Raw genomic sequence first — 221,360 nt, 5'->3', positions numbered from 1 at the left:
TGCCCGAGTTCCATGCGGCGGTCACGGTGTTCGTCAGGGCGCTGCTGGGGGGCGACGCGCGGGACGTTCCCGACTATCTGGACGCCGCGCCGCCCTGGGTGGAGCCGCACCCCGGGCGCGGCATCCGCGACGAGCCCGCCGCCGGACGCGATCCCGCCGCGGACGCCCTTATGCGCTGGCGGGAGGACCCGTACGGGCCGCGCATCTGCGTCGTCACCGGCTCTCCGGGCGTCGGCAAGACGCGGCTTCTGGCCTGGTTCAGTTACTCCGGCATCTGGGACTGGTCGGGCTATCCGGGGCCGGACGAGGCGGCGATCCGCCTGCGCGGGATGGACGCGGGCGACGCCGTACGCGAGCTGGCCGGGCAGCTCAAGCTCGGCGATGGCGCCGGTCTGGACGCCATCGACCGGTCCGTGCTCGTCACCGTGGCCGACGCCCACAGGAGCAACGACCCCGAGCGCGCGTACGCCGAGGTGGTTCTTCCCCTCGCGGCGAACCCGCACGTCCGCCTGGTCGTGGAGCTCGGCCGCGAGGACGCCGAGGAAGGGTTCGGGCTGCCCGCGTACGTGCTGGACCTGGACGACCCGCGCGCCACCGAGCGCGCCGCCTTCACCGCCTGGTACGACGCCCAGCGCGTGGAGGGGTCGCCGTTCACCGCCGACCAGGTGTACCCCTCACCGGGGCTCGCCGCCCTCGCCGCACGTGCCGAAGGCGCCGACCCAGGGCCGGGCCTGCCTATGGACGTGCGGGTGGCGCGCGCCTGGCTGGACGGACTGTCACCGGAGGCCCGCGCCGCCGCCGGCACCCTGGCGCTCGCCCTCGTCCCGATCGGTCCGTACCTGTGGCGGTTGCTGCACTGCGGCCGGCACCGCGACGACCCGGAGGCCGCCGCCCGTGGTGTGGCGGAGGCAGCGTCCCGGCTGCCCCTGTCCGAGCCGGGCCTGCCCGCGTACGCCATCGACCTGCCCGCCCTGGCCGAACTCGTCTCCCCGCCCGCGTCGGCGCACGGGGAGCTGGCCGCCGTCATGCGCGGCTGGCCGGCGTCGGCCGAGCTGTCCCCGCCGACGTACGTCAGCGAGCACCTCGCCCACCACGAGCGCCTGGCGGGCGGTCCCGGCACCGTCACCCCGCTGTCGCTTTGCCGCCCTCCGACCCGGGTCACCCGCGAACTGCTGGAGGACCTGTACGGCCCGGAAGGCGTCCACCGGCCGCGCGACGTCGAGATCCACCCCGCGATCGCACACGAGCCCACCCGCCGTTTCCTCGCCGAGGTCGGCCTGCCCGCGGGCGGCCTCTGGGAAGAGCCGTTCGACCGTTTCGCCGAGCCGATGTCCGAGCTGTGGCCCGACAGCCTGGACGAGTTGCGCGCCTGCGCGGGCCTGCCGGACGACCTCGGCGCGCTGTTCCTGCTCGACGACATGAACACCTGGTACCTGTTCCTCGACGGCCGCACCGGCCTGGTGTACGAGGCGGGCGAAGGGCTGGAGACCGCCCGCGTCGCCCACCGCGGCGTCGAGTCGTACGCGTACTTCATGTACGTCATCCACCGGGCGCGCAGGCTGTGGTGCGACGGCCGGGACGCCCACCGCGAGGCCGCCTACTGGTGCGCCGACGACCTCGCGATCGAGCTGCACACGTACGAGCCGGAGGCCATGGCGGGCGAGGACGCCCTCTGGCCCCCGGCCCTGGAGGACTACACGCTCCTCACCTAGACGCGGGTCAGCTGCCGGGCGGCGGCGTGGCGTCGCCGACGTCGTGCGCCGACGGGTCGCGCGTACGCCGGGCCGCCGGGGCCGAGCAGGGAAGGCACGGCCACGCCCGCCGCGACGGCGGCCGCCACCGCCGTGCCCATCGCGAACCGCCGCCACGTCAGCAGCGGCCGGGTGCGGCGGGCCGGAGCGGCCGCCTCCTCGATGAGCCGGAGCCGCTGCCGGGCCAGGGCGGCGGGCGGCGGCTCGTGCTCCAGTTCCTTGATGACGTGACTTGACGGTTCCGACCGGGATGCCGAGCGCGCGGGCGGCCTCCTCGTACGTCATGTCGCTCCAGGCCACCAGCAGCAGGACGTCCCGGTCGCCGCGCGGAAGCCGCGCGAGCGCGTTCAGCAGGACCGTCCGCGACCCTTGGGCGGTCAGATAGCGGGTGATCGCCTCTTCCGGTCCCTCGACGGGCCGGGCCGGGCTCTGCCGCTCCAGCGCGCGGTAGCGGCTGACCTCGGCCCTGCGGTGGCCGGAAATGAGCTTCGTCGCGATGCCCAGCAGCCAGGGCCGGGCGTCGCGGTGGCTGACGTCGTACGTGCCGCGCCTGCGGAACGCGATCAGGAACGTCTCCCCGACGAGGTCCTCGGGGAGTTCGGCGCCGAGGCGGAAGGAGATGTACCTGTACAGCGTCCCGGCGTACCGGTCGAACAGGACGGCGAACTTCTCCGGATCATCCAGGGAATCCGCGATGATCTCGGAGTCCACCACCACCGGTGACGTGTCGGTCACCATAGATGATCTGTCTTCAACACTGGACTCCCTTCGAGATGTCACCTGTGTCTTGTCACAGGAGCCCCAGGTGTTCACGGACGTTCGCCGCCGGCCCCGGTCACCTTCGGCCCGCGGCTGTGACCGGCATGAGGCTCGGAGAGCGCGTCAGAGCGTGGACACGAAGCGCCGGCAGACGTGGACTCGAGCGAATTGCGCGCGGAGCGCCTGCTCGTCCTCCAGCCTGGCATGCGAGAAGACCGCCATGGGCCGGAGCCCTGGCCGGCGCTCGCCGATGGCCCGGTCCGGTTCGCTGGGATCGGTGGAGTAGTTCGCGTAGACGTGAAGGTAGTGCTCGCTCTCGGTGAAGCCGTTGGCTCGATACCAGCGCAACGTGCCCGGATCGTCCCTCGTCCAGGCGTCGAGCGTGCGCGCGCCGAGCTCGCGGGCTCGGGCACGGGCTTCGCGGAGGAGGGCGCGGCCGATGCCCCGGCGCTGATGGTCGGGGTGGACCGCGATGGTTTCGATGGTGGCCAGGTCACCGTCGATGGCGACGTCGATGATGCCGGTAAGCGTGCCGCCGCTCTCTGCGACGCGTTCGAAGCCCGGGGCCGGGATCGTGGGTTTGCTCGTGACGACGTCGTCGAAAGAGGCGGTCGTCAGGAAGGACAGGACGCGGCAGCGCAGCCAGGCCGTCTCGTCTTCAGCGGTGTAGTCGCGGATGGCGTGGTGCAAGGCAGGGATCTCCCATGTGGTCGGCGATGTCCGGACGGCGGTGGTCGCGTCAGTGGGAGATCACGTTGGCGATTCTTCAACGTCGGCTCGGGGCCGGCAAGCGGTTTGTGCGGTCGGTTCATGCATGTGGCGCGAAGCGCGTTCCCGTGAGCCGCTGCTGGTTCACGGGAGGGCGGCGCCGCGATCGAGAGAAGACGTTTCGCCGACGGCGGCGAGCAGCACGATCGGGAACTCCGGGTCGGCCTGGCCGACCGTGAGTGCGACCCAGCGGCCGGTGCCCGGACGCCACACGGACATCTTGCTGCTGTAGGTGCTCAGCTCGTTCACCGGCTCGGGCGGTGCGGCGATCTCGTCCTCCACATACGGCCACAGATCGACGACTTCGGGACGGCCCCAGCGTGAGGTCAGCGCGGCCGCCAGCGCCTCGAAGGCGGCGGCGATCTCGTCCTCGGCGGCCTCGACGGCCTCCTCGCTGCGGTCGTCCCAGAAGTCCTGGCTGGCCGCCAGGCAGGTCACGTGGCTGCGGGGACCGCTGGAGCGATACCCCTCTCACGTCCTGCCGGGCGGCGCCAGGCGCTCTTCCTGGCTCGGGAAGGGGCGGGCCAGCAGGTGATCGATGGTGGCGAGCCGATCTTCCACGGTCATGCGGTAAGGCTATACCGGCTGCGGGCGGGCCAGATCGTCGGCAGCACGTACCTGACCGTCCTGCAGCGGTGGCGGCCGTGAGAGGCTACTTCGACTCGACGCGGGCGACGGGCGCGGCGCTGCCGGCGAGCACGGCGGTGGCGTTCGTCCAGGCGGGGTCGCCGGGGTAGAGCTCGCTGCGCAGGTACGCCCAGATGAGCGCGCGTACGGCGGCGACCCGGTCGGGGTTCTCGTCGGTGGTCTCGGCGGCGTCGAACGTGGAGATGCCGCCGAGACCGTGCTCGGCCTCGAAGAACTCCAGCAGCACCTTCGGCCCCGGCGCAGCGGTGTAGGGGTCGCGCCGCCAGTCCTGCCGGTCGGAGAAGAACGGGTTGTAGTCCTTCTCGCCGGTGACGACGAGCACCTTCGGCGTCATGCGGTCGAAGCTGGTGGTGGTGAGCTCGGCGTACGGCTCGGCCGCCGGGCCGTTCATGTCCTCGCCCCGGCCGGGGGCGGCGATCATGACGCGCGCGCCGAAGCGGTCGTCGACGGCGCCGATCGTCGCCCCGTCACGGATGAAGGTCTCGCCCGAGATCAGGCCGACCGTCTGACCGCCGGCGGAGTGGCCGACGGCGGCGATGCGGCTGCTGTCCAGGCGTCCGGCGAGGCCGGGAACGGCGCGTTCGATCTCGCCGAGGTGGTCCACGACGCGGCTGAGGTCGTCCGCACGCCACTTGAGGTACAGCGGCGCATCCGGGTCGTCGGCCTCGCGCAGGCCGAGGAACGTGGCGTCCAGGTGGGTGGGCTGGATGACGGCGAAGCCGTGCGCGGCCCAGAAGTTCACCAGCGGGCCGTACCCGTAGAAGGAGGGCACGAAGGTCGAGGGGCCGTGCCCGTGGGAGAGCACGATGACCGGCAGGTCGGTGCCGTTCACCGGAGCCGTCACGCGGACCGCCAGCGGCACCGGGCGCTGCGGCACGTCGATCAGCACGGGGTGGTACGAGAAGACGGGCTCGGGGTCGGGCGCCGGGAAGCCGGCGGCGTACGTGGACGGGTCCTTCGCAAGGTTCTTGTCGTGCGTCATGCGTCCAGCCTGCTGGAGAGCGGCCGAACTCTGAATGCTTGTCCGTGCGGATTTTCTTCGCGATAGTTCGGGGGCGTGTGTGGGTCAGTCGTCCTCGGCGGCGAGTGACGATGGTCCCGGTGGCCTGAGGCCTTCTCCTCTAGGGACGCGGCCCTCCCAGGTGGTGACCTGGAGGCGTACCACCGAGAAAGGAGGTCGCAATGAACCTGCCCGAGCGCAAGGACATCAGGTGGCCGTTCCCGGACCTGCTGGAATGGATGGAGAGCCCGATGTTCGGGTTCCGGCCGTTCGGCCAGATCGTCCGCATCGAGGACTACATCGACGACGACCGGTACGTGCTGCGTGCCGAGCTGCCGGGCATCGACCCCGACAAGGATCTCGAGGTCACGGTGGACGAGGGCATGCTGCACATCCGGGCCGAGAAGACCCGCAAGACCACCGAGGCGCACCGCTCCGAGTTCGCCTACGGGTCGCTGTCGCGGTCGGTGACGCTGCCCGCCGGGGCCAAGGCCGACGACGTCAAGGCGACGTACAAGGACGGCGTCCTGGAGGTCAGCGTGGGGCTGGCCGAGGAGAAGAAGGCCGCCGGGCGGCGCATCGCCATCGAGCACTGACGTCCGGCGTCCTGGCCGGGTGCGGGCGGGGCGTCCTGCCCGCACCCGGGCGCGTTCACCCGGGGACGCCGGCGCGCCCGGGCACGGGGAACGTCACCCCGGTCAGCTCTTCGGAGATCGCCCACAACCGCTGCTGGACGGCCATGTCGTAGGACTCGGGGCCCGGCCGCCGAGCACGGATCCCAGTGCAGGTCGTCGAAGCGGATCGCGGCGCGGAGGCGGTGGCCGCTGCTGCTGACCGTCACCACGCGCGAGCCGGGCACCGGCAGCATCAGATCCAGCAGCAGCCCGGTGAGCGCGAAGTGGCCGTCTCGAACCCCAGGCCGGTGTCGGCCCCGGTCGCCACGGCCACCCGCCCGCTCTGATCGGGGATGTCGGCGGTCGTCCAGCTCTTGCCCATGCCGGGCTCCCCTCTGACGAACCGAAGGCACCTCGTCGGCGCGCAGGGCAGCGTGCCTGAAGGCAACGTATCCGCCGAGATCGTCGCCCGCTACAAGCGCGCGTCCCTGCAGCGCCTGGAGACCGTGGCCGCGCCGGTCGGCGAACACCTGCCGGAGCGGGGCGGGAACGCGGCGCCGTCCGGCTGCTCCTGGGCGTGCCCGCCCCGCTCCCGAACGCCGATCATGCCCCCGCTGCGGTGAGTGCCGGCAGGGCGGGGTAGTCGATGTAGCCATCAGGGCCGCCCTGGTACATCAGGCCGTCGCGGACCGGGTTGACGGGGGCGCCGGTGCGCAGCCGTTCGACCAGGTCGGGGTTGGCGAGGAACGGACGGCCCAGCGCGATCAGGTCGGCTCCCGCCGTCAGCAGCTTTTCGGCTGCGTTCTTGCCTCCGTCGGCGGGGATCTGGTCCTGCGGCAGCGTCGGGTTGGCGATCAGCGTGCCGGGCCAGATCGTGCGGATGCGCTCGAAGAGCGGCCGTCCGGGATCGGCGAAAACGATGTGCAGGTACGCGAGCCCGTGGTCGGCCAGGGTCCCGGCGAGCTGCGGGTACAGAACGTCGGCGTCGGCGCCGTCGATGCCGTTGACGGTGTTGCCGGGGGAGATGCGCAGCCCCACCCGGTCGGGGCCGATGGCCTGGGCGACGGCCTCCACGACCTCCACCACGAACCGCATGCGGCCCGCCACCGAGCCGCCGTAGTCGTCGGTGCGGCGGTTGGTGTTCGGCGCGAGGAACTGGTGGAGCAGGTAGCCGTTGGCGCCGTGCACCTCGACGCCGTCGAAGCCCGCGTCGATCGCCCGGCGGGCGGCGGCGGCGAAGTCGCCGATGGTGGTGCGGATGTCCTCGAGCGTCATCTCGCGCGGCACGACCGCCTCCTTGGGGCCGGTGGGCGTGTGGATGGTGTCGGGGAGCGGGATGGGGGAGGGGGCGACGGGCGTCAGCCCGCTGTTGTCCGGGTGCCCGACGCGGCCGCCGTGCTGGATCTGCAGGAACATCGGCGCCCCGCCAGCGCTCTTCACCGCCTCGACGACCTGCCGCCATCCGGCCACGTGGGCGTCGGTGTGGATGCCGGTGGTGTTCGGGTACGTCTTGCCGACCGCGTTCGGGGTGGACGCCTCGGCGACGATCAGCCCGGCCGTGGAACGCTGGGCGTAGTAGGTGGCCATGAGCGGCGTCGCGGTACCGTCGTCGGCGGCGCGGGTGCGGGTCATCGGCGCCATGACGAGGCGGTTCTCCAAGGTCAGGGAGCCGAGCCGGTACGGGGTGAACAGGTCTGAGGTGAGTGCTGTCTCGTTCATGGCGAAACCGTAGAATGTGACACTGATGTCAGATTCAACCCCGGACGATGTGAGATAGATCATGCGAATCGGTGAGCTGGCCCGGCGGACCGGCGTGAGCGAGCGTTCCCTGCGTTACTACGAGACGCAGGGCCTGCTGACCGCCGAACGCACGCCGGGCGGCCACCGCGAATACCCCGAAAGCGCTGTTGACCGTGTCATCCGGATCCAGGAGCTGTACAGCGCGGGACTGTGCAGCTCGAAGATCGCGCAGCTGCTGCCGTGCATGGGTGACGCCGACGGCGGGCCGTCCGAGACCGCCGACGCTCAGCTGGTCGCCGACCTGACCGTCGAGCGGGAGCGCATCATGCGCCAGGTCCAGGACCTGCTCCGGTCGGTGGACGTGCTGGACGAGGTGATCGAGAGGGCCGGCGGCCGCCCGCCCGCCGCCGCTACCCAGGGCTCAGACCGTCACTAGCGACGCCAGGCGTTCATAGCTGCCACAGCAGCACTTCTTCGTCCTCGCCTGCGCTGGCCAGGTATCTGCCGTCAGGGCTGAAGGCCACCGAGAAAACGGCGCCCTTATGGCCGGCGAGCGACTGGCCGATGGGGGTCTGCCTATGAGGGTTTGGGTGGCGACGCGCCACAGTCGTGCGGTGCCGTCGCGGCTACCGGTGGCGAGGATTTTGCCGTCGGGAGGGAAGGCGACCGAGGCGATGCCTTCGGGGGCCTCGAGGGGGTCGCCGATGCTCAACGTGGGGCGCACCTCCCACAGCCGCGCGGTGTCGTCATCGCTGCCGGTGGCCAGAATTCTGCCGTCAGGGGCTGAAGGCAACGGAAAGGCCCCAGTCGCTGTGGCCAAAGGGAAGGTCGTGCAGCAGGGTGGCGGGGACGGTTGGCTTAGGCGTGGGGGCCTTCCGGGCTGGGAGAGGTTCTGATCGGCTTGGGTCCGGATCGTCCTGGTCGAAGAGGTAGTTGGCGATCGGCAGAGCGGCGACCACATCCGCGACGCCCAGCCCGGTGAGCAGACGGCGACGGGTCGGGGCCCGGTGCGACACATTAGCGACCTGTGAGTCCGTTGCGGCTTCGACCGTAGAGCGCTGCCCGAGTCCGGAAGAGCCGGGTGCGCTGGGGCTCGGGACGTGCGATGTCGTTTCGGCGATCGTGGGTTTGTCCAGCCGGATGGTGGGCCCGGACGCGGGAGGCGGGGGCGTCGGCGGTATCTCGGCGGCAGGGGCCGCTCAGCCGGTTTCGACGGCTTTTCGCATCGTGGCGGCGTCCTGGGGACGTTCTTCGGGTCCTTAGCCAGCACGGTGGCCAGCAGCCCGTCCCAGAAGGCGGCAAGATCCGGCTTCAGCCGGGAGGGCGGCTGTAGATGTGCTGGAAGCGCATGGCGGCGGGCGAGTCCGCGGTGAAGGGCGGGCGGCCGGTGAGCATCTCGTACGGCACGCATCCGGTTGAGTACAGGTCCGTGCGGGCGTCGGCGGGCCTGCCATCGGCCTGTTCCGGCGACATGTACGCAGGCGTGCCGATCCGCATCCCTGTGGAGGTCAGCCGGGTGGCCGTCTCCGACATGAGCTTGGCGATCCCGAAATCCATCACCTTCACCCTGGCTTGGCTGTCGGCGAAGTCGGCGAAGTCGGCGAAGCGGACCATGATGTCGGCGGGCTTGATGTCGCGGTGCACGATGCCGCGTCCGTGGCTGTGCTCCAGCGCTTCCAGGACGGCCGTCGCGATCTGCCCGGCCTGTGCGGGCGTGAGAGGCGTCCGCCGCAGCAGATCGCCCAGCGTCTCTCCTTCCACCAGCTCCATCACCAGGTACGGAATCGGCTCCCCATCTTGGGCGTCCTCCCCGATGTCGAAGACGGTCGCGATGTTGGGATGCGACAACCCGGCGGCCGCCCGCGCCTTCCGCCGGAACCGGGCCAGGAAATCCGCATCGCGCAACATCTGCGCAGGCAGCACCTTGACCGCCACGGTCCGCTCCAGCTCCCGGTCATGCGCTCGGTACACCACCCCCATGCCGCCCTGCCCCAACGGGTCGAGCAGCTCGTACCGACCCGACAGCGCTCTCACCACGACCCCCGTTCCCACCGCTTCTCTCCTCGATCAACGCCGGGCCCACGGACGAGGCCGTCTCTTGGGGGCAGATGAACGAGTCTCTCTGCGTGACGCCATCATGACGCGGCTTGATCATGGCAGGAAACCAAGCGACCTACCGGCCAGTAGGCCCTATTTGAGATCACTACGTCGTTCGGCCCGCGCTAGCCTGCGTGCGGCCTACGAGGACGGGCCCGATCTTGCCCTCTACCACGTGGAGCTGGGCGGCTTCAGGGCGGCCCTGAACGCGACCCTCCTTGGCAAACCGCCCGCTTTTGGCTCACATCGCACATGAGAACGGCCCCTGGTGGCGCCAGAGGCCGTTCTTGTCGTCGCGATCTGCGATCGGATCAGCAGCGTGCTTTGATGGTGTCGATCGCGGCGCCGTAAGTTTCGATGTACCTGCCGCGATGGTGGGTCGGTTTCACCTCGCGCGGGGCCTGGTCCCCATCGCTGTCCACGAAACAACCGTATGCCTCGGAAACAAACGAACCGAGGTGATCTTGTAGATAGTCAGGGAGAGGGCCGTCTTTATCCTCTCCAGGAGTCCACTTCCACATCTTTCCCGTGAAGCCCTTACCGGGCCAGAGGCAGATGGCCCCTTCTGTGCAGGGCGGGTGCGGATTGATGCCGGTGTTTTGGTAAATGTGGGTCTCTTCGATCACATTGCCATCGCCGATGATGTTGCCGTTACCCGCCGCGTTACCTTGGCCGGCCACGCTACCCTGCGCTGCCATGTTCCCCTTGGGAACATCGCTGGCTATGGGGGCGGGGTTCCGGTTGGCCGTGGCTCCCCGCGTGGTGTTGGAAGGTTCGTCAAGTGTGTACAGAGCTGCGGAGGTGGAGCCGAGGGCCAGGACCGCCACGGCTCCTATCGAAACGGAGATGGCTCCGGCGCGCGTGGTGGCTTCATCGGCGGGGACGGATGAAGCCAGGAAGGAGCCGAAAACGACCCCTAGGATCGCATAGCCGATTGCCGGAATGAACCACAGAGAGGCCAGTTTGCTCTCGCCGAAGATCTTGCTGCAATTCACTGCCGTCATGACCGTGGCGAGAGCGATGATGAGGACGACAATCCATCGTTGATGCTGATTAAGGTGCACTTTCATGCGGCCATATTGTGGTGAGCAGCATGGGCGATCTGCGCCCCGCTGATCGAGACTTTGCCTTACCTTTATCTTGGGGTTGTGCTCATAAGGTGAGATCAAGCGCCGAACTGGAAAAGGCGCTCCTTGCAGTCGATTCCGAGCGAAAGCCGCCGTTGGCGGCGTCATTCGGGTGAGCGGTCGCCGGACGACTCGACGAGTTCGGCTTCGAGTGCTTCCGGCAGGGCAGCGTCGGTGATGACAGGTCGTCGCCCAGGTTGAGTATGCGTACCTCGCCGCGATCGAACACCAGCCGGATACCGACCTCCGTCTGGATGGCGGTCGATGATGCGGTGAACCGCCCGGACCGGTCGGCCGAGGAAGCGGCTCATCAGGAAGTCCGCCGGGGCGGGACCGACGATGACTTTGCCCCACTCGTCCATGTCGTAGGAGTCGTGTGGCTGATCGAGCCTCAGCTCGAGCGGGACGGCATGCCGCCATGATGTCACTAGACGTATCAGGTGCATTCTCGCTGCGGCCGGCAGGGGCGTTGGTCCCTGCTCAGCGGTTACGTGGTGTCGGGGTCATGGGGGCTTCCGGCCCTACTCGTACGTCCTCAGCTGGGGTCGGATGGCGGTTGGCTCGGGTACCCGGGCGCGGGTGTCCACGAGTCGAAGCCATACGATGACGCTGAGTAATGAAGCGAGGCGGGGTTCGATGACGGATGAGGTGGGTGGTCGGGCGAAGCTGATGCTGGGCCTGGCCACGGTGGGGTTCGCGGTCAACTTCTGGGCCTGGGCGCTGCTCAGTCCGCTCGGCCCGCGCTACAAGGAGCTGCTCGGGCTGTCGGCGCCGCAGCAGGCGTTGCTGGTCGCGGTGCCGGTGATCGTCGGGTCGCTGGGGCGGATTCCGGTGGGCGCGTTGACCGATCGGTACGGCGGGCGGGTGATGTTTCCGCTGGTGTCGGCGGTGACCATTGTGCCGGTGCTGTTCATCGGGCTCGCCGGGCAGGCGTCGTTCACGGCGTTGCTCATCGGCGGGTTCTTTCTGGGGGTCGCGGGTACGGCGTTCGCGATCGGGGTGCCGTTCGTCAACGCCTGGTTTCCGCCGCAGCGGCGCGGGTTCGCGGTCGGGATCTTCGGCGCGGGCATGGGCGGTACGGCCATCAGCGCGCTGACCACGGTGGGGCTGGTCGAGTGGGGCGGGGCGGCGGCGCCGTTCGTCATCACGGCGGTCGTGCTGGCGGTGTACGCGGTCGTCGCGTGGCTGCTGCTGCGGGACGCGCCGGGGCGCAGCGCCACAGTGCAGCCGCTGGTCAAGCGGCTGGCGGACACAGGGCGGCTGCCGATCACCTGGCAGGCGTGCCTGCTGTACGCGGTCGCGTTCGGCGGGTACGTCGCCTTCTCCGTCTACCTGCCGACCTACCTGGAGACCGAGTACGACCTGGAGCAGGCGGACGCCGCCTACCGGATGGCCGGGTTCGTGGTGCTCGCGGTCCTGGCGCGGCCGCTGGGCGGATGGCTGTCGGACCGGTTCGGCCCGGTACGGGTGCTGGCGGGGGTGTTCGCGGTGGTCGCGGTCATGGCGGCGGTCCAGGCGCTGACGCCGCCGCTGCTGCCGGTGGGCACGGTCGCGTTCCTGTCGATGGCGGCGGCGCTCGGCGCGGGCAGCGGGGCCACGTTCGCGCTGGTGGCGCAGGTGGCTCCGGCCGACAAGGTCGGATCGGTCACCGGGCTGGTGGGGGCGGCCGGCGGGCTGGGCGGGTTCGTGCCGCCGCTGGTCATGGGGTTCATCTACGGGCGGCTCGGTTCGTACGGGCTGGGCCTGGCGCTGCTGGCGGTCACCGCCGGGCTGGCGGTGGTTCTGACCCTGACCGCGGTGCGCAGTCTCGCGGTCCGGCACGCGTCCACGACCTGAGCGTCAAAGCGCCCCTCGTCGCCTCCAGGCCGTGGAGCACGTGATCGTCAGCGGGTCGGTTCCCAGCCGCGCCGGACCGCAGGCCGGCTCTCGTCCCTGCTGCGGTACACGATGTACGGCCGGGTGAGGTAGCCGAGGGGCGCGGTGAGCATGTGCACGAGCCGGGTGAACGGCCAGATCGCGAACAGCACCAGCGCGCTGAGCGCGTGCAGCTGGAACAGCGGGGGCGCGCCCGCCATCAGGTCGGGCCGCGGCTGGAACAGGAAGATGGACCGGAACCAGGGCGAGACGGTGGTGCGGTAGTCGTAGCCGCCGCCGACGAGGTTGGCGTGCACGGTGGCGGCCAGGCCGAGGGCGATGGTGAGCGCGAGCACCGCGTACATGAGCTTGTCGTTGCGGGTGGTGGCGGTGAAGACGGGGCCGACCGTGCGGCGGCGGTAGATGAGGATGGCCAGGCCGCCCACGGTGGCGATGCCCGCGATCGTGCCGAGCACGACGGCGAGCAGGTGATAGAGGCTCTCGCTGATACCCACAGCCTCGGTCCAGGTCTTCGGGATCACCAGGCCGCCGACGTGGCCCAGCGCCACGATGAGGATGCCGAAGTGGAACAGCGGACTGCCGATGCGCAGCAGCCGCGACTCGTACATCTGGGACGAGCGCGTCGTCCAGCCGAACTTGTCGTAGCGGTAGCGCCAGAGGTGGCCGAGCACGAACACGGTCAGCGCCACGTACGGCAGCACCACCCACAGCAGGACGCTCATCGGCCCGCCTCCATGATCGCGTAGGGTTCCAGTCCGACCGCCTCGGCGGGCGGGCCTTCGGCGGCGAGCCGCAGCGCGGCCTGCCGTTCGCGCGCGCCCGCCGGGGGCAGCGTGGCCAGCACGGCGGCCACCACGTCCGCGTACGGCGAGCCCTCCTCGCGCAGCGCCGCGTGCAGCACCTCCACGCCCGCCCGATGCTCCAGCAGCAGCCGCCGGGCCTCGCGTTCCGCGCCGCGCGCCCACAGCTCGCACACCACGGCCAGGTGATCGGGCAGCTCGCCGCCGTCGAGCTCGAACCCAGCCGCCTTCACCGCGTGCTGGAACCGCAGCAGCGCCGGACCGCGCCTGCGGGTGTCGCCGTACGCGTAGTAGGTGAGGTACGGGCAGCAGCGCCGCTTGAGGTCGAACGTCGCCACGTAGTGCGCCGCCAGCGCACGAAGGTCCGTGCCCGCCACATACGCAAGGAAGGCCGACAGCCGGTCGCGTGCCTCGCCGGACGGCAGCCCGGAGACGGCCTCGCGCAGCACGCCGAGCCCGTCGCGGAGCCGCTCGTCGGGATAGCCGAGCAGCACCGAGGCCACCATGTGGACGGTCCGCGCGCTCATTTCCTCCTCCTCTTGGGGAACAGGCCGTCCGGGGTGCCCTTGCCGTCCCAGTTGAGCAGGTTCACCCGGCCGCGCAGCTCGTCGGCGTCGTCCAGGTCGTCGCCCTGCTGACGTTCGCGCAGGGCGTGGAAGCTCTCCACCGCGACCGGGGCGGGCCGCCCGGACGCCTCGCCGAAGGGGCCGTTCATGCCGGGGCCGCCCTCGTAGTCGAGGCTGCACCCCAGCTCCTCCAGCCCGGCGGCCTGCTCGGCGTGCGCCGTGGGGATGACGTACCGTTCGGCGTACGGGGCCAGCGCGAGCAGCCGGTGCATGCCCTCGACCTGCGGGCCGGTCATGCCGGCGGCGCGCGCGATCGACTCGTCGGGCTCCTGGCCGAGGTTGAGCCGTCGCATGTACGAGCGCATCGCGGCCAGCCTGCGCAGCACCGTGCGCACCGGAGCAGGGTCGCCGGCGGTGAACAGCTCGGCCAGGTAGCCCACCGGGATGCGCAGCGCGTCGATGGCGCCGAACAAATTCCCTGCGTCCTCGCCGTCGTGCCCGGTGGCGGCGAGCACGTCCACGACGGGGGACAGCGGCGGGATGTACCAGACCATCGGCATCGTGCGGTACTCCGGATGCAGCGGCAGCGCCACCCCGTACTCGAAGATCAGCCGGTGGATCGGCGATTCGCGGGCGGCGTCCAGCCAGTCGTCGGGGATGCCGGAGTCGCGGGCGGCGGCGATGACGGCGGGGTCGCGCGGGTCGAGCAGCACACCCTTCTGCGCCTCGTACAGGTCGCGCTCGTCGGGCACGGAGGCGGCCTCGGCGACGCGGTCGGCGTCGTACAGCACCAGGCCGATGTAGCGCAGCCGCCCGACGCACGTCTCCGAGCAGACCGTGGGGATGCCGACCTCGACGCGCGGGAAGCAGAACGTGCACTTCTCCGCCTTGCCGGTGCGGTGGTTGAAGTACACCTTCTTGTACGGGCATCCGGTCACGCACATCCGCCACCCCCGGCAGCGGTCCTGATCGACCAGCACGATGCCGTCCTCCGACCGCTTGTACAGCGCCCCCGACGGGCAGGAGGCCACGCAGGACGGGTTGAGGCAGTGCTCGCAGATGCGCGGCAGGTAGAACATGAACGCCCGCTCGAACTCCAGCCTCACCTGCTCCGACACCTTGCGCAGCACCGGGTCGGGCGAGGGGTCGCCGGCCAGGTCGTCGTCCCAGTTCGCGCTCCAGCCGATCTTCATGGGCTTGCCGCTGATGAGCGAGCGGGGCCGCGCCACCGGGGTGTCGTCCTGGAGGGGAGCGGAGAAGAGCCGGTCGTAGTCGTACGTCCAGGGCTCGTAGTAGTCCTGGATGGACGGCATGAGCGGGTTCGCGAAGATCGTCAGGAGCTTTCTGAACCGGCCGCCGGCCTTGAGCGTGAGGCGGCCGCGCCGGTTCAGCTCCCAGCCGCCCTTCCACCGCTCCTGGTCCTGGTAGCGGCGGGGATAGCCCTGTCCTGGCCGGGTCTCGACGTTGTTGAACCAGACGTACTCGGTGCCCGCCCGGTTGGTCCACGCCTGCTTGCAGGTGACCGAGCAGGTGTGGCAGCCGATGCACTTGTCGAGGTTCATCACCATGGCGAGCTGTGCCATCACGCGCATCAGTAGTCGACCTCCTGGCCGCGGCGGCGGATCACGGTGATCTCGTCGCGCTGGTTGCCGGTCGGGCCCAGATAGTTGAAGGCGAAGCTGAGCTGGGCGTATCCGCCGATCAGATGGGTGGGCTTGACGAGGAGCCGGGTGAGCGAGTTGTGGATGCCGCCGCGCAGCCCGGACGTCTCGCTCTTGGGCACGTCCACCACGCGTTCCTGGGCGTGGTACATGTACACCGTGCCCTCCGGCATGCGGTGCGAGACCACCGCGCGGGCCACCACGACGCCGTTGCGGTTGACCGCCTCCACCCAGTCGTTGTCGCCGATGCCGGCCTTCGCGGCGTCGGCCGGGCTCATCCAGATCGTCGGCCCGCCCCGCGACAGCGTCAGCATGAGCAGGTTGTCCTGGTACTCGGAGTGGATGGACCACTTGGAATGCGGGGTCAGGTAGCGGACGACGACACCTTCGACGACGCCCTGCTCGCTTTGCTCGCCGAGCGGCGGCTCGCCGAAGAGCGCGGTCATGTTCAGCGGCGGCCGGTAGACGGGCAGCGCCTCGCCCGCCTCGTGCATCCAGTGGTGGTCGAGGTAGAAGTGCTGGCGGCCGGTGAGGGTGTGCCAGGGCTTGCGGTGCTCGACGTTGATGGTGAACGGCGCGTAGCGCCGCCCGCCGCTCTCGCTGCCCGACCACTCCGGCGAGGTGATCACCGGGACGGGTCTGGCCTGGGTGTCGGCGAACGTGATCTGCCGGTGCTCGTCGGCCAGCCCGTCGAACGACGTGCCGGTCCGCCGGGCCAGCGTGGCGAAGCCCTGGGCGGCCAGGCGGCCGTTGGTAGTGCCCGACAGCGCCAGGATGGCCTCGCACAGGTCGCGGTCGCGGGCCAGCGACGGGCGGCCGTTGGGTGCGGTGCCGGTCATGCGGGCCAGCCGGTCGATCTCGCCGGACACGTCGTACGTCAGGCCCTTGGTGGTCGCGCCGAGCCGCTCCAGCAGCGGGCCCAGCGAGGCCATCTTCTCCGCGACCGCCCCGTAGTCGCGCTCCACCACGACCACCTTGGGGAAGTCCCGGCCCGGCGTGGGCGGCCGGCCGGTGGCGCGCCAGTCATGGACCCGGCCGTGCGGGGTGGCCAGCTCGTCGGGGGTGTCGTGCAGCAGCGGCAGGGCCACCAGATCGTTGCGCGTGCCCAGGTGGGTGCGGGCCAGGTCGCTGAACGCGCGGGCGATGGCGTGGAAGGCGGCGAAGTCCGTACGGGTCTGCCAGGGCGGGTCGATGGCGGGGGTGAACGCGTGCACGAACGGGTGCATGTCGGTCGAGGACAGATCGTGCTTCTCGTACCAGGTGGCGGCCGGGAGCACGATGTCGGAGAACAGCGTCGTGGACGTCATCCGGAAGTCCAGCGACAGCAGCAGGTCCAGCTTGCCGCGCGGCGCCTCGTCCACCCACGCAACGTCGCCGGGGCGCCGGTCGGGCGGGGCTTCTTGGGCGCGTACGGCGGAGTCCGCGCCCAGCAGGTGCCGCAGGAAGTACTCGTTGCCCTTGGCCGAGGAGCCCAGCAGGTTCGCCCGCCACACCGTCAGCACGCGCGGCCAGTTGCCCGGCGCGTCGGGGTCCTCGCAGGCGAAGCCGAGCCGCCCGGCCGCGACCTCACCCGCCACGTACGCCGCCGGGCCGTCGCCGGCTGCGCCGGCCTCGTCGGCCAGGTCGAGCGGGTTGCGGTCGAACGTCGGATACGACGGCATCCAGCCGAGCCTGGCGGACTGCGCCAGCAGGTCGGCGGTGGCCTTCCCGGCGAACGCGCCGTCGGCGAGCGGCGAGGAGACGGCGTCGGCGCTGTAGGTGTCGTAGCGCCACTGGCAGGTGTGCAGGTACCAGTAGGCGGTGCCGATCATCTGCCGGGGCGGGCGTTGCCAGTCCAGCCCGAACGCGAGCTGCGCCCACCCGGTGATCGGCCGGCACTTCTCCTGCCCGACGTAGTGGGCCCAGCCGCCGCCGTTGACGCCCTGGCAGCCGGTCAGCGTGGTCAGCGCCAGCATGGCCCGGTAGATGGTGTCGGAGTGGAACCAGTGGTTGGTCCCCGCCCCCATGATGATCATCGAGCGGCCGCCCGACTGTTCGGCGTTCGCGGCGAACTCCCTGGCGATCCTGGCCGCCGCCCGCGCCGGCACGCCGGTGATCTGCTCCTGCCAGGCCGGCGTGTACGGCTCCGCCGCGTCCTCGTACCCCGACGGCCAGCGCCCCGGCAGCCCGTCGCGGGCCACGCCGTACTGGGCGAGCAGCAGGTCGTAGACCGTGGTGACGAGGTGGCCGCCGACCCGCCGTACCGGAACGCCCCGCTCCAGCACGCCGCCGCCGTCGTCGAAGCGGGGGAGCGCGACCGGCACTGCCTCGCCCCCGTAGACGGTCAGCAGCGGGTCCACGCCGTCCAGGTCGAGGTTCCAGCGGCCCTCACCCCGCTCGGAGTAGCGGAAGGCGAGCGAGCCGTTCGGCACGGCCGGCGCGCCGGTGCGCGCGTCCAGCAGCACCGTCGCGAACGCCCCCTCCGGCCGGTCCAGTTCGGCCGCGGTGAGGAACGTGTCCGGCACGTACGTCCCGCCGCGCTCGCGCAGCCTGACCAGGAACGGCAGGTCCGTGAAGCGCTTGACGTACTCGGTGAACGCGGGCGTGGCGCGGTCGGCGAAGAACTCCTTGAGGATCACGTGGCCCATCGCCATGGCCAGCGCGCCGTCCGTGCCGGGGCGCGGGGCCAGCCACTCGTCGGCGAACTTCGCGGCGTCGCTGTAGTCGGGCGCGAGCACCACCACCTTCTGCCCGCGGTAGCGCGCCTCGGCCATGTAGTGGGCGTCGGGTGTGCGGGTGACCGGCACGTTGGAGCCCCACAGCATCAGGTACGCCGCGTCCCACCAGTCGGCCGACTCCGGCACGTCCGTCTGGTCGCCGAACACCTGCGGCGAGGCCACCGGCAGGTCGGCGTACCAGTCGTAGAACGACAGCATCGCGCCGCCGATCAGCGAGATGAACCGGGCGCCGACCGCGTGCGAGGCCATCGACATGGCCGGGATCGGGGAGAAGCCCGCGATCCGGTCGGGTCCGTACGTCTTGATCGTGTGCACGTGCGCCGCCGCGATGATCTCGCACGCCTCGTCCCACGTGATCCGGACCAGCCCGCCCTTGCCCCGGACGGACTGGTAGCGGCGCCGCTTGTCCGGGTCGGAGGTGATTTCCGCCCACGCCGCGACCGGGTCGCCCAGCCGCGCCTTCGCCTCCCGGTACAGCTCGACCAGGACGCCGCGCGCGTACGGGTAGCGCACGCGGGTGGGGGAGTAGGTGTACCAGGAGAACGCCGCGCCCCTGGGGCAGCCGCGCGGCTCGTACTCCGGCCGGTCGCCGCCCACGCTCGGGTAGTCGGTCTGCTGCGCCTCCCAGGTGATGATGCCGTCCTTGACGTACACCTTCCACGAGCACGAGCCGGTGCAGTTCACGCCGTGCGTGGAGCGGACCACCTTGTCATGGCTCCACCGGTCCCGGTAGAAGTCGTCCGCCTGCCTGCCGCCCACCTGGTAGAGGGCGCGGAGGTCCGGCGAGACCGTGCCCGGCCGCAGGTGGCGGCCCATCCGCAGCAGCGCGTCGCTGACCGGTCCATCCATCCCCGCCATGTCTTTCGCCCCTGCCGTCACCGATCTGACACGTTCCGTTACCTAGCCCGCCGGCGGCGGGAGAAACGTGGCTCGCCATCCTCGCGGATGCCTTTCTCCTCACCCTTGCCGATCAGGGCGGCGGGCACGGCGGCCGAAGGGCCTCCCGGTGGAGGACCAAGGTCCCTTCGGGCGGGGCCTGACGCCCCTGGGGAGCGGGCCGGGCCGTGCAGCAGCCTGACCGGCATGGACGTCCTTGATCTCTCCCGCTGGCAGTTCGGCGTCACGACCGTCTACCACTTCCTGTTCGTGCCCCTCACCATCGGGCTGTCGATCATCGTGGCCGGGCTGCAGACCGCCTGGCACCGGACGGGGAGACCGGAGTACCTGAAGCTGACCCGGTTCTGGGCCGGCTCTTTCTCATCAACTTCGCGATGGGCGTGGTGACCGGCATCGTGCAGGAGTTCCAGTTCGGGATGAACTGGAGCGCCTACTCCAGGTTCGTCGGTGACGTGTTCGGAGCGCCGCTGGCCATGGAAGGGCTGCTGGCCTTCTTCCTGGAGTCCACCTTCCTCGGCCTGTGGATCTTCGGCTGGGACCGGCTGCCGCGCCGGGTGCACCTGGCCACGATCTGGCTGGCCGCCATCGGCACGAACATCTCGGCGTACTTCATCCTCGCCGCCAACTCCTGGATGCAGCATCCCGTCGGCTACCGGATCGCCGGTGGGCGGGCCGAACTGACCGACATCTGGGCGGTGCTCACCAACTCCACCACCCTGGTCACCTTCCCGCACGTCATCTTCGGCGCGTTCCTGACCGCGGCGGCCTTCGTGCTCGGTGTCAGCGCCTGGTTCCTGCTCCACAAACGCGACCAGCCGCTCTTTCGCACCTCCGCCAGGATGGCGCTCGTCGTCGCGCTCGTCTCGGCCGTGGGCGTGGCGTTCTCCGGCCACTGGCAGGCGCAGATCATGACCGAGCAGCAGCCGATGAAGATGGCCGCCGCCGAGGCGCTGTGGGAGGACGAGACGTCGGCCGGGTTCTCGCTGTTCGCGATCGGTGACGTGGAGAACGGCCGCAACCACGTCAACCTGCAGATCCCGTACGGCCTCAGCCTGCTGGCCACCAACAGCCTGGACGGCAAGGTCGAGGGGATCAATGACATCCAGGCCCGCTACCAGGCCCTTTACGGTCCCGGCGACTACCGGCCGGTCGTGGGCCTGGCGTACTGGTCGTTCCGCCTGATGATCGGGTTCGGTGCGCTGTCGGCGCTGCTCGCGGCCGCCGGGCTCTGGCTGACCCGGCGCGGCAGGCTCCCGTCAGGCCGCTGGGCCTACCGGCTGGCCATCGCCGGGATTGGGCTGCCCTTCCTGGCCAACACCCTGGGGTGGATCTTCACCGAGATGGGCCGCCAGCCGTGGACGGTCTTCGGCATCATGCGCACTGCCGCCGCGGTCTCGCCCACCGCGGACGTCACGTCGGTGGCCATCACGCTCGCCGGCTTCACCCTGGTCTACGCCGTGCTCGCGGCGATCGAGGTGCGGCTGCTGATCAAGTTCATCCGCATCGGGCCGGACGAGCAGGCAGAACAGGAAACCTCCGTCCCCGCACTCAGCTACTGACAAGGACATCACCGTCATGGAACTGACCACCGTCTGGTTCGTGCTGATCGCCGTGCTGTGGACCGGCTACTTCCTGCTGGAGGGCTTCGACTTCGGCGTCGGCGTGCTGCTGCCGTTCCTGAGCAGGGACGAGGCGGACCGGCGCGTCATCGTCCGCTCGATCGGGCCCGTCTGGGACGGCAACGAGGTGTGGCTGCTGGTGGCGGGCGGGGCGACGTTCGCCGCGTTCCCCGAGTGGTACGCCACCCTGTTCAGCGGCTTCTACCTGCCTTTGTTCCTCATCCTGCTGGCGCTCATCGCGCGTGGCGTGGCGCTGGAGTATCGCGGCAAGTCCGGCAGCCCGCGCGGCTGGGACCGGGCCTTCTTCTGGGGGTCGCTCGGCCCGGCCTTCCTGTGGGGCGTGGCGTTCGCCAACATCGTGCGCGGGGTGCCGCTGGACGCCCGCCACGAGTACACCGGCACCCTGTTCACCCTGCTCAACCCGTTCGCGCTGCTCGGCGGGCTCGCCACGCTGCTGCTGTGCACCTCGCACGGCGCGGTCTTCCTCGCCCTGCGCACCACCGGCGAACTGCGTGCGGCCGCCTCGCGGGCGGCGAGGAGCCTGGCGCCGGCGACGATCGTGGTGGTGATGGCGTTCCTGCTCACCATCGGCGGACCGCGGCCCGTCCTGGAGGGCGCCTGGTGGGCGGCGGTGGCGCTGGCGGCGCTCGGCCTGCTGGGCGCGACGGCGGCGACGCTGCGCGGCCGCGACGGCTGGGCCTTCACCGCGAGCGCGGTCGCCGTGGTCGCGGTGGTGGCCGGCCTGTTCGTCAGGTTGTTCCCGAACGTGCTGCCCGCGCTCGACCCGGCCAACAGCCTGACCGTGACCAACGCCGCCTCCACGCCGTACACGCTCACGGTGATGACCTGGGTGGCGGCCATCTTCACGCCCGTGGTGCTGGCCTACCAGGCGTGGACGTACTGGGTCTTCCGCCGCCGGCTCACCGGGCCGCCCGCCGGCTCCCGGTGAGAAGGCCCCCTCTCCCGGGGAACCACGGCGTCTGACCCGAGCCGGCGGCGCGGCGGTCACGCCGGCGGAACCCGGTCAGTCCTTGCGGCCGGCGCGCAGCCGCGCCGCCAGCGCGGCCGCCTGCGTGCGGCGCTGCATGTCGAGCTTGGACAGCAGGTTCGACACGTAGTTCTTCACGGTCTTCTCGGCGAGGAACATGCGCTCGCCGATCTGCCGATTGGTGAGCCCCTCGCCGATGAGGTCGAGGATGTGGCGCTCCTGCTCGGTCAGCGCGGCGAGCGGGTCTTTCTTGGCGGCCTGGTCGCGCAGCCGCTGCAGCATGGTGGCCGTCGTCTGCGGGTCGAGCAGCGACTGTCCCGACGCCACCGTACGGACCGCGCCCACCAGGTCGGAGCCGTGGATCTGCTTGAGCACGTAACCGGCGGCCCCGGCCATCACCGCGTCGAACAGCGCGTCGTCGTCGGCGAACGACGTCAGCATCAGGCACGCCAGCCCCGGCACCCGCGAGCGCACCTCGCGGCAGACGTCCACGCCGCTGCCGTCGGGCAGCCGGACGTCCAGGATCGCCACGTCGGGCCTGAGCGCGGGGATGCGCGCGATCGCGGACTCGGCCGTGCCCGCCTCGCCGACCACCTCGATGTCGTCCTCCGAGTCCAGCAGCGCCGCGACACCCCGGCGGACGACCTCGTGATCGTCGAGGAGGAACACACGAATCATGGAAGTGACGCTACCCAACCGGCGACCCGGGTCAAAGGACGAAGGTCCCGAGTCGGACCGGCGAAGGTCCCCCGCGGTCGCGACGTGGCCTCCGTGCCGGCGCGGGCGATCACCCCCACGGGCCGCCCGCTCACCTGCGCCGGCCTCCTACGCCGCCAGGACCTTGGTCTTGGCGCGCTCGTACTCCTCCGGCGTGAGGTCCCCGTGGTTCTTGAGATCGGCCAGCCGCGCGAGCTCATCGGCCTGGCCGGTGGCCGTCCGCCGTCCGGCGGCCTCGTAGTAGCGGGCCTCGCGTTCGATCGCCGCGGCGGCCTCGCGGCGGCCCATCCCCTTGCCGCGCACGATCAGGTAGAGGAGGACGCCCACCAGCGGCAGGACGATGACCAGAATCGACCAGCCCGCCTTGGCCCAGCCGTTCACGGTGTCGTCGCGGAAGAGGTCCACGATGACGCGGAAGACCAGCATCAGCCAGACGACCCAGAGGAAGAACCACATCATGGTGAGGAAGATGTTCAGCAGCGGATAGTCGTCCATGTCAGCCGTCCCTCCTATGGGGCCGAGCCCGACGGGAGCGGCCTGCCCCCGTCGTCATTGGGCCGCCGAGCCCCCGGCCCGGCGGTTGTACATCGTCAAGGCCCAGATGACCAGGACGTTCAGCACGATGATCAGCACGCTCCAGAGCGGGTAGTAGGGCAGGAACAGGAAGTTCGCCACGGCGCTCAGCACGGCGAGCACGATGCCCACGGCGCGCCCCCACGCCTGGGCGGCGAACACGGCCAGGCCGGCCAGGAAGATGAGGACGCCGATGGCGAGGTGGACCCAGCCCCACGCGGTCAGGTCCCATTTGAAGACATAGTCTCCGCGGAAGACGTACACGTCGTTCCGGAAGATGGCGGCGATTCCGGAGAGCGCGCCGAACAGCCCGCTCAGCACCATCATGCTTCCGGCGAAGTAGGCCAGTCCCACCACCCAGCCGGACGGGCGATGACCGGTTGTCGTTGAGGACATCTCGACTCCTCGTCCTCGGGCACGCGCGATGAACGCACGGACGCCGTCCAGCTACCCGCAGGCCGACCACCAAACCAGCAACGATTCCCGGATCGGCGAGGGTCCGTCGCCGATCACAACCGCGCGATCGCGGCCTCGAGGAACCGGTCGCGCCGGCGGGTGACGTGAGGGCTGTGGCCCTCGGTCGGCGTGTTGAGCGCGGCCACGGCGTCCCAGTACGGGACGTCCTCGGCCCGCGTGCCGGTGGCACGTTCCCAGCCCGCCAGCACATAGGCGGGCGCGTCGTCGTCGTACAGGATCGCGGCCTGCTTGCGCAGCTCGCCGAGATCCACGCCGGGATCGCCGACGCCGGCCGTCTTCCAGTCGATCAGCGCGCGCACCCCGCTGCCGGCGAGCACCGTGTTGCCGGGCCACACATCGCCGTGCACGAAGACGTTCGGCGTGGCCGGAAGCTTGATCGCCTGGACGCGTTCGTCGGCTTTCTGCAGCAGCGCCGTGGTCGGCATCCTGCCCTCCCGGCGATCCCGGGCGAAGTCGTCGACCGCGATGGGGCGCGGCCGGAACGGAAGATCCGGCTGCGGATCGAGGGCGACCGCGTGCACGCGGGCGAGCGCCGCGCCCGCCGCCAGGAGCAGCTCAGGGGAGACCGTCGCGGGCCATGCGCTGGTCCCGGATATGACGGTCTCCAAGGTCGCCGGTACCCCGGCCGCGCGGCCGTCGAGATCGGCCGCGAGCAGACGCGGAGCCGTCAGCCCGTGCTTCTCGGCGACGAGCAGCGCCGCCGCGTTCGTCGCTATGAGCTCCGGCCCGATGCGGCTGCTCGGCGCCCGCAGCACCACCGATGACGTCGCCCCGCCAGGGGCTGCCAGATCGACCCACCAGGGGCTCTCCCCGTCGTGCAGGGACCTTACCGCCCCGATCCGATCACCGAGCCGATCCTCGACCCACGCGCGCAGCGGCTCCGCCGGACCTGAGCCGCGCCTGTCATCCTTCCCCCACTGCACAAACGTGATCCGGATCCGGCCCGGTGTCAAGGCGCAGGGGGTTATGCCCCGCCCCAAACGGGCAGGTCGGCGACGTCGTCGTGCTTCCAGCTCAGCTCGTCGCGCACGGCCACGACGCCGTCGATGTTCTCGGCCAGGCGGACGGCGGTCATGGCCTGGCTGCGCTCCTCGTACATGCCGGTCAGGGTGACGACGGCGTCCCGCACGGCGACGCCCGCCTGGCCCTGCAGGGCCTCGCGTACCTCGCGCTCGATGTCCTCGTCGGGACGCAGGAACACCTTGATCAGGTCGCGGCGGCTGACGATGCCGGCCAGGCGGCCGTCCGCGTCCACGACGGGCAGCCGCTTGACGCCGTGCCGGTCCATCAGCCGGGCGGCCGACACCACGGGCGCGTCCGGGGTGGTGACGTGGGCGGGGCCGGTCATCAGCTCGCCCGCGGTCTCGCCCCGCGCCTTGCGCAGGCCGCTGCCCTCGCTGCCGGCCGCGTGGCGGATGCGGGCGCGCAGCGGCGGACGGTAGTCGTCGCCGTAGTAGCGCTGCTTGAACTCCTCCTTGGCCAGCAGGTCGGCCTCGGACACGACGCCGAGCACGCGGCCCTCGCCGTCCACCACGGGAACGCCGCTGACGCCCCGCTCGATGAGCAGCTCGGCGACCTTGTGGAAGGAGTCGGTCTCGCGGACGGCGGCCACGTCGGTGGTCATCACGTTCCCGACCAGAGCGGTCATGGCGACCTCCTGATGTGCTTGACCCGGACGATGCCGGGGACGGTGCGGGCGAGCACGTCGGCGATCTTGTCGGCGTGCTCGTGGGGCGGGCCGCTCAGCTCGGCGACGCCGTCGCGCACGGTGACGTCCCAGCCCGGCCCGAACGGATACTGCTCGCGCAGCGCGTCGACGACGTCCCGGCGCAGGTCGTCGTCGGAACGGGCCAGCATCGCCATGAGGTCGCGCCGGCTCACCATGCCGACGACCCGGCCGCCCTCGACCACGGGCAGGCTCTTGATCCGCTCGCCCACCATGAGGCCGATGGCGGCGGTGACGTCCGTCGCCGGCGTGACCGTGACCGGCCGCCGGGTCATCACCTCCAGGACGCGGCGGGGCGGCGGCTCACCGGCCGCCGGCACCGGACGCAGGGCGGCGCGGGGATCGGGCTCGAACTCCCCGCGCAGCAGGTCCAGCTCGCTGACCACGCCCACCAGGCGGCCGGACTCGTCCACGACCGGGGCGGCGGTGATGTCGTTGCCGTACAGGACGCGGATGGCCCGCCGCACCGGGTCGGCGCGGTGGACGGTGACGGCCGGGCTGGTCATGACCTCGCGTACGAGCATGACGGTCACCTGCCCACCCAGGCCGCGTCATCCTGCCTCCAGGACAGCTTGTCGACGACGTCGACCACGCCGTTGACCCGGGCGGCCATGCGCGCGGCGATCGCGGCCTCCGTCCGGCGCTCCATCCGGCCCGACAGTGTCACCACGCCCCGCTCCACCTCGACCCGGACGCCGTCGGTGTTCACCCACAGGGTCTTGTCGAGCACCTCGTCGCGGATCTCGCGGGCGATGTCCTCGTCCGGCCGCAGGAACACCTTCACCAGGTCGCGGCGGCTGACGATGCCGGCGAGACGGCCGTCGTAGTCGACGACCGCGAGCCGCTTGACGTCCCGCTCGTCCATCAGCCGGGCGGCTTCCACCGTGGTCGAGGCCGGGGTGATGGTGACGGCGGGGCTGGTCATCAGCTCGGCCGCGGTGTCGCCCTCGGCCTTCCGCCTGCCCTTGTGGTGGCGCAGCCGGGCGCGCAGCGGCGGCCGGTAGCCCTCGCGGTAGAACTGCTCCCGGAACTCCTCCTTGCGCAGCAGGTCGGCCTCCGACACCATGCCGAGCACGCGCCGGTCGTCGCCGACGACCGGCACCGCGCTCACGCCGGCCTGGATGAGCGTCTCGGCGACCTCCTTGAACGGCGTGTCGGCGGACACCGCGACGACCTTCTCCGTCATCACGTCCGCCACGGTCATGCGCATGTCGTCCTCCCTCGTCGGCCCACCTCCATCACACGCCGTACGGGCTGCGCCGCGCAGAGCCGAAGGTCCCGACCCGGCCGGACGATGGTCAGCCGTGTGCGTGATGTGCGCGGGCGACGTGACCCGGACCTTCTCAGCGCCGTCCGCTCGCGGCGGATCTCCACCCCAGGGTGGAGATCGCGCGATCGCCACCGCGTACGGCTCGTAAGGCCTGGTGGCGGTCAGGCGTCCCAGGTGACGGGGAGGCTCTTGACGCCGCGGATGTCCGAGGTCTCCGGGCGCAGCGGGACCTCGTTCTCCGGTACGGCCAGGCGCAGCGTGGGGAAGCGGGCGAGCAGCGCGGGGAGCGCGACACGCATCTCGACGCGGGCGAGCTGCTGGCCGAGGCACTGGTGGACGCCGTGGCTGAAGGCCAGGTGGCCGCCGTCCCGCCGGTGCAGGTCGAGCCTATGGGGGTCGGGGAAGCGTTCGGGGTCGCGGTTGGCGGTGGCGAGCGACAGGATGACGGTGGTGCCGGCCGGGACGGTGTGGCCCGCGATCTCCACATCCTCCAGCGCGACCCGGTAGAACTGCTTGGCCACGGACAGGTACCGCAGCAGCTCCTCCACCGCCTGGTCGATGAGGGCGGGGTCGGCGCGCAGGGCGGCGAGCTGGTCCGGGTTGCGCAGCAGCGCGAACGTGCCGAGCGACAGCATGTTGGCGGTGGTGTCGAAACCGGCCGACAGCAGGATCAGGGCCATGCCCTGCAGCTCCTCGTCGGTCAGGTCGGTGTCGAGCAGGTCGCTGAGCACGTCGTCGGTGGGGTGGGCGCGCTTGGCGGCGACCAGTTCGGCGAGGTACTGCCGGGTCGCGACGTACGCGGCGATCAGCTTCTCGTCACTCGCCTCGCCGCCGAGGAAGATGTCGATGTTCTCCTGGAAGCGGTCCCGGTCGGCGTAGGGCACGCCCAGTAGCTCGCAGATGACCATGGCCGGGACGGGCTTGGCGAACGCGGTCACCAGGTCGGCCGGCGGGCCCGCCTGTTCCATGGCGTTCAGGTGTTCGGCGGTGATCTGCTCCACGCGTTCGGTGAGCAGCCGCATCCTGCGTACGGTGAACTTGCCGGCCAGGGGCTTGCGGTAGCGGCCGTGCTGCGGCTCGTCCATGAGCAGGAACTCGCCGGGCGGTGCCGGAGGGACCTCGATGTCGCCGTAGTCGACGGTCGGGTGGTGGCGCATGAGCTCCTTGCGGGAGCTGAAGCGGGGGTCGGCGAGGATCGCGCGGGCCAGGTCGAAGCCGGTGACGACCAGGCCCTCGTGGCCGTCGGCGAAGGTGAGCCGGCTGACCGGGCCATGCGTGCGGGCCGCGATCAGTCCGGCGGGCGGGTCGAACGGGCAGCCCGGCGGGGGCTCGGCGGGCATGGTGGTGAGGACGTGCGGGGATGCGGTCACGGTCATCCTTAGGGGAATCGGGGGCGTGGCTACTTGGTGTTGCTAAGTACTGGTAGAAAGTAACACTGACTACCGGTACCTAGCAATGCTGAATAGTCCAATCGATCCCGGACGCGCCTGCCAGATCGCTTTATGCCCGTAATATCGAGTCATGACTCAGGGGCACCCGGAACCCGTCCGCCGCGACCAGTGGCGCGTCTCGCACGACGAGCGCGAAGCGGTGGTGGAACGGCTGAACAACGCCGCCGCCGAGGGCCGGCTCGACCTCGACGAACTGGACGTGCGCCTGAGCAAGGCGTTGACCGCCAAGACGTACGCCGACCTCGACGCCCTCACCGCCGACCTGCCGCCGGACGTACCGGTGAACCAGGAGCCGCTGGTCCTCAGCGGCGGCATGCACGGCGAGACGCGTACCGGCCGCTGGGACGTGCCGCCCCGCATCATCGCGTACGGCGGCATGGGCTCCGTCAAGCTCGACTTCACCCAGGTCGAGAGCCGCCTGCCCGAGATCGCCATCGAGGCGCACGGCGAAATGGGCGGCGTCACGATCGTCATCCCCGACGACTGGGGCACGGAGACGTCCGGCATGAGCTCCGGGCTCGGCGGCTTCCGCGACAAGACCACCCCCGAACGGCAGCCCAGGACGCCGCTCGTCCGCCTGTCCGGCAACGGCGGCGCCGGGGGAGTGGTCGTCCGCCATCCCAACAGCTGGGAACGCCGCAAGCTGCGCCGCCTCCAAGAACGGCGCTGACGTCCCTCAGTGCTGCTCGGCGGGTGCCGGACGGCTGCTCTGGTGGGCCAGGAGGCGCAGCGCGTCGGCGGAGCCCGGGTCGTTCGGCGTATAGACCTCGAGCCGGTGGTCGGGGCTGTCGGGCTGGAGCCAGACCTGGTATGTGACGTTGGCGGCACCGACGGTGGGATGCCGCAGGTCAAGGGTGCCGACGGTGCAGTCGGCGACCTCCCCGATCGCCCACATCGTGGCGAACTCGGAGCTGCGCATGGTCAGCTCGCCGATCAGCCGCGCCAGGCGGGCGTCCGTGGGGAAGCGCCCGGCGGTGAGCCGGAGGTAGGCGACGTGGATGCGGGCCAGCTCGTCCCAGTTGCGGTGCAGGTCGCGGGTGAACGGGTCGAGGAAGAACATCCGCGGCATCGACGGGCGGCGCGCCGGATCCCGCGGGGCGTCGTACGGGACGTGCTCGGCCATGAGCGCGTGCCCGGTGCGGTTCCAGGCGAGCACGTCGCCCCGGCGGCCCAGGACGATCGCCGGCATCGCCTCGCCCAGCGACTCCAGCAGCGCGATGACCCTCGGGTGCGGCTGCTCCTCGGGAGGCTCTGACAGGCCGGAGGCGGAGGGCTGCCTGGCGAGGTTGTGGAGGTGCACGGTCTCGATCGGATCGAGCTGTAGCACCCGCGCGATGGCGTCGAGCACCTGCTTGGACGCGGTCTCCGCCAGGCCCTGCTCCAGGCGGGTGTAGTAGCCGACGCTCACGCCCGCGAGCTGCGCCAGCTCTTCGCGCCGCAGGCCCGGCACGCGGCGCGTGGTGCCGTAGGTGCGCAGCCCGGCCATGGCCGGTGTCACCTGGTCGCGCCGCCGCTTGAGGAACGTTCCGAGACTCTCCACACCAGCGATCGTAGGCGGAGGAATCGCCCTCGTGGGTGTACCTGTCAGGTGCACCCACAGCAGGGAGATGGCTGTGCGGGCCGCTCCCGGCGGACAGTGCGGGCCATGACCACACAGCATGTGCACTCGTCACCGGGGCTGCGGGCCTGGCTCGGCCTCACGGTGATCCTCGGACCCGTCCTGCTGGTCTCCATGGACGGATCCATCCTCTTCCTGGCGATGCCCCGGATCAGCCAGGACCTGACGCCGACCGCCGGCCAGGCCCTGTGGATCCTCGACGTCTACGGCTTCGCCGTCGGCTCCCTGCTGATCGCGTTCGGCAACCTCGGCGACCGGTATGGCCGGCTCAAACTCCTCATGATCGGCACCACGGTCTTCGGCATCGGCTCGGCGGCGGCCGCCTTCGCGCCGAGCGCCGAACTGCTGATCGTGGCCCGCGCGCTGATGGGCGTGGCGGGCGCGACCCTGCTGCCGTCGGCCCTGGCGGTGCTGAGCGAGTTGTTCACCGACCCGCGGCGGCGGGCACAGGCCATCGGCATCTTCGCCGCGGCGTTCGCGGCCGGGTTCGCCATCGGGCCGATCGCGGGCGGCGTGCTGCTGGAGCGGTTCTGGTGGGGCTCGGTGTTCCTGATCAACCTGCCCGTCACCGCCCTGTTCCTGATCTTCGCGCCCGCCCTGCTGCGCGAGGTGCGCGCGACGAGTCCGGGCCGGATCGACGTGCCGAGCGTCGTGACCTCCGCGGTCGGGCTGCTACTTGTGATCTACGCTGTAAAGCGCGTGGCCGCTGACGGCCCGTCCGGCGGCGCGGCCGTCGCCGGTGTCGCGGGGCTGGTACTGCTGGCGTGGTTCGCCCGCAGGCAACGGCACCTCGCGCATCCCCTGATGGACTTCTCGCTCTTCCGCGACCGCGTCTTCACGCTGGCGATCGTCACCGGTCTGGTGCCGCTGGCGGCCTGGTCGGCGAGCGCGTACCTGGCGGGCGTCTACCTCCAGTCCGTCCTCGGCCTGCCGGTGCTGAACGCGGCGCTGCTCGCCGTCCCCGGCGCCGCCGTGCTCACCGTGACCTGCGTCGTCACGCCCCACGTCGTCGATCGCATCGGCAAGCGGGCCGCACTCGTCGCCTGCCACTTCTCCATCGCGGCCGGCCTGCTGCTCCTGCTGCCCACCGCCATCACGGGAGGGATCGGCTGGTACGTCGCCTCCACGGTCGTCGCCGGCGTCGGCTACGGCATCTGCTTCAGCGTCGTCGCCGACACCGCCGTGGACGCCGTTCCCGTCGAGCGGGCCGGCTCGGCGGGGGCGATCGCGGAGACCAGCAACGAGATCGGCAACGCGCTCGGCATCGCGCTCCTCGGCTCGCTCGCCGCCCTCGTCTTCCGCCTGCAGGGGCCGGACCTCGCCCCCACCCTCGACGAGACCCTGCAGCTTCCGGACCTCACGCCGGTGCTCGCCGCCGAGGCCAAGACGGCGTTCGTCACCGGCCTGCACGCGGCCGCCGCCGCGGCCGCCGTCCTGCACGTCGTGCTCGGAGCCCTGGCCCTGCGCTGGCTCAGGAACGGCGGCTCACGTGCACACCGTCAGCAGGAGAACCCGAACCCGCCGGCTCAGTAGCCGTCGTGCGTCCGGCCGCCTGCTACGGGGTCGAGTCGCCGGTGTCTCCTGGACGGGCGTCGTCCTCGTCGGAGGCCGGTTCCTCATCGAGCGGCTCGTCTCCGGGGACATCGTCGGCCGGCTCGGGTGGCGTGGGCTCGAAGAGGGAGCCCGGCGGCTCGGGCGGGTCGGAGGGCGCGAAGGGCGGCGTCCAGGCGGCGGTCGCCTCAGGGTCGGCGTCGGGGTCCTGCGCGGATGCGTCAGCCTCGGGGCGCTGCTGTTCCGCGTCGGGCTTGGCGCCATCCCGCTCTTCGAGCTCGATCATGTTCTCGAGGGCCTCGATGAGCTGCCGCGTGAACGGGTTGTCCTCCTGAACGGGCGGCCTGACGGGCAGCGGGTTCGGGCTCGGGGCCGGAGCCGGAGCCGGGGGAACGAGGTCGACGGGCTCCGCGTGGTCCACGGCGGCGAGGCGGGCCCGGCGGGACCTGGCCACGAGCACCGCGAACACGGTCAGCAGGGCCGCCACGAGCAGCAGGGCCGAGGTGACCATCGCCGTGGTGGAGAAGTCCCGCTGCTGGCTGGACGCCGCGGTGTTGATGTGCGTCGGTGCGGCGGTGGTGGCCGTGGTGCCGGCGCCCGACGGCGTGGTGGCGGCGGCCTCCTCCTCGTCGGCGGCGTCATCCGGCGCGGCTGAGGTCACCGTCGACTTCGAGGACGAGTTCGCGGTGTCCTCCTCCTCCGCTGCTGCTGAAGTGCTGGCGGACGCTTCCGCTTCGTCGCTGGAGGAAGCGGCCTCTGACGGCTCCGACGTCGTCGCGGTCTCCTCGGGGGCTGGGGACTCGGTCTCAGCGGGTGCCTGCGACTCCGCGGGCGGCGGCTCTGACGCTGTGGCGGTCTCCGTGGGGGATGGCGATGCGGATGCCGTGGCGGTTTCCGTGGGCGAGGGCGATGCGGATGTCGTTGGGGTGGCCGAGGGAGACTCGGTGGGGGCGGGCGACTCCGACACGGTGGGGGTCGGGGTGGCCGACGGCGTCTCGGTGGACGTCGGTGTGTCGGAGGTAGGGGTGGCGGTGGGTTCGCCCGATGTCGCGGTGGGGGTGGCGGTGGGTTCGCCTGGCGTCGCGGTGGGCGTGGCCGTCGGGGGGTGGGATGGCGACGCGGTCTCGTGCGGCGGCGTGGTCTCCTGCGGCGGTGCCGTTTCGTGCGGGGGAGCGGTCTCGTGCGGGGGAGCGGTCTCGTGCGGCGGTGCCGTTTCGTGCGGAGGAGCGCTGTGGTGGGGCGGGGTGCCGTCGTGCGTGGGCGCGTCCTGAGCGCGGGTCGGCTCCGGCGCGGGACGGGTTTCCACAGGTGACGGGCCGCCATCGTCGTGGCGGGAGCCGCCGTCATGAGATCCGTGCCGGTCCGGGCCGCCTTGGCCGATGCCGTCCCGGCCGACACCGTCTCGGCCGACACCGTCCCGGCCGATGCCGCCGTGGCCGAAGCCGTCCCGGTCCGGGCCGGACGGGAACGACGGCTCGTTCCGGAAACCGTGGCCGAACTCCTGAGAGTCCCGGCCCTTCCCGTGAGAGCCCTGATACCTCCCTTGACCGTCCTGGGAGCCGTCCATGCCGGTACGCGGCCCGTCATGCGGGTCGCCCGGTGAGCCCGCGTGGCCATCGGGGGCCTGCCGAGCGGTGATCTCCGCGTCGTTCTGAGAGGACTTCTGGATGTCTGGCGTCATGGCAGTGGGGGACCTCCCGGGATCATTCCGGACGAAACCATTCAGACCATGATGAAGAGGATCATGAACGGCTTAAGGGGATAAACCGGAAGCCTGTGGGTGGAGCGAGCGTACATGAAGTTCTTGCAGGTCACACGCTCGGGAAGACGCGATCGACGGCGCTGCGGAGAGAGAAGCCCAAGCCGGAGAGGCACTGCCGCTGCTCAGGCCGACCCGAATGACGGAGAAAGATCTACCAAAGCCCCGCTGGTACGACGGCCGGCGCGACCCCGTGGGCCTCGGCTTCCCACGCATCCGGCCATGCATCCCACGACTCCGGCAAACCCCTTCACGGCCGCGAGCCGCGCTCATAGCCTCCCCGGCATGAGCGCCCCAACGTCGACAGCCGACCGCCGGCACCTCGTCCTCCGCCGCTGGCCCGCCGCGCTGGGAGTGGCGGTCGCGATCCTCTCCCTGGCGACCGGCGGCGACCGCGAAAGCCTGGCCATCACGCTGTCCGCCGCCGTCGGGTGCTACCTCGCCGCAGCGGCGCTGGGCAGGCCGTGGACCGTGTGGCCGGCCGTCCTCGGCGCGAGCCTGGTCGTCGTCATCGGCGAGCTGATCGGGATCGCCTGGTGGGCCGGCCTCGGCGGTACGTCCGCCGTCCTCGTCATCGTCGGCCTCGCCCTGCGGGCGCCGCGATCGGCGCTGCTCGCCCAGGCCCTCGCCGTGGCCGGGTTCGGCTGCGCCGTCGCGATCTCCGTTCTCGTCACACCTCGGGTGGGCTTGGTCGTGGCCGGGCTCGCGCTCGCGAGCCACGCGGTCTGGGACGCGATCCACCTTCGCCGCAGGCTGGTCGTCGCCCCGTCGCTGGCCGAAGCCTGCATGTTCCTGGACGTGCCCCTGGGCCTCGGAGCCATCGTCCTCGCGTTCGCGGGCTGAGCCGGGGACCGGTCAGGGCGCGTTCCGCCGGCCGGCGAGCCGGAAGCGGTGCCGGTAGGCGGACGGCGAGACGCCGAGAACGCGCAGGAACGCCCGCCGCATCGTCTCATCCGAGCCGAACCCGCAGGCCCGCGCGACGGCGGGCACCGGGTCGTCGCCGGACTCCAGGAGTGCCTGTGCGGCCTCGACCCGGACGCGTTCGACGAACTGGCCGCACGTCATCGCGAGCTCGCGCCGGAAGAGCCGGCTCAGCTGGCGCTCGCTCACCGCGAGCTTGGCCGCCATCGTCGGGAGGCGGTGGTCACCGGCCGGATCAGCGGCCACGAGGTCCAGCGCGCGGCGCAGGGTCGCGCTGCGCGGACCGGCCATGGCGTCGCGGGCGCGGAACTGCGACTGGCCGCCGGGCCGCTGCAGGAACACGACCAGGTACTTCGCGACCGCGCGCGCCCGGTCCTCGCCCCGGTCCTCGCCGACGAGCGCGAGCGCGACGTCGATCCCGGCGGTCACCCCGGCGGACGTGACGATCGGGCCGTCCCGTACGTAGATGGCGTCGGGTTCCACGCGTACCTGGGGAAACGCCTCCGCCAGCGCCGCGCAGGCCAGCCAGTGGGTCGTGGCCCGCCGCCCGTCGAGCAGCCCCGCCCGCGCGAGGACGAACGCTCCTGTGCACACGGAGACCACCCGCCGCGCGCGGGCCGCCACCCGTCGTACGGCGTCCACCAGCTCGGGCGGCACGCGGGCGAACTCGTCCCGGGGGTATCCCGGCACGACCAGGGTGTCCACGTCGCCGTCCAGCGCGCCGAGCGCGAGGTCGACGCTGAGCGAGATGCCGACGTCGGTGCGGACGGGCCGTCCGTCCACCGAGGCCAGCCGCACCCGGTAGCCCCCGGCGCTGCCGAACACCTGGACGGGCCCGGCGACATCGAGCAGCAGCACGCCGTCCGACACGGCGAAGACGACATCGCTCATGGGGGAGGCCGTCAGCCGATGGAGCCGCTGAGCTCGCTGCTGCCGCCGCCGCCCGAACCGGCGCTCGAACTCATCGAGGTCGCGCGGCCGTCGACATAGGCAACCGCTGTCATGGAGCCGTCGGTCAGACGCTTGACGGTCAGGCGCCAGGTGTCCTTGCCGGGCGCGTCGAGCGTGATGTCCTTGCGCCAGGGGAGCGTCACCTGGGGTTCGGTCGTGGACTTGCCGTTGATCACGTATGTGAGAGAGTACGTTCCTTCGCCTTGGAGGTCGAGGGTGAGCGTGTGAGGCTCGTCGCCGGCGCACGCGGCCGCCAGCAGGAGGGTGGCGGCCGGGATCAGCGGGCGCGCCCGTCTACCTAAGGTGGTCACGCGATCACTCAACCATGAGGATCGCCCGGCCGCCAGCGGAAATCGGCCGCCAAGACAGAACGGTCGATCCACTAGGATGGCAGCATGCGTACCGACACCGAAGGCCGGCCGTCCGAAGCGCGGTCCCGGCTCCTCGAAACGGCCACCCGGCTCTTCTACGGGGAGGGCATCCACGCCGTCGGCATCGATCGCATCGTCAACGAGGCGCAGGTCACCCGTGCCACCCTCTACCGGCACTTCCCCGGCAAGGAGGAGCTGGTCCTCGCCTACCTGAGCGGGGTCGACAAGGCCATGCGGGCCCCGGCCGAGGAGGCCCAGGCGGCCGGGCTGCCGCCCGCCGAGGCGATCCTTGCCATCAGCCGTTCCATCGCCGAGGGCATCCAGTCGCAGGGCTTCCGCGGCTGCGCTTTCCTCAACGCCGCCGCCGAATATCCCGACCCCGAGTCGCCGGTGCGCAAGGCCGTGATCGCCCACCGCCAGTGGTTCCTCGACACGATCACGGACCTGCTCGCTCAGATCCGCCACGACGGTGCCGAGCCCGCCGCGCGCCACTACGTGATGCTGCGCGACGGCGCGATGGCGGCCGGCTGCCTGTTCGACCCCGAGCTGGTCAGCGAGACGTTCCTGCACGGGGTCGAACGGCTGCTGGAGGTCTACACCGCCACCGGCGACGCCGCCGCGGCGGGCGGCTGACGCGACGCCCTCCCGCTCATCGGGCCGGTCTCATGGCTCCGGCCACTCGGTGTCGTCCGGCTCCCAGATGGGACGCAGCGGACGGGTGTCGACCTCACCGTCCGGCCTGCCCGGCGCCGCGTTCGCCAGCCGTGTGATCGCCACGACGCGCCCGTCACGGCTCTGCGCACCGGTGGCCTGGACGCCCGGCAGGAACGAGCCGGGCGGCGTCCCGGGAACCGGCGTGGGAGACAGCAGCGCCACCACCTGCGGGCCCGGCGACGGCTCGGGCCGCGAGCGTTCTTCCGGCAAGGTCTCGCCGGCATCGGCGGTGTTGAGAGCGGCGTTGAGAACGGAAGCGTTCATCAGACACCTCCTCGTCACCCCGTACGTGCTCCAACCGGAGGATGCTGCCTGACACGTCCCATTGTAGGAAGCCCGGTTGCGTCAAGCCGGATCTCACTGTTGAGTACGGGTGCACCGGGAGCCGAGGCGAGGGAGCCGCCGATGTACCCCGACCCGACGATGGCACGCATCGGCGAGGGTGTGGAGCTGCACCACCAGCGCGGGCAGCGGGAGGCCGCCCGCGAGCTGTTCGCCCGCATCTGGGATGACATCGGCGGCGAGCGGGGCGACCCGCTGCACGTGTGCGTGCTCGCCCACTCCATGGCCGACGTGCAGGACGATGTACGCGAAGAGCTGACCTGGGACCTGCGGGCGCTGGCGGCGGCCGATCGGATCACCGATGAGCGGGTGGCCGAGGCGGGCGTGCCGCTCTCGGTGGCGGGCCTGTATCCGTCGCTGCACCTCAACCTGGCCGAGTGCTACCGCAAGCTGGGCGATCTCGGCAGTGCCCGCGAGCACCTGCGGCGGGCGCGGGAGGAGATCGGCGTACTCGCCGACGACGACTATGGCCGTCTCATCAGGGGCGGTCTGGAACGGCTCGCCGAGCAGCTGGGCGAGGCCCCTTAAGACCTGACGTTTCCGGATGAATGCCCGCCCGTCCGGGTACGAGTAGTCGGCATCGGGTGAAACGTCTGGGAGGTCGACCGTGAACAGGCCGGCGCACTGGTTCTCCGATGCGCTGTTCCCGCATGGCACGAACAAGCACGGCCCCCTGCCGGCGCTGCTCGTCATGCTGATGGTCTCCTCCGGCCTCGTCGACGCCGTCACCTTCCTCGGCCTGAACCACGTCTTCGTCGCCAACATGACCGGCAACGTCGTCTTCTCCGGCTTCGCGATCTCCGGCTCGCCCCGGCACCAGCTCTGGGCGCACCTGCTGGCCCTGGCGGCCTTCGCCGCCGGGGCGTGGAGCGAGGGCCGCGTGGCCAGAAAGATCGCAGAACCCCGGCGCCGGTTGTTCCACCTCACGGCCACGCACGCGATCCTGGTGGCGGCGGCGCTGGCCGTGGTCCTGCTGACAGGTGAGCGGGGCCCCGGCCCGCAGGCGGCGCTGATCGTGCTGCTCGGCTACGGCATGGGCATGCAGAACGCCGTCGCGCTCCGCATGGCGGTGCCCGACCTGGTCAACATCACGGTCGTCACGAGCATCGTCACCCGGCTGGTGTCGGAGAAGGCCGAGCACGCGTGGCGGCGCCGGGCGTGCGCGGTCGCCGCCCTGTTCGCCGGCGCGCTCGTGGGCACCGGGCTCTACCTGGCCGCCGGCATGGCCGCGCCGCTGGCGGCGGACTTCGTCCTGCTCGCCCTCATCGCGTACGTGGCCCGCGACCTCATGCCGCGCCCGGTGCAGCGGTAGCGGCTTCAGGCGGGTTCTTCCAGCTTGCGGGCGATGGCCTCCAGCGCGGCCAGGTCCTCGCGGGAGAGCCGGTCGATCACGTGGCGGCGCACCGACTCCAGGTGGGCGGGGGCGGCGTCCTCGAGCGTGCGCAGGCCGTGCTCGGTGAGCACGAGAAAGCAGCCGCGGCCGTCGTCGGGATCGGGCTCGCGGCGTACCAGGCCGCGCTCCTCCATGCGGGTGGCGTGCCGTGAGAGGCGGCTGCGCGACCAGCCCATCTTGGCGGCCTGATCGCGCAGCGTCGCGGAGTGGCCCGGCCGTTCCGACAGTGTGCTGAGCACCTCGTAGTCGGGGTCGGACAGGCCGATCGCGGCCAGGTCCGCCGCGGTGCGTGACTGGATCGCGATCATCATGCGGCGCAGGGCGCGCCAGGCGCGCTCCTCGTCGGTGTCGAGCCAGCGCACCGTCTCGCCGGACCGTTTCGTTGACATGTAAACAAGATAGCAGCTAGCGTTCGTTTACGTGTCAATGACTTCCCTGCGGATTCTCGTGATCACGTGCAGCACCCGTCCCGGCGCACTTGGCCCGGTCGTGACCCGGTGGCTGACCGGCGCCCTCGCCGAACGGGCGGCGCAGCTCGGCGCCGAGCTCGTACCCGTCGCCCTGAGCGACCTTGACCTGCCGTTCCTCGACGAAGAGGAGCCGCCCGCCGGCGGCCGCTACCGCAACGAGCACACCCGGCGGTGGAGCGCCATGGTGGACGCCGCCGACGGCTTCATCGCGGTCACCCCCGAGTACAACTACGGCATGCCGGCCGCGTTCAAGAACGCCCTCGACTACCTGAGCAGGGAGTGGGCGTGGAAGCCGATGGGCTTCGTCAGCTACGGCAACACCTCGGCCGGCACCCGGTCGGTCCAGCACGCCAAGCAGGTCGTCACCACGCTGCGGCTGGTGCCGCTGGGCGCGACGGTCGCCCTGCGCATCGGGGACGCCGTCGAGGGCGGGAGCCTGCGCCCGGACCCCGCCCGCGATCGGGCCGCCGCCGGGATGCTGGACGAGCTGGTCCGCCTGGCCCACGCCCTGCGGCCGATGCGCGAGCGCCTGCGCCCCGATGCCGTGCCCGCGCCGCTGCCCGGCGCGTACGTCAGGCCGCTGACCCCGGACGACGCCCCGGACGTCCTGGTGTTGCAGCGCTGCTGCTGGGTGGATGAGGCGCTGGCCAACGACACCCTGGACATCACGGCCCTGGGGGAGTCGCTGGAGGACGTACGCGCCTGGCTGGCGGCCTGGCAGGCGCTCGGCCTGTGGCGGGACGGCCGGCTGCTCGGCATGGTGCGGACGCGCCGCGTCGGCGACGACTGGCACGTGGGCCGCCTCGCCGTCGTCCCCGACCTGCGCGGCCAGGGCGCAGGACGCCACCTCCTGCACGAGGCCGAGTCCGCCGCCGAGCCGGGCTGCCGCCGCATCGTGCTGTCCACCGGCGCGCGCAGCGCCCGCAACCTCCGCCTCTACCAGGCCCAGGGCTACCGGGTGGAGTCGTCGGACGGTCTTTCGACGGTCCTGGCCAAAGCCGTTTCCGCGTATGCCGGTGACGAGCCGGCGATGGCGAGCTGACCTGCCGCGACACCGATGTTCGAGGCTGCCGGCCCGGAGTGGCTGCAGAACATACCGAAAACATACCGGTCATCCGTAACGTTCCTTGCGTTCATCGCCACAACCGACGAATCACGGCAGAGGGGGCTACGAATGACGTGTTTCAGCCTGCGTGGAGAAGGCCAGAAGAGGTGCCGGCGCCTCGATCAGCAGGACCTCGTGCTGCTTCCGCTGAGCCGGGCGGCGTGCCCGGGAAGGTGATCGCGCGCCCGGAGCCGTACCAGGTCGCCCCAGGTCAGGTCCTGGTCCGGCACCGGCTCGCCGCCCCGCGTGACCAGGCGCAGGCGCACGGCAACGGTGGCGGCGGCTTCCGGCAGTTCGCCGATCGCGGCCACGAGGTCGGCTCCGTGGCGGCGGACGAGGTCGATGCGCTCGGCGTGCGTGGTGGAGGCGATGAGCGCGGCGATCGCGTTCGCGTCCATGGCGGGGCGGTTGTCGATCGTGACGGGCAGGTTCGCGTGCAGCCGGCGGGCGGCGGTGGCGAGCATGCGGTCGCTCAGCGCTATGTGGCTCAGCGTCCAGTCGGCCTCGGGTGTCGGCTCGCCGATCGCCCGCGCGGCGGCGATCAGGTCGGTGTAGGCGGCTTCCAGTGCTGTGGTGTCCATGGCGTTCCTTCGAGTCAGGCGGGGATCGGGCGGCGGCGCTGTACGCGGGCCAGCGCGGCCGGCAGCACCAGGCAGAGCAGGGCGACGGCGGCGGCGAACCACTGCACGGCCGCGAGCAGGCCGGTGACCGTGGCGAGCAGGCCGACGCCGATCACCGGCAGCCCGACACCGAGGTAGACGACCACGTAGAAGCCGGACAGCACCTCGGCGTGCCGGTCGCGCGGGGCGGCCTGGCTGACGGCGGTGAGGCCGCCGAGGAACACCAGGCCCTGCCCGACGCCGCCGACCACGGTGGCGGCCAGCAGCAGGGGCGGCGACGAGACGGCCCCGGCCAGCGCCAGCAGGACGAGCCCGGCGGCCAGGAGCGGAAGTCCGGCCCGCTCCAGGCGCCGGGCCGGCCTGCCGTACCCGGCGAGCTGGGCGAGCGCGGAGCACAGCAGCATCAGCGCGACGGCCGCGCCGCTCAGGAACAGGTTGCGGCTGCCCGAGAGCGTCGCGACGTACGCGGGGACGAGCGAGAGGAAGAGGCCGACCACGGCGAAGGCGAGGAAGGCCGCCGTCCCGCTGGTCGCGAACACCGGCCGGACCTCGGCGGGCACCTCCGGGCGGCGGGGCCGCCAGCGGCTCGTCGCCTCCGCCTTGGGCAGCGCCAGGATCACGGCCGCCGCGGGGACCAGCAGCGCGATCTCCAGCACGTACGGCAGGACGTGCGGGGCCGGGGCGTACTCGGCCAGCAGCCCCGCCAGCACGGGCCCGAGCCCGAGCCCGGCTGCGGCGGCCACGGTGGACACCAGCGCGGCCCTGCGGCGGTCGCCGGTGGGTTCGAGCTCGGCGAGCACGGCGGTCAGCGCCCCCGACGCCGTGCCGAGCGCGATGCCCTGCAAAACGCGGGCGGCGAACAGCCACGCGGTGCTCTCGGCCAGCGCGAACGCCAGCGACCCCAGCGCCGCCACGCCCACCGCCGGCAGGAGCACCGTGCGGCGGCCCACGGTGTCCGCCAGCGGCCCGGCCACCAGCAGGGACGGGATCAGCACGGCGGCGTACACGGCGAAGATCAGCGTCACCACCAGCGGCGAGAAGCCGAAGCGCTCCTCATAGCCGCGATACAGCGGCGTGGGCAGATTCGTGCCGGTCAGCAGGACCAGCATCGCGTACGCGGTGCCCCAGAACTTCCAGCGGGCACGGCGATCCACGGACATGGGTCCTCCAGTGACAGGTTATGTTCGGGTTCGCCGAACATAACACATGTTCATGAATCCTGAACATGGTTGGTAGGCTGGACCCATGGCCAGCAGGACCGCCACCGCACTCGTCCACCCCGACCGCGCCGACCTGGAGTTCACCACCGTGCTCGCCGCCCTGAGCGACCCGGTGCGGCTGGCCATCGTCGCCCGGCTCGCCGACGTGTGGCCCGACGGAGAGCTGGCGTGTACGACGTTCGCGCTGCCGGTCAGCAAGTCCACCCAGAGCGGCCACTTCAAGGTGCTGCGCGAGGCCGGCGTGATCCGGCAGCGGGACGAGGGCACCCGCAGGCTCAACAGCCTGCGCCGCGACGACCTCGACGCCCGCTTCCCCGGCCTGCTCGACATCGCCGTTCCGCAGGGCCGCGCCATCCTCGCGACCTGGTGACCGGGTACGTCCGCGCCGGCTACCGGGTCGCCGCCCGCGCGGAGCGGCAGGACTGGTGGGATGCCGGGCTCACCGTGCCCCGGCTGGTGTCGCTGAGCGACTGCATGGTGGAGCTGGTGGCCTCGGACTCCGCAGGCTGGGACCACTGGTTCGCCGACCCGGAGGAGGCCGAGAGCGCCAGGCGGCGGGCGGGTCCCGGATGGCACGTGCTCGGGGTCGGGTTCGCCGCCGCCGACCTGCCCGAGCTGCTGGCCGACATGGCCGACGGCGCGAAGGCGGCGGGCGACACCCTCCCGGAACGGCTGGAGCGGCGCGAGCCGTTCCCCGGCCCCGGCGAGCGGCGGCTGGGGTTCGAGCCGGTCGGCTACGGCGGCGGGATCTGGCACTCCTGGACCTGCATCGGCGGCCTCGTCACCGACGTCGCCCGAGCCACCCGCATCCGGCCCGGCTCCGGCGGGCTGATCCTCGACGAGCAGCAGGCGCGCAGGGCCGCGCAATGGCTCACCGCCTCGGGGCTCGGGGAGCCCAAGGTGTACTTCTGGTCGGCCGCGCTGGTCACCGCACCGATCCCGGCGGGTTGAGCTCAGAGGACGCGCCGGCGCGAGTTCAGGAGGCGCGGCGTCGGGATCGGGCCGAACCCGACGGCACGAGTTCAGGAGGCGCGGCGGCGCGACCGGGCCAGCGCGAGACCGCCGAGAAGCATGGCGATCGGGCCGACCACCAGGTCCACGAAGCCGCCGACGATGCCGTACCCGGTGCCGGGACCGCCCTCGGCGGCGGCCACGACCAGCCCGCCGATGACCGCGGCACCCAGCCCCGCGGCCAGGGCGACGATGGCACCCCTCCTCGTGGAACGGACGAGGGCCAGGCCCCCGATGACGATGCCGGCAACGCCCAGCACCCCGCCCACCACCGACCAGAGGCGACCGGTGGTCAGGTCGTACGCACCGACAGGCTGGGCCAGAACCTGCGCGGCGGCTGCGCTCAGCGCGTGCGAAATGAACATGGTGATCCTTTCGGTCGATCGGGTTCGTTGTGATCAGCCGCTCAGCTCGACGCGGCGGCCCGGTTCCGAGCCAGGCCGCCGAGGAAGGCGCCGGCCAGGCCGAGCGCGAGGGCCACGGCCGCCCCGAAAACGCCGTTACCGGTGCCGAGACCGCCATCGGCGACGGCCAGCTTCACCGCGCCGTTGACCCCGCCGATCAGCCCCAGCGTCAGGGCCGCGACGGACAGCCTTCTGCCACCGGTGCCGGGACGGCGGGCGGAGCGCAGTGCCAGCCAGCCGGTGATCGCGCCGGCCAGCGCCACCAGGGCGGCCACGCTCGCCCAGACGCGCGCGGGAGTGCCGATGAAGGTGTCGATCCCCTGGCCCGCGCATTCCGCGGGCGACGTACAGACCGGCGATGCGAGTGCGAGCAGGAGGGACATCGGACGTCCTTTCGGTCGGGTGGCGGGTGCCCGCGAGCGTTCTGCGGGCTTCACGTGATCGAGCGTCGCGCCGATGAGGGGGCCGCCGCCTCGGGCAGCGGACGGCGGCCGGTACGCAATCGCGCGTACACATCCGCTCCCTCGGTACGCCCGCCGACGTAGACGGGCCGGGACTGCGGGCTGAGGCGGTCCTGCCTGCGGCGATCGTAGGATCTCGGCATGGAACACCGCGTGCCGTCGCTGCGCCTGCCGGTTGCGGTGCAGGACGCGTTGCTCGCGCTCTTCATCGCCGTCATGCAGGTCCAGGGCACGATCGTGCGCAACGCCGGCGAGGTCGTGCAGCGCCCGCTCGACGGCCTCGCGTACGCCCTGCTCATCGTGAGCGGCCTGGCCGTCGCCGTGCGCCGCCGCTGGCCGGTGCCGGTGTTCGCCGTGGCCGCGCTCGCCAGTGCGGCGTACTACGTCCTCGGCTACCCCGACGGGTCCGGCTGGCTCGGGCTCTTCATCGCCCTCTACACGGTCGCCGCTTACGGCGACGGACGCCGCTCGCTGCTGATCGCCGGTGGAGGCATGGCCGTGCTCTCCGCCTGCTGGCTGGTCGCCGCGGCCGACATCGAGCCGCGCGCGGCGATCGGCTGGGTGTACTTCAGGATCGGCGCGTCGGTGATGAGCGTCGCGCTCGGCGAGTCCGTACGGACCAGGCAGGTCATCGCCGCCGAGGCCCAGCGCCGCGCCGAGCTGGCCGAACGCACCCGCGAAGAGGAGGCCAGGGCGCGCGTCGACGCCGAACGGCTGCGGATCGCCCGCGAGGTCCACGACACCGTCGCGCACGCCATAGCCATCATCAACGTCCAGTCAGGGGTGACCGCGCACGTCCTCGACAAGCGGCCCGACGTGGCGCGCGAGGCGCTGCGCACCATCGAACAGACCAGCTCCCGCGCGCTGCACGAGATGCGGGCCATCCTCGGCGTGCTGCGCGGCGACGACGAGGAGGGGCGGGTGCCGTACCCGGGGCTTGACCAGATCGGCGAGCTGGCGGCCAAGGCCCGTGACGCCGGGCTGGACATCACGATCGAGGAGGACCCGCCGGTCGCGCCGCTGCCCAGCGCGGTCGGCGGCGCCGCGTACCGGATCGTCCAGGAGTCGATCACGAACGTGGTCCGCCACGTCGGCCCCACCCGGGTGACGGTGGCGCTGCGTTCCGGGCCGGACGCGTTGGAGATCCGCGTGACCGACGAGGGCCGCCGTGAGGCTCCCGTCCAGGAGGCGTACTCCGAGCCCGGTCGCGGGATCATCGGCATGCGCGAGCGCTGCCTGCTGCTCGGCGGGGAGTTCGACGCCGGTCCGAGGCCGGGCGGCGGGTTCGAGGTCAGAGCACGGCTGCCGCTCGCGCCGACGGGAGCGCGCCTGTGACCATCAAGGTGCTGATCGCCGACGACGAGGGCCTCGTACGGTCCGGGTTCAAGGTCCTGCTCGACCTCGAGGACGACATCACGGTGGTGGGGGAGGCCACCAACGGTGCGGAGGCCGTCGAACGTGCCCGCGCCACCCGTCCCGACGTCGTGCTCATGGACATCCGCATGCCCAAGGTGGACGGCATCCAGGCCACCGCCGAGATCGCCGGGACGCGCGGGCTGGAAGAGGTCCGCGTGCTCATCCTCACCACGTACGACACCGACGAGTACGTCTTCGACGCCCTGCAGGCCGGGGCCAGCGGCTTCCTGCTCAAGGACGCCGGACCGGCCGAGCTGCTGCACGCCATCCGGGTGATCGCCGCGGGGGAGGCGCTGCTCGCGCCGCGCATCACGCGCCGCCTCATCGGCCACTTCGCCGCGAGCCGGGCCGCCGCCAAGGCCGCCGAGGACCGGCTGGCGGTGCTGACCGAGCGCGAGCGCGAGGTGCTGGCGCTGGTGGGGGAGGGGCTGAGCAACCAGGAGATCGGCGCCCGGCTGTTCCTCAGCCCGGCCACCGCGCGTACGCACGTCAGCCGGGCGATGACCAAGCTGGGCGCCCGCGATCGCGCGCAGCTCGTCGTGATCGCCTACCAGACCGGCCTGGTCAGCCCGTAAGCACCTGTCAAGGATCCTTGACAGGCGTGCATGGTGTGTCAAGGATCCTTGACACCATGAGCGACTTGGATCGAGCGCTTCGAACGTTGCGCGACACCTTGGACGAGCTGATCCGCGACGACCCCATCGCGGCGATGCGGGCCGCGGCGCAGGCCGAAGCCCTCGCGCGCGACGCCGCACAGCGCGCCGTCGCGGCGGCCTGCATCACGGCGCAGGCGTCGTGGACGGACGTCGGCGCCGCCTTCGGCGTCAGCAGGCAGGCCGCCCACCAGCGCTTCGCCCGCCACATCCGGTCGGCCCGCCGATGATCCGGTCCCGCGCCCGGGTGGCTCGCCGATGATCGGGTCCCGCGCCCGGGTGGCTCGCCGATGATCGGGTCCCGGGCGCTGGCTCTGCTCAGCGCCGTCGGCACCCTCGCCTTTCTCGCCGCCGCTCTAACGCTTCACGGACTGCAGCCGGAGCTGGATCCGGTCAGCGTGACGGTCAGCGAGCACGTGCTCGGCTCTGGCGGGTGGCCGTTCACCGTGGGATGCGCGGCCTGGGGGCTGGGTTCGCTCGCGCTGGCCGCACTCCTGGCCGGAACCGGCCGGTCGCGTACCAGTACTGCGCCGCAGGCCGGCGCCGGTCGCCGGCGTGCCGGTGCCAGGTTGCCGGCCGGCGGCGGTCAGTCACGTGCCGGGATCGCGCTGCTGGTGGCGTGGGCGGTCGGTATTCTGCTGGTCGCGATCTTTCCGACCGACCCGATCGACCGGGCGAGCCACGTCAAGACGCCCCTGACCCGGGAGATCCGCGAGGCCGTCGAGCGGACCTGGGGCGTCACAGGCGATGGCGAGCGGCTGCACGGCGGGGAGGAGTCGGCGGCCTACCGCCTCGACGGGCACGTCATCCGCATCGGCCCGGCCGGGCGCGCCGCCGCCGAGCTGGAATGGTGCCACGCGATCGCCCGCCACGCCGCCGCCGGGCTCCCCGAGGCCGTCGCGCCGCTGCCGACCTCCGAGGGGACGACGGTCATCGTCGTGGCGGGCCGCCCGATCTCGTGCCGGCCGTACGTCGAGGGCGAATGGCCGGACGCCGACGTCCCCGCCCAGCGCGACGCCGGGGCCCGCCTGCTCGCCAGGCTGCACAGAGCCCTGGCCGACGTACGTCCCGGCCCGCGCCCGGTGCCCGCCTTCCAGGAGTCCGGCCTGTACGGCGACCCGCCCCGGGACGCCGCCGAGCTGCGCGACCCCGACCTGGACCGCTGGCTCGCCGGCTTCCGCGCCCGCCACCCCACCCGCCACCCCCTGCACGGCGACTACTACACCGGCAACACCCTGGCCAGGGACGGCCGGCTCGTGGCGGTGCTGGACTGGGACGAGGCGTTCGTCGGCGCCCCCGAGCTGGAGCTGGGCGCCGCCGCTCTGGAGTGGGGCGACGACGTGGCCGGGCCGAGCAGGGAGTTCGTGGCCGCCTACCACGAGGCGGGCGGCACGGCGCGGCCGCTGGATGAGGAGGCGCCGGCCCAGCTCGTACGGCACAAGCTCCGCAGGGAGTACGCCTACTTCCACAAGGCCGTCCAGGCGGGCGTGCGGCACGACGAGGAGGACCTGGAATATCACCGCATCCGCGTCGAGCTGTTCCACCGCCTCAGCCCCTGACCAGCGCTCAGGCGTTCCCGGGGCACGGGGCGCCGGCCGTCTCTGAGACGCGGGGCTGCAGGCGGCTCTGGAACGCGGCGGTGTCAAGCGTCCTTCAGGCCGGGACGTGACGCGTCCTGAAGACGCCGTGCGGTCAGGCGTTCTTCGGGCGTGGCGCGGTGATGCGGCGGACGGCTTCGAGGAGCGCGGCGCGATGCTCGCGGAGCCGTCCGGCCGAGCGGGGATCGTCGCCCGCGACCGCCGCCAGCGCGGGTGGGGCGTCGAGCCAGCTCTCGGTCAGGCGCAGCACCATGGCGAACAGGTCCACCGCGGGCAGGCGGTCGTCGATGCGGCCCTCGCGCTGCGCGGCGGCGACCGCCTCCACCTTTGCGCGGTAGCCCTCGATCTCGGCCTCGCCGGGCTCGCCCTGCTCGAAGCGGCGCCAGGCGGCGAGCCTGGCGGTCTGCGGGTGGGCGAGCATGTAGTCGAATCGGGCGCCGGCGTACGCGACGAGGTCGCCGTCGATGAGCGGCGTCTCGCGGGCCAGCTCGCCGATCTGGCGCCGCAGCACGGCGTCGAACAGCTGCTCCTTGTCGCCGAAGTAGACGTACAGCAGGCGTTTGTTGGCGCCGGCCCGCTCGGCGATACGGTCGATGCGGGCGCCGGCCAGGCCGTGCTCGGCGAACTCGGTGGTGGCCGCGGCGAGCAGCAGCTCCTTGGTGGCGGCGCTGTCGCGGGGGCGTGAAGATCGCGAGGCGTTCGTGGCCATGCGGATCACTCTAGCGCAAGTAACTAACTTTTGATTTACGTCGTGAGCGCCAGCCGGCCGGCCCGGGCGTCTTCTGCTCGCCCAAGGAGCCCGACGCGGCCATCGTCGTGCCGCGCGAGGTGGTCGAGCTGGGCATCACCGCCTACGCCGCGTTCTTCCCGCTCGGCGGCTTCACCCCGCTGCGGACGCTGAGCGACGTCGCCGCCCGCCTCGGCGCCTCGCCGCAGCAGGTGGCGCTGGCGTCGCTGCTGCGCAGCCGGGCGTACTGCTGCATACGGCTGATGGACATGCCGGTCTCGCGCAGCCGGATCAGGAACTCCAGCCAGCCGAGGTCGGAGGCCGCGTAGCTGCGATGGCCGTGGGGAGTGCGCGCGACCCGTTCGATCAGCCCGGCCCGTTCGTAATAGCGCAGTGTGTCGGCGGAGAGGCCGGTACGTGCGGCGACCTGGGTGATCGTGAGGGCCGGCGGCTCCTGCTTGAGTGCATGTCCGTCGCTCATGGGACGAACGCTAGGTGTTGGAGTGCACTCCACGTCAAACGGCGGAGAAGGTGTGCAGCAGGAACCGGATGCGGGTGGTGAGCTCGTCGGCCGTACGGACGAACGCCGCATGACCGCCCTCGCCGGCCGGGTCCGGCAGGCTCCAGTGCGTCACCTCCGGGGCCCCCGGGAACTCGGGGCACACCTCGCGCACCCGGTCGCACAGGGTGATCACCCGGTCGAAGCGGCCGGCGAGCTCGTCGAGGTGCTTGGGGCGGTGGCCGGTCATGTCGAGCCCGCGTTCGTGCATGACGCGGACGGCGTCGGGGTGCAGCGGCTTGGGCGCGCTGCCCGCGCTGGCGACCTCGACCCGTGGGCCGCCGAGATGGCGCAGGATCGCCTCGGCCATCTGCGACCTGGAGCTGTTGCCGGTGCACAGGAACAGCACCCGGACGGGCGGCGGCGCGGCCGAGCCGTCCGGCGGCGGGGGCGGCGCGGCCGGGATCATGCGCAGGCCCGGGTGCAGCGCCGCCCCGGCCCGTACGAGCAGGTCGCGGCAGGCGGCGAGGTCGAGGCTGTAGTACGTGTCGCGCTTGTCGGCCGAGCTGCGCCGCATGGTCACCAGCCCGCCCGCGCGCAGCCGGCCGAGATGGTACGACGTCAGGCCCTGCGTCTGGCCGACCAGCGCCGTCAGCTCGCGGACCTGCCGGTCGCCGCGCGCCAGCTCGCTCAGCAGCCGCCACCGCACCGGGTGGCCGGTCAGGCGCAGGAAGTCCGGCGGCGGGGGAGTGTCACTCATCGTATGTCTCAACATACATCAAAATGATTCGATCAGTCAGAGAAGGGAGTGCGCCAGGCCGATCGCGGCGCCGCCCGCGATGAGCCAGGCGTTGTTCAGCCGGGTACGCCACAGCAGCACCAGACTGATCAACGCGATGGCGGCGGTCGGCAGGTCGATGAGCGCGGTGCGCGCGAGCTCGTAGGACACCCCGGCCATGAGCGCCAGCGCGGTGGCGTTGACGCCGTCGAGCAGCGCGGACGTCCACCGTGATGCGCGCAGCCTGCTCGTGATCCTGGTGAGCAGGCCGACGAAGACGAACGACGGCAGGAAGATCGCCACGGTCGCGAGGAACGCGCCAGGCCCGGCGACGAGGTAGCCGACGAACGTGGCCGTGGTGAAGACCGGACCCGGCGTCACCTGGCCGACCGAGACGGCGTCGGTGAGCTGCTGCGAGGTGATCCAGCCGAGCCGCTCGACGAAGTCGCCCTGCAGGAAGGCCAGCAGAACGTAGCCGCTGCCGTACAGCACCGAGCCGATCTTCAGCATGGTGAGGAAGAGCTGGGCGAGCTGGCCTCCGGTCGGGTCGGGGAACGTGGGCGCGCCGCCGAGCGCGAGCACGGGCGCGGCGAGCAGCCCCTGCAGGCCCTCGCGCGAGCGCGGCAGGTGCGCGGCGGCGGCCAGCAGCGCGCCGGCCGCGAGGATCAGCAGCTCGTTGACGCCCAGCAGGTACGCCGCCAGCGCCGCGACCGACACCGCACCCAGCCACCAGGACTTGATCACGGTCTTCAGCAGGCCGAACAGGGCGTGGGCGATGATGGCGATCACCACGGGGACGACGCCGTACAGGATGCCCTCGACCGCCGGGGTGCCGCCGTAGGTGACGTACGCCCAGGCCAGCGCGGTGACGATGAGCGCGGCGGGCAGGATGAAGCACGCCCCCGCCAGGATCAGGCCACGCCTGCCCGCCCGGTCGTGGCCCAGATGGATGGCCAGCTCGGTGGAGTTGGGGCCGGGGATCAGGTTGGTGGCGCCCATGAGGTCGGCGAAGCGCTCGTCGGTCACCCAGCCGCGGCGGCGTACGAGCTCATCGCGCATCATCGCGGTGTGCGCGGCCGGGCCGCCGAAGGCGATCGTGCCCAGCTTCAGGAAGAGCAGGGCCACCTCCCCGGCCCGCCCCGTCCGGTCCCCGCCGGAGTGCTCGTCCACCCCTGCCCGTCCTTCCCTTGCATCGGCGCTTGCTAGTACATCAAACCAGATTGATGTACTGTCTCAACCGGCGGCCCCGGCCGGGCGCCGCCCCACCGCGTCGGACCCTCGTCAGGAGGCACCGTCATGGCCGCACCCGAGCAGTACGCCGGCGTCCGCTACCTCGTCGACGACGTCCAGGCGGCCGTCGACTTCTACACGACCCATCTCGGCTTCACCGTCCGCATCGCGGTCGTGCCCGCGTTCGCCGACGTCGTACGCGGGCCGCTGCGGCTCCTGCTGTCCGGGCCGTCCAGCTCCGGCGCCCGCGCCACCCCGGAAGGCACCCCGGCGGGCCGCAACCGCATCCACCTCGTCTGTGACGACCTCGACGCCGAGATCAAGCGGCTGCGCGAGGGCGGCGTGCCGTTCCGCAGTGAGGTCGTCTCGGGTCCCGGCGGGCGGCAGATCCTGCTCGCCGACCCGTCGGGCAACCTCGTCGAGCTGTTCGAGCCCCGCTGACCCGCCGCCTCGCCGGTCCGTCGGCCCTCCGCCCCGCTTCGGCCTGCCCGACCGCCCTCCCGATCGCCGTCGCGGTCGCGTCCTTACGCTGTCCTCATGGACCAGCGACTGAGTGACGATCTCGCCGACCTGCCCGTCCTGCTGCACGAGGCGCGCGAGCGCGCCGCCCGGTTCCTGGCAGGGGTGGGGGAGCGGCCGGTCGGGCCGCCGCCTGCGCCGCGCGAGCCCGTCCCGCTGCCCGAGCGCGGTCAGGGGACTCGGGGCGCGCTGGAGGCGTTCGAACGCCGCTGGGAGCCCGGCCTCTCGGCCAGCCCCGGCCCCCGCTACCTGGGCTTCGTCACCGGCGGCAGCACGCCCGCCGCGCTCGCCGGCGACTGGCTGACCAGCGCCTACGACCAGAACGCGGCGAGCGGCGGCGACTCCTCGGCCGCCGACCTCGAACGCGAGACCGTCACCTGGCTGCGCGACCTGCTCGGGTTGCCCGCCGAGCAGGGCCTGGCCGCGCTCGGTCCGGTGCGGGTGCTGTCCGGCACGCCGCACTCCAGCGTCGGCAAGGCGCTGTCGGTGCTCGGGCTCGGCAGGTCGGCGCTGCGGCGGGTCGGCGCGCTGCCCGGCAGGGAGGCGGTGGACGTCGAACGGCTTGAAGCGGCGCTGCGCGAGCTGGACGGCGAGCCCGCCATCGTGGTCGCCAACGCCGGCACGGTCAACACCGCCGACTTCGACGACCTGCGGGCGGTCGCCGCGCTGCGGGAGCGGTATCCGTTCTGGCTCCACGTGGACGCCGCGTTCGGCGCGTTCGCGGCGCTCTCGCCCGAGCACGCCCACCTGGTCGACGGGCTGGGCGCGGCCGACTCGATCTGCCTCGACCTGCACAAGTGGCTGAACGTCCCCTACGACAGCGCGGTGCAGTTCACCCGCCGCCGCGACCTGCAGGCGCGCGTTTTTCGGAACTCCGCCGCCTACCTCGGCCCGCTCGGCGACCGGCCCGACTACCTGCACCTGACGCCGGAGAACTCCCGCCGGCTGCGGGCGCTGCCCGCCTGGTTCACGCTGGCCGCGTACGGGCGGGAGGGGCACGCGGAGATCGTCCGGCGGGACATCGCGCTCGCCGCCCGGCTCGGCGAACGGCTGGCCGCCATGCCCGCCTACCGGCTGCTCGCCCCGGTCCGGCTGAACGTCGTCTGCTTCACGCTCGCCTCCGCCCCGGAGCACATCGCGGAGGTGGCGCGCGCGGTCGCCGAAACCGGCGAGGCGCTGCTCACCACCACCGAGTACGCGGGCGTCCCCGCGCTGCGGGCGGCGTTCTCCAACTGGCGGACGACCGAGGCCGACGTGGACCGCGTGGCCAAGGCCCTGGAACGCGCGGCGGGCTGACCGCTCGGACGTGAGCGGACTGGGCCCGAGCAGGTATCAGCTCGGGCGGAGGCGACCTCGCGCCAGGACGGGGACCCGGCTCAAGCGGGGCCGGCCTGGCTCAGGCCGGGGCGGCTTCCGTTCGTGCTTGAGCGGCTTCGGCCAGCGGAGTGAACAGCGCCCCCAGCTTGCTCACCGTCTCGGGCACGATCCGGTAGTAGACCCAGGTGCCGCGCCGCTCACCATCGATGAGCCCGGCGGTGCGCAGCACCTTGAGGTGGTGCGAGATCGTCGGCGCTGTCAGATCGAAGGCGCCGGTGAGATCGCACACGCACGCCTCGCCGCCCGGATGGCAGCCGATCATCGACAGCAGACGCAGCCGTACGGGGTCGGCGACGGCCTTGAGCAGGACCGCGGCCTCGGCGGCCGCACCCTCCGAGATCGGCTCGCGGGTGATGGGCGCGCAGCACGCGGTCATGGCTCCCCCCTCTGTTTCGATGACGGTCTAAATGATAGGAGACGCGGCGGCGTGAACGCGGGCCCGCAACCGCAGGATCACCATGGCCACCACCGCAGCCGCCAGCGACCCGGTCAGCACCGCGACCTTCACCTGCTCGGCCCCGGCCGCGCCGAAGGCCAGCTCCCCGATCAGCAGCGACACGGTGAACCCGATGCCGGACAGCACGGCGAGCCCCGCCATGTCGATCCAGCCGAGCCCTTCGTCCAGCGTGGCACGGGTGAAGCGGGACACCAGCCACGTCGCGCCCAGGATGCCGAGCGGCTTGCCGACCAGCAGGCCGGCCAGAATGCCGAGGGCGATCGGCTCGGTCAGCGTGTCCGCGAGCCCGGAGAGCCCGCCGAGCGACACCCCGGCGGAGAAGAACGCGAAGACCGGCACGGCGACGCCCGCCGATATCGGCCGGAAGCGGTGCTCGAAATGCTCGGCGGGCCCGGTCGCCTCGGCTCCGTCACGTGCCGCGACGGGGACGGTCAGCGCCAGCAGCACCCCGGCCACGGTGGCGTGCACCCCCGAGGCGTGCACCAGCGCCCACGTGGCGAACGCCGCCGGCAGCAGCAGCCACCAGGCCCGCACCCCGCGCCGTACCAGCAGCGCGAAGACCGCCAGCGGCACCAGGGCCGCGAGCAGCGGCAGCACCGCGAGGTGCGAGGTGTAGAAGAGGGCGATGACCACGATGGCGATCAGGTCGTCCACCACGGCCAGCGTCAGCAGGAACGTCCGCAGCGCCTCCGGCAGGGAACGCCCGATCACGGCCAGCACCGCGAGCGCGAACGCGATGTCGGTGGCGGTCGGGATGGCCCAGCCCTGAGCGCCGCCCGCGCCGCCGGCGATCGCCAGGTAGACCAGCGCGGGCAGCAGCACGCCGCCGAAGGCGGCGGCCACCGGCACCGCGGCCCGCCGCGCGTCGCGCAGGTCGCCCGCGACGAACTCGCGTTTCAGCTCCAGCCCCGCCACGAAGAAGAAGATCGCCAGCAGCCCGTCGGCGGCCCAGGTGGCCAGGTCGAGCCGCAGGTGCAGCGCGGCGGGGCCCACCTCGAACGCGCGCAGCTCCTCGTAGGTTCGCGCCCACGGAGAGTTGGCCAGGACGAGCGCCGCGAGGGCGGCCACCAGCAGCAGCGCGCCGCCGATGGTCTCCTTGCGGAGGATGGCGGCGATGCGACGGGCTTCGGGCCAGGTGCTGCGGTCGAGCAGTTTGCGGGCAGGGCGGGATGACGTGGTCGGGGTGCCGGGCATGAAACTCCGCTCGTGGCAGGGGACAGGTCGGACAATCGCCGACCAGGCTTCCCGGCACACCACCCAAGAACCTACCAAAGCGCGCAAAACGTAAACATCAGGTCGGCTCCCGGGCGAGCACGCCCGCCGGTGAACCGGCCGCTGCCCCGGCCACCGCGCGCGAGCGAGCCTGAGACGCCTCCGGCCCGCGCCGATCCACCCGGGCCGCAGCACCGGGCAGCCGGTGACCACGGCCGGTGCCGCGGCCCGGGGTGGATCGGCGCGGGCCGGACGCGGCCAGCCGCCGCGCGCTCATCGCGGTGTTGCGCAGCCGCCGCCACGGATGGGTGAGGAACGTGGAGTTCTCCATCAGCGCGGCGCCGATCTGCGGATGGGCGGCCTCCAGCAGGGTGGCCCTGAGCACCGCGAGGCCCCAGCGCGCCTCGTGGACCAGGGGGCGCAGCAGGGAGTCTGGGCCGAAGACGTCGGCGTCCCGCCGCGTGGAGGTGTGGCTCATCGCGGGTCCTTTCCTGTCATGGTGGCGGGGCGGACGTCGCCGAAGCAGCGCCGGCGGCGCATGTAGACGTCGAGGCACTCGGAGAAGTGGGCGGCGCGGAAGTCGGGCCAGAGCACCTGGGGGAAGACCCACTCGGCGTAGGCCACCTGCCAGAGCATGAAGTTGGAGATGCGCTGCTCGCCGGAGGTGCGGATGACGAGATCGACGTCGGGGGTGTCGGGGTAGGGCAGGTGCGCGGCGAAGCTCGCCTCGGTGACCTCGTCGGCGGGCGTCGCGGACCTGATCAGCGAACGGGCTGCCTGCACGATGTCGCGGCGGCCGCCGTGGTCGAAGGCGACGGTCAGCGTCATGCTCCTGTTGTCGCGGGTGAGCGTCATCAGGTCGGCGATGTCGGCCACCAGCGGGGCCGGGATGCGCGGATCTGTCATGCCGAGGAACCGGCAGCGGATGCCGCGCGCGTGCAGCGCCGGCGCGTGCTTGCGGATGGCGCGGCGGACGAGCCGCATCAGCGTGTCGATCTCACCGGCGGGCCGCCGCCAGTTCTCCGTGGAGAACGCGTACAGGCTGAGCCAGCCGACACCGGCGGCGCGGGCCGCCTCGATGACGTCCATCACGGCCGCCTCGGCGGCCTCGTGACCGGCGGTGCGCGGCAGCGAACGCTGCTCGGCCCAGCGGCCGTTCCCATCCATCACGCACGCCACGTGACGCGGCACACCCATGACCACCCCTATAGCCGAACGTTACCTCGCCAATACTGTATGTGTTCGGCGGGGGTCCGGCATATCCTCGATCCCGGCCGGGAAGGTGGTATCGGCGAGTCCTGGCCGCCGTGCCGCGCAACCGAGCAGGGAAGCCGGCCCCGCTCATTCGGTACGCAGCGCGCCGGCGATGGTGAGCCGGGCCGCCCGCCGGGCGGGCAGGAACGCGCCCAGCACCGCGATCGCCACGCCCGCCACCAGCAGCGCGGCCAGCGCCGCGACCCGCCACACGTCGAGCAGCATCGCGGGCGCGCCCAGCCCGGCCGCATCCAGCATGGCCAGCACGACGACCCGATGCGAGGCCACACCGATCGGCAGGCCGGCCAGGCCGCCCACGACGCCCAGCAGTGCCATGGACGTCACCGTCATCAGCGTCACCTGGCGCGGCGTCATCCCGATCGACTTCAGCATGGCCAGGTCGCGGCGGCGCTCGCGGGTGGTGAGCACGACGGTGTTGAAGACACCCAGCGTCGCCACCGTGCCCAGCAGCACGGTGAACAGGGCCGCCGCGCCGATGACGGCCACGCTGTGCTGATCGGCCTGCGACTTCGCCCGCGGATACAGGCCGGGCTCGGCCGCCTTGACCGCGGCGTTGAACCGCTCGACGTCGGTGCCGGGGGCGAGCCCCACCTCGTACTGGGTGGCGCGGCCCGCGGGGTCGAGCGCGGTCAGCGTGGACCAGCTCGCGATGATCAGGTCGTCGGCGGCGTCCATGACCTCGCCCACGATCGTGGCCTGGGTGCGGGCGCCGCCGAGCGCGAGCGTGAGCCGGTCGCCGACGCGCAGCCCGAAGCGCCTCATGAACGCCGAGGGCGCGGCGACCTCGCCCGGTCCGGCTACGTAGCGGCCCGCCACCACCACGTCGCCCCGGCTCGCGGCGTCGCCGCGCAGGAACTGGGCCATGCTGCGGCTGGTCAGGCCGGGGAGCTGCACGTCGATCCAGGCGTTGGCGGTGACGTGGCGGACGCCGGGCCGGGAGCGCAGCAGCGCCTCGATGGCGGCGTCGTCCAGCGTGGGCCTGACCTGGCCGGGGCGTCCGACATGGACGATGGAGTGGACGCGGCCGACGCGCTGCGCGGTGTCGCCGTACGCGGTCATCGTCTGGAACAGCCCGGTGGCGAGCGTCACGGCCGCCACCCCGAGCACGATCGCGGCCAGCGTCATCGCCGAACGGCCCGGACGGGCGAACGGCAGGCCCAGGCCCAGGCTCACCGGCCGGGGCAGCCGGCTGCCGGACAGCAGGCGCTGGACCGCCTGCCCGCGTCCCGGCCTGGGCGCGCTGCCGGCGCGGATGGTCTCGGCGGCCGGCAGCCGGTGGGCGCGGGAGGCGGGCACGAGCGCGGCCAGCACGACCACGGCCGGCACGCCGAGCAGCGCTGCTACGTACACCGGCCAGCCGATGCCGAGCCCGATGGCCGCGCCGATCCCGGCGAACACGAGGTCAAGCAGCTTCTGCGAGACCAGCGCCCCGAGCACCGTTCCGGCGAGGCATCCGGCGAACGCCGGCAGCAGCACCATCATCAGGAAGCCGGCCATGACCTGGTCGGGGGTGAACCCCAGGGATTTGAGCACGCCGATCTGCCGCTGCCCGGCGACGACCGCGCCGCTGATGACGTTGGCCACGATCAGCACCGCCACCAGCAGCCCCAGCAGGCCGAACCCCGCCAGGAACGGCAGGTACGCCTCGGCCGCGCGCGAGACGTCCCGCTTGACCGTGAGATACGACTGCGTGCCGAGCACACCGGACGGCGGCAGCCCCGCGGTGACGGCCGCCGTGGCCGCGCGCACCTCGGCCGCCGTCTCCGCCGCGACGAACCGGTACAGCATCTGGGCGGACGCGGGCTTCATCGCCTCCATCTGCGCGGGCGCGACCCACGCCTCGGCCGTCCTGGTGACGCTGGAGGCCAGGCCGACGACGGTGAAGCGCAGCCCCTCGACGGTCTGGACGGCGGCGCCGACGAGGTCGCCGAAGACCGGATCGACCGGCCGGTTCACCACGATCTCGCCGGGCCGCTCGGCCCACCGGCCCGCCCACAGCTCGACCCGGTCCACCGGGCCGCCCGGCCCCGGACGTCCGACCACCGTGAGCGGTCCAGGCGGCAGGCTCTGCCGGGTGTCCGCGACCGTCACCACGCTCTGCCCGTACGGCCCCGCCGCCGCCTCGACCCCCGGCCTGCGCGCCGTCTCCGCGAGCAGTGCGTCGGAGACCGCCGCCCGGTCGAAGGTCGCCACGACGTGCGGCCCGCGCTGCGCGGCGAACGTCCGGTCGAACGGCCCCGACGACGCCTCCAGCAGGCCGAGCGCCACCACGATCGCCACCGTGGAGCACAGCACCACCACGGCCAGGATCGCGCTCTGCAACCTGCGCCGCCGCACCGCCGCAAGCGCGATGCCCCAGACCGCGCTCACCGGGACGACTCCAGCGTCCGCTCGGCGGTGACCCTGCCGTCGGCCAGCTCGACCACCCGGCTCGCGCACCGCTCGGCCAGCCGTTCGTCATGGGTCACCAGCAGCAGGGTCTGGCCGATCTGGTGCAGGTCGAGCAGCAGGTCCATGACCTGCTCGCCGGAGTGGCTGTCCAGCGCGCCGGTCGGCTCGTCGGCCAGCAGCACGGCCGGGCGGTTCATCAGGGCGCGCGCCACGGCCACCCGCTGGCGCTCGCCGCCGCTCAGCACCGCCGGATACATCCGGGCCCGGCCCGCGATGCCCAGCTCGTCCAGCAGGTCGAGCGCCCGCCGCCGCGCCTGGGCGGCGGTCGTGCCGGTGAGCTGGGCGGCCAGCGCCACGTTGTCCAGCGCGGACAGGTCGTCGATCAGGTTGAAGAACTGGAAGATCATGCCGACCCGGCGGCGCCGGAACAGCGCCAGGCCGGTCTCGTTCATGGCGCCCAGGTCCTCGCCGTGCACGACGACCCGGCCCGAGCTGGGCCGGTCGAGCCCGGCGATGAGGTTGAGCAGCGTCGACTTGCCGCAGCCGGACGGTCCCATCACCGCGACCGCCTCACCGGCGCGGATCTCCAGCGAGACGCCGTCCAGCGCCACCGTCTCGCCGTAGTGCTTGCGTACCTGGTCGAGTCCTACGACGACCTCGCGTCCGGCTGTCATGGCAGGAGGCTACAAACGGCCCGGCCGGGCGGGCATCGGCCTGCGGATGTAATCCGGCCCCGATGTCATCCTCAGGAGGTAGTGCGGGCCCGCACGCGCTTGCGCCAAGGTAGAGGGGTGGGTGCGGAGTGGACGTACGGCTTGGTCGTCATCGTCGTGGTGCTGCTCGCAGCCGCGCTGGCACTCGGCGCCGCACTCGTACGGGCACACCGCCGCTACCGCGCGGTCGTCGAAGAACGCGGCCGCATGCTGGAACGGGAGTCCGCCAGGGCGGCGCGGGCGGCGGTGGACGCCGAGCGGGCCAGGATCGCCAGGGAGCTGCACGACATCGTCAGCCACAACGTCAGCCTCATGGTCGTCCAGGCGAGCGCGGCACGCGAGGTGATGACCGTCCAGCCCGAGGAGTGCGCCGAGGCGCTCAAAGAGGTCGAGAACGCCGGTCGCTCCGCGATGTCCGAGCTGCGCCACCTGCTGGGACTGCTGGCGCCCTCACCTGACGGCACCGACGAACCCGCCGGACCCGCCGAGCCCGCCGGCGCCGGCCTCGCCCCGTCGCCCGACCTCAGCGGCCTCGACCGGCTGATCGACCGGTTCGCGTTCGCCGGGCTGAACGTGGAGAGCCGCATCCTGGGCGAGCCGCGCCCGCTGCCGCCCGGCATCGGCGCGACCGTCTACCGGATCGTCCAGGAAGCGCTGACCAACGCGCTCAAACACGCCGAGCCCGACACGAAGGCCGAGGTGACGATCCGGTACGCCGGTAACCACGTACGGGTGGAGGTGCTCAACACCGGACCCAGCGTGCTCACCTCCGACGGGACCTCCGCTCCGGGGGAGCGGCGTGCCGGCGGGGCCCCCTGTTCCGGGGGAGCGGCGTGACGAGGCGAGCCCTGTTCCGGGGGAGCGGCGTGACGACGCGAGCCCTGTTCTGAGGGAGCGGCGTGCCGGCGGGGCCGGGCGCGGCCTGCTCGGGCTGCGCGAAAGGGTCGCCGTCTATGGCGGGCACCTGGACGCCCGGCGGCGCCTGGGCGGCGGCTACCGCGTCCGCGCCCGCATCCCCCTCCCACCGCCCGACCCGTCCGGCCCGACCGGCACCGCCGCCGGCCCGTCCAGCACGCCTGACGCCGTCCCGCGCGCCGCCGACCCGTCCGGCCCGCTTGCGGGCGATCCGCCCCGCCCACCCGAGCCGTCCCCCTCCGAACCCGGCTCCCGGCTCCGGCAGGGCGGGCGATGAGCGCCGAGCCCGCGCCGCGCGTCCTGATCGTCGACGACCAGCGGCTCATCAGGACCGGATTCCGGCTGATCCTCACCACGCGCGGCATCGACGTGGTGGGCGAGGCGGCCGACGGCCTGGAGGCGGTGGCGGCGGCGCGGGAGCTGCGCCCTGACGTCGTCTTGATGGACATCCGCATGCCGAGGCTCGACGGCCTTGAGGCGGCCAGGCGGGTGCTCGCGCAGGACCCGGACTGCCGCGTGCTCATGCTCACCACGTTCGACCTCGACCGGTACGTCTACGCCGCGCTGGCGCTCGGCGCGAGCGGCTTCCTGCTCAAAGACGTCACCGCCGAGCACCTCGCCAGCGCCGTGCGGCTGGTCACCACCGGCGACGCCCTGCTCGCCCCGTCGATCACCCGCCGCCTCGTCGAGCGGTACGCGGGCCCGCCCGCCACCCGCGTGCCCGCCGACCTGAGCGCGCTGACGGCACGCGAGATCGAGGTGCTGACGCTGGTGGGCCGCGGGCTGTCCAACGCCGAGCTGGCCGAGGCGCTGACGCTGAGCGAGGCGACGGTCAAGACGCACGTGGCCCGCATCTTCACCAAGCTCGGCCTGCGCGACCGGGCCCAGGCGGTCGTGGTCGCGTACGAGACCGGCCTGGTCACACCAGGATCCGGCTAGCGGCGCCGTGACACGCTCATGACATCACGCTGACGTCCCGCGGACATCGCCGCACCACAGTGGACGCAGCCGGCCGAGTGCCGGCCTCGTACCGCTGAGAAGAAGGCTGATGGATCGTGACGAAACGCCTGCGCGTGGCCGTGCTGGGAGGCGGGCCGTCCGCCGAGCACGAGGTGTCGCTGCAGTCGGCCCAGGCCGTGCTCGACGCGCTGCCCGCCGACCTGTACGAGCCCGTGCCCGTGATCATCGACCGGCACGGCCGGTGGCCGGTGGAGCTGCGGCGTGACCTGGTGGACGTCGTCTTCCCCGCGCTGCACGGGCCGTTCGGCGAGGACGGCGTCGTCCAGGGGCACCTGCAGACGCTGGGCCTGCCGTACGTGGGGTGCGGCGTGCTGGCCTCGGCCGTGGCGATGGACAAGGTGGCGATGCGGCGCGCGTTCATCGCCGAGGGGCTGCCGGTCACCCCGCACGTGTGGTTCACCGCCCACGAGTGGCGCGCCACCACCGACCCGTGGGCGCTGGTGAAGCCGCTCGACTGGCCGATGTACGTCAAACCGGCCAACATGGGCTCCTCCATCGGCGTCTCGCGCGTCACGACCATGGACGAGCTGCGCGCCGGCGTGGAGCTCGCGCTCACCTACGACCGGGTGGTGGTCGTCGAGCAGGGCGTGACGGCGCGCGAGATCGTCTGCGGGGTGCTCGGCGACCATGACACGCCGGAGGCGTCGGTGCCGGGCGAGCTGATCGTGCCCGGCGAGTGGCTCGACTACGAGGCCAAATACCTCGGCCGGGCGGAGATCGCCGCCATCCCCGCCGAACTGCCGGAACGCATCGCCGAGGACGTGCGCGAGCTGGCTCTGCGCGCCTTCCGCGCGATCGGCGGCTACGGGCTCGCCCGGGTCGACTTCTTCTACGACGAGCAGGAGGGCCGCCTGTACGTGGGCGAGATCAACACCATGCCCGGTTTCACCGCGCGTTCCGTCTACGCCAGGGTGTGGGAGGCGAGCGGGGTGGCGTACCCGGAGCTGCTGCGCCGCCTCATCGACCTCGCGCTCATCAGGAGCGCCGCATGATCCGCATCGACCTCGCGCTCGCCAGGAGCGCCGCATGATCCCCATGACGCTGCGCGAGATCGCCGAGGTCGTCGGCGCGCGCCTGCACGACGCGGACGACCCGGAGGCCCTGGTGACCGCACCCGCCGCCGTGGACTCCCGCGAGGTGCCGCGGGGAGGGCTGTTCGTCGCGACGGCGGGTGCCAACGTCGACGGTCACGACTTCGCGGCCTCGGCCGTCGCGGGCGGCGCCGCCGCCGTGCTGGCGTCGCGGCCGGTCGGCGTGCCCGCCCTCGTCGTGGACGACGTCCAGCACGCGATCGGCCTGCTCGCCGGGCACGTACTGCGGCGGATCGGCCCGGCCGTGATCGGCATGACCGGCTCGGTCGGCAAGACCACGACCAAGGACCTGCTGGCCCAGGTGCTCGAACGGCAGGGGACGACGGTCGCCACCGCCAAGTCGTTCAACAACGAGCTGGGCCTGCCGCTCACCGTGCTGCACGCCGACGCCGGCACCCGCTACCTGGTGCTGGAGATGGGCGCGACCAGGAAGGGCGACCTGACGTACCTGACCGGCATCGCGCCGCCCCGGCTCGGGCTGGTGCTGAACGTCGGCGTCGCGCACGTCGAGCGCATGGGCGGCGGCATCGCCGACGTCGCCGAGGCCAAGGGCGAGCTGGTCGAGGCGCTCCCGCCGGACGGGCACGCGCTGCTCAACGCCGACGACCCGCACGTGCTCGCCATGTCCGCCCGCACCAAGGCGCATGTGCTGCTGTACGGGCGCTCGCCGCAGGCGCGGGTGCGGGCCGAGAACGTGCGCATGGAGGCGGCGCGGGCGGCGTTCGAGCTGGTCACGCCGTCCGGCCGGGCCCCGGTCAGGCTGAGCCTCATCGGCGCGCATCAGGTGTCGAACGCGCTGGCCGCCGCCGCGGTCGCCACCGCGCTCGGCCTGGACGTTTCGCAGATCGCCGCGGGGCTGACCGAGGCCAGGCGGCGCTCCGCCGGACGCCTGGAGATCGTCGAACGCCCCGACGGCGTCACCGTCGTGGACGACTCCTACAACGCCAACCCCGACTCCATGCGGGCCGGGCTGCGGGCGGCGCGGGCGCTGGCGGGCGCCCGCCGTACCGTCGCCGTGCTCGGCGGCATGGGGCAGCAGGCCGGCGCCTCCCGCGCCCGGCACGCCGAGATCGGCGCGCTCGTCGCCGAGCTTGGCTTCGACCTGCTCATCGCGGTCGGCCCCGGCGGCGCGCGCGTCACCGAGGAGGTCGCGCGGGCGGCGAGCGGCGACGTGCACGCGATGGCCGAGGCCGCGCGGGCGGGCGGCGCATGCGTCCGCACCGCCGCCGACCCGAGCGCCGCCGCCGAGCTGGCCCGTGCGCTGCTGCACCCGGGAGACGTGGTCTTCGTCAAGGCGTCCAGCGAGTACGGGCTCGGCGCCTGCGCCCGGGCCCTCGCCACCGCATCAGACAATCTTGAAGGAAACGGAGCCTCATGCGCGTCATCGGCCTCATCGGCGGGCTGAGCTGGGAATCGACCGTCATCTACTACCAGGTCATCAACCGCCGGGTACGCGAGCGGCTCGGCGGCAGCCACTCCGCCGACAGCCTCATCTGGTCGGTCGACTACACCACCGTCGAAGAGCTCGCCTTCGCCGGCCGCTGGGACGAGGTGAGCGCGCTCCTGTCCGACGCCGGACGCAAACTGCAGGACGCCGGCGCGGGCGTGCTGCTCGTCTGCAGCAACACCTTCAGCAAGGTCAGCGATGACGTGGCACGGGCCACCAGCGTGCCCGTGCTGCACATCGCCGACGCCGTCGCTGACGAGGTCCGTTCCCGTGGCATGCGCAAGGTCGGCCTGCTCGGCACCCGCTTCACCATGGAGGAGCGCTTCTACCGGGACCGGCTGGCCCGCCACGGCTTCGAGGTGATCGTCCCGCCGCGCGAGCAGCGGGACCTCGTCCACGATGTGATCTTCGACGAGCTGGTGCGCGGCGTGATAAGGGAGCCGTCCAGGGACGCCTACACCCGGATCATCGACGACCTCGCCGCCGCCGGAGCCGAGGGCGTCATCCTCGGCTGTACGGAGATCGAGCTGCTGGTGAGCGAGAAGGACAGCGTCGTGCCGCTGCTGCCGAGCGCCCGCCTGCACGCCGAGGCCGCCGCCGCCTTCGCTCTGGCGGGCTGACCACCGGACGACACGGCAAGGCGAGCCGGGCCACGCGCCGGGGACGGCCATCACCTGGTGCCGGTGATGGCCGTCCCCGGGCGTCACGCGAGGGGCCGGATGCCGGCGTCATGCGCGGGCCGCCGCCAGCCATCACGTGGTGGCGGTGAGCAGGGCGTGCAGGCGGGCGCACTCGTGCGCGAACCGGCTCTTGCGCCCGCTGCGGGCGTACCCGGCGATGACCGGGATCTCCCCGCGCGCGCCCGTCCACCCGGCCACGTCGGCGGCGAGGGCGACCAGCGTGGTGTGGACGGTGGTGACGCGACGGGCCGTACCCGATGCCGGGTCGGGCAGCATCGCGGGCAGCAGCGCCAGCAGGATGCGCCACACCTCGTGGTGCGCGCCCGCCTCGGCCAGCTCGGTCAGCGCCGCGAACGCCGTACGGGGCTCCCGCCAGGTGCGGCGCAGCACCAGCGCGAGCCGCCTGCCGATGTCCTCGGCGGGCAGCTCGCCCCGCGCGGCCAGGCCGAGCAGCAGCGGGAGCGTGCCGGGCACCTGACCGGCCAGCAGGAAGGCGAGGATCGTCGCCGACGACTCGCCCAGCGGTCCCTGCCCGAGCGCCATGGGCCTGACGTCCGTCGCGTGCAGCCGCTCGTCCCAGGAGCCCTGCAGGAGGTGGTGCAGGGCCTGCACGGCCACGACCTCGCGGTGGGACGGCAGCATCGCCCAGGCGTCGGGCAGATAGCGGCGCCAGCCGCTCAGCCAGCTCGGCGGTTCGCGCAGCAGCACCTCGTCGATGAGCCGGTGACCGGTCGGGCGGGTCACCCGCAGCACGGGCCGCAGACTGACCCCGGTGAGGGACTCGGGCTCGTCCTCGCCGAGGTCCACCGTGGACGCGCCGACCATGTGCTGCCAGGTGTGGCCGGTCTCGGGGTCGGCCATGCCGCCGTCTTCGAGCCAGCGGACGACCGAGCGCGCCGCCTCCGAGCCGATCCTGGCGGCCCTGGCCGCGGCCTCCGGGTGGCCGCCCCTGGGCAGCCGCAGCAGCGCCTGCGCGAGGTCGGCGGGCAGCGGCTCCACGCCGGCGGCGGCGCAGCTCTCCAGCCGGTCCACCAGCATGTCGGGGTCGAGGTGGCCGCTCGTCCACGTCGGGGTGGCCAGCAGCACCGGCGGCAGGGTGCCGTCGCGCAGGGCCTGGGCGATCTCCGCGTACCGGTGCAGGAGGAAGTCGTGCGGCGGGGCGACATCACCGGGATGGGGCAGCCGGTTGCGCCGCCGCCACTCCTCGGCCTCGGGCAGCTCCTGCGGCATGAAGGAGCGCAGGCGGGGCGGTATGAAGGAGACGGTCACCTGGACGAGCGGTTCGTCCGGGGCCGGCGGGGGCACCGGACGCCCCTCCCGCATCGCCTCGATCCTGGCCGGGGCGACGCCGAGCTCGGCCATGCGCTCGTACGCGTCATCGAGGATGTAGGACGGCATGGCCTCGACGGAGTCGTCGTAGCGGACGCCGGGCCGCGACCGTACCGAAAGAGACCGGCTCAGGCGGTCCAGGTACTCGATCGCCTCATACACCGCGCCGCCAACATCCCACGCGACGAAAGCCGCATGATCACCGTCAGGCGGCTCGAAGCCCGGATGTGGCCGCTCGTCGTCCTGAGCGGCGGGCTCGTCGTCGGGGAGGTCGTTGAGCCGGACCCGGTGGCCGTCGAAGGGGATCTCCTGGCCGCCCTCGCGGGCCACCGCGCCGGCCGGTCCCTCGTCGCTGTCCCAGATGATGTCGATGATGCGCAGCGGGCTGTCGTCGTCGAGATAGCGAGCCTGCGGGCCGCCGTGACTCACCGCGAGGAACCCGCGCCCGGCCTGTGGCTCCGGCGGCGGCTCCGCGCCGCGGGGGATGACCCGCACGCTCACGGAGTGGCTCGCGTCGTCCCACGCGGTCTCCGGCGCGGGCGGCGGCACCTCCGGCAGGCTGCCGGGAGTGACGATCTCGGCGGCCAGCGCCCGCTGCCAGACGTCCGGGTCGGTGAAGTCGTCCTCGGACCGCCAGTGGTGGTGGAGGCCGTCCTCCGCCCAGGGCTTGAGCTCGCCGCACAGGCGGCCCCGGTCGGCGGCGATCCCACGGACGAAGCCCGCCAGCCAGCGCTCCCTGTTCACCCATCGCTCGGAGGAGTCCGGATGCAGGGACGGCTCGGGGAACCGCTCCGGCCGCGGCGGCTCCGGCAGCGGCGGGAACTCCTTGCGCTCCCGCTCCTCCGGCCGGACCTGCCCGCCGAACCGCGCGGCCAGCCGCGCGCCCTGATCGGCGGGCAGGTGCTGGAGGCCGTCGCGGATCGCCTCGGCGTGGCCGTCGAACAGCGCGGCATGCCGCAGCGTCAGCTCCACCGCGCGGGTCCGCACGTCGAAGGAGGTGTGCGCGTACGCGGTGACGAGCGCGGGCACGAAGTCGCCCGCCGCCTCCGGCGTGGCACGCAGCGCCCGGTCGAGCCAGCGCAGGCCCGTGGCGGCGAGCTTGGCCTCGGCGCGGAAGGTGAGCGCATCGACCGCCTCCACCAGGTCGGCGTGATCGAGCGGCATGCAGGCGCGCACCCGCCCGGCGGCCAGCTCGGCGACCGGGCCGGGCGTGGCGGGTAACAACCGCAGGTAGTCGCGCAGGCGGGCGGCGGACTCTGCGGGCGTGGGGTCGAGCAGGGTGTGCAGCCGTACGAAGAAGCGCAGGTCCTGCGCCTCACCGCCGCGCAGGAAGCGGCTCACGCACCCGTCGAGCGCCTGCCGCCGTGGCACCTCGCGGGCCGTCGCGGCCAGCCAATGGGAGGGCTCGGGCTTCAGCGACTGGTCACGCAGGACGCGGCCGACGCCCTCGGCGGTGAAGACACGGGGCAGCAGCACCGGCAGCAGCGGATCGCCGGGGACGATCGGCGCGGACAGCCAGGCGGCCACCAGCGGGTCGTGATCGGCGGGCGGCACGGCGCCGGACGCCCGCAGCAGCGCTATGGCCAGCGGCACGATGCGGTCGCCAGGCCGGCGGATCCGGCGGGCCAGCCGGACCGCGACGTCACGCCGCCACGCCACCGGTCGGGCGGCCGCCACCCGGCACACCTGCTCGACGTCGATGTCGGGGCCCCAGCGCGGGTTGACGGCGCGGCTGGTCAGCCACGTCACCGCCGCCGCCGGACCGCCGATGACGCCCACCCCGGCCAGCAGCAGCCCGGGGGAGATCATCCTGAGCGCGTCGTCGATCTGCCAGCGGATCACGAAATCATCGATGGCCGGGTACTCGGCGTGCAGCTCCTCGGCTTTCGCGCCGCGCAGCTCCTTGGGCAGGCCGGGCAGCCGTGCCGCCAGCTCGGCGCGTTCGTCGTCGGTGAGCGCGATCAGCCGGTCGGCCAGGCGGTCCACCTCGCCGTCGGTGATCAAGGCGCGGATCTCCGTCCAGAGCGTCACGGGGCCACCTCCACGGCGACGCGGGCGACGATGCGGGCGGCGAGCACGTGCTTGCACGGCCCGCGTGAGCCGCGGTGATCCCACCACCACTCGCACGTACAGGAGCCGTCGGCCAGCGAGACCCGGCGCCGGCCACCCGCGGTGGTCACGGTCGCGAACTCGCCGTCGAGCCGCACCGCGCCCGCCTCGGCCAGCGCTCGCGCCTTGGCGAGGCGCGGGTTGAGCAGCATCACGTGCTCCTTGTCGTACGGCAGCTCGCGGTGGAAGTGCGCGGCCTCCGACAGGTCGTAGCCGACCCGGCCCGCCGCGCCGAGCCGGGTCAGCGCCGCGCGCACCCGATCGGCGGGGATGCCCGCCCGCTCGGCCAGCAGGCCGATCTCGACCTCGGGCTCGAAGTTGAGCAGCATGCCCACCACGTCGGCGTCGTCCTCGGCCTCGGCGGTGGCGAGATCGTCGAGCGTCGCGCCCTCGCCGGAGAAGCCGCGCCAGCGCTCGGGGGAGAGCGTGAGCGTGTAGCGCATGCCGGGCAGCTCCAGCTCCCACGCGCTGGAGGTGGCGTCGGCCCCGCCGTAGACGCGCAGCGCCTTGGCGAAGCGCAGCAGCGGCAGGAGCGTGCCCAGCCGGTTGGGGCCGGAGAGCCGTACCGACCCCGGCACCTCCCGGTCGTGCACCTTCAGCTCACGTCCCGCCTGCGCCACCCACACCGTGCCGCGCTTGGGCAGCCCGCGCAGGAACCGCACCGCCGCCATACCCGTCAGCTCGCCCCGCAGGTCCATCCGCGAGGCGATCACCTGCACCTCGGCGAACCCGCGCAGCCAGCGCTCCGGCAGCGGCACCTTCTTCTCCACCACCGCGCCGTCACCGGTGGTCACCACCAGCTCATCCAGCCCCACGCCGAGGTGCAGCGGATCGCGCGGCCCGATCCGCGCCAGCGCCTCGCGCAGCGGCGGGTTGACGTCGACGTTGGTGGTGCCGCGATCGAACACCTCGCCGTCGAGCGCGCCGCCCAGCAGATCGAGCCGGGCGTACACGCCGCCGCAGGCCGAGAACGACTCGAACCGCAGCCGATCGCCGTTGCACGTCACCACCGGATCCCGCATCCAGCCCGGCCGCGACTGCGGCCGGTGATAGCGGGCGAGCGCCACATCGGCGATGCCGAGCAGCGCCGCGGCGGCCGGAGCCGCCTGAGTGACCACGCCGCTGAAGAAACGCGGCGCGAGGACCGGACCGGACAGCGCCCGGCCACCGGAGGTCGCCAGTCCGAGGCGACCGTCGACAAGGGAGGAAGGCGCGGCGTACGCGTACGCCTGCGTCGTAGAAGTCATGGCGGGGACGATAGATTCCCCGACCGACAAATCTTGATCGCGGTCCCGGCGCTGCCACCACAGCACCACCGCTCCTCCCAGGATCAGGCCGAGCGCCATTCCCGAAAGGACGAATCCCCACGCTGCCGCACCGCCGGGGCGCTGGCTGTAAAGCGCCGGGCCGACGACTTGGAAGGCGCCGACCCACGCCACGTTGACGAGTGCGAATTGCAGCACGATGGCCCAGAGCCAGGGCCGTGACCAGAACTCCGTCCATCCCTCGGCCATGGACTTCGCGAGCGAGTCCTGCCCGCGAGGGGCTGTCTGGATCCGCATCCTGGACAGGAGAATCGCGGCGACGAAGAACGTGTCGGCGTCGAGAGCGAGCCCCCACCCCGGACCGGATGCGACCACCAGAGCCCCGCCGATGGACGGTCCGGCCACCTTGGCGATATTGAGGCAGAGCCGGAGAAGCGCGTTTCCCTGGTGCAAGCGCTCCTTCCTGCCTCAGATCGCGTTACCTCTCATAGGCGGGCTCGCGGCGGACAGAGTCCCGCGGGTGCGCATGATGGTCCTTTCCCATGTCGTCTCCGCCGTCGGTCAAGGAACATCGGCGTTACTGCTTCTTACGGAAACCGCATCCTTGTGGCACATGGCGGCCTGTGCAGCGCTCAGCGGCATCGGAACCGCCTTCTTCGGCCCTGCGGCCCAGGGGGTGCTGCCACAGGCCATCGGCAGATTCGCTGCCAGGACAACTCCGAGCGCGCCCGCCGAGCTCGTGACCTCGAGAACTCCGAAGGACAGCGCGACCGGGGCGACCGTGGAGCCGCACGGCCGGCGGCGTCAGGCAGGAGGCGGGGCGGTGCTTTCGCGGACGATGAGTTCGGTGGCCAGCTCCACACGGCTCTGGGCGAGCTGCTCGCCCTGGGCCAACGTCAGCAGCATCGACGTGGCCGCGGCGGCCATGTCGATGAGCGGCTGGCGGATGGTGGTCAGGGGCGGGATCGCCCAGCGGACGGACGGCAGGTCGTCGAAACCGATCACGCTGAGGTCGTCGGGGATGCGCAGGCCGAGCTGGTGGGCGGCGTGGTAGGTGCCGATGGCCTGGCCGTCGTTGGTGGCGAAGATCGCGGTGGGCCGGTCGGGCAGGCTCAGCATGCGGCGGGCTTCGGCCAGGCCGCCCTCGATGAGGAAGTCGCCCCGGCCGATCAGCTCGGGGTCGACGGGCAGGCCGGCCATGTCGAGCGCGGTGCGGTAACCGTCGAGGCGGGCGCGGCTGGACAGGGCGGAGTCGGGCCCGGTGATGATGCCGATGCGGCGGTGGCCGAGATCGAGCAGATGGCGGGTGGCGGTGAGGCCGCCGTGCCAGTTTCCCGCGCCGACGGACGGGATGTTGCCCGACGGGGTGTCGGCGGGGTCGAGCAGGACGAGCGGGATCTCGCGGCGGGCGAGCTGCTCGTGCTGGGCCAAGGTCAGGCCGGAGAACACGGCGATCACGCCGCTCGGGCGGTGCCGCAGCACGCCGTCCAGCCAGGCGTCACCGGCGTTGCTGTCGCGGCGCACGTCGGAGACCGCGACCGTCAGCTCGTGCCGGCGGGCGACCTGCGCGACGCCCTTGGTGATCTCGACCGGGTAGTCGCCCTCCAGAGCGTGGAAGACCAGCTCGACCAGGGCCGCCGGGGTGGAGCGGCGGCGCTGGCGGCGGTAGCCGTGGCGGCGGATCAGCTCCTCCACGGCGGCGCGGGTCTCCGACGACACCTCGGAACGCCCGTTGACGACCTTGGAGACCGTCGCGGTGGACACGCCGGCCAGCTCGGCGAGCTGAGCGATGGTGAGCGGGGACGACTCCGTGGTCATGGCCGCAGTCTAGCCAGGCGACACGCCGATGAGGGCGGTCCAGGCCCGGCGGGATCGCCCCGCCTGCCCATCGGCATGACCGGATCTTGCGTGGGTGGGTGTCGCGGCGTCGTCTCAGGGTTCGGTTCGCCGCCGAGCGCACCCCTCGCTCGCGGAGCCCGGCCAGGTGACGTTCGATCAGGCCGCTGCGGCTGTGGTGCTGCCTCTGAGTATGAGGTCGGCGCCCAGCTCCACGCGGGGCCGTGCCGGGTGCTCGCCGCGGGCAAGGCCGAGCAGCATGTCGGCGGCGGTCGCGGCCATCTCGGGGAGCGGCCGGCGTACGGTGGTGAGCGGCGGGTCCATCCACCGGCCCGCGAGCGGGGCGTCGAAGCCGACCACGCTGAGGTCGCCGGGGATGCGCAGGCCGAGCCGGTGCGCCGCGCGGTAGACGGCGGCGGCCTGGCCGTCGGCGCAGGTGAGGATCGCCGTCGGCCGCGACGGTAGCCGCAGCAGCCGCTCGACCTCCGCGTCTGCGGATGATGCCGTCGGCGACCCGCCGCCTCTTCCGAAGCCCAAGCCGGTGATCAGCTCGGGGTCGGCCGGCACGCCCGCCATGTCCAGAGCGGTGCGGTAGCCGTCCAGGCGGGCGCGGGCGGCCAAGCTGTCGGCGGGGCCGGCGAGGGCGGCGATGCGGCGGTGGCCGAGGGCGAGCAGGTGGCGGGTGGCCATGAGGCCGGCGCTCCAGTCGCTGGCGCCCACCGTGACGACCTCCGCCGGATGCTCGCCGCGTGGATCCAGCAGGACGAGCGGGATGCCGCGGGTGGCGAGCTGCTCGCGCTCGGTTCCGCTCAGGCTGGAGAAGACAGAGATCACGCCTGTGGGGCGGCGGCTCAGCACACCTGCGATCCAGGGGGCGTCGCCATGGCGCAGCCGTGACACGGTCACGCCCAGGCGGTGTGCGCGCGTCACCCGCTCCACGCCCGCGGCGATCTCGGCGGGAGCCTCGCCGTCGAGATCGCCGAAGACCAGCTCCACCAGGGGCGCGAAGGCGGCGCGGCGGCGTTGCGGCCGGTAGCCGTGTTCGCGGATGAGGCGTTCGATGAGCGCGCGGGTCTCCGGCCTGACCTCGGTACGGCCGTTGACGACCTTCGACACGGTGGCCGTGGAGACCTGAGCCAGCTCGGCGAGCTGCGCGATGGTCAGCGGCCGGGACCGCGTGTCGCTGTCGCCGGTCGGCTCTGCGGCCATGCTCATGCCGGAAGTCTAGCGAGTTGTTTTCGGCGTTCTCGACCTTAACTTTCGGTGAACAGAGCAGCGGGCCGGGGCCATCCGGCCCCGGCCCGCGCGTCGGCCCGTCAGGCCGTCAAGGCCGTCAGCGCTGCAGGGTCAGCAGGCCGGGGCGGTAGGGGAGAAGGCCGTAGTCGCCGCCCGAGTTGGGGTCGCGGCCCTGGTAGAGCAGTTGCAGGTTGCAGGGGTCCACGGTGAAGGTCTGGTCGGCGCTGACCCGGATCAGCTCGCCGTGGCTGATGTCGTTCGTCCAGGTGGCGCCGCTGTTGGCCTTGCCCGCGAACGGGTTGCTCTCGCTCGCCGCCTGCGGCGTCCACGTGCCGTTCAGGCTGGTGGCCGTGAACGAGCGGAAGTAGCGGCCCTGCGAGCCGATCGCCTCGACCAGCATGAGGTACTTGTTCTGGCCCTTCAGCTTGTAGACCTGCACGGCCTCGAACAGGTTGTTGGTCGAGTCGCTCATGATGACCGTCGAGGACGAGCCGAAGTTGCCGGGGAAGTTCCCGATCGGCATGCTGGCCCGGTAGATCTTGCCGTTGTCACCGGCGAAGAACAGGTACATGGTCGTGTCGTCGGCGATCAGCGTCTGGTCGATGGGCCCGGTGCCGGAGCCGGAGATGCTGCCGGTGAACAGCGGCTGCTCGGCCGACCAGCCGTTCGGGTTGGTGGGGTCGGTCGAGGTCCGGTACGAGAAGGGCGTGCTGCCCCACTGGTAGGCGAGCACCCAGATGTTCTTCGGCGCGAAGTAGAACAGGGTGGGCGCGACGGTGCTGTTGTTCATGGCGTTCTGGCTCGCCGACGCCATCTGCGACCAGTTGCTGAACAAGCTGAAGTTCATCGACCCCCAGCGCGTGCCGTAGTCGTGCGTGGTCGCGTACACCAGGTGCTGGCCGTTGTACGGGGCGACGGTGAAGTCCTTGAGCGACACCCAGCCGGAGCGCGGCGTGGCCAGCGGGCCCGTGGAGGTCCAGCGGTAGCTCGACGGCAGGTCGCACTCGCCGGGGTTCTGGTCGCCGCCGCCGTCCACGCGGACGAGCTGCCACTGCTGGTTGGCGCCGCCCCAGTCGTCGTACTGGACGATGTTCGCGCCGTCGGCGGTCGAGCCGCCCTGCACCTCGAGGGCCTTGTTGCTGTTGCGGTTGATGAAGCGCACGTAGCCGTCGGAGCTGTCGGCCAGGCGCCACTGCTGGTTGGTGCCGTTGTGGTCGGACCACTGCACGATTTCGCCGCCGTTGGCGGTGGAGAAGTTGTAGACGTCGAGGACCTTGCCGGAGTGGCGGGACTTGATGCGGTAGTAGCCGCCGCCGGAGTCGACGAACTGCCACTGCTGCTGGTTCTGGTTGTTACGGGTCCACTGGGTGATGCGGGCGCCGTCGTTGGTGGCGAGGTTGTAGACGTCCAGTGCCTTGCCGCTGTTGCGGTTGATCAGGACGTACCAGGCGTTGGTGTCGACGGTGGCCGCGTGCGCCGTCTCGGTCTGGAGTGCGACGAGCAGGCTCGCCAGTAACGTGGCCAGGGCCGCGAGTAAGGCCAGGGGTCTGCGGTTCACGAAAGCTGCCTTTCTCGATGGGTTCGTCAGGGTGCGGTGAGGTCGAAGCGGCTCACGGTCACTTCGCCGCCGAGCGACCGGGTTGCGTAGTTGAAGATCCCGAAGCGGTAGCCCATGAAGAACTGCCAGGCGTTGTTCAGGGTGAACGCCCGGCCGAGGCTCACGAACGTGCTGCCGTCGGTGCTGTAGGAGAAGCGGGCCTGCCGGCCGGACCCGGGCCGTACGTCGGCGCTGACCCGCAGCCAGATGCGCCCGCCCGAGACGTTCGCGCTGGCCACCTCGGTGCCGGTGCCGGTGGTCTGCCACGAGCTGTTCATGGTGAGGCCGTCGGTCATGACGACGCGGGTGGTGCCGTTGTCGCGCTTGACGCCGATCCACGCCGACTGGTCGCGCAGCATCGCCAGCCCGGCGCGGTCGCCGTCGGCCATCCGCGAGTAGTCCAGCTCGATCGTCGCCGTGGACTCCGGTCCCTGGATGCGGTGCGTCAGCGTGTTGCGGGCGTTGTAGAGGTCGTCGGTGACGGTCGCGGTCTGCAGGCGCAGCCCGTTGCCGGTGGAGAAGCGGCTGGTGTCGGGGTTGTGGTTCCACTCCCAGCGGTGCCCGAGGCTGCTCGATGTGAACGTGTCGGAGCCGATCATGGACGCCACGGTCTTGCTGGTCTGGATGTTCGGCTTGGGGTAGGTGGCGCCCCACGTGCCGTTGACGGTCTGCAGCACCGGCCAGTCGCCGCTCCAGGTGATCGGCGCGAGCGCCGGGACCCGGCCGCCGGGGTAGGCGTCGATGAACGCCATGTAGTACCAGTCGCCGTTCTGCGTCTGGACGAGCCCGCCCTGGTGCGGCACGCCGCCTCCGGAGATGGGGCCGGGCAGGTTCAGCAGGACCTGGCGCATCTCGTACGGGCCCCACGGCGAGGTGGAGCGCAGCACGTACTGGCCGTTGGCCGGGCGGGTCAGCCAGATGTAGTAGTAGCCGTTGCGCTTGTAGAAGCGGGCGCCCTCGAGGGTGCCGACGCTGCTCGGCGTCTGGAACACCTGCTGGGCCCGCACCTGGCTGAAGCCGTCGGCGGACAGCTGGGCGACGCTGATGGTGGTGTTGCCGTAGGCGACGTACATGGTGTCGTCGTCATCGATCAGCAGGCCCGCGTCGTAGTAGCAGTTGTTGATCTGCGAGCGCTTGGTCCAGGTGCCGTCCACGGCGGTGGCGGTGTAGACGTACGTGCGGTTGAACTCGATGCAGCCGATCCAGTAGAAGGTGGCGTTGCTCGGCCGGTAGTTGAGCGTCGAGGCCCAGATGCCCTTCACGTACGCCCGGCCGCCGCTGAGGTCGTACGCGCTGGAGCCGAAGTCGAGCCGCGGCACCGAGTGCCCGGCGTACTCCCAGTCGACCAGGTTGTACGAGCGCAGGATCGGCGCGCCCGGCGAGTAGTGCATGGTCGAGGCCGAGTAGTAGTAGGTGTCGCCGACCCGGATGATGTCGCCGTCGGCGAAGTCCTGCCAGACGACCGGGTTGGTGTAGGTGCCGCCGGGGTTCTGGCCGCCGTCGACGCGGACGAGCTGCCATTGCTGGTTGGCGCCGCCCCAGTCGTCGTACTGGACGATGTTCGCGCCGTCGCTGGTGGATGCGTTCTGCACTTCGAGGGCCTTGTTGCTGTTGCGGTTGATGAAGCGCACGTAGCCGTCGGAGCTGTCGGCCAGGCGCCACTGCTGGTTGGTGCCGTTGTGGTCGCTCCACTGGACGACGGGTGCGCCGTTGGCGGTGGAGTAGTCGGAGACGTCGAGGACCTTGCCGGAGTGGCGGGACTTGATGCGGTAGTAGCCGCCGCCGGAGTCGACGAACTGCCACTGCTGCTGGTTCTGGTCGTTGCGGCTCCACTGGGTGATGCGGGCGCCGTCGTTGGTGGCGAGGTTGTAGACGTCCAGTGCCTTGCCGCTGTTGCGGTTGATCAGGACGTACCAGGCGTTCGTGTCGACCGTCGCGGCCGCAGCCGCCTGTGGCGTGAGCAGCACGCCGATGAGCACGAGGGACGAGAGGATCGCAAGCGCGCGCCTCACGGGGACCTCCAGGGGTGGTCGTCGGTCCGGGTGCCCGAGGTGCCGGCGCGGAAGGTACGCGACTCAGGTGCCATTGTTAGCGCTAACATTTCGTGTCGCATAAAGCCGTGACCCTCCTCCTTCGGGCGGCGTCGTCGGGAGTACATCCGAGGCTCCGGCCCGGCGTCAACGGCGGCCGGTCACTGATGAGAACGCGCTCGCCGCGACATAAGCGGCTTGACCTGGCTTTTCAGCCGGCCGTGTGAGCGACGCGATGAGCTGAAAATTTCATGCATTGATCGGTTAAGTTGCGGCGACGGCCGGCGACCGGCACCCGTCCCGGAAGGGATGGGCCGCCGGCCGCGCCGCTCTCGTCCCGGCACCGCCCGTCCGGGGCCGGGACGAGAGATCATCAGGACCCGGAGTTGTAGGTCCACTTCTGGTTCGCGCCGCCGTGGCAGGTGTAGAGCTGCAGGCCGGTGCCGTTGGCGGTGCCCTGGCCTATCGCGTCGAGGCACAGGTTCGACTGCACGCCGGTGATGGTGCCGTCGGAGTTGATCCGCCACTTCTGGTTGTCGCCGCCCCAGCAGGAGTAGATCTGGATGCGGGCGCCGTTGCTGCTGCCTCCGGCGTCCAGGCACTTGTTGCCGTAGACGCGCAGCTCGCCGGAGTCGGTCAGGGTCCACTGCTGGTTGGTGCCGCCGTTGCAGTCCCACAGCTGGACGGCGGTGCCGTCGGAGGTGGAGCCGTTCGGCACGTCGATGCAGCGGCCCGAGCCCTCGCCCTTGATCTGCCCCTCGCCCTCAACGGGCGGCTCGGTGCTGCTGCCGCCGTTGAGCGCGTTCAGCACCGCGGTGTAGGCGGCCTTCTTGTTGCCGTTGCCGTCGAAGAGCAGCGCGCTGGCCTGGGAGCCGAGCCAGGAGTCGGTGTCGCGCACGCCCCAGACCGTGATGCCGGTGCAGCGCGGCACCGCCAGGCAGTCGTTGACGACGCTCGCGTACGTCGAGGCCGAGCCGCCCTGGATGTCCAGCTCGGTGATCTGCACGTCCACGCCCAGCGCCGCGAAGCTCTGGATGGTCGTCCGGTAGTTCGGGTTGTACGGGCTGTTGCTGTTGAAGTGGGACTGCAGGCCGACGCAGTCGATCGGCACGCCGCGGGACTTGAAGTCCCTGACCATGTTGTACACGGCCTGTGTCTTGGCCCAGTTCCAGTTGTCGATGTTGTAGTCGTTGTAGCAGAGCTTGGCGTCCGGGTCGGCGGCGCGGGCGGTGCGGAAGGCCACCTCGATCCAGTCGTTGCCGGTGCGCTGCAGGTTGGAGTTGCGCCGGGCGCCCGAGTTGCCGTCGTCGAACGCCTCGTTCACCACGTCCCAGGCGTAGATCTTGCCCTTGTAGTGGCCCACCACGCCGTTGATGTGGTTGATCATCGCCTGGCGCAGGTCGTAGCCCTCAAGCTGCTGCATCCAGTACGGCTGCTGGTTGTGCCAGGCCAGGGTGTGCCCGCGGACCCGCTTGCCGTTCTGCACGGCCCAGTTGTAGATCCGGTCGCCGTTGCTGAAGTTGAACTGCCCCCGGTTCGGTTCGGTGGCGTCGATCTTCATCTCGTTCTCGGCGGTGATCATGTTGAACTCGCGGTTCGCGATCGTCGTGTACTGCGAGTCGCCGAGCTTGCCCGCGGCGATGGCGGTGCCGAAGTAGCGGCCGGTCTGTTCGGCCGCCGCGGCGAGCGTACTCTCCGCCGCCTGCGCGGGGGTGGCCAGCGTCATTGCCGCGACCATGCCGGCGGCGCCGATCGCGCTGATCAGACCGGTGATCAGCGCGCGTCTGCGCCCGCCGGACTTTCGGCCGGTGGGCCGGGACGGTCGGGACGGTGGGGACGATGGGGACGATGGGGACATGGCGTCGACGCTCATGCCTGAGCCTCCATGTACATATCGGGGGGAAGGGAGTCCGCGGAGACACCCGCGACATCGGCGCACGCGGGAACGCCGCGGCGTCGAGACGGCGTCCCCTGCCGCCACCACCGTTCTGGCAGGGGAGATCGTCGTGCGGTCTCAGTGTGGGAAGCACTCCGAAAGTTGTCAAGGATTCAGAGAAACTTTCGGGAACCGCCTGGTCGTGCGCGGCCGCCATATCGTGGCCGAACTCCACTTCAAGACCTTGAAACTTTCGGAGGGCAGGCGTCTCCCGTGAAACTTTCACACCTCGCGGAGAGCCGTCGGCGTGCGTAACGGCAGGTGAACGCGCTGAACCCGGCTCTCGCGCGGCTCCCGGCCGCCCCGAGGCCCTTGACAGGATGTTTCGGTCTCAGGTTTGCTCCGTCCGCCACCACCTTTCCTACGCCCGGGGAGACCCGGGTACCACTTGTTAGCGCTAACAGCACACGTCCGCCGCCGGAGACGGCGACCCCCCAGAAAGGACGTACGGCTATGAGAAGGTGCGCCGGCCTGACGGCCGGTCTGGTGGCGCTCGTCGCGGCGCTCGCGACGAGCCTGGCCATGTTCGTGACCGCCGCCCCGCGCGCGTCGGCGGCGACGCTGACCGAGGTGACGAACTTCGGTGACAACCCCGGCGGTCTGCGCATGTACCTCTACGTGCCGGACCGGCTCGCGGACCGGCCAGGGGTGCTGGTGGCGATGCACGGCTGCAACGGCTGGGCGCAGGGCTTCCACCAGGGCACGGAGTTCGCCTCGCTCGCCGACCGCCACGGCTTCATCGTCATCTACCCGCAGGCCAACAAGAGCGCCAACGGCATGTCGAACTGCTTCGACGTCTGGTCGAACGAGGCCCTGCGCCACGGCGGCGGCAGCGACCCCGTCTCGATCGTCTCCATGGTGACGTACGTGCTCCAGCGCCACGGCGCCGACCCCGAGCGCGTCTTCGCCACCGGCTTCTCCTCCGGGGCGATGGAGACGCTCAACCTGCTCGCCACGTACCCGGACGTGTTCAAGGCCGGGGCTCCGTTCGCGGGCGTGCCGTACAGCTGCCTCGGCCCGACCGGCTGCGGGGACAAGTCGCCGCAGCAGTGGGGCGACCTGGTCAGGAACGCCTACCCCGGCTACAGCGGTCCCTGGCCGCGCGTGATGGCCTGGCACGGCACCAACGACTCGGTGCTGCCGTACTCGATGCTGCAGGAGGAGGTGGACCAGTGGACGAACGTGCACGGGTTGAGCCAGACCCCGACCTCCACCGACAGCCCGCAGTCCGGCTGGACCCGGCGCGTCTACGGCTCGGGGCAGGTCGAGGCGTACACGATCAACGGCGCCGGCCACGACCTGCCGCACACCGGGATGGCCGCGTACGCCATCCGCTTCTTCGGCCTCGACGACGGCGGCAGCACCGAGCCGCCCGTTGAGGGCGAGGGGCAGATCAAGGGCGAGGGCTCGGGCCGCTGCATCGACGTGCCGAACGGCTCCACCTCCGACGGCACCGCCGTCCAGCTGTGGGACTGCAACGGCGGCACCAACCAGCAGTGGACCCTGACCGACTCCGGCGAGCTGCGCGTCTACGGCAACAAGTGCCTGGACGCCGGAGGCAGCAGCAACGGCGCCCGCATCCAGATCTACTCCTGCTGGGGCGGCGACAACCAGAAGTGGCGGATCAACTCCGACGGCACCATCACCGGCGTGCAGTCGAACCTGTGCCTCGACGCGATAGGCCAGGGCACCGCCAACGGCACCGGCCTGCAGCTCTACACCTGCCACGGCGGCCCCAACCAGCGGTGGTCGCACACCTCCTGAACGAACCCCTGGACCCGCCCGCGCCGGAAGCAGAGGACGACTTCCGGCGCGGGCGCAACCTTTTGTGCGGCGCGCCAGCCAGACCCCTGTGCGGCGCGCCAGCCAGACCTTTTCAGGCGTGTCAGCCGGGCTTCGGCCGGCTGCGCCGGGCGTAGGCGCGGGCGGCGCGGGCGCGATCGCCGCAGCGGGTGGAGCACCAGTGACGGCGGCCGTGGCGCAGCAGGTAGCGGTTGCAGGGGGAGGAGTCGCAGGTGATGAGGCGCTCTGCGTCGGGACCGGTGAGCAGGTCGGCCGTATTGGCGGCGAGGGTCGCAAGAGCGTGGTCCAGCACCTCGTTGACGGGGCACGGTGCCGCGCGATAGGGGCCGCGCTTCTCGTCCCAGTACAGCAAGGGGGCCGTGGGGGCCCTGGTCAAGGCGTCGTTGACGGCGGCCAGAGCCGCGGGCAACGCGGGCAGCCCGGCGACGCGGGCGGCGAGCAGCGCCCTGACATGTTCGCGCAGTGAGCGCAGCTGTGTGACGCACATCTCCTGGACCCCGGCGCCGGGCGGGGCGAGGCCGCGTTCGGCGAGCCACCGATTCGTCGACTCCGGGGTGCCGAGGAGATCGATGAACTGCCCGCCCGGCAACGCGATGGCGCTGTTGGCGAAGTCGAGAGCGACGTAGTCCGCCGCTCCCGGTGCGGGCGGCGGCACGGACTCGGCGGTCACGGTCTCCCTCATGTCTCTCATGGTACGGCTTGCAGCCATCCGTGAGACACGTCTACATTGCTCACGGATTAAGCGTCCCTTATCCGTGAGGTGTTGGAGATGACTGACAGCAGCAGGACCGCCGAGCAGATTCCTGTCCGCGTTCTCGGCGGCCCGACCGCCCTTTTCGACTACGGAGGTCTCCGCTTCCTGACCGACCCGACCTTCGACGGTCCCGGGGACTACGAGGTCCCGGGCGGACGGCTGACCAAGACGGCCCCCTCCGCCGCCGTACCGGGCGACCTCGGCCGCATCGACGTGGTCCTGCTCTCGCACGACGAGCACCCCGACAACCTGGACGACTCCGGCCGGGCGCTGCTCGCCGACGTCCCGCTCACGCTCACCACGCCCGGAGGCAGCCGCCGCCTGGGGCAGGGGGCCAAGGGGCTGGCGGACTGGCAGGCGATCGAGCTGGACCGCCCCGGCGGCGGCACGATCACCGTCACAGGCGTGCCCGCCATTCACGGACCGGGACCGCGCGAGGAGGTCGAACCGGTCACCGGCGAGGTCGTCGGCTTCGTCCTGACCGGGGCGGGTCTGCCCACCGTCTACGTCAGCGGCGACAATGCCTCGCTCGACGCGGTCGAGCAGATCGCACGCCGCTTCGCCCCGATCGACACCGCCATCCTGTTCGCCGGCAGCCCCCGATTCGCGGTGCTCTTCGACGGCGAGCCGATCGTTCTCGACAGCGCGCGGGCCGCCGAGGCCGCCAAGATCCTGCGCGCCCGGCGGGTGGTTCCCGTCCACTACGACAGCTGGGCCCACCTCACCGAGGGGCGCGACGCGCTGGTGGCGGCCTTCGCCGCCGCAGGGCTGGCCGACCGGCTTGACCTCGCCCGGCCGAGCTGACCGGGCAAGCATCGCCAGGCCGGCCGCCGGACACCGGGTGCCAGGCGTGGACACCTACCTTGCCGCCTCGGCCGGCAGCAGCCGGGCGGTCGGCCGGCTCCGCCTTCGTGCGCGCTTGCCCGGGGCCGCCGCGGCGGCCTCCATCCGACCTCTACCGAAGGTGCCTTCTCGTGAGATCTGGTGTGCCTGCAACGATGGGGGACATCCCGCGCCTCCAGGCTCAGCGCCGTGCCCTGATCGTCCTGGTGACCGCGCAGATCCTCAGCGGTCTCGGACTGGCGGCGGGCGTGACCGTCGGCGCCCTGCTCGCGCAGGACGTGTTCGGCTCCACCGGCCTCGCCGGCCTGCCCAGCGCCGTGGGAACCGCCGGTGCCGCGCTCGCGGCCGTCGCCATCGGGCGCCTGTCGCAGGCTCGCGGCCGCCGCTCCGGGCTCGCCGCCGGGTACCTGGCCGGTGCCGCCGGCAGCGCGGGCGTCATCGCGGGCGCCGTCGTCGGCAGCGCGTTCCTGCTGCTCATCGCCCTGTTCGTGTACGGCGCCGGCACGGCGGCGAACCTGCTGGCCCGCTATGCGGGCGTCGATCTGGCCGCTCCCGCCCACCGAGCCCGTGCCGTGTCCATCGTGCTGGTCGCCACCACCCTGGGAGGGGTGGCCGGGCCCAACCTCGCCGCGCCCTTCGGCGACGTCGCCGCCGCGCTCGGCGTCCCCGAGCTGGCCGGGCCGTTCCTCCTCTCCGGTGCCGCGTACGCGGTGGCGGCCGCCGTCCTGGCCGTCTGGCTGCGCCCGGACCCGCTGCTGCTGGCTCGCGCTCTCGACGCCGAACACGGCGCCGCGGACTCCGGCGACAGACCTGGCGACGCCGCCGACCCGGCACGCCCGGCGACCGTAAGGCGCCGCCCCGGCGTGCCGGTGGGTGCCCTGGTCATGGTGCTCACCCAGCTGATCATGGTCGCGATCATGACGATGACGCCCGTGCACATGCGCGACCACGGTCACGGTACCGCCGCCGCCGGTCTGGTCATCGCCCTCCATATCGGCGCGATGTACCTGGCCTCGCCCCTGACCGGCTGGCTCGTCGACCGCTACGGCCGTCTCACGATCGCCGTCGCCTCCGGGCCTGTTCTCCTGATCGCCGGAATCGTCGCCGCCACCGCCCCCGCGGGCTCCGTGGCCGCGTTCTCCGTGGCCCTCGCCCTGCTGGGACTGGGCTGGAACTTCGGCCTGGTCGCCGGCACCGCGATCGTCGCCGACGCCGTCCCGCCGGACGTCCGCGCGCGCACGCAGGGCATGGTCGACACCGCCATCTCCGTCGCCGGTGCCGCGGGCGGCATGCTCTCGGGCGTCGTCGTCGCCGTCGCGGGCTACCCTCTCCTCGCCATCGGCGGCGGTGTCCTGGCGGCGGCCGTGCTGGCGGCGGTGGTCATGGCGGCGGGGGTCTCCGCCGCGCGCAGCCGGTGAGCGGCGGGCAGGACGGCAGGGCCGCGCCGGGCGGCTCGACCGTTCGGGATCGAGCCGCCCGGCGCGGGAGCTCCACTCGGTGTCTTCGGGGTCAGCGCGCGTTCTTCGAGGTGGGACCGGCCTCGTCGATGATCTTCTTGGCCTCGTCGGGCAGGTCGCCGGCGGTGACGGTGGTGTTGTCGCGTACGGTGTTGCCGCGCTCGCCGTCCACCAGCCCCGTGATGGCGGGGTTCGTCGTGTAGTTGCCGGTCAGCGTGATGTCGCCGGTGCGGTTGCCGTTCTGGTTGTTGGCGTGCGCCCACTGGGCGGCGGTGCCGACGAACACGTTGCGGCTCGCCGAGATGTAGCGGGAGCCCTCGTCGAAGTACAGGCCGAGCTGTCCGCTCTTCTCGCAGTAATTCTGCTCGATGCGGCTTCGGGGCATCGCGGAGAGGGTGTAGATGCAGCCGGCGTCGAACATCGTGTGCACGACGTCGCGTACGTGGTTGCCCACGACCGTGACCTCGCTGGACGTGGTCGGCGTGTCGTAGATGGGCTGGAAGTCGTACAGGCCGCGGTTGATGTACTCGGGGCTGCCGCCCGGGTCGTTGGCGCCCCAGCCGAAGCCGATCCCGATGCCGGTGTACGGCATGTCGGCCACCTCGTTGTGCTCCACGGTCAGCCGCGTGACGTAGCTGGCGAAGATGCCGTCCTGGTCGAGGAACTCGCGGGCGGTGGAGTAGATGCGGTTGCCGCTGATGCGGATGTCCTTGTTGACCATGCGCGGGTCGGACGGGTGGTGCGCGTCGGGCCGTACACCGCCGACGACGATGCCGCCACCGGCGCTCGCGGTGAACGTGCTGCCCTTGACGGTCACGTTGTGCGCGCCCAGCCCGACCCCGGTGGCGTGGGCGTTGGCGTCATTGCCGATGCCGAGCCCGACCGAGCCGAGGTTGACGAACGTGTCGCCGGTGAACGTGATGTTCTCCGCGGCCGACACCTGCACCGCGGCGGGCGCCTGCGACCAGTTGTTGCGCGCGCCCTCGAAGCCCTTACAGCCGAAGGCGCACGAGGTGAACGCGTCCTGCGGCCGGTGCTCCTGTACGCCGGCGATGAACGTGCCGGTCTGCTGGTTGGCGTAGCCCTCGTTGGTGCCGGGCTGCAGCCACGTGGTGCCGGTGAAGGTCAGCCCTTCGAAGCGGAGGTTGCGGGCGGGCTCGTCGTACGTGCCGCCGATCTCCAGCAGCCGCTCCAGGCGGGGCAGCTCCACCCGCGCACGGGACATGTCCTGACCCGGCAGCGGCTTGTAGTAGACGGTCCCGGCGCCCCGGTCCAGGTACCACTCTCCGGGCTCGTCGAGGAACGCCCGGGAGTTCTGCAGGTAGAAGGTGGGGGTGCGCAGCGGGGACTGGATGGTGTCGTAGCCGAAGGTGTTGTTGTCCCAGGCCGGCTGCTGCATGACGACCGTGGTGCCGGAGATGCGCTGCACGGGCGCGAAGCGGTTGGTGAACGACAGCTTCGCCTGCAGCTCGATGCGCTGCTGGTCGGGCAGGCCGGCGAGGTAGGCCAGATCGGGGTCGTCGAGGGTGAAGCCGGTCGCGGTGAGCGTGATGGCGTCGCGGGGCAGCTCGATGCGGGCCCGCTGGGCCAGCGCGCCGTCCACGTAGAGCTGCCGGCTGTCGGCGTCCGTGCCGACCTGCGCCTTGTAGACGCCCTTGTCGGGGTCGTCGAGCGTCCAGCCGGTGACGGGACGGGCGCCGCTCAGCACGGGCTCGGCTCCCCGCGCGGCCTTCCAGGTCACCATGTGCCCCTTCTTGCCGGAGTCGGCGGGGCCGAACCGCAGCGGCTCGGTCAGCCGGTACGTGCCGTCGAGCAGCTCGACGGTGACGTCACGGCCCTCAGCCGCCGCCGCGCGGGCCCGGCGCTGCGCCTCCTGGAGGGTGGCGAGCGGCCTGCCGGCGTTGCCGGGGCCCCGGTCGTCGGCGTTCTCGGCGCCGGTGGGCGCGACCACGATGGTCCGGGCCGGTGCGGCCTGGGCCGGTCCGGCGGCGGGACCGGCGATGAGCCCGCCGGCGATCAGTAAGGCGGCGGACGCCATGGCGGGCGTTCGCCTGCGCGACACGATGGGTGGACGCACGGTTACTCCCTTTCCTGTGAGTGCTGTCATGACGGGGGACTGAACAGCCGCAGCCCGGCGCGCTCCGGCCGCACGTCGGGGGTGCCGTCTCGCGGCAGGGGAGGCGTGGCGATCGCGGTCTCGTCGACGGTGATGCCGAGGCCCGGCGAGTCGCCCAGGACGAACGCGCCGTCCTCGACGGTCACGTCCACCGAGATCCCGAGCGGCGGACGCAGGTCCTGCAGCTCGCTGACCAGGTGGTTCGGCACCGACGTGGCGGCGTGCAGCAGCCCGACCGGGGTGGTGCCGATCGGGCTGACCGGCAGGTCGTGGGCGTGCGCCAGCGTGGCGACGCGCAGGAAGTGGGTGACGCCCCATACGGCGGCGGCCTGGACGACGTCCACCGCGCCCGCGGCCAGCAGCGGCCGGTACTGGTCGAGGCCGGTGAGGTTCTCGCCCGTCGCGACCGAGGCGCGGACCCCGCGCCCGACGGCGGCCAGCCCTTCGGCGTCCCAGCGCCGTACCGGCTCCTCGATCCACGTCAGGTCGAGCGTGCGCTCCAGCTCGGCGACGTGCCTGACCGCCTGCTTGCGGTGCCAGGTCTCGTTCGCGTCGAGCATCAGCGCGGGCCGCGCGCCGCGCCCCGCCTCGGTCAGCACGTCGCGGACCAGCTCCAGGCGGCGCCGGTCGCGGTCGATGTCGAGCCCGCCCTTCAGCTTGGCCGCGCGCAGCCCGTGCCGGGCGTACTCCTGGTGCACGCAGACGAGCTCGTCGTCGGTGAGCGCGATGTCCAGCCCGGAGGCGTACGCGGGCACCCGCCGGTCGCGGCCCCCGAGCAGCCGCCACAGCGGTTCGCCCGCCGCCTGCGCCTTGATGTCCCACAGCGCGGTGTCGAACGCGCCGATGGCGCCGAACACCGCGCCCGCGTGGCCGGCCTTGAACGTCCGCCGCAGCATGCGGTCGTAAAGCGCGGTGACGGCGCGCGGATCCTCGCCCTCGATCGCCGGGAACACGGCGTCGAGGTGGGCGTGCGGCCCGAGGCCCACGCCGGTGATCCCCTCATCGGTGTCCACCAGGACGATCGGCACGGCCACGTTCCCGTCGGCGTGCACACCGTTGGCGTCCCCGACGGGGCGGCCCCACGCCTGCACCGTCGTCAACGTCCGATACCCCGAGATTCGCATGTCAGCCCTTCGTAGAGCCGGCGGTGACCCCGTCGGCGATCTGGCGCTGGAGGAACAGATAGATCAGCAGGACGGGTATCGCGGCGATGAGCACCCCTGAGGCGAACTGGGGGATGTTGTCGGAGTACTGCCCGCGCAGCGAAGTGACACCGACCATGAGCGTGCGGTGTTCCGGCGACGGCATCATCAGCAGCGCGATGAGCACGTCGTTCCAGCAGAACAGCGCGTCCAGGATGCCGACGGAGAGCAGGGCGGGAGCGCCGAGCGGGATCATGATCCGCCGGTAGACGCCGTAGGTGGAGTTGCCGTCGATGCGGGCCGCGTGCACGATGTCGGCCGGGATGGTCCGATAGTGGCTGGTCATCAGGAAGACCGTGAAGGGCAGGAACTGCGCGACGTACGCGAGGATCAGCCCCGGATAGGTGTCGATGAGCCCGGTGTCGGCCATCACCTTGACCAGCGGCACCATGATCACCTGGAACGGGATGAACAGCGCCGCCAGGCAGCCGAGGAACAGCGCCGACGAGCCGCGGAAGCGCAACTGGCTCAGCGCGAACCCGGCCATCGACCCGAGGAGCAGCAGCACCACCACCGACGCCGTGACCACGATGAGCGAGTTGGCGAAGTAGCGCGCCATGCCGACGCTGCTCCACGCCGCGGCGACGTTGTCGAGGTGCAGGCCACTGGCAGGGGAGAACCGGTCGAGGATGTACTCCCGCCGGGTCTTCACGGCCACGTTGGCGGTGAACACCAGGGGATAGATGGTGGCCAGCGCGAGCAGCGCCATCGGTACGGCGGCCAGCCACCGGCCCAGACGCAGGACGGGCATCAGTCCTCGCTCCCCGCCCTGCGCAGCAGCGCCACCTGCGCGACGCCGACCACGAGCATGATGAGGAACAGGACCGTGGAGGCCGCCGAGGCGAGCGCCGGGCGGTTCATCTGCCCCTGCTGGATCCACACGTAGAACTCCGGCAGGTACGTCGAGCCCTCCGGTCCTCCGCTGGTCATGATGTACAGCAGGCCGAACATGGACGTCAGCATTCCGATCATGGTGGTGACGACGACGAACTGGATGGTGCGCGCCAGCCCCGGGATGATGACGTGCCAGATGATCCGCGGCAGCGACGCGCCGTCGATCCTGGCGGCGTCCAGCAGGGCGGCGTCGAGGGTGGAGAACCCGGCCAGGAAGACCACCAGCGCCATGCCGAACGTCGCCCAGATGTGCACGCCGATGACCGTGAACTTGGCCAGCGCGGGGTCGCCGAGCCAGTCGACGGGCCCGAGGCCGAAGGCGGCGAGCGCGGTGTTCAGCGGGCCGTCGTAGCCGAGCATCAGGTTGAAGATCGCGCCGACGATCACGGGGGAGAGCACGGCGGGGAAGAAGTAGACGCTGCGGAAGAACCGGTGGCCGGGCACCTTCAGATAGATGAACGTGGCCAGCAGGCCGGGGATCGCCACCGCGACCGGCAGCAGCAGCACGAGCAGCCCGACGTTGCCGAGCGCGGTGCGGAACAGCGGGTCGCCCAGCAGCTCGGCGTAGTTGTCGAAGCCGACGGGGGTGCCGTTGCGCTCGCCGTCGCCGGTGAAGGAGAAGTTGACGCCCAGCACCAGCGGCCACAGCCGCAGCGCCACGATGATGAGGACGGCCGGCGCCACCAGGACGAAGGGCGCCAGCCGCTCGGCCCTCGCTCCCCGCGGCAGCCCCGGCCGCCCGTGCCCGGTCCGGCCGGGGCGCAGCGCGGGTGAGGTCGTTCCGACCGGCACGGTCAGCTCGCCTCGTCCGCGGCGGCCAGCTGCCGTACGACGTCGTCCACACCGGCCGATCCGCTCAGCAGCTGCTGGGAGAGCCGGCCCATCAGGTCCAGGACCTTGCTGGACAGCGCGACGTGCAGCGCGGGCTTGCCGCTGGTGATCTGCGGCACGATCGCGGCGACGGCCGGTGCGTCCTGCGGGGCGGCGATGGTGGTGTCGGAGGTGATCGCGCCGGCGTCGGCGGAGAAGGCGGTCAGCGCGGCGGTCGAGGTCAGCGCCCGTACGAGGTCGGCGGCGAGCGCCGGATCCTTGGTCGTCTTGGCCACGCCGTAGCCGATGCCGCCGTCATAGGGCAGGACGGGCTCGGCATCGCCGGTGACGACGGGCGCGGTCATGACGCCGACGTTGTCCGGGCCGAGGAACTCGCCGAAGTCCTTCCAGTGGCCGACGTCCGACATCAGCCCGATCACGTGGGCGGCCTTGCCGGTGTCGAAGAGGGCGAAGGCGTCGTTGAACAGCGCGGTGGAGTTGGCGCCGTCGTTGTTCAGGCCGTCGTCCTCGGCCTGCTTCCAGAGCCGGAAGATCTCCTTGACGTGGGGCGAGGTCCAGTCGCGCTTGCCCGCGATCCAGTCGTCGTACTCCTTCGGCGTCAGGATGCCCGGTCCGAGCCCCGACATGAAGAACTGGATGCCGAAGCCCTCCTTGTTGCCGAGCGCGAAGCACCTGGCGCCGGTGGCCTTCTTGATGGCGGCGCAGCCGCGGACGAACTCCTCCCACGTCTTCGGCGGGTTCGCCGGGTCCAGCCCGGCCTTGGCGTAGATCGCCTTGTTGTAGTAGACGGGGTGGCCCTGCAGCGTCACCGGGGCGGCGTAGATCGTGCCGTCCTTGCTGAAGGCGTCCCAGCCGGCCAGCCGCTGCTTGTCGGGGGCCACGTACCGGTCGAGCGGCAGCAGCATGTCCACGCGATCGCGCAGCTGCCCGCCGCCGTTGAAGAGCATGACGTCGGGGCCCTTGCCGGACTGAGCCGCCGTGCCCAGCAGCGTGTAGTACTGGTCGTACGGCTGGGCCACGAACTCGACGGTCACGTCGGGGTGCTTGGCGGCGAAGTCGGCCTTCGCCTTCTCGAGGTAGGACGCCACGCCCGGCTCGCCGGACTTCCAGTCCCAGACGACGAGCTTGTTCGTGGTGCTTTCGGATGAGGGCCGCGCCGGTGCGGCGCTTCCGCAGCCTGTCAGGGCCAGCCCGACGGCGAGCGCGGCCGCCCAGAGGCTTCGCTGCTTCATGGCTTCACTCCCCAGAGCGCGGTCGGCGTCCCCGGCCGCATGCCACGAAAACGTAACTCGTATGACGTATTACGTCAATGGGGGTGGCCTATACTGGCGGGGCGCCGCCCCGGCGGCGGCGCTGGTGTGGAGGGGGATATGACGGCGTCGCAGGAATCGCCCGGGGGCGTCTCGGTCCCGCCCGCGTGGGTGCGCAGGCCGGCCAATCTCGCCAGGGCGGTGACCGCGGAGCTGGTGGAGCGCATCGTGCGCGGCGTGCACCCGTCCGGCACGCCCCTGCCCCCTGAGCCCGTGCTGTGCGAGACGTTCGGGGTGAGCAGGACCGTCGTCCGCGAGGCGGTGAAGATCCTGCAAGAGAAGGGCCTGGTGCAGGTCAGGCAGGGCGCCGGCACCATGGTCACCCCGTCCACGTCGTGGGACATGCTCGACGAGCTCGTGCTCGCGGCCACCATTGACATGGACGAGAGCCTGGCGATCCTCGACGACCTCGTCGTCACGCGCCGCCTGCTCGAGTCCGACATGGCCTACCTCGCCGCCCGGCTGGCCGGCGAGGAGACCATCGAGAGGCTGCTCGCCCTGGTCGATCGCATGGACGAGCTGGTGGACGACCACGTCACCTACGCCGACCACGACCGGGCCTTCCACGATGTGATCATGCAGGCGTCCGGCAACCGCATCGCCAGGGCCGTCGTGCGCGCGCTGGAGAGCCAGGTCATCAACACCGCCCGCTACATGGGCGACCCCCAGCGCGCGCAGTGCGTGGCCTCCAACCAGGGCCATCGCCGCATCTACGAGCGCATCGCCGCGCACGATCCCGAGGGCGCGAGCGAGGCGATGTTCACGCACATCACCGAGGCGTGGCTGGTCCGCCGCAAGGCCTCCAGCGCCCCGGTGCGGTTGCAACGCTAGCCCCTGGCCTCCCGTCCCGACTGCCGCAGCGACATCACCGCCCAGGGCGCCAGCTCGACGTCGAGCTTCAGCACGCCGTCGTCGGGCACGGTCAGCGTGTACGCGCGCAGCGAGTCGGCCACCCTGCCCAGGTGCTCGCGCTGCGCCCTGGTGAGGTTGAGCGGCGCGCCGAGGGCGTACCACGCCTCGGCGACGTTGCCGTGCTCCCAGTCGAGCACCTCGACGAGGAACGTGCTGCCCGGCTCCAGGCCCTCGATCGTGTGGCGGATACGGCGGCTCGGCCCGACGGCGGCCAGCTCGCGGGTCGCCGCGTACGTGCCGCGCGCGCTCAGCCCCTTCAGCCCCATGCCGTCCGGGTAGTTGAAGAACACCGCCGACACGGCCGAGGTGCGGCTGTCGCGGGTCACCACCCCGTCGGGCGTGGCGAGCAGCAGCCGGTCGCCGAGCCGCTCCAGCATGGTGAACGCGTGGTAGGTCGGCTTGTGGACGCCGTCCTCGTTGATCAGGCCGAACCCGCCGTGGAACGGTCCGATGCCGGCCCCGCCCTCCTCGAAGACGTCGGTGAACGTCCAGTAGGAGATCGAGTCGGCGAGGGACGCGCACTGCAGGTACGAGCGGGTGATGGAGGTGGCGGCGAACACGGTGTCGTGGATGAAGTCGCGCGACGACGGCGAGGTGGACCACTCGGTGATGTGGATCTCCGCGTCGGGGTAGGCGCTGTCGCGCAGCAGCGCGCGCAGCAGGGTCAGGTCGTCGTACGTGGCGTCGGCGTACCGGGTGATCTGCACCGCCTGGCCGTCGGCGCCGTAGGCGTAGTCGGTGGGGTAGAGGTGCGTGGAGACGAAGTCGACCGGCAGCTCGCGCTCGGCGCACCAGGCGAGGAAGTCCTCGATCCACACCGGCCGCCAGTCGAGGGCGTCCACGTCGGTCGCGGCGGCCGTCTCCACCATCGCCGAGCGGTCCTCGGTCTCGCCCTTGTAGCGGTCGTCCGGCACGAAGACGCTGGTGGAGGGGCCGCCCACCTTCAGCTCGGGGTCGATCGCCTTGATCGCCCGCACGGTGGCCTCGTACAGCTCGAAGTACTGGGTCTTGGTGCCGGTCCAGAAGTGGGGGACGAGGTTGGGCTCGTTCCACACCTCGAAGCGCCACCGGCGCACCTCGTCCAGGCCGTACCGATCGACCCAGTGCTCGACCGTCCTGGTGACGAGCTCGGCCCAGCGCGCCATGTCCTTGGGCGGGCTGCAGTGCGCCCGCCACCAGAACAGCGTCTCGGTCTGGGTGGCCAGCTCGCGCGGCATGAAGCCCAGCTCCACGAACGGGCGTACGCCCTGCTCCAGCAGGAAGTCGAAGACCTTGTCCACGTAGGAGAAGGTGTAGACGGGGGAGGGGAGCGGGCTGTTGGGGCCGAAGCCGCCGCCGTAGCTCTCCCGGTAGACGAACATGTCGTCGTGGAAGAGGCCGTGGAAACGCACGTACTTCACGTTGAGTGCGGCGGCCACCTCGGCGAACTGCCGCTGCCAGTCCGCGCGCAGGGCCTCGTTGGCCCGCCCGGCTCCGATGCAGGCGCTCCACACGTGCGGGAACGCGGTCTCGTCGCGCTCCTCGCCGTCGATGAGCAGCCGGGATGCGGGCACAGCGTCGCTCGTCATGGTCTCGCTTTCATTCGAATGAGCAGGAAAACAACAGGAGAGGGTTCAGCCCTTGACGGCGCCCACGGTCAGGCCCGACTGCCAGTACCGCTGCAGGCAGAGGAACGCGATGATCAGCGGGATGATCGTCAGCAGCGACGAGGTGATGACCAGGTTCTGCACGAGGGCGCCGTTGCCGGCCGACGAGCCGAGCTTGTTCCACTGGTTGATGCCGACGGTCAGCGGATACCAGTCGGGATCCTTCAGCATGATCAGCGGCAGGAAGTAGTTGTTCCAGATCGACACGAACGAGAACAGCAGCACGGTCACGCCCGCCGGGGCGAGCAGCGGCAGCGCGATCTGCAGGAACGTGCGGAACTCCCCGGCGCCGTCGATCTTCGCCGCCTCCAGCAGCCCGGTCGGCACGGCCTCGGCGGTGAACACCCACATCAGGTACAGCCCGAACGGGTTGATGAACGACGGGATGAGGATCGCCCACGGGGTGTCGGTCAGGCCGAGCTTGGCGAACAGCAGGAACTGCGGGATCGCCAGCGCGATGCCGGGCACCGAGATCGACCCCAGGATGACCAGCAGGAAGATCCGCTTGCCGGTGAAGTGCAGCTTGGCCAGCGCGTACCCGCCGAGCGCGGCCAGGAACGTGGAGACGGTCGCGCCCACCACGACGTACAGGACGGTGTTGAGCAGCCACCGCGAGAAGATCCCGTCCTGGTAGGTGAAGACCCCGACGATGTTGTCCCATAGCGCGAACTCGCGGCCGGGCGCCAGCCCGAACGTCGAGACGAAGTCCGCCTGCGACTTGGTCGCGTTGATGACCAGCCACACCAGCGGCAGCAGGCAGTAGAGCGTGAACAGTCCGGTCATCACGGTGAGCGTGGTGCTCTTGCGCGGGTTGTCCACCGTGTAGAGCCGGGGGCCCCGGCGGAGCGTCCTCGCCGCGGCCGGAGCGCTACTGGTCGCTTGCATTCCTCAGCCCTCTGATCTGTACGGCGTAGGCGACGGCGATCGTGATAGCCGCCATGACGAGCGCCAGCGCTGCCGCGTACCCCTGCTGCGAGCCGGTGAAGGCCAGGTTGTACGCGTACAGGTTCGGCGTGTAGAAGCTGGTGACGCCGCTGTTGGCCACCATCGTCGGCAGGATCTGCGGCTCGTTGAACATCTGGAACGTCCCGATGATCGAGAAGATCACGGTGACGACCAGGGAGCCGCGCAGCGCCGGCAGCTTGATCGAGCGGACGATCTGCCACTCGTTCGCCCCGTCGATCGCGGCCGCCTCGTACAGCTCGCGGGGGACCGCCTTGAGCGCGGCGTAGAAGATGAGCATGTTGAAGCCGGTGAACGCCCACGTCACCATCACGCCGATGGAGATGAGCGTGGTGTCGGGGGTGAACGGGTCGATGTCGGTGCCGAGGGCGTCGTTGAGGCTGCCGAACAGGCCGTACTTGACGCCGAGCAGGAACCCCCACATGAGGGTCGCCACGATCGCCGGCACCGCGTACGGCAGGAAGATCGTCACCCGCAGGAACCGCGCGCCGTGCAGCCGCCGGCTGTCCAGGGCGAGCGCCAGCGCCGTCGCGAGCAGCAGCATGATCGGCACCTGCACCAGCGTGAAGCCGGCGACGCGCCCGACGCCGTCCCAGAACTGCGGGTCCTGGAAGAGCTTGGTGTAGTTGTCCAGGCCGACGAAGACGTTGCCTCCGACCAGCTTGTCCTGGAAGAGGCTGAGGTAGGCGGCGTACGCGATGGGCACGATGAACACCAGCGCGAACAGCGCCGCGAAGGGCGCGATGAACGCCAGCCCGGTCTGCGACCGGCGCCGCCTGCGCGCCGGTGCGAGTGCCTGGGTCATGTCGGAGTTCCTTCCGGTTCCTGCCGGGGACGAGGCCCGCCCGTCCCCGGCACGAGTCCGCTAGTCCACCTGGAAGCCCTGCTCGTTGCCGTACTGGATGCAGCGCTGGCGCCACTGCTCCAGGATCTCGGCGAGCGAGCCCTGGCCCGAGGTGTAGTACGGCGAGGCCAGGTCGCCGTAGATCGAGCGCGCATACTCGAAGAACGGCGGGAACTGCCAGTCGGAGGGGACGATCTCCGTGGCCTCGGCCAGCACGGCGCCCACCTTCTGGTCGCCGAAGTACTCGTTGGGCTTGCCGGTGAAAGCTTCGTTCTCCAGCACCGAAAGGTTCGGCACGAACGCGCCGGCGTCGACGCGGGTCTGCAGGCCGTCGCCGTGCGTGAAGTACTCCAGGAAGGCGAAGGCCGCCTCCTTGTGCTCGGCCGCCGCGGGGATGCCGAAGGAGCTGCCGCCGTTCGCGGCGCCGACCTTCTGGCCCTTCTCCCACTGCGGCATCAGGGCCACCTTGAAGTCGCCCTTGGCCTCCGGCGCGCGTTCGGGAAGGGTCGAGGTCAGCCAGCCGCCCATGGTCTGGGTGGCGAGGGTGCCGTCGTTGAGCGCCCGGTTCCAGTCGTCCGACCAGCCGGTGATCTTGGTGTTGATCAGGCCCTCGTCCAGCATCCTCTGCCAGAACGCCACGGCCTTGGTGGTGCCGGGGTCGCTGAAGTCGATGTGCACCTTGGTGCCGTCCACCTTGAACGGGCGGCCGCCGGCCTGCCAGATGAGCGAGAGCAGGAAGAAGATGTCGCCGGTGTCCTGGGCGATGTAGTAGTCGTCGCCCAGCTTGCGGATCTTCTTGGCCGCCTCGTAGTACTCGTCCCACGTGGCCGGCGGCTCGTCGATGCCGGCCTTCTTCAGCGTGGCCTCGTTGTAGAACATCGCTGACGGCCCGTAGTCGGACGGCAGTGCGTAGACCTTGCCGTTGACCGTCACGTCGTTCCACGCGGCGGGCACGTAGTCGCTCTTCAGTTTGTCCGCGCCCAGCTCGCCGAGGTCGGTGAGCTTGCCGGGGACCGCGAAGTACGGCACCGCGAAGTACTCGAACATCACCAGGTCGGGCACGCCGGATCCGGCCTGGATGGCGTTGTCGAGCGCCTTGTACTCGTCCTGCGACGAGCCCGCGTTGACGACCTCGACCGTGATGTTCGGATGCGCGGCCTGGAAGCCGGGTACGGCGCGTTCGACGGTGCCGTCCCAGCTCCAGACGGTGATCTTGACCTTCTCGCCGCTGTCCGCGCCCTCGGCGCCCGCCGTGCTGGAGCCGCCCGAGCACGCGGTGAGCGCGAGCATGGGTGCGAGTGCCGCGCAGAGGAGCTTGAGCTTCCGGGAGAGCCGCATGGGGTCTCGCCTCTCGTCCTGAGCCGGTTACGAAATTATTTCGCAACATGTTCGGTGTTGCGAGGACATTAGGTGTCCTGTCTGTCCGGTGTCAACGGGTAAATCGCGATGCGATCCAGGGAGTCCGAGGCACGTGGTAGGTTGCGAAATAATTTCGTAGAGCCTGAAGGGAGCCCTGGATGGGACGGCGAGGTCGTTCCGAGCGCGTCACCCTGGCCGACGTCGCCCGGTTGGCCGGCGTCTCGCCGACGACGGCCTCGAAGGTGCTCAACGGCCGCAGCGACGTGGGCGCGAAGACCCGCGAGCTGGTGCTGGGCGTCATGGCCGAGATCGGCTACAAGCCCACGGCGGCGCGGCACGAACGGCCCCGCGACAACACGCTGGTCACGGTGCTCGACATCGTCGAGTCCCGGTATGCGGGGACGGTGCTCCAGGGCATACTGAAGGCCGCGACCGCGGCGCAGGCCGAGCTGCTGCTGCGCCTGCCGCCCAGCGAGCCGGTCAGCACCAGCCGCGCGGCGGCCCGCTCCTGGCTGGAGGATCAGAAGGCGTCCGGAGTCGTCGGTCTCATCGCGCTGGCCGTCGCCGTACCCGACCCCGTGATCGAGGCGGCCGAGGACGTCGAGCTGCCCATCGTCACCATCGATCCCATCGACACCACCGAGTCGCGCTTGGTCAGCATCGGCTCCACCAACTGGGCGGGCGGCCGCTCGGCGACCGAGCACGTCATCAAGCTCGGCCACCGCCGCATCGGCTGGATCGGCGGCCCGCTCGGCTCGGCCCCCTCATTGGAACGTTTTCACGGCTACCAGGCCGCGCTCGACTCGGCCGGCATCACGCCAGACCGCGCGCTCATCCGGCACGAGGCGTTCGCCGTCGAGGCCGGGCAGCGGCACGGCCGCGAGCTGCTCACGCTCCCCGACCGGCCGACCGCCATCGTCGCGGGCAACGACGAGATAGCGGTCGGCGTGCTGGCCGCGGCCGGTGAGCTGGGCATCTCCGTGCCCGGCGAGCTGTCGGTGACCGGCTTCGACGACACCCCGCAGACGCAGTGGACCACCCCGCGCCTGACGTCCGTCCATCAGCCGCTGGTCGGCATGGGCAGGATGGCCGTCGAGACCGTGCTCGGCATGGCCGAGGGCGTGCAGCCCGCCTCCCGGCATCTGCAGCTCGCGACGAGCCTCAGCATCCGCGACTCGACCGGGCCCGCTCCGTCCTGATCACCTGGTCAGTCACAGTTCGGTCATCACCGAAATTTACTCTTGTTTTTCGCGAACGTTATTGCTTACGTTGTCGTCGCAAACGTAACCGATAACGATTGCACCGAGTGAGGCGGTATGGCCGTGGGCGGCGGTTCGCCCGTGACGATGAGTGACGTGGCCAGACTGGCGGGCGTCTCCACCACAACGGTCTCACGCGTGGTCAACGGGCGGTACGGCGTGAGCGCCAGCACCATCGCCCAGGTCCGCTCGGCGATCGAACGGCTCGGCTACGAGTCGAGCCTGGTGGCCTCCAGCCTGCGGCGCCGCAAGACGGACGTGCTGGGGCTGGTGACGCACAGCTTCCAGTCCTACACGGCCGAAGTGCTCAAGGGCGTGATGGACGCGCTGCGCCAGTCCGGCCTCGACCTGATCATCTACGCCGACAGCGACCTGTACGGCACGTACGCGGAAGGCTGGGAGCAGCGGCACCTGTCCCGCCTCGCGGGCACGCTCACCGACGGGTGCATCGTGGTCACGCCCTCGGGCGAGATCCGCAGCAGCACACCCGTCGTCGCCATCGATCCCGCCACCGACTCGACGGTGCCCTCGGTCACCGCCGCCAACTTCGAAGGCGCGACCGCCGTGGTGGAGCACCTCATCGAGCTCGGGCACCGGCGTATCGGCTTCATCGCGGGCCGCTCGGAACTGGTCGCCTCCCGCTCCCGCGAGGAGGGCTACCTCCAGGCGCTGGCCCGCGCCGGCATCCCCGCCGACCCGGCGCTGATCGCGAAGGGCGACTTCCACCCCGGCTCCGCCGCGCCGCTCGCGCGGGCACTGCTGGAGCGGCCCGACCGGCCGACGGCGATCTTCGCGGCGAACGACGACATGGCGCTGACGACCCTGGAGGTCGCGAAGGACCTCGGGCTCAGCGTGCCCGGCGACCTGTCGGTGGCCGGGTTCGACGACATCCCGGAGGCCGCGCTGGCAGAACCCGCGCTCACGACGGTCGACCAGTCGGTCTACCGGCTCGGCTACGAGGCCGCCCGCATGCTCAAGGCGCTCGTACGCGGCGAGTGGGACGGCCCCCACCAGATCGTGTTACCGGCCCGCCTGGTCGTGCGCCGCTCCACCGCACCACCGAGAGCGGCGATGTGACCACGTTCGGTAACGAAGGCCCGCGCACCTGACACCCGCGGCCACGGGAGTCAGGTGGGCAAGCGGATCCACACGACGGATTGGAGGTGCGAAGCACACCAACCATCAAGTGTCCATCGCACGAATCAGGCCGACCAGCACAGCGTCAACCACGGTCGGCCATCAAGGGAGTTTTTGCATGCCTTCTTTACTTTATCACGGCAGGTCACGCCACCCAGGCGTGCTGAGGATCACCGCCGCGATCACCGCGGGGCTCATCGCGATCGCCGCCGCGGTCCTCGCACCGCGCCCGGCCCTTGCCGCCACACCGTGGCTGGACGTCTCCGACGACCGCTACGCATCGTTCACCGTCCCGGTCTCGGAGGTCGAGGCGGAGGCGGGCGGCTCGGTCTCGCAGGTCCTCATCGAGGGCAACTTCGGCCCCTCCTTCACGTGGGCGCAGTTCGGCCTGACCCTGCGCGGGCAGGCGTTCACCGGCGTGCTCGGCCCGCTGCCGCCCGGCCTGTACACGTACCAGGTCACGGTCAACGGGACCAAGGGGCTGAAGGACCCGACGAACGGCACCCGCGTCGCCTCCAAGCCGCTGTGGAGCACGTTCTTCGTGCCGGGTGACGAGGCCGCGCTGCTCGCCGACGTGCCCGAGGGGCAGGGCGGCAACGTCGAGACCCTCGCCTACGGCAGCGGCGGCGAGCAGCGTTCCGCCCTGGTCTGGACGCCGCGCGGCTACACCGGCAAGGGCAAGAAGCTGCCGGTGCTGTACCTCAACTCCGGGAACGGCATCGCCGCGAGCGACTGGCTCGACCTCGGCAGGGCCAAGCAGATCCTCGACAACCTCTCCGCCCGCAAGGCCATCGAGCCCATGGTGGTCGTCTTCAGCGACGGCGAGGCCGGCAAGGAGCTGCGCACGGCGGTCGCCGACCGCTACAACGTGCACGGCGGCCCGGCGCACCAGGCCATCGCCGGCGCGGGCGAGGGCGGGTCGCAGGCGCTGCGCGCCGCGCTCGGCCACCCCGCCGAGTACGACTACGCCGGCTCGTTCTCGGGCCTGCTGACCGAGGCGAACGGCCCCGCCCGCAACCTCAAGCTGCTGCGCCTCTACACGGGCAACGTGACGGACCCCGCGTACAACGCGACCGTCAAGCTGACGAAGGCGCTGGACCGCGCCCGCGTCAAGTACGAGTTCGACGGCGTGAACCCCGACGCCGGTGCGAACTGGAACGCCTGGCAGGAGAACCTGATCGACTTCCTGCCGCGGCTGTTCCGCAACGTGCGCGACCACGGCCCGAGCAAGGGGCACGGGAAGCTGAAGGGTGAGTTCACCCCGCCGCCGCCCGGCACCACGCCGACGCCGTTCCTGAGCGACGACGGGTTCGTCACGTTCGAGACCACCACCGAGTTCGCGAACGCCCAGCAGGTCACGGTGTGGGCGAACTGGGCTCCCGGCGGAAGCTGGCTGCGCGTCCCGCTCGCCAAGGCGGGGGACCGCTGGCGCGGCACCGTCGGCCCGCTGGAGCCGTGGTTCTACCACTACCGGCTGATCGTGGACGGCACCGCGGTCAAGGACACCTCCAACCCGACGAAGGTCACCTCCGAGCCCACCTGGAGCACGTTCCTCATCGAGGGCGAGCGTTCCAGGCTGCTCACCGACGTGCCCGAGGGCAAGGGTGGCAAGGTCGAGGAGCTGACCTACCACAGCAACGTCGTGAACCAGGAGCGGACCTCGCTGGTGTGGACTCCGCCGGGCTACGACCCCGACCGCGCGGAGCCGTACCCGGTGTTCTTCCTCCAGCACGGCGGCGGCCAGAGCTACACCGACTGGACCGAGATGGGCCGGGCCAAGCAGATCCTCGACCGTCACTTCCTGGACGGCAACCTCGTCCCGATGGTCGTGGTGATGAGCAACGGCAACGTCCCGGACTTCAACGCCGAGCTGCTGGAGAACGTCGTCCCGGCGGTCCAGGCCCGCTACAACGTCTCCGACGACCCGTCCCAGCAGGCCCTCGCCGGCCTGTCGATGGGCGGCGGCCAGACGTACGGCGTGCTCAAGGCGCATCCCGGCAGGTTCGCCTACATCGGGGTGTTCTCGGCCGGGTTCGGCAGCGCCGAGGGCGTCGACGCCGAGGCGATCAACCGCGGCACCAAGATGCTGCGGCTGTACATCGGCGACCAGACGGACTTCGTCTACCCGTCGTTCCAGGACACCCTGGCCACGCTGGACCGGCTCGGCATCCGCTACGAGTTCGACGGCGTGACCCCCGGCCCGCACGGCTGGGACGTCTGGCAGAAGAACCTCATCGATCTGGCACCACGCCTGTTCAAGCGCTGAGCACGGCGTCCCGGCCGGGCAGTGACCGGCCGGGATCGTGTTAGCGCTCACACGAGGACCGGCGAAGGACGGGGCACGGACGCCATTCGTGCCCCGTCCACGCCGATCACTCCGCCCCACCGGTGGCGCACCACCCCCGCGTGCGCCGCGATCGCAAGGAAACACACATGAAGAAGACACGGCTCTCCACTGCGGCGATCATGCTCGCCGCCGCGACCGCACTCGCGGGCTGCGCCCCCGACCTCGGTGGCGGCACGGGCACGAACGGCACCGACGGCACCAACGGCGCGACCGCCGCAAGCGGCGGCGACAGCGCGAGCAACTGCACCAACACCATCCCCAAGAAGGACCTGCCGGTCGTCACGATGTGGGGCTGGTACCCGAACATGCAGCTCGTCGTCGACAACTTCAACAAGCAGAACAGCGAGGTGCAGGTCTGCTGGACCAACGTCGGCCAGGGCAGCGACGAGTACGACAAGTTCCAGACGGCCATCGCGGCGGGCACCGGGGCACCCGACGTGATCATGATCGAGATGGACCGCATCCCGACCTTCCAGATCCAGAACGCGCTCGTCGACATCAAGCAGTACGGCTACGAGTCCGTCAAGGACAACTACAGCGAGGGCGCGTGGAAGGACGTCTCGGTCGGTGACGCGATCTACGGCGTGCCGGTGGACGGCGGCCCGGTCGCGATGATCTACCGGAAGGACATCTTCGACAAGTACGACATCAAGCCGCCGAAGACCTGGGCCGAGTACGAGCAGGCCGCCCAGAAGGTCAAGGACGCGGGCGGCCCGGCGTTCGGCGACTTCGCCGCCAACGTCTCGGCGCTCACCATGGCGCTGCAGATCCAGAAGGGCGCCAAGCCGTTCACCTACGACCCGGCGCAGAAGGACACGATCGGCATCAAGCTGAACGACCAGGCGTCCAAGGACGTGCTCGAATACTGGGGGCGGCTGGCGAAGAAGGGCCTGGTCGGCACGCAGGACCAGTTCACGCCCGAGTACATCTCCGGCGTCATCAACGGCAAGTACGCCACCTACATCTCGGCGGCCTGGGCGCCCGGCTACCTCACCGGCGCCGGCGTCGGCAAGGGCGAGGACACCGGCAAGTTCGCCGTCGCGCCGCTGCCACAGTGGGACCCCGACAACCCGGTGCAGGTGAACTGGGGCGGCTCGGCCTTCTCGGTGACCAGCCAGGCCAAGAACCCCGAGCTGGCGGCGAAGGTCGCCTACGGGCTCTACGCCGACAACGAGTCGCTCACCGACGGCTGGACCAACCAGATCATCTTCCCGCTGAACCTCAAGGCGCTGAAGGACCCCGCGTTCGAGGAGCTGAAGGTCGAGTTCTTCGACGGCCAGCAGGCCAACAAGGAAGTGTACGTCCCGGCGGCCAACGCCTATCAGGGCATGACGTACGCGCCGTTCGGCCAGTACTACTTCGACGCCATGACCAAGCAGGTCAGCGCGCTCATCGACGGCTCCGTCACCGCATCGGAGGCCGCCGACAAGCTGCAGGAGGACGTCACCCGCTACGCCAAGGAGCAGGGCTTCACCGTCCAGTGACGCCACGCCGTGGGACCGGCCGCCGCCCGAGCGTGGCGGCAGGCCCGCATACGACCCCCTGAGCAAGACCGTTCCCGGAGCCAGAAATGACCCTAACGATGGAGAAGAGTGCGCCACGCACGCAGGGCAGGAAATCGAGCAGTCGCGGTAAGGTGCGCCTTCGCGAGCATCTGATGGGGTGGCTCTTCGTAGGGCCGTTCGGGCTCGTCTTCCTGGCGCTGCTCATCGCGCCACTGGCGTACGCGCTGTATCTCAGCCTGTTCCAGAAAAGGCTGATCGGCGGCACCAGTTTCGTTTTCCTCGACAATTACGTAAAGGCGTTCACCGACCCGAGCTTCCTCTCCGGCACCTGGTTCGTCATCCGCTTCTCGCTGGTCTCGATTCCGCTGCAGATCATCGTCGCGCTGGTGCTGGCCCTGATCCTCGACTCGGTCACGTCGCTGTTCGCCCGCTTCTCGCGCCTGATGATCTTCCTGCCGTACGCGATCCCCACGGTGATCGGCGCGGTCATGTGGGGCTTCCTCTACAGCAAGAGCTTCGGGCCGCTGACCGACATCTTCGGCCTGTTCGGCGCGACCGCCCCCGACTTCCTCAGCAGCAACCTGATCTTCTACGGCCTGGTCAACATCGTCACCTGGCAGTGGGCCGGCTACTACATGATCATCCTGTACGCGGCGCTGCAGGGTATCGACCCGGCACTCTACGAGGCCGCCCGCATGGACGGCGCCAGCGGCTGGCAGATCGCGCTGCGCATCAAGATCCCGATGATCGCGCCCGCGCTGCTGCTGATCCTCGTCTTCTCCCTCATCGGCACCCTGCAGTTCTTCAACGAGCCGCAGATCCTGCGCTCGCTCGCGGCCGGCGCCATCGGCCCCGACTTCACCCCCAACATGTACGCCTACCAGCAGGCCTTCGGCCTGGCGAACTTCACCTACGGATCGGCGATCTCCTTCGCCCTCGGCGGCGTCGTCTTCGCCGGCGTCTACGCCTTCCTGTTCTTCACCCGCAAGCGGAGGAGCTTCCTGTGACCACCGCCAGCACGCGCACCGGCCGCCGGCCGAACCGCAACCTCCCCCTGCACCTGCTGCTCGCCTTCCTGGTCGTGTACTTCCTCGTGCCGTTCTGGTGGGTGATCGTCAACAGCTCAAAGGACGCGGCGGGCCTGTTCGGCGGCGGCAACACCCTGTGGTTCGCCGAGAACATCGACTACATCGGCAACCTGCAGCAGCTGTTCACCTACGACAACGGCATCTACGGCAGGTGGATACTCAACTCCACCCTCTACGCGCTGGCCGGCGGCATCGGCGCGACGATCCTGGCCGTCATGGCGGGCTACGGGTTCGCCAAATACCGCTTCATCGGGCGGCGCTTCAGCTTCTCCCTCGTGCTGGGCGCGCTCATGGTCCCGGCCACGGCGCTGGTGATCCCGACGTTCATGATGTTCTCCCAGGCCGGGCTGACCAACACCATCTGGGCGGTCATCCTGCCGTCGCTGCTCAACCCGTTCGGCGTCTACCTCATGCATGTGTACGCGCGCGACGCGGTCCCTGACGAGATCCTCGACGCGGCACGCTCCGACGGCGCGGGCGAGATCCGCACGTTCCTCCAGGTCGCGTTCCCGCTGATGCGGCCCGCGGTGGTCACCGTGCTGCTGCTGTCGGCCGTGGCCTCGTGGAACAACTACTTCCTGCCGCTCGCCATGCTGTCGGACAACCGGCTCTTCCCCGTCACCGTCGGGCTCGGCCTCTGGCAGGGCATCGCCTCGGCCAACAACGCCGGCACCACCTCGCTGTGGAGCCTCATCATCCTCGGCGCGCTGGTGTCGATCATCCCGCTCATCATCTCCTTCTTCGTGCTGCAGCGGCACTGGCGCGGCGGGCTCTCCGTCGGCGGCCTCCGGTAGCGGCCGGGGCTTGTGCGCGGCGGCGCCGCGTGGCAAATGGGGGCATTGCCACGCGGCAGACCCGCCGGTACCGCAGCGAGTTCGGTGGCGTCCGGTGGAGCCCCGGCGTACGGCCCGGCGAGTCGTCCTGGAACTACGGCGAGCGCCCCCGCGGGCTGCGAGGAACGTCCCGCCGCGATCGAACAGGCGCACCGTCCGGCTGTGAGCTGAGCGCCGCCTCGCGCTCGCTCGCACGCCGGCCCGGCGCGGGGCCGCTCCGCCTTCCCGCGCGGGGAACCGCGAGCTGAGCGGTCGCCCGCGCCGTTCGCCGTCGGCCGGTGCGGGTGACCGGACCGGCCGCGGCCGCGACGTGGCGACGTGGCGACTCAGTGTGTCGATCTCGTGGCCGAGATCGTGCATGGTGGCTTGGCAGGGGGAAGAGACTGGTGGTGGAATCCAGGTCCGCTCAGGAGAATGCCATGACCAAGCCCGCCGAGCCGCGCGACCCCGGCAGCCGGAAGCACCGCTCCGATGAGCCGCGCCGCGTCCAGGTGCTGCTGTCGCCCGCCAACGTGTGGCGGGTCGGGTTCGCCGTCGTCGCGGTCGCCGTCGTGGTGTACCTCATCAGGTTCATCCTCACCGACGCCGGATCGCTCGTCATCGTCGTCGTGATGGCCTGGTTCCTGTCGCTCGCCATGGAGCCCGCCGTGGGCCGGCTGTCACGGCACATGCGCCGCGGGGCCGCGGCCGTCCTCGTGATGGCCGGCATCGCAGTGCTCGCGGGCCTCTTCCTCTACCTGTTCGGCAACCTGTTCGTCGAGCAGGCCGCGCTGCTCGTACAGGCGCTGCCCGACGTCGTCACCGGCGCCATCGACTGGATCAACGGAAGATTCGGCACCCGCTACGACATCGATACCATCCTCAGCTCCATCAACCTCACCCCGCAGCAGGCCGCCACCTACGCGCAAGACCTGGTGGGCGGCGTGCTCGGGCTGCTCGGCACGATCACCGCGGCGGTGTTCAACACCTTCGCGCTGCTGCTGCTCACGTTCTACTTCTCCGCCGACGGGCCCCGGCTGCGGCGCTGGCTCGCCCAGCTCCTGCCCGGCCGCGTCCAGCAGGTCTTCATCACGATCTGGGACGTGTCGCTGGTCAAGACCGGCGGCTACGTCTCCGCCAGGCTCATCCTGGCGGCGATCAACGCCTTCTGCTCGACCCTGGTGTTCATGCTGATCGGCCTGCCGTCGTGGCTGGCGCTCGGCGTGTGGACGGGCGTGGTGGCCCAGTTCGTGCCCACGATCGGCACGTACATCGCGATCGCGCTGCCCACCGTCGTCGGCCTCGTCTCGCCCCGGCCCTGGGTCGGGCTCGCGGCGCTGGCCTGGGGGATCCTCTACCAGCAGGTGGAGAACCTGACGCTGGAGCCGCGCATCAGCGGCCGGTCGGTGAACATGCATCCCGGGGTCGCGTTCGCGGGCGTGCTGCTGGGGGCGCAGCTGTTCGGGGCGGTGGGCGCGCTGCTGGCGGTGCCGGTGCTGGCCATGCTGCTGTCGCTGGTGGACACGTTCGTGGCGCGCAAGGAGATGATGCCGCTCATGCCCGAGGTGCCGGAGGCGTACCTGGCCGAGGACGAGGGCCCCGCCGACGCACCGCCCGGCCCCGAACCGGACGAGGAGAAGCCGGAGACGCCGGGGGAGGGCGACGCGGACCCGGCGAAGACGCCCGAGGCGGAGCGTCCGGCCTCCAAGGAGGGGCGTCCGGCCTCCGGGGCGGGGCGTGCGGCACCTGAGGCGGCTGAGGGTGAGCGGCCCTCCGTCGGGTCTACGCCTCCCCGGCCGCCTGGGAGCGCTGCTTGAGCTCCGCCTCGTACACGTGCCGCCGCCCGCCCGTGAGCCGGTCCCGCACCTGCTTCTCGATGTCGCGGAACACGGCGTAGTAGTAGTCGTCGTACGTCTCCACGACCTGGAACGTCCAGTGGCCCGGCAGGACGTCGCGGCCGACCAGCTCGGTCTGCAGGAGTTTGGCCAGCTCGTCGTGCCCGCCCTCGCGCAGCAGCTTCACGGCCTTGTGCAACGTCGCGTGGGCGGAGCCGGTGAGCTGGTGGAACGAGTACAGGTGCCCCCGTGCGCGCTCGACCGTCTCCAGCGCCTCCGACACCATCCCGGCGGCGCGTACCGCCTGGTCATCCGCCCCCTCGGGGCGGCGGTGCTCCTGATCGGGTGTGTATCCCATGCACTCTGCGTTACCCGATGTCGCGGGGAGGATGCGCGCGGGTTCGCGATCGTACGGGCGCTGCGGCCCTTGTGCCGGGACCGGTCCCGGCGGGTGATCCCTAAGATGGGCGATCTCGGCTCAGAAAGGATGACCGATGCCGGGCAAGACGAGCGTGGCGCCGCGTACCGCCGCCCGTGCCGTGCGCTCAGCCATCGCGCTGCCGTTCCTCCTGCTGCTCGCCGTCTGTGCGCCGGCCGTCTCGGCGAGCGCCTCACCCGCGCCATCGCCGTCGGGCTCTCCAGGCCCCGAGGTGTACGAACAGCCGGTCCTGGTGCACAGGAAGGACGGGAGCTTCGAGTGGATCAAACTCTATTCGGTGCGCCACAAGGAGACCGGCGAGTTCGTCATCATCGATTCTCAAGGCAAGGACTATGAGGATCTCGACGACTTCCGCGCCAACAACGACCTCTTCACCGAGGAAGACAAGATCACCATCCCCAGGAACTTCCCGACGCCTTCCGGCGGGAAGGACCTCCAGCTCATCACGGTCCCCGGGCACACCTCGAACGCCGGGACGTGGTGGCTGGCCGGCGGCATCGCAGTCGCGGTGCTCGTTTCGATCGGGGTGATCGTGGCCGTGCGCGGGCGCGGGGAGAGCCGCTCGTACGACGCCTGGCTGGCGGGCCTGCCGGACGACCGCCGGGAGCAATCCCAGGACGGCGACCAGACGAGGACCGACTCCTGAGCGCCGGACCGACGTACCGACTCCTGAGCGCCGGACCGACGTCAGGCCGAGTCGCCGCTCACGTGCCGGACCGTGAACGGCGAGCATGACGGCGACGCGCCGCTCGTCGGCGCGGAGCTCGCGTTAAGGCGTCGCTGCCCTCCAACCCGCCGTCGATGGCGGCGGGAAAGGAGGCGCCGCCGGTCGCGGCAAGCGGTTCACGCGGGCTTGGGCAGGTCGTACGTGACGCCGGTGAGGCGCTCCGACAGCTCCCAGACGCGGCCGGCCGTGACCGCGTCGTACAGGGCGGGCTCGCGAGTGCGCCGGGTCGGCTCGCCGCGCATCTGCAGCGGCCAGTCGGGCACGATGTACGAGCCTCCGGGCAGGCCGGGCACGGTGGCCGCGTACAGGGAGGTCTTCGCCCCCTCCTCGGGCGGCCGGAACGCGATGCGCTCGGCCAGCCGCATGGTGGCCAGATACAGCTTGCCGCGGGCGGCGTTGGCGCCGCCGGTCATCACGTTCGTCCTGGTGAAACCGGGCTCGACACCCATGCTGCGCAGCTTCAGCCCGGCGGCCTCGGCCCGGCGCTGCAGCTCCATGGCGAAGTAGAGCACGGCCCGCTTGGTCCGCCCGTAGTGGAAGGCCGCGCGGTAGGAGCGTTCTGCGTTGAGGTTGTCCAGGTCGAAGCGGACCAGCCGGTGCGCCATGCTGCTCACCGAGATCACCCGCGCGGCGGGCGCGGCCCGCAGGTGCGGCAGCAGCAGCCCGGTCAGCGCGAACGGCCCCAGATGGTTGACGCCGAACTGCGACTCGAACCCGTCGGCGGTCCGTGCGAACGGCACCGCCGCGATGCCCGCGTTGTTGATCAGCAGGTCGAGCCGGTCGTGGTCCCACCCGGCGGCGAACTCGCGTACGGACGCCAGGCTCGCCAGGTCCACCTGCCGCAGCTCCAGCCGCGCGTCGGGAACCTCCGCGCGCATCCTGTCCAGCGCGTTCTTGCCGCGCTCGGGATCGCGGCAGGCCAGCACGACGTGCGCGCCGCGCCGGCTCAGCTCGCGCGCCGTGACGTACCCGATGCCGCTGTTGGCACCGGTGACAACCACGATCTTGTCAGATTGGTCGGGTATATCGGTCAAGCTCCAAGAGCGGGGGGTGCCCATGCTCGTCACCTCACGGGGGGTTCCGGTACGTACGACAGAGCATGCCCGATTTGATCATCCGGAAGCCATGATCTCGGGCGGCGGGCCGAAACGAGGCTTCGTATCAGGACGCCGGGGTGGTCCTGATACGAAGCCACTCGTCACGGGAGGATCGGGGTCCACTCCTTCAGCAAGGCGATGTCGTACGCGTCCACCGCCGTGTACGGGTCGCGATCCAGGATCTCGCGCAACTCCGCCTCGTCCTCGACCTCGTAGATGTGCATCGCGCCCTTGTCGTCGGCCCACGGCCCCGCGGTGACCAGCCGGCCCTGCTCGAGCAGTGCCTGAAGGTGCTCCCGGTGGGCCGGGCGCACCTTCAGGCGGTCGTCCTCGTTCTTGAACTCGAGCAACAGTACAAATCTCGCCATGGGCGTCACATTAGTACCAAGACGATCTTTCGGGTGTCCCGCTACCAGGTCTTGCCGGCCTGCTCGCGTATCGCCCGGTTGATCCGGTTGAAGCAGTTGGTCAGGCGATGTGCAGGATGATCGACGAGAGCTGGTCCTCGTCGAAGTACGCGGCCGCGGCGTCCCAGATCTCGTCGGTCACTCCGGCGCGCCGTCCTGGATGCGGGTGGCCGCCTCCGTGAACGCGAGCGCCGCACGCTCGGCGCCGGTGTAGAACGGCGTCTCGCGCCAGGCCACCAGGCTGTGCAGCCGCTCGTCGGTCTCCCCGTGCTTCTTGGCGGAGGCGACCCCGGCGTACACGCAGGGGCTGCAGCCGTTGATCTGGCTGGCGCGCAGGTGCACCAGCTCCAGGAGGCGGGGATCGACGCCGCCCGAGTGGACGGCCTTATAGAGGTGCCCGACGGCGGTGGTCACGTCCGGGTTCGACGGCCGGTTCATCCGTGCTTGCATGGGTCGTGCTCCTTCATCGGTTACCTGTGCCCTTGCGGGCTCGTCATCCCCATGACGGAGCGGATGCGAGGAAGGTAACGACATGTCCCAGACCGGCCCGGTGACGTCGGGGGCTTCGGCGGCTTCGGCGGCTTCGGTGGCTGCGGCGTTCGAGGCGCAGCGCGACCGGCTGCACGCGGTCGCGTACCGCATGCTGGGCTCGCACGCCGACGCCGACGCCGAGGACGTGGTGCAGGAGGCGTGGCTGCACCGCGGTGGCCGCCGGCGCGCGCCGCCGCTGGACGGCTGGGGTCGCGGCGAGCCGGCCTGTGCTGGTGGACGGGCGGCCCGGGGTGGTGGCCTGGCGGGCGGACGGCAGGCCGCTGTCGCTGCTGGCGTTCAGCGTCGCCGGCGGGCGTATCACGGCCATCTCGATCGTGACGGATCCGGAACGGCTCGCGCGCCTGGACCTGCCGAAGCCGGCCTGATCCGCGTCGGGCGGTGCTTGCGCGCCCTTGCGCCGCGCCCAGTTGGTGGGCCTCCCGTGGCCTGGCTGTAGTGGATGGTGCCGTTCGGGGCGCGGGCGGCGGTGGCTCGGCGGCGGGCGGTTGCGGCGTGTCCAGTGCCTCGGGAGTAGCCGCGCCGATTTTCCCGATATTTACGGTATTTGAGGATATTCGGGCGGGCTCTTATATGGCGACGGCGCGTGCACAATTGCGTCGTACATTCCCGGCGGTCGAATCGCCTGCGGCGCGGGGGTGCCGATCGGTAAACTCCAGCGATTACCTGCGGATAATCGCCCGTTTGCTCGCCGATACAGCCGGCGCGTTTCGCAGTCGACCTGCCATGTGAAGAAGCTGTGGCCGTGCCGTTCACCCGGGCCGGCCGTGCGAACGTCTGGAGGATGCCGTGAGTGTTCGTCCCGTGCACACGGTGGAGGTCCCGGTGAGCGACGACGGCGGCGACGTGGTGCGCGTCCAGATCAGGGAAGTGGACGAGGGGCTCGTGCGGGTGGGCCGGGGCGACGGCGCCGTGACGCGGGCGGGGCGCTCGCTCGGCCGCATGCTGGACACTGTACGTCCCGTCGCCGAAAGCTTCGTCACACGCTTCAAAGAGCTTGAGAACGCGCCGGACGAGATGGTGCTGGAATTCGGGGTGTCGTTGTCGGCCGAGGCGGACGTGGTCATCGCGAGCACCGCAAGCGAGGCGAACTTCTCGGTGAGCCTGACGTGGAAGCGCCCCGAGCGGCCGGAGGCGTCCGAGCGGTGACGGAGACGGCGCGGGCGTGGTCGGGCAGCCTGTACGACACCTTGGCCGCGGGCATCGTCCAGGTCAGAGCCGCCTCCTTGGGAGGAGCGGGCTTCCTCATCGCCCCCGACCTGGTGCTGACCTGCGCCCACGTGGTGTCGGACGCGCTGGGCCGGCCCCGCGACGACAAGGTTGCGGCGGGCACGCCGGTCAGGGTGGAGCTGCCGCTCGCCGAGCCCCCGCCGGACGGCGGCCCCCGCACCGGATGGCCTGCCTCGGTCGAGACCTGAGTGCCGGTCAGAGCCGAACGGACCGGCGACCTCGCCGTGCTCCGCCTGCGGGAGCCCATCCCCGGGGCCCGCCCGCTGCCGATGGCCGAGGCCGACGGCGTACGCGGCGGGCGCGCACGCGTGGTGGGCTTCCCGCGCGACGCGCCCGGCGGCACCTGGTTCGAGGGCAGGCTCGGCGGCCCCACCGGTGAGGGCTGGATCGAGCTGTCCAGGGCCGACGGGCAGACCGCGCACGTCCGGCCCGGCTTCAGCGGCAGCCCCGTCTGGGACGACACCCTCAACGCGGTGGTCGGGCTCGTGGTGGCCGCGCAGCCGGTGGGGGAGGCGCAGCAGGCGTACGCGCTGCGTACCAGGACCATCGTGCGCGAGATCCCCGCGCTCGGCCCGGTCATCCGCCCGCGCTCGCCCTTCCGGGGGCTGAAGCCGTACCAGGAGGGCGACGCTGAGGTGTTCTTCGGCCGCGAGGACGACATCACCGCCGTCGTCGCCGCCCTGTACGCCTCCCGCACGGTGACCGTCTACGGCCCGTCGGGCTGCGGCAAATCCTCGCTGGCTCGGGCGGGCGTGGTGCCTCGCATCCGGGCGGACGGGCACGAGGCGCTGGTCTTCAACGCCGGGGACATCTCCTCGATAAGGTTCGTGCTGGCCACCGAGCTGCACGAGGCATGTGGCCGCTCGTACGGCGTGGACAAGATCGAAAGCTGGCTGCGGGACCACGGGCTCGGCGACACCCTGCACCGCGTCCGCCGGGACGCGACCGGCGACCTCGTCATCGTCCTCGACCAGGCCGAGGCGCTGCTCAACCGCACCCCCGCCGAGATCGACGAACTGGTCGACGTGCTGTTCACGCGCTTGAGCGGCGTGCGGGTGCTCGTCACACTCCGCTCCGACCTGGTGGACGCGGTGCTGCGCCACCCCAAGCTGGGCCCGGCGCTGCTCGGCGGACGTACGGTGCCGCTCGCCCCCATGACAGCGGGTCAGCTCGAAGAGGTGATCACCAAGCCGGTGGAGCGGCTCCCTGCGGTGTCGTACGAGCCGGGTCTGGTCCGCCGCATGCTGGACGACGCCGGTGACGAGCCGGGCATCCTGCCGCTTTTGGGGTTCGTGCTCGAGCAGCTATGGGAACGCCAGGACGGCGGCCACTTGCGCAACGCGGCGTACGAAGAGCTCGGCCGGGTCTCCGGCGCGCTGGAGCAACACGCGGACGAAACGTGGAAGCGTCTCTTCGCCGGCCGCCAGGAACGCGAGAGGGCGGCGCGCCGGCTGCTCACCAGGCTCGTACGGATGCTGCCCGACGGCGGCATCCTGCTCCGCCGCAGGCTCACCCGTGACGAGGTGGACGACCAGCAGTGGCGGATAGCGACCGAGCTGGCCGAAGCGCGGCTGCTGGTGCTGCACGGCGGCGAGGGCGAGCAGGAGAGCGCCGAACTCGCCCACGAGGCCCTGATCACCGCCTGGCCCGCCCTGCGCGACCAGGTGGAGAAGGACCGGCGCTTCCTGGCCGGGCAGGCGGAGCTGGAGCAGGACCTGCGGCGGCACGAGCGCGGCGGCCCGCTGCTCACCGGTGCGCAGCTCGCGGCGGTCGAGCAGTGGTCGGCCGGGCGCGAAGGGGATCTGACGGAGGAGCAGCGGCGCTTCATCGCCATGTCACAAAAACGGGATCGGGCGGATAAGCGGCGCGGTCGTCTCCTGCGGACCGCAGTGGCGGCTGCGGTCGCGCTGATCGCGGGCCTGGCCACCTTCGGTGTTACTCAGAGCCAGGCCACCGCGGAGCGGGAGAAGGAGAACACCTCTCGCATACTGGCGAGTTCCATCGAGGGCTTGCTGGAGAGCGATCCGGGGCTGGCAGCCCTGGCGGCCGTCGCCGCCTATCGGGTCGCTCCCACTCAGGAGGCGGTGAACGCCCTGTTGCAGCGATACGAAGCGTTGAACGACGCGGCCTGGATGCTCTCCGGTTTCCAGGGCGAAATCATGAACATGGCGATGAGCGCCGACGGCTCCGCGCTGTTCGGCGTTTCCAAGGGCGGTCGGGGGACGATGTTCCATCGGCAGGCCGGTGGGAAGGTGCTGCGAAAGCACCTCGGGCTCCCAGGAAACGCGACTTTCCCGCTGATCAGCGGGGATGCCCGGCGCATCGCGTACACGCTAGACGGTAGCGACTCGATGTACTGGCACGACGTGCGCTACACCGAGCGCGACATCGTCCTAGGACCGGCGCAGCGGCTGCCCGGCGCCGCGCTGCGGAAGTTCACCCTCGGAGGACGGGACGGCGGCCACAACGTCGTCTCCTTCTCGCCGGGCGCACGGCGGATCGCGACGGCGGCCTTCGGAGGCCAGGTGCGGGTGTGGGACTTAGTGACGCGGCGGCTCCAGAACCCGCCGAAACGGCTGCCGAAGCTGCGGCAGGTCTGGTTCGGTCCCGACGAGCACACGTTAGTGGGCACGCTGCTGACTGATGATGAGCCTTGGTGAGGATCGATCTGCGCACCGGAGCCGTGTGGAAGTTTGAACGTGACGTGCACGCGTTGCTGTCGCCGAGGGTCGACATCTCGGCGGACGGCAGCGTCGCGGTCGTGTGCAGGAAACCAGCCGAAAAAGCCGTCTATCGGGTCTTCCGCGTCGCGGATGGCCGGGAGCTGACCCGCTACGTTTCTACCGCCAGGTACAGCGTGTGCCACGACCCTGCCATGTCGGCGACCGGTGATCGCATCGCCGTCAACGAGGGGAGCGGCACCTGGGTGATCGTCGGCGATAGAGCGAGCACGCCGCCACAACGATTCACCGGGCCAGACATTACCTCCATCGGTAAGATAGGGCCGCTCCTCGGCACGCCCGAGGAGCCCGTCGTGGTCCAGCGCGGCCAAGCCGACGTGAGAGGGTGGCGGTTGCACGGCGATGCCGGGCTTGGCGCGTTCAACCCGCCGGTGCTCCTCAGAGGCGGTCAAGCAGCTGTGTTCCGGACGGGGAAGAGAGGCGGGAAGATCGCGGACCGTCTGGTCGTCGCGGAGGTCGAAGGCAAGGGGAGAACGCTCGGTTCGGCGCCCATCCCTCCCGTGCCCTCCGACGCGAACCACCTACTCGCCACCAACCGGAGCCAGACGCTGGTGGCCGACGTGTCCGGCTCGAACAAGATCACCGTCTACACCCTGCCTGACCTGCGCGAGGTGAGCACGTTCACTGCTCGCCTACCTTCACGCGACTCGACGGGGAGCCAGCCAGAGGTGAACCTCGTCTTCCTGTCTGACGACGAGATCGTGACGGTCTCCGGCACCGTGGTCGAGCATTGGAACGCTCGCGACGGTCGGCGCATATCCGAACCTATCGACCTGCGTGGCGTGTTCGCAGGCGGGCTGGCGCTCAATGACTTCCAGGTACTGCGGCACTTCAAGCCCGGGTATATACAGGTTGCGCACAGGACCAGCCACAGCCTGCACGCAGTGAGTCTGGCGACCGGTAAGGAGGAGCCGAACCTGCGCATACGGCTGGGAGACGACATGGTCACCGCGATGGTGGAGCCTAGCGGGCGCTATGCCATGGTGCTGACGCGCGGTTCGGTGATCGAGCTGTGGGCGGTGGCCGATCGCCAGAACCCTCGGAAAATCTACGGCGGGCTCGGACCCCTGGCGCCCGAAAGTTCCCAGGTGGGGAGGATGGAGGAGGACGGTGACGGCAACCCCGGCTTCTTTCTGACGTTTGGACGTTTCGTCCACTTCTTGCGCTTGACCGGCTCGGGCGAGGTGAACGTGGAGGCCTACTCCTTTTCTGGCCAGCAGAAGTTCATGGCGGCGGCCGACGAAGGCAGAACGTTGCTGCGTGATCGCGGCGAGTTCGCCGATGTGCTCCGGGTCGATCCGGAGCTGTGGGCCTCGCGGCTCTGCGCCATCCTCGGACGTGACCTTGACGCCGAGGAGCGGCGCGGCCTGCCTCGAGACGTACCGGAAACCGTCTGCCCATCCGCCTGACCGCTCAGCGTGAGCGTACGGCGGCCTCCAGCACCTCCTCCACGGACCTCGCAGGACGTCCGAGCGCGGACTCCAGTGCCGGGCTGGTGACGTCGAACTCCCCCTTACGCGATGCCAGGAACATGGTCAACAGGAACGCGGCGGCCGGTCTGGGCATGCCGTCGGCGACCATCGCCGCCACCCACTCCTCATCCTCCATGACGACCCGCTCGATGGTCCTGCCGGTGATGCGGCTGAGGATGGCGGCGACGCCGGCGAAGTCGAGCGTGCGGGGAGCGGTCAGCGGCGGCGTGACGCCGTCGAACACGCCGTCTTCGGTCAGCGCGAGGACGGCGGCCTCCGCCAGGTCCTCGTGGGAGGTCCAGGACACCGGGCCGTCCAGCGGCGCGGCCAGCCTGCCGGTCTCGATGGCCGCCTCGAGGAAGAGTTCCAGCGTGGAGGCGTAGAAGCCGTTGCGCAGGGCGGTGTAGGGGATGCCGAGCCGCCGCAGGTGCTCCTCGGTGGCCGCGTGCACGGGCTGCGGCGCGAAGAGCGAGGCCGGGGAGGCGGCCTGGTGGCTGGTGTAGAGGACCCGCCGCGCGCCCGCTGCGCGGGCCGCGTCGATCGCGGCGATGTTGGCGGCCGTGGCGGCCTCTCCCCGGATGGAGGCGGAGATGACCAGGACCCGCTCGGCGCCCTCGAAGGCGAGCTTGAGCGTGTCCGGCTCGGTGAAGTCTCCGGCCCGTACGCGTACGCCGCGCTCGGCGAGGGCGGCGGCCTTGGTCACGTCGCGGACGCTGATCCCGACCTTTTCGGCGGGCACGCGCTCAAGCAGGCGGTCGAGGATCAGCGAGCCGAGACGGCCGGTGGCTCCGGTGACGATCAGCATGGGTTGGCTCCAGTCTGCACGGGATGGTCTAGGTGGAACGCCTCTAACGTTAGCACTGATACTAACGTTGTTACTGCCGTTGTTATCGAAACCGGCTGAAGGCTTGCTCTCAACGCGATGGCGCTGGGAGTACCATCGTTCACATGGCGCAGATCCAACAGCGGCGTGACCTCACCCGCGAGCGCATCGTGACGACCGCGGCCCGCCTGCTGACCGAGCAAGGGCCCGCCGCGGTCACCACCCGCCGCGTCGCCCAGGAAGCCGGATTGCAGCCCCCGGCCCTCTACCGCTTCTTCCCCGACAAGGACGCCCTGCTGGACGCCGCCGTCGAGCACGTCTTCGCCGAGCACGTGGCGCGCAAACGAGCCACCGCGCCCACCGGCGACCCGGTGGCCGACCTGCGCGCCGGCTGGGACACCCAGATCGGCTTCGGCCTCGACCACCCCCACGTCTTCAGCCTGCTGCTCGCCCGCCCGCGCGACACCCCGGCCCAGGCCGAGGGCCTGCGCATGCTGGCCGAGCTGGTGCACAGGATCGCCGTCGCCGGCAGGCTCAAGGTGAGCGAGGAACGCGCGGTCAACCTCATCCACGCGGCCGGCATCGGCACCGTCCACACGCTGCTGACGCTGCCGCCGGACCAGAAGGACCCGCGCCTGGCCGACGCCGCCTTCGACGCGGTCGCCCGCGCCATACTCACCGACGACACCGCCCCCGCCGAGGACCCCGCAGCCGTGATCGCCGCCTTCCGCACCCTGCTCCCCAGCCTGCCCACCCTCACCAGAGCCGAGGCCGCCCTCCTCGACGAGTGGCTCCGGCGCTGAACCGTCAGCGGAGGGTGGTCGCTCACGGTTCCAGGACCCAGCGGGCGAAGTCGGTCGGGAGGACGTTGCTGCCGCACAGGACGGTGGTGACGCGGCGGCCGGTGAAGCGGGCGGGGTGTTCCATGACGGCGGCGATGCCGAGGGCGGCCGAGGGTTCGGTGACCAGGCCGGCATGCTCGTACACGGCCCGCATGCCGGCCTTGATCGCGTCCTCGCCGACGAGCAGCACGTCGTCCATGACCACGAGCAGATCGTCCAGGACCTCCGGGATCGGGCAGCGGCCGGCGACGCCGTCGGCGATCGTGTCGATGCGGTCGGTCTCGACGACGGTACGGCGCTGCCACGACAGGGCCATCGCGGGCGCGCCGGTCGGCTGGATGCCGATCACCTCCGCGCCCGGGGCGAGCGCGTGTACGGCGGAGCCGACGCCGCCGGCCAGCGCGCCGCCGCCCAGAGCGACGAGCACGACGTCGAGGTCCGGGTCGTCGCGGACGAGTTCGGGGCCGATCGTCGCGGCTCCCTCGCAGGTGGCCAGGTCGAGGCTGTCCTCCACGTGGTACGCGCCCTCGGCCTCGGAGAGCTCGCGGGCCAGCAGGCGGGCGTCCTCGATGTCCTGGCCATGGAGCCGGAGGTCGGCGCCGAGTGCGGTGATCTGGGCGAGTTTGAGCGGGTTCGCGGTGGTGGCGGCCACCACGGTGACGTCGATGCCCCGGCGCGCGCCGCTGTAGGCCAGCGCCTGGCCGAGGTTGCCGGCGCTCGCGCACACCATGCGGGACGCGCCCCGCGCGGCGGCCTCGGCGGCGACGGTCTCGGTGCCGCGTCCCTTGAAGCTGCGTACCGGATTGAGCGTCTCGACCTCCAGCGTGATCGAGGAGCCGAGCGCCCGGCCCGGAGACGGGCACGGCATGGCCGGCGTGTCCAGGAACACCGGATCGATGGCGGCGGCTGCGGCGCGAATGCGGTCGAGCCGGAGCCGGACATGATCGAGACCGCTCATGGTCGCGAAGCCTGTCACGGAACGGCCCCGTACGGCGGCGTTCGTGACGGCGAATCACGCGTTGTGTGATGGAACGGTGACAACGCGGCCCACCCGCCGATCGGCCTGCTTGCCTGAGGGGCATGCGACTCATTCCCCACCCCCTGTCACGCCCGATCGGCGCCCTGGTCCTCGCCGTGGTGGCCGGCGCCGCGCTCGGGGGCTGCGGCGCCTCCTCCTCCGCTGACGACCGGCCCGGTGTGCGCGTGCTCTGGACGGGCGACTCGATCGCCGGGGCAGAGGCCCCTGCCGTGCAGGCGGCGCTGGAGGCCGCAGGCGTGACGGTCGAGAACGCCACCTCCGACGGCGGCGGCAACCTCGTCCCCGGCGACCACCCGGTCACCACCAAGGCGGCCGCCGAGGCGTGGAAGGCGCTCAAGGAGCGCATCGCGTCCTTCCGCCCGACGGTGATCGCCTACCAGATCACCACGTACGACTGGGGCACCGCCCGCCAGCAGCTCGCCGCCTACCGCAAGCTCGCCGAGACGGCCGAGGACGCCGGGGCCCGGCTGGTGCTGGTCTCCGCGCCGCCGTTCAAGATCGACGACTTCTACCGGCCGTACGCCGCCGCCATCAAGTCCGCGCCCGCCATGGCAGCCCAGGCCGCGGCGGGTCCGGGCGCCCGCTTCCTGGACGCCTCTGAGCTGTGGGGCACCGACTACGCCGCGGACAAGGCCCAGCGCAGCAAGGACGGCATTCACTCCTGCCAGCAGGGCTCGGCGGCCTTCGCCACGTGGTTCGCCAAGCGGCTGGGCGAGCTGGCCGGCTTCACCCCGGCCCCTCCCGCCGCGTGGGCCACCGGCCCGTGGACGGACGATGAGCGGTTCAGCAAGCTCGGCTGCTCCTGATGCGCGCCGGACGACGACTTCCAGGGCGTCTGACGCGGGCCGGACTGCGACGTCCGGGCCGTCTTATGCGGGTCGAGGGCGGCAGCGGTTCCGGCCACGACCGCCCCGTCTCCGCTGCCGGCGTAGAACGCCCCATCGCGTCCGCCTCCGGCGGTAAGCGCCCGGACGGCTCTGCCGCCGGCTGCGCGCCCGCTGCGGTGGGCGCTTCCGAGGGCGGGCGCGCGGCTCCGTCCGGCGCGCAGCCCGCCCCTCGCCGGGCCCACATCGCGGCGCTGGACGGGTTGCGCGGAATCGCGGTCATCGGGGTGCTGCTGTTCCACGCGGGCCACCTGAGCGGCGGGTTCCTCGGGGTCGATCTGTTCTTCGTGCTGTCCGGGTTCCTCATCACGGGCCTGCTGCTGCAGGAAAAGAGACGTCTCAACCTGGCGGCGTTCTGGAAGCGGAGGGCCCGCAGGTTGCTGCCCGCGCTGGCCGTCCTCATCGTGATGACTCCGCCGCTGGCCTGGGCGGCGGGCAGGACCGACCTGCTCAGGACGGCGCAGCAGGACACGCCGTGGGTGCTCGCCCAGGCGGTGAACTGGCACTACATCGCCGAGCGCATCGGCTACTGGAACGCCTCGGACACCCGCCCGTTCGCGCACCTGTGGAGCATCGCGGTCGAGTGGCAGTTCTACCTGGCCTGGCCGCTCATCGTCGCGCTGCTCGGCGGGAAACGGTGGCGGGTGGCGGTGGTGGCGCTCACGGGTGCGGTCGTGTCGCTCCTGCTGATGGTCAGGCTGGGGGCGGCGGTGGACACTACGCGCGCGTACGAGGGCACCGACACCCGCGCCTTCTCCGTGCTGCTGGGGGCGGCGGCCGCGACCATGCCCGTCCGCGAGGCCGTGGCCCGCCTGCCGCGCACGGCCGTGGACCTGACATGCGCGTTGCTGCTGGGCGGGCCGGCCGTCGCGTGGGCGGTGACGGCGGGGGAGGAGGCGCCGGGCCTGTTCCAGGGCGGCATGTTCGCCCACTCGCTGGCCTGCGCCGCGCTGATCGCGCTGCTGGCCGGAGCACCGGAGGGCCGCGCAGGGCTGGTCCTGGGCAGCGCGGTGCCGCGCAGGATCGGCGAGGTGTCGTACAGCCTGTACGTGTGGCATTGGCCGATCTACCTGCTGCTGCCCCGCCACGGCGGGCTGGACGGCTGGGCCTGGACGGCGGTCGCCGCCGGGCTGTCGCTGGCGGCTGCAGTAGTGTCGAAGGCCCTCGTCGAGGATCCGGTACGCCACCGCGCCCGCTGGACCACCGGCCGCCGCGGATGGGCGGCGCTGGCCGCAGCCGTCACGGTCGCGGCGGCGGCGTGGGCGGCGATCCCGCAGCCGCGGCCCGGCGCGGGGACCGTCGATGTGAGCAGGCTCGAAGAGTGAAAGGGGAACACATGCCGCGCATGCCCGGCCGCCTGGCGGCCGTCGCGGCGGTGGCGGCGCTCGCGGCCGGCTGCGGCATCACCGGCACCGGCGTACGCCCGGTGGGCGAGCCGGTCCAGGGCGGCCTGACCGGGGAGAGCGGGCGGCTGCTGCGCGTCTATTTCGTCACGCCCGAGGGCACCTGGCCGGTGTCGCGGCCCGTCGAGGCCGGCGACGGCGTGCAGGAGGCGGTGGACGCGCTGCTCGCCGGGCCCACCGCCGACGAGCGCGCCCGCGGCCTTGCCACGCGGGTGCCCGCGACGAAGGAGCAGGTCCGGGCGCGGACGTCCGGCGGGCGGGTCGAGCTGCGGCTGCCCTGGCTGGTGCGCGACCTGCCGCACCTCGCGGTGAGCCAGCTCGTCTGCACGGCCGCCGGAGGCGGCGGTCCGGTCGTGGAGGTGTACGAGCCGGGCATGGGGGACCGCGCGTGGGAGGTCCGCTGCGACGACCACGGCACGGCGGTCCCGGCCGGCGGAGAGGGGACGTCGTGACCCGCGTTCTGGTGATCGAGGACGACCCGGCCGTGCGCCGCGGCGTGGGCCTCGGCCTGCGCCATCAGGGGCACGAGACGCTGCTGGTCGCCACCGGCGAAGACGGGCTGGCGGAGCTGGTGGCGAGCGCGCCCGACATCGTGCTGCTCGACCTCATGCTGCCCGGTATGAGCGGGCTGGAGACGTGCCGCCGCATCCGCGCGTTCAGCCAGGTGCCGATCGTGATCCTGTCGGCCCGCGACGACGACGTGGACGTGGTGGTCGGCCTGGAGGCCGGCGCCGACGACTACGTGATCAAACCGGCCAGCACGGAGGTGATCGAGGCGAGGATGCGGGCGGTGCTGCGACGCACCACGCAGGCGGCGACCGGTAACGCCCGCTCAACGTACGGCGACCTGCTCATCGACCGGGTCGCGCTGCGGGTGCTCAAGCGCGGCGAGGAGGTGGCGCTGGCCCCGACGGAGCTGAAGCTGCTGCTGTTCCTGTCGGCCGCGCCCGAGCGGACCTTCAGCCGCCAGCAGCTGCTCGAACAGGTGTGGGAGCACGCGTTCCACGGTGACTACCGGCTGGTGGACGCGTGCGTCATGCGGCTGCGCGCCAAGATCGAGGACGACTCGCGCAACCCCCGCTACATCCAGACCGTACGCGGGTTCGGCTACCGGTTCGGGCCGTTGTGATCCGCCCGCGTCTCGCCCGTGGCCTGCGCGCGCAGCTCGTGCTGGCGTTCCTGCTGGTCTCGGCGCTGAGTGCGGTCACCGCCGCCGCCGTCACGTATCGGCAGGGCCGCGACGCCATCGCCGAACGCGCCGAGGCCGACCTGCTCCAGGAGCTGCGCGGCCACCTCGCCGCCCGGGTCCCCGACCTGCCCGCCGACCCCGAGGCGGCGGATCTGCGGGCGCTGGCGGTGCAGCTCGACCGGGCCGCGGGGGCGCGCGGGTGGCGTACGGCGCTGTCGTACCGGGGCGGGGCGCTCGTCGCCGCGAACCCGCAGGCGCCGCCGCTGCCCGCCCCGCTGCGCGCCCAAGGAGCGACGGCGACGACCGCGCTCGCCCAGCGCTTCCACCAGGGCGAGACGCCATGGCTGGCGGTGGCCGTCCCGGTCACCGCCGCAGGACGCCCGCACGACCCGCCCCCGCTCACCGTCTACGCCTCCATGTCGCTGGCCTCCCAGCAGCAGGACGTCGATGACCTGGCCGCCGCCGCGCGCGCCGGGGCCCTGCCGGTCGCGCTGGCCTCGATCATCCCCGCGCTGCTCGCCGCCCGCAGGTTGCTGCGCCCGGTGCGCCGCCTGCGCACCGCGACGGAACGGATGGCGGCCGGCGGCCTCGACACGCGCGTCACCGTCACCGGCGACGACGAGCTGGCCGGCCTGGGCCGCGCGTTCAACTCCATGGCGGCAACCCTCCAGGCCGACGCGGAGACGCTGCGCACCATGGAGGAGCGGGCCCGCCGCTTCGCCGCCGACGTCTCCCACGAACTGCGCACGCCGCTCGCGGCCATGTCGGCCGTGACCGGCGTGCTCGACGCCGACGCCGCCTCGGGACGGCTGCCGCCGGTCACCGCCGAGGCGCTGGCTCTGGTCTCCGACGAGACCCGCAAGCTCACCCGCCTGATCGAGGACCTCATCGAGGTGTCCCGCTTCGACGCGGGTGCGGCCGTGCTGCACCTCGACGACGTGGACCTCGGCGAGCTGATCGGCAAGACGCTGGCGCTGCGCCACTGGGACGGCCGCGTCCGCACCGACCTGCCGACCGGCCTGCGCGTCCGGCTCGACCCGCGCCGCGTGGACGTCATCCTCGCCAACCTGATCGGCAACGCGCTGCGCCACGGAGGCCCGGACGTGTCGGTGAGCGTGCGCGTCGAGGCGGACCCCGAACGGGTGGCCGTCATCGTCGCCGACGACGGTCCCGGCATCCCGGCAGACCTGCTGCCGCACGTCTTCGACCGCTTCACCAAGGGCGACTCCGCGCGCACTCGCAGCGAGGGCAGCGGCCTCGGCCTGGCCATCGCCGCCGAGAACGCCCGCCTCCACGGCGGCGCACTCACCGCCGCCCCGGCCCCTGGAAGAGGCACGGTCATGACACTCACCCTGCCTGCGGGTCCGACACGGTGATGGTGGACAGCGCCGGGGTGAGCCTGGCACGGTAGCGGCGGATGCCGAAGGTATGGTGTTCCACCTCCGCGGCGAGCAGGACGTCGGCGAGGTTGACGCGGCCGGGCACCGTCTGGACGAGAGCCGCCACGTGGTGATCGCCGACCAAGGGATATTTGCGGACTCGGCGGAATTGCCACATGGGCTTAGGCTGTCCGGCGCCGTGTCCCCGGACGATCCACTCGTGGTGAGCCGGGGCGGGATCGGGCGACTGACGTTCCGCCTGGATGTTCATCAGCCCCGCCTTGACCTCCAGCGTGATCTTGGACTGGGCGGCGGCGCCGGGAACGGTCCGCTCGCCCGGTTCGATCGCGCGCGCGATCGGACGGGGATCGTCGTGCTGCGGACCTGAGCCGTTCGGTGGCGGGCCGTCGGCGGCGAGCGTGCGCAGCGACAGGCCGAGGGAGGCCCGCACGAACTCGCCGCGCGCGTCCGGGCTCTCCGGATGGAACGAGCAGACCAGCACGAGGTGACGGAGCTCGCGGTCCGGCGCGGCCGCCGCGTACGCGACCCACTCGGCGGGCGCGATCCCCTCGCTCACGGGCAGGCAGTCCCAGCCGAACGAGAGCCTGCCGTGCAGCGCATCGAGGTCCGGAGGGGTGCCCAGGGTGCGTTCTGGCTGGAGATCGATGGGGTGCGTGGTGAGGTTCATGATGTCGTGATCCTGGCCTGGATGAGGGAGAACGCCCCCCAGTCACGGTATTGGGGATAAGCGGCACGGGTGGCGAGCTGAGCTCCGCGGAATGCGTCGACGACGCTCGCGCTGCCGAGCCGGCGGTGCAGGTCCGCGAAGAAGGCCGTCGCGGGCTCGGGACGTACCGGCCACAGGCAGCCGACGATGGCCTCGGCGCCGGAGGCGAGCAGCGCTCCGGGGATGCCGCGTAGGTTGTCGCCCAGGTCGAACCGGCCGAGCGCGGAGTCGCACGCGGCGAGCGTCACCAGCCGGACGCCGCGCAGGTCCACCGAAAGCAGGTCATGGGCGAACACCCGGCCGTCGTCGTCCTGATCCGGGCTTAAGTACAGGCAGTGGAACCACGGCGCGGCGGGGTCGGAGGTGCCGTGCGCGGCGATGTGGATGACGTCGGCGTCGGCGAGCTCGCGCAGCAGCCGGTGCCGGGTCGCCTCGGGGCCGACGATCGCCGGCACGCCGGCCGTGGCGGCGACCTCGCAGGCGTGCTCCTCCAGCAGGTCCTCCGCGGTCAGCCCGAAAGGGGTTCCGCCCAGCGCGGAAGCGATCACCGCCGTACGGCGGGGTCGCACGCGCGCGGTCTGCGGCACCAGTGCGGAAAGACTCGGGATGGAGGTGACCGTCCAGTCGTCGGCGATGGTACGGCCGCCGACCGAGCACAGGTGGAACGGGAAGAAGTGCAATGATCCGTGCGGCCAGAGGATCAGCCGGTCCTTGCCCTGCCGCCGGCAGGCCTCCAGCACGCTCGCGCTGCCGGTGAGAAGGACGTTGTCGGCCAGTTCGCGCCGAGCGTCGGGCGTGAGGTCGTCGAACAGGGGATCGGCGACGATCTCCGCGCGTATCCTTCGGACGTCGTCGGTGAGCGGTCTGTGTGCGGACGCCTGCTCGTCCGCGGATCCGTCAGGGACGACGACGCGCACCGCGTTGTGGTCGCGGGTGAACGCGACCAGCACGACATCGCCAGGGATCAGCTCCGGCTCGGGTACGAACCAGGCCAGCAACACCGTGCGATCGTCCAGCAGGTTCCGCTGTTGCAGGAGGGGGATGATGTGCCCCATCACGTCGAGGGGTTTCCCGTTCCGCCCCTCGTGCAGCAGGCCCATGTCGATCAGGCGATCGGTGAACCGGCGCTGGTTACGGACGATCTCCGCCTCCGTGGCCCCGGACTCGGGCGGGTCGTCCTCCAACGGGGTCAGCAGATCCGTCGATGCGGGCGGCGAGGCCAGCTCCCTGGGATCCACCTCGGCTTCGGCTTGGCGGCACCGGCTGAGCAGCGGCGCGATCGCTCGCGGGAGGCTCTCCAGCGGGTCACGGGCGCCGTACCAGCGGGCGAATTCGGCCCCCTTGGCGCAATGCATGGCGTACAGGAGGTAGGTGAGCGGCATGTGCTCGATATGCCGGGTCACCTGCCACGTCAGGGCGTGCGCGACGTTGCGGATCGTGGCGGCGAGCTCACGGTCACGGCTGCCGTACAGGCTCGGCGCCGCCTGCATCAGCGCCGCGACGGCATGCCGCAGCGCCTGGTCGTCGGCTTCCCGCAGCCAGCGCCGGAACAGGGCCAGGTGGGCGCCCGCCAGGTCGAAGAGGCCCACCTCCGAATACCTCGCCGCGGCGTACGCGTGATGGGTCTGCGGGTGAGGCCACTGTTCGGATGGCGACTCGCAAGTGGCCGCCAGTGCGTGCAGATCCGCGGCGGCCAGCACGCCCGAAGCGGACCGGCGCCAGATGGATCCGTGGTCGATCAGGAGCTGCTGCCCCAGGTCGGCCAGGCCGGCCTCGCGTATGTGGGCCGCCAGGTGCAGGACGTCCGCCTCCGGCGGGCGGCGCCGTTCGTCACGGAAGCGATCCGCCAGTTTCGCGAGTTTCCTCTCCCCGGCCGAGCATGACACGCCCTCGCCGAGGTGGAGCCTGGCTTCCCACACCTGCCGCAGGTACGCCGTGTCGTCGTCCTCGCCCAACTGGTCCGCCCAAGCGAGGACCCGGGAGAGCAGCGCACGATCGCGCGCGTCGCGGGCGATCTGGAGTCCTTGCGAGACCACGTCGCGCGCCCGGCCGGTACCCTCGCTGCCGGCGTAGACGTCCGGTGGCTCGGCGAAGACGATCCTCGCGGCCTTGGCGGCGGTGGACGGGGTGACCAGCCGCAGGAGGGCGAGCCGGCAGGCGGGCTCCGGCCCGTCCTTGACCATCGCCGCCGCGAAGGCGTCGCCCGGCCGGGGCCGGGCTCCCATCCGCGCCTCGCAGACCAGGAGACGTGCACGGGTGGCGTCGTCGGCCAGTGACGCGGCCTCTTCCAGCAGGGGAATCGCCGCCACTTTGTGCTCCAGCGCGTCCAGCTCCTCGCCGGCGGCCTCAGTGAAATGCTCGAGCCTGCGCCAGGTCCGGCGGGCTTTCCTGCAGGACATCATCCCTGGCTCCGCCTCGGCGTACGCGTCCCCGGCCCGGTCGAGCGGCACCTGCATGGCCAGGTGCAGGCGCGCCGCGTTGACCAGCGCCCACCCGAGCTTCGCCGTCTCCCCGTCGCGTCGATACATCGCGATGCGCCGCCGTGACACCGCATCGGCGTCCCGGAACAGGCGCATGTCGCCGGTGACCCCGAGCGCCCGGACCGCGTGCTCGACCGTCAGGTCCGCGGCCCGCTCCCAGTACGTGCCTCCCTGCGCCTCCGTGATCTCGGTGAGCATCCGCGCGTAGGCGTACGCTCCGCGGACCTCGGTGCCGGGCAGCGTCGGCCCGGCGCGCAGCAGCAGGTCGAGCTGCGCCCCATCAGAGGGCCAGGCCGGCTCCGGCGTCGTCTCGGAGAGCTCCTGGACATCCCGCACCCTGCGCATGGCCTCATCGAGCGTCATGACGCCGTCGTTGACGAACTGCGCCAGGCTCAGCAGGTGGTCCATCGGGCTGTGGAAGATGCGCAGCGTGGGCGGGCCCTCCACGGGCTCGTGAACCACCCGGTCGAACCCCACCAGGCCACCCAGCACGTACCCGTCCTGCGCGGCGGACTCGAAATCGGCGACCACCGTGTCCCACGCGCCGGGATGGACCACCGCGAGGAGGACGGCGCCGCGCGCCCCGGCCGCCTCGGCCCAGCCACCGGGCAGATCGACGGCGCAGTCCTCGACGAACCTTGGGTGGTGCGGGGCGACGACGCCGAGCGTGCCCGACTCCAGGAGGACGCCCCAGCCCGGCAGGACCCGCTCGCCGGCCATCGCCCGCTCGACGGATCGCATCTCCGGCAGCCCATCGATCCGTGCCTTCTGTAATAATCCATTCGACGGTTTCTGATACGAATTCGCTACGAGCAGGCCCGCCATCGGCTTTTCATCGCCGAGCAGCAGCAGAAACGCCAGTGCCGTGACGTCATCGTAGGTGCGCACATGCCCTCTCGAATAATTGACGAACCGACATGTTCGGCCACGATGAACGGAATGTCCCGGCCGGCGGCGGGCGATTCCACATCATCGCGGAGTCGTGCCACCAAGGGTGCTGGAGCAGTCGAGAACTGCGGTGTTTCGATACGCCCTCGGCCTTCTCGATGAGAAGAGATTCATCCTAGGTGATCATGGCGTTCGACGCTCCCTGATCGACGAATTCCGCATGCCGGTCGCATGGGGCCGCCGCGCCCGATGCGACCGGGCCCATCGCGGCGGCGGCCATCTTGACGGCGGGCGACAGAACAGGTCCCTACCAGCAGGAACGTGGATGTGGCGGCCGTCACACGCGGTGTGCGTATTCGTCCACAGTCATCCGGCGCGCAGCCCCGTACCGTCCCTGTCATCAAGCGGAACGCACCGAATGACAGGGGGAGGAACCCGACATGCGCAAGACCCTGGCGATCGCCGCCCTCGCCGGTTCGATGGCCGTCACCGGCCTCGCGATGAGCGCCCCCGCCCAGGCGAGCACCGGGACGAGCTGGGGCAAGGTCTTCTCCAGCGACCACAAGGCGTACACGTTCGGCAAGACCTGGACGTCCGGCGGCAAGGTGTTCACGAAGTGGTACGGCGTGGACAAGCGCGGCGGCACGAAGGGCTGGGTCTGGTTCGAGGTGTACCAGAACGGCCGCTGGGTGAAGTTCAACAAGGCCTGGGACGGCAAGGTCACCGGCGCCTGGAGCGGCCGCGGGATCAAGAAGGTGTACACCTTCACCTGCTGGGCCGGAAAATTCGACAACTGCGGCAGGAAGTACCGCATCTACTGATGGCGGCGTCAGCGGTTGAAGCCGCCCGACACCTCAAGGATCTGCGCGGTGACCCAGCGGTCCTCGTCGCCGGCCAGGACGGCGATCATCGCGGCGACGTCGTCGGGGTCGCCGATCTTGCCCAGGGCCGTGCGGGCGGCGAGCGGCGGGATCGCCTCGGGGTTGCGGTCGAAGGCGTCGCCGCCCAGCCGGGTACGGGTCGGGCCGGGCGCGACGGCGTTCACGCGGATGCCGCGCGCGCTGAACTCCTTGCCCATGTGGCCGGTCAGCACGTTGAGGCCGCCCTTCATGGCGGCGTAGGTCGCGTACCCGGGCGTCACGCCGTAGGCGGCGGTCGAGCTGCTGCCGGTGTTGACGATCGCGCCGCCGTCGGCGAGCAGCGGCAGCAGCCGTTACGTGAGGAAGAACGGCCCTTTGAGCGGCACCCGGGTGAGCCGGTCGAACATCTCCTCGGTGGTGTCCTCGATCAGCGCCGCCTGGGCCTGGCCCGTTGTTGACCAGGGCGTCGAAGGCGCCGCGCCCTCAGGTGCCGCGCAGCGCGGCGGCCGTCGGTGAAAGTGTAGGCGTGCGGGAAGACGGCCTCGGTCAGCTCGGTGTAGCCGGCGTACTCCTGGATGCCGAAGTTGTGGATCGCGAGGTCCAGGTGGATCGCGGCGGCCATGCCGACGGGGGAGATGTCCTCGGGTCCGTGGATGGCGCTCTTGATCGGGTACTGGGCGGCGTAGTCGAAGAGCTTCTTCAGCGGCGACACGCCGCCGAAGTGCGTGACGGCCGAGCGCACGTAGTCGATGAGCTGCTCGCCGATGAGCGTCCGGTAGTCGTGCACGGTGTTGAAGACCTCGCCGATGGCCGGCGGCGTGGTGGTGTGGGAGCGCACGAGCCGCAGGCCCTCCTGGTTCTCGGCGGGCGTGCAGTCCTCCAGCCAGAACAGGTCGTACGGCTCCAGGTCCTTGCCCAGCCGGGCCGCCTGCATGGGGGTGAGCCGGTGGTGGGCGTCGTGCAGCAGCGGCAGGTCGGGCCCGAACTCCTGGCGCACGGCGTCGAACACCTTGGGCAGGCTGCGCAGGTAGGCGCCGGTGTCCCAGTCCTCGACCACGGGCCGCGCGCCCTCGGACGCTGCCCCGGCGCTGCCCCGGCATGGCGGACGCCGTAGACGCGCTTGAGCCCCGGCACGCCCGTCTGCACGCGGATCGCCTGGTAGCCCTGCGCGAGCCGGGCCCTGATCGAGTCGAACAGCTCGGGCAGGTCACGGCCCGAGGCGTGCCCGTACGTCGGCACCCGCTCCCTGCTCGCCCCGCCCAGCAGCTGGTACAGCGGCAGCCCGGCGACCTTGGCCTTGATGTCTCACAGCGCGGTGTCCACGGCGGCGATGGCCGCCATCGTGACCGGGCCGCGCCGCCAGTACGCGCCCCGGTACAGCGACTGCCAGGTGTCCTCGATGCGGTGCGGATCGGTGCCGGCGCAGCACCTCGCGTACGACGTTGCGGCCGGCGCCGAACTGGGCGGCCAGCTCGCGCTCTGACGGAAGCTTGGCCCCTACCGCGATCTCGCCGGAGCGGATGTCGTGCTCCAGCTGTCGCGCGATGCGCTCGGTGAGCAGCCCCCGTAGGACTGTGCGATGTCCTTGCCCATCGCTGCTGGCGGATCGGCGGGCATGCACCGAGGATACAGGAGGCGGCCCGTGCTGAGATCGCCCCGCGGGCGCGCGGGCGACGCCGCAACGGGCGCCCTGACGACGGCATATGATCGCTACGTTGCTGGAGCTGTCCGGAAAGGCCCTTATGACCTACCCCCTCAGCCGCCGGTCCGCTCTGCTCGGAGCCGCGGCCGTGGCGGGCCTCGCCCTCGAGGGCGCAGCCGCCGAGGCGGGGACGGAGGCGGCGGTGGATGCTGCGGCGTTCGACACGGCGCGCAGGCAGTGGGTGAGCCTGCTGGCCGGCGCGAAGTACGACCCCGCCTACGCCGACAAGACCAGAGCCGTCGAGGGGTCGGCGAAGGCGGTGCTGCGCAAGATGAGGTTCGACCGGCGCCGCCCGAGCCTCTGGCCCGACCTGCCGCTGCGCGACCCGAACACCGGCAACTTCAACCGCTCCTACAACCGCATGCGCGCGCTCGCGCTCGGCTGGGCCACCCCCGGCACCTCCCTGCACGGCGACCCGAAGGTGGCCGAGACCGCCGTCAAGGCGCTCGACTTCCTGTACGAGCACGCCTACAACGAACACCTCGACCGGCGGGGCAGCAACTGGTACTGGTGGGAGATCGGCGTGCCGCGCGCACTCACCGACACCTGCGCCCTGCTCTACGACGGCCTGCCCAAAGACCGGCTCAGGCGCTGGCTGCGCCCGCTGCGCCGCTGGTGCCCCGACCCCGAGCGGCGCATCAGCCACCCCGGCGTCGTCGAGACCGGCGCCAACCGGGCGGGCAAGGCGATGGCCGTGGCCATGCGCGGCCTGCTCACCCACGACGACCGGCTGGTCAGGCGGGCCAGGAACGCGGTCGCCGACCTGCTGCGCCTCACCAAGGGGCCGGGCGACGGCTTCTACCGCGACGGCTCCTTCATCCAGCACGACATCTACCCGTACACCGGCAGCTACGGCGTCGACTACCTGGAGAGCGTGGCCCGGCTGATCGCCATGCTCGCCCGCTCGCCCTGGGAGATCCGCGGCATCGACGCGATCTACGACCTCGTGGACCGCTCCTTCGTGCCGTTCGTCTTCGACGGGCTGATGATGGACTGCGTACGCGGCCGGCAGATCTCCGTGCAGGGCCACCGCGACCACCACTCCGGCCAGAAGACCATCGAGGCCATCCTGACACTGCTGGACACCGCCCCCGACAAGCACGCCAAGCGGTGGCGGCCCATGGTCAAGGGCTGGCTGACCCGCAACCAGGCGGTGCCGTACCACACGCTCGCGCCGCTGGCCAGCGTCGCGCGGGCGGACGCCCTCTTACGGGACCCGTCGGTTCCGGTCGGGCCGCGCATCACCGGCACGTACGTCTTCGCCGACATGGACCGGGTCGTGCACCGCCGCCCCACCTGGGCGTACGCGATCAGCATGAGCTCGAAGCGGATCGGCTCCGTCGAGGCCATGAACAGGGAGAACCTGCACGGCTGGTACACCGGCGACGGCATGACGTACCTCTACACCTCCGACCTCACCCACTGGAGCGACGAGCTGTGGCCGACGATCGACCCGTACCGGCTGCCCGGCACGACCGTCGATCGCCGTAAGCGCGCCGACCTGCGCCACGGCACCCGCCGCCGCCCGCCGACCCCGTGGGCGGGCGGGGTGGCGCTGGACGGCGAGTACGGCCTGGCCGCGATGAAGCTGATCGGCGACGGCTCGTCGCTGCGGGCGAAGAAGGCGTGGTTCCTGCTCGACGACGCCGTGATCGCGCTCGGCACCGGTATCACCGCCTCCGACGGCCGCCGCGTGGAGACCATCGTCGAGAACCGCAACACCCACAACGCGCACCCGCCGCTGTCGCGGGGCGACGGCTGGGTGCACCTGGACGGCGTCGCCGGGTACGCGCTGCTGGACGGCGCCGAGCCGAAGGTGCTGCGCGAGAAGCGCACCGGCCGCTGGCGCGACATCGACAAGGGCGCCACCACCGGCGGCGACACCACACCCGTCACCCGCCACTACACGACGATCGTGCTCGACCACGGCGTGGACCCGCGCAAGGCGCGCTACGCCTACGCCGTGCTGCCCGAGGCGTCCGTCCACCAGACCGCCGCCTACCAGGGGCGCGTGCAGATCCTCGCCAACTCCGGCACCGTGCAGGCCATCTACCGTGACGGCATGGTGGCCGCCGTCTTCTGGAAGGCGGGCACGGTCGAGACCGACGAGGGGCCGCTGAGCGTGGACGGGCCGTGCGCGGTGGTGCTGCGCCGCGAGCAGCTCCAGGTGCGCCTGGCCGTCGCCGATCCGTCGCGGACGGCCGAGGACCTGAAGCTCACGCTGCCCTGGCGGATCAAGTCGGTCGTCAAGGCGGACCGGGGCGTGCGCAGGTCGAAGGGCGCGCTCAAGGTCGAGGTCGCCGGCACTCGCGGTCACGCGCGCACGGCGGTGCTGAACGTCTGACCGCACAGGGACCCTGTGCTTCTCCGTGCCCGCCGAGAAGGTTCTTCTCCATGCCCGCCGAAAAGGCCGAGCCGACGTGTCGAAGAGGGCGGGACGGCTCCGACTACCGGGTGACGGAGCCGGGAGGCGGCGCCGCCGGAGCGGAAGAAGGTGCACCATGAGCAAGATCGTGCTGGACGTGTCGATCTCCCTCGACGGTTTCTCGGCCGGTCCGAACGTGCGGCCCGACGAGCCGATGGGCGACGGCGGCGAGCGGCTGCACGACTGGATGGCGGGGGAGGGGCCGGACGCCGTGACCGGCACGGGGGCCGACATCGAGGTACGCGACGCGGTCAACGCCTCGGTCGGGGCCGCGCTCATCGGCCGCCGAACGTTCGAGCTGGGCCTGCGCCCGTGGGGCGGCACGCCCTGGCCGCACACCCCCGGCTTCGTGGTCACCCACCGGATCGAGGAGGACTTCACCGGCGACAACGGCGGCAGGTTCTCCTTCGACGGGCTGGAGGCGGCGGCGCGGCGCGCCAAGGAGGCCGCGGGCGGCAAGGACGTCCTGGTGCTGGGCGCGAACCTGGCCGGGAGCCTGCTCACGGCGGGCCTGCTGGACGAGGTGCACCTGCACGTCATGCCGATTCTGATGGGGGAGGGGACGCCGCTGTTCGGCGGCGTGCGGGCCGAGCTGGAGCCCCTGGGCGCACCGGTCGGCGGCGTCGCCGCCCACCTGCGCTACCGCGTGCGGTGAGGGGGGCGCCGCCGCCCGCCGGTGCCCGGGCGGCGGCTCGCGAAGGCGGCTCAGCGCCAGCGCAGGAAGTCCACCGTGTCGTTGTCGCCGGGCGGCTCCTCGATCGATTGCCAAGGGAACAGCAGCCTGATCCTCAGTCGCCTGAGATCGACCAGGACGGCGGTCGAGCCCGTGCGGTTGACCCAGGAGGAGACGTTGTTCGCCGCGGTCGGGCCGCCGACGCCGCCGGGCATCGGCAGGTCGAACAGGTCGACGTCGGAGCCGGCGCGGACGCCGTACGCGGGGCCGCTGCGGTTGTAGTCCCGGTACAGGCACAGGGTCGCCCGTGGGCAGGGCTGGCCGTCGGCGAGCCGGAAGACGCCTTTGGGCAGCGCCAGGCGGGGCGCGGCCTGGGCGGGGAGCGTGGTGGCCGTGACGGCGGCGGCGACGGCGAGGCCGGTCAGCAGGCGCGCGGCCGTGGTGGTGATGCGGCGCATCGGGGTGTTACCTCCATGGGAGTGCTGCGGTTCGGACGATCCCACCTTCTCGTAACCGTTCGCGTTTGAAAAGTTACACACGGTGATACCGCGCAGCTCATGGCGGTAAGCCGACCTGGCTACGCGGTCACCTTGGCATTCGACCGTGATCGAAGCGTTACCACGCGCGCCAGGCGATTCCGTTTCCCGGGCGGGCCTGAGGGCAGTCGCGGTCCCATGGCTACACTTCTTTGGATTCTCGCCGTCATCCTCGTCGTCGCCGGTGTCTACGTGCTTCTGGCGCGGCGCGACATCCTGTGGGGCATCGTCCTCATCGTGGTCGGGCTGCTGGTCGGCCCCGGCGGGGTGAGCATCTTCAACGTCTGACGCCCGGCACGACCCGGGCCCCGGCGGGCGCGTACGGGCCGCAGAGCGCGGCCTGACCACGCCCGGACACCACCGTCCCCCGCACACCCCCTGAGGAGAAGCCCTCGATGGATGCCATCGTGCTGCTCAAAGACGACCACAAGACCGTGGAGAGGCTGTTCAAGCAGTTCGAGAAGGCCGGGCCGAAGGCCCACAAGGAGAAGCAGAAGATCGTCGGGCAGGTCATCGAGGAGCTGACCGCGCACACGTACATCGAAGAGACGATCTTCTATCCCGCCGCTCGCGCGGACGTGCCCGAGACCGGCGGCCACGTCCTGGAGAGCGTCGAGGAGCACCACGTCGTCGTCTGGATGCTGTCGGAGCTGAAGAAGCTCGACCCCGCCGACGAGCATTACGACGCCAAGATGACCGTTCTCATGGAGAACGTGCGTCACCACGTCGATGAGGAAGAGCAGGACTGGTTCCCGAAGGTGCGCGAGGCGCTCGGCCGCAAGCGGCTGCAGGAGCTGGGCGAGCGCATGGCCGAGGCCAAGAGCGAGGCGCCCCGCGATCCCCTCAAGATCCCCAGCGCCGCCCGGTGACCCCTGACCGTTCCACGGGACCGCGCCGCCTCGGCGCGGTCCCGCCGCGTGTCACCACCGTCAGCTCCGCCAGGTCGTGCGGTCGAAGGGTACGGACTCGCGCGGCGGCCGGACATCATCTGCGGATGGCCTGACGGCTATAACCGGAGTATGAACCTCCAGCAATTACGGTATGCCGTCGCCCTCGCAGAGGAGCTCCACTTCGGCCGGGCGGCGACGCGGGAGGGCGTGCGGCAGCCGCCGTTCAGCCGGCAGATCGGCAAGCTGGAGGAGGAGCTGGGCGTGCGGCTGTTCGAGCGCACGACCAGGCAGGTCCGCCTGACCCCGGCGGGTGAGGCGTTCGTGGCCGAGGCCCGCGCCGCCCTCGCCCATGCCGACCGGGCGGCGGAGTCGGCCAGGCTGGCGGGCCGGGGCGAGTCCGGGCGGCTGGTGCTCGGCTTCGTCGGGTCGGCGGCCAACGGCACGCTGCCCAAGGTGCTGCGCCGCTTCCGCGCCCGCTACCCGGGAGTGGACGTCGAGCTGCGCGAGCTGCCCACCGCACAGCAGGCGGAAGAGCTGCGGCAGGGACGGCTCGACGTCGGCCTGCTGCACGCGCCGCTCGCCGGAGCCGCCGCCGAAGTGCTCTCGACCCGGACGGTGGCCAGGGAACCCCTGCTCGCCGCGCTGCCCGCCCATCATCCCCACGCCGCCCGGACGTCGCTGCCGCTCGCGGCGCTCGCGCGGGAGCCGTTCGTGATGTTCCCGCGCCGGTACGGGCCGGGGCTGCACGACCAGATCACCGGCGTGGCCAGGGCGGCCGGGTTCGAGCCCAGGATCGTCCAGGAGGCCGTGCAGATGCAGACCATCGTGGGGCTGGTGGCCGCCGGGATCGGCGTGTCGATCGTGCCCGAGTCGGTGGCGCGGGTGCGCCGCGGCGACGTCGCCTTCCGCCCGCTCGCGCCGCCGGCCAGGGTCGTCACGCTGGACCTGGCCTGGCGCACCGGCGACGCCAACCCGGCGGTGCGGAACTTCCGCTCGCTGTTCGACGGCGCTCTTGCGTGAGCGATGGCGCTTTCACGTGAGCCAGCGGGTGATCTCGCCGATCAGCCGGTCCCTGCCGCGCTCGGCCCGGTCGAGGTGCGCGAAGTGCGTCGCCTCGTCCAGCCGTACGGCGCGCACGTCCCGGGCGTTGTCCAGGTCCGCGACGAGCGTGGAGACGTCGCCTTCGCGTGACCAGAAGTCGTACTCGCTGCGCATCACGAGCGTCCGAGCGGTGATCTTGGAAGCGTCCCAGAGCTTGTGCCCGGTGGCCAGGTAGAAGCTGTCCTTCATGGCGCCGGTGGGTGCCCGGAAGCTGGGCGGCTCGCGGTCGCCGGACGTCGGGTCGCTCGCCAGGGCGTGCTCGGCGTACGCGGCGGCCACCTGCGGATCGCGCCACTTCGTCTTGTCCTCGACCGGGATGCTCGCATCCCAGCTCGTCAGCAGGCTCGGGCCGGTCGACAGCCGATACGCGCCGTGCCGGGCGTCGTCGAAGTGGCCGGGCCGATCCGGATCCTCCCACTGCGAGCCGCGGCCGAGCGTCGGATGGTCGTCCAGCTCGCCGTACAGGCTGTTGTACAGCACCAGGCTCTCGACGCGGGACGGGTGCTCGCTCGCGTACCAGGCGGCCCAGTGCCCGCCGGTCGCCCAGCCGACGATGCCGACCCGCTGCTGGCCCGTCGTCTTGCGCAGCCAGTCGACGACCGACGCGATGTCGTCCACCACCTCCTCGCCGGTGACCGCCGGCGGGTTCGCCGAGGCGGGCTCGTCGAACGAAGCCGGCCGGTCGGACGTGCCGTAGCCGCGCGCGTCCATGACGAACACCCGATGCCCGCGGCGCGCCAGGTCCGCCGCCAGCGACCCGCCGCGTACCGGCAGGTCGAAGGACGGTATGCCGGGCACCCGCGCACCGTGCAGCAGCAGCACAGGACGGCCCCGCGCCGGGCCGTCGCGCCGGACCTCGCGCACGCCGAGCCGCCCGGCCTGGCCGCGAACCTTCCAGTCCTTGCGCACCACCTCGTGGGCTGGTGCGGACAGGGTCGTGACGGCCAGGACAAGCGAGAGGATCACCTTCAGCATGCCGCCAGCCTGCCGCCCGCGCGGTCACGCGAGCCGATTGTGCGCCTGATCGGAGGTCATTCATCCGGTACGGATATGAGTACCGGGCGGTCAGCCGCGCGGCGCGTACATGATGACGAGCACACCCACCAGGCAGATCAGCACGCCGATGACGTCCCAGCGGTCCGGGCGGAAGCCGTCCACCACGACGCCCCAGGCCAGCGAGCCCGCCACGAACACCCCGCCGTAGGCGGCCAGGATGCGGCCGAAGTTCGGATCCGGCTGGAAGGTCGCGACGAAGCCGTACAGGCCGAGCGCGATGACGCCCGCTGCCACCCACAGCAGGCCGCGCTGCTCCCGCACGCCCTGCCAGACCAGCCAGGCGCCGCCGATCTCGGCGAGCGCGGCGAGAGCGAACAGCAGCAGCGAGCGCAGGACGGTCATGGCAGGTAGTACACCGCATGCGGGGCGGCGCTCAATGCTCGGGGGCGGTGATGATCCGCAGCCCCTCGGCCGTCAGGCGTTCCATCGCGCCGCCGCTGATCGCTGAGCGGGTGGGTGTGGACGCGGTCCGAGCGGAGACCGGCGCGGACCAGGCCGAGCTTGTACGGCGGCTGGGTCCGCAGAGCCCCTCGCGCGGTTGCTGCACCGCCCGCCGCGACCCGTGGCCCGTCATCCGCCGTGCCCCTGTCACGATCGGGTGGGGCCGCCGGTGGGTGCGGGGCCGGGCAGGTAGCGGCGTACCTGGACGCGGTCGGTGATGACCAGGCCGCCGGTGACCAGATCGTCGAGCGCCTGCAGGAAGTCACGGATCTTGGGTTCGGCGTCGACGATGATGATGGCGATCGGCAGGTCGTCGCTGAGGTGCCACAGGTGGCCGGTGTGGATGAGGGAGGAGGCGCCGAAGCCCTCCAGGCCGCGAAAGACGCTGGCGCCGCCCAGGCCGGCCTGCTTGGCGCGGTGCACGATCTCGGTGAACAGGGGCCGGTGGTGGTACTGGTCGCGCTCGCCCACGATCACGGTCAGCCGGCAGGCGCTGCCTTCGAGCCTCATGGCACGCTCCTTCGCCTAAGACCTCACCGCCCGCCCTCGGCAGGGGCTGTGCCTTTCTCATGAGACCTTGCCCGCCTGGCGCGAAATGACGCCAATGGGTCGCCTTATGGCAGCCCGGTCGGCTGCCGGGATGCGTCCCTCAGGTCAGAGTGCGCCCTTGTGGTGGTGCGGGGAAGCGGCGCGCCTATACTCGTAGGCGGCGATGGATCCCGCCGGAGCCCCCGCGAGCAGCACGTCGCGTGAGGGTTCGAACCGCCGGATGCGGCTGATGGCTTCCTGGCCGCACCTCAGCGCGTCCGGGAAGGGGAACGGATCCAATGGGCAGTTCGCTGTTCGTCGCCGCCGCGCTCGCGATGACCATCCTGATCGGCGGCATGATCTCGGTCGAGGCCGGGCTGCCGGTGTCCATCATCGATCGTCGCCGGGGTGGCGCTGGGCGACACGCGGCACCTGGCCACCCGGATCCGGGCCGGGCACCCCGCCCACGAGATCCTGGCCGCCGCCGAAGCCTGCCACGTCGGCCTGATCGTGCTCGGCCGCAGCGGTCACTCCCGGCTGTGGGGTCGCCTGATCGGCAGCACCACCGAACGCGTCAGCCGGCGCGCACACTGCTCGGTCCTCATCGTCGATGAAGGAAGACTCCACACGACCATGACCTCTGTGACACCAGGCCAGGACCATCCTGGCCCGCCGATGCCCACCGACGCCGGCTTCACCCTCGCCAGGGAGCAGGACGAGCAGCAGGCGCGGGACGTCTTCGCCGTCCGGCCGGCCCGCCACCGCGCCCGCACCGCCGTCATCCTGGCCGTGATCGGGCTGGGCGGCGGCCTCGGCAGCAGCGCCCGCTACCTGCTCGCCCAGGCGCTGCCCACCCCGGCGGGCGGCTTCCCGTGGGCCACCTTCGTCACCAACGTGGCCGGCTGCCTGCTGCTCGGCGCGCTGATGGTGTTCGTGCTGGAGGTCTGGCCAGCCGGCCGCTACGTGCGGCCCTTCCTCGGCGTCGGCGTGCTCGGCGGCTTCACCACCTTCTCCGCCTACACCAGCGAGATCGTCCACCTTGCCCAGGGCGGGCACTGGGCGCCGGCCGGCTCCTACGCCCTGGACAGCCTGGTCGCGGGCCTGGTCGCCGTCTGGTGCGGCATGGCCGCCGCCCGCCGCTTGACCCGCACCCGCCGTACCCGGCAGGCAGGAGGAACCGCATGAGACCGCACGGCAGCGCCGTCCGGCTGACCATCCTCATCGGCGAGGACGACCACTACGAGCACCGCCCGCTGTGCGGCGAGATCGTCCGCCGCGCCCACGCGGCCGGGCTGGCCGGCGCCAGCGTCTTCCGCGGCGTCGAGGGCTTCGGCGCCTCCTCCCTCATCCACACCAGCCGCATCCTGTCCCTGTCGGAGGACCTGCCCATCGCGATCGTCATCGTCGATGCCGCGGAGAAGATCGACGACTTCGTCACCCAGCTGGATGAGCTGGTCACCGAGGGGCTGGTCATCATGGACGAGGTCGAGGTCCACCGCTACGCCGGCCGCCCGGGACCGCGCGCCGGTGAGGGCCGGGAGCGGGCATGACGCTGCTGCTCGTCTTCGCCGGCGGCGTCCTCGGCGCCCCGATCCGGTACGTGCTGGATCGCTCCATCCAATCCCGCCACGACAGCGTCTTCCCCTTCGGCACCCTGGCCGTCAACCTGATCGGCTCGCTGCTGCTCGGCATCCTGCTCGCCACTGCCCCGCCCGGCCTGCTCGCCCTGGCCGGCACCGGCTTCTGCGGCGCGCTGACCACGTTCTCCACCTTCGGCTTCGAAACGCTGCGCCTGCTTGAAGAAGGCTCCCTGGCCCAAGCCGGGCTCAACGCCCTGGGCAGCCTGGCCGCCGGCATCGCCGCCGCGCTGGCCGGCTACCTGCTGGGCGGGCTGCTGTGAAACGGGGGCCTGGCTAGCACCGGCCGCGCCACCCCCGTCTCTCCCTCTGACAGCGGCGTGGCGGGCACCCGGCCCAGCGCCGCGGCGCACGGCCTGCCTGCCGCTGCCGCCTGGGGCGGCCGGGGCCGGCGCGGCCGGCCGCCGCCCTCGTCGCCTGCGAGGCGTGGCCGTCGGTGGGTGAACCGGAGGCGCGGGCCGTGCGTACCCGTGTACACGCGGCCGGCGGGAGCCGCGGGTGGCCTCTCAGCGGCGGCAGGAGCGTAGATGGCGGTTTCCTTAAGGGTGGACGCGCGGCCGGGTGCGCGGCGCAGCGCGCGCTGGTACCCGGCGCTGGTCGCCGGCGCGTTCGTCGGAACGGGCGCGCTGGTGCTGGTGGCGGCGCTGCGGTTCGGCGGCGGAGCGGGCACCCCGCGGATCGCCGGGTTGCCGACGGCGGGCCCGGTCACCGAGTGGGGGCTGCCGCTGGCCCGGCTGGCGTACGAGCTGTGCGCGGCCGCCTGCGTGGGCACGTTGCTCGCGGCCTGCGTTCTGGCCCCGGCCGCCGCGCCGGAACGCGAGCGGTGCCTGCGCGCGGCCGGATGGTGGGCGCTGGGCTGGGCGTTCTGCTCGCTGCTCACCTACCTGCTGACGTTGTCCAGCTTCATCCCGATGCCGGTGGCGAACCTGCTGGCCGAGCCGGGGATGCTCGGGTTCGGGGCGGGGCTGCCGCAGACGCGGGCGTTGCTGCTGGTGGTGGCGATCACGTTCGTGGTGGCGACGGCGACGATGGCACCCCGCCTGCCGCGCTGGCTGCCCTTGGTGCTCGCGGTGGCGGGGCTGCTGCCTCCCGCGTACGTCGGCCACGCCGCCTCCGCCGGCGACCACGACCTCGCCGTGTCCGGGCTGATGGTGCACCTGGCGGCGATGGCGACGTGGGTCGGCGGGCTCGGCGCGGTGCTGGTGCACTTCCGCCGCTCGCGTGACCTGCCGGTGGTGCTGCGGCGCTTCAGCGCGGTCGCGCTGTGCTGCTTCGCCGCCGTCGCGTTCTCCGGCGCGGTCAGCGGCTGGGTGCGGCTCGGCACGCCGTCCGGCCTGTGGCAGACCCCGTACGGGCTGCTCCTCCTCGCCAAGGTCGCCACGCTGGCGGTGCTCGGATGGTTCGGCTGGACCCATCGCCGCCGCACGGTCGGCGGCGTCGCCGATCGCGGGGTGCGCAGGACGTTCGTCCGGCTGGCGGCGGGCGAACTGGTCGTGATGGCGGTGGCGATGGGGCTGGCGGTCGGCCTCGCACGTACCCCGCCACCGGCGGGCGGCGACGCCGGGGGTCACGCCCATCCGGCGCTGGAGTACGCGCTCGCGCCCTTCTCCCCGGCCGCGCTGCTCACCGAGGTGCGGCTGGACCCGCTGCTCGTGCTGCTGCTCGCGCTGCCCGCCGCCGCGTACCTGATCTGGACGCGCCGGGTGCCCAGCTGGCCGCGCGCCCGCACCGCCGCCTGGTACGCCGGTCTTGCCCTGGCCGCGCTGGTGCTGATCGGCGGGGTGAGCGGGTACGCGCGGGCGATGGTGTCGGCGCAGGCGCTGCAACACGCCGTGCTGGCGCTGGCCGTGCCGCTGCTGCTGGCCGCCGGGGCGCCCATGACGCCGGCCGCGCGGGCGATGTCCCGGCCGCTCGGCGGGGTTTCGTCGAGCCCTCGCGTCCTCGCCCTGCTGGCCACCGCCTGGCCCGCTCTAGCGTTCTTGCTGTACGGCACGGACTGGCTGACCTGGTCGCTCACCGGCTACGCCGAGCATCTGGTCACCGAACTGCCGTTCCTCGGCGTGGGCCTGGCGACGGCCTGGGTGCTGGTGGGCGCGGACCGGCCCGCGGTGCCGCCCGCCTGGCGTCGCGGGCTCGCCGCGGTGGCGGGCCTGACGTACGTGGGAGTGGGGGCGTGCCTGCTGCTCGGGTCGCCGGTCGCGGCGCGGTGGTTCGCGCTGGCCAGGCCGCACGACGCCCCCGACCTCATCACCGACCAGTACCTGGCCGGCGCGGTCTTCTTGATAGTGCCGCTGCTCACGCTCGCACCGGTCGTCCGGCTCCTGGGCCCCAGCAGGTCGTCCGAGAGGGGGTGAGCGTTCAGCCCGCCGCGTGGGACCAGGCGTCGAACACGGTGTACGGCGCCGTGCCCAGCATCTGCTCCCATGCGGCAGGGCGTATCGGATCTCCTTTGTAAAGGCGTCGGCTCCGGCCACAGAACGTCGTCGGTCCGCTGCTCATAAGCGGCGAGAGCCTTGAATGTCGGGGCCGACCGGTCGGGGCAGTCCGGCAGCCGCGACGCGGGCAGCCTCGGCCCCGGCGCCGCCTCGATTTCCTTTGCGGATGCGTCGTAGTCGTCCTTCGCCATGGTGGATGCGGAGGAATCCCGGTATCCGCTGGGGACGAGCCCTGCGCGCGGGCGTCACGTCTCGTCGGTGGCCTCGCGGACGAAGTAGACGCCGTCGGTCACGGCGATGTGGGCGGGGTCGAGGGGGAAGTACGCGAAGTCGGACGAGACGCGCGGGCTCAGGCCGGATACGGCGGCGGCGAGTTCGGCGCCGTCGAGGAGGCAGCGGTCCCAGGGGAGGGCGGCCATCAGGCCCTCCACGGTGCCGGGGGCGGGGGCGTCGCCGGAGACCGTGCCGAGTGCCGAGGCCAGGAAGGCGTAGCCGTCGCCGAGCCGGGTGCCGGCGATCGCGCCGGCACTCGACCAGCGCAGCACCTCGTCGCCGAACCGCATGTGGGCCTCGTTGCGCTGCAGGTGCAGGTTGTGGGAGAAGAGCAGGGCGGGGCCGTGCCGCTCGGCGATGGCGACGAGGTTGGCGGCCATCATCGCGTCGCGCAGGGCCGACAGGCGGCCCCAGCGGGCGGGCGAGTCGTCGGCCAGCCAGTAGTGGTAGCGGAGCAGGCCGGTGGCGGTGCGGGCGTACAGCTCGGCCTGCTCGCGCTCCTCGGCGCTGAGCTGCGGCGCCTGCATGTCGAGGCAGGCGGCCAGGTCGTCGGCGATGATCCGCAGCTCGACGGCCTCGGGGGAGCGGCCGATGGAGCGGGCGGGATTCATGGCCGACTCCTCGTCCTCCCAGCGCTCGTCGGCGCCGAGCAGCGAGTCGAGGGTCTCGCGGGTGCAGGGGAGGGGCTCGTGGAGGAGGTCGTACAGGCCGGTCAGCGCCTCGCGCGGGCTGCGCGCCCAGTATTCGAGCGGGCCGTCGAAGCCGAAGAAGCGCAGCTTCGCGTCGTGCTCCTCGTTGTAGGCGCGCATCCACTGGACCAGGTCGCGGTTGCCGGACATGGCGCCGAAGCCGTGGCTGAAGCCGTGCTCCATGACCTCGTCGAGGCTGCCCTTGCCGGTGGTGACGTAGTCGTCCACGATGCGCGCTTTGAGGCAGTCGATCTCAAGGGCGATCGCGCGGTAGCCCTCGTGCTCGACGAGGTGGGGGAAGAGCTCGTTGCGCAGCGCGCGCAGCTCCTTCACGCGGTGGGTGGCCTCGCCGAGGCCGAGCAGGCGGGGGCGGGAGGGCAGGGAGTCGAGGAACGCCGACAGGGCCGCGCCGTCGAGGGGGTGCGCTGTGTCCTTGATGTCCATGCCCTCAACGGTATCGTTGAACCTCCGGTGTGAACTTGGCTGATGAACAGGCCGGACTCTTCGGCCAAAGTCTCAATCGTGGAGTTCAGGTGGTCGGTTCGGCATCCGGGCGCGTCCGCTATCCGCAGCGGGTCGTCGTGGTCGCCCGATCTCGAGACGGCCGCCGTCTCGAGGTGCGCGTGCCCGCGCGCGCCCGCAGTGGGCACGCGTCTGGCCGCCGGGGCGATGGGTGCCGCGATCGCGCACGGCGTCACGGGTGCCTTCACCGACGCCGTGCCCGGCGTGGTCAGGTGGGGAGGCGGTCGCGGTCGGGCCAGGCGACGTCGTCCACCGAGAGGAACGGCGTGGCCGCCACCGCCGCCGGGGTCATCCCGCTGAACGCCACCACGTCCCGGTGCAGGTGCGACTGGTCGGCGTAGCCGCTGTCGGCCGCCACCGAGGCGGCATCCTGCCCGGCGGCCAGCCGGTGCACGGCGTGGTCGAAGCGGATGAGCCTGGCCACCCGCTTGGGCGTGAGCCCGGCCTGCGCGCGGAACCGCGACCACAGCCGCTTGCGGCTCCAGCCGACCTCGTCGCCGAGCCGCTCCACGCGGATCCGCCCCCGGCGGGCCACCATCCGCCGCCAGCAGTGCGCCACCTCCGGGTCCACCGCCCTGCGGGCGTCCTCGCGCCGCCTGATCAGCGCTGACTCGGCGATCGCGAACCGCTCCTCCCACGTCGGGGCGGCGGTCAGGCGTTCCTGGAGACGTACGGCATCGCGTCCCCACAGGTCGTCGAGGGAGACCACCGCGCCGCCCAGCTCCGGCGACGCGCCCAGCAGCTCGTGGGCGAGCAGCGGCGTCAGGCGCAGCTGGAGGCAGGAGGTCTCCTTGGTGAGTCCCCGCCCCCGTACGCCGTTGGGGGCGAGGCCGGAGACGACGCGCCCGCTCTCTCGTGCGCCGAGATCGTCCTCGATGACGAACGACGGCTCGCCCAGCTCGATGAGGACCGTCACCGCGGGATGGGGCACCAGCGCGAGCTCGTGGTACTCGTTGGCGTGGTCGCTGAACCCCGCCATCGCCAGCCCCGGCAGGCGGACAGGCCGCGACGGGACCGCGATGTCCCACCGCGGCCCGCGAACCGGTTCCGCCGAACGCACGCCGACATCGTACGTCCGGGCATCACGGCCGGAGCGGCCACCCGGACCTGCCCGATGGCCCGTCTTCGGCCTGGCTCCTGGGCGGGTCGGCGGCCGTTGCGACGTCCCTGGTCTCGCGCGCGATTCCCCGGACGTGATCTGCGCGTGCCAGGATGCTCGGCATGTCGCAACGCGCCCTGAGCTTCGGCATGATCGCCGCCGCCTACGAACGCTTCCGGCCCGGCTACCCGGACGAGCTTGCCGACCTGGTCATGGCGTACGCCGGCAGGCCGGTCACGACGGCGCTGGAGATCGGGGCGGGGACCGGCAAGGCCACGCGGCTCTTCGCCCGCCACGGCGTCGCCGTCACCGCGACCGACCCCGACCCTGCGATGCTCGCCGAGCTGCGCAAGCACGTACCGGCGAACGTCACCACCGTGCGGGCCGCGTTCGAGGACCTGCGGCCGGGCGAGACGTACCCGCTGGTGTACGCGGCGGCGGCGCTGCACTGGACGGACCCGAGCGAGCGCTGGTCGCGCATGGCCGCGCTGCTGGAGCCGGGCGGCGTGTTCGCCTCGGTCGGCGGGCCGCTGCGGCTGTGCGATCCGGCGCTGGAGGAGGCCGTGACCGAGGCGAGGAGGCCGTTCATCGCCGACGACACGATCCCGGCCCCCGACGGCACGCCGTCCGACGCGCCCATGCAGTGGCCGGGCAGCGAGCTTGAACGGTCGGAGTGGTTCCGCGACGTGCGGCAGGAGGTGATCCCGCGGCGTGTCGTGCTGAGCGCCCGTGACTACGCCGGTCACCTGTCCACGGTGTCGGCGTACCTGATGCTGCCGGACGAGCGGCGCGAGCAGGTGCTGGGCCGCATCCTCGAGGTGCTGCCCGAGACCGTGGAGCTGAGCGGCGACCTCACCGTCCACCTGGCCCGCCGCATCGGCTGACCAGGGGGAGACGCGCAGGTCGCGAGCACGCGGGGCGGGCGTCAGGCGCGCACGGGCGTCATGCGCGGATGCGGGCGGCGAGCAGGGCGACGTCGTCCTCGGCGCTCTCGCCCGCCATCGTCCGCACCACCGCGTCGCAGAATCGTTCGAGCGGCAGCGCGGCGGCCGCCTCTAGGGCTGTGCCGAGCCGGTCGATGCCCGCCTCGATGTCGGCCTCCCTGGTCTCGATCAGGCCGTCGGTGTAGAGGACGATCCTGCTGTTCGGCGGCAGGTCCACCTCGATCGAGTCGAACCCGCCGAACCCGAGGCCGATCGGCGTGCCGGTGGGCGGGCGCGGGAAGGAGACGCGGCCGTCGGGGTGCACGACGGCGGGCGGCGGATGCCCGGCCGAGGCCAGCCGGCAGCGTCCGGTGGCCGGGTTGTAGACGACGTACAGGCAGGTGGCGCCGGCCATGCCGAGGCGTGTCCCCGGCGGGTCGGAGTTCTCGTCGGCGAGCCGGATCAGCAGGTCGTCGAGGCGGCCGAGCAGCGCGCAGGGCGGCTGGTCCACGTATGCGAGCGTGCGCACCGCCATCCGCAGCCGCCCCATGGTGGCCGCCGCGTGGATGCCGTGGCCGGTCACGTCGCCGACCACCAGCGCGAGCCGGCCGTCCGGCAGCGGGATCGCGTCGTACCAGTCGCCGCCCACGTCGTGCACGTCGGACGGCAGGTAGCGGGAGGCCAGATCGACCGAGTCGATGCCGATCAGGCGCGGCGGCAGCATGTTGCGCTGCAACGCCAGGGCGGCGGTGCGCTCGCGGGTGTACTGGCGGGCGTTGTCCAGGCTCAGCGCGGCCCTGGCGCCGAGCCCTTCGGCGAGCCCGAGGTCGCTCGTGGTGAACGGCACCCGGTTGTCGGTCCGGACGAACACCGCGACACCGAGGATGTCGCCGCGCGCTTTGAGCGGCACGATGATCAGCGAGTGCATGCCGACGGCGTGGATGATCCTGGCCCGGTCGGGGTCCTGGTCGAGCCAGGTGCCCGGCGCGGTGTTCAGGAACGGCTCGAAGTGGGAGCGGCCCGATGCCAGCACGGCGGTGAACGGCGACGACGGCGGCACGAACACCGCCTCGCCCCGCTCCCACAGCGACTCCGGCAGCCCGTCGTGGATGGAGGCCACGCCCGCCCGGTAGAAGGCGGGCACGCGCATCTCGGTCGCCTCCAGCCGCTGCAGGGGCTCGACACCGGGCAGCACCGCCTCGGCCAGGTCCACGGTGACGTAGTCGGCCAGCGCCGGCACCGCCAGGTCGGCCAGCTCCTGCGCGGTGCGGCGGACGTCGAGCGTGCTGCCGACGCTGATGCTGGCCTCGTGCAGCAGGGTCAGCCGGTCGCGGGGGTGGCTGTGTCCGATGTCCAGCACCATCGAGCACAGGCCGACCGGGCGGCCGTGCTCGTCGTCGAGCCGGAAGAACGAGGTGGACAGCTTGTGCTCGTCGTGGCGGCCCGGCGACGTCCAGTGCGCCTCGCGGTCGATCTGCGGTACGCCGTCGGCGAGCACCTGCAGCATCGCCTCGCGGGCGGCGCGGGCGTCCAGGCCCGGCTCGGGGTCCGAGAGGCGGCGACCGACCTGGTAGTAGGGGAACACGTGCTGCAACGCCTGCGCGGCCCTGTTGCGCCAGACGCAGCGCAGGTCGGTGTCCCAGATTGCGATCGCCATGGGGGTGCGGTTGAGCAGCGGCTCCAGGAAGGGGCGCATGGCGGGCAGCTCGGCGGCCGGGGCGCGGGGCTCGTCCGGCGGCGCGCCGTCGAGGCGGACGAAGACGCGCCCGCCCTCAGGGTTGCGGATCTCCAGCAGGCCTTCGCGCCTGTCCGCTTGCGGGGATGCGGGGAAGAGGAGTTGCGCCAGCTCGCGGCCGAGCGCCGTCTGGAGCGGGATGCCGAGCAGGTCCTCGGCGGTGCTGCTCCAGCCCGTCACGGCGCCTTCGATGTCGATCGTGACGACCGCCGGCTCCCTGCTGGGGCGGCTCGCGGGTGTGCCCATGAGGCATCCATATCCCGCCCAAGCTGTAAATATGCCACTTTACCTGCGCAAATGGATCCGCCGTTCGGAGCCGCGCCGTCCGGTGCCGCCCCGTCCCGCGTCGCCCTGTCCGGCGTCGCCCCGTCCCGAGTCGCCCCGTCCCCTGTGGCGCCGTCTCGCGTGTGGCCCCCCCGGGGCGGGACGCGGTTCTGCGTGCGGCACGCGTGGGATCGGGGCGGGGCACGGTCCTGCGGGCCGGACGCGCCGGACGGGGCGCGGTGCTGGGGCACCGTGCGCGGCGGATGGGGGCGCGGTCCCGGGGGTGCCGCGTGCGCCGGGTCTTCCCCGGCGCACGCGGCGGGTCATCGCCGGTCGGTCAGGTGAGTTCGATGTAGTCCAGCTCGGCGTACCCGGTGCCGCCGGAGAAGTACGGCGACCCCTTGGCCAGGCGGATCACGTTGTACCCGGCGCGCAAGGACACCGTGGTGCTGACCGTGGCGCCGAACTGGCCCCACGACGGCGTCGGCGGGTAGCTGACCGTGGTCCACGGCCCGCCGTTGTAGGCGAGCCCCTGCGTGGCGGTCGCCCCGGTGGCGTTGGCGTAGCCGATGGTCAGCGTGTACGTCCGTGCGCTCGGCACGTTCACCACGAAGTCCACGTAGCTGTCGGTACGCGGGGTGCCGGAGTTGTCGATCCGCCCCACGTACCCGCCGCCCGAGGCGCTGGAGGAGGTGAGCCGCTGGGCGCGGAAGACGGAGGCGTTCTCGGCCTCGTAGCGCTGCTGGTAGGCGGGAACGCCCGAGACCGGCTCGACGAGGAGCTGGTAGGCGCTGGTCGCGACCATGTCGGGCACGGACACGCTGAGCCGCCCGTCACTGACCTGCCGGGTGGTGGTGGAGACCACGGTGGGCGCGGAGACGGCGGTGAAGCGGCCGCTGGACGGCGTGGACAGCAGCGTGACGCGCACGCTTGAGCCGAGCGCGCCGATGCCGGTGAGGTTGACGGTGTTGGTGCCGGACTCGTTGCCGAAGACGACGTTGACGACTTTGCGCGTGGGGTCGTAGGCGGCGAAGCCGTCGAGGCCGGACGAGGTGGTGGTGGTCGTGACCATGTTCCCGGCCATGTCGCCGTACCACTTGTACAGCCACCACGTGCCGGTCGGCTGGGAGTTGCCGGTGACCAGGCCGTTCATGGTGCCGTACTCGTACCAGAAGGCCCGGTGCGCCGACTCGACGCCGCCGCGCTCCAGCTTGGCGACGTAGCTGGCGATCCTGCCGGGCACGTCCACCTCGGAGGGCGCGGCGTACTCGTTGATCGACAGGCGGCGCGGGCTGATGCCCAGGGACGCCTCCAGGTTGCGGTAGTCGGCGATGTCGGCGGCGATCCTGTCGGGGTTCTGCAGCTCGTGCCAGCAGATGATGTCGGGCAGCGTTCCGGTGTCGCGGGCGTGGGTGAGGAACGACTGCATCCAGGAGCGGCTGTAGGTGGCGGTGCTGGGGCCGACGATCGGGGTGAGCGGGTCGAGCGCGCGCACCGCCCGGTAGGTGCGCACCCAGCCCTCGTTGAACGGCCCCGCGGCGGAGGTGTTCCAGGTGTAGTCGGGCTCGTTCCACAGCTCCCAGGCCAGGACGTTGGTGACGGTGGTGGCCGCCAGCCGGGCCCTGACCATGGTGTCGACTTTGGCGAGCCAGTCGTTCCAGCTCACCCACCGGTAGGGGAAGTCGGGGTAGATGTCGGGCATCCGGATGTACTGCCCGGCTCCGACGCGGTCGGCCTGCGGGGCGATGAGCAGGGAGTCGCCGCCGGGCGGCTGGCCGTTGGGGCGCTGGCCGACGCCGGGCGCGGGCTGGGTGAGCGAGTTGACCCTGAGCGGCAGCAGGGTCGAGTCGGCGGGGCGGTTGTTCTCCGCCAGGCCGTAGAGCCCGCCGGTGGCGGCGTGGGTGACGGGCCGGAACGGCCGGGAGACGTCGACGGTGAGCGTCGCGCCGGCCGCCGCGGCGGGGGTTGCTTCGGTCACCACGGTGGCGGCCGTGGTGACCAAAGCTAAGGCGAGCGCGGTGAGCGTTCGGGCCATGGGGGTCAGGCTCCTTCCTGTATCGGGGGGTACGAGGGGCGCAGGTCGGTGGCGAGGGGCAGGAAGATCCGCATGGCGGCCGGGCCGCGCCGCGCCCACCCGTGGTAGGGCCGCAGCGGCACGTCGAACCAGTCGCCGCCGTCGCCGTCCACGGGCCGGTCCCGGTACGACCAGGGGGCGTCGGGGAAGGCGCGGGCCCGGCCGCGGACGAGCGCGCCGCCCTCGACGGCGCGCGGCGCGGAGCCGGGATCGATGACGAGGGTGTCGAGCAGGCCGGGGTCCGGCAGGTCGTGCGACTCGACGCACAACACCTCGGGGCCGCGCTCGACCGCGACGCAGCCGCGTACGGCGTCGATGCGCGGATCCGGCCAGGTGAAGCGGGGCGTCACCGGCAGCTCCAGCACGATCTCCGCACCGGCGGCGAACGCCCGCCGCACCCGCACAAAGCCCGGCTCGACCGGCCGGGTGCGCCCGCCCTCGGTGAGCGTGGCCCCGGAGGCCCAGGCGGGCACGCGCAGGGAGAGCGTCCACGGCCGGTCCGAGCCGTCCACGACGCGGACGCGGACAGTGCCGCCGCCGGGGTAGGCGGTCTCGACGTCCACCGCCACCGGCGGCCCGCCGGGCAGCTCGGCGCGGATGCGGCAGGAGGCGTACTGCAGCAGTTGCAGGCCGTCGTCGTCGCTGGTGGCGAGGTAGCCGTGCAGGCCGGCCAGGGTGCGGGCGACGTTCGTCGGGCAGCAGGACACGTCGAACCACGCCGCCCGCTCGCCCGCCTCGGCGCGCGGGCTCACCTCGTCGGGGTCGGCGGGCCGCCCGGCGGCGCGCTGGTGCAGCGGGTTGGCGTAGAAGAACGCCCGCCCGTCGGCGCTGGGCGAGACCGCGACGACGTTGTAGAGCGTGCGCTCGATGAGGTCGGCGTAGCGGACCTCGCCGGTGGCCAGGTAGAGCCGCCAGGACACCATGATCGAGGCGACGCCGGCGCAGGTCTCGCAGTAGGCGCGGTCGGGCGGCAGCTCCCAGTCCTCGCCGAAGCCCTCGTCCTGGTGGCGCGAGCCCATGCCGCCGGTGATGTACGTGCGCCGCGCGACCGAGCGCTCCCACTGCCGCCGCACGGCATCCAGCAGCTCGCCGTCGCCGGTCTCGACCGCGACGTCCACCGCCGCGGCGGCCAGGTAGAGCGCCCGCACCGCGTGGCCGCGCCACACCTCGGCCTCGCGTACGGGGATGTCGTCCTGGAAGTACGCGCGGCCGAGCGGGATGTCCTTCAGCCTGCCGTGGCCGCGCCGCTCGATGAAGAGCCTGGCCTGGTCGACGTAGCGCGGCTCGCCGAGCGCGCGGCCGAACTCGGCGAGGCCGACCTCGATCTCCGGATGCCCGCACACGCCGTCGATCCCGCCGGGCCCGAACGCGCGGCACACGTGGTCGGCGGCCCGCCGGGCGATGCGCACCAGGTCGTCCTCGCCCGCGGTGCGCAGCCGGGCCACGGCGGCCTGCAGCAGGTGGCCGGTGTTGTACAGCTCGTGCCCCATCTCCAGGTCGCTGTAGCGGGGCGGCCGTCCCGGATGGCCGAAGCAGGTGTTGAGGTAGCCGTCCGGGTCCTGGGCGCGGGCGATGCGGGCGGTCAGCCGCTTGATGGCCGCTTCCGCCTCCGGGGCGCCCGAGCGGGCGCTCTCCCAGGACAGCGCCTCCAGCAGCTTGTAGACCTCCGAGTCGGAGAACGACCAGCCGGGCCGGTCGGGCCCGGTGGTGCCGTCGGCGACCCGGTCGAAGTTGGCGAGCCAGCCGAGGCGCTCCATCCACGACTCGCAGTGGGCGAGGGTCGCCGTGGCGTTCACGGCCTGGCGTTCGCCCCAGAACCCGCCGGTGAGCGAGACCTGCGCGAGCCCGAGGGGGCGCACCCGGCCGTGGGAGGGCAGCACGGGGCTGGTCATACGGCGTGTACCTTTCTGTCAGTCCTTGACGGCGCCCGCGGTGACCCCGGCGGCGATGTACCGCTGCGCGAGGACGAGCAGGACCGCCGCGGGCAGCGACGCGATCACGGCGGTCGCCATGATCGAGTTCCATTGCGTGGTGTTGTTGCCGATGTAGCGGAAGATGCCGAGCGTGATCGGGATGACGTCGCTGCTGCGGTTGAGCGTGGAGGCGAAGATGAAGTCCGACCACGCCCACAGGAACGCGAACAGCGACACGGTGATCACGGAGTTGCGGCTGAGCGGCAGCACGATCGAGCGGAACGCCCGCCACGTGCTGGCCCCGTCGATCTGCGCCGCCGCCAGCACCTCGGCGGGAATGCCCGCCATGAACGCGCGGAACAGCAGCACTCCGAACGGCACGGCCAGCGTCGAGTCGGCCACGATCAGGCCCCAGACGGTGTTGAGCAGCCCCAGCCGCAGGTAGACGGCGTAGAAGCCCATGGCCATCACCACGGCGGGGATCATCTGCGCGGCCAGCAGCAGGAAGTCGAGCAGGCGGGTGCCGCGCGGCCGCAGCCTGGCGAGGGCGAACCCGGCCGGCAGCGACACCACCAGGGTCACGACGACCGTGCCGAGGCCGATGAACAGGCTCGTCGCCAGCGCGGGAAGCTGCTGGCCGAGCGCGTCGGCGTACCCCTCGAAGGTGGGGTTCCACGGGAACCAGTGCGGCGGGTCGGCGCGCAGGTCGCGGGTCTTGGTGAGCGAGACGTTGACCATCCAGTAGACGGGGAAGAGCATCACGCCCGCCAGCACGACGCCCAGCGCCGTCTTCCAGCCGCTCCTGGCGGTCTTCACATGGCGGGTCTTCATGCGGTCTCCTCCCTCTGCAGGCGCACGTGCGCGAGCCCGGCGACGAACGCGATGAGGATGAGCAGGTTGCCGACGGCCGCCGCGGGCGAGAAGTCGGGCTGGCCGGTGCCGAACGCCTCCCGGTACGACCAGATGGCCAGCGTCGTCGAGGCGTCGGCGGGGCCGCCCCGCGTCATGATCCAGATGATGTCGACGACCTTCAGCGTGTAGATCAGCCCGAGCAGCAGCGTGATCAGCGACACCGGCCGCAGCAGCGGGAACGTGATGCGGGTGAAGCGCTGCCACGGCCCGGCCCCGTCGAGCCCGGCGGCCTCGTACAGGTCGGAGGGGATGTTCTGCAGCCCCGCGTAGAGGATCACCAGGTTGAACGGCACGCCAAGCCAGATGTTGGCGATGGTGACCGCGAGCAGCGAGGTGCCCGGCGAGGTCAGCCAGTTGATCTGGCCGATGCCGAACGCCTGCAGCGCCGCGTTCACGATGCCGTTGTCGCTGTTGAGCAGCCACGACCAGGTGGAGGCCGAGACGATCAGCGGCAGCAGCCACGGCACCAGGAACAGCGCCCGCAGCACTCCCGACAGGCGGAAGTTGCGGTGGAAGAAGACCGCCAAAGCCAGGCCGATCGCGTACTGCGCGGCGATGGAGGCCAGCGTGAAGACGGCGGTGTTGCGCAGCGCCCGCAGGAAGGTGTCGTCGGACAGGATCGCGCGGTAGTTGTCCAGGCCGGTGAACTCCGCGTCGCCCTGGATGAACGCCCGCGGCGTGTAGTCGTGCAGGCTGAGGTCGATGTTGCGGTAGAGCGGATAGGCGTAGAAGACGAGCAGGTAGACGATGAGCGGGGCGAGGAAGGCGGCGGCCGTCCAGCGCCCCGTCCGCCGCCCGCGGGAGGCGGCGTGCGCCGCCCCGCGCACGGCGCCCGTCCGGGTGTGCGACTGCGAGATCATGAGCCGCTCAGCCGCCGGTCGCCTGCTTCGCCTGGGCCTGCGCCTGCTTGAGCGCGTCCGCGGGGCTGGCCGCGCCGCTCAGCGCCTTCTGCACGCCGGTCCACAGCGCCTCGGAGATCTTCGGGTAGTCGGTGCCGAGGTTGTCGCTGGTGCGGCCCTTGGCGGTGCGGACCGCGTCCACCCACGGCTTCAGGCTCGGCTCGGCGTCGAGGATCTGCTGCTGCCCTTCGGCGGTGGAGGGGATGTAGTACGCGAACGTCTTACCGGTCTCCACCAGCCCCTCGGGCGTGGTCATGCACTCGAGGATCTTCTTGGTGACCTCGTAGCGCGAGGTGTCCTTCTGCACCGGGACGGTGATGAACTCGCCGCCGGTGGGGGTGGGGGCGACGCCGCCGTTCTTGGCGGGGATCTGCACGACGCCGGTCGGGAACTCGGCCTTCCTGGCGCTGTCGATCTGCCAGGTGCCGTTCTCGGCGAAGGCGAACTCGCCGGTCAGGAACTCCTCCCAGGTGGTGTTCTGGGAGTTGCTGATGACCGAGTTGGGGGCGATGCCGCTCTTGACCCACGACGTCCACAGGTCCAGCGCCTCGACGGCCTGCGGCGAGTCCAGCGCGGTGAGCTGCGCGCCCGCGCCCCAGAACCACGGCAGGAACTGGAACGAGCCCTCCTCGGTGCCGATGGCGGCGAACGTGATCGGCTTCTTGCCGGCCGCCTTCACCTTCTTCAGCGCGGCGTCCAGCGTGGCCCAGTCCTTGATCGAGTCAGGGTCCACGCCGGCCTCGTCGAGGATCTTCTTGTTGTAGTAGAGGGCGAGCGTGTTGGCGCCGATCGGGATGCCGTACGTCTTGCCGTCCAGCTCGCCGGCCGCGATCAGGTTCTTGTCGAAACGCGAGGTGTCGAGGCCGAAGTCGGCCATGGTGGTGAGCATCCCGGCGTCCGCGAGCGTCGAGACGGCCGGGTTGTCGAGCAGGATGACGTCCGGCGCGTTGCCCTCCTGGCCCGCGAGCAGGGCCTGGTTGGTCAGCGCGGTCGTGTCGTAGGCGGTGCGCTCGATGGTGACACCGGCCTTCTCGCCGCAGGCGTTCACCCGTCCGGCCCAGGCGGAGGACTTGTCGTGCTGCGGGTACGGGTCCCACCACGTGTACGCGCCGCCCGAACCCGACCCCGTGGCCGAGCCGGACCCGCCCTGCGGGGCGGACGCGCAGGCGGTGAGGGCGGACAGCGCCAGGACCGCGGTTCCGAAGACCGCCGCCCTGGCGGACACCGACGGACGGTTCATCGATTCCTCCAATGTTAACGCTCACATTCGGAGCGTGCCGGACTGATGGGGGGTGAGCGGGTGGTCAGGGGGAGTGGGGGCGCGGGGGAGCGGTGCTGCCCCGGTCGACCAGCTCGGGCGAGATGAAGCGCACCACGAACGGCTCCCGCCTGGCCTGCGCCGACTCCACGCGGCGCACGAGCTGGCGCACCGCCATGGCGCCGAGCCGGTCGGGCGCGCTCTCGATGGAGGAGTAGGGCAGCGAGAACGTCGCGGCGAACTCGGCGGAATAGCGCCCGATGACCGACAGGTCGCCGGGCACCCGCAGCCCGCGCTCGTAGGTGACCGAGGGCAGCGCCGCCGCGGCCGCCTCGTTGTTGATCAGCAGGCCGGTCGCGGCCGGATATCTGTCGAGCAGGTCGTGCAGCAGGCGGCCCACGGCGGGCTGCCGCGACTCGCCGTAGACGGCGTGCAGGGTGACGCCGAGCGCCCGGGCGCGCTCCAGCGCGGCGTCGCGCAGGCGCCACACGTACGCGCCGCCCCGCTCCACCACGTGCTCCGGCTGCGAGATGAGGATCAGCTCGCGGTGGCCGAGCCGGTGCAGGTGATTCACCATCACCCGGCCGGCCTCCTCGAAGTCCAGGTCGAACACGTCGAGCCCCGAGCAGTCGCCGGGCAGACCGACCAGCGCGCCGGGCTGCGGCGCGGCGCGCAGGATGGGCAGCCGGGCGTCGTCCTGTGCGATGTTCATCAGCACGACGCCGTCGACCATGCGCGAGTCGGTGATGCGCCGCAGTGCGCGCACGCCGTCGGCCTCGGTGACCAGCAGCGTGTCGTAGCCCAGGTCGCGTGCGGTGTTGGTGACGCCCAGGATGTACTGCATCATCGCGGGCGCGAACTCGTCCTCGTGGAACTGGGCGAGCAGACCGAGGACCTTGGTCTGGGCGGTGGCGAGGGCGCGGGCGCCCGCGTTCGGCGTGTACGCCAGCGCCTCGGCGGCGGCCAGCACGCGCCGGCGCACCTCCTCCGAGATGGGCCGCTTGCCCGACAGCGCGTACGACGCCGTGCTGCGGCTCACCCCGGCCTCCCGGGCCACGTCTCCGATCGTCGCCACTCTCACCTCCAGATTCGTCGAACCGGTTCGACGGTCGCGTTGCGGTGCTCCCTCGCATCGTCGCTCCGGGCTCGCCTTCTTCAGGGAATCGGGGCAGGGGAGACCGCGGTCGCGGCCTCCGGCGGTCACCGAAGGAGGCGAACCGGTTCGAACGATGTGGCTCGACTGTTGCTCCGCCGCACGGCGGCCGTCAAGGAGGAGCCGGGGCGGCGATACCGAATCGTGACATGCCGGAAATATGGGTCGGTGCGCCGGTGGGCTTCCGAGCTGGGGCGTTGACGGACGCGGCCGGGGCTGCGTAACGTACCCGTAACCCTGCGGTCGCGTTGCGCTGAAGCTCCCTCGGCTCTGTTAGCGCTCACATCCCCAGGGACGTACGCATGCCATTCCCGCGCCTGACCAGGGCGTTGTGCGCCGGGCTGCTCCCGGCCGCGCTCGCCCTGCCGTTAACCGCCATCCCCTCGAACGCCGCCGTCCCGGAGCCCGTGCTCGTCTACGAGTTCGACGCCGACGACGTCACCAGCGGCACCGTCACCGACTCCTCCGGCAACGGCCTGGACGGCGAGCTGGTCAACGCCGGCACCGCCGAGCTGGTGGACGGCGCGTCCGGCGGGCACGCGCTCAGCCTGCCCGGCGGCGCGCCCACCTCGGACGGCGCCTACGTCAAGCTGCCCCTGGAAGCGATCAAGGGCAGGACCGATCTCACCGTGTCCGCCCGCGTCAAGTGGGACGGCACCACCGCCCCCTGGCAGTGGATCTACGCGCTCGGCAAGGACAACGTCCGCTACCTGTTCAGCACCCCGTACAACGGTGACGGCCGGCTGCGCACGGCGGTCACCACCTCGGGCGGCGGCGGGGAGGCGCAGGTCACCGGCTACGCGCCGCTGCCCGCGAACGCCTGGAAGACGCTGACCGTCACCCTCGACACGGTCGCGAAGCGCGTCACCACCTACCTCGACGGCGCCGCCGTCGCCTCCGCGCCGACCACGATCACGGCCGGTCAGCTCGTGGACGACGCCACCACCTTCGCCGGGTTCATCGGCCGCTCGTTCTACCCGGACCCGCTGTTCGACGGCGCCGTGGACGACTTCCGCATCTACGGCGCGGCGCTCACCGCCGAGCAGGTCGCCGAGCTGGCGGGCCCCGCACCCGAGCCGGGCGAGCTGAGCAGGGACTCCTTCGAGGTGCGCACGGTCATCGGCACCGCGCCGGACCTGCCGCCCGCGGTCCGCGCCGCCTTCTCCGACGGCTACGACCGCGACGTCCCCATCACCTGGGATCCCGTGGACCCCGGCGACTACGCCTCCACCGGCACGTTCACCGTCAACGGCACGGCGGCCGGGCGGCCCGTCACCGCCAAGGTCACCGTGGTCCGGGAGGGCCAGATGGTCATCGACCTGGCCAAGGACACCGGCCCCTTCCACGGCGGCGCGTCCGGCACGCTCTACGGCCTCTACGGCCCGGGGGTGCCGACCAACAACCTCATCGAGGGCATGAAGCTGCGCACGGTCTCCACCAAGGCGCAGGACGGCCCGCAGCACCCCGGCGCCGACGCGCTGGAGGTGGTCAAGCCGCTCGCCGACAGCACCGGCGGCGACGTGTACATCTACATGACCGACATCCACCGCGGCTTCCCCTACCAGTGGCCGGGCGACACCCCCGAGGAGAAGCTCGCCACGTACCGGGAGAAGATCGCAAAGCAGGTGGATCAGGTGCTGAAGCTGGAGCCGAAGTACCGCGAGCACATCGTGTTCGTGCCGTTCAACGAGCCCGAGGGCAACATGTTCGGCACCGGCGAGTGGAGCTACAACGGCGTGAGCTGGCTCAGCGACCCCACCGACTACTTCAGGGCGTGGGACGACTTCTACCGGCTCATCAAGGGCAAGCTGCCCTCGGCCCGCATCGCGGGCCCCAACACCAGCGTGCTCTACTCCCAGGTCAAGGGCTTCCTGGAGCACACCGTCGAGGCGGGCACCGTGCCCGACGTCATGACCTGGCACGAGCTCAGCCACCCCGAGCAGGTGCGCGAGAGCGTCAAGCGCTACCGCGCGATGGAGGCCGAGGTCTTCGACGGCACTGAGCACGAAGGCAGGAAGCTGCCGATCAACATCAACGAATACGCGTTCAACTACCACACCTCGGTGCCCGGCCAGATGATCCAGTGGATCTCCGCCTTCGAGGAGTCGAAGGTGGACGCCGACATCGCGTACTGGAACATCGACGGCAACCTCAGCGACTCGGCCGTGCAGGCCAACCGCGGCAACGGCCAGTGGTGGCTGCTGCACGCCTACGGGCAGATGAGCGGGCACACCGTGGCCGTCACCCCGCCCTACCCCGGCCAGAACTACACGCTGCAGGGCGTGGCCACGCTGGACGAGGCCAGGCGGCAGGCCCGTGCGATCATCGGCGGCGCGAGCAGCGCCGGGCACATCCGTTTCGAGAACGTGCCGGGCGAGGTGTTCGGCGGCAAGGTCCACGCCTGGATCAGGGAGATCCCGTGGACCGGGCAGATCGGCGACTCGCCGCAGCCGCGCGTCGTCGCCGAGCGCGACCTGCCCGTCTCCGGCGGCGCCGTGGTGCTCGACTTCGGCGCCGGTGACCTGCCGAAGCTGACCGAGTCGTCGGCGTACGAGATCGTGCTCTCCCCGGCCGGAACCGGCACCGTGACCGCGCCCGCGCCGCACCTGTGGGAGGGCTCGTACGAGGCCGAGGACGCCGCCCACAGCGGCACCGGCTACAGCCGCAACGGCCCCGAGGGCTCCCCGTCGGACGTGTCGAAGTTCTACACCTCCGGCGGCTACGACGTCGGCGGGCTGCGCACCGGCTCCGACGTCGTTCTCGACTTCACCGTCGAGGTGCCCGAGACCGGGGACTACGACCTGAGCGTCTTCGCCAACTCGCTCAACACCTACGACGCGGTACGCGAGCAGGGCCCCACGAACGTCTTCGTCCGCGTGGACGGGGGAGCGGAGCAGGAGCTGTTCCTGCCGCTCGGCTACAAGTGGGTGGTCTGGGACCACGCCGACACCACGGTGCGGCTCACCGCCGGGCGGCACGTCATCTCGCTGGCCGCGCGCAGCCTCGACGGCGAGCGGGCCACCACGGGAGACGCCATCGTGGACCGGATCGTGCTGCGGCTGCCCAACCCGGCGGCGGGCACCGCGATCTACGAGGCCGAGCTGGCCGAGCTGAGCGGCGGGCGCACCGCGTACGACGTGAAGGGCGGCAAGGTGTCCGGCTCGGGCGGCGCGGTGCTGGCGCGCGGCGAGACGGCGACGTTCTGGGTGTACTCGGCGCGCGACGCCGCCTCCGTCCTCGACCTCAAGCTGCTCTCCGGCACCGCGAAGGTGGCCGTCAACGGCATCGAGGTGCTCGGCGACGCCACGCGCGGCCACGCCGCCGCCACGGTGTCGCTGTCGGGCGGCGTCAACAAGGTCACCGTCACCGGGCGCTCGGGCAAGGCGGTCATCGACCGGCTCGACGTGCGGCCGGACGCGAAGGCGCTGCCCGGGACCGCCTACCAGGCCGAGTCGGCGCAGCGGGCCGGTACCGCCGAGGTCGCCTCGCTCAGCCAGGCCGACGGCGGGGCCGCCGTCACCGGCGTCGGCGGGCGTCCGGGCAACGCCAACACGCTCACCTTCACCGTGCGCGCCGACGCCGCCGGCACGTACGCGATGCGGGTGCGCTACTCCAACCCCGAGCAGTCGCCCGCCACCCACTACAACCCCGACCCGCTGGCCCGGCACGCCGACATCACCGTCAACGGCGGCGAAGCTCAGCGCGTGTCGTTCCCGCACACCTTCCACGAGAACAACTTCTGGGAGCTGACCGTCCCGGTGCGGCTGAAGAAGGGGACCAACACGATCGCGTTCGCCAGCGAGGAGCTGCCGAACTTCGACGGCGACAGCTACGCCTCCGACACCTGGCCGGGAATCCTGCTGCGCTCGCAGTACGCGCCGGTCATCGACAAGATCACCATCGCCCCTTACAGCCGCTGACAGCGGTTTCCAGAGGCCGGTCTGCGAGGGCCGCCCGCCATCGGCGCGGGCGGCCCTCCGCGCGTCCGGGGCCGGCTCGGCCCATGCGTCGTAGGCCGCCTGCCGCCCGGGGCGGGGCGCCTCGCGCGGCGCGGCGGCTTTACGGGGGCGCGTCGCGCGGCGCGGCGGCTTCATGGGGCGGCGCCATGCGCTGCTACGCCTCGCGCGGCGCCGCCCCGTAGAGGGCCTGATCCACCAGGCGCTCGGCGATCGAGGCGTCGAAGTCGACCTTGAGCACCAGCAGCCGGTGGTAGCAGGCGCCCCACAACTGGTCGACGATGACGTGCAGGTCGGCGTCCTCGCGGAGCTGCCCCTGGCGCTGGGCGATGCGCAGCCGTTCGACGGCGAGGTCACGGCGCGGGATGGCGTAGCTCTGCGACCAGGCGGCGGCGAGGTCGGGGTCGAGCTGGGCGGCGCCGACGAGCTGCGAGACGGGTGCCTGCGCGCCGGACTCCTTCAGCCACCGGACGAACGCCTCGAGCTGCGTGATCAGGTCGGCGCGGATGTCGCCGGTGTCGGGGAACTCCAGCAGCTGCCTGCTGTGGGTGAAGTACGCCTCGGCGGCCAGCGCCCCAGGCGACGGCCACCACTTGTAGAGGGTGGTCTTGCTGCAGCCGGCCTCGGTCGCGACCCGCTCGAACGTGACCGCCGGCATGCCGTCGCGCAGCAGGATGCGCCCGGCGGCCTCCAGCGCGCCGGCGCGCACCTCGGCGGCGGGCCGGCGGCCCCGGCCTCGTCGTACGGCTGCGGTCTCGGACATCGGCACCTCTCTCATATGGACGGAATGTTCATATTCTGTGTATGGTTGGAAATGAACGAATAGTCCATATCTTACTGGAGGGCACCGACCATGCCCGATGACACCCCGCGTGTCGCCCTGATCACCGGCGCTTCCGGCGGCATCGGCAGGGCCACCGCCGAGCGCCTGGCCCGCGAGGGCTACGCGATCGTCGTCCACTACGCCGGCGGCAAGGAGCGCGCCGAGGAGGTCGCGCAGGCCGTCAGGGACGCGGGCGGCCAGGCCGTCATCGCGGGCGGTGACGTGGCCGACGAGCACGCGATGACCGCGGTGTTCGACCTCGCCGAGCGCGAGTTCGGCGGGCTCGACGTCGTCGTCCACGGCGCCGGTATCATGCCGACCGCGCCCATCGTCGACACCGACCTCGACACCTTCGACCGCATCCAGCGCGTCAACGTGCGCGGCACGTTCGTGGTGGACCGGCTCGCCGCCCGCCGCCTGCGCGCCGGCGGCGCGATCATCAACCTGTCCTCCTCGCTCACCCGGCTGCAGGCCCCGACGTACGGCGCGTACGCCGCGTCCAAGGGCGCCGTCGAGGCGATGACGCTCATCCTCGCCCGCGAGCTGCGCGGACGCGACATCACCGTCAACGCGGTCGCGCCCGGCCCCACCGCCACGCCGCTGTTCTTCGCCGGCAAGAGCCAGGAGACCATCGACCACATCGCCTCGCTCAACCCCATGGGCCGCCTCGGCGAGCCCGCCGACATCGCCGAGGCCATCGCCTTCGTCGCCGGACCGGGCCGCTGGGTGAACGGCCAGGTCATCTACGTCAACGGCGGCGCCGCCTGAGCCCGGCGCGCCCCGAAAGGAGCCCACGAGCACATGTCCGTCGTTCTCATCACCGGATCGTCCACCGGCATCGGCCGCCGCACCGCCGAGACGCTCGCCGCGGCCGGCCACACCGTCTACGCCACCATGCGCGACCCCGGGGGCCGCGACGCCGCCAGAGCCGCCGAGCTGGTCGCGCAGGCCGAGGACCGGGGCCACGACCTGCGGGTGGTCGCGCTCGACGTCACCTCGCAGGAGTCCGCCGACGCCGCCGTCCGCACCGTCCTGGAGGAGGCGGGCGAGCTGGACGTCGTCGTGCACAACGCCGGCCACCTGTTCATCGGCTACACCGAGGCGTTCACCGACGACGATGTGGCGAGGCTGTTCGACGTCAACGCGATCGGGGCGCACCGGGTCAACCGCGCGGCGCTGCCCCACCTGCGCGAGCGCCGCGCCGGCACCCTCGTGTACGTCGGCAGCACCAGCCTGGTCAGCACCCCGCCGTTCCTCGGCCCGTACGTCGCCTCCAAGGCGGCCTTCGACGCGCTGGCCGTGGTGACCTCGTACGAGGTGTCGCAGTTCGGCATCGAGACCTCGATCGTGATGCCCGGCCCGATCACCCAGGGCACCGACCACTTCGCCAACGCCTCCCGGGCGAGCGACGACCGGGTGACCGCCCAGTACGCCGAGCTGAACCCGCTGGTCGAGCGCACCCACGAGGCCCACGAGCAGCTCTTCGAGCCGGGCACGACCGCCGACCCGCAGGACGTGGCCGATGAGATCCGCCGCATCCTCGCCCTGCCGGTCGGCAAGCGGCCGTTCCGCTCGGTGGTGGACGCGGCCCAGGCAGGGGTGGAGCACGTCATGGCCTTCAGCGACCTGACCAGGCAGGCGTTCGTGCGCCGGCTCGGGTTCGCCGAGAGGCTGGAGCTCAAGCGATGAGAGCCCGCGCCGCGACGGCGGCCCTGCTGGCGGTCTTGACGGCGGGCGCCTGCTCGGCGGCGCCCGCCCCAGCGTCACCCGGCCCGTCCCAGGCGGACGCCCGGGCACCCGCGACCGGCCCGTCCCGGGCGTCCACGCCCAGTGCGTCCCGGCTGGAGGTGACCGTGTCGCCGGGCCCGGTCGCCACGCTCGGCGAGCCGGTCGAGCTGACCACCGGCCTGCAGGCGCCGTGGGGCCTGACGTTCCTGCCCGACGGGTCCGCGCTGGTCTCGGAGCGCATCAGCGGCCGCATCCTGCGCATCCCGGCCGGGGGCGGCGCGGCGCGCGAGGTCGGCGTCGTGCCGGACGTGCACGCCGGTTCGGAGGGCGGGCTGCTCGGCATCGTCGCCTCGCCCCGCTTCGCCACCGACCGCACCGTCTACGCCTCCGTCTCCGGCCGGGACGCCAACCGCATCGTCGCGCTCACCATCGCACCCGGCTACGACGGGGTCAGCGTGGAACGGGTGCTGCTCGACGGCATCCAGACCGCCGACAGGCACCACGGCGGCCGCCTGGTGATCGGCCCCGACGGCCACCTGTGGATCGGGACCGGCGACGCGTTCGAGCCGGAGAACGCCGCCACCCCCGACTCGCTCAACGGCAAGATCCTGCGCATCGCGCTCGACGGGTCCGTGCCGGAGGACAACCCCGGCGACTCGCCCATCTACTCCAGCGGACACCGCAACGTGCAGGGCATCGCGTTCGGGCCCGACGGCACCGCGTACGCCTCCGAGCTGGGCCACCGCACCTGGGACGAGGTGAACGTGCTGCGCGCGGGCGCCGACTACGGCTGGCCGGAGACCGAGGGCACCAACGGCTCCACCGGCGTGCCGCCGATCGCCACCCTGCACCCCGACGACGCCAGCCCCTCCGGCCTCGCCTACGCCGCGGGCTCGCTGTGGATCGGGGCGCTGGGCGGGCAGCGGCTCTGGCAGCTCCCCGTCGCGGGCGGCGCCGCCACCGGTGACCCCGTCGCCCACTTCCACGGCGACTACGGCCGCATCCGTGCCGTCGAGGTCGCCCCCGACGGCTCGCTGTGGCTGGTCACCTCCAACACCGACCGCGCCACCTGGGGCGGCACGGACCCGCGCCCCGGCGACGACCGCATCCTGCGCGTCGAGGTCCGCGAAGGCCGCCGCTGAGACGGCGGCCGGCGGGCCACGCGGCCGGGCCCGCGCACCCCGCCGCTGAACGCCGCTGAGACGGCGGTCAGCGGATCAGGCCGACGAACATCGTGCGGTGCAGCACCTCCACGTGGGCCCGCGCCACGCGGACCGCCTCCACCGCATCGCCCTGCTCCAGCGCCGCCACCAGCGCCGCGTGCTCACGGTTCGACTCGCGCAGGTAATCGAGGGGGTAGGGCAGGTAGTAGCGGTACAGGCGGCGCAGTACCGGCGCGTAGTGGGAGACCGCCGACTCCACTCCCGAGGCCGCCGCGAGCGCGAGGTGGAAGCGTTCGTCGCTGGTGTGGAAGTCGGCCCAGCCCGAGGCCCGGTCCATCTCGGCGACCAGGGCCTTCAGCTCGGCCAGCCGCTCGGCGGTGACGGCGGTGGCCGCCAGGTGGGCCAGCCCGCACTCCAGCAGCAGCCGCTGGTCGATGAGCCGGTGCACCTCGGCGGCGGCCGTCCGGTACGCCTCGGTCTCGGCCACCTTCCCGATCGCCGGCTCGTCGGCCACCATCGTGCCGCCCGAGCGGCCCCTGCGGCGTACCAGGACGCCTTCCTCGCACAGCGCGGTGAGCGCGCGCCGCACGGTGATCTCCCCGACGTCGAGCGCGCGGGCGACGTCGGCGGTGGGGGGCAGGCGCTCGCCGGGCTTGAGCAGGCCCAGATCGACGGCCAGGGCGATGCGGGCGCGCACGGTGTCGAGCGCGCTGAGCCGCCGCAGCCCCTCCAGGGCCTCCGAGTTGAGCGCGTCCAGGGCGTCCATGGCCACCACCGTAACGTTGCTTAAAAAGCTCAATATGAGCTATTTTTGGGCATCGCCAGCGTACGTGCTGGTCAGAAGGCAGGTGACGATGCCCAGGCCACTTCCGGTCGCGCTCGCGCAGAGCGAGCCGCTGCCCGCCGGCACGCCGGTGTCCCGGTTCGCCGAGCACGTGGAGGACGTGCTGGCGAGCCTGCCCGGCACGCGGATGGTGATCTTCCCAGAGCTGCATCTGTTCGGCAGCCGGGTACGCCCGGCCGAGCGCGACGCCGAGCTGGCCGCCACAGCGCAGCCGCTGGACGGCCCCCTGGTCAGGGAGCTGGCCGCGCTCGCCGGCGACCTCGGCGTCTGGCTGCTGCCCGGCACGATCTGCGAGCGGGGCGAGGGCGGCGCGCTGCACAACACCGCGCTGGTGCTCGCCCCCGACGGCACGCTCGCGGCCTTCTACCGCAAGGTGTTCCCTTGGCGGCCGTACGAGCCGTACCGGCCGGGTGATCGTTTCGTCGTCTGCGACCTGCCCGGCACCGGCCGTATCGGCCTGGCCATCTGCTACGACGCCTGGTTCCCCGAGGTGGCCAGGCATCTGGCCTGGATGGGCGCCGAGGTGATCGTCAACCCGGTGCTGACCACCACCGCCGACCGGGCGCAGGAGCTGGTGCTGGCCCGCGCCAACGCCATCGTCAACCAGGTCTTCGTCGTCTCCGTCAACGCCGCCGCGCCCACGGGCACCGGCCGCAGCCTGATCGCCGACCCCGAGGGCCGCGTCCGGGTCGAGGCGGGGGAGGCGGTCACCGTCCTGACCGACGTGCTCGACCTGGACGACGTCACCCGCGTCCGCCGCCACGGCACCGCCGGGCTCAACCGCGTCTGGTCGCAGTTCACCGACGCCGACCCGCCCCTGGAGCTGCCCCTCTACCAGGGGCGCATCGACCCCGGCCGGTGGAGGCCAGCCGGCACACCCCCGGAGTGACCATGTCATCCACCTCTCACCCCACGCTCCGGCGCACGCTCGGCCTGCGCTCCGTCGTCCTGTTCGGGCTGGCGTACCTGACGCCGCTCATCGTGCTCGGCATCTTCGGCGTCGTCGCCGAGACCACCTCGGGCGCGGCGCCGTCGGCGTACGCGCTGGCGCTGGTCGCGATGCTGTTCACCGCGCTCAGCTACGGCCGCATGGCCGCCGCCTACCCCGTCGCCGGCTCGGCCTACACCTACGTCCGCCGCACGATCGACGCCCGCGCCGGATTCCTCGTCGGCTGGGCCGTGCTGCTGGACTACTTCTTCCTGCCCATGGTCATCTGGCTGATCGGCGGCTCCTACCTGGCCGAGCAGTTCCCCGCGGTGCCGACGCCGGTGTGGATCGTCGCGTTCATCGTGCTCACCACCGGGCTCAACCTCGCCGGCATCAAGGTCGCCGACCGGGCCAACTCGCTGCTCATGATCTTCCAGATCCTCGTGCTGGTCTTCTTCGTGCTGCTGGCCGCGGGCCACCTGGTCAGTGGGCGCGGGCCCGCGTCGCTGTTCAGCCTGACGCCGTTCACCGGTGAGGGTGCGAGCGTGACGACGGTCGCCGCGGGCGCGGCCATCGCCGCCTACTCCTTCCTCGGCTTCGACGCCGTCACCACGCTCACCGAGGAGACCGTGGAGCCGCGCCGTACCATCCCGCGAGCCATCCTGCTGGTCGCCCTCATCGGCGGCGGCATCTTCGTCGTCGTCGCCTACGTCACCCAGCTCGTCCACCCCGGCGGCGCGTTCGCCGACTCCTCCGCGGCGGCCTCGGAGATCGCGCGGACCATGGGCGGCAGCCTGTTCGGCGCGTTCTTCCTGGCCGGGCTGGTGGTGGCCCAGTTCACGTCCGGGCTCGCCGCGCAGGCCAGCACCACCCGCCTGCTGTACGCCATGGGCCGCGACGCCGTGCTGCCCCGCCGCGTCTTCGGCTACCTGCACCCGCGCCTGCGCACCCCCGTCTTCTCCATCCTGCTCACCGGCCTGGTCGGGCTCATCGCGGTCAGGATGGACGTGGCCACCTCCACGTCGTTCATCAACTTCGGCGCCTTCACCGCCTTCGTCTTCGTCAACGTCGCGGTCATCGCCCTCTACGTCCGCGAGCGCCGGGCCGGGCGGCGGCCTGGCGTGCTCGCGTACGTGGTGGCCCCGGCGATCGGCGCGGTCATCGACCTGTACCTGCTCACGCAGCTCGACGGCCACGCCATCACGCTCGGGCTGATCTGGCTGGCCGCCGGCGCCGCCTACCTCGCTTACCTGACCCGGCTGTTCCGGGTGCCGCCGCCCGAGCTGGACTTCGCCGAGCAGTCGCAGGCCGCGCCGGTCAGCTCGGGCTGAACCAGCGGGCCGGCGCGGCCTTCAGTCCGTCGGGGTCGCCGCCCGCGCCGGCGCCAGCCGCCCCGTCCTCTGCCGCCACCGGCCCCAGCGCGAGGACCTGCTGCTCGCCACCCTCACCGCCTGCCGGCGCCCGATCGGGATCCCCGGCACCGGCAACGTGCGCGACGACGTGGCTGCCGCTGCTGCGTGTTCGACCGCCGGCGTCTGCATGCGTTGATAATCGTTGGCCTCGCGGCCGGGGCGCGGGCTAGGGTGGCGGCGTTTCCGCGCCAGGCAGGTCACGTACCTGCAGAGGGGAGCCGCCGCGATGACGGCACAGCTCGTCGCACTCAGCTGGGACGCACTCGACCCCGCCGCACTGGCCCGCTTCTGGGCCGGCGTGCTGCGCTGGGAGAGCGTCGATGACCCGCGCGGCGGCGTCGCGCTGCTGCCCGCCGACGACACCGGCTTCCGCATCAGGTTCCAGCCGACCGATGCCGTCAAGACCGGCCAGAACCGGATGCACTTCGACCTGACCAGCGCCTCGCTCGACGAGCAGCAGGCCACGGTCGAGCGGGCCCTCGCGCTCGGCGGCCGGCACATCGACGTCGGCCAGACCCCCGACGATGGGCACGTGGTGCTCGCCGACCCCGAGGGCAACGAGTTCTGCGTCATCGAGCCCGGCAACAAGTTCCTCGCCGAGTGCGGCTTCATCGGCGCGCTCGCCTGCGACGGCTCCCAGGAGGCCGGCGACTTCTGGAGCGCCGCCCTCGACTGGCCGCTGGTGTGGGACCAGAACCAGGAGACCGCGATCCGCTCCCCGCGCGGCGGCCCCAAGATCACCTGGGGCGGCCCGCCCGTCGCGCCCAAGCGGGGCAAGAATCGTCTGCACGTCGACCTGGCCGCCGGCGGTGAGCTGGAGGCGGAGGTCGAACGGCTGCTCTCCCTCGGGGCCGAGCGCATCGACATCGGCCAGGGCGATGTCCCCTGGGTGCTCCTCGCCGACCCCGACGGCAACGAGTTCTGCGTACTGCCGCCCCAGTGAGGCGGCCGCGCCTTCGCGGGGGTTCGGCTGGGCGGACGCGTGGCCGGCGGACCCTCCGCCGAGGGCTGAGCGTGACGCGCGGCCCGCGGTGATGCGGGGCGCGTGACCCCGGCGCGGGGTGGCGTGGCGCGCATGGCGGACCCATGTGGGTAAGATCGGCATCGAATGTTCGATGGCGATCGTACACATGGGGGATGGCATGGCGCGGACGGTGCGCTTTCACGAGCTCGGCGGGCCCGAGGTGATGCGGCTGGAGGACGAGGATCCGGGCGAGCCGGGCCCCGGCGAGGTACGCCTGCGCGTGGAGGCGATCGGCATCAACCGGGCCGAGGCGCTGTTCCGCAGCGGCCACTACATCGAGCCGGTCAAGCGGTTCCCCGCCAGGCTCGGCAACGAGGCCGCCGGCGTGATCGAGGCGGTCGGGCCGGACGTGACCGGGTTCGAGCCGGGGCAGCGGGTCAGCGTCGTGCCGAACTTCTCCCAGAACGATTACGGCGTCTACGCCGACGCGGCCATCGTGCCCGTCAGGTCGCTCGTGCCACGCCCCGAGCAGGTGGACGCGGTCTCCGGGGCAGCCGTGTGGATGCCGTACCTGACCGCGTACGGCGCGATGGCCGAGGTCGCCCGCATGAGAGCGGGGGACGTGGCGGTGGTGAACGCGGCGTCGAGCAGCGTCGGACTGGCCGCCATCCACACCGCGGACCGGCTGGGCGCGCGGCCGCTTGCCGTCACCCGCACCCGCGCCAAGGCCCGGCAGCTCGCCGAGGAGGGCGCCGCCGAGGTGATCGTCTCCGACGAGGAGGACGTGACCGCGCGCGTGCTGGAGCTGACCGGCGGCAAGGGCGCCGAGTACATCTTCGACGCGGTCGCCGGCCCCGGCGTCGTGGACCTGGCGCGGGCCGTGGCACCCGGCGGCACCCTGTTCCTGTGGGGCGCGCTCAGCGGGCAGCCGACCCCGTATCCGGGGTTCGACCTCGGCATGCCGGCGCTCAACATGCGCACGTACACGATGCTCGAAATCGCCGAGGATCCCGAACGGCTGCGCCGCGCCGCCGCGTTCATCACCTCAGGGCTGCGCGCTCGAGCGTTCCGGCCGGTCGTGGATCGGGTGTTCCCGCTGGAGCAGATCGTGCAGGCGCATCAGCACATGGAGTCGAACACGCAGTTCGGCAAGATCGTCGTGACGACGGCGTAGCTCGGAGCCCGAACCGCGCCGGCCCCGCGCCGCCGAGCGGCTTCAAGGCCGCGCCGCTTCAAGGCGCTCAAGAGCCGGGTCGCTTCAAGGCGGCTCAAGGACCGCGCCGCTTCAAGGGCGGCCGGGTCGCCTGAGAAGTCCGAGCGGCCCGGCCGCCCTGCGGAAGGTGCCGGATCAGCGCTGGCCGCGGCGATCCTGATGCTCCGGGTCGTCCGGCTGTTCGAGGTAGGGGTCGTCCGACCCGCCGGGAACGGGCGGGACCGGGATCGGGTCGTGTGCCGTCACAGCGGCTCCGGCCGGTGGCACGGCACAGACCGGGCCGACGAGGGCGAATGCGGTGAGTGCGGCGGCTGCGAGCAGGCGTGGAAACATCGGGATACCTCCATGACGTGAGAGCACCATGGACGATGCGGCTTCCCGGAAGGCGCCGTCTCGGCGTGAGACCCTTCCCACGCTAGCGACGGCGACCTGCGGAATCCCCCAGCAAGGGGCAAAGCCTTCCCCGCCGGCCAAAGGCCGTCGCGGGTCAGCTCGCGGCCTGCTCCGGGAGCGCGAAGGCGCGGCGGGCGTGGGTGAGGAAGGCGCGCACGGCGGGCCCGTACGGATCCCTCCAGGTCAGCGCGAGCCGGGCGATCTGCTCGGCGTCGTCGATGACCCGGGACGTGAGCCGGTCCTGGTAGTCCGCCACCATCGACTCGCTGAGCACGCCGACGCCGAGCCCGCGCCCGGCCAGGGCGGCGATGGCGTCGGCGGCGGTGGCCTGGAACGCGATGGCGGGCCGGCACCCGCGCGCCGCGCACGCCTGGTCGAACGCCTGCCGCAGCCCCGTCCCCTCCGGCATGCACACGATCGGGTACGCCGCCACGTCGGCCAGCGTGACCCGTCCCAGCTCGGTGAGGGGATGCGCGGGCGGGACCGCGGCGACGAGACGTTCGCTGACGATCGTCATCTCGGCCAGCCCGTCGGAGGCGGTGGGGGAGGCGGTGCCGACGAGCGCGAGATCGACACTGCCCGCGCGTACGGACTCGGCGAGGACGTCGGAGTTGTCCTCCAGCAGCGAGATCTCCACGCCGGGATGCGCCCGATGGAAGGCGGCCAGCGCGTCGAACAGCGGGGTGATCGTGCACCCGTTGACCATGCCGACGACGAGCCGGCCCTTGATGAGGTGGGCGACCTCGCCGACCGCCTGCTCGACGGCGTTGGCGGCGGCGAGCGCGGCGCGGGCGTGGTCGAGCGCGGCCTTGCCGGCGACGGTGAGCGTGGCCGTACGCCCCGAACGGTCGAACAGCTCCGCGCCGAGCTCGCGTTCGAGCTGCCTGATCTGGGCGCTGACGCCGGACTGGCTGATGTGCACCCGCTCGGCCGCGCGGGTGAAGTTCCGCTCCTCGGCGACGGCGACGAAGTATTCGAGCTGCCGCAGTTCCATAAGTGTTGATTCTAGTTCTCATCAGAACTAGCTGTTGGACTTCTCGAACGGTCCGGTGCCACCCTGGAGGAAAGCCGAGAGTTTCATGCGGAAGGACATACATGTACGAGAAGGCCATGCGGCCCGAGGACATCACCCGCCTGTTCGTGGAGCGCTCCAACGCCGGCGACGCCGCCGGGGTCGCCGCGCTCTATGAGGAGGACGCCGTCCTCGCTTACCCGCCGGGCAGCCAGACCAGGGGGCGGGAGGCGATTCGGCGGCTGTGGGAGAAGGTACTGGCCAACCGGCCGCACTTCGAGCCCGAGGAGCCGCTGCCGACGTTGATCAGCGGTGACATCGCGCTCACCTCGACTCCGCCCAAGGACGGGGCGGGGGCCCGAGCCCAGGTCGTCCGCCGCCAGCCGGACGGGAGCTGGCTGCGAGTGCTCGACCAGCCGGAGTTCGTGCCGGTCAAGCGGGAGTCCTGACCGGCCGCCCAGGGGCTCCGTCCCGGCCTGGCCGATCAGTTGATCTACGATGTAAAGGCGGTCGCGATGGTCAGCCCCGGCCACGCATCGGCAAAACGCCCCACATCAACGGTCAAAGGGGCGAGATCAGCGATGGGCCGGAAGTGAACGGTGGTGCCGGTCGTGCCGTCATCGGGCACGGGCTCCAGGCCGGTGACGGGTACACCGCGCTCGTACCGCTGCGTCCACGACCCGTTCACCCGGCGGTTGGTGTGGACCAGCCAGTCGCTGAGCGCGGCGACGACGGACATGCCCCGGCGCGGATGCCCGTCGGGGAGGGTCTGCGCGGCCGGGTCGTCGAAGAAGCGCAGGTCCTTCGTGGCCATCACCGGCTTCTTCACGGGACGGCCGTGCTCGTCGAAGCGGGTGTCGGTGCCGCGCCCGTTGTCGGCGACCGCCACGGATCCGTCGGGGTGGAGGGTCACCGTGCAGTGCCCCCGCCGGCGGACGCCGCCTCGTCGGCGGGGTGGGCGAGGACTTCGAGGATCAGGTGCAGGACCCCGCCGGGCGCGAATTCGGCGGGGTTCTCGCGGATGCGGGCGAGGTGGGCGTGGTCGATGTCGATCGCCCAGTCGTGGGTGGTGTTGCGCCAGGATGCTCGGGCTGTACTCACCTCAACACCCTACGATCAAGCGGGTACTCATGGGACTCCGCTGAGGAGGGATGCCCACGTGACGAGCCGCACCTACGAGCCCGGCTGCTGGCTGACCCCGGCCGCGGTGCCGCGCGCGTCGCCGATCGAGGGGACGGGCCTGTTCGCGGTCGAGCGGATCCGCCGGGGCGAGGTGGTGATGCGGTTCGGCGGGCGCGTCATCGACGACGACACGCTCGCCGCCCTCACCCCGCCCTACAGCAGCCTCACCGTCGAGGAGGGCGTGCACCTGCTCCTGGATCCCGCCCACCCCGTGAGGTACGGCAACCACCGATCAGGCGCGGGCGGGGTGGCGGGCGAGCCACTCTTCGCGGGTGATGGCGTACTCGACCTCGCCCTGCTCGCTGCCCGGCAGCGGCTCCGGCCAGTCCATGTGGAACGTGCGGACGTACGTCATGCCGACGGAGGCCATCGTGGCGCGGGAGGCGGTGTTGACCGCCATCGTCTCGGCGAAGACGCGGTTGAGACCGAGGTCTTCGAAGCCGTGCCGCAGCAGCTCACGGGCGCCCTCGCTGGCCAGGCCCTGCCGCCAGTGGCGGCGCAGCAGCCGGTAGCCCAGCTCGGCCTGACCTTCGACGGGGCCCTGGTCGGGGCGGTGCGGCGGCTCGAGGATCCACCAGCCGACGAAGCCGCCGTTCACGAAGCCCGCCCAGAAGCCGAGCCCGGGGACGCGCTCGGCGACGGCCAGGCGCTGCCGGTGTGCCTCCTCGACCTCCTCGCGGGTGCGGGCGCGGCCGGTGAGGTAACGCATGACCTCGGGGTCGGAGTCGAGCTCGATCTCGTGTTCAAGGTGCTCGTCGGCGAGGGGGACGAGGTCGATCCGGTCGGTACGCAACTTCGCTTGGGACATGTCCGCATTCTGGCGGGCGGCCAGGGGGCGAAGCACCCGGTTTTCTCTGACCGGGCGGGTCAGGCCCGTGCATCGGTCGTCACGCAGGTGAGTCGGCGAGGATGCGTTCCAGGGTGCGCCGCCCTATGAGGCTCATCGGCGGGTTGCTCTCGACGTAGTACCAGACCAATCCCATCGCCTGCTGGAACGCCCACGCCTTGCCGCGCTCCCATTCGAGGTCGTCGCTGCCCAGGGCGGCTCGCAGCTCCTTGCGCGGCCCGGCCTCCAGCAGGTGCCAGGCGCTCACGAGGTCGAGCGCGGGGTCGGCGGCGCACAGCCCGCCGGTGTCGAGCACGCCCGCCAGCCGCCCGTCCGCGACGAGCACGTTGCCGGGGATGAGGTCGCCGTGGTTCATCACGTCGGGCGCCTCGCGCGGCAGCTCGCGCAGCTCCGCCCAGATCCGGCGCAGGCGGGGCACGTCCAGCAGGCGCTCGCTGCTGCGGAAGCAGGTCTCCATCCACTCGTCGTGGGAGCGCAGGTCGCCGCCCCTGCCCCGGCCGGAGAACGTGCGGCCGCGGGTGTCGATGGCGCGGATGTCGCCGATGAGGCCGGCCAGGTCGCGGGCGAACGCGTACGACTCGCCCGGGTCGTCGTCGGTGGCGACGGTGCCGGGCAGCCAGGTCTGCACCGACCACGGCAGCGGGTAGCCCGCTCCCGGTTCGCCGAGCGCGACGGGCTCGGGCACGGGAAAGCGGGTGGCCGCCGCCAGCTCGCCGGCCGCTCGCGCCTCCGCCTCCAGCGTGCGGCGCACCGCCTCGGGCTCGCCGGGCTGCAGCGGGAACCTGGCGGCGAGCCGGTCGCCGATGCGGACGATGGCGTTGACCGTGCCCTGGGCGTCGAGCATCCTGACGGGCAGGTCGCGCCACTGGGGGAACTGCTCGTTCACCAGCGTGCGCACGGTCTCCGGCGAGATCGTCAGTTGGTCGGCGTGCATTTTCACGCTGGGCAACGTTGCCGGAGGCCGGTGGCCGTCCGCAAATCCTTTTACCGGCTTTCCGTCCGAGTGCGGTCAGGGACCGACGTCGGTCACGCCGCAGACGTCGCAGCGATAGGTGATGCCCAGGTCGTCCTCGCCGAACTCGTTCCACGCATGGGCGGCTCCGGTGAGGTCGTACCGGTCGCCTGAGCAGAGCACCCGCGCCCCCTTGCGGCCGGAGGGAGTGGGGGCGATGGGTGTGAGCATGGGGGTCTCCCGGGGGTTGGATGACGTAACGGTCAGCGGGCAGGCTCCTTTCCTGAAAGCGAGCGTTGAAACCGTCAGAGCAGGACATCGCACGTCAATGCCCTGATGAGACCGCCTGTTTCCAGCGGCGAGCGGTCACCGGTCCGCGCCCGCCGGAAAAGCGGTCGACCGGCGTTCGGGCGCGCTGTCATCATGCTGACTATGACGGCCGAGTCCCGCGAGCGCGTGCGGCGCTATTTCGACGAGTTCGGCGACGCCGAGTGGCACCGGCTCACCGGCGACGTCAAGGGACGCGTGAGCCTGGAGGTGCACCGTCGCTTCCTGGCCCGCTTCGTCAAGCCCGGGCACCGGGTGCTGGAGATCGGCGCGGGCCCCGGGCGGTTCACGGTCGAGCTGGCCGCCCTGGGCGCGACCGCCGTCGTCACCGACCTGTCCCCGGTCCAGCTCGCGCTCAACGCCGAACACCTGCGGGGCACCGCGGCCGAGTCCGCGGTGGAGCGGCGCGAGGTGCTGGACATCTGCGACACCGGCCGGTACGCCGACGGCGAGTTCGACGCGGTGCTCGCCTACGGCGGCCCGCTGTCGTACGCGTTCGAGCAGGCCGAGGACGCGCTGCGCGGCCTGCTGCGCGTGACCCGGCCGGGCGGCGTGGTGGTCGGTTCCGTCATGTCGCTGATCGGCATCTGGCGGCACTACCTGCCCCAGATCACCGAGGAGGCCGAGGTGATCGGCGAGGACGCCAACGACCGCATCCTGCACACCGGCGACCTGCGCCTCAAGGGCGAGCAGGAGGGGCACATCTGCCGGATGTTCCGCTCCGGAGAGCTGTCCGCGCTGATCGAGGCGGCGGGCGGGCGCACGGTCGCGCTCAGCGCCAGCAACTGGGCCTCGCTCAGCGACCCGGCCACGCTCGCCGTGCTCGAAGCCGACGAGGACCGCTGGGCGCGCTTCCTGGAGCATGAGGTGACGGCCTGCGCCGAGCCCGGGGCCGTGGACGGCGGCACGCACCTGCTGTTCGCCGCCCAGCGGCCCGGGTGAGAGGTCCTATGGATCGGTGGCCGCAGAACGGGCTCGGTGCCGACCGGCGTGTGACGCCCGGCGTCAGCGGGCGTGCTCCTGCCCGGCCGGCTTATCGGCGGTCGCGGGGGTGCGGTCGCGCCGGTCCGGTAGCGCGACGGCGAGCGCGGCCACGCCCGCCAGCATGGCGGCGATGAGCACGAACGCCCGTCCGTAACCCTCCGCCAGACCGGCGGGATCGCCGCCGCCGGGCCCGGCCGTCAGCGCCACCAGGGCGGCCAGGCCGAGCGCGCCGCCGGCCTGCTTGGCGGTGTTCATCAGCCCGGACGCCGCCCCCGCGTTCTCCGGTGTCACGCCCGACGTGACGGTGACGGTCAGCGGCGTGTTCAGCAGCCCGCCGCCGAGGGAGATCAGTACCGCAGGCCCCAGGATGGCCGTCACGTAGTGGCCGCCCGGCGCGATGCGGCTCTGCCAGAGAAAGCCCGCGGCCCCGATCAGCGCGCCCGCGGCGATGAGCACCCGGTCACCGGCACGCCGCATCAGCCACGGCGTCACCCGCAGCCCGACGAGCATGGTCAGCAGCGTGTGCGGCAGGAACGCCAGCCCGGTCACCAGCGGGCCGTAGCCCAGGACGTCCTGCATGGACAGCGTCAGGAAGTACCACATCGGGTTGAGGCACGCACCGGCCAGCAGCATCGCCACGTTGCCCAGCCAGATCGCCCGCGCCCGCACCAGCGCGTACGGGATCAGCGGGACAGCCGCAAAGCGCGCCTCCACCAGGACGAACACGCCGAGCATGACGCACCCGGCGGCCACGGCGGCGGGCGAGCCGGACACCCCGTACGCCAGCGCCGCCAGCCCGCCGGTGGCCGTCAGCGCGCCCAGCACGTCCAGCCGGTCCCCGGACCGCCCGGGGCCGGCGGGGATGCGGCGGACGGCGGCCAGGCAGGCGAGCCCGATCGGCACGTTGATCAGCAGGATGGACCGCCACGACAGGTATTGCGTCAGCGCCCCGCCGATGAGGTTGCCCGCCGTGCCGCCCGCCAGGCTGACGGCCGTCCAGACCGCGATGGCCCTGGTGCGGCGCGGTCCCTCGGGATGGGCGGAGGTCAGGACGGTCAGCGTGGCCGGAGCCAGGATCGCCGCCCCGACGCCCTGGCCTGCCCGTGCGGCGATGAGCAGGCCGGACGTGTCCGCCAGTCCTCCGGCCAGGCTCGCGGCGGTGAACACGGCCAGGCCGGTGGCGAAGACCCGCCGGTGCCCGTACAGGTCGGCCAGGCGGCCGCCGAGCAGCAGCAGCCCGCCGAAGGTCAGCGCGTACGCGTTGCCGACCCAGGCCAGACCGCGGGGATCGACGTCCAGCGCGTCCTGGATGGAGGGCAGCGCCACGTTCACCACGGACACGTCCAGCACCACCATGAACTGCGCCGCGCACAGCAGCGCCAGGACGATCGCCACTGGCCGGCCCCCTAACATTCCGATGTGTTCACATCGTACTGACTGGGAGACTCATCGAGGCAGGAGGGCCTCGGCGAGCAGCCGCCACTGCGGCATCGCCGACGCGCCCGGCTCGATCCCGATCACCTGAACGGTCACGTGATCGGCCCCCGCCTCGTGGTGGGCGCGCAGCTTGTCCGCGATGACCTCCGGCTCGCCCCAGAACACGAAGTCGTCCACCAGCCGGTCGCTGCCGCCACCGCCGATCTCCTCGTCGGAGTAGCCGAGCCGCCGGAACTTGGCGACGTTGTACGGCTGCGACAGGTAGGGGCTCAGGTGCTCGCGCGCGATCGCCCGCGCCTTGCCGGGGTCGGACTCGAACAGCACGGGGTGCTCGACCGCGAGGAACGCCTCCGGCCCGAGGATCTCGCGCGACTGCGCGGTGTGCGCGACGTTGACGTGGTAGGTTTGCGCGCCCGCCGCCCGGTCGCGGGCCAGCTCCAGCATCTTGGGCCCGTACGCGGCCAGGATGCGCCGCATCGGACCCTTCGGCGCCGGGTTGGCGGTCTGCAGCGCGTCCATCTCGTCCAGGTACGCCGCCATCGCGGCCAGCGGCTTCACCCCCGGCTTCGGCTCGCCCCCGAACCCCAGCCCGAGCACGTGCCGGTCCGGGTAGGCGTCGGCGAGCAGCAGCGCGCCGCCGTGCGCCCACTTGGCGCCGCGCGACCAGATCTGTGCGATGCCGTTCACCATGCGGATGCGCCCGGTGCTCGCCAGCAGGAACGCGGCGTGCGTGAGCGCCTCGCGCCCGAGCAGCTCCGGCACCCACACGGCCGGCCAGCCCAGCTCCTCAAGCTCCTGGACCGACTCGCGCACCTGTGCGGCGGGGAGGTGCTCGAAGTCGAAGGTGTAGATGCCGAAAGGGCCGAGGTCGAGACGGTCGTTCCCGCTCATGGTGGTTTCTCCTCATCACAGAAGACGGGCGACAGGTCGGATCAACATATCGCATATTGTCGATGCGAATGTGTGCGGCCTCCCGCCCTCGCCCGCGCCAGGCGCGACGGTGGGGACTCGGGGTCGCGCACCGACCGGCCGTCGGCCCGGCTTCAGGACGTCACCAGACGACGTACGGGCTCTCCACGCCGCCGCCCCACGACGGGTCGCCGGTCAGTCGCCAGCGCTGGCGCACGTCGGTCTTGGCGCCGGTGCGCGGGGGCGTGAGCGTGAACGGGCCGCACGTGGCGACCTCGCCGGGGCCGGGCAGGACGCCCGTGCAGATGAACGGCTGGGACAGGTTCGTATCGGCGTCGGTGTCGTAGAGCTGCACGTGGACGTCCGACCGGACCGATCCTCTGACCTGGCCCTTCAGGTGGATGACGTCCCCGGTCACGGCCATGCACGGCGACATCTCCACACCGCCGTCCGTGCGCAGCCAGGAGCGGCAGCGCCACTGCGGGGCCGCCTCCCGTACGGGCGGCTCCTCCTCCCCTTCGGTGTCCGGCTCGGTCCGTCGGCGCTCCGGCTCCGCCGTTTTCGTCTTCGGCTTCTGAGCGGAGCGCGTCGGCGCCGAGGTCGCCGGGTTGGGCGCGGTGGTCGTGACCGTGACGACCACCTTCGGAGTCTCGCGTCGTTCCTTGGGCTTGGCCAGCGACTTCGGCGTCGGCGTGGTGAAGTCGACGGCGGCCGCCGACGGGGGCGCGCTGCTCGGCCCGGCCGGGGTGGATGGGAGCGTGCTGGGCGCGGCGACCGGGGCAGCGGGCTCCTGCTTCCACGGTGTCGTGATGGCCAGCGCCGTACCGGCGAGCACCAGCGTCAGGGCGGCGCTCCCGGCGATCACCAGCCCCCGTCGCGACCGCTTGCCCTGCGGAGCAGGAGCCCCCGCGCCTGTTGCCGGAGCGCCCGGACGCCCACCGGCAGGCGGCGCACCCGCCCCTCGAGGCCAGGTAGGCGGCTCCACCGGCCCGGCGGGCGGCTGCGAAGGCGTCTGGACCGGCACGGGCTGCGGCCCCGGCGAGGCGGGGGACTGGGGGCCGGCCGGCATGGGCCCGGACGTGACGGAAGCGTGGGGGACGGCGGGCATGGGCCCGGACGTGACCGGCCCCGGCGCGGCACCCGGCCCAGGGGACCAGGCGCCGGAGGCAGCGGGATCGGACGGCGTCGGGGCCACCACGCCGGGTGCCGCCGACCCCGGCGACCAGACACCGGAAGCGGCAGGGCCGAAAGGCGGCGGAGTCGCACCGGCCTGCGGGACGCCGGAGATGCCGGGGCCGGAGGCGTTCGGGCCGGTACCCGAGGAAGAGGCGTTCGGGCCGGGGCCCGGGCCGGTACCCGAGGAAGAGGCGGGGAGAGGTTCGGAGGTGCTGGAGGAGGGGTCGCTGCGGGGGACGGGCGGCAAAGCGGGCAGGCCCTCGAGGGACGGCGCCGCCTGGTGGAGCGCCGCGGCCACCTCCGCGGCGGCCGGCCGCGCGTGCGGGTCCTTGCCGGAGCAGGACCAGATCAGGCTCCACAGGGCGTCGGGCATGCCGGGCAGCCGGCGAGGCATGGCCGTGGCGTGCTGCCGCAGCAGCGCCATCGGATGGTCGCCGGCGAACGGAGGCCGCCCGGCCAGCAGCTCGTACAGGATGAGCCCGACCGCGTAGACGTCCACGGCGGCGGTGGGGGAGTCGCCCTCGGCCACCTCGGGGGCGAGGTAGGCGGGGGTGCCGAGGATCGAGCTGGTGCCGGTGAGCCTGGGGCCGTGCACGATGCGGGCCACGCCGAAGTCGCTCAGCCGCGCCCGCCCTGAGGTGTCGATCAGCACGTTGCCCGGTTTGACGTCGCGGTGCACCACGCCGAGGGCGTGCGCGGCCGCCAGCGCCTCGGCGACCTGCGCCATCAGCCGGGCCGCCTCGGCGGGCGGCAGCGTGCCGCGCCGGCGCAGCAGCCCGCGCAGGTCGCCGCCCTCGACGAGGTCCATGACGAGGGCGAGGCGGTCGCCTTCGATCACGAAGTCGCGCAGCGGGACGATGTGGGGGTGGTCGAGGCTGCGCATGACGTTGCGTTCCTGAACGAAGCGCAGCACCAGATCCTGGTCGCCGGCCAGGCCGTCGCGCAGCAGCTTCACCGCGACGATCTCGCCGGTGTCGCGCTGGCGCGCCCGCCGTACCGTGCCCATGGCACCGCCGCCGATCTCCTCCAGCAGCACGTACCGGCTGCCCAAAGAGGTCTCGGGCCCGCCCTGAGTCATTTGCCGTGTTCCCCCTCCGCGATGTGGAGATCAACAATAGCCAGGCGGGCGATTAACGAGGAAGTTCACGCAGGCCGCGATCACGCGCGGCCGGCGGCCTCGCCGAACGGCGGTGGCGTGCCGTCGCGCACCCAGCGGGCGAGGTGGCGGACGGCGGCGACCTCCCACACGCGCAGCGCGGGCCCGTCGGGCCGCCGGGCCGACAGGTAGTCGAGGGTGACGACGTCGGTCTCGGTGAGCAGCGCCGGCACCGGCACCCGCAGGTCGTCCCGGAACGGCACCGGCGTCGGGTCGAGCGCCGGCGGATCGGGCAGGACGAGCCGCGCGGCGGCCCCTATGGGCGACAAGTGGGCATGGGATGATCGGCGCGTGACGCGCAGCAGACGTACCCGCCCCGCCGGCCCGGCCGATGGCATGCCGACGCGGTGCTCGTTCTGCGGCGAGCCGTACGCCGAGGCCGTCCGCGTGGTCGCGGGTCCCGGCGTCTACATCTGCGACGTCTGCGTGGACCTGGCCGCCCAGATCATCGCCTCGTCCCCGCCCGGCTCCGGCGACGCGCCCCGGCCGGTGCACCGGGGTCCCGACCCGCGTACCGACGCGTACCTGGCGGGCATGTCCGACGACGACATGCCCGCGGTGCTGCCCCGTCAGGCACTCACCGTGGAGCAGGCCGAGCGCGATCTGCGCGCCTGTGCGGCTGCTGCGCGAGCGCGGGGTGACGTGGGCCAGGATCGGGACGGCGCTCGGCGTGTCACGGCAGGCCGCGTGGGACCGGTTCGCGGCCGACGCCGGCGCGTCCGCCGAGGACCGCACCGGCTGATCCAGTACGGAGGATGACGATGACCACTTCGGCGCAGATCGGCGTGCACGCGCTCGGCGGACCCACCGCGATCCTGGAGGTGGGCGGGTTGCGGCTGCTCACCGACCCCACGTTCGACCCGCCCGGCTCGTACGAGGTCGCGCCCGGCCGCGTCCTGACCAAGACCGCGCCGACGGCGCTGACCCCCGGCGAGGTCGGCCCGATCGACGCCGTGCTGCTCTCCCACGACCAGCACAAGGACAACCTGGACGATGGCGGGCGCGAGTACCTGAAGCGCGTGCCGATCGTGCTCACCACGGCGAGCGCGGCCGACCGCCTGGGCGGCGCGACCCGAGCCGTGCCCGTGTGGGAGCACGTCGACCTGTCCCGCCGCGGCGGAGGCTCGCTGCGGGTCACCCGGGTGCCCGCCCTGCACGGACCCGAGGGCAGTGAGCCCGTCGTGGGGGAGGTCGCCGGGTTCGTCCTGTCGGGCGAGGGGCTGCCGACCGTGTACGTCAGCGGCGACAACGCCTCGCTCGGCCACGTCACGGAGATCGCCGGACGGTTCCCGGTGGACGTGGCCGTGCTGTTCGCCGGAGCGGCCAGGACCGCCCTTCTGGACGGCGCGAACCTGACGCTGACCAGCGCCCAGGCCGCCGAGGCCGCCCGCATCCTGGACGCCCCGCACGTGGTGCCGCTGCACTTCGAGGGCTGGGGCCACTTCTCGGAGGGCGCCGGCACCCTTGAGGACGCCTTCGCCGCGGCGGGCCTGGCCGACCGGCTCACCCTGCTGCGGGCCGGCATGAGCACCACGCTCACAGTGACGTTGCGCTGACGCCTCCCCGGCCCGTCGCGCTGACCTCTCCTGCGAGCGCGGCGAGCCCGGCAGGGCGGCCGGGAAGGCCGGATCGCGGAGGGGCCGGTTCCGGATGACGGGGGTCAGGCCGCCGGGGTCTCGGCGGTGGCGACGAGCGTGGCGCGGGCGAGGGTGTGGCCGGCCATGGTGAAGCCGAGGTAGGCCGGGGTCGCGTCCGCGGGCACGCCGATGTCCTCGACGTCGAGGGCGTGCACGGTGAAGAAGCAGCGGTGCTCGCCGTGCCCGGTGGGCGGCGCGGCGCCGATGCAGCGGGCCATGCGAGCGTCGTTGGGCAGCTGCAGGGCCCCGGCGGGCAGGCCGGAGCCGGTGTCGTCGCCCGCACCCTCCGGCCGTGCCCGACACCGGGGCGGCCAGATGGCGGCAGATCGCCGAGGCCAGGGCACTGACCGACCAGTTGGACCGGCTCTGGACGGCCGGCGAGCTGGCCCGCCGCTGGTCCGGCGCCGTCGCCCCCGGCCGGGACGCCGTCGCCGAGCACCGCCGCTGGAGGAGGCGGCCCTGGCCCGCGACCCGATCGGGCCGCCGCACTGCTGCGCGAGCACGTGCTGCGCACCGTCGAGACGCTGACCGGCGCGTCCCGTACTCCTGCTCATTGACAGGCGATGATTTCTGCTCGAGAGTACGTCCATGCGCGGTGACCAGCTCTCGGAGGTGTTCGACCTCGTCGAGGTGCAGGGGCAGATGTCGGGGGCGTTCGAGGTGCGGGGCCGCTGGCGCTCGCGGCACGCCATCGACCACCCGCTGAAGCTCATCGCCATGATCCAGGGCCACGGGCGGCTGCTCACCGACGGCCTCGACGCGCCGGTCGAGCTGGGCCCCGGCGACGTCGCCATCCTCAACGACCGGTCCTGGCTGGACGTCCAGGGCGGCAGCGGCGACGGGCCGGTGACCGAATTCGTCCCCGGGCCGGGCTTCAACATCTACGGCGAAGGCGGCGGCCCCGCCGGGTTCGTCGTCGGCGGGTACGTCGATCTCAACCACGTCGGCAGGACGCTGCTGGGCCAGGCGCTGCCGCCGGTGGGCCACGTGCGCGCCGCCGACACCGCCGCCGCCGGCCTGCACCGCAACCTGCACGCCCTGGCCGAGGAGGCGCGGGCGAACCGGATCGGGGCGGCGTTCGCGATCCGCCAGTACGCCCAGCTCCTGGTGCTGGAGCTGCTGCGCGCCTACATCGACCAGGCCGAGCTGCCCCCGGGCTGGCTGCGGGTGATGGCCGACGAGCGGCTGCGCCCAGCGCTCACCCTCATGCACGCCGAGCCCGGCCGCCCCTGGAGCCTGGAGGAGCTGGCCAGGGCCGCCGCGATGTCGCGCACCTCGTTCGCCGAACGCTTCAGGACGATGGCCGGTGTGCCGCCGCTGACGTACCTCAACCGGTGGCGGATGCTGCTGGCGCAGCGAGCCCTGCGCGACGGTGACGTCCGCGTCGGGTCGCTGGCCGCCCGGCTGGGCTACGGGTCGGAGAGCGCGTTCAGCACCGCGTTCAAACGCGAGGTGGGCATGTCGCCCCTGCGCTACCGATCCAGCGTCCGCCAGGCGGTCTCCGTCTGAGGCGGCAGGCCGGCGCCGGATCCGCCGCCCGTAGGGCGCCGGCCCGCCGCACGCCTCAGACCGTCTTCTTCGCGCCGCCGTCGATGACGTAGTCGGAGCCGGTCACGTTCACGGCGTACGGCGAGGCGAGCCACGCCACGAGCGCGGCCACCTCCTCCGGCTCGATCAACCTGCCCGTCGTCACGCCGGTCGCCGCCGGCAGACCGGCCAGGAACTGCTCGAGCTCCAGGCCGTGCACGCCGGCCAGCAGCTCGCCGTACCCGCCGGGCCCCTCCCACATGGCGGTACGCGCGCTGCCGGGGGAGATCGTGTTGACCCGCACGCCCTGCGGGCCCACCTCCTCCGACAGGGCCTTGCCGAACGCCGTGAGCGCCGCCTTGGCCGTCGAGTACGGCACCGGCCCCGCGTGCGGCATCCGCGCGGAGATCGAGGAGATGTTGACCACGCTGCCCTTGCGCCGCAGCAGGCTGGGCAGGGCGGCGCGGGTGGCGCGCACGGCGCTGAAGAGGTTCAGCTCGTAGGTGTGCTGCCAGATCTCGTCGGTCATGGCCGCGAACCCGCCGGCCAGTTCCGGCCGCGCGTCCCCGCCGCCGACGTTGTTGACCAGCAGGTCGATCTCGCCCAGCTCGCCGAGCGCGGCCTCGATCACCTCGCCGGGGCCCTGCGGCGTGGCCAGGTCCGCCGGCACGGCGAACGCGCCGGTCTCCTTCAGCTCCGGCGTGATCGTACGCGCGGCCGCGACGACCCGCATGCCCTCGGCCGTCAGCGTCCGCACGATCGCCAGGCCGAGGCCCTTGCTCGCGCCGGTGACGACGGCCGTCTTGCCGTTCAGTTGCAGATCCATAGCAACTCCCACTGTCAGTCGCATCACATGTGTTGCGAGAAACATAGAACTTGCACAGAATTGTTGCAAGTTCTGGGGTGAGAGGAGCCATGGCGTATCCTTCGGTGCGTGAGTGGGACGATCCGGCCGTTGCGGTCCGACGCCGAGCGCACGGTGCGGACGATCCTGGAGGCCGCCGAGCGGGTGTTCGGCTCGGACCCCGCGGCCAGCATGGAGCAGGTCGCCGAGGCCGCCGGGGTGGCGCGCACCACCGTGCACCGCCGCTTCGCCTCCCGCGACGCGCTGCTGGGGGCGCTGGGCGCCGTGGCGGCCCGCGAGTTCGCCGCGGCCGTCGAAGCCGCACGTCCCGAGACCACCCCGCCGCTGGTCGCGTTCTACCAGGTCACGGTCAACGTGCTGCGGGTCAAGCGGCAGTGGCCGTTCGCGCTCAACCTGTACGGGCCGGAGCACGAGGAGCCGGCCCGCGTGCACGCCGAGGTCGAAAAGCGCTGCGACGAGCTGTTCAAGAAGGCACAGGACTGCGGTGTGCTGCGCGCCGACGCCGACCTGATCTGGGCCAGGAAGAGCTACTACGCCCTGATCGGGGTGGCGGCTCGGATGCACGAGTACGACATCGACGAGGCCGCCTCCCGCGTGGTCGACACGCTGCTGGGCGGTGTCGGCACCGGCCAGGGCCTGGTCCGGCCGCAGCAAAGCTGAAGCCGGGCTGGCGCCGTCACCTCACTGCGGCCGGAGCGCCGCCTCCCGCGGGCGGGACGGGTCCGGCAGCCGTACGGCGGCGAACACCAGCAGGGCGACGGCGGCCAGCGCGAAGACGGCGTTGCCGATCAGGTCGGTCGCGGCGGGCACGGGCACGGCGGGCGGCTGCGGGAAGCCGTGCCAGGCGTAGGTGAGGACGTCGCCGGCCCCCAGCGCGTACGTCTGCCGCACACCCCAGCCCGGCCGCCGCGACCAGCGGGACACCAGCACGCAGACGGCGGCGTACAGCGCCAGGTCGACCGCCACCACCGGCCAGGCGCCGAGCGTCCCGGATGCCAGGTTGGCCAGCCAGAACACCGCCCCCGCCACCAGCGAGAACCCGAGCACCACCCACGGCCCGGGCGCCGAGCCCTGCCCCACCGTGCCGGACGTCGGCGCCGACTCTCCGACCCGCGCGTCCGTGCCGGGCTCCGCCGCTGCCGTACGGCGGCGCAGAGCCGTGACGGCCAGGACCGCCACGACCGCCGCCAGACCCGCGAGCTGCACAACCGACGGCAATGCCGCCTCCCCGGCGTACGCGGCGGCCGCCGCCGCGCCCAGCACGAACAGCACCCCGGCCACCACCAGCCCGGGAACGCGCAGCCACGGCTCGGACGCCCGGGCGGGCACCAGCGCCTCCATGACCGCGATGGGAGCGCAGATGCTGCCCGCGACGTGCACGCCGCCGAGCACGAAGCTCGCCCACCAGGCGCTCACGCCCACCCCGGGCAGCCACGCCTGCGCCGCCAGGTCCATCCCGGCGAAGTTCGAGGCGAACAGGGATCGGGTGACCAGGCCCTCCTCGACCAGCGCGTACGCCAGCGCGAGCAGGACGATGCCGGGCCAGCCCGCGCCCCGCCGCCTGGCCAGCTCGCGGACGAGGAGCGCGCCGCCGCCGTACAGCGGGGCCAGCGTGATCAGCGCCGGCAGCATGGTGATGGGCAGGTTGCCCAGCAGGAACTCGCCGGCCAGCGGCGACAGGAAGAAGAGCCCGATCGCGGGCGCCACGCGTTTCAGCATGTCTCCAGCCTTCCGAGCGCCGGTCGGGGCCGGTAGTGACGTTCGTCAGAGCCAGCCTCTGGCCTCCGCGGCCCGCGCCGCCTCGGCCCGGTTGCGGGCGCCCAGCTTGCCGATCGCCGACGACAGGTAGTTGCGCACGGTGCCGTCCGACAGGAAGAGGCGGCGGGCGATGTCGGCGATGGTTCCGCCTTCGGCGGCGGCGCGCAGAACGTCGCGCTCGCGGCTTGTGAGCGGGTTCGCGCCGATGGACAGGCTGGCGGCCGAGAGCCCGCGGTCGAACACCTGGCCGCCCGCGTGCACCCGCCGTACGGCATCGGCCAGCTCGCCCGCCCTGGCGTCCTTGAGCACGTAACCGGCGACGCCCGCGTCCTTGGCGCGCCGCAGGTACCCCGGGCGGCCGAACGTGGTCAGGATGATCACCTTGACGCCGGTCAGCCCGGCCGCCGCCGTCAGCCCGTCCAGTCCCGGCATCTCGATGTCGAGCAGGACCACGTCGGGACGGCACCGCTCCACCGCCTCCGCCACCTCGTCGCCCCGGCTCACCTGGCCGACGACCTCGATCCCAGGCTCCAGCCCCAGCAACGCCGCCAGCGCCTCCCTGACGAGATGCTGGTCATCGGCCAGCAGCACGCGGATCACATCGGTCGGCGGGACATCGCTCACGACGGCTTCCCGGGGACGGCGGGCGGAACGTGAATGAGCTCCGAGCGCGGATCACGATGGTCGCTGGAGCGGACGTCGGCGGGTGGTGCGGTGTCGTCTCCGGACGGAGCCCCTGCGGGCGGTGCGTCGCCGGGCACGGGGATCTGCGCCTTGAGCAGGAAGCCGCCACCCTCGGCCGGACCGGTGGCGAGCGTGCCGCCGGCGACCTCGACACGCTCGGCCAGCCCGCGCAGGCCGTTGCCACGGCCGCCTGCCAGGCCATCGAGATCACCGACATCGCCCGGCGCGGGCTCACGGCCGGCCAAGCCGCGGTGGTCGCCTGCACGTGCGTGCGCGGGGCCGCGCCCGTCGTCGCGCACCTCCGCGTAAGCCTGCCCGTTCGCCGTACCGAGGCGGATCCGGCACGTGCGGGCGCCGCTGTGCCGGACGACGTTCGTCGTGCCCTCCCTGACCACCCAGGCCAGCACCGGCTCGACGGTCGGCGGCAGCGGCCCGGCAGAAACCGTCAGCCGCACGCCGGCGGTGGCGAGCGCGCGGCGCGCGCCGTCCAGCTCGTCGGCCAGCGACAGCTCCCGGTAGCCGGCGATCGCCTGCCGCACCTCGGCGAGCGCCTGCCGGGACAGCTCCTCGACCTGCTCCATCTCGGCTCTGGCCCGTTCGGGATCGGCGTCGACCAGCCGGGCGGCGAGCTGGCTCTTCACCGTCATCACCGCCAGGCTGTGGCCGAGCAGGTCGTGCATGTCGCGGGCGAAGCGCAGCCGCTCGTTGTCCACGGCCAGCCGCTCCACCTTCACGTTCGCCTCGCTCAACGCCCGGTTGGCGGCGTTGAGCCGGAGGAACGCCCGGATGGCCGCGGTGAACACGACCGACTGGACCGGAATCCACCACATCTCCGCCAGGGACTGGCCGAGCAGGACGAGGGCCAGCGTGCCCGCCACGATCGTCGCCCCCGCCGCCACGGGCAGCGCCCGCTCGGGCAGCGCCGTGGCGACGGCCGTGATGAGGAAGTACGAGGCGGCGAACACCCACAGCTCGCCCAGCACCGGCACCAGCGCCGCCGCGACCCCGTACAGCAGGGCGAGGGCGTACGGGGTGGCGTTGCGGTGCGGAAGCTCCAGAGCGGTCCACGCGACCCGCAGGTAGAGCCCGGCGAACCCGGCCACGCCCGCCACCACCGCCGCGACCACGACGGCCGAAGGGCCCGAGGCGAGGAAACCGGGGATGGGCCACACCAGGACGACGAGGTAAACGGAGGTCCACAGCCGGGCCTTCATGCCTGCAACCCTAACCAGCGCCCCCGCCCGTACGTACCTGACGAATGTCACTGACCCGGCAGGACGGTCACAGCCCACGAGCCCGTGCACCGAGCCGCGACCGGACGTGGACCACGTGCCGCCACCGTCGGACGGCCGGCCTAGGCGCCGTCGAGGACCTCGCGCAGCCGGCGCGCGAACGCGTCCGGCTGCCCCGCGTACCCGAACTCGCCGTCCGTGAACCCTCCGTGATGGCTGGGGAAAACGGTCGCCTTCTGGCCGAGGAGTTCGGCGGCGGCCTCGGCGGTGCGGGCGGTGACGATCCCCGCCGACTCCTCGCCCACCGCGATGAGGACGCGGGTGGGCGCGGCGGAGAGCGCGGCGAAGTCCGGCCGGTAGCCGCTGACCGCCCACGACCGGTCGGACAGCAGCGGGTCGTCGCGGGAGCCGTCGTCCTCCGTCGGCAGGCCGAACGCGGCGGGGTCGGGGGCGGGCTGGGCGAAGTAGTCGTCGGTGTACTCGCCCTGCCACGAGGTCATCGCGATGAAGGCCGCCATCCCGGCGCCCCAGCCCTTGCTCTCGTACGCCTCCCGGACCTCGGCGCTGGCGCGCAGGGCGGCCTCGGCGTCGGGCAGCAGCGGCAGGAGCGGCGGCTCGTGCGCGACCAGGGTGCGCACGTCATTCGGGTACGCGGTCACCAGGGCGAGCGAGGTCACCGCGCCGCCGCTGCTGGCGAACATGTCGACCGGGCCACCGACCGCCTCGATGATCGCGTGTACGTCACCGGCCTGGGTCTGCGGGTTGTGGTCGTCACGGCCGTCCTTGCGGACGCTGCGCCCGAGCCCGCGCGGGTCGTACGTGATCACGGTACGGTCGCCGAAGCGCTCGGCCAGCGCCCTGAACCCGCTGGCGTCCATCGGCTGGCCGATCATGAACAGCGGCGGGTGGGCGCTCTCGCCCGGCAGCGGGCCGTGGATGTCGTAGGCGAGGTCGGCTTCAGCCGTCTTGAGGATGTGGGTTGTCGTCATGCCCATGGAGACTCCGGCCGCCGGGAAAACTCATCGGTGCCAGTCAATCCGATCCGACGAGAAGCCCCTGCTTCGGGATGGGTGTTGATTGTGCGGCCGGGCATGGCCTACGGTGCGGCGATGGACGTCATCGGCTGGCTGCTCGACTCCGACCCCGCGATCCGCTGGCAGGTGCTGCACGACCTCACCGGCGCCCCACCGGAAGAGGTCGCCGCCGAGCGCGAACGCGTGGCACGGGAGGGCTGGGGCGCCCGGCTGCTGGCGTTGCGGGGCGACGACGGCCTGTGGGCCGGCGGGGCCTGCTTCCCCCAGGGGTACCGCGGCGACGAGCCGGGCCAGCCGTGGACGGCGACCATGCACACCCTGCAGTCCCTGCAGATTCTCGGCCTCGACCCGAAGTCGGACCTGGCACAGCAGGTGATCGCCCGGGTGGCCGGGAACGGCAGGTGGGAGCACGCCGGCCAGCGGTACTTCGACGGCGAGGTCGAGCCGTGCATCAACGGCAGGACGGTCGAGACCGGCGCCTACTTCGGCGTGGACGTCTCCGGCATCGTGGCGCGCCTGCTGGACGAGCGGCTGGCCGACGGCGGCTGGAACTGCGAGGCCGAGAACGGCTCCGTGCGCTCGTCGTTCCACACCACGATCAACGTGCTGGAGGGGCTGCTGGAGTACGAGCGCGCCACCGGCGGATCCGACGCCGTGCGGGAGGCGCGCCGCGCGGGGGAGGAGTTCCTGCTGGAACGCGGCCTGTTCCGGCGCAAGAGCACCGGCGAGGTGGCCGACCCGGCGTTCCTGGAGTTCGCCTTCCCCTACTACTGGCGGCACGACGTGCTCCGCGCGCTCGACTACTTCCGCAGGTCGGCAGCCGCTCCGGATCCCCGCATGGCGGAGGCGGCGGAGATCGTCGAGGCCAAGCGGCAGCCCGACGGCCGCTGGCGGCTCGACCGGGTCCATCCGGGACGCGTCCACTTCGCGTTCGAGGACGGCGTGGGCCGGCCGAGCCGCTGGAACACCCTGCGTGCGCTCCGAGTCCTGGCCTGGTGGCGATCCTGAGACCCCAGATCGGCGGTGAACCCTGAAACGGGTGCCCGGCGCGGCCCGCGCTGCTAGCGTCTGGAGGTGATCTTGTATCCTGCCGGGGAAAGGACAGCCGTGTATCGCCGTCTCCTCGTCCTGATCGCCACCGCCGCCGCCCTCTTATCGGGCATGACCGCGCCCGCGCACGCCGCGGTCGCCACGGAAGCCGTCTTCAACGACCCCGTCAACGACCCGGCCGCCATCCAGAACCGGGTCGTGCAGCTCATCCAGGGCGCCGACCCCGGCTCCACGATCCGGGTGTCGATGTACTACGCCACCGACCCGACGATCCCCGACGCGCTGATCGCCGCCAAGAACGCCGGCCGCGACGTCCAGGTCATCTTCGACAAGAAGATGAAGGGGACGGCCATCCTGGCGTCGCTGGCCGCCGCGCTCGGCACCGACACCGGGCAGAGCTCGTGGGTGCTGGTGTGCCCGGACGGGCGCGGCTGCATCGGCGACCGCCCGCTGTACGGGTCGGTGTCGCTGAACCACAACAAGTTCTTCCTGTTCTCCCGCACCGGCGGCACCGACAACGTCGTCGTGCAGTCGTCGGCCAACCTGCACACCGGCCGTGACGGGCTCAAGGGCTGGAACTCGGCCCTGGTGCTGGCGGGCGACGCCGGGATCTACAACGCGTACACCGGCTACTTCAACGACCTGAAGGCCCAGCGGGTGAACAACAACTACTACGACACCCGCACACCGGTGACCTCGGGCGCCGCCAAGGTGCACTTCTACCCGCGCCAGGAGAGCAACGGCAGCCCCACCGACCCGGCCGAGGACACCATCACCACGGTGCTCGACCACGTCGAGTGCCACGGCAACAGCGAGGTCGGCACGGTGGACGGCACCCACCGGACGATCGTGCGGGTCGCGATGGGCATCTTCAGCCGCACCCACCTGGCGCGCAAGCTGCTCGCCCTGGACAAGGCGGGCTGCTACGTCGAGGTCGCGCTCAACTACAACAAGGACAGCGACTCCGAGGTGTCCTCGATGAACGAGCTGGTCAAGACGACCGGCGCGTACAACGGGATCAACGTCCGCTACTACTGCACCGCCGACCCGATCTGGATCCACTCCAAGTACCTGATCATCGAGGGCAAGTACTACGGCGTGCCCGACCGGAAGATCGTCTGGACCGGCAGCCACAACTGGAGCTGGAACTCCCTGCGCCAGGCCGACGAGGCGCTGCTGCAGCTCGAGGACGACACGATCTTCGACAGGTTCCGCTCCAACTACTACGCGGTACGCGTGGGCAGCGGCATCCGCTCGGCCGGCAACGGCACCCCGGCCCGCTGCTGAAGCCGAGCGAGCGCGGCGGGATCACGGCAGCTTGGCGCGCGGGTCGCGGCGGGCGAGCCGGCGCAGCAGGTCGGGGAAGCAGTAGCCGGTCATCGCGCCGTCCGCGCCGCGCTCCATCTCCAGGTCGAGGAACAGGCCGCCGTTGCCGCACAGGATCGACAGGCGCGGCATCTCGCCCGCCGCCTCGGCCGCGCGCAGCGCGCTGATCTTCCCCAGGCCCGGCCAGTCCTCGTGCTTGAGCATCACCACCGACGGCACCTCCACCGCCCCGCGCCATCGCCTCGCAGGCCAGTTCCCGCATCGCCGCGAAGCCCGGCGCGGACACCCCGACGACCACCGGCAGCGCGGTGCGGTCCAGCACCGTCGCCACCACCTGCACCGCCTCGGCCGGCGTCAGCTTGGGCGCCTCGCCGAGCTGCCCGAGCAGCGTCAGCCCGTCCACGCCCGCCTCCTCGTAGAAGTCGGTCAGGCGGCGCAGGCTGTCCAGGTCGAGCGAGCCGTCCGGGTGGAACGGGGTGGGCGCGATCGCGTACACGCCACGGGTGGTCCTGCTGCTCATGGGCGTCGTCCTGCCTTCCGGCCCGGGGGAGGTCACCCCGATCACATACCCGGACCGGCGCCCCGACCCGATGACCGAATCCGGCCGTCCATTACCCCGGCCGGGCTGCCCGTGCGCCTGCTGATCGGCATCCTCCTGCACCGCGACCCGGGCGACCCGCAGCTCGCCGACGCCGGGCTGCTGGAGGTCGGCACCCGGGTGGCGGACGTGCTGCCCGGCTTCGCCGTCGCCGACCCGCAGGTGACGCGCGGCGTGACGATCGGGCAGCTGCTCACCCACACCAGCGGCATCGCCGGCGACTTCACGCTCGACACCGGCCGCGGCGACGACTGCCTGGCCCGCTACGCGGCCGCCTGCGCCGAGGGGGGCGGGGCGGCCCGTGTCAGACTGCCGGTATGACGCACAACCACGTTGAGGATCCGGCCTGCGAGGTCGCTCACGGCGCGAGCCCCGCCGAGGACGACGGGCGGACGCTGGTCGCCGTCTTCGTCTCCCCGGTGGCCGAGCACCTGCTGCGCTTCGGCGACGAGCTGGGCTTCCGTACGGTGCTCTTCGACCCCGACCCGGCCCGGCACACCGGCGGACGGCCCGCGGTCACCCGGCTGGACGACGTCATCGACGGCACCTGCGACGTCGTGCTCACCGACCACCACCGCGAGGAGATCGGGCCGGTGCTGCGCGACCTGCTCAAGTCCCCCGCGCGCTGGATCGGCATCATGGGCAGCCCGCGCCACGAGGGCCCGCACGTACGCGCGCTGACCGAGCTGGGAGTCGCGCCGGAGGAGATCGCCCGGGTGCACCGGCCGATCGGGCTCAACATCGGCTCGCGCACCCCCGCCGAGATCGCCCTGGCGACCGTCGCCGGGCTGATCGCCGACCGCAACGGCCGCCCGGGCGGCTTCGCGTTCTAGACATTCCCGGTACGGGGCCTCCGCCCGGGCGCGTCTCACTCCGACAGGGCCGTGCGCAGCTTGGTCAGCGCGGCCCGCAGGATGCGGGAGACGTGCATCTGCGAGATGCCGAACTCCTTGGCGATCTCCGACTGCGTCATGTTGCCGTAGAAGCGCATGAGCAGGATGTTCTTCTCGCGCGCCGGCAGGGCGTCGATGAGCGGCTTGACCGAGTGCCGGTCGAGCAGGGTGTTGAGCGACTCGTCCTGCGCGGGCAGGAAGTCGCTCAGCTCGGCCGCGTCGTCGTCGCCGTTGTTGACCGGGGCGTCCAGCGACAGCGTGCTGTAGGCGGTGGACGCCTCCAGCGCGAGCAGCACCTCCTCCTCCGAGATGCCCATCTTCGCGGCCAGGTCCGCCACGGTCGGCGAGTGGCCGAGGGACTGGGTCAGCTCGGCGGTGGCCTTGTTCATCTCGATCCGCCGTTCCTGGTAGACCCGCGGCACCCGGATCGCCCACGTACGGTCCCGGAAGTGGCGCTTCACCTCGCCCATCATGGTGATCATGGCGTAGCCCCTGAACTCGTGGCCGAGCTCGGGGTCGTAACCGTTGACGGCCTTCATCAGGCCCACGTACGCGGCCTGGCGCAGGTCCTCCATCGGCTCACCGCGGTAGCGGTAGCGGCGGGTGACCTCGCCGACCAGTCCCTCGTGCATCTCCACCAGGCGCTCGCGGATGCGGACGGCGTGCAGTTCGGAGATCTGGGGGTCGGCCAGCTCGGAGAGAAGCTCTTCGGCGGTGAACTGCTCAAGTGCGGGGGTCAGGACGGGCATCTGCTGCTCCAGAAGGTGCTGCGGCCCCGCCTGAAACACAAAAAGCCCAGGCAGAGGCACGCTTGATTCGCGTGGGACGAAGCCCTCTGCTGGACTTCGAGATCAACCATGCCCGCTAAACGCACTTAAACACTGAAATAAGGTAACGAAAAGGTCACGGCTGGAGATTCCCCGGTCAGAACCCGCTCGCGGGCACCGGACGGCCTCGAGGGGCGGTGAGGGCGCCTGCGAGATGGCCTGGAGGCGGGTGGGGCCGGTCGCGAGGTGGCCCGGAGACGGGTGAGGTCAGCGCGAGGTGGCCCGGAGGCGCGGGTGAGGCCGGCCGCGAGGTAACCCGTTGGCCGGTGAGGCCGGTCGCGAGGTGGCCCGGAGGCGCGGGTGAGGTCAGTGCGAGGGCGACGGGGGACGCCACACGGCTGCCGGCGGCGGGGCGCGAGGCGCCGACGCGGTAGGCGCTGGCGTTGGAGCGCGTCGGCGCTGCCGGTGATCGTGGGGGTGTCCGCACCGGGCTTCGCGGCGAAGAAGCGCTGTGGCGGACGGCCGCGAGGGCGGTGGGAGGGCGCGGCACAGCGGCCGGCGGCGGGGCGCGGGAGGCGGTGGGGCACCGGAGTGGGTGGAGGCGATGCCGGAGGGTGCGAGCGATGCCGGAGGGCGCGGGGCGGAGCCGGAGGTGTGAGCGGGAGGCTGCGGGCGGGGCCGGAGGGAGGTTGTTGGCGCCGTCCCCTTCCCGTGCGTGAGCGCGGGGACGGCGCCGCCCAGTGACGTTCCCTGAAGTACCAAGGCTCACACCAGCCACGCCTCTGTATTGACAAGATTTTCTCCAAGAGGTGAAGGATCGTGGTGAAAAATGCCGTAATATCCGAAATTGCCCACCCTCCAGCGCCTCCCCTGCGGAATGCGAGAAACATTCACTAGGGCCTGCCGTGATCGCCCGGAATAGCGGAAAACGTGAATGATATTCGTCGATAGCGCATTCTCTGGGATTGGCGATGAAGAAATGCCGTTAAGGGGTCCAAGGCATTTGCAGGGATGCTACGGTTTGTACCTGATCCCGTGCGGACAGTACCGCACGGGACACCACGAAACTGCTTGCCGTCTCCCGCATCGGCAGGTTGATGCGCCTGCGGTGCCTGGCCGTCATCACCCCACGAGGACCTGATCGATGTCAGTACACGCCTCCAAACGCCCGCGGTTCCAGACCTCGCCCATGGGGCGCGCCCTGCTGTTCTTTCTGGGTGCCGCGCTCATTTCCAGCGCCGCCTGCGGATGGCTCATCACCCGGATCCCCGCGGAAGGAAAGACGCTGGTCGGGGTGGGCAGCGGCGGCGCGGTCGCGCTGTTCTCGATCGCCGTGGCCGTCGCCGCCTATTGCTCGACGAACGCCCGGGAGGTGCGCGAGCGGCTGCGCCGTACCGACGCCTCCACAAGCTTGCTGCAGGAAGAGCTGAAGCGCCTGACGCACGAGATCCTGCCCGCGCTCGGCCACCGCATCAGGAACGGCGCCACCGTCCCCGGCGTGCTCGCCGAGCTGGGCCAGCCGTCGCACCCGGCCACGCAGGCGCTGGTGCAGTCGCTGGCGCAGACCGTGGAGGGCGAGCGGCAGCGGCGGGCCGCCGCCGTGGCCGCCTGCACCGCCATGGAGACCGAGCTGGGCAGGCTGGCCGACGAGCAGCTGCCCGCCCTGCTCGCCCGGCTCCACGCGGGCAAGGGCGTGGGCGAGCCCACGCTGCCCGACGAGCTGCAGCCCAGCCAGAAGGCCGTGCAACGGCTATGGGAGGAGATCGCCCGCGAGCTGGAGGAGGGCAACCGCCAGGGCGCCGCCGCGATGGCCTCCTGCGCCGAGGCCGCCGCCCGCATCCAGGCGCAGGTGACGAGCCTGCTCGGCAGGCTGCGCGAGCTGGAGGACGAGTACGGCGACAACGAGGCCGTCTTCGCCCACCTGCTGGAGATGGACCACCGCATCTCCCAGATGGGCCGCCTGGCCGACAACATCGCGCTGCTGAGCGGCGGGCGTTCGGGACGCCGCTGGACGAAGCCCATCCCCATGGAGAGCGTGCTGCGCGGCGCGGCCGGTCGCATCGGCGCCTTCCGCCGCGTCCAGCTCCACTCCACCGGCACCGCCGCCGTCGTCGGCTACGCCGCGGAAGGCGTCATCCACGCGCTCGCCGAGCTGATCGACAACGCCGCCAAGTTCTCGCCGCCCGGCACCGCCGTGCACGTTTACGTCGAGGAAGAGGACGCGGGCGTGGTGGTCACCATCGAGGACAGCGGCCTCGGCATGCGCACCCGCGAGCGCCGCCTGGCCGAAAGCCTGATCAGCCGCCCGCTCGACCTGACCACGCTGTCGGGCACCCGGCTCGGCCTGGCCGTGGTGGGCCGCCTGGCCGGCAAGTACGGCCTCACGGTCAGCTTCCGGCCGTCCGCCAGGGGCGGCATCGGCGTGGTCGTCCTGATCCCCCGCCAGCTCGTCGTCTACCCGCCGGTCGAGGACGAGCAGGCGGCACGCCCAGCCGAGCGCGCCGAGGACCCGGCGCCGGTCGCCCGCCACGCGGCCCCGCCGCCCTCCACCGACGGGCCGGACGCATACCTGCCGAAACGGCCGCGCGGAGGCACGCTCGCCGCCGCGCAGCCGCTGCCCGCCCAGCCGCCGGCGCGGGTCCGCGACCCGCAGGCCGCCGCGAACCGGCTGGCCGCCTTCCGCAGGCAGCGCACCTCGACGGCGGACGACGACCTTACGTGACGCGATGACCGACACCTCTTTCCGCAGCCGCGATCACCGATGGGAGGCAAGGGGCACGCCCGCGAGCCCCGTCGCACCTATGAGCTCGAGCAATTCCTTGAGTGCCGCCGAGCGCGACCTCGGCTGGTTCCTCGGCGACCTGCGTGACAACACCCCGGGGATCAGGCACGTGCTGGTGCTGTCGCGCGACGGGCTGGCCATGTCCGGCGCGCCCGGCCTCCACCCCGACCAGGCCGACCAGCTCGCCGCCATCGCCGCCGGCATCCAGAGCCTCGGCCTCGCCGCCTCGGGCGAGTTCGGCGACCGCAGCGGGTTCGGGCAGGCGCTGCTGGAGTTCGGCGGCGGCATGCTGGTCGTGGTGCCGGCCGGTGAGGGCGCGCACCTCGCGGTGGTGGCGAGCGAGGACGCCGACGTCGGCGTCGTCGCGCACAACATGAACGAGGTGGTGGAACAGATCGGGCGGCTGCTCACCGCCCCGCCGCGCGAGCCCGTGCACGAGCCCGTGCATAGGGGCGGGCACCCATGACCGAGCGCCGCGCGCCCGAGCCCGGCGGCCCCGGCCCGTACCAGCGCCGGGGCTCCGAGCACGAGGGTGCGGTGCCCTACCAGCGCCGCCCCCCGGGCCCCGCCGGACGCGCCGAGCGCGGGCGTGCGCTCGACAGGGAGAACCCCGACCGGCTCTACACCATCACCGGCGGCCGCGCGCACGCCGGCTCCGCCGCGTTCGACACGGTCACCCTCATCGTCGCCGAGGCCGACCCCCGGCCGGGGATGCAGTCGGAGCACGTGAAGATCCTGCGCATGGCCCGGCGCCCGGTGGCCGTGGTGGAGATCTCCGCCCGGCTCGGCCTGCCGGTCAGCGTGGTGAAGATCCTGCTGTGCGACCTGCTGGACAGCGGCCGCATCACCGCCCGCCACCCGGTCGCCACGCGGACCCAAGTCCCCGACATCGCAACCCTGGAGCAGGTGCTCATTGGACTCCGCAACCTTTGACGAGGCCGGCACGTCGCTGCCGGCCACCGCCACCGACGCGTTCAAGATCGTGATCGTCGGCGGGTTCGGCGTGGGCAAGACCACCATGGTCGGCGCCGTCAGCGAGATCAGGCCGCTGAGCACCGAGGAGATCATGACGCAGGCCGCGGCCGGCATCGACGACATCAGCCGGGTGGCCGGCAAGCGCTCCACCACCGTGGCCTTCGACTTCGGCCGCATCACGCTGGACGCCCACCGGGTGCTCTACCTGTTCGGCGCGCCCGGCCAGCAGCGCTTCTGGTTCCTGTGGGACCAGCTGTTCAGCGGCAGCCTCGGCGCGGTCGTGCTGGCCGACACCCGCCGCCTGGAGGACTCCTGGTACTCCATCGATCGTCTGGAGGCCCACCGCGCGCCGTTCGTGGTGGCCGTCAACCGGTTCGGGCCTGGCCCCGGGCTCGACCGCATCCGCGACGCGCTGACGCTGCCCGCCGAGGTGCCGCTGCTCGACTGCGACGCCCGCGACCGGGAATCCTGCAAGAACGTCCTGATCACCCTCGTCCGGCACCTGTTGTGCCTGCATAGCCCATCGTCGAGAAAGAGCACGCCGTGACCGACCTTTCCTCCGCTTCCGAGCGTCACCCGTCCAGCGGACACGGAGCCGACCCCGTGCTCGCCGCCGGCTACCCCGAGCACGCCGACGCCGTGCGGCTGTACGGGCCGGCCATCGCCGAGGACCCCGGCACGCTCTACCAGCAGCTACGCCAGCGGGGCAGCGTCGTGCCCGTGCTGCTCGACGGCGACATGCCCGCCTGGTTCGTGCTGGGCTACCGGGAGGTGCACCACATCACGGCCAACCCGCAGTGGTTCGGCCGCGACTGCCGCCGCTGGAACATCTACGACCGGCTGCCGGCCGACTGGCCGCTCATGCCGTACGTCGGCTGGACCCCCTCGGTCATGTACGCCGAGGGCGGCGAGCACCAGCGCCGGGCCGGCGCCATCGGCGACGCGCTCGACGCCGTCAACCGCATCGACCTGATCGCCACCTGCGAGCAGGTCGCCGACCGGCTCATCGACGCCTTCGCCGGCGACGGCCGCGCCGACCTGATCACCCAGTACGCCTACCAGATCCCCGCCCGCATCGTGGCCCGTCTGTACGGCCTGCCGGAAGGCGACATCCCCGCCCTCGTGCAGGACGTGTTCGACTCGCTCGACGTCGGCGACAACGCCGTCTCCGCGCACCAGCGGCTGCACGCCAGGATGGCGCAGCTCGTCGCCGACAAGCACGCCCGCCCCGGCAACGACGTGCCGTCGGCGCTGCTCGCCCACCCGGCCAGGCTGACCGACGACGAGATCATCATCGACCTGCTGGTGGTGATGGCCGCCGCTCAGGCGCCCACCAGCAACTGGATCGGCAACACCCTGCGCCTGATGCTGGTCGACGACGGCTTCTCGGTCACGCTGCAGGGCGGCCGCAGCAGCGCCGCGCAGGCGCTCAACGAGGTGCTGTGGAAGGACACCCCCACACAGAACTTCATCGGCCGCTGGGCCGTGCAGGACTGCCACCTCGGCGGGCGCCGCATCCGCAAGGGCGACCTGCTGGTGCTGGGCTTCTCCGCGGCCAACAACGACCCGAACGTCCAGCCGGGCACCCACAGCGACTCCAGCACCAACCGGGCGCACATGTCGTTCGGGCACGGCGAGCACGGCTGCCCGTTCCCCGCGCCCGAGCTGGCCGAGATCATCGCGCGGACGGCCGTGGAGGTGCTGCTCGACCGGCTGCCCGACGTGACGCTCGCGGTCGCGCCGAAGGACCTGCGGTGGCGGCCGTCGGTGTGGATGCGCGGCCTGTACGGGCTGCCGGTGGTGTTCACGCCCACCCTGCCGCTCATGCCCGCGGCGGCCGGGCGGGCGCGGCGCATAGAACCGCAGAGAACGCCGGCCGGGCGGCGTGGTGCATCGAAGTCGCCGCCCGGCGGGGAAGCGGTCAGGCCACCGGGGTGAAGCGCACCGGCAGCGAGGCCGGTCCCCGGGTGAAGACGCCCTGTTCGACCACCTCGGCCCCGTCGGCGAGCCGCAGGTCCGGCATGGCGTCGAGGAGCTGGTTGGTCGCCACCTCGACCTCGGTCTTGGCCAGCAGCGCGCCCACGCAGAAGTGCCGGCCCAGCGCGAACGCCAGGTGCGTGGCCGCCGCCGAGAACGCGGTCGACTCCTCCAGCTCCGAGCGGAAGATGTCGAACGTGTCGGGGTCGGCGTAGCGCTCCTCGTCGCGGTTGGCCGCGCCGATCAGGCACGTGACCGTGCTGCCCGCGGGCACCACGCCACCGCTCAGCTTCACGTCCTGGGCCGGCTGCCGCATGATCATGTGCACCGGCGGGGTGTAGCGCAGGGTCTCGGCGAACGCGCGCGCGATCAGGCCGCGGTCGCGGCGTACGGCGTCGAGCTGGTCGGGGTGGCGCAGCAGGTTCGTGAACAGGCTGGCGATCCCCTTGTCGGTGGTCTCCCCGCCGGCGGTCAGCAGCAGGCTGCAGAACGCCTTGATGTCCTCATCGCTCATCCGGGTGCCGTCGATCTCCGCCCGGCACAGCGTGGACAGCAGGTCGTCGCCTAACTCGGCGCGCCGCCGCCGCACAATGGGGATCATGTACGCGGCGAACTCCTCGCGCGTGCGCAGCCCCCGCTCGGTGACCTCGGGGTCCTGGCTGAGGTTGCCGAGGAAGGCGATGATCGAGGTGTACCAGGCGTGGAAGCGGTCGTGGTCGGCCTTGTCGAGGCCGAGCATGTCGACGATGACGTTGATGGGGAAGCGGGTGGCGAACTGCGCCACCAGGTCGGCTTCGCCGTCGTGCCGGAAGCCGTCGATGAGCTCGCGGCTGTTGCGCTCGATGACCGGCATGAAGGTGCGCCGCAGCTCCGCGCCGCGGAACGCGGGCACCACCAGCGCCCGGCGCACGGCGTGCTCGCGCCCGCTCATCTGCAGGAACGTGCGCCCGTGCACGGGCTCCAGCTGCCAGTCGTAGTTGGCGGTGGTGAACACCTCGTCCTTGAAGGCACGCTCGACGTCCTCGTACCGCGAGATGATGTAGCTCTGAGTGCCCTCGTGCCACAGCAGTGGCGCCTCGTTCCGCAGGACGCGGTAGGCGGAGTACGGATCGGCCATGAACTCCGGGGAGAGGATGTCGGGCGTGTTGCCAGGCGCGGTCATGACGCTCCCTCGCTACGCGGTCGTTTTACCGGAAGGCCCGACTTCACCCTAAGTCGCCACATCCGTACGATCCATAGTCCCTGAGCTGGGCGGGAGTCAGGCGCCCAGCTCGAGGTCCTGCCGGATCGCCTGCCCGGCGGCGCGATGCTCGGCCGCGGCGGCCGGGTCGGTGGCCTCAAGCACGGCCGCGATGCCCTCGTGGGCCAGCGCCTCCTTGTGCCGGTGTCCCATCCTGGTGGCCAGGTCGAGCGCCTGGCGGTGCAGCCGCAGCGCCTCGCCGGTCAGCCCGGCCTGGCGGCAGGTCTCGCCGTACGCGTCGAGGAAGTGCACCTTCCACTGCTCCTCGAACAGCTCGTCCAGCAGCGTGAACGCCTGCCGGTGACTGGCCAGCGCCTCCTCGTGGCGGCCCATCCTGCGCAGCGCCACGCCCAGGCAGTTGAGGCACCACGCCTCGTTGTGCCGGTGCCCGTCGCCGCGCGCCAGGTCGAGCGCGCGGCGCAGGTGCGCGGCGGCCTCGTCCGGCTGCTCGTCGGCCAGCGCCATACCGAGCGTGATGAGCGCGGTGAGCCCGGCCGGCCAGGCGGGGTCGTCGTAGTCGATCGCCAGCACCTCGCGGGCCAGCTCGGCGGCCTCCTCCCGCCGGTCGAGCTGGAGCATCGCCCACGCCTCGTACGCGGTGGCGTGGGCGGCGCCCTCCCGGCAGCCGGCCCGCTCGTACAGCTCGCGCGCCTGCCGGAACAGGTCGAGCGGCGCGTCGCCCCTGCCGTCCTCCCAGCTCAGGTAGCCGCGGCGCATCAGCAGGTCGGCCTGGGAGCGCAGGTCGCCGGTCTTCGCCACCAGGGGCGCGGCCGTCTCGTACGCGGCCGCCGCCTCCGCCATCCGGCCCGCGTTGTAGCGGGCGAAGCCCAGGTCGCTGTGCGCCTCGGCGAGCCGCCACGGATCGCCGAGCCGTTCGGCCGCCTCGACCGCCCGCTCGAACAGCGCGTTGAGGTGCGTGGTGCCGCAGCGGCGGGCGAAGTACGTCCGCATGAAACGCGGCAGCTCGCAGGCGTGGACGTCGGCCCCGAGCGCGATCGCCAGCTCGAACGCCCCCATGAGGTTGGCGTACTCGGCGGTGAACCAGGCCAGGGCGGCGTGCTTGCCGGCGAAGCGGGGCAGCGCGGACGGGGCCGGGCCCGCGGTGGGCGGGCGGCTGCCCGACGGGTGCGGCATGGCCGCGTCGGCGGCGGCCGCGGCGTGCACGTAGTAGCCGAGCAGCCGGCGCAGCGCCTGGTCCCGCTCGGCGGGGGAGTCCTGCTCCTCGCAGGCCCGGCGCGCGTGCTGGTGCACCAGGTCGTGCAGCGTGTAGCGGCCGGCGGCGGGCTGCTGGACGAGATGGGCGTCCAGCAGGTCCTCCAGCATCGCCCGCGCGTCGCGCAGCGGCAGGCCGGCCAGGGCGGCGGCCACGTACTCGTCGAAGGACGACCCGGACAGCAGGCCGAGCAGCCGGAACAGGCGGCGCTGGGCCCGGTCGAGCTGGCGTACGGACATCGCGAGCGCGGTGTCGAACTCGCTGCCGCCCTCCGCCAGGCGCTCGGCGAGCACGCCCACGGTCCAGCCCGGCCGGTGCCGCAGCCGGGCCCCGGCCAGCCGCAGCGCGAGCGGCAGGTGCCCGCACATCCGCAGCACCTCGGCCGCCGACTCCGGGTCCTGGGCGAGCCTGCCTTCCCGGCCGTCCGGTTCGCCGCTGGCGCGGGCCAGCAGCGCGGCGCTCTCCTCGGGGCTCAGCACGTCCAGCGAGACCGGTGGCACCTCCTCCAGGCCGATCAGGCGGTTGCGGCTGGTGATCAGCGCGACGGACGGGCCCGCGCCGGGCAGCAGCGGGCGTACCTGCTCGGCGTTCGCGGCGTTGTCGAGCACCACGACGGCCCGCCGCCCGGCCAGCTCGGCCCGCCAGCAGGCGGCCAGCGGCTCGATGCCGCCCTCCTGCGGGATCTTCTCCGACGGCGTGCCGAGCGCGGAGAGCAGCGTGCGCAGCGCGGGGTCGGGGCCGAGCGGCTCGCGGCCTTCGGTGAAGCCGTGCAGGTCGATGTAGAGCTGCGCGTCGGGGTAGTCGGCGGCGAGCCGGTGCGCGGCGTGCACCGCCAGACAGGTCTTGCCGACGCCCGCCATGCCGTCGATGGAGACCACCCGGCTGCTCGCCACGGCATCGAGCACGGCTTCGAGCTCGGCCTGCCGTCCGGTGAAGTCCGGTACGTCGCGCGGCAGGTCGTTGCGCGGCGGGTGGGGGCGCCGGCGGGCGGCGCGGGCGGCTGCACCTGGCGGGTGGCCTTCGGCGGTGCGGGCAGCGGGCTGTTGGCGCGTTCCCACAGCGGACGGAGCTGGCGCGGGTCGCGCTTGACCTGACGGCACAGCTCGACCACGGCCGGCCAGGGCGCCACCGACCGGCCGGTGAGATAGCGCGACAGCGACGAGGAGCTGAGCCCCGCGTCCCGGGCGAGCGCGCGCACGCTGCGCCCGGACAGCTCCTGGATCAGCCGGAGCCGGGTGGCCAGCTCGTCGCGAGGGTCCGCTGTAGTCCGCTGGTGCACCGTTTCTCCGCCTTTGTGTCCCATTGCGCGGCAAATCTATCGAACCGGATCTCCGCAGGCCAGCGGCGTCGCGGGTGTCCCACGGTGTCCCACGGGCATCGTGCCGGCGCGCCGGGACGGCTGTGATGGAGTCACGCCCGGCCGACGGGGCCGGCGGACACCTGGAGAGGAACCATCGATGCAGGCACGAATGAAGAACCCCGCCTTCGTCCTTCCCGGCGCGACGGACGGCATCCAGCAGCTGTTCAAGGCGGTGCACAGCGGCGGCGTTGACCAGAGCACGCTGGAGCTGGTGCACCTGCGGGCCAGCCAGATCAACGGCTGCAGCTCCTGTGTCGACGCCGGAGTGAAGAGCGCGCGTAAGGCCGGGGTGGACGAGGAGCGGCTGGCCACTGTCGCCGCCTGGCGGGAGGCGCCGTACTTCACCGACGAGGAGCGGGCGGCGCTGGCGCTCGCCGAGGCGGCCACCCGGCTCGCCGACCGTCCCGGCGCGGTGAGCGACGAGATCTGGGACCGCGCCGCCACCTACTTCGACGAGAAGCAGCTCGCCGCGATCATCCTCATGGTCGGCCTCACGAACCTGTTCAACCGCGTCAACGCCACCACTCGCCAGATCGCCGGCGCGTGGGGCTGAAACCCCATACTTTCCCCCACACCTATAGATACGCCGTAGATATGCCGCAGAAAGGACCACATCCCATGGCTGCCAAGAGCACCACGAGCTACGAGGGCTTCACCGAGGAAGAGCGTGCCGCGATGAAGGAGCACGCGCAGGAGCTGAAGAAGGCGGCGCGGCGCGGCGCGAAGAGCGAGGCCGACGGCGAGGCCGACGTGCTCGCCAAGATCGCCGAGTTCCCCGAGGGCGACCGGCGGCTCGCCGAGCGCGTCCACGCCATCGTCAAGGAGAACGCGCCGCACCTGACCCCCAAACTCTGGTACGGCCAGCCCGCCTACGCCAAGGACGGCAAGGTCGTCTGCTTCTTCCAGCCCTCGTCGAAGTTCAAGACCCGGTACTCGACGCTCGGCTTCAACGACGCGGCGAGCCTCGACGACGGCGTCATGTGGCCGACCGCGTACGCGCTGACCGAGCTGGACGCCGAGACCGAGAAGCGCATCGCCGAGATCGTCCGCCGCGCGGCGGGCTGAACGGCCGGTTCCGGAGCGGCGACGGCTCCCGGCACGCCGGGAGCCGCTCTCCGGGCGGTCACGCCCCCCGGCGGGCCGAGGCGCGCAGGCCGTCCAGCACGACCGTGGTGAGCGGGTCGTCGAAGCGGGCCGCGGGGCGGCGGATCACGGCGCTCACCACGTCCAGCACCTGCTCGGGAGAGAGGTCACGGCGCAGCGAGCCCTCCTGCTGCGCCCCCGCGACGATCTCCAGCATCAGCTCGCCGACCTCGTCCCTGAGCTTGACGCAGGCAGGGGGCGGCGGCGCCGGCCCGGCCAGCGAGGTGATCAGCGCCAGCGGCTGCCAGGCGCAGTAGCGCACGACGTCGAGCAGCACGTCCCAGTACGTCCCCCGCCGCTCGTCGAGCCGGGCCCGGATGCGGCCGCGCAGGCCCTCGAGCGTCACCTCCGCCAGCTCCTCCACCATGGCGCGGCGATCGGGGAAGTGGCGGTAGAGGGTGCCGACGCCCACACCGGCCCCTTGGGCGATCTCCTCCATCGAGACGCCGGGCCCGCGCTCGGTGAACAGCTCGAGCGCCGTCATCAGGATGCGCTCGCGGTTGCGCCGCGCATCGGCCCGCATCATGCCTTTCGCTCCTCAACCTGAATATCGCATTCCGGTTAGTGTAGCATCCCAAGCGGAACCGGAATTTCCACTTCATTTTAAGGAGCTCGGCATGAAACTGGGCATCGCCCTGCTGACCGGAGGCTCGGACCTGGACACCCTGCTGGAGCAGGTGCGCGCGGCCCGCGAAGCCGGGTTCGACAGCGCGTTCTTCAACCAGTTCGCCTCGCTCGACGCGATCAGCGTGGCCGCCCTGGCCGGACGGCTGAACCCCGGCATGGAGGTGGGCACCGCCGTCGCCCACACCTACGCCAGGCACCCGTACGCGCTGGCCGAGCAGGCACTCGCCGCGAACGCCATCAGCGGCGGCACCTTCACCCTCGGCCTGGGCCCCAGCCACAAGCACCTCGTGGAGGAGCTGTACGGCGTGCCGTACGAGCGCCCCGCCGTGCACGTACGCGACTACCTCACCGCCCTGCGGCCGCTGCTGCGCGGCGAGCCCGTCGACTACCAGGGCGAGACGCTCTCGGTGAAGGGTCAGCTCACCCCGCCGGGCGCGGTCGCGCCGCCCGTGCTGCTGTCGGCGCTCGGCCCCGTGATGCTGCGCATCGCCGGCGAGCTGGCCGACGGCACGATGACCACCTGGACGGGCGCGCCGTTCATCGCCGACTACATCGCGCCGCGCATCACCGCCGCCGCCGAGGCCGCGGGACGGCCCGCACCCCGCATCGTCACCTCCGTCATGGTGTGCCTCACGTCCGACCCCGACAGGGTGCGCGGCGAGCTCCAGGCGCAGATGGGCTTCGCCGGCGAGTTCGCCGCCTATCGCGCGGTGCTCGACCGGCAGGGCCTGTCCGGCGTGCACGAGCTGCTCGTCGCCGGAGACGAGAGCACCGTCGAGAAGGAGATCGCCAGGTTCGAGGCGGCCGGGGTCACCGACCTGGTGATCAGCCCGCTGGGCAGCGCGGAGGAGCAGGCCCGCACGCTCGCGTACTTCAGCCGCTGACCCCGTCCGCGCGGACGTAGGCTCGCCTCAGGGCAGTACCCGGCGTCCGCCGGCACGGCACCTGGGAGGTGGCCGCCCCGCACACCCCTGCAGCCGGCGCGCACCGCCAGGTGACCGGCCGGAGCGCGGGCGGGCAGGCTCAGCCGGCGCGGACCTCGGCCATGACGCGGCGCATGTCGGCGATGGCGTTGAGCGTGCCGCGCAGCGTGCCGGTCACCTTGGAGCGGCCCTTGCGCGGCAGGTAGTCCACCTCCACCTCGCCGATCCGCCAACCGGCCGCCGCCGCGCGCAGCACCATCTCCAGGGGATAGCCGAAGCGGCGGTCGGCCAGGCCGAGCGAGAGCAGCGCCGCACGCCTGGCCGCCCGCATCGGGCCGAGGTCGTGGAGGGGAGCGCCGGTGTGCCGGCGCAGGATGCCAGCCAGCACCGCGTTGCCCAGCCGGGCGTGCACGGGCCAGGCGCCGGCCGCGCCCGGCACCCGCCGCCCGAGCACCAGGTCCGACTCGCCGCCGAGGACCGGCGCGGCGACCCGGTGGAGCTGGCCGGGGTCGAGCGAGGCGTCGGCGTCCATGAAGCACACCACCTCGGCGGACGCGGCGAGCAGCCCGGCGTGGCAGGCCGAGCCGAAGCCGCGTACGGGCTCGCGCACCACCTCGGCGCCCAGCTCGGCGGCGATCTGCGGCGAGCGGTCGGTGGAGCCGTTGTCCACCACGATCGGCCGGTAGCCGCCGGGCATGCGCTCCAGCACCCAGGCCAGCGCGGCCTCCTCGTTCAGGCACGGCAGGATCACATCGACGGTCATGACCTGGCGAACTCCTTCATACCGGCGTCGAACCCGATCTCGGCGCGGAAGCCGAGCTCGGCGGCGGCCCGCGCGGGCGAGGCCACGATGTGGCGCACGTCGCCCAGCCGGTAGCGGCCGGTGACCTGCGGCTGCGGCCCGCCCCGTTCGGCGGCGAGTGCGGAGGCCATCTCGCCCACGGTGTGCGGGCTGCCGGAGGCGATGTTCCAGGCGCGCAGCGTGCCGGCCGGGACTTCGGCGGTCACAGCGGCGAGGTTCGCCCTGGCCACGTCGCGTACGTGGACGAAGTCGCGCCGCTGGCGGCCGTCCTCGAACACCTGCGGCGGCCGTCCCGCCCGCAGCTCCGAGCGGAAGATCGCGGCGACGCCCGCGTACGGGGTGTCGAGCGGCATGTGCGGCCCGTAGACGTTGTGGTACCTGAGCGCCGCCGCGCTGCCGCCGGTCTCCCTGGCCCAGTTGGCGGCCAGGTGCTCCTGGGCGAGCTTGGTGGTGGCGTAGGCGTTGCGCGGGTCGGGCGGCGTGTCCTCCCCGACCTCCGCCCAGGCCAGCGGCTCGCCGCAGTGCGGGCACGGCGGGTCGAACCTGCCGCGCTCCAGGTCCGCCACGGCGCGCGGGCCCGGCCGGACGTCGCCGTGCTCGGCGCAGGCGTAGCGGCCCTCGCCGTAGATCACCATCGAGGACGCCAGCACCAGCCGCCGCACGTCGTGCCTGGCCATGGCGGCGAGCAGCACGGCCGTGCCGTACACGTTGACCGAGGCGTAGTCGGGCAGGTCGGAGACGTCCACGCCGAGCCCGACCTTGGCCGCCTGATGCACCACCACCTCGACGCCGGGCAGCAGCGCGTCCAGGGCGTCCGGGTCGCGCACGTCCACGCCGTCACTGATGTCCAGGCCGACGACGTCGTGCCCGGCGTCCCGCAGGCCGTCCACGACGTGCCGGCCGATGAAACCGGCCGAGCCGGTGACCATGACTCTCACGCCGCCGACGCTAGCCGTCCGCCACCGCCGCGCGACCGCGCGTAAGGGGTTCGTAAGGGTTCTTACGGACCCCGAACAACCCCCGCCGCCGGGCCCCGCGAGCCGTCGCGGGATGCCAGGCTGCGCCCCGTGAGCCGAACCCTCTTCGCATCCGGCGCGGCGCTCGCCGCCCTGGCGGCCGTCCTGGTCGTGACCGTCTCGGGGCCGCCCCGCCTCGGGTGGTACCTGGCCGCGTGGGCGCTGTTCGCCGCCGCCGTGCTCGCGGCGCGGCGGCTGCCGGAGAGCCTGGCTCGGCCCGCTGGTCGTCGCGGGCGGGATCGTGCTGGCCGCCACCGGTCTGACCGCGCCGCCGAGCAGCAGCACCGACGCCTACCGCTACGTCTGGGACGGCCAGGTGCAGGCCGCGGGCATCTCCCCGTACGCCTACCCGCCGTCCGATCCGGCGCTGGCCGGGGTGCGCGACCCCTGGCTGTTCCCGCAGGACTGCACCGGGCTGTACCCGCTGCCCGACGGCGGCTGCACGCGCATCAACCGGCCCACCGTGCCGACGATCTACCCGCCGCTCGCACAGGGCTACTTCCTGCTCGTCCACTGGCTGTCGCCGGAGGACGCGGGGCTCAAGCCGCTGCAGGTGGCCGGTTTCCTGCTGGCCGTGGCGGCGCTGCTCGTGCTGTGCCGGGTCGCCGGGCCGCGCAAGGCCGTCTACTGGGCGTGGTGCCCGGCCGTGCCGGTGGAGGCGGTCAACAACGCGCACGTCGACATGCTGGGCGTGCTGCTCGTGGTGCTGGCCTTCACCGTCGTACGGGGGCGCGGCGCGCTGCTCGGCGCCGCCGTCGCGGCCAAGCTCCTGCCCGTCACGGCGCTGCCCGGCGCGCTGGCGGGCGACCTGCGCCCGCGCCGGATCGTGGCCACGCTCGGTCCCGCCGTGGCGGTGGTGGCGCTGTCGTACGTGCCGTACGTGCTGGCCTCCGGCCCCTCCGTGATCGGCTACCTGCCGGGCTACCTCAAGGAGGAGCGCTACGAGGAGGCCGCCGACGGCAACCGCTACGCCGTGCTCCGCCTGCTGCTGCCGGACTCGTGGGCGCCGTACGCGGCGATCGCGCTGCTGGCGCTCGTCGCCGTCCTCGTCCTGCGTCATGGCGACGCCCGCCGGCCCTGGGACGGCGCGCTGGTGGTGAGCGGCGCGTTCCTGCTGCTGCTCACCCCCGGCTACTCCTGGTACGCGCTGCTCGTGGTCGCCCTGGCCGCGATGGCGGGCCGCCCGGAGTGGCTGGGCACGGCGCTGGCCGGCGCCATCGCCTACGTGGACGGCCCGGCCGGGCCCGGCGTCCTCGCCACCGTCTTCTACACCGCGTCCGCGCTGGCCGTGGCCGCCGTGCCGCTCGCCCGGCGGCCGGTCATGGCCGGGATCTCAGCGAAGGAATGAGTACCCTGAACGAGCCGCAGATCGTGATCATCGCCAAGGAGCCGCTGCCGGGGAAGGTGAAGACCCGGCTGACGCCGCCGTTCAGCCAGGAGGAGGCCGCGGCGCTGGCCGAGGCCGCGCTGTGCGACAGCCTGCGCGCCGCGTCCGCGGTGGCCGCCCGGCCGGTCCTGGCGCTCGACGGGCTGCCGGGACGCTGGCTGCCGCCGGACGTCGTGGTGATCCCGCAGCGCGGTGCCGGGCTGGACGAGCGCCTCGCCGCCGCGTTCACCGACGCCCACCGGCTGCGGCCGGGGCCGATCGTGCTCATCGGCATGGACACCCCGCAGGTCACGCCGGAGCTGCTGCGCGAGGCGGCACTGGCGTTAGAGGACGACGACGCGGTGTACGGCCCGGCCGCCGACGGCGGCTTCTGGCTGCTCGGCCTGCGCCGCCCCGACCCGTCGCTGCTGCTCGGCGTGCCCATGTCGCATCCGGAGACCGGCAAGCACCAGCTCGACCGGCTCGACCGCGCCGGGCTCAGCGTGCACTGGCTGCCCGAGCTGATCGACGTCGACACCGCCGCGGACGCCGCCGCCGTGGCCGACGCCGCGCCGGGCTCCGGCTTCGCGGCCAAGCTGCGGGAGCTGGGCCGATGATCGGAGACCTGTACGCCGAGGCGCTCGCCGGTGAGACGGCCGAGATCGAGTACGTGGACGGCACCGTCGTGCCGCTGGAGGCCGCCCGCTGGTTCCGGCTCATCGACGGCGACGAGGAGCTGCTGAGCCGCTGCGCCAGCCCCACCCTGGACGTGGGCTCCGGGCCCGGCCGGCTCACCGCCGAGCTGACCAGGCGCGGCATCCGCGCGCTCGGCATCGACATCACACCGCGCGCGGTCGCGCTGACCCGGCGGGCGGGCGGGTTCGCGCTGCTGCGCGACATCTTCGACGAGGTGCCCGGCAGCGGCAGATGGGCGACCGCGCTGCTGGCCGATGGCAACATCGGCATCGGCGGCAACCCCGAGGCGCTGCTGCACCGGATCAGGCAGTTGCTGCGGCCGGGCGGCACGATCCTGGCCGAGGTCGCACCGCCCGGCACCCGCAGCAGGGTGGACCGGCTCAGGCTGCGCCGGGGCGCGCGGGCGGGTGAGTGGTTCGGCTGGGCCACGGTCTCGGCCAACGACGTGCGCCGGATCGCGCTGGCCGCCGGCTTCGCCGGCGCCGAGTGCTGGACGGCGCACGGCCGCTGGCTGGCCCGCGTGTACTGACTACTGGTAGCCCCAGGCGGCGGCGTACTTGGCGAGCTTGGGCGGCAGCGTGACGTCCTCGAACGTGCGGGCGGCCTGGATGCGTCCCGACTTGATGGTGTCGCTGCGGTCGCCCAGGTTCGGCACGAACTGCCCCTGGTAGTGCTTGCCGTAGTCGAGCATGCCCGGCTCCCACTCCACGCCCAGGTACGCGCAGATCTCCCGGGTGACCGCCTCGGGCCGCGCGGTCAGCTCCTCATAGCGCACGCTCAGGCCGCCGATCTCGTTGCGGGCCCGCTCCAGCGGCTTGAAGTACTTCAGCGCGGTCGCCTCCAGCGACTCCCGGGTGGCGGTGTTGTCCTTGCGCTTCTGCAGCGAGGAGACCACGCCCTCCGGGTGGCGCAGCATGAACAGGAACTTCGCCTCCGGCCAGACGTACCGCAGCCGCTCCCAGATGAAGACGTTGCCCGGCGTCTTGTCGACGATGATGTCCTTGCCGCTGCGCAGCAGCTCCAGGTGCAGGATGCGGTCCCACAGGACGTGCTCCAGCTCCACCTTGTCCAGCTCCAGCTCCTGCATGGACGCCTCGGAGAAGCCGGGCGTCAGCGCCACTTCGATGGTGCGCAGGTGCAGCTCGTGCGGGGCGCGGATACGCGAGTGGCTGTTCAGCAGCATGCGCAGCAGCGTCGAGCCGGAACGTATGGGGGCGATGACGAAGACGGGGGAGCGCACCAGCCGCGGCACCGCCGGGACGTTGTAGTCGACGATCTGGGTGCGCTTCGGGGGCCGCCGCGCCTTCAGCCCCTCGGCGAGCCCGGAGTTGCCCTGCTCCGAGCTCGGAAACTGCCGGGGTGGCCGTAGCGCCTCGCGGAGAAGTCGTGCTCGCCGTTTGAACCCTTTGTGTACGACTCCCATGGCGCGACTTTCGATCCTTCCGCCCCCATGGCCCCTGGGCCCGCGCGGACGGCTGTCAGGGGTCACGGCGGCTCGGTGACTTGCTCGGGGGCTGTCACCATATACGGCAAAACTGAGGATTTCCTGCGAAAACCCCCGGTGGGAGCCGTGGTCAGCGGGCGCGCATCACCGCCGGCTCGTGGCGCCGCAGCAGGCGGGCCACCGCGAACGAGCAGACCACGGCGAGCCCGGCCAGCACCCCCACGTCGAGCAGCCACGTGCCGAGGTCCCGCTCCCACAGCGGGTCCGGCGGGTCGTCGGTGAGCGGCATGAGCAGGCCGACGTCGAGCGTGGCCGCCAGCGCGGCCAGCGCCCACCGGGCCGGGACGAGCCAGGCGATCTGCTCCATCACCGCCTTGCCCTCCAGGTGCACCAGCGCCCCGCAGAACACGAGCTGCACCAGCGTGGCCAGCACGAGCAGCGGCATCGTCGTCTCACTGGTCTTGGCCACCGCGGAGATGAGCAGCCCGACCGTCATCGCGGTGAACGACAGCAGCGCGACGGCGATCGCCAGCTCCGCCATCGGGGCGGTGAACACCCCCTCGCCGGGCGTCTCGACGTTCACCATCGCCACCAGCGTCAGCACGACCCCCTGCGCCACGGTGATCAGGCCGAGCACCAGCAGCTTGGAGCACAGGTAGGCGGATCTTGACAGCCCCACCGCGCGTTCGCGCTGGTAGATGACGCGCTCCTTGACCAGCTCGCGCACCGCGTTGGCGGCCCCGGTGAGGCAGCCGCCCACGCACAGGATCAGCAGCAGGTTGACGGCGCTGGGGTTGCTGCCCGGCGGCCCCGTCAGGTCGCCGGTCGGCACGACGCGGGCGAGCAGTCCCATGAGGATCGGCAGGACGAGCGTGATGCCGAGGAACAACCGGTCCGCGACGATGCCCCGGCAGTAGCGGCGCACCAGCGTGCCGAGCTGCCTGTGCCAGCTCTGCTGCTTCGGCGGTGCCGACCGGTGCACGGGCGCGGACGGCGTCGCGGGCTGGATGAGGTCGGCGGTGATGTACTTCTGGTGCAGCGGCGAGCGGGCGTACTCGCCGGCCCAGTCGCGGGTGCGGTCGTCGAAGGCGAGGAACACGTCCGCCCAGTCGTCGAACCCGAGGAACGGCAGCGCCTCCCCGGGCGGGCCGAAGTAGGCGATCTTCCCGCCCGGCGCCATCACCAGGAGCCGGTCGCAGACGTCCAGGTTCGCGACGCTGTGCGTGACCACCGCGACCGTACGCCCGTCGTCGGCCAGGTCCCGCAGCAGGTGCATGACCGACTTGTCCAGTCCCGGGTCCAGCCCGGACGTCGGCTCGTCGAGGAACAGCAGGGACGGCTTGGTCAGCAGCTCCAGGGCCACGCTGACGCGCTTGCGCTGGCCGCCGGACAGCGCCGAGATGCGGGTGTCGGCGCGGTGGTCCAGCCCGAGCTGGATCAGCACCTCGTCCACCCGCCGCTCCCGTTCGCGGGGGCTGGTGTCGTCGGGGAAGCGCAGCTCGGCGGCGTAGAGCAGGGCGCGGCGCACGGTCAGCACGCTGTGCAGGATGTCGTCCTGCGGCACCAGCCCGATGCGCGAGCGCAGCTCGGCGTAGTCGTGGTAGAGGTCGCGGCCGTCGTAGGTGACCACGCCCTGGTCGGCGGGGCGCAGCCCGGTGAGCGCGCGCAGCAGCGTGGACTTGCCCGACCCGCTCGGGCCGACGATCGCCAGCAGGCACTTCTCGCCTACCGGGAACGTCACGTCGTCCAGCAGCACCTTGCCGCCGTCCACGGTGACGGTCAGGCCGTGCGCCTGCAGGCACACCTCGCCGGTGTCGGCGTACTCGGTGAGCGTGCCGCCCGCCAGCCGGAACGTCGAGGTGCCGATGCCGATGAAGTCGTCGGGGGAGATGCGGGCGCGCCGCACCGGACGGCCGTTGACGTACGTGCCGCCGCGGCTGTTCAGGTCCACGATCTCGGCGACGCCCGCGGTGACGCGCAGCTCGGCGTGCCGCCGGGACACCCGCAGGTCGGTGAGCACGATGTCGTTGTCGGGGGCCCGCCCGATGCGGACGACCTGGACGCCGGTGAGGTCCGTGATGGAGACCGGCTCGCGCCACTGACCGGCGCGCGGGAACGGCACCGTCCCCGCCGCCGGGCCCACCGTGGGATCCTCCACGGTCTGCACCGCGGTCCGGGCTCCCGCCTGTACGGCCTGCGCCATCACTCGCGTGCGTCGAGGAACCGGGGGAGGCGGCGGGGTGGCGGCGCGGAAGCGGACCAGCCCGGGTCCCGACGCCTGGCCGAGACCGACGCTGGTGCCCGGGTTCACGACGACGCGCTGGACGCGACGGCCGCTCGCGTACGTGCCGTTACGGCTGCCCGCGTCCTGCAGCAGCCACTGCCCGCCCTCGAACCAGAGCACGGCGTGGTGACGCGAGACCCGGTCGGCGTTGACCACGATGTCCGATCCCGGGTCGCGGCCGAGCCGGTACGACCGCCCGGGATCGAGGACCACCGACCCACCAGGGCCATCGATGACAAGCTGCGTCACGAAACCGCCTTTCTCCCTCGGGACGTGCGGAGACGGGTGCGGGCACCGCCACCGCTCGCCCGGAAACCCATGATCGTAGGCCACCGTTCCGAAAAGAGGCGGTGATCGCGGACGTTTCAAAAATGCTCGTATTGTCGGGGCTCATGCCTGCACCTGCACGACCCCCGCGGCGCCGGGTGACGGTCACGCGGAGGGCGCGGCCTCGTCGGCGGGCTGCTGCGGGCGGGGCCACGGCCGGCCGACGAGGCGTTCGATGTCCTCGTTGAACTGCTGGAAGTCGGCGACGAAGCGCTCAAGCCGCTCGGGCGGCCACCCTTCCAGCACCTTCGTCAGCCCCTCGACGATCCTGGCGCGGTCGGCGGCCAGCCGCCGCCGGCCCTCACGGGTGATGCGGAACTTGCGGGCCAGGCTGCCGTGGGGGTCGAGGGTGCGTTCGACCAGCCCGTCCTTGAGCAGGGCGGCGGTCTGCCGGTTGAAGGTGGACGCGGCCAGCCCGAACGCCTCGACGAAGTCCCCGATCGACATCGGGCCCTGCACTTCGAGCCTGCTGAGCAGCACGTACGCGCTGCGCTCAAGGCGCTCGCCGTCGGGCCCGCCCTGCGGCGTGGTGAGCTCGCGCTGCCGCGTGAGGATCATCAGCTCCCGCTCAAGATGGGCGCTCGCCTGCTCGGCGTCCATGGGCGAACCTCCGCTCGTGCCTTCCGCTCACCTGCACCCTACGGCAATGTGCATGATGCTCAGAGAATGCATGATGCAACTCGTGTGCATGATGCTTTTCGTGTGTATCGTGCACAAAGGAGATGTCCTGGCGAGCGCGCCAGCGCCGCGGCGAACGGTCGAGGAGGCCATATGACGAGCGACGAACAGGTCCTGTCCTACCCGCTGCCCTACGAGACGGCACTGGAGCCGCCCAAGGAGTGGGAGCGGCTGCGCGGCCAGTGCCCGGTGGCCACCATCGAGCTGCCCAGCGGCGACCGCGCCAAGATGCTCACCCGCCACGCGGACATCAAGGCCCTGCTGACCGACCCCCGCTTCGCCCGCCCCACCGCCGCCGACAACGCGGCCAGGGTGGCACCCGAGGGTTCGGGCGGTGCGGCGGCCACCGGCGAGTCCACCATGGTCGTGCCGATGAAGGGCGAGCAGCACCTGCGCTGGCGGCGGCTGGTCGGCAAGTACTTCACCGCCAAGCGCATGGCCGCGCTGCGCCCGTCGATGACCGCCACGGCCGAGCACCTCATCGACGAGATGGTCCGCAAGGGCGCTCCCGCCGACCTGAAGGCCGCCCTGGGCTTCCCGCTGCCGGTGTACGTCATCTGCGACATGCTGGGCGTGCCCGCCGACGACCGGCATCGCTTCTCCCGCTGGTCCGACATGTTCCTCAGCGTCACCCGCTACACGCAGGAGGAGGCGCGGGCGGGACAGGCCGAGTTCGCGGCGTACATGTCCGAGCAGATCGCCGGCAAGCGCGACGGCGACACCGACGACCTCATCGGCATGCTCATCAGGGAGAGCGAGGGCGAGGGGCAGGGCATGTCCGACGCCGAGCTGCTCAGCACCGCGATGGGACTGCTGGTCGCCGGGCACGAGACCACCGCCAACATGATCGGCAAGATGGTCGCGCTGCTGCTGGCCGACCGCAGCCGGTGGGAGCGGCTGGTGGCCGATCCCTCCCTGGTGCGCACGGCGGTGGAGGAGTCCCTGCGCTTCGACGCCAACCACGGCTTCGGCCTGCGCCGCTACCTGACCGAGGAGGCCGAGCTGGGCGGCGAGGTGCTGCCCGCCGGGACGACCGTGCTGTGCGCCATGGCCTCGGGCAACCGCGACGAGTCCGTCTTCGACCGCGCCGGCGAGATGGACCTCGGCCGCAGCCCCAACCCGCACCTGACCTTCGGTGCGGGCCCGCACTCCTGCCTCGGCCAGGCGCTGGCCCGCACCGAGCTGCAGGTGACGCTGGAGACGCTGCTGCGCAGGCTGCCCACCCTGGAGCTGGCCGTGCCGCCGGAGGACCTCAAGCGGGTGGAGGGCCTGCTGGTCGGCGGCCTTCAGGAGGTCCCCGTCCGCTGGTGAGGCGGCCGGGAACGCGACGACCCGCCGGGAGCGGCTCCCGGCGGGTCGTTTCATGCGGACGAGGTCGATGCGGCCTCGGTTCGCCTGCGGTGCCGGCATGCGTGCGGTGCCCGCCGCCGTGCCGATGCCGTCAGCTCACCGTGCCGGTGCTCGCCTCGGTGGCCTCGGTCAGCTCGGCGTCCTCCTCGCCCTCGCGGGCGTGCGCGTCCACCTCGACCTGCTTGCGCTCGGCGCGGACCAGGTCGCGGTGGCCGAAGGCGAGGATCACGATGCCGAGGACGATCGAGCACGCCCCGATCAGGAACGGCACGTGCACGTTGAAGGACTCGGCCAGCTTGCCGGCCGCGAACGGGGCCAGGCCGCCGCCGATGAAGCGGACGAACCCGTACGCCGCCGAGGCCACCGGCCGCTCCACGGGCGCCACCATCATCACGGCCTGCGTGGTGAGCGTGTTGTTGATGCCGATGAAGATGCCGGCCACGATCACCGCGGCGACCAGCACCGCCGGGTTGTCGGTGAAGGCGGCGATGACGAAGATGACGACCGCGAACAGCGCCAGGTTGCCGTAGAGCGTGGGCGCCAGGCCGAACTTGCGCTGCAGCCAGGGCGCGCCGGCCACCGAGAAGATCGCCACCATCAGGCCCCAGCCGGTGAAGACCAGGCCGAGCTCGATGGCGTGCAGCCCCATGGGGAACGGCGCGTAGCCGAGCACGGTGAAGAAGCCCCAGTTGTAGCAGAGCGCGGTCAGGCTCATGACGAGCAGGCCGCGGTGGCGCAGGGCCTTGATCGGGTCGAGCAGCCCGGTCTTGCGCGCCGGTTTGGGCTGTGCGCGGACCAGGGTGATCGTGGCGACGAGCGCGATGGCCATGAGCACGGCGACGCCGTAGAAGGGGCCGCGCCAGCTGATGTGGCCGAGCAGGCCGCCGAGCAGCGGGCCGACGGCGATGCCGACGCCGAGCGCGGCCTCGTACAGGATGATGGCGCCGGAGAAGCCGCCGCTGGCGGCGGCCACGATGACGGCCAGCGAGGTCGCGACGAACAGCGAGTTACCGAGGCCCCAGCCGGCGCGGAAGCCGATGATGCCGCCGATGCTGTCGGAGGATCCGGCCAGCGCGCTGAAGACCACGATCAGCACGAGACCGGCGATGAGAGTCCGCTTGGCGCCGATGCGGCTGGACACCCAGCCGGTGACCAGCATGGCGACGGCCATGATGACCAGGTAGCTCGTGAAGAGCAGCGTCACCTGGCTGGGCGAGGCGTTCAGATCTTCGGAGATGGCGGGCAGGATCGGGTCGACGAGCCCGATGCCCATGAACGAGATGACGCAGGCGAAGGCCACCGCCCAGACGGCCTTCGGCTGCCGGAAGGGATTGCCGGCGCTGCCGCCGCTCATATGTTGCCTCCAAGTGCGCGAGTGACCAACCGGTCGAGTGCGGGCAGTGCGGCGGCGATGGCGGCCTTATCCGCCTCCGGTAGCTCGGCCATCGCATCGGCCAGCCGCTTGGCCAGCGCCTCACGGCGCCTGGCCAGCTCGTCGCGGCCCTGCTGGGTGATCGCGACGAGCACGACGCGGCCGTCCTCGGGGTCGGGACGGCGCTCTGCCAGCTCCTCGCGCTCAAGGCGGGAGACGAGCTGGGTCATCGCCGGCTGCGTGACGCCCTCAAGCTCGGCCAGCTCGGTGAGACGGCGCGGGCCGCCGCGTTCGAGGTGGCCCAGCGTCGACATCGAGGTGAACGACCGATCCCGCGGGAAGTCGAGCAGCCGCATCATCGTCCTGACCCGCATCAGGCCGGTGGCGAGCTCCAGCTCGTTCATCTGTTGAGAGGGGGGATCATCTTGCATAAGACACTTATATCATCTGCTTATGTATGCGAGCGCACGAGGGCCCGTGGGCCCGGTGCCGGGGGGTTCAGGAGGTCACGGGGTCGATCGTGTAGTACGGGCCGAAGTCCACCTTGTCTCCCTTGTCCAGCAGCCGCCGCATCAGCTTGCCGTCGAAGGAGACCACGCGGACCTCATCCCTGCTCGTGTTGTCGTTCTCCCAGCAGTACAGGTGCTGCTCGTCCCACCAGCCGAGCACCTTGTCGCAGTCGGAGGTGAAGCGGTACACCCGCTGACTGGTGGCCGAATCCCAAACGCAGGTCTCGCCGTCCTTGCCGTTCGGACATGCGGTTGTGAACAGCCGGCCCGACGGCGAGAAGATGTCCATCGTGCCCGAGGCCACTGGCCCGACGCCCGGCACGTCGCGGACGTGCTCGCCGGAGGCGTCGAAGAAGCGCAGGCCCCTGCCCTCGCCGTACTCGATGACCACACCCTTGTCCTCGGCGTCCCACGCGAAGTCGCTGCCGCGGATCTCCTCGTCGTTCACCCGGACGATGTTCGCCTTGGCGGTGGCCACGTCGATGATGACGAAGCCGATGGTGTACCACTCCTTGTCGTCGCCGCTCCCGACGCGCTGGCTGGTGTTGAGCAGAACCTTGGAGCCGTCCTTCGTCCAGTGGCGGATCTCGGCGATCAGCGGGTCGCGCACGGTCTTCACGCGGAAGCTCGAACCGTCGCGCCGGTCGGTGATGAGGATGGAGTCGTATCCGTCGGAGGTGTAGTCCTCGGGCCTGGTCGCCAGGTAGCGGCCGTCAGGGGAGAGGGCCGCTTCGAGATCGTCGGAGTACTTTGTGAACTCGCCGTTCAGGGACTGGCGGGCGTACTCGGTATCGCCCACGACGTAACGGGTGAGCGTGATCGGATCGGACGGACTCTCGTGCAGCGTGATGTCACCGCCGGGCAGCTTCCTCCTGGTCGGTGTGGCCGCGGGCGTCGGGGTGGAGGAGTTCGACGGCGTGGGCGAGGTGGCATCCGGTGCGGTGGGGGCCGGTGTGGTGGTGGCCGGAGCGGCCGAGGCCGGTGGCGAGTTGTCGCGTCCCAGGAGGGTCGGCACCGTGATCGCGGCGGTCACGGCGGCCGCGGCGACCAGGGTGCTCGCGATGATCATGACCTTGCGGCGCTGGCGCCCGGACGGGCCGGTGGGCGGCGTGCGGGGCCCGGAGGGCACGGCGGCGATCGGCCCTCCGGCCAGCGCGCCGGCCGCGCCCGGGGGCGGCGGGGCGGTCGGTCCCGCGACCGATCCGGCGGGCGTACCGGCGGCGGGCTCGGCCTGCTTGGTGCCCTCGGCCAGCGGGTTCACGCCCGGCTTGGGCGAGCGCAGGAGCTGGGTGATCACCTCCATGGCGGTGGGCCGGTCCGCCGGGTCCTTGCTGAGGCAGCGGCGCGCCAGGTCGGCCAGCTTGCCTTCGAGCGCCCCGAGCTGCGGGTCCTCGTTCAGCACCCGGCTCATCACGGCGTGCGTGCCGTCGCTGCCGAACGGTGCCCGGCCGCAGGAGGCGAAGACCATCGCGCCGGCCCAGGAGAACATGTCGGCCGCCGGGCCCACGCCCTGCCCCAGAATCTGCTCCGGCGCCATGTACGCGGGCGTGCCGATCTGCGTGCTGCTCGTCATCGTGGCCGGGTCGAGCGTACGGGCGATGCCGAAGTCGATCACCCGCGGGCCGCTGGCGCTCATGATGACGTTGCCCGGCTTGAAGTCGCGGTGCACCACCCCGGCCTCATGGATCGCGGCCAGCGCGGTGGCGGTGCCGATGGCCAGGCGTTCGAGATCGCCGCCCGCGAGCGGGCCGTTCTCGCGTACCACCCGGTCGAGCGAGCGGCCCTCGACGTACTCGCTGACGATGTACGGGCGGCCGTGCTCCTTGCCCGTGCTCAGCACCGCGGCCGTACAGAACGCCGCCACCCGCCGCGCGACCTCCGCCTCCCGCAGGAAGCGCGCGACGCTGTCTTCGTCGTCGGACGGGCGCAGCCATTTGATGGCCACGCGCACGTCCATGGGGGTCTTGGCGAGGTAGACGACGCCCTGTCCCCCTTCGCCCAGCCTTCCGAGAAGCTCGTAGCCGCCCAGCTGCTGAGGGTCACCGGGCAAAAGCGGCGTGAAGTCGGCCATGCGTCATTGTGATACCACGTTCTGGATCTATCACAACCTTACTTTTCGATAACCAGCGCTCGACTTTCGCGGTCATGCGGGCGTCCTGGCCGGTCGTACGGCATGGAAAGATCAGCATGTGACCGATTCCGCGCAGCCACAGGCACTCGCCCGCCGTTCCGCCGCCGCGCTCGACGCCGCCGTCGCGGCCGGGCGCGAGCTGGGGCTCACCGTGACCGACGCCGAGGTGCTGCACGACCTGTTCTCCGTGGTCGTGCACCTGGCTCCCGCGCCGGTGGTGGCCAGGGTGCCGGTGGTGCTGCCCGCGTACGCGACTCCCGACGTGCTGGCCCGCCGCCAGCAGGCGGAGCTCGACGTGACCCGCTGGCTCGCCGGGCGGGGCGTTCCGGTGATCGCGCCGAGCCCGCTCGTGCCCGCCCGGCCGGTGCGGCGCGACGGGTTCTCGATGACGTTCTGGCAGTACGCCGAGGAGGACCGCGGCAAGGAGCCCGACTACGCCGCCAACGCCGAGAGCGTGCCCGCGCTCCATGCCGCGCTGCGCGACTGCCCGGTGCCGCTGTCGTTCCTGTCGGCCGCCGAGCCCGAGTTCGTCGAGGACAGCCTCGGCCGGCTGGGCGACCGGCCCGATCTCATCGCCCCCGCCGACCTCGACCGGGCCCGCCGCGAGTGGCGGGAGCTCGAACCCCTCGTACGCTCCCGCGCCGCCTTCGAGCAGCGCTTCCCCGGCATCGAGGTGCAGCCGGTGCACGGCGACGCCCCGGCGGCCAACATCTTCCACGGCGTCGCCGGCGACCTCTACTCCGACTTCGAGCTGGTCACGCTCGGCCCCGTCGAGTGGGACCTCGCCGGGCTCGGCCCCGAGCTCGCCGCCGCCTACGACCGCGGGGCCGAGCGCCAGGGCCTGCGGCCGCTCGACGCAGACGTGCTGCGCTTCACCGACGCCATCGGCATGCTGCGCGTCATCGCCTGCCTCGACCTGGTGCCGCAGCTGCCCGTGCTGCACGACTACCTGCAGCCGGCCCTGGAGCGGTGGCGGGCCGGCTGACCGGTCGTCACGACTGCGTGCGGGTCCACTGCTGGTTGGTGCCGCTGCCGCAGGTGTACTGCTGGATGTCGGCGCCGTCGGCCGTCGAGCCGCCGACCACGTCGAGGCACTTGCCGCTGTGGCGGGCCCGGAGCTGGTAGTAGCCGCCGACCTGGGTCCACTGCCACTGCTGGTTGGCGCCGCCCGTGCAGGTGTACTGGATGATGTTCGCGCCGTCGGCCGTCGAGGCGCTCGCCACGTCCAGGCACTTGCCGCTGCCGACGCTGACGATCCGGTGGTAGCCGCCGCCGGCGTCCTGGACGTACCACTTCTGGTTGCCGCCGCCGTTCCACGAATACTGCTTGATCTCGGCGTTGTCCGCCGTGGACGCGCTGACCACGTCCATCACCTTGCCGCTGTGCCGGGCGGTGATCCGGTACGCCGGCCCGGGCCCGAGCCGGTGATCTCCCCGGTGGCGGCGTCGATCGTCACCTGCGCGTGCCAGCTCAGGCTCATGCTCGTCGCCGACGGGAACGTGATCGGCAGCCACACGTACTGCGAGTCGTTCACCGGCCCGCCCCACGCGCCCGCCCACCGGTCGCCCATATAGAGGTAGCTCGTCGTCGAGCTGCCCTGCACCGGCAGCACGAACGCCGGTTGCGAGCCGAACGTCGTGCCGTCGCCCACGTTCGTCCAGCCCGTCCACGGGCCCGAGACGCTGGGCGCGGTGGCGTACTTGGCCTGGTTGGGACTCCACCCGGTGGCGCCTGAGGTCAGCAGGAAGTACGTCGAGCCGCGCTTGAACATCGCCGGGGCCTCCCGGTGCGCGTCGTTCCAGAAGTTGCCCACCAGCGAGGCGACGTTCAGGTAGTCGGGGGTCAGCCGGTAGATGTGCAGGTCGTAGTTCTCGTCCGCGGCCGAGATCATGTACGCGGTGCCGCCGTCGTCGTACAGCGTGATGTCCCGCGACATGTGCCGGCCCAGCGGACGGAAGCTGCCGTGGTAGGTGTAGTCGCCGTCCACCGTGGCCGACGAGGCGACGGCGGCCCGCGCCTCGCTGTAGTCCCGGCCGTTCTCCTTGTGCATCCACATCACGTACCGGCCGGTGGCGGCGTTGTAGATGACCTTGGGCCGTTCGATGTTGGCGACGTTCAGCTCGGGGTGCGACGAGCTGGTGAGCACGTCGCGCCGGAACTCCCAGTTCACCAGGTCCGTCGAGCGGTAGACGGACACCGCGCGGAACGTGTTGTCGGGGTTGCGGTTCTCGCCGAACCAGTAGTAGTAGCCGCCCGCCTTGAGCACGCCGCCGCCGTGGGCGTGCAGGACGTTCCCGGCGGTGTCGCGGAACTGGGTGCCGTTGGTGATCGTCAGCGGCGCGGCCTGGGCCGGCGCGGACGGGATCGCCAGGGCGGTGGCGATCAGCAGGGCGGCGGCCAGCGCCCGCCGCAGGTTTCGGAGCATGCAGGACCTCCTAGTCCGTGAGCATGAAGGTGGCGTCCTGCCGGTCGGCCAGGGCCGAGCCGGAGCCGAGCGGGTCGATGCGCAGCGCGAACCCGGAGTGCCGCGGGTAGCGGTCGGGGAAGACGTACGACTTGCTGCGATTCCACCGGGGCGGGCCCCCGAGGGAGATCAGCGCGTCCTTCTCGGCGGTGGTGATCGGGATGATCGTGGCGTGCTTCGAGCTGATGGGCGGCGTGTAGGCCCGCTGCCCGAGCGGCGACCACGGGTTGCCGTCAATGTTCGAGGTGCCGTTGCAGGCCGAGTAGATGACGGCGTACGCGTTGCGCGCCGGCACCTTGAACGCCTCGGGCGCCCACGAGTGCGTCGCCATGGTGTGCAGGCGCGCCCGGCGATGGTTCGTGAAGCTCGTCAGGTTCGCCGAGTCCCACACGTGGATGTACTGGTCGTTCTGATGGAAGACGCGACCCTTGAGGCCGGTGGCGAGCACTAAAAACGTGCCATCCTGCTTGCGCAGAATGTACGGATCGCGCAGGCCCTGCGTGCCGGCGGCCGGGGTGACGACCGGCTCGTTCTGATTGCGCGGCGCCCACTGGAGACCGTCATCGCTGACCGCCAGGTGGAGCGCGTACCTGTCCCCCGACCGGTTGAAGTACCCCATCACGTAGGCGGCGCAGGAGGCGGCCTGGGCGGCGGGCGGCGGGGCGAGCGCGAGACCGAGAAGGACGGCGCATGAGACGGCGATCACGCGGCGCGGTGACACGGGAGACATCCTTCGGCGGGGCTGATCGAGGTTCGTGTGTTAGCGCTAACATCCAGATCCGGCGCGGCATGCGAACCGACGCCGCAAGGGGCTTCGGGTGACGTTCCCGCCGAGTGTTTACGTGAACATCACCCCTGTCAACCGCTCACTGCAACTTTTCAGCAACCGGCGAGGCCGCCCGCAGGGCGATGCGGGCGGCCCTTGGTCCCGAAGGTGTCAGCGGTGGCGGCGGACGATCACGAGGGCCACGTCGTCCTCGCGGGCGCCGAAGGCGGCGATGAGGTGATCGGCGGCCTCGTTCACGTCGTCACCGATGCGGGAGGCGGCCTGGCGGGCGATCTCCAGGCTGTCGTCGAGGTACTTGTCGCGGTCCTCCACCAGACCGTCGGTGAACATCAGCACCGCGCCGCCGGGCGGCACGGTGACGTGGTCGATGCGGTAGATCTCGTCGGCCACGCCCAGCAGGAGGTTGCCGAAGCGGTCGTGGTAGCGGGCCGTGCGCACGCCCCCGCCGCCGATGTCCGAACCCGCGCCGTCCGAGCCCCCGCCGGCCTGGCTGGCCGTCGTCGTCCAGCAGCAAGGGCGGGATGTGGCCGGCGTTGGCGATCTGGGCTGCGCCGGTGGCCGGGTCGAGGAGCATCAGGCAGACGGTCGCCGTCATCCGCCGGTGGTAGCGGCGGAGCACGTCGTTGAGCAGCGCCAGCGACTGATCCAGCTCGATCTTGCCGATGAGCGAGGCCCGCAGCGAGTGGCGCAGTTCGGCCATCACGGTGGCGGCGAGCAGCGAGTGCCCCTGGACGTCGCCGACCGCGAACAGCACCTTGCCGTCAAGCTCCAGCACCTCGTAGAAGTCACCGCCCACCTCGACGTTGTCCACGGCGGGCTGATACCGCCAGGCGATGTCGAGTCCGGGCACCTGCGGGACGCGGGAGGGCAGCAGGCTGCGCTGCAGCGTCAGCGCGATGGCGTGCTCCTCGGCGTACGCGCGCAGCGCCTCCACGGCCAGCGCGACCGCCTGGCCGAGCTGGCGCAGCATGCTCTCCTCGTCCTCGTCGAGCGGCGGATCGGGCTCGACGCCGAGCAGGATGGGCGGCCGGTCGCGTTTGGTGCGGGACATGACGGCCGTGATGTCGCGCCGCGCGGGGGTGTCGGACGCGACCGCCGACCAGTAGGCGTGCGGTATGGTCAGCAGCTCCGTGCCGGGCTGCTGGCCGAGCGCCTGCCTGCCGAGGGTTTCCAGGGCGGAGGGCGGCGCGGTCCTGAGCGCGGCGGCGCCGTCCGGCGGCCCGGCGGTGAACCTGCGGGTACGCCCGTCCGGCGCGAGCGCCACCACCCCGGCGTGCCGGTTGAGGATCCGGCTGGTGCCGGAGACGGCGGTGGACAGCAGCTCGTCGAAGGTCTGGGCGGCGTTCATGGCCAGCGTGAGGTCGGTGAGCGCGCGCAGCCGCCCGGCCAGCCGCTCGGCGCGCTGCCGCGCCCGGTGGTAGCGCAGGGCCGCCTTGACGGTGGCCACGAATTCGTCGGGCTCGATGGGCTCGGCGAGGTAGCCGTCGGCGCCCCGGTGCAGCCCGATGGCACGGTCGGCGGCGGTGATGGCGGCGCCGGAGATCTGGATGACGGGGATGGACGCGGTCGCCGGGTCGCTCTTGATGCGTTCGCACACCTCGTATCCGGAGATGTCGGGCAGCCGTACGTCGAGCACGACCAGGTCGAGGCGCAGCTCGCCGATGCGCTGCAACGCCTCCAGCCCGCCGGACGCCTCCACGACCGCGTACCCGGCACGGCGCAGCCAGCTCGACAGGATGTACAGCTTGGCGGGGGTGTCGTCGACGACGAGGATCGTCGCCTCCCACGGCGGGACGTCAGGCATCGTCGCCTCCCAGCACCTGCCGGATCGCGCCCAGCAGCATGTCGCGGCGCAGCCCCTGCTTGGCGAGCACCGCGTCGGCGCCGGAGGGGTGGCGGCCGGCCAGCGCCATCGTGATCACGATCACCGGGACGTCGCGCAGCCGCTCGTCACCGGCCATGCGCTGCAGCACGGCCGCGCCGTCGAGGCCCGGCATCAGCAGGTCGAGCAGGGCGAGGTCGGGCGGTGCCGCGGCCATCGCGGCCAGCGCCGCCGTCCCGTCGTGGGCCTCGTCGATGTGCGCGGCGAACCCGGTCAGCATGCGCCGCAGCCCCGCGCGGAAGTTCTCATCGTCGTCGGCGATCAGCACGCGCCCCACCACGGGGACGTCGTCCGGCTCGTACGGCAGCCGCAGCACCGCCGTGGTGCCCGCACCCGCCTGGCTCGTGAGGGTGAGCGTGCCGCCCATCGCCTCGGCCAGCCGCCGCGCGTACGGCAGGCCGAGCCCGGTGCCTTTGACCCGGGTCTGCTCGGGCCCCGGCACCTGGTAGAACTCCTCGAAGACCCGCTCCAGATGCTCGGCGGGGATGCCGATGCCGGTGTCGGTCACGGTGAAGACCGCCTCGCTGGCCGCCGCGTCGTGGGTGACCTCAAGCAGCACCTCGCCCTCCTGGGTGAACTTCAGGCTGTTGGCCAGCAGGTTGCGCAGGATCCTGGTGAGCATCGCCTCATCGGCGAGCATGGCGAACGGCGGTGGCGGCACGCGTACCGCCAGCGTGACCCGTGCGCTGCCCTTGGCCGGCCACATCGTCATGCGCAGCCGCTCGGCCAGGGCGACGAGATCGACCATGGCGGCCTGCGGGTCGAGGCGGCCCGACTCGGCCTTGCCGATGTCGAGCAGCTCGCTGACCAGGGCGAGCAGCGTCTCCGCCGAGGAGCCGATCAGCTCGATCTGCCGGGCCTGCTCGGCGGCGAGCGGGTCGCCGCCGGGGCCGGTGAGCAGCCGTACGAGGCCGATGATGGAATTGAGCGGGGTGCGCAGCTCGTGGCTGACCGTGGCCCAGAACCGGTTCTTGGCGTCGCTGGCCTGCCGGAGCTGCATCGACTTCTCGTCCAGCTCGGCGTAGAGCGCGACGACGCCGCGGTTGGTCTCCTCCAGCTCGGCCGAGAGCTGGTTGTACAGCGCCATGACGCCCTGGTTGGTCTCCGCCAGCTCGGCGTTGAGCCGGCGCACCTCCTCCAGCGTGGTGGCGAGCTCGTGGTTCTGCTGGCGCAGCTCGTCCATGGCGCTCGCCGGGGCGAGGGCGTCGACCTGGGCGCGCAGCCGGGCGATCGACAGCGGGTGAGCGCCGCGCGGCAGCCGCTTGCGCAGCACGAGCCTGCCGGGGCGTACGCGGTCGACGGCGTCCATGAGCCGGCCGGCCAGCGTGACGCCCTCGGTGTCGTGGCCGTCCGCCTCCTCGGCGAAGCTCACCTCCACCACCAGCTCGCCGGGGTCGAGGGAGAAGGCGACGACCATGCCGGCGCCCCGCTCCATCGCGATCTCCCTGCCCAGCTCGCTGAGCGCGGTCGCCACCCGGATCTGGTCCTGCTCGGACATCTCCAGCGCGGCCGCGACCTCGCGGCCGAGCCGGCGCATGGCGAAGACGTCCTGGTCGTCGTCGACCCTGACGGTGGTCAGCCGGGAGGTGTTCACGGCGCGGTCCGTACGGCGAGCACGGTCGCGTCGTCGCGGCGCGTACCGGCGTCTCTGAGCAGGGCGGCGGCCACGACGGCGGGGGAGCGCGCGGACAGGCCCGGGAAGGCGGCGACGTCCCAGCGGTCGGTGAGCCCGTCGGAGTGCAGGACGAGCATGCTGTGGGAGGGGACGGCGTAGTCGTACTCGCGCAGCCTGTCGCGCTGATGCCCGGCGATGCCGGGCACGGAGATCATGCCCTGCCAGGCCGTCGGGGTGCACGATCCAGCCCGAGACGTTGCCGAGCCCGGCGTAGCGCACCACGCCGCCGGCGCGGTCGAGG

At 72.0% G+C, this 221,360-nt stretch carries 213 protein-coding genes and 8 pseudogenes (2 of these 221 only partly in view); 96 read left to right on the top strand and 125 right to left on the bottom strand.

The genetic code is table 11. The annotated features are described in order from the left end of the window. On the top strand, window positions 1-1,712 hold the 3' portion of the coding sequence (locus tag ACFMQL_RS36645; protein ID WP_378789378.1) for an SUKH-4 family immunity protein. The gene continues 301 nt to the left of window position 1, outside the view; 1,712 of the gene's 2,013 nt are visible here — the last part of the coding sequence; the start codon falls outside the window, past its left edge; the stop codon is at window positions 1,710-1,712. 273 nt (window positions 1,713-1,985) lie between these two features. Here the strand turns inward: ACFMQL_RS36645 and ACFMQL_RS36640 are convergent. Beyond that, window positions 1,986-2,372, bottom strand: a pseudogene (locus tag ACFMQL_RS36640) (RNA polymerase sigma factor); the annotation flags it as partial. Between ACFMQL_RS36640 and ACFMQL_RS36635 the strand changes: the two are divergent. Further along, window positions 2,277-2,474: a hypothetical protein gene (locus ACFMQL_RS36635; protein ID WP_378789377.1), complete on the top strand. Its 198-nt coding sequence runs from the start codon at window positions 2,277-2,279 to the stop codon at window positions 2,472-2,474. The pseudogene ACFMQL_RS36640 and the gene ACFMQL_RS36635 overlap by 96 nt on opposite strands. Window positions 2,475-2,633: 159 nt before the next feature. On the opposite strand, the gene ACFMQL_RS36630 is transcribed toward ACFMQL_RS36635, so the two are convergent. From ACFMQL_RS36630 to ACFMQL_RS36620, 3 genes are all read right to left on the bottom strand, one after another. After that, window positions 2,634-3,200 (bottom strand): GNAT family N-acetyltransferase, encoded by a 567-nt coding sequence (locus ACFMQL_RS36630; RefSeq protein ID WP_378789375.1) that lies wholly within the window; start codon window positions 3,198-3,200, stop codon window positions 2,634-2,636. A gap of 162 nt (window positions 3,201-3,362) precedes the next feature. Beyond that, complete coding sequence (locus ACFMQL_RS36625; protein ID WP_364070599.1) at window positions 3,363-3,716, bottom strand: hypothetical protein; 354 nt, start codon at window positions 3,714-3,716, stop codon at window positions 3,363-3,365. A gap of 214 nt (window positions 3,717-3,930) precedes the next feature. Beyond that, complete coding sequence (locus tag ACFMQL_RS36620; RefSeq protein ID WP_378789373.1) at window positions 3,931-4,908, bottom strand: alpha/beta hydrolase family protein; 978 nt, start codon at window positions 4,906-4,908, stop codon at window positions 3,931-3,933. A 200-nt stretch (window positions 4,909-5,108) separates the two neighbouring features. On the opposite strand from ACFMQL_RS36620, the gene ACFMQL_RS36615 reads away from it, so the two are divergent. After that, window positions 5,109-5,522, top strand: a complete 414-nt coding sequence (locus ACFMQL_RS36615; RefSeq protein ID WP_364070603.1) for an Hsp20/alpha crystallin family protein — start codon at window positions 5,109-5,111, stop codon at window positions 5,520-5,522. Between the two features lie 271 nt (window positions 5,523-5,793). Here the strand turns inward: ACFMQL_RS36615 and ACFMQL_RS36610 are convergent, their stop codons facing one another. Beyond that, complete coding sequence (locus tag ACFMQL_RS36610) at window positions 5,794-5,922, bottom strand: hypothetical protein (RefSeq protein WP_364070606.1); 129 nt, start codon at window positions 5,920-5,922, stop codon at window positions 5,794-5,796. Between ACFMQL_RS36610 and ACFMQL_RS36605 the strand changes: the two genes are divergently transcribed. Further along, a complete protein-coding gene (locus ACFMQL_RS36605; RefSeq protein ID WP_378789371.1) occupies window positions 5,894-6,163 on the top strand; it encodes a hypothetical protein in 270 nt (89 codons plus the stop codon). The two genes, ACFMQL_RS36610 and ACFMQL_RS36605, sit on opposite strands and share 29 nt — an antisense overlap. Here the strand turns inward: ACFMQL_RS36605 and ACFMQL_RS36600 are convergent. Beyond that, window positions 6,144-7,259 carry an alkene reductase gene (locus ACFMQL_RS36600; RefSeq protein WP_364070612.1) on the bottom strand — a complete coding sequence of 372 codons (1,116 nt, stop codon included), beginning with the start codon at window positions 7,257-7,259 and terminating at the stop codon, window positions 6,144-6,146. The genes ACFMQL_RS36605 and ACFMQL_RS36600 overlap by 20 nt on opposite strands. Window positions 7,260-7,320: 61 nt before the next feature. Between ACFMQL_RS36600 and ACFMQL_RS36595 the strand changes: the two genes are divergently transcribed. Then, window positions 7,321-7,716: a MerR family transcriptional regulator gene (locus ACFMQL_RS36595; protein ID WP_364070614.1), complete on the top strand. Its 396-nt coding sequence runs from the start codon at window positions 7,321-7,323 to the stop codon at window positions 7,714-7,716. Window positions 7,717-7,729: 13 nt separating this feature from the next. Here the strand turns inward: ACFMQL_RS36595 and ACFMQL_RS36590 are convergent, their stop codons facing one another. The 4 genes and pseudogenes from ACFMQL_RS36590 to ACFMQL_RS36575 form a co-directional block, all read right to left on the bottom strand. Continuing rightward, window positions 7,730-7,885, bottom strand: a complete 156-nt coding sequence (locus tag ACFMQL_RS36590) for a WD40 repeat domain-containing protein (RefSeq protein WP_364070617.1) — start codon at window positions 7,883-7,885, stop codon at window positions 7,730-7,732. A gap of 8 nt (window positions 7,886-7,893) precedes the next feature. Further along, a pseudogene (locus ACFMQL_RS36585) lies at window positions 7,894-8,241 on the bottom strand (WD40 repeat domain-containing protein); the annotation flags it as partial. A gap of 350 nt (window positions 8,242-8,591) precedes the next feature. Further along, window positions 8,592-9,332, bottom strand: a complete 741-nt coding sequence (locus ACFMQL_RS36580; protein ID WP_378789369.1) for a protein kinase — start codon at window positions 9,330-9,332, stop codon at window positions 8,592-8,594. A gap of 356 nt (window positions 9,333-9,688) precedes the next feature. Further along, entirely contained in the window at window positions 9,689-10,447 is a 759-nt protein-coding gene (locus ACFMQL_RS36575) for a peptidase inhibitor family I36 protein (RefSeq protein WP_364070646.1), read from the bottom strand. A 693-nt stretch (window positions 10,448-11,140) separates the two neighbouring features. Between ACFMQL_RS36575 and ACFMQL_RS36570 the strand changes: the two genes are divergently transcribed. Continuing rightward, window positions 11,141-12,340: an MFS transporter gene (locus ACFMQL_RS36570; RefSeq protein ID WP_364070649.1), complete on the top strand. Its 1,200-nt coding sequence runs from the start codon at window positions 11,141-11,143 to the stop codon at window positions 12,338-12,340. Window positions 12,341-12,387: 47 nt separating this feature from the next. On the opposite strand, the gene narI is transcribed toward ACFMQL_RS36570, so the two are convergent. The 4 genes from narI to ACFMQL_RS36550 are packed head-to-tail and all read right to left on the bottom strand — an operon-like array spanning window position 12,388 to window position 18,981. After that, window positions 12,388-13,101, bottom strand: coding sequence for a respiratory nitrate reductase subunit gamma (gene narI, locus ACFMQL_RS36565; protein ID WP_364070651.1), 714 nt, complete (start codon window positions 13,099-13,101; stop codon window positions 12,388-12,390). Next, a complete protein-coding gene (gene narJ, locus ACFMQL_RS36560) occupies window positions 13,098-13,706 on the bottom strand; it encodes a nitrate reductase molybdenum cofactor assembly chaperone (protein ID WP_378789366.1) in 609 nt (202 codons plus the stop codon). The genes narI and narJ overlap by 4 nt, the downstream gene beginning before the upstream one ends. Beyond that, on the bottom strand, window positions 13,703-15,337 hold the full coding sequence (gene narH / locus ACFMQL_RS36555; RefSeq protein WP_378789365.1) for a nitrate reductase subunit beta: 1,635 nt from the start codon (window positions 15,335-15,337) through the stop codon (window positions 13,703-13,705). Before narH ends, narJ begins: the two co-directional genes overlap by 4 nt. Further along, on the bottom strand, window positions 15,337-18,981 hold the full coding sequence (locus ACFMQL_RS36550) for a nitrate reductase subunit alpha (protein WP_378789363.1): 3,645 nt from the start codon (window positions 18,979-18,981) through the stop codon (window positions 15,337-15,339). The genes narH and ACFMQL_RS36550 overlap by 1 nt, the downstream gene beginning before the upstream one ends. Window positions 18,982-19,206: 225 nt before the next feature. On the opposite strand from ACFMQL_RS36550, the pseudogene ACFMQL_RS36545 reads away from it, so the two are divergent. Together ACFMQL_RS36545 and cydB are read left to right on the top strand one after the other, a co-directional pair. After that, window positions 19,207-20,579 (top strand): annotated as a pseudogene (locus ACFMQL_RS36545) (cytochrome ubiquinol oxidase subunit I). 16 nt (window positions 20,580-20,595) lie between these two features. After that, window positions 20,596-21,588 (top strand): cytochrome d ubiquinol oxidase subunit II, encoded by a 993-nt coding sequence (cydB, locus tag ACFMQL_RS36540; protein ID WP_378789362.1) that lies wholly within the window; start codon window positions 20,596-20,598, stop codon window positions 21,586-21,588. 75 nt (window positions 21,589-21,663) lie between these two features. On the opposite strand, the gene ACFMQL_RS36535 is transcribed toward cydB, so the two are convergent. The 8 genes from ACFMQL_RS36535 to ACFMQL_RS36500 all read right to left on the bottom strand — a co-directional run bounded on the left by ACFMQL_RS36535 (window position 21,664) and on the right by ACFMQL_RS36500 (window position 27,766). Then, window positions 21,664-22,305: a response regulator gene (locus tag ACFMQL_RS36535; RefSeq protein WP_378789360.1), complete on the bottom strand. Its 642-nt coding sequence runs from the start codon at window positions 22,303-22,305 to the stop codon at window positions 21,664-21,666. A 147-nt stretch (window positions 22,306-22,452) separates the two neighbouring features. Beyond that, on the bottom strand, window positions 22,453-22,839 hold the full coding sequence (locus tag ACFMQL_RS36530; protein ID WP_364070668.1) for an SHOCT domain-containing protein: 387 nt from the start codon (window positions 22,837-22,839) through the stop codon (window positions 22,453-22,455). 54 nt (window positions 22,840-22,893) lie between these two features. Then, a complete protein-coding gene (locus ACFMQL_RS36525; protein WP_364070671.1) occupies window positions 22,894-23,313 on the bottom strand; it encodes a hypothetical protein in 420 nt (139 codons plus the stop codon). 113 nt (window positions 23,314-23,426) lie between these two features. Continuing rightward, window positions 23,427-24,317, bottom strand: coding sequence for a phosphotransferase (locus ACFMQL_RS36520; RefSeq protein ID WP_364070674.1), 891 nt, complete (start codon window positions 24,315-24,317; stop codon window positions 23,427-23,429). Between the two features lie 41 nt (window positions 24,318-24,358). After that, window positions 24,359-25,042: a CBS domain-containing protein gene (locus tag ACFMQL_RS36515; protein WP_364070676.1), complete on the bottom strand. Its 684-nt coding sequence runs from the start codon at window positions 25,040-25,042 to the stop codon at window positions 24,359-24,361. Beyond that, the gene (locus ACFMQL_RS36510) at window positions 25,039-25,644 is read right to left on the bottom strand and encodes a CBS domain-containing protein (RefSeq protein ID WP_364070794.1); all 606 of its coding nucleotides are present in this window, start codon (window positions 25,642-25,644) and stop codon (window positions 25,039-25,041) included. The genes ACFMQL_RS36515 and ACFMQL_RS36510 overlap by 4 nt, the downstream gene beginning before the upstream one ends. Before the next feature lie 5 nt (window positions 25,645-25,649). Then, window positions 25,650-26,330, bottom strand: a complete 681-nt coding sequence (locus ACFMQL_RS36505; protein ID WP_378789358.1) for a CBS domain-containing protein — start codon at window positions 26,328-26,330, stop codon at window positions 25,650-25,652. Window positions 26,331-26,551: 221 nt separating this feature from the next. After that, complete coding sequence (locus ACFMQL_RS36500) at window positions 26,552-27,766, bottom strand: cytochrome P450 (protein WP_378789356.1); 1,215 nt, start codon at window positions 27,764-27,766, stop codon at window positions 26,552-26,554. Window positions 27,767-27,911: 145 nt separating this feature from the next. Here ACFMQL_RS36500 and ACFMQL_RS36495 point away from each other — a divergent pair, with 145 nt between their 5' ends. Further along, a complete protein-coding gene (locus tag ACFMQL_RS36495; RefSeq protein WP_378789354.1) occupies window positions 27,912-28,511 on the top strand; it encodes a DUF1707 domain-containing protein in 600 nt (199 codons plus the stop codon). A 6-nt stretch (window positions 28,512-28,517) separates the two neighbouring features. Here the strand turns inward: ACFMQL_RS36495 and ACFMQL_RS36490 are convergent, their stop codons facing one another. Further along, on the bottom strand, window positions 28,518-29,381 hold the full coding sequence (locus ACFMQL_RS36490) for a helix-turn-helix transcriptional regulator (protein WP_364070686.1): 864 nt from the start codon (window positions 29,379-29,381) through the stop codon (window positions 28,518-28,520). Between the two features lie 105 nt (window positions 29,382-29,486). On the opposite strand from ACFMQL_RS36490, the gene ACFMQL_RS36485 reads away from it, so the two are divergent. Next, entirely contained in the window at window positions 29,487-30,992 is a 1,506-nt protein-coding gene (locus ACFMQL_RS36485; RefSeq protein ID WP_378789352.1) for an MFS transporter, read from the top strand. A gap of 22 nt (window positions 30,993-31,014) precedes the next feature. On the opposite strand, the gene ACFMQL_RS36480 is transcribed toward ACFMQL_RS36485, so the two are convergent. Further along, window positions 31,015-31,521, bottom strand: coding sequence for a hypothetical protein (locus tag ACFMQL_RS36480; protein ID WP_364070690.1), 507 nt, complete (start codon window positions 31,519-31,521; stop codon window positions 31,015-31,017). On the opposite strand from ACFMQL_RS36480, the gene ACFMQL_RS36475 reads away from it, so the two are divergent. Then, window positions 31,514-32,281 carry a hypothetical protein gene (locus ACFMQL_RS36475; protein WP_378789351.1) on the top strand — a complete coding sequence of 256 codons (768 nt, stop codon included), beginning with the start codon at window positions 31,514-31,516 and terminating at the stop codon, window positions 32,279-32,281. The genes ACFMQL_RS36480 and ACFMQL_RS36475 overlap by 8 nt on opposite strands. 773 nt (window positions 32,282-33,054) lie before the next feature. Continuing rightward, a complete protein-coding gene (locus ACFMQL_RS36470) occupies window positions 33,055-33,612 on the top strand; it encodes a hypothetical protein (protein ID WP_378789349.1) in 558 nt (185 codons plus the stop codon). A gap of 12 nt (window positions 33,613-33,624) precedes the next feature. On the opposite strand, the gene ACFMQL_RS36465 is transcribed toward ACFMQL_RS36470, so the two are convergent. Next, entirely contained in the window at window positions 33,625-34,581 is a 957-nt protein-coding gene (locus tag ACFMQL_RS36465) for a GlxA family transcriptional regulator (RefSeq protein ID WP_378789347.1), read from the bottom strand. A gap of 11 nt (window positions 34,582-34,592) precedes the next feature. Next, on the bottom strand, window positions 34,593-34,952 hold the full coding sequence (locus ACFMQL_RS36460; RefSeq protein WP_378789345.1) for a hypothetical protein: 360 nt from the start codon (window positions 34,950-34,952) through the stop codon (window positions 34,593-34,595). Between the two features lie 84 nt (window positions 34,953-35,036). On the opposite strand from ACFMQL_RS36460, the gene ACFMQL_RS36455 reads away from it, so the two are divergent. Continuing rightward, window positions 35,037-35,645: a helix-turn-helix domain-containing protein gene (locus ACFMQL_RS36455; protein WP_364070703.1), complete on the top strand. Its 609-nt coding sequence runs from the start codon at window positions 35,037-35,039 to the stop codon at window positions 35,643-35,645. Between the two features lie 30 nt (window positions 35,646-35,675). On the opposite strand, the gene ACFMQL_RS36450 is transcribed toward ACFMQL_RS36455, so the two are convergent. Beyond that, window positions 35,676-35,990, bottom strand: a complete 315-nt coding sequence (locus ACFMQL_RS36450; protein ID WP_364070705.1) for a hypothetical protein — start codon at window positions 35,988-35,990, stop codon at window positions 35,676-35,678. A gap of 141 nt (window positions 35,991-36,131) precedes the next feature. Between ACFMQL_RS36450 and ACFMQL_RS36445 the strand changes: the two genes are divergently transcribed. Further along, window positions 36,132-36,596: a hypothetical protein gene (locus ACFMQL_RS36445; RefSeq protein WP_364070707.1), complete on the top strand. Its 465-nt coding sequence runs from the start codon at window positions 36,132-36,134 to the stop codon at window positions 36,594-36,596. Between the two features lie 79 nt (window positions 36,597-36,675). After that, window positions 36,676-37,380 (top strand): YoaK family protein, encoded by a 705-nt coding sequence (locus ACFMQL_RS36440; protein WP_364070710.1) that lies wholly within the window; start codon window positions 36,676-36,678, stop codon window positions 37,378-37,380. A gap of 5 nt (window positions 37,381-37,385) precedes the next feature. Here the strand turns inward: ACFMQL_RS36440 and ACFMQL_RS36435 are convergent, their stop codons facing one another. After that, window positions 37,386-37,850 (bottom strand): MarR family transcriptional regulator, encoded by a 465-nt coding sequence (locus ACFMQL_RS36435; protein WP_364070712.1) that lies wholly within the window; start codon window positions 37,848-37,850, stop codon window positions 37,386-37,388. Window positions 37,851-37,887: 37 nt separating this feature from the next. Here ACFMQL_RS36435 and ACFMQL_RS36430 point away from each other — a divergent pair, with 37 nt between their 5' ends. After that, on the top strand, window positions 37,888-38,973 hold the full coding sequence (locus ACFMQL_RS36430; RefSeq protein WP_364070797.1) for a bifunctional NAD(P)H-dependent oxidoreductase/GNAT family N-acetyltransferase: 1,086 nt from the start codon (window positions 37,888-37,890) through the stop codon (window positions 38,971-38,973). A 185-nt stretch (window positions 38,974-39,158) separates the two neighbouring features. Here the strand turns inward: ACFMQL_RS36430 and ACFMQL_RS36425 are convergent, their stop codons facing one another. Both ACFMQL_RS36425 and ACFMQL_RS36420 read right to left on the bottom strand, forming a co-directional pair. Then, a complete protein-coding gene (locus ACFMQL_RS36425; protein WP_364070714.1) occupies window positions 39,159-39,617 on the bottom strand; it encodes a hypothetical protein in 459 nt (152 codons plus the stop codon). 14 nt (window positions 39,618-39,631) lie between these two features. Further along, entirely contained in the window at window positions 39,632-40,816 is a 1,185-nt protein-coding gene (locus tag ACFMQL_RS36420; RefSeq protein ID WP_364070717.1) for an MFS transporter, read from the bottom strand. Window positions 40,817-40,901: 85 nt separating this feature from the next. Here ACFMQL_RS36420 and ACFMQL_RS36415 point away from each other — a divergent pair, with 85 nt between their 5' ends. Next, window positions 40,902-41,246: a helix-turn-helix domain-containing protein gene (locus tag ACFMQL_RS36415; RefSeq protein WP_364070719.1), complete on the top strand. Its 345-nt coding sequence runs from the start codon at window positions 40,902-40,904 to the stop codon at window positions 41,244-41,246. Continuing rightward, on the top strand, window positions 41,243-41,827 hold the full coding sequence (locus tag ACFMQL_RS36410) for a hypothetical protein (protein ID WP_364070721.1): 585 nt from the start codon (window positions 41,243-41,245) through the stop codon (window positions 41,825-41,827). Before ACFMQL_RS36415 ends, ACFMQL_RS36410 begins: the two co-directional genes overlap by 4 nt. A gap of 71 nt (window positions 41,828-41,898) precedes the next feature. On the opposite strand, the gene ACFMQL_RS36405 is transcribed toward ACFMQL_RS36410, so the two are convergent. From ACFMQL_RS36405 to ACFMQL_RS36395, 3 genes are read right to left on the bottom strand one after another with little or no spacing between them, the layout of a single operon-like run. Then, on the bottom strand, window positions 41,899-42,252 hold the full coding sequence (locus tag ACFMQL_RS36405) for a DUF6223 family protein (protein ID WP_364070722.1): 354 nt from the start codon (window positions 42,250-42,252) through the stop codon (window positions 41,899-41,901). Window positions 42,253-42,293: 41 nt separating this feature from the next. Then, complete coding sequence (locus ACFMQL_RS36400; RefSeq protein WP_364070724.1) at window positions 42,294-42,674, bottom strand: DUF6223 family protein; 381 nt, start codon at window positions 42,672-42,674, stop codon at window positions 42,294-42,296. Between the two features lie 50 nt (window positions 42,675-42,724). After that, the gene (locus tag ACFMQL_RS36395; protein WP_364070727.1) at window positions 42,725-42,895 is read right to left on the bottom strand and encodes a hypothetical protein; all 171 of its coding nucleotides are present in this window, start codon (window positions 42,893-42,895) and stop codon (window positions 42,725-42,727) included. Between ACFMQL_RS36395 and ACFMQL_RS36390 the strand changes: the two genes are divergently transcribed. From ACFMQL_RS36390 to ACFMQL_RS36375, 4 genes are read left to right on the top strand one after another with little or no spacing between them, the layout of a single operon-like run. Next, a complete protein-coding gene (locus ACFMQL_RS36390) occupies window positions 42,894-44,087 on the top strand; it encodes a sensor histidine kinase (RefSeq protein ID WP_364070729.1) in 1,194 nt (397 codons plus the stop codon). The two genes, ACFMQL_RS36395 and ACFMQL_RS36390, sit on opposite strands and share 2 nt — an antisense overlap. Then, window positions 44,084-44,743, top strand: coding sequence for a response regulator (locus tag ACFMQL_RS36385; protein WP_378789340.1), 660 nt, complete (start codon window positions 44,084-44,086; stop codon window positions 44,741-44,743). The genes ACFMQL_RS36390 and ACFMQL_RS36385 overlap by 4 nt, the downstream gene beginning before the upstream one ends. 56 nt (window positions 44,744-44,799) lie before the next feature. Then, a complete protein-coding gene (locus ACFMQL_RS36380; RefSeq protein WP_378789339.1) occupies window positions 44,800-45,051 on the top strand; it encodes a hypothetical protein in 252 nt (83 codons plus the stop codon). A gap of 60 nt (window positions 45,052-45,111) precedes the next feature. Then, on the top strand, window positions 45,112-46,380 hold the full coding sequence (locus tag ACFMQL_RS36375; protein ID WP_378789338.1) for a phosphotransferase enzyme family protein: 1,269 nt from the start codon (window positions 45,112-45,114) through the stop codon (window positions 46,378-46,380). Between the two features lie 133 nt (window positions 46,381-46,513). Here ACFMQL_RS36375 and ACFMQL_RS36370 read toward each other — a convergent pair whose 3' ends face one another. From ACFMQL_RS36370 to chrA, 4 genes are all read right to left on the bottom strand, one after another. Continuing rightward, window positions 46,514-47,128 carry a TetR family transcriptional regulator gene (locus ACFMQL_RS36370; RefSeq protein WP_364070738.1) on the bottom strand — a complete coding sequence of 205 codons (615 nt, stop codon included), beginning with the start codon at window positions 47,126-47,128 and terminating at the stop codon, window positions 46,514-46,516. A 142-nt stretch (window positions 47,129-47,270) separates the two neighbouring features. Then, window positions 47,271-47,627 carry a MerR family transcriptional regulator gene (locus ACFMQL_RS36365; protein ID WP_364070740.1) on the bottom strand — a complete coding sequence of 119 codons (357 nt, stop codon included), beginning with the start codon at window positions 47,625-47,627 and terminating at the stop codon, window positions 47,271-47,273. Window positions 47,628-47,661: 34 nt separating this feature from the next. Next, window positions 47,662-48,405, bottom strand: a complete 744-nt coding sequence (locus tag ACFMQL_RS36360; protein ID WP_378789336.1) for a MarR family transcriptional regulator — start codon at window positions 48,403-48,405, stop codon at window positions 47,662-47,664. A gap of 36 nt (window positions 48,406-48,441) precedes the next feature. Continuing rightward, on the bottom strand, window positions 48,442-49,593 hold the full coding sequence (chrA, locus tag ACFMQL_RS36355; protein WP_378789334.1) for a chromate efflux transporter: 1,152 nt from the start codon (window positions 49,591-49,593) through the stop codon (window positions 48,442-48,444). Window positions 49,594-49,719: 126 nt separating this feature from the next. On the opposite strand from chrA, the gene ACFMQL_RS36350 reads away from it, so the two are divergent. Beyond that, window positions 49,720-50,094 carry a VOC family protein gene (locus tag ACFMQL_RS36350; protein ID WP_364070747.1) on the top strand — a complete coding sequence of 125 codons (375 nt, stop codon included), beginning with the start codon at window positions 49,720-49,722 and terminating at the stop codon, window positions 50,092-50,094. Window positions 50,095-50,190: 96 nt separating this feature from the next. Continuing rightward, window positions 50,191-51,468 (top strand): pyridoxal phosphate-dependent decarboxylase family protein, encoded by a 1,278-nt coding sequence (locus ACFMQL_RS36345; RefSeq protein WP_378789332.1) that lies wholly within the window; start codon window positions 50,191-50,193, stop codon window positions 51,466-51,468. Between the two features lie 100 nt (window positions 51,469-51,568). On the opposite strand, the gene ACFMQL_RS36340 is transcribed toward ACFMQL_RS36345, so the two are convergent. The 6 genes from ACFMQL_RS36340 to ACFMQL_RS36315 form a co-directional block, all read right to left on the bottom strand. Continuing rightward, the gene (locus ACFMQL_RS36340) at window positions 51,569-51,925 is read right to left on the bottom strand and encodes a metalloregulator ArsR/SmtB family transcription factor (protein WP_378789330.1); all 357 of its coding nucleotides are present in this window, start codon (window positions 51,923-51,925) and stop codon (window positions 51,569-51,571) included. Window positions 51,926-51,952: 27 nt separating this feature from the next. Continuing rightward, complete coding sequence (nhaA, locus tag ACFMQL_RS36335; protein ID WP_364070753.1) at window positions 51,953-53,200, bottom strand: Na+/H+ antiporter NhaA; 1,248 nt, start codon at window positions 53,198-53,200, stop codon at window positions 51,953-51,955. 97 nt (window positions 53,201-53,297) lie between these two features. Beyond that, complete coding sequence (locus tag ACFMQL_RS36330; RefSeq protein ID WP_378789328.1) at window positions 53,298-53,696, bottom strand: oxygenase MpaB family protein; 399 nt, start codon at window positions 53,694-53,696, stop codon at window positions 53,298-53,300. Next, on the bottom strand, window positions 53,693-54,415 hold the full coding sequence (gene uppS, locus ACFMQL_RS36325; protein ID WP_378789326.1) for a polyprenyl diphosphate synthase: 723 nt from the start codon (window positions 54,413-54,415) through the stop codon (window positions 53,693-53,695). The genes ACFMQL_RS36330 and uppS overlap by 4 nt, the downstream gene beginning before the upstream one ends. 144 nt (window positions 54,416-54,559) lie before the next feature. Continuing rightward, window positions 54,560-56,863, bottom strand: coding sequence for an FtsX-like permease family protein (locus tag ACFMQL_RS36320; RefSeq protein WP_378789325.1), 2,304 nt, complete (start codon window positions 56,861-56,863; stop codon window positions 54,560-54,562). After that, complete coding sequence (locus ACFMQL_RS36315; protein WP_378789323.1) at window positions 56,860-57,558, bottom strand: ABC transporter ATP-binding protein; 699 nt, start codon at window positions 57,556-57,558, stop codon at window positions 56,860-56,862. The genes ACFMQL_RS36320 and ACFMQL_RS36315 overlap by 4 nt, the downstream gene beginning before the upstream one ends. 117 nt (window positions 57,559-57,675) lie before the next feature. On the opposite strand from ACFMQL_RS36315, the gene ACFMQL_RS36310 reads away from it, so the two are divergent. The 6 genes from ACFMQL_RS36310 (at window position 57,676) to ACFMQL_RS36285 (ending at window position 62,690) form a co-directional block, all read left to right on the top strand. Then, window positions 57,676-58,434 carry a sensor histidine kinase gene (locus ACFMQL_RS36310; RefSeq protein WP_378789321.1) on the top strand — a complete coding sequence of 253 codons (759 nt, stop codon included), beginning with the start codon at window positions 57,676-57,678 and terminating at the stop codon, window positions 58,432-58,434. Further along, window positions 58,397-58,789 (top strand): hypothetical protein, encoded by a 393-nt coding sequence (locus ACFMQL_RS36305; RefSeq protein ID WP_378789319.1) that lies wholly within the window; start codon window positions 58,397-58,399, stop codon window positions 58,787-58,789. The genes ACFMQL_RS36310 and ACFMQL_RS36305 overlap by 38 nt, the downstream gene beginning before the upstream one ends. Then, complete coding sequence (locus ACFMQL_RS36300; RefSeq protein WP_364070768.1) at window positions 58,786-59,451, top strand: response regulator transcription factor; 666 nt, start codon at window positions 58,786-58,788, stop codon at window positions 59,449-59,451. Before ACFMQL_RS36305 ends, ACFMQL_RS36300 begins: the two co-directional genes overlap by 4 nt. Before the next feature lie 116 nt (window positions 59,452-59,567). Continuing rightward, window positions 59,568-60,524, top strand: coding sequence for a D-alanine--D-alanine ligase family protein (locus ACFMQL_RS36295; protein WP_364070770.1), 957 nt, complete (start codon window positions 59,568-59,570; stop codon window positions 60,522-60,524). Between the two features lie 34 nt (window positions 60,525-60,558). Beyond that, window positions 60,559-62,028: a UDP-N-acetylmuramoyl-tripeptide--D-alanyl-D-alanine ligase gene (gene murF / locus ACFMQL_RS36290; protein ID WP_364070773.1), complete on the top strand. Its 1,470-nt coding sequence runs from the start codon at window positions 60,559-60,561 to the stop codon at window positions 62,026-62,028. Then, on the top strand, window positions 61,998-62,690 hold the full coding sequence (locus ACFMQL_RS36285) for an aspartate/glutamate racemase family protein (RefSeq protein ID WP_364070776.1): 693 nt from the start codon (window positions 61,998-62,000) through the stop codon (window positions 62,688-62,690). Before murF ends, ACFMQL_RS36285 begins: the two co-directional genes overlap by 31 nt. Window positions 62,691-62,822: 132 nt before the next feature. Here ACFMQL_RS36285 and ACFMQL_RS36280 read toward each other — a convergent pair whose 3' ends face one another. From ACFMQL_RS36280 to ACFMQL_RS36250, 7 genes are all read right to left on the bottom strand, one after another. Then, complete coding sequence (locus ACFMQL_RS36280; protein ID WP_378789316.1) at window positions 62,823-66,110, bottom strand: DUF6493 family protein; 3,288 nt, start codon at window positions 66,108-66,110, stop codon at window positions 62,823-62,825. Further along, on the bottom strand, window positions 66,107-67,906 hold the full coding sequence (locus ACFMQL_RS36275; protein ID WP_378789314.1) for an MFS transporter: 1,800 nt from the start codon (window positions 67,904-67,906) through the stop codon (window positions 66,107-66,109). The genes ACFMQL_RS36280 and ACFMQL_RS36275 overlap by 4 nt, the downstream gene beginning before the upstream one ends. Window positions 67,907-68,257: 351 nt before the next feature. Further along, window positions 68,258-69,271: a LacI family DNA-binding transcriptional regulator gene (locus ACFMQL_RS36270; RefSeq protein WP_378789312.1), complete on the bottom strand. Its 1,014-nt coding sequence runs from the start codon at window positions 69,269-69,271 to the stop codon at window positions 68,258-68,260. 177 nt (window positions 69,272-69,448) lie between these two features. Beyond that, the gene (locus ACFMQL_RS36265; protein ID WP_378789310.1) at window positions 69,449-70,504 is read right to left on the bottom strand and encodes a LacI family DNA-binding transcriptional regulator; all 1,056 of its coding nucleotides are present in this window, start codon (window positions 70,502-70,504) and stop codon (window positions 69,449-69,451) included. 118 nt (window positions 70,505-70,622) lie between these two features. Beyond that, window positions 70,623-72,050: a non-reducing end alpha-L-arabinofuranosidase family hydrolase gene (locus ACFMQL_RS36260; RefSeq protein WP_378790251.1), complete on the bottom strand. Its 1,428-nt coding sequence runs from the start codon at window positions 72,048-72,050 to the stop codon at window positions 70,623-70,625. Window positions 72,051-72,109: 59 nt separating this feature from the next. Then, window positions 72,110-74,134: an RICIN domain-containing protein gene (locus ACFMQL_RS36255; RefSeq protein WP_364070792.1), complete on the bottom strand. Its 2,025-nt coding sequence runs from the start codon at window positions 74,132-74,134 to the stop codon at window positions 72,110-72,112. 391 nt (window positions 74,135-74,525) lie between these two features. Beyond that, entirely contained in the window at window positions 74,526-75,878 is a 1,353-nt protein-coding gene (locus tag ACFMQL_RS36250; RefSeq protein ID WP_378789308.1) for an endo-1,4-beta-xylanase, read from the bottom strand. Between the two features lie 663 nt (window positions 75,879-76,541). Between ACFMQL_RS36250 and ACFMQL_RS36245 the strand changes: the two genes are divergently transcribed. After that, the gene (locus ACFMQL_RS36245; protein ID WP_378789306.1) at window positions 76,542-77,852 is read left to right on the top strand and encodes a PHB depolymerase family esterase; all 1,311 of its coding nucleotides are present in this window, start codon (window positions 76,542-76,544) and stop codon (window positions 77,850-77,852) included. Window positions 77,853-77,973: 121 nt separating this feature from the next. Here ACFMQL_RS36245 and ACFMQL_RS36240 read toward each other — a convergent pair whose 3' ends face one another. Then, window positions 77,974-78,573 carry an ABATE domain-containing protein gene (locus ACFMQL_RS36240; protein ID WP_364050225.1) on the bottom strand — a complete coding sequence of 200 codons (600 nt, stop codon included), beginning with the start codon at window positions 78,571-78,573 and terminating at the stop codon, window positions 77,974-77,976. 87 nt (window positions 78,574-78,660) lie between these two features. Here ACFMQL_RS36240 and ACFMQL_RS36235 point away from each other — a divergent pair, with 87 nt between their 5' ends. Continuing rightward, on the top strand, window positions 78,661-79,449 hold the full coding sequence (locus tag ACFMQL_RS36235) for an MBL fold metallo-hydrolase (protein ID WP_378789304.1): 789 nt from the start codon (window positions 78,661-78,663) through the stop codon (window positions 79,447-79,449). 170 nt (window positions 79,450-79,619) lie between these two features. After that, a complete protein-coding gene (locus ACFMQL_RS36230; protein WP_378789303.1) occupies window positions 79,620-80,906 on the top strand; it encodes an MFS transporter in 1,287 nt (428 codons plus the stop codon). 91 nt (window positions 80,907-80,997) lie between these two features. Here the strand turns inward: ACFMQL_RS36230 and ACFMQL_RS36225 are convergent, their stop codons facing one another. From ACFMQL_RS36225 to ACFMQL_RS36205, 5 genes are read right to left on the bottom strand one after another with little or no spacing between them, the layout of a single operon-like run. Beyond that, the gene (locus tag ACFMQL_RS36225; protein ID WP_378789301.1) at window positions 80,998-83,022 is read right to left on the bottom strand and encodes a right-handed parallel beta-helix repeat-containing protein; all 2,025 of its coding nucleotides are present in this window, start codon (window positions 83,020-83,022) and stop codon (window positions 80,998-81,000) included. A gap of 26 nt (window positions 83,023-83,048) precedes the next feature. Beyond that, window positions 83,049-84,185: a mandelate racemase/muconate lactonizing enzyme family protein gene (locus tag ACFMQL_RS36220; protein ID WP_364050236.1), complete on the bottom strand. Its 1,137-nt coding sequence runs from the start codon at window positions 84,183-84,185 to the stop codon at window positions 83,049-83,051. Between the two features lies 1 nt (window position 84,186). After that, a complete protein-coding gene (locus ACFMQL_RS36215; protein WP_364050239.1) occupies window positions 84,187-85,014 on the bottom strand; it encodes a carbohydrate ABC transporter permease in 828 nt (275 codons plus the stop codon). Further along, complete coding sequence (locus tag ACFMQL_RS36210) at window positions 85,014-85,949, bottom strand: carbohydrate ABC transporter permease (protein WP_378789300.1); 936 nt, start codon at window positions 85,947-85,949, stop codon at window positions 85,014-85,016. The genes ACFMQL_RS36215 and ACFMQL_RS36210 overlap by 1 nt, the downstream gene beginning before the upstream one ends. A 2-nt stretch (window positions 85,950-85,951) precedes the next feature. Beyond that, the gene (locus tag ACFMQL_RS36205; protein WP_364050245.1) at window positions 85,952-87,220 is read right to left on the bottom strand and encodes an extracellular solute-binding protein; all 1,269 of its coding nucleotides are present in this window, start codon (window positions 87,218-87,220) and stop codon (window positions 85,952-85,954) included. 138 nt (window positions 87,221-87,358) lie between these two features. Between ACFMQL_RS36205 and ACFMQL_RS36200 the strand changes: the two genes are divergently transcribed. Further along, the gene (locus tag ACFMQL_RS36200; protein ID WP_364050248.1) at window positions 87,359-88,129 is read left to right on the top strand and encodes a FadR/GntR family transcriptional regulator; all 771 of its coding nucleotides are present in this window, start codon (window positions 87,359-87,361) and stop codon (window positions 88,127-88,129) included. Here ACFMQL_RS36200 and ACFMQL_RS36195 read toward each other — a convergent pair. From ACFMQL_RS36195 to ACFMQL_RS36180, 4 genes are read right to left on the bottom strand one after another with little or no spacing between them, the layout of a single operon-like run. Then, window positions 88,126-89,778 (bottom strand): beta-xylosidase, encoded by a 1,653-nt coding sequence (locus ACFMQL_RS36195; RefSeq protein ID WP_378789298.1) that lies wholly within the window; start codon window positions 89,776-89,778, stop codon window positions 88,126-88,128. The two genes, ACFMQL_RS36200 and ACFMQL_RS36195, sit on opposite strands and share 4 nt — an antisense overlap. Window positions 89,779-89,823: 45 nt before the next feature. Continuing rightward, entirely contained in the window at window positions 89,824-90,741 is a 918-nt protein-coding gene (locus ACFMQL_RS36190) for a carbohydrate ABC transporter permease (RefSeq protein ID WP_364050254.1), read from the bottom strand. Beyond that, window positions 90,725-91,624: a sugar ABC transporter permease gene (locus tag ACFMQL_RS36185; RefSeq protein ID WP_364050257.1), complete on the bottom strand. Its 900-nt coding sequence runs from the start codon at window positions 91,622-91,624 to the stop codon at window positions 90,725-90,727. Before ACFMQL_RS36185 ends, ACFMQL_RS36190 begins: the two co-directional genes overlap by 17 nt. Window positions 91,625-91,684: 60 nt before the next feature. After that, on the bottom strand, window positions 91,685-93,001 hold the full coding sequence (locus tag ACFMQL_RS36180; RefSeq protein ID WP_364050260.1) for an extracellular solute-binding protein: 1,317 nt from the start codon (window positions 92,999-93,001) through the stop codon (window positions 91,685-91,687). A gap of 179 nt (window positions 93,002-93,180) precedes the next feature. On the opposite strand from ACFMQL_RS36180, the gene ACFMQL_RS36175 reads away from it, so the two are divergent. The 7 genes from ACFMQL_RS36175 (at window position 93,181) to ACFMQL_RS36145 (ending at window position 102,987) form a co-directional block, all read left to right on the top strand. Continuing rightward, window positions 93,181-94,221: a substrate-binding domain-containing protein gene (locus ACFMQL_RS36175; protein WP_364050263.1), complete on the top strand. Its 1,041-nt coding sequence runs from the start codon at window positions 93,181-93,183 to the stop codon at window positions 94,219-94,221. Between the two features lie 156 nt (window positions 94,222-94,377). Continuing rightward, window positions 94,378-95,358, top strand: coding sequence for a LacI family DNA-binding transcriptional regulator (locus ACFMQL_RS36170; protein WP_364050266.1), 981 nt, complete (start codon window positions 94,378-94,380; stop codon window positions 95,356-95,358). A gap of 178 nt (window positions 95,359-95,536) precedes the next feature. Further along, a complete protein-coding gene (locus ACFMQL_RS36165; protein ID WP_364050269.1) occupies window positions 95,537-97,684 on the top strand; it encodes an alpha/beta hydrolase-fold protein in 2,148 nt (715 codons plus the stop codon). A gap of 167 nt (window positions 97,685-97,851) precedes the next feature. Further along, the gene (locus ACFMQL_RS36160) at window positions 97,852-99,249 is read left to right on the top strand and encodes an extracellular solute-binding protein (protein ID WP_364050272.1); all 1,398 of its coding nucleotides are present in this window, start codon (window positions 97,852-97,854) and stop codon (window positions 99,247-99,249) included. Window positions 99,250-99,422: 173 nt separating this feature from the next. Then, window positions 99,423-100,277, top strand: coding sequence for a sugar ABC transporter permease (locus tag ACFMQL_RS36155; RefSeq protein WP_364050275.1), 855 nt, complete (start codon window positions 99,423-99,425; stop codon window positions 100,275-100,277). Further along, a complete protein-coding gene (locus ACFMQL_RS36150) occupies window positions 100,274-101,152 on the top strand; it encodes a carbohydrate ABC transporter permease (protein ID WP_364050278.1) in 879 nt (292 codons plus the stop codon). The genes ACFMQL_RS36155 and ACFMQL_RS36150 overlap by 4 nt, the downstream gene beginning before the upstream one ends. Window positions 101,153-101,610: 458 nt before the next feature. Then, a complete protein-coding gene (locus ACFMQL_RS36145; protein ID WP_364050281.1) occupies window positions 101,611-102,987 on the top strand; it encodes an AI-2E family transporter in 1,377 nt (458 codons plus the stop codon). Here the strand turns inward: ACFMQL_RS36145 and ACFMQL_RS36140 are convergent. Continuing rightward, complete coding sequence (locus tag ACFMQL_RS36140) at window positions 102,953-103,363, bottom strand: hypothetical protein (RefSeq protein WP_364050284.1); 411 nt, start codon at window positions 103,361-103,363, stop codon at window positions 102,953-102,955. The genes ACFMQL_RS36145 and ACFMQL_RS36140 overlap by 35 nt on opposite strands. Window positions 103,364-103,499: 136 nt before the next feature. Here ACFMQL_RS36140 and ACFMQL_RS36135 point away from each other — a divergent pair, with 136 nt between their 5' ends. Then, the gene (locus ACFMQL_RS36135) at window positions 103,500-104,090 is read left to right on the top strand and encodes a hypothetical protein (protein WP_364050287.1); all 591 of its coding nucleotides are present in this window, start codon (window positions 103,500-103,502) and stop codon (window positions 104,088-104,090) included. 197 nt (window positions 104,091-104,287) lie between these two features. On the opposite strand, the gene ACFMQL_RS36130 is transcribed toward ACFMQL_RS36135, so the two are convergent. From ACFMQL_RS36130 to ACFMQL_RS36120, 3 genes are all read right to left on the bottom strand, one after another. Further along, on the bottom strand, window positions 104,288-105,229 hold the full coding sequence (locus ACFMQL_RS36130; protein ID WP_364050290.1) for an oxidoreductase: 942 nt from the start codon (window positions 105,227-105,229) through the stop codon (window positions 104,288-104,290). 140 nt (window positions 105,230-105,369) lie between these two features. Further along, entirely contained in the window at window positions 105,370-105,636 is a 267-nt protein-coding gene (locus tag ACFMQL_RS36125; protein ID WP_364050293.1) for a YciI family protein, read from the bottom strand. A 177-nt stretch (window positions 105,637-105,813) separates the two neighbouring features. Beyond that, window positions 105,814-106,125: a carboxymuconolactone decarboxylase family protein gene (locus ACFMQL_RS36120; RefSeq protein ID WP_364050296.1), complete on the bottom strand. Its 312-nt coding sequence runs from the start codon at window positions 106,123-106,125 to the stop codon at window positions 105,814-105,816. Window positions 106,126-106,207: 82 nt separating this feature from the next. Here ACFMQL_RS36120 and ACFMQL_RS36115 point away from each other — a divergent pair. From ACFMQL_RS36115 to ACFMQL_RS36090, 6 genes and pseudogenes are all read left to right on the top strand, one after another. Beyond that, window positions 106,208-106,360: pseudogene (locus ACFMQL_RS36115) on the top strand (hypothetical protein); the annotation flags it as partial. A gap of 79 nt (window positions 106,361-106,439) precedes the next feature. Then, window positions 106,440-106,592: a hypothetical protein gene (locus tag ACFMQL_RS36110; RefSeq protein WP_364057570.1), complete on the top strand. Its 153-nt coding sequence runs from the start codon at window positions 106,440-106,442 to the stop codon at window positions 106,590-106,592. A gap of 421 nt (window positions 106,593-107,013) precedes the next feature. Further along, a complete protein-coding gene (locus tag ACFMQL_RS36105; protein WP_364050299.1) occupies window positions 107,014-107,373 on the top strand; it encodes a CU044_2847 family protein in 360 nt (119 codons plus the stop codon). Next, a complete protein-coding gene (locus tag ACFMQL_RS36100) occupies window positions 107,370-107,642 on the top strand; it encodes a hypothetical protein (protein ID WP_378789293.1) in 273 nt (90 codons plus the stop codon). Before ACFMQL_RS36105 ends, ACFMQL_RS36100 begins: the two co-directional genes overlap by 4 nt. Next, the gene (locus ACFMQL_RS36095) at window positions 107,643-110,114 is read left to right on the top strand and encodes a trypsin-like peptidase domain-containing protein (RefSeq protein ID WP_378789291.1); all 2,472 of its coding nucleotides are present in this window, start codon (window positions 107,643-107,645) and stop codon (window positions 110,112-110,114) included. It begins immediately after the preceding gene. After that, window positions 110,111-111,604: a hypothetical protein gene (locus ACFMQL_RS36090; protein ID WP_378789289.1), complete on the top strand. Its 1,494-nt coding sequence runs from the start codon at window positions 110,111-110,113 to the stop codon at window positions 111,602-111,604. The genes ACFMQL_RS36095 and ACFMQL_RS36090 overlap by 4 nt, the downstream gene beginning before the upstream one ends. 4 nt (window positions 111,605-111,608) lie before the next feature. Here ACFMQL_RS36090 and ACFMQL_RS36085 read toward each other — a convergent pair whose 3' ends face one another. Then, entirely contained in the window at window positions 111,609-112,472 is an 864-nt protein-coding gene (locus tag ACFMQL_RS36085) for an NAD(P)H-binding protein (RefSeq protein WP_378789287.1), read from the bottom strand. 143 nt (window positions 112,473-112,615) lie between these two features. Between ACFMQL_RS36085 and ACFMQL_RS36080 the strand changes: the two genes are divergently transcribed. Next, window positions 112,616-113,293 carry a TetR/AcrR family transcriptional regulator gene (locus ACFMQL_RS36080; protein WP_364050311.1) on the top strand — a complete coding sequence of 226 codons (678 nt, stop codon included), beginning with the start codon at window positions 112,616-112,618 and terminating at the stop codon, window positions 113,291-113,293. Between the two features lie 22 nt (window positions 113,294-113,315). On the opposite strand, the gene ACFMQL_RS36075 is transcribed toward ACFMQL_RS36080, so the two are convergent. Then, window positions 113,316-114,290 (bottom strand): threonine/serine dehydratase, encoded by a 975-nt coding sequence (locus ACFMQL_RS36075; RefSeq protein ID WP_378789284.1) that lies wholly within the window; start codon window positions 114,288-114,290, stop codon window positions 113,316-113,318. A 122-nt stretch (window positions 114,291-114,412) separates the two neighbouring features. On the opposite strand from ACFMQL_RS36075, the gene ACFMQL_RS36070 reads away from it, so the two are divergent. The 5 genes from ACFMQL_RS36070 (at window position 114,413) to ACFMQL_RS36050 (ending at window position 119,223) form a co-directional block, all read left to right on the top strand. Then, a complete protein-coding gene (locus ACFMQL_RS36070) occupies window positions 114,413-115,177 on the top strand; it encodes an SGNH hydrolase domain-containing protein (protein ID WP_364050317.1) in 765 nt (254 codons plus the stop codon). 197 nt (window positions 115,178-115,374) lie between these two features. Beyond that, a complete protein-coding gene (locus tag ACFMQL_RS36065) occupies window positions 115,375-116,580 on the top strand; it encodes an acyltransferase family protein (protein ID WP_378789282.1) in 1,206 nt (401 codons plus the stop codon). An 11-nt stretch (window positions 116,581-116,591) separates the two neighbouring features. Further along, on the top strand, window positions 116,592-117,110 hold the full coding sequence (locus ACFMQL_RS36060; protein WP_378789281.1) for a hypothetical protein: 519 nt from the start codon (window positions 116,592-116,594) through the stop codon (window positions 117,108-117,110). Then, the gene (locus ACFMQL_RS36055; protein ID WP_378789279.1) at window positions 117,107-117,787 is read left to right on the top strand and encodes a response regulator transcription factor; all 681 of its coding nucleotides are present in this window, start codon (window positions 117,107-117,109) and stop codon (window positions 117,785-117,787) included. Before ACFMQL_RS36060 ends, ACFMQL_RS36055 begins: the two co-directional genes overlap by 4 nt. Beyond that, window positions 117,784-119,223, top strand: a complete 1,440-nt coding sequence (locus tag ACFMQL_RS36050) for an ATP-binding protein (RefSeq protein WP_378789277.1) — start codon at window positions 117,784-117,786, stop codon at window positions 119,221-119,223. Before ACFMQL_RS36055 ends, ACFMQL_RS36050 begins: the two co-directional genes overlap by 4 nt. Here the strand turns inward: ACFMQL_RS36050 and ACFMQL_RS36045 are convergent. Both ACFMQL_RS36045 and ACFMQL_RS36040 read right to left on the bottom strand, forming a co-directional pair. After that, complete coding sequence (locus tag ACFMQL_RS36045) at window positions 119,195-119,914, bottom strand: hypothetical protein (protein WP_378789275.1); 720 nt, start codon at window positions 119,912-119,914, stop codon at window positions 119,195-119,197. The genes ACFMQL_RS36050 and ACFMQL_RS36045 overlap by 29 nt on opposite strands. Continuing rightward, the gene (locus tag ACFMQL_RS36040) at window positions 119,911-123,321 is read right to left on the bottom strand and encodes a CHAT domain-containing protein (RefSeq protein ID WP_378789273.1); all 3,411 of its coding nucleotides are present in this window, start codon (window positions 123,319-123,321) and stop codon (window positions 119,911-119,913) included. The genes ACFMQL_RS36045 and ACFMQL_RS36040 overlap by 4 nt, the downstream gene beginning before the upstream one ends. 440 nt (window positions 123,322-123,761) lie before the next feature. On the opposite strand from ACFMQL_RS36040, the gene ACFMQL_RS36035 reads away from it, so the two are divergent. Continuing rightward, window positions 123,762-124,142 carry a hypothetical protein gene (locus ACFMQL_RS36035; RefSeq protein WP_364050334.1) on the top strand — a complete coding sequence of 127 codons (381 nt, stop codon included), beginning with the start codon at window positions 123,762-123,764 and terminating at the stop codon, window positions 124,140-124,142. A gap of 8 nt (window positions 124,143-124,150) precedes the next feature. Here the strand turns inward: ACFMQL_RS36035 and ACFMQL_RS36030 are convergent, their stop codons facing one another. The 4 genes and pseudogenes from ACFMQL_RS36030 to ACFMQL_RS36015 all read right to left on the bottom strand — a co-directional run. Next, entirely contained in the window at window positions 124,151-124,522 is a 372-nt protein-coding gene (locus ACFMQL_RS36030; protein WP_378790250.1) for an SDR family oxidoreductase, read from the bottom strand. Window positions 124,523-124,608: 86 nt separating this feature from the next. Further along, window positions 124,609-125,238, bottom strand: a complete 630-nt coding sequence (locus ACFMQL_RS36025) for an enolase C-terminal domain-like protein (protein WP_378789271.1) — start codon at window positions 125,236-125,238, stop codon at window positions 124,609-124,611. A gap of 248 nt (window positions 125,239-125,486) precedes the next feature. Then, window positions 125,487-125,561: a hypothetical protein gene (locus ACFMQL_RS36020; protein WP_378790249.1), complete on the bottom strand. Its 75-nt coding sequence runs from the start codon at window positions 125,559-125,561 to the stop codon at window positions 125,487-125,489. A gap of 97 nt (window positions 125,562-125,658) precedes the next feature. Beyond that, window positions 125,659-125,802, bottom strand: a pseudogene (locus ACFMQL_RS36015) (hypothetical protein); the annotation flags it as partial. 121 nt (window positions 125,803-125,923) lie between these two features. On the opposite strand from ACFMQL_RS36015, the gene ACFMQL_RS36010 reads away from it, so the two are divergent. Together ACFMQL_RS36010 and ACFMQL_RS36005 are read left to right on the top strand one after the other, a co-directional pair. After that, a complete protein-coding gene (locus ACFMQL_RS36010; protein WP_364050340.1) occupies window positions 125,924-128,227 on the top strand; it encodes a polysaccharide lyase 8 family protein in 2,304 nt (767 codons plus the stop codon). Window positions 128,228-128,384: 157 nt separating this feature from the next. Next, entirely contained in the window at window positions 128,385-128,963 is a 579-nt protein-coding gene (locus tag ACFMQL_RS36005; protein WP_364050343.1) for a dihydrofolate reductase family protein, read from the top strand. Between the two features lie 50 nt (window positions 128,964-129,013). Here ACFMQL_RS36005 and ACFMQL_RS36000 read toward each other — a convergent pair whose 3' ends face one another. Further along, window positions 129,014-129,439: a peptidase inhibitor family I36 protein gene (locus ACFMQL_RS36000; RefSeq protein WP_364050346.1), complete on the bottom strand. Its 426-nt coding sequence runs from the start codon at window positions 129,437-129,439 to the stop codon at window positions 129,014-129,016. A gap of 216 nt (window positions 129,440-129,655) precedes the next feature. On the opposite strand from ACFMQL_RS36000, the gene ACFMQL_RS35995 reads away from it, so the two are divergent. The 3 genes from ACFMQL_RS35995 (at window position 129,656) to ACFMQL_RS35985 (ending at window position 131,427) form a co-directional block, all read left to right on the top strand. Further along, window positions 129,656-129,805, top strand: coding sequence for a GPGG-motif small membrane protein (locus tag ACFMQL_RS35995; protein ID WP_345405630.1), 150 nt, complete (start codon window positions 129,656-129,658; stop codon window positions 129,803-129,805). 107 nt (window positions 129,806-129,912) lie between these two features. After that, window positions 129,913-130,386 carry a hemerythrin domain-containing protein gene (locus tag ACFMQL_RS35990; RefSeq protein ID WP_378789269.1) on the top strand — a complete coding sequence of 158 codons (474 nt, stop codon included), beginning with the start codon at window positions 129,913-129,915 and terminating at the stop codon, window positions 130,384-130,386. A 150-nt stretch (window positions 130,387-130,536) separates the two neighbouring features. Further along, complete coding sequence (locus ACFMQL_RS35985; protein WP_378789267.1) at window positions 130,537-131,427, top strand: LysR family transcriptional regulator; 891 nt, start codon at window positions 130,537-130,539, stop codon at window positions 131,425-131,427. Between the two features lie 12 nt (window positions 131,428-131,439). Here the strand turns inward: ACFMQL_RS35985 and ACFMQL_RS35980 are convergent, their stop codons facing one another. The 3 genes from ACFMQL_RS35980 to ACFMQL_RS35970 form a co-directional block, all read right to left on the bottom strand. Next, the gene (locus ACFMQL_RS35980) at window positions 131,440-132,483 is read right to left on the bottom strand and encodes an alpha/beta hydrolase (RefSeq protein ID WP_364050357.1); all 1,044 of its coding nucleotides are present in this window, start codon (window positions 132,481-132,483) and stop codon (window positions 131,440-131,442) included. Between the two features lie 90 nt (window positions 132,484-132,573). After that, the gene (locus ACFMQL_RS35975; protein WP_378789265.1) at window positions 132,574-132,906 is read right to left on the bottom strand and encodes a YnfA family protein; all 333 of its coding nucleotides are present in this window, start codon (window positions 132,904-132,906) and stop codon (window positions 132,574-132,576) included. 246 nt (window positions 132,907-133,152) lie between these two features. Continuing rightward, complete coding sequence (locus tag ACFMQL_RS35970; protein ID WP_364050363.1) at window positions 133,153-133,515, bottom strand: DUF190 domain-containing protein; 363 nt, start codon at window positions 133,513-133,515, stop codon at window positions 133,153-133,155. 426 nt (window positions 133,516-133,941) lie between these two features. Here ACFMQL_RS35970 and crcB (ACFMQL_RS35965) point away from each other — a divergent pair, with 426 nt between their 5' ends. The 4 genes from crcB (ACFMQL_RS35965) to ACFMQL_RS35950 all read left to right on the top strand — a co-directional run bounded on the left by crcB (ACFMQL_RS35965) (window position 133,942) and on the right by ACFMQL_RS35950 (window position 137,524). Continuing rightward, on the top strand, window positions 133,942-134,718 hold the full coding sequence (gene crcB / locus ACFMQL_RS35965) for a fluoride efflux transporter CrcB (RefSeq protein WP_364050366.1): 777 nt from the start codon (window positions 133,942-133,944) through the stop codon (window positions 134,716-134,718). Then, on the top strand, window positions 134,715-135,083 hold the full coding sequence (locus ACFMQL_RS35960; RefSeq protein WP_364050369.1) for a DUF190 domain-containing protein: 369 nt from the start codon (window positions 134,715-134,717) through the stop codon (window positions 135,081-135,083). Before crcB (ACFMQL_RS35965) ends, ACFMQL_RS35960 begins: the two co-directional genes overlap by 4 nt. Next, window positions 135,080-135,433: a fluoride efflux transporter CrcB gene (crcB, locus tag ACFMQL_RS35955; RefSeq protein WP_378789262.1), complete on the top strand. Its 354-nt coding sequence runs from the start codon at window positions 135,080-135,082 to the stop codon at window positions 135,431-135,433. Before ACFMQL_RS35960 ends, crcB (ACFMQL_RS35955) begins: the two co-directional genes overlap by 4 nt. A gap of 264 nt (window positions 135,434-135,697) precedes the next feature. Further along, window positions 135,698-137,524: a cytochrome c oxidase assembly protein gene (locus tag ACFMQL_RS35950; protein ID WP_378789260.1), complete on the top strand. Its 1,827-nt coding sequence runs from the start codon at window positions 135,698-135,700 to the stop codon at window positions 137,522-137,524. Window positions 137,525-137,850: 326 nt separating this feature from the next. Here ACFMQL_RS35950 and ACFMQL_RS35945 read toward each other — a convergent pair whose 3' ends face one another. Both ACFMQL_RS35945 and ACFMQL_RS35940 read right to left on the bottom strand, forming a co-directional pair. Continuing rightward, a complete protein-coding gene (locus tag ACFMQL_RS35945; protein WP_364050378.1) occupies window positions 137,851-139,011 on the bottom strand; it encodes an erythromycin esterase family protein in 1,161 nt (386 codons plus the stop codon). Window positions 139,012-139,297: 286 nt separating this feature from the next. Continuing rightward, complete coding sequence (locus ACFMQL_RS35940; protein WP_378789258.1) at window positions 139,298-140,149, bottom strand: helix-turn-helix domain-containing protein; 852 nt, start codon at window positions 140,147-140,149, stop codon at window positions 139,298-139,300. Window positions 140,150-140,310: 161 nt separating this feature from the next. On the opposite strand from ACFMQL_RS35940, the gene ACFMQL_RS35935 reads away from it, so the two are divergent. Next, entirely contained in the window at window positions 140,311-141,072 is a 762-nt protein-coding gene (locus ACFMQL_RS35935; protein ID WP_364050384.1) for a class I SAM-dependent methyltransferase, read from the top strand. Window positions 141,073-141,130: 58 nt separating this feature from the next. Here ACFMQL_RS35935 and ACFMQL_RS35930 read toward each other — a convergent pair whose 3' ends face one another. The 7 genes from ACFMQL_RS35930 to ACFMQL_RS35900 form a co-directional block, all read right to left on the bottom strand. Beyond that, the gene (locus ACFMQL_RS35930) at window positions 141,131-143,092 is read right to left on the bottom strand and encodes a SpoIIE family protein phosphatase (RefSeq protein WP_364050387.1); all 1,962 of its coding nucleotides are present in this window, start codon (window positions 143,090-143,092) and stop codon (window positions 141,131-141,133) included. Window positions 143,093-143,447: 355 nt separating this feature from the next. Then, window positions 143,448-145,145, bottom strand: coding sequence for a CBM35 domain-containing protein (locus ACFMQL_RS35925; RefSeq protein WP_364050390.1), 1,698 nt, complete (start codon window positions 145,143-145,145; stop codon window positions 143,448-143,450). Window positions 145,146-145,150: 5 nt separating this feature from the next. Then, window positions 145,151-147,076 (bottom strand): glycoside hydrolase family 127 protein, encoded by a 1,926-nt coding sequence (locus ACFMQL_RS35920; RefSeq protein ID WP_378789255.1) that lies wholly within the window; start codon window positions 147,074-147,076, stop codon window positions 145,151-145,153. An 18-nt stretch (window positions 147,077-147,094) separates the two neighbouring features. Then, the gene (locus ACFMQL_RS35915; protein ID WP_364050396.1) at window positions 147,095-147,928 is read right to left on the bottom strand and encodes a carbohydrate ABC transporter permease; all 834 of its coding nucleotides are present in this window, start codon (window positions 147,926-147,928) and stop codon (window positions 147,095-147,097) included. After that, a complete protein-coding gene (locus ACFMQL_RS35910; protein ID WP_364050399.1) occupies window positions 147,925-148,869 on the bottom strand; it encodes a sugar ABC transporter permease in 945 nt (314 codons plus the stop codon). Before ACFMQL_RS35910 ends, ACFMQL_RS35915 begins: the two co-directional genes overlap by 4 nt. A gap of 7 nt (window positions 148,870-148,876) precedes the next feature. Further along, complete coding sequence (locus tag ACFMQL_RS35905) at window positions 148,877-150,148, bottom strand: extracellular solute-binding protein (protein WP_364050402.1); 1,272 nt, start codon at window positions 150,146-150,148, stop codon at window positions 148,877-148,879. A gap of 64 nt (window positions 150,149-150,212) precedes the next feature. Then, window positions 150,213-151,241 carry a LacI family DNA-binding transcriptional regulator gene (locus ACFMQL_RS35900; RefSeq protein WP_378789252.1) on the bottom strand — a complete coding sequence of 343 codons (1,029 nt, stop codon included), beginning with the start codon at window positions 151,239-151,241 and terminating at the stop codon, window positions 150,213-150,215. Window positions 151,242-151,621: 380 nt separating this feature from the next. On the opposite strand from ACFMQL_RS35900, the gene ACFMQL_RS35895 reads away from it, so the two are divergent. Then, a complete protein-coding gene (locus ACFMQL_RS35895; protein WP_378789250.1) occupies window positions 151,622-155,239 on the top strand; it encodes a LamG-like jellyroll fold domain-containing protein in 3,618 nt (1,205 codons plus the stop codon). A gap of 193 nt (window positions 155,240-155,432) precedes the next feature. Here ACFMQL_RS35895 and ACFMQL_RS35890 read toward each other — a convergent pair whose 3' ends face one another. After that, window positions 155,433-156,038, bottom strand: a complete 606-nt coding sequence (locus ACFMQL_RS35890) for a TetR/AcrR family transcriptional regulator C-terminal ligand-binding domain-containing protein (protein ID WP_364050411.1) — start codon at window positions 156,036-156,038, stop codon at window positions 155,433-155,435. Window positions 156,039-156,128: 90 nt separating this feature from the next. Between ACFMQL_RS35890 and ACFMQL_RS35885 the strand changes: the two genes are divergently transcribed. From ACFMQL_RS35885 to ACFMQL_RS35875, 3 genes are read left to right on the top strand one after another with little or no spacing between them, the layout of a single operon-like run. Beyond that, entirely contained in the window at window positions 156,129-156,866 is a 738-nt protein-coding gene (locus ACFMQL_RS35885) for an SDR family oxidoreductase (protein ID WP_378789248.1), read from the top strand. A 33-nt stretch (window positions 156,867-156,899) separates the two neighbouring features. Continuing rightward, the gene (locus ACFMQL_RS35880) at window positions 156,900-157,787 is read left to right on the top strand and encodes an SDR family oxidoreductase (RefSeq protein ID WP_378789246.1); all 888 of its coding nucleotides are present in this window, start codon (window positions 156,900-156,902) and stop codon (window positions 157,785-157,787) included. Beyond that, window positions 157,784-158,968, top strand: coding sequence for a PQQ-dependent sugar dehydrogenase (locus ACFMQL_RS35875; RefSeq protein ID WP_378789244.1), 1,185 nt, complete (start codon window positions 157,784-157,786; stop codon window positions 158,966-158,968). The genes ACFMQL_RS35880 and ACFMQL_RS35875 overlap by 4 nt, the downstream gene beginning before the upstream one ends. 67 nt (window positions 158,969-159,035) lie before the next feature. Here ACFMQL_RS35875 and ACFMQL_RS35870 read toward each other — a convergent pair whose 3' ends face one another. Beyond that, window positions 159,036-159,755: a GntR family transcriptional regulator gene (locus tag ACFMQL_RS35870; protein WP_364050423.1), complete on the bottom strand. Its 720-nt coding sequence runs from the start codon at window positions 159,753-159,755 to the stop codon at window positions 159,036-159,038. A gap of 88 nt (window positions 159,756-159,843) precedes the next feature. Between ACFMQL_RS35870 and ACFMQL_RS35865 the strand changes: the two genes are divergently transcribed. The 4 genes from ACFMQL_RS35865 (at window position 159,844) to ACFMQL_RS35850 (ending at window position 164,311) form a co-directional block, all read left to right on the top strand. Further along, window positions 159,844-160,722: a carbon-nitrogen hydrolase family protein gene (locus ACFMQL_RS35865; RefSeq protein ID WP_364050426.1), complete on the top strand. Its 879-nt coding sequence runs from the start codon at window positions 159,844-159,846 to the stop codon at window positions 160,720-160,722. 2 nt (window positions 160,723-160,724) lie between these two features. Further along, the gene (locus ACFMQL_RS35860) at window positions 160,725-162,092 is read left to right on the top strand and encodes an APC family permease (protein ID WP_378789242.1); all 1,368 of its coding nucleotides are present in this window, start codon (window positions 160,725-160,727) and stop codon (window positions 162,090-162,092) included. A 307-nt stretch (window positions 162,093-162,399) separates the two neighbouring features. Beyond that, complete coding sequence (locus ACFMQL_RS35855; RefSeq protein WP_378789240.1) at window positions 162,400-163,116, top strand: VOC family protein; 717 nt, start codon at window positions 162,400-162,402, stop codon at window positions 163,114-163,116. Window positions 163,117-163,288: 172 nt separating this feature from the next. Then, window positions 163,289-164,311: a zinc-dependent alcohol dehydrogenase family protein gene (locus ACFMQL_RS35850; protein WP_378789239.1), complete on the top strand. Its 1,023-nt coding sequence runs from the start codon at window positions 163,289-163,291 to the stop codon at window positions 164,309-164,311. A 526-nt stretch (window positions 164,312-164,837) separates the two neighbouring features. Here ACFMQL_RS35850 and ACFMQL_RS35845 read toward each other — a convergent pair. Beyond that, on the bottom strand, window positions 164,838-165,737 hold the full coding sequence (locus ACFMQL_RS35845) for a LysR family transcriptional regulator (RefSeq protein ID WP_378789237.1): 900 nt from the start codon (window positions 165,735-165,737) through the stop codon (window positions 164,838-164,840). A 101-nt stretch (window positions 165,738-165,838) separates the two neighbouring features. Between ACFMQL_RS35845 and ACFMQL_RS35840 the strand changes: the two genes are divergently transcribed. Next, window positions 165,839-166,204: a nuclear transport factor 2 family protein gene (locus tag ACFMQL_RS35840; protein WP_364050441.1), complete on the top strand. Its 366-nt coding sequence runs from the start codon at window positions 165,839-165,841 to the stop codon at window positions 166,202-166,204. A 44-nt stretch (window positions 166,205-166,248) separates the two neighbouring features. Here the strand turns inward: ACFMQL_RS35840 and ACFMQL_RS35835 are convergent, their stop codons facing one another. From ACFMQL_RS35835 to ACFMQL_RS35810, 6 genes are all read right to left on the bottom strand, one after another. Then, on the bottom strand, window positions 166,249-166,644 hold the full coding sequence (locus ACFMQL_RS35835) for a hypothetical protein (protein WP_378789235.1): 396 nt from the start codon (window positions 166,642-166,644) through the stop codon (window positions 166,249-166,251). A 20-nt stretch (window positions 166,645-166,664) separates the two neighbouring features. Next, on the bottom strand, window positions 166,665-166,856 hold the full coding sequence (locus ACFMQL_RS35830) for a hypothetical protein (protein WP_378789233.1): 192 nt from the start codon (window positions 166,854-166,856) through the stop codon (window positions 166,665-166,667). 72 nt (window positions 166,857-166,928) lie between these two features. After that, window positions 166,929-167,057: a hypothetical protein gene (locus tag ACFMQL_RS35825; RefSeq protein ID WP_378789232.1), complete on the bottom strand. Its 129-nt coding sequence runs from the start codon at window positions 167,055-167,057 to the stop codon at window positions 166,929-166,931. Between the two features lie 112 nt (window positions 167,058-167,169). Next, a complete protein-coding gene (locus ACFMQL_RS35820) occupies window positions 167,170-167,745 on the bottom strand; it encodes a GNAT family N-acetyltransferase (protein WP_378789230.1) in 576 nt (191 codons plus the stop codon). Window positions 167,746-167,824: 79 nt separating this feature from the next. Beyond that, window positions 167,825-168,718, bottom strand: coding sequence for an aminoglycoside phosphotransferase family protein (locus ACFMQL_RS35815; protein ID WP_378789228.1), 894 nt, complete (start codon window positions 168,716-168,718; stop codon window positions 167,825-167,827). A 75-nt stretch (window positions 168,719-168,793) separates the two neighbouring features. Further along, complete coding sequence (locus ACFMQL_RS35810) at window positions 168,794-168,967, bottom strand: hypothetical protein (protein ID WP_364050452.1); 174 nt, start codon at window positions 168,965-168,967, stop codon at window positions 168,794-168,796. Between the two features lie 201 nt (window positions 168,968-169,168). On the opposite strand from ACFMQL_RS35810, the gene ACFMQL_RS35805 reads away from it, so the two are divergent. Next, window positions 169,169-170,005: a class I SAM-dependent methyltransferase gene (locus ACFMQL_RS35805; protein WP_364050455.1), complete on the top strand. Its 837-nt coding sequence runs from the start codon at window positions 169,169-169,171 to the stop codon at window positions 170,003-170,005. A 63-nt stretch (window positions 170,006-170,068) separates the two neighbouring features. On the opposite strand, the gene ACFMQL_RS35800 is transcribed toward ACFMQL_RS35805, so the two are convergent. The 4 genes from ACFMQL_RS35800 to ACFMQL_RS35785 form a co-directional block, all read right to left on the bottom strand. Continuing rightward, window positions 170,069-171,442 carry an MFS transporter gene (locus ACFMQL_RS35800; protein ID WP_378789226.1) on the bottom strand — a complete coding sequence of 458 codons (1,374 nt, stop codon included), beginning with the start codon at window positions 171,440-171,442 and terminating at the stop codon, window positions 170,069-170,071. A 51-nt stretch (window positions 171,443-171,493) separates the two neighbouring features. After that, on the bottom strand, window positions 171,494-172,375 hold the full coding sequence (locus ACFMQL_RS35795; RefSeq protein WP_378789224.1) for a TIGR03620 family F420-dependent LLM class oxidoreductase: 882 nt from the start codon (window positions 172,373-172,375) through the stop codon (window positions 171,494-171,496). Between the two features lie 160 nt (window positions 172,376-172,535). Then, window positions 172,536-174,647 carry a protein kinase gene (locus tag ACFMQL_RS35790; RefSeq protein WP_378789222.1) on the bottom strand — a complete coding sequence of 704 codons (2,112 nt, stop codon included), beginning with the start codon at window positions 174,645-174,647 and terminating at the stop codon, window positions 172,536-172,538. 80 nt (window positions 174,648-174,727) lie between these two features. Beyond that, window positions 174,728-174,994: an alpha/beta hydrolase domain-containing protein gene (locus ACFMQL_RS35785; RefSeq protein ID WP_364050467.1), complete on the bottom strand. Its 267-nt coding sequence runs from the start codon at window positions 174,992-174,994 to the stop codon at window positions 174,728-174,730. 22 nt (window positions 174,995-175,016) lie between these two features. Here ACFMQL_RS35785 and ACFMQL_RS35780 point away from each other — a divergent pair, with 22 nt between their 5' ends. Next, complete coding sequence (locus ACFMQL_RS35780) at window positions 175,017-175,484, top strand: ClpX C4-type zinc finger protein (RefSeq protein WP_378789220.1); 468 nt, start codon at window positions 175,017-175,019, stop codon at window positions 175,482-175,484. Then, window positions 175,481-176,281, top strand: a complete 801-nt coding sequence (locus tag ACFMQL_RS35775; protein WP_378789219.1) for an MBL fold metallo-hydrolase — start codon at window positions 175,481-175,483, stop codon at window positions 176,279-176,281. Before ACFMQL_RS35780 ends, ACFMQL_RS35775 begins: the two co-directional genes overlap by 4 nt. A gap of 104 nt (window positions 176,282-176,385) precedes the next feature. On the opposite strand, the gene ACFMQL_RS35770 is transcribed toward ACFMQL_RS35775, so the two are convergent. Beyond that, on the bottom strand, window positions 176,386-176,916 hold the full coding sequence (locus ACFMQL_RS35770; RefSeq protein ID WP_378789217.1) for a YbhB/YbcL family Raf kinase inhibitor-like protein: 531 nt from the start codon (window positions 176,914-176,916) through the stop codon (window positions 176,386-176,388). Between the two features lie 34 nt (window positions 176,917-176,950). Here ACFMQL_RS35770 and ACFMQL_RS35765 point away from each other — a divergent pair, with 34 nt between their 5' ends. Further along, complete coding sequence (locus ACFMQL_RS35765; RefSeq protein WP_378789215.1) at window positions 176,951-177,871, top strand: AraC family transcriptional regulator; 921 nt, start codon at window positions 176,951-176,953, stop codon at window positions 177,869-177,871. Between the two features lie 55 nt (window positions 177,872-177,926). Here the strand turns inward: ACFMQL_RS35765 and ACFMQL_RS35760 are convergent, their stop codons facing one another. Continuing rightward, window positions 177,927-178,715, bottom strand: coding sequence for an oxidoreductase (locus ACFMQL_RS35760; protein ID WP_378789213.1), 789 nt, complete (start codon window positions 178,713-178,715; stop codon window positions 177,927-177,929). A 108-nt stretch (window positions 178,716-178,823) separates the two neighbouring features. Here ACFMQL_RS35760 and ACFMQL_RS35755 point away from each other — a divergent pair, with 108 nt between their 5' ends. Then, entirely contained in the window at window positions 178,824-179,414 is a 591-nt protein-coding gene (locus tag ACFMQL_RS35755) for a TetR/AcrR family transcriptional regulator (RefSeq protein WP_378789212.1), read from the top strand. A 21-nt stretch (window positions 179,415-179,435) separates the two neighbouring features. On the opposite strand, the gene ACFMQL_RS35750 is transcribed toward ACFMQL_RS35755, so the two are convergent. The 4 genes from ACFMQL_RS35750 to ACFMQL_RS35735 form a co-directional block, all read right to left on the bottom strand. Continuing rightward, complete coding sequence (locus tag ACFMQL_RS35750) at window positions 179,436-180,473, bottom strand: hypothetical protein (RefSeq protein ID WP_378789210.1); 1,038 nt, start codon at window positions 180,471-180,473, stop codon at window positions 179,436-179,438. Between the two features lie 45 nt (window positions 180,474-180,518). Next, window positions 180,519-181,112: a response regulator transcription factor gene (locus ACFMQL_RS35745; protein ID WP_364057361.1), complete on the bottom strand. Its 594-nt coding sequence runs from the start codon at window positions 181,110-181,112 to the stop codon at window positions 180,519-180,521. Between the two features lie 20 nt (window positions 181,113-181,132). Beyond that, window positions 181,133-182,410 carry a sensor histidine kinase gene (locus tag ACFMQL_RS35740; protein WP_378789208.1) on the bottom strand — a complete coding sequence of 426 codons (1,278 nt, stop codon included), beginning with the start codon at window positions 182,408-182,410 and terminating at the stop codon, window positions 181,133-181,135. Between the two features lie 140 nt (window positions 182,411-182,550). Beyond that, a complete protein-coding gene (locus tag ACFMQL_RS35735; RefSeq protein ID WP_364050494.1) occupies window positions 182,551-183,417 on the bottom strand; it encodes an alpha/beta hydrolase in 867 nt (288 codons plus the stop codon). Between the two features lie 120 nt (window positions 183,418-183,537). Here ACFMQL_RS35735 and ACFMQL_RS35730 point away from each other — a divergent pair, with 120 nt between their 5' ends. Beyond that, window positions 183,538-184,470, top strand: a complete 933-nt coding sequence (locus ACFMQL_RS35730) for a squalene cyclase (protein ID WP_364050497.1) — start codon at window positions 183,538-183,540, stop codon at window positions 184,468-184,470. A gap of 99 nt (window positions 184,471-184,569) precedes the next feature. Beyond that, window positions 184,570-185,799: a phosphatidylserine/phosphatidylglycerophosphate/cardiolipin synthase family protein gene (locus ACFMQL_RS35725; RefSeq protein WP_378789206.1), complete on the top strand. Its 1,230-nt coding sequence runs from the start codon at window positions 184,570-184,572 to the stop codon at window positions 185,797-185,799. A 21-nt stretch (window positions 185,800-185,820) separates the two neighbouring features. Here the strand turns inward: ACFMQL_RS35725 and ACFMQL_RS35720 are convergent, their stop codons facing one another. Both ACFMQL_RS35720 and ACFMQL_RS35715 read right to left on the bottom strand, forming a co-directional pair. After that, window positions 185,821-186,063, bottom strand: a complete 243-nt coding sequence (locus tag ACFMQL_RS35720; RefSeq protein ID WP_378789204.1) for a hypothetical protein — start codon at window positions 186,061-186,063, stop codon at window positions 185,821-185,823. A 13-nt stretch (window positions 186,064-186,076) separates the two neighbouring features. Then, window positions 186,077-186,358 (bottom strand): annotated as a pseudogene (locus ACFMQL_RS35715) (dihydrodipicolinate synthase family protein); the annotation flags it as partial. Between the two features lie 111 nt (window positions 186,359-186,469). Between ACFMQL_RS35715 and ACFMQL_RS35710 the strand changes: the two are divergent. Both ACFMQL_RS35710 and ACFMQL_RS35705 read left to right on the top strand, forming a co-directional pair. After that, on the top strand, window positions 186,470-186,757 hold the full coding sequence (locus ACFMQL_RS35710; protein WP_378789202.1) for a serine hydrolase: 288 nt from the start codon (window positions 186,470-186,472) through the stop codon (window positions 186,755-186,757). Further along, window positions 186,754-187,269: an XdhC family protein gene (locus tag ACFMQL_RS35705; RefSeq protein WP_364050509.1), complete on the top strand. Its 516-nt coding sequence runs from the start codon at window positions 186,754-186,756 to the stop codon at window positions 187,267-187,269. Before ACFMQL_RS35710 ends, ACFMQL_RS35705 begins: the two co-directional genes overlap by 4 nt. Before the next feature lie 35 nt (window positions 187,270-187,304). On the opposite strand, the gene ACFMQL_RS35700 is transcribed toward ACFMQL_RS35705, so the two are convergent. Next, complete coding sequence (locus ACFMQL_RS35700; RefSeq protein ID WP_378789200.1) at window positions 187,305-188,078, bottom strand: SigB/SigF/SigG family RNA polymerase sigma factor; 774 nt, start codon at window positions 188,076-188,078, stop codon at window positions 187,305-187,307. Between the two features lie 1,162 nt (window positions 188,079-189,240). Between ACFMQL_RS35700 and ACFMQL_RS35695 the strand changes: the two genes are divergently transcribed. The 5 genes from ACFMQL_RS35695 (at window position 189,241) to ACFMQL_RS35675 (ending at window position 193,791) form a co-directional block, all read left to right on the top strand. Next, window positions 189,241-190,818 (top strand): ATP-binding protein, encoded by a 1,578-nt coding sequence (locus ACFMQL_RS35695; protein ID WP_364050515.1) that lies wholly within the window; start codon window positions 189,241-189,243, stop codon window positions 190,816-190,818. Window positions 190,819-190,897: 79 nt separating this feature from the next. Beyond that, entirely contained in the window at window positions 190,898-191,344 is a 447-nt protein-coding gene (locus ACFMQL_RS35690; RefSeq protein ID WP_364050518.1) for a roadblock/LC7 domain-containing protein, read from the top strand. Window positions 191,345-191,505: 161 nt separating this feature from the next. Then, window positions 191,506-191,811, top strand: a complete 306-nt coding sequence (locus ACFMQL_RS35685) for a DUF742 domain-containing protein (protein WP_378790248.1) — start codon at window positions 191,506-191,508, stop codon at window positions 191,809-191,811. Beyond that, window positions 191,792-192,400 carry an ATP/GTP-binding protein gene (locus ACFMQL_RS35680; protein WP_378789198.1) on the top strand — a complete coding sequence of 203 codons (609 nt, stop codon included), beginning with the start codon at window positions 191,792-191,794 and terminating at the stop codon, window positions 192,398-192,400. Before ACFMQL_RS35685 ends, ACFMQL_RS35680 begins: the two co-directional genes overlap by 20 nt. After that, window positions 192,397-193,791, top strand: a complete 1,395-nt coding sequence (locus ACFMQL_RS35675; protein WP_378789196.1) for a cytochrome P450 — start codon at window positions 192,397-192,399, stop codon at window positions 193,789-193,791. Before ACFMQL_RS35680 ends, ACFMQL_RS35675 begins: the two co-directional genes overlap by 4 nt. On the opposite strand, the gene ACFMQL_RS35670 is transcribed toward ACFMQL_RS35675, so the two are convergent. The 3 genes and pseudogenes from ACFMQL_RS35670 to ACFMQL_RS35660 form a co-directional block, all read right to left on the bottom strand. Then, window positions 193,775-194,992, bottom strand: a complete 1,218-nt coding sequence (locus ACFMQL_RS35670; protein ID WP_364050524.1) for a cytochrome P450 — start codon at window positions 194,990-194,992, stop codon at window positions 193,775-193,777. The two genes, ACFMQL_RS35675 and ACFMQL_RS35670, sit on opposite strands and share 17 nt — an antisense overlap. 96 nt (window positions 194,993-195,088) lie before the next feature. Continuing rightward, window positions 195,089-197,341: an ATP-binding protein gene (locus ACFMQL_RS35665; protein WP_378789195.1), complete on the bottom strand. Its 2,253-nt coding sequence runs from the start codon at window positions 197,339-197,341 to the stop codon at window positions 195,089-195,091. Between the two features lie 65 nt (window positions 197,342-197,406). After that, window positions 197,407-197,586, bottom strand: a pseudogene (locus ACFMQL_RS35660) (helix-turn-helix domain-containing protein); the annotation flags it as partial. Between the two features lie 154 nt (window positions 197,587-197,740). Here ACFMQL_RS35660 and ACFMQL_RS35655 point away from each other — a divergent pair. Then, window positions 197,741-198,196: a carboxymuconolactone decarboxylase family protein gene (locus tag ACFMQL_RS35655; RefSeq protein WP_364050530.1), complete on the top strand. Its 456-nt coding sequence runs from the start codon at window positions 197,741-197,743 to the stop codon at window positions 198,194-198,196. Window positions 198,197-198,261: 65 nt separating this feature from the next. Continuing rightward, window positions 198,262-198,708, top strand: a complete 447-nt coding sequence (locus ACFMQL_RS35650) for an iron chaperone (RefSeq protein WP_378789193.1) — start codon at window positions 198,262-198,264, stop codon at window positions 198,706-198,708. 58 nt (window positions 198,709-198,766) lie between these two features. On the opposite strand, the gene ACFMQL_RS35645 is transcribed toward ACFMQL_RS35650, so the two are convergent. Further along, the gene (locus tag ACFMQL_RS35645; protein ID WP_364050536.1) at window positions 198,767-199,312 is read right to left on the bottom strand and encodes a helix-turn-helix domain-containing protein; all 546 of its coding nucleotides are present in this window, start codon (window positions 199,310-199,312) and stop codon (window positions 198,767-198,769) included. A gap of 91 nt (window positions 199,313-199,403) precedes the next feature. Here ACFMQL_RS35645 and ACFMQL_RS35640 point away from each other — a divergent pair, with 91 nt between their 5' ends. Next, the gene (locus ACFMQL_RS35640; RefSeq protein WP_364050539.1) at window positions 199,404-200,297 is read left to right on the top strand and encodes a TIGR03564 family F420-dependent LLM class oxidoreductase; all 894 of its coding nucleotides are present in this window, start codon (window positions 199,404-199,406) and stop codon (window positions 200,295-200,297) included. Between the two features lie 139 nt (window positions 200,298-200,436). On the opposite strand, the gene ACFMQL_RS35635 is transcribed toward ACFMQL_RS35640, so the two are convergent. Together ACFMQL_RS35635 and ACFMQL_RS35630 are read right to left on the bottom strand one after the other, a co-directional pair. Then, window positions 200,437-201,099, bottom strand: a complete 663-nt coding sequence (locus ACFMQL_RS35635) for a glycosyltransferase family 2 protein (protein WP_364050542.1) — start codon at window positions 201,097-201,099, stop codon at window positions 200,437-200,439. Further along, entirely contained in the window at window positions 201,096-202,076 is a 981-nt protein-coding gene (locus tag ACFMQL_RS35630; RefSeq protein WP_364050545.1) for an NAD-dependent epimerase/dehydratase family protein, read from the bottom strand. The genes ACFMQL_RS35635 and ACFMQL_RS35630 overlap by 4 nt, the downstream gene beginning before the upstream one ends. Window positions 202,077-202,395: 319 nt before the next feature. On the opposite strand from ACFMQL_RS35630, the gene ACFMQL_RS35625 reads away from it, so the two are divergent. The 3 genes from ACFMQL_RS35625 to ACFMQL_RS35615 are packed head-to-tail and all read left to right on the top strand — an operon-like array spanning window position 202,396 to window position 204,745. Beyond that, a complete protein-coding gene (locus ACFMQL_RS35625) occupies window positions 202,396-203,502 on the top strand; it encodes a glycosyltransferase 87 family protein (RefSeq protein WP_378789190.1) in 1,107 nt (368 codons plus the stop codon). Then, window positions 203,499-204,137 carry a TIGR04282 family arsenosugar biosynthesis glycosyltransferase gene (locus ACFMQL_RS35620; protein ID WP_364050551.1) on the top strand — a complete coding sequence of 213 codons (639 nt, stop codon included), beginning with the start codon at window positions 203,499-203,501 and terminating at the stop codon, window positions 204,135-204,137. Before ACFMQL_RS35625 ends, ACFMQL_RS35620 begins: the two co-directional genes overlap by 4 nt. Continuing rightward, window positions 204,134-204,745: a class I SAM-dependent methyltransferase gene (locus ACFMQL_RS35615; RefSeq protein WP_378789187.1), complete on the top strand. Its 612-nt coding sequence runs from the start codon at window positions 204,134-204,136 to the stop codon at window positions 204,743-204,745. Before ACFMQL_RS35620 ends, ACFMQL_RS35615 begins: the two co-directional genes overlap by 4 nt. Here the strand turns inward: ACFMQL_RS35615 and ACFMQL_RS35610 are convergent, their stop codons facing one another. The 3 genes from ACFMQL_RS35610 to ACFMQL_RS35600 all read right to left on the bottom strand — a co-directional run bounded on the left by ACFMQL_RS35610 (window position 204,746) and on the right by ACFMQL_RS35600 (window position 208,871). Beyond that, window positions 204,746-205,639 carry a sulfotransferase gene (locus tag ACFMQL_RS35610; protein ID WP_364050557.1) on the bottom strand — a complete coding sequence of 298 codons (894 nt, stop codon included), beginning with the start codon at window positions 205,637-205,639 and terminating at the stop codon, window positions 204,746-204,748. A 151-nt stretch (window positions 205,640-205,790) separates the two neighbouring features. Continuing rightward, a complete protein-coding gene (locus ACFMQL_RS35605) occupies window positions 205,791-208,193 on the bottom strand; it encodes an FHA domain-containing protein (RefSeq protein WP_364050560.1) in 2,403 nt (800 codons plus the stop codon). 183 nt (window positions 208,194-208,376) lie between these two features. Beyond that, on the bottom strand, window positions 208,377-208,871 hold the full coding sequence (locus ACFMQL_RS35600) for a MarR family transcriptional regulator (RefSeq protein ID WP_364050563.1): 495 nt from the start codon (window positions 208,869-208,871) through the stop codon (window positions 208,377-208,379). A 171-nt stretch (window positions 208,872-209,042) separates the two neighbouring features. On the opposite strand from ACFMQL_RS35600, the gene ACFMQL_RS35595 reads away from it, so the two are divergent. Next, window positions 209,043-210,260 carry a cytochrome P450 gene (locus tag ACFMQL_RS35595; RefSeq protein WP_364050566.1) on the top strand — a complete coding sequence of 406 codons (1,218 nt, stop codon included), beginning with the start codon at window positions 209,043-209,045 and terminating at the stop codon, window positions 210,258-210,260. A gap of 130 nt (window positions 210,261-210,390) precedes the next feature. Here the strand turns inward: ACFMQL_RS35595 and ACFMQL_RS35590 are convergent, their stop codons facing one another. The 3 genes from ACFMQL_RS35590 to ACFMQL_RS35580 all read right to left on the bottom strand — a co-directional run bounded on the left by ACFMQL_RS35590 (window position 210,391) and on the right by ACFMQL_RS35580 (window position 214,251). Then, window positions 210,391-211,653, bottom strand: coding sequence for an MFS transporter (locus ACFMQL_RS35590; protein WP_364050569.1), 1,263 nt, complete (start codon window positions 211,651-211,653; stop codon window positions 210,391-210,393). Next, the gene (locus ACFMQL_RS35585) at window positions 211,650-212,075 is read right to left on the bottom strand and encodes a MarR family transcriptional regulator (RefSeq protein ID WP_364050572.1); all 426 of its coding nucleotides are present in this window, start codon (window positions 212,073-212,075) and stop codon (window positions 211,650-211,652) included. Before ACFMQL_RS35585 ends, ACFMQL_RS35590 begins: the two co-directional genes overlap by 4 nt. Before the next feature lie 94 nt (window positions 212,076-212,169). Beyond that, on the bottom strand, window positions 212,170-214,251 hold the full coding sequence (locus ACFMQL_RS35580) for a protein kinase (RefSeq protein WP_378789183.1): 2,082 nt from the start codon (window positions 214,249-214,251) through the stop codon (window positions 212,170-212,172). A gap of 118 nt (window positions 214,252-214,369) precedes the next feature. On the opposite strand from ACFMQL_RS35580, the gene ACFMQL_RS35575 reads away from it, so the two are divergent. After that, window positions 214,370-215,296 carry an aminoglycoside phosphotransferase family protein gene (locus tag ACFMQL_RS35575; RefSeq protein ID WP_364050578.1) on the top strand — a complete coding sequence of 309 codons (927 nt, stop codon included), beginning with the start codon at window positions 214,370-214,372 and terminating at the stop codon, window positions 215,294-215,296. A gap of 7 nt (window positions 215,297-215,303) precedes the next feature. On the opposite strand, the gene ACFMQL_RS35570 is transcribed toward ACFMQL_RS35575, so the two are convergent. The 6 genes and pseudogenes from ACFMQL_RS35570 to ACFMQL_RS35545 all read right to left on the bottom strand — a co-directional run. Beyond that, on the bottom strand, window positions 215,304-215,675 hold the full coding sequence (locus ACFMQL_RS35570) for an RICIN domain-containing protein (RefSeq protein ID WP_378789182.1): 372 nt from the start codon (window positions 215,673-215,675) through the stop codon (window positions 215,304-215,306). A 5-nt stretch (window positions 215,676-215,680) separates the two neighbouring features. Then, the gene (locus tag ACFMQL_RS35565; RefSeq protein WP_378789180.1) at window positions 215,681-216,736 is read right to left on the bottom strand and encodes a family 43 glycosylhydrolase; all 1,056 of its coding nucleotides are present in this window, start codon (window positions 216,734-216,736) and stop codon (window positions 215,681-215,683) included. Window positions 216,737-216,746: 10 nt separating this feature from the next. Continuing rightward, a complete protein-coding gene (locus tag ACFMQL_RS35560) occupies window positions 216,747-217,496 on the bottom strand; it encodes a hypothetical protein (protein WP_378789179.1) in 750 nt (249 codons plus the stop codon). Between the two features lie 216 nt (window positions 217,497-217,712). Continuing rightward, the gene (locus ACFMQL_RS35555; RefSeq protein WP_378789177.1) at window positions 217,713-217,952 is read right to left on the bottom strand and encodes a SpoIIE family protein phosphatase; all 240 of its coding nucleotides are present in this window, start codon (window positions 217,950-217,952) and stop codon (window positions 217,713-217,715) included. Window positions 217,953-218,112: 160 nt separating this feature from the next. Beyond that, a pseudogene (locus ACFMQL_RS35550) lies at window positions 218,113-219,366 on the bottom strand (response regulator); the annotation flags it as partial. Beyond that, window positions 219,359-221,360, bottom strand: partial view of an ATP-binding protein gene (locus ACFMQL_RS35545; protein ID WP_378789175.1) — the 3' portion only. The gene runs 677 nt beyond the window's last position; 2,002 of the gene's 2,679 nt are visible here — the last part of the coding sequence; its start codon lies beyond the right edge, outside the window; the stop codon is at window positions 219,359-219,361. The pseudogene ACFMQL_RS35550 and the gene ACFMQL_RS35545, both read right to left, overlap by 8 nt.

The sequence above is a fragment of the Nonomuraea fastidiosa genome, from assembly GCF_042751225.1.
Lineage (GTDB): Bacteria > Actinomycetota > Actinomycetes > Streptosporangiales > Streptosporangiaceae > Nonomuraea > Nonomuraea fastidiosa.
Note: the sequence above shows the minus strand (reverse complement) of the source record. Positions and strands in the feature narration are given on the sequence as shown.

Bases quoted from the DNA above. Each gene is read 5' to 3' on its own strand.
- ACFMQL_RS36620 (WP_378789373.1), bottom strand. From the start codon at position 4,908: ATGACGCACGACAAGAACCTTGCGAAGGACCCGTCCACGTACGCCGCC.
- ACFMQL_RS36615 (WP_364070603.1), top strand. From the start codon at position 5,109: ATGAACCTGCCCGAGCGCAAGGACATCAGGTGGCCGTTCCCGGACCTG.
- ACFMQL_RS36605 (WP_378789371.1), top strand. From the start codon at position 5,894: ATGTCGGCGGTCGTCCAGCTCTTGCCCATGCCGGGCTCCCCTCTGACG.
- ACFMQL_RS36610 (WP_364070606.1), bottom strand. From the start codon at position 5,922: ATGGGCAAGAGCTGGACGACCGCCGACATCCCCGATCAGAGCGGGCGG.
- ACFMQL_RS36600 (WP_364070612.1), bottom strand. From the start codon at position 7,259: ATGAACGAGACAGCACTCACCTCAGACCTGTTCACCCCGTACCGGCTC.
- ACFMQL_RS36595 (WP_364070614.1), top strand. From the start codon at position 7,321: ATGCGAATCGGTGAGCTGGCCCGGCGGACCGGCGTGAGCGAGCGTTCC.
- ACFMQL_RS36575 (WP_364070646.1), bottom strand. From the start codon at position 10,447: ATGAAAGTGCACCTTAATCAGCATCAACGATGGATTGTCGTCCTCATC.
- ACFMQL_RS36570 (WP_364070649.1), top strand. From the start codon at position 11,141: ATGACGGATGAGGTGGGTGGTCGGGCGAAGCTGATGCTGGGCCTGGCC.
- narI (WP_364070651.1), bottom strand. From the start codon at position 13,101: ATGAGCGTCCTGCTGTGGGTGGTGCTGCCGTACGTGGCGCTGACCGTG.
- narJ (WP_378789366.1), bottom strand. From the start codon at position 13,706: ATGAGCGCGCGGACCGTCCACATGGTGGCCTCGGTGCTGCTCGGCTAT.
- narH (WP_378789365.1), bottom strand. From the start codon at position 15,337: ATGCGCGTGATGGCACAGCTCGCCATGGTGATGAACCTCGACAAGTGC.
- ACFMQL_RS36550 (WP_378789363.1), bottom strand. From the start codon at position 18,981: ATGGCGGGGATGGATGGACCGGTCAGCGACGCGCTGCTGCGGATGGGC.
- cydB (WP_378789362.1), top strand. From the start codon at position 20,596: ATGGAACTGACCACCGTCTGGTTCGTGCTGATCGCCGTGCTGTGGACC.
- ACFMQL_RS36535 (WP_378789360.1), bottom strand. From the start codon at position 22,305: ATGATTCGTGTGTTCCTCCTCGACGATCACGAGGTCGTCCGCCGGGGT.
- ACFMQL_RS36530 (WP_364070668.1), bottom strand. From the start codon at position 22,839: ATGGACGACTATCCGCTGCTGAACATCTTCCTCACCATGATGTGGTTC.
- ACFMQL_RS36525 (WP_364070671.1), bottom strand. From the start codon at position 23,313: ATGTCCTCAACGACAACCGGTCATCGCCCGTCCGGCTGGGTGGTGGGA.
- ACFMQL_RS36515 (WP_364070676.1), bottom strand. From the start codon at position 25,042: ATGACCGCTCTGGTCGGGAACGTGATGACCACCGACGTGGCCGCCGTC.
- ACFMQL_RS36510 (WP_364070794.1), bottom strand. From the start codon at position 25,644: ATGCTCGTACGCGAGGTCATGACCAGCCCGGCCGTCACCGTCCACCGC.
- ACFMQL_RS36505 (WP_378789358.1), bottom strand. From the start codon at position 26,330: ATGCGCATGACCGTGGCGGACGTGATGACGGAGAAGGTCGTCGCGGTG.
- ACFMQL_RS36500 (WP_378789356.1), bottom strand. From the start codon at position 27,766: ATGACCGTGACCGCATCCCCGCACGTCCTCACCACCATGCCCGCCGAG.
- ACFMQL_RS36495 (WP_378789354.1), top strand. From the start codon at position 27,912: ATGACTCAGGGGCACCCGGAACCCGTCCGCCGCGACCAGTGGCGCGTC.
- ACFMQL_RS36485 (WP_378789352.1), top strand. From the start codon at position 29,487: ATGACCACACAGCATGTGCACTCGTCACCGGGGCTGCGGGCCTGGCTC.
- ACFMQL_RS36480 (WP_364070690.1), bottom strand. From the start codon at position 31,521: ATGGTCACCTCGGCCCTGCTGCTCGTGGCGGCCCTGCTGACCGTGTTC.
- ACFMQL_RS36470 (WP_378789349.1), top strand. From the start codon at position 33,055: ATGAGCGCCCCAACGTCGACAGCCGACCGCCGGCACCTCGTCCTCCGC.
- ACFMQL_RS36465 (WP_378789347.1), bottom strand. From the start codon at position 34,581: ATGAGCGATGTCGTCTTCGCCGTGTCGGACGGCGTGCTGCTGCTCGAT.
- ACFMQL_RS36455 (WP_364070703.1), top strand. From the start codon at position 35,037: ATGCGTACCGACACCGAAGGCCGGCCGTCCGAAGCGCGGTCCCGGCTC.
- ACFMQL_RS36450 (WP_364070705.1), bottom strand. From the start codon at position 35,990: ATGAACGCTTCCGTTCTCAACGCCGCTCTCAACACCGCCGATGCCGGC.
- ACFMQL_RS36445 (WP_364070707.1), top strand. From the start codon at position 36,132: ATGTACCCCGACCCGACGATGGCACGCATCGGCGAGGGTGTGGAGCTG.
- ACFMQL_RS36435 (WP_364070712.1), bottom strand. From the start codon at position 37,850: ATGTCAACGAAACGGTCCGGCGAGACGGTGCGCTGGCTCGACACCGAC.
- ACFMQL_RS36430 (WP_364070797.1), top strand. From the start codon at position 37,888: ATGACTTCCCTGCGGATTCTCGTGATCACGTGCAGCACCCGTCCCGGC.
- ACFMQL_RS36425 (WP_364070714.1), bottom strand. From the start codon at position 39,617: ATGGACACCACAGCACTGGAAGCCGCCTACACCGACCTGATCGCCGCC.
- ACFMQL_RS36420 (WP_364070717.1), bottom strand. From the start codon at position 40,816: ATGTCCGTGGATCGCCGTGCCCGCTGGAAGTTCTGGGGCACCGCGTAC.
- ACFMQL_RS36415 (WP_364070719.1), top strand. From the start codon at position 40,902: ATGGCCAGCAGGACCGCCACCGCACTCGTCCACCCCGACCGCGCCGAC.
- ACFMQL_RS36405 (WP_364070722.1), bottom strand. From the start codon at position 42,252: ATGTTCATTTCGCACGCGCTGAGCGCAGCCGCCGCGCAGGTTCTGGCC.
- ACFMQL_RS36400 (WP_364070724.1), bottom strand. From the start codon at position 42,674: ATGTCCCTCCTGCTCGCACTCGCATCGCCGGTCTGTACGTCGCCCGCG.
- ACFMQL_RS36390 (WP_364070729.1), top strand. From the start codon at position 42,894: ATGGAACACCGCGTGCCGTCGCTGCGCCTGCCGGTTGCGGTGCAGGAC.
- ACFMQL_RS36395 (WP_364070727.1), bottom strand. From the start codon at position 42,895: ATGCCGAGATCCTACGATCGCCGCAGGCAGGACCGCCTCAGCCCGCAG.
- ACFMQL_RS36380 (WP_378789339.1), top strand. From the start codon at position 44,800: ATGAGCGACTTGGATCGAGCGCTTCGAACGTTGCGCGACACCTTGGAC.
- ACFMQL_RS36375 (WP_378789338.1), top strand. From the start codon at position 45,112: ATGATCGGGTCCCGGGCGCTGGCTCTGCTCAGCGCCGTCGGCACCCTC.
- ACFMQL_RS36370 (WP_364070738.1), bottom strand. From the start codon at position 47,128: ATGGCCACGAACGCCTCGCGATCTTCACGCCCCCGCGACAGCGCCGCC.
- ACFMQL_RS36365 (WP_364070740.1), bottom strand. From the start codon at position 47,627: ATGAGCGACGGACATGCACTCAAGCAGGAGCCGCCGGCCCTCACGATC.
- ACFMQL_RS36360 (WP_378789336.1), bottom strand. From the start codon at position 48,405: ATGAGTGACACTCCCCCGCCGCCGGACTTCCTGCGCCTGACCGGCCAC.
- ACFMQL_RS36350 (WP_364070747.1), top strand. From the start codon at position 49,720: ATGGCCGCACCCGAGCAGTACGCCGGCGTCCGCTACCTCGTCGACGAC.
- ACFMQL_RS36345 (WP_378789332.1), top strand. From the start codon at position 50,191: ATGGACCAGCGACTGAGTGACGATCTCGCCGACCTGCCCGTCCTGCTG.
- ACFMQL_RS36340 (WP_378789330.1), bottom strand. From the start codon at position 51,925: ATGACCGCGTGCTGCGCGCCCATCACCCGCGAGCCGATCTCGGAGGGT.
- nhaA (WP_364070753.1), bottom strand. From the start codon at position 53,200: ATGCCCGGCACCCCGACCACGTCATCCCGCCCTGCCCGCAAACTGCTC.
- ACFMQL_RS36330 (WP_378789328.1), bottom strand. From the start codon at position 53,696: ATGAGCCACACCTCCACGCGGCGGGACGCCGACGTCTTCGGCCCAGAC.
- uppS (WP_378789326.1), bottom strand. From the start codon at position 54,415: ATGGGTGTGCCGCGTCACGTGGCGTGCGTGATGGATGGGAACGGCCGC.
- ACFMQL_RS36315 (WP_378789323.1), bottom strand. From the start codon at position 57,558: ATGACAGCCGGACGCGAGGTCGTCGTAGGACTCGACCAGGTACGCAAG.
- ACFMQL_RS36300 (WP_364070768.1), top strand. From the start codon at position 58,786: ATGAGCGCCGAGCCCGCGCCGCGCGTCCTGATCGTCGACGACCAGCGG.
- murF (WP_364070773.1), top strand. From the start codon at position 60,559: ATGATCCCCATGACGCTGCGCGAGATCGCCGAGGTCGTCGGCGCGCGC.
- ACFMQL_RS36285 (WP_364070776.1), top strand. From the start codon at position 61,998: ATGCGCGTCATCGGCCTCATCGGCGGGCTGAGCTGGGAATCGACCGTC.
- ACFMQL_RS36270 (WP_378789312.1), bottom strand. From the start codon at position 69,271: ATGACCACGGAGTCGTCCCCGCTCACCATCGCTCAGCTCGCCGAGCTG.
- ACFMQL_RS36265 (WP_378789310.1), bottom strand. From the start codon at position 70,504: ATGAGCATGGCCGCAGAGCCGACCGGCGACAGCGACACGCGGTCCCGG.
- ACFMQL_RS36250 (WP_378789308.1), bottom strand. From the start codon at position 75,878: ATGACGCTGGCCACCCCCGCGCAGGCGGCGGAGAGTACGCTCGCCGCG.
- ACFMQL_RS36245 (WP_378789306.1), top strand. From the start codon at position 76,542: ATGAGAAGGTGCGCCGGCCTGACGGCCGGTCTGGTGGCGCTCGTCGCG.
- ACFMQL_RS36240 (WP_364050225.1), bottom strand. From the start codon at position 78,573: ATGAGGGAGACCGTGACCGCCGAGTCCGTGCCGCCGCCCGCACCGGGA.
- ACFMQL_RS36235 (WP_378789304.1), top strand. From the start codon at position 78,661: ATGACTGACAGCAGCAGGACCGCCGAGCAGATTCCTGTCCGCGTTCTC.
- ACFMQL_RS36220 (WP_364050236.1), bottom strand. From the start codon at position 84,185: ATGCGAATCTCGGGGTATCGGACGTTGACGACGGTGCAGGCGTGGGGC.
- ACFMQL_RS36215 (WP_364050239.1), bottom strand. From the start codon at position 85,014: ATGCCCGTCCTGCGTCTGGGCCGGTGGCTGGCCGCCGTACCGATGGCG.
- ACFMQL_RS36205 (WP_364050245.1), bottom strand. From the start codon at position 87,220: ATGAAGCAGCGAAGCCTCTGGGCGGCCGCGCTCGCCGTCGGGCTGGCC.
- ACFMQL_RS36200 (WP_364050248.1), top strand. From the start codon at position 87,359: ATGACGGCGTCGCAGGAATCGCCCGGGGGCGTCTCGGTCCCGCCCGCG.
- ACFMQL_RS36195 (WP_378789298.1), bottom strand. From the start codon at position 89,778: ATGACGAGCGACGCTGTGCCCGCATCCCGGCTGCTCATCGACGGCGAG.
- ACFMQL_RS36190 (WP_364050254.1), bottom strand. From the start codon at position 90,741: ATGCAAGCGACCAGTAGCGCTCCGGCCGCGGCGAGGACGCTCCGCCGG.
- ACFMQL_RS36185 (WP_364050257.1), bottom strand. From the start codon at position 91,624: ATGACCCAGGCACTCGCACCGGCGCGCAGGCGGCGCCGGTCGCAGACC.
- ACFMQL_RS36180 (WP_364050260.1), bottom strand. From the start codon at position 93,001: ATGCGGCTCTCCCGGAAGCTCAAGCTCCTCTGCGCGGCACTCGCACCC.
- ACFMQL_RS36175 (WP_364050263.1), top strand. From the start codon at position 93,181: ATGGGACGGCGAGGTCGTTCCGAGCGCGTCACCCTGGCCGACGTCGCC.
- ACFMQL_RS36165 (WP_364050269.1), top strand. From the start codon at position 95,537: ATGCCTTCTTTACTTTATCACGGCAGGTCACGCCACCCAGGCGTGCTG.
- ACFMQL_RS36160 (WP_364050272.1), top strand. From the start codon at position 97,852: ATGAAGAAGACACGGCTCTCCACTGCGGCGATCATGCTCGCCGCCGCG.
- ACFMQL_RS36155 (WP_364050275.1), top strand. From the start codon at position 99,423: ATGGGGTGGCTCTTCGTAGGGCCGTTCGGGCTCGTCTTCCTGGCGCTG.
- ACFMQL_RS36145 (WP_364050281.1), top strand. From the start codon at position 101,611: ATGACCAAGCCCGCCGAGCCGCGCGACCCCGGCAGCCGGAAGCACCGC.
- ACFMQL_RS36140 (WP_364050284.1), bottom strand. From the start codon at position 103,363: ATGGGATACACACCCGATCAGGAGCACCGCCGCCCCGAGGGGGCGGAT.
- ACFMQL_RS36135 (WP_364050287.1), top strand. From the start codon at position 103,500: ATGCCGGGCAAGACGAGCGTGGCGCCGCGTACCGCCGCCCGTGCCGTG.
- ACFMQL_RS36130 (WP_364050290.1), bottom strand. From the start codon at position 105,229: ATGGGCACCCCCCGCTCTTGGAGCTTGACCGATATACCCGACCAATCT.
- ACFMQL_RS36125 (WP_364050293.1), bottom strand. From the start codon at position 105,636: ATGGCGAGATTTGTACTGTTGCTCGAGTTCAAGAACGAGGACGACCGC.
- ACFMQL_RS36120 (WP_364050296.1), bottom strand. From the start codon at position 106,125: ATGCAAGCACGGATGAACCGGCCGTCGAACCCGGACGTGACCACCGCC.
- ACFMQL_RS36085 (WP_378789287.1), bottom strand. From the start codon at position 112,472: ATGCTGATCGTCACCGGAGCCACCGGCCGTCTCGGCTCGCTGATCCTC.
- ACFMQL_RS36080 (WP_364050311.1), top strand. From the start codon at position 112,616: ATGGCGCAGATCCAACAGCGGCGTGACCTCACCCGCGAGCGCATCGTG.
- ACFMQL_RS36075 (WP_378789284.1), bottom strand. From the start codon at position 114,290: ATGAGCGGTCTCGATCATGTCCGGCTCCGGCTCGACCGCATTCGCGCC.
- ACFMQL_RS36070 (WP_364050317.1), top strand. From the start codon at position 114,413: ATGCGACTCATTCCCCACCCCCTGTCACGCCCGATCGGCGCCCTGGTC.
- ACFMQL_RS36060 (WP_378789281.1), top strand. From the start codon at position 116,592: ATGCCGCGCATGCCCGGCCGCCTGGCGGCCGTCGCGGCGGTGGCGGCG.
- ACFMQL_RS36045 (WP_378789275.1), bottom strand. From the start codon at position 119,914: ATGAACCTCACCACGCACCCCATCGATCTCCAGCCAGAACGCACCCTG.
- ACFMQL_RS36035 (WP_364050334.1), top strand. From the start codon at position 123,762: ATGCGCAAGACCCTGGCGATCGCCGCCCTCGCCGGTTCGATGGCCGTC.
- ACFMQL_RS36010 (WP_364050340.1), top strand. From the start codon at position 125,924: ATGACCTACCCCCTCAGCCGCCGGTCCGCTCTGCTCGGAGCCGCGGCC.
- ACFMQL_RS36005 (WP_364050343.1), top strand. From the start codon at position 128,385: ATGAGCAAGATCGTGCTGGACGTGTCGATCTCCCTCGACGGTTTCTCG.
- ACFMQL_RS36000 (WP_364050346.1), bottom strand. From the start codon at position 129,439: ATGCGCCGCATCACCACCACGGCCGCGCGCCTGCTGACCGGCCTCGCC.
- ACFMQL_RS35995 (WP_345405630.1), top strand. From the start codon at position 129,656: ATGGCTACACTTCTTTGGATTCTCGCCGTCATCCTCGTCGTCGCCGGT.
- ACFMQL_RS35990 (WP_378789269.1), top strand. From the start codon at position 129,913: ATGGATGCCATCGTGCTGCTCAAAGACGACCACAAGACCGTGGAGAGG.
- ACFMQL_RS35985 (WP_378789267.1), top strand. From the start codon at position 130,537: ATGAACCTCCAGCAATTACGGTATGCCGTCGCCCTCGCAGAGGAGCTC.
- ACFMQL_RS35980 (WP_364050357.1), bottom strand. From the start codon at position 132,483: ATGCTGAAGGTGATCCTCTCGCTTGTCCTGGCCGTCACGACCCTGTCC.
- ACFMQL_RS35975 (WP_378789265.1), bottom strand. From the start codon at position 132,906: ATGACCGTCCTGCGCTCGCTGCTGCTGTTCGCTCTCGCCGCGCTCGCC.
- ACFMQL_RS35970 (WP_364050363.1), bottom strand. From the start codon at position 133,515: ATGAGGCTCGAAGGCAGCGCCTGCCGGCTGACCGTGATCGTGGGCGAG.
- ACFMQL_RS35960 (WP_364050369.1), top strand. From the start codon at position 134,715: ATGAGACCGCACGGCAGCGCCGTCCGGCTGACCATCCTCATCGGCGAG.
- crcB (WP_378789262.1), top strand. From the start codon at position 135,080: ATGACGCTGCTGCTCGTCTTCGCCGGCGGCGTCCTCGGCGCCCCGATC.
- ACFMQL_RS35950 (WP_378789260.1), top strand. From the start codon at position 135,698: ATGGCGGTTTCCTTAAGGGTGGACGCGCGGCCGGGTGCGCGGCGCAGC.
- ACFMQL_RS35945 (WP_364050378.1), bottom strand. From the start codon at position 139,011: ATGGACATCAAGGACACAGCGCACCCCCTCGACGGCGCGGCCCTGTCG.
- ACFMQL_RS35935 (WP_364050384.1), top strand. From the start codon at position 140,311: ATGTCGCAACGCGCCCTGAGCTTCGGCATGATCGCCGCCGCCTACGAA.
- ACFMQL_RS35930 (WP_364050387.1), bottom strand. From the start codon at position 143,092: ATGGGCACACCCGCGAGCCGCCCCAGCAGGGAGCCGGCGGTCGTCACG.
- ACFMQL_RS35925 (WP_364050390.1), bottom strand. From the start codon at position 145,145: ATGGCCCGAACGCTCACCGCGCTCGCCTTAGCTTTGGTCACCACGGCC.
- ACFMQL_RS35920 (WP_378789255.1), bottom strand. From the start codon at position 147,076: ATGACCAGCCCCGTGCTGCCCTCCCACGGCCGGGTGCGCCCCCTCGGG.
- ACFMQL_RS35915 (WP_364050396.1), bottom strand. From the start codon at position 147,928: ATGAAGACCCGCCATGTGAAGACCGCCAGGAGCGGCTGGAAGACGGCG.
- ACFMQL_RS35910 (WP_364050399.1), bottom strand. From the start codon at position 148,869: ATGATCTCGCAGTCGCACACCCGGACGGGCGCCGTGCGCGGGGCGGCG.
- ACFMQL_RS35905 (WP_364050402.1), bottom strand. From the start codon at position 150,148: ATGAACCGTCCGTCGGTGTCCGCCAGGGCGGCGGTCTTCGGAACCGCG.
- ACFMQL_RS35895 (WP_378789250.1), top strand. From the start codon at position 151,622: ATGCCATTCCCGCGCCTGACCAGGGCGTTGTGCGCCGGGCTGCTCCCG.
- ACFMQL_RS35890 (WP_364050411.1), bottom strand. From the start codon at position 156,038: ATGTCCGAGACCGCAGCCGTACGACGAGGCCGGGGCCGCCGGCCCGCC.
- ACFMQL_RS35885 (WP_378789248.1), top strand. From the start codon at position 156,129: ATGCCCGATGACACCCCGCGTGTCGCCCTGATCACCGGCGCTTCCGGC.
- ACFMQL_RS35880 (WP_378789246.1), top strand. From the start codon at position 156,900: ATGTCCGTCGTTCTCATCACCGGATCGTCCACCGGCATCGGCCGCCGC.
- ACFMQL_RS35875 (WP_378789244.1), top strand. From the start codon at position 157,784: ATGAGAGCCCGCGCCGCGACGGCGGCCCTGCTGGCGGTCTTGACGGCG.
- ACFMQL_RS35870 (WP_364050423.1), bottom strand. From the start codon at position 159,755: ATGGACGCCCTGGACGCGCTCAACTCGGAGGCCCTGGAGGGGCTGCGG.
- ACFMQL_RS35865 (WP_364050426.1), top strand. From the start codon at position 159,844: ATGCCCAGGCCACTTCCGGTCGCGCTCGCGCAGAGCGAGCCGCTGCCC.
- ACFMQL_RS35860 (WP_378789242.1), top strand. From the start codon at position 160,725: ATGTCATCCACCTCTCACCCCACGCTCCGGCGCACGCTCGGCCTGCGC.
- ACFMQL_RS35855 (WP_378789240.1), top strand. From the start codon at position 162,400: ATGACGGCACAGCTCGTCGCACTCAGCTGGGACGCACTCGACCCCGCC.
- ACFMQL_RS35850 (WP_378789239.1), top strand. From the start codon at position 163,289: ATGGCGATCGTACACATGGGGGATGGCATGGCGCGGACGGTGCGCTTT.
- ACFMQL_RS35845 (WP_378789237.1), bottom strand. From the start codon at position 165,737: ATGGAACTGCGGCAGCTCGAATACTTCGTCGCCGTCGCCGAGGAGCGG.
- ACFMQL_RS35840 (WP_364050441.1), top strand. From the start codon at position 165,839: ATGTACGAGAAGGCCATGCGGCCCGAGGACATCACCCGCCTGTTCGTG.
- ACFMQL_RS35825 (WP_378789232.1), bottom strand. From the start codon at position 167,057: ATGACGCGCCCGCCGAACCGCATCACCACCTCGCCCCGGCGGATCCGC.
- ACFMQL_RS35820 (WP_378789230.1), bottom strand. From the start codon at position 167,745: ATGTCCCAAGCGAAGTTGCGTACCGACCGGATCGACCTCGTCCCCCTC.
- ACFMQL_RS35815 (WP_378789228.1), bottom strand. From the start codon at position 168,718: ATGCACGCCGACCAACTGACGATCTCGCCGGAGACCGTGCGCACGCTG.
- ACFMQL_RS35810 (WP_364050452.1), bottom strand. From the start codon at position 168,967: ATGCTCACACCCATCGCCCCCACTCCCTCCGGCCGCAAGGGGGCGCGG.
- ACFMQL_RS35805 (WP_364050455.1), top strand. From the start codon at position 169,169: ATGACGGCCGAGTCCCGCGAGCGCGTGCGGCGCTATTTCGACGAGTTC.
- ACFMQL_RS35795 (WP_378789224.1), bottom strand. From the start codon at position 172,375: ATGAGCGGGAACGACCGTCTCGACCTCGGCCCTTTCGGCATCTACACC.
- ACFMQL_RS35790 (WP_378789222.1), bottom strand. From the start codon at position 174,647: ATGACTCAGGGCGGGCCCGAGACCTCTTTGGGCAGCCGGTACGTGCTG.
- ACFMQL_RS35775 (WP_378789219.1), top strand. From the start codon at position 175,481: ATGACGATGACCACTTCGGCGCAGATCGGCGTGCACGCGCTCGGCGGA.
- ACFMQL_RS35770 (WP_378789217.1), bottom strand. From the start codon at position 176,916: ATGAGCAGGAGTACGGGACGCGCCGGTCAGCGTCTCGACGGTGCGCAG.
- ACFMQL_RS35765 (WP_378789215.1), top strand. From the start codon at position 176,951: ATGCGCGGTGACCAGCTCTCGGAGGTGTTCGACCTCGTCGAGGTGCAG.
- ACFMQL_RS35760 (WP_378789213.1), bottom strand. From the start codon at position 178,715: ATGGATCTGCAACTGAACGGCAAGACGGCCGTCGTCACCGGCGCGAGC.
- ACFMQL_RS35750 (WP_378789210.1), bottom strand. From the start codon at position 180,473: ATGCTGAAACGCGTGGCGCCCGCGATCGGGCTCTTCTTCCTGTCGCCG.
- ACFMQL_RS35740 (WP_378789208.1), bottom strand. From the start codon at position 182,410: ATGAAGGCCCGGCTGTGGACCTCCGTTTACCTCGTCGTCCTGGTGTGG.
- ACFMQL_RS35735 (WP_364050494.1), bottom strand. From the start codon at position 183,417: ATGACGACAACCCACATCCTCAAGACGGCTGAAGCCGACCTCGCCTAC.
- ACFMQL_RS35730 (WP_364050497.1), top strand. From the start codon at position 183,538: ATGGACGTCATCGGCTGGCTGCTCGACTCCGACCCCGCGATCCGCTGG.
- ACFMQL_RS35705 (WP_364050509.1), top strand. From the start codon at position 186,754: ATGACGCACAACCACGTTGAGGATCCGGCCTGCGAGGTCGCTCACGGC.
- ACFMQL_RS35700 (WP_378789200.1), bottom strand. From the start codon at position 188,078: ATGCCCGTCCTGACCCCCGCACTTGAGCAGTTCACCGCCGAAGAGCTT.
- ACFMQL_RS35695 (WP_364050515.1), top strand. From the start codon at position 189,241: ATGTCAGTACACGCCTCCAAACGCCCGCGGTTCCAGACCTCGCCCATG.
- ACFMQL_RS35690 (WP_364050518.1), top strand. From the start codon at position 190,898: ATGAGCTCGAGCAATTCCTTGAGTGCCGCCGAGCGCGACCTCGGCTGG.
- ACFMQL_RS35670 (WP_364050524.1), bottom strand. From the start codon at position 194,992: ATGACCGCGCCTGGCAACACGCCCGACATCCTCTCCCCGGAGTTCATG.
- ACFMQL_RS35655 (WP_364050530.1), top strand. From the start codon at position 197,741: ATGCAGGCACGAATGAAGAACCCCGCCTTCGTCCTTCCCGGCGCGACG.
- ACFMQL_RS35650 (WP_378789193.1), top strand. From the start codon at position 198,262: ATGGCTGCCAAGAGCACCACGAGCTACGAGGGCTTCACCGAGGAAGAG.
- ACFMQL_RS35645 (WP_364050536.1), bottom strand. From the start codon at position 199,312: ATGATGCGGGCCGATGCGCGGCGCAACCGCGAGCGCATCCTGATGACG.
- ACFMQL_RS35640 (WP_364050539.1), top strand. From the start codon at position 199,404: ATGAAACTGGGCATCGCCCTGCTGACCGGAGGCTCGGACCTGGACACC.
- ACFMQL_RS35635 (WP_364050542.1), bottom strand. From the start codon at position 201,099: ATGACCGTCGATGTGATCCTGCCGTGCCTGAACGAGGAGGCCGCGCTG.
- ACFMQL_RS35620 (WP_364050551.1), top strand. From the start codon at position 203,499: ATGAGTACCCTGAACGAGCCGCAGATCGTGATCATCGCCAAGGAGCCG.
- ACFMQL_RS35615 (WP_378789187.1), top strand. From the start codon at position 204,134: ATGATCGGAGACCTGTACGCCGAGGCGCTCGCCGGTGAGACGGCCGAG.
- ACFMQL_RS35610 (WP_364050557.1), bottom strand. From the start codon at position 205,639: ATGGGAGTCGTACACAAAGGGTTCAAACGGCGAGCACGACTTCTCCGC.
- ACFMQL_RS35600 (WP_364050563.1), bottom strand. From the start codon at position 208,871: ATGGACGCCGAGCAGGCGAGCGCCCATCTTGAGCGGGAGCTGATGATC.
- ACFMQL_RS35595 (WP_364050566.1), top strand. From the start codon at position 209,043: ATGACGAGCGACGAACAGGTCCTGTCCTACCCGCTGCCCTACGAGACG.
- ACFMQL_RS35590 (WP_364050569.1), bottom strand. From the start codon at position 211,653: ATGAGCGGCGGCAGCGCCGGCAATCCCTTCCGGCAGCCGAAGGCCGTC.
- ACFMQL_RS35585 (WP_364050572.1), bottom strand. From the start codon at position 212,075: ATGAACGAGCTGGAGCTCGCCACCGGCCTGATGCGGGTCAGGACGATG.
- ACFMQL_RS35580 (WP_378789183.1), bottom strand. From the start codon at position 214,251: ATGGCCGACTTCACGCCGCTTTTGCCCGGTGACCCTCAGCAGCTGGGC.
- ACFMQL_RS35565 (WP_378789180.1), bottom strand. From the start codon at position 216,736: ATGCTCCGAAACCTGCGGCGGGCGCTGGCCGCCGCCCTGCTGATCGCC.